This is a genomic window from Staphylococcus sp. Z5-21 (assembly GCF_056529615.1).
Window position 1 is genome coordinate 807,402 of the sequence record NZ_CP096462.1, and the last position, 230,686, is coordinate 1,038,087.

The 230,686-nt window shown below is 33.4% G+C and carries 225 protein-coding genes, 38 tRNA genes, 6 rRNA genes, 2 pseudogenes and 3 riboswitches (2 of these 274 only partly in view); of the genes and pseudogenes, 210 read left to right on the forward strand and 61 right to left on the reverse strand.

Annotated elements, in window-relative coordinates; genetic code table 11:
* The 24 genes from M1D64_RS03870 to fabZ all read left to right on the forward strand — a co-directional run.
* Positions 1-1,024, forward strand: the 3' portion of a protein-coding gene (locus M1D64_RS03870) for an aldehyde dehydrogenase family protein (RefSeq protein WP_002482709.1). It extends 404 nt beyond the left edge of the window; only the last 1,024 of its 1,428 coding nucleotides appear in the window; the start codon falls outside the window, past its left edge; the stop codon is at positions 1,022-1,024.
* A gap of 210 nt (positions 1,025-1,234) precedes the next feature.
* On the forward strand, positions 1,235-2,551 hold the full coding sequence (gene rho, locus M1D64_RS03875) for a transcription termination factor Rho (protein WP_037538023.1): 1,317 nt from the start codon (positions 1,235-1,237) through the stop codon (positions 2,549-2,551).
* 144 nt (positions 2,552-2,695) lie between these two features.
* Positions 2,696-2,953: a type B 50S ribosomal protein L31 gene (locus M1D64_RS03880; RefSeq protein WP_002482711.1), complete on the forward strand. Its 258-nt coding sequence runs from the start codon at positions 2,696-2,698 to the stop codon at positions 2,951-2,953.
* 342 nt (positions 2,954-3,295) lie between these two features.
* The gene (locus M1D64_RS03885) at positions 3,296-3,895 is read left to right on the forward strand and encodes a thymidine kinase (protein ID WP_011302669.1); all 600 of its coding nucleotides are present in this window, start codon (positions 3,296-3,298) and stop codon (positions 3,893-3,895) included.
* Positions 3,895-4,971 carry a peptide chain release factor 1 gene (prfA, locus tag M1D64_RS03890; RefSeq protein WP_002482713.1) on the forward strand — a complete coding sequence of 359 codons (1,077 nt, stop codon included), beginning with the start codon at positions 3,895-3,897 and terminating at the stop codon, positions 4,969-4,971. The genes M1D64_RS03885 and prfA overlap by 1 nt, the downstream gene beginning before the upstream one ends.
* Positions 4,958-5,794 carry a peptide chain release factor N(5)-glutamine methyltransferase gene (prmC, locus tag M1D64_RS03895; RefSeq protein ID WP_002482714.1) on the forward strand — a complete coding sequence of 279 codons (837 nt, stop codon included), beginning with the start codon at positions 4,958-4,960 and terminating at the stop codon, positions 5,792-5,794. The genes prfA and prmC overlap by 14 nt, the downstream gene beginning before the upstream one ends.
* A 93-nt stretch (positions 5,795-5,887) precedes the next feature.
* Positions 5,888-6,931 carry an L-threonylcarbamoyladenylate synthase gene (locus tag M1D64_RS03900; protein WP_002482715.1) on the forward strand — a complete coding sequence of 348 codons (1,044 nt, stop codon included), beginning with the start codon at positions 5,888-5,890 and terminating at the stop codon, positions 6,929-6,931.
* Positions 6,928-7,350, forward strand: a complete 423-nt coding sequence (locus tag M1D64_RS03905; RefSeq protein ID WP_011302672.1) for a low molecular weight protein arginine phosphatase — start codon at positions 6,928-6,930, stop codon at positions 7,348-7,350. The genes M1D64_RS03900 and M1D64_RS03905 overlap by 4 nt, the downstream gene beginning before the upstream one ends.
* A 145-nt stretch (positions 7,351-7,495) precedes the next feature.
* On the forward strand, positions 7,496-8,020 hold the full coding sequence (locus M1D64_RS03910) for a TIGR01440 family protein (protein WP_002482716.1): 525 nt from the start codon (positions 7,496-7,498) through the stop codon (positions 8,018-8,020).
* Positions 8,021-8,042: 22 nt separating this feature from the next.
* On the forward strand, positions 8,043-9,281 hold the full coding sequence (gene glyA, locus M1D64_RS03915) for a serine hydroxymethyltransferase (RefSeq protein WP_002482717.1): 1,239 nt from the start codon (positions 8,043-8,045) through the stop codon (positions 9,279-9,281).
* A 19-nt stretch (positions 9,282-9,300) separates the two neighbouring features.
* The gene (gene upp / locus M1D64_RS03920) at positions 9,301-9,930 is read left to right on the forward strand and encodes a uracil phosphoribosyltransferase (protein WP_002482718.1); all 630 of its coding nucleotides are present in this window, start codon (positions 9,301-9,303) and stop codon (positions 9,928-9,930) included.
* Between the two features lie 23 nt (positions 9,931-9,953).
* Positions 9,954-11,084 carry a non-hydrolyzing UDP-N-acetylglucosamine 2-epimerase gene (gene wecB / locus M1D64_RS03925; RefSeq protein ID WP_480977554.1) on the forward strand — a complete coding sequence of 377 codons (1,131 nt, stop codon included), beginning with the start codon at positions 9,954-9,956 and terminating at the stop codon, positions 11,082-11,084.
* A gap of 159 nt (positions 11,085-11,243) precedes the next feature.
* On the forward strand, positions 11,244-11,594 hold the full coding sequence (locus tag M1D64_RS03930; RefSeq protein WP_011302677.1) for an ATP synthase subunit I: 351 nt from the start codon (positions 11,244-11,246) through the stop codon (positions 11,592-11,594).
* A gap of 27 nt (positions 11,595-11,621) precedes the next feature.
* Complete coding sequence (gene atpB / locus M1D64_RS03935; RefSeq protein WP_002482720.1) at positions 11,622-12,350, forward strand: F0F1 ATP synthase subunit A; 729 nt, start codon at positions 11,622-11,624, stop codon at positions 12,348-12,350.
* Positions 12,351-12,389: 39 nt separating this feature from the next.
* On the forward strand, positions 12,390-12,596 hold the full coding sequence (gene atpE, locus M1D64_RS03940) for a F0F1 ATP synthase subunit C (RefSeq protein ID WP_002482721.1): 207 nt from the start codon (positions 12,390-12,392) through the stop codon (positions 12,594-12,596).
* Between the two features lie 98 nt (positions 12,597-12,694).
* Positions 12,695-13,222 carry a F0F1 ATP synthase subunit B gene (locus tag M1D64_RS03945; protein WP_011302679.1) on the forward strand — a complete coding sequence of 176 codons (528 nt, stop codon included), beginning with the start codon at positions 12,695-12,697 and terminating at the stop codon, positions 13,220-13,222.
* The gene (locus tag M1D64_RS03950; RefSeq protein ID WP_002482723.1) at positions 13,222-13,761 is read left to right on the forward strand and encodes a F0F1 ATP synthase subunit delta; all 540 of its coding nucleotides are present in this window, start codon (positions 13,222-13,224) and stop codon (positions 13,759-13,761) included. The genes M1D64_RS03945 and M1D64_RS03950 overlap by 1 nt, the downstream gene beginning before the upstream one ends.
* A gap of 20 nt (positions 13,762-13,781) precedes the next feature.
* Positions 13,782-15,293: a F0F1 ATP synthase subunit alpha gene (gene atpA, locus M1D64_RS03955; RefSeq protein ID WP_002482724.1), complete on the forward strand. Its 1,512-nt coding sequence runs from the start codon at positions 13,782-13,784 to the stop codon at positions 15,291-15,293.
* A gap of 31 nt (positions 15,294-15,324) precedes the next feature.
* Positions 15,325-16,191, forward strand: a complete 867-nt coding sequence (gene atpG, locus M1D64_RS03960) for an ATP synthase F1 subunit gamma (protein ID WP_002482725.1) — start codon at positions 15,325-15,327, stop codon at positions 16,189-16,191.
* A gap of 21 nt (positions 16,192-16,212) precedes the next feature.
* Complete coding sequence (gene atpD, locus M1D64_RS03965) at positions 16,213-17,625, forward strand: F0F1 ATP synthase subunit beta (protein ID WP_002482726.1); 1,413 nt, start codon at positions 16,213-16,215, stop codon at positions 17,623-17,625.
* Between the two features lie 19 nt (positions 17,626-17,644).
* Entirely contained in the window at positions 17,645-18,049 is a 405-nt protein-coding gene (locus tag M1D64_RS03970) for a F0F1 ATP synthase subunit epsilon (RefSeq protein ID WP_002482727.1), read from the forward strand.
* A 261-nt stretch (positions 18,050-18,310) separates the two neighbouring features.
* On the forward strand, positions 18,311-18,544 hold the full coding sequence (locus M1D64_RS03975; RefSeq protein ID WP_011302682.1) for a DUF1146 family protein: 234 nt from the start codon (positions 18,311-18,313) through the stop codon (positions 18,542-18,544).
* 106 nt (positions 18,545-18,650) lie between these two features.
* The gene (gene murA, locus M1D64_RS03980; RefSeq protein WP_002482728.1) at positions 18,651-19,916 is read left to right on the forward strand and encodes a UDP-N-acetylglucosamine 1-carboxyvinyltransferase; all 1,266 of its coding nucleotides are present in this window, start codon (positions 18,651-18,653) and stop codon (positions 19,914-19,916) included.
* A 54-nt stretch (positions 19,917-19,970) separates the two neighbouring features.
* On the forward strand, positions 19,971-20,408 hold the full coding sequence (gene fabZ / locus M1D64_RS03985; protein ID WP_002482729.1) for a 3-hydroxyacyl-ACP dehydratase FabZ: 438 nt from the start codon (positions 19,971-19,973) through the stop codon (positions 20,406-20,408).
* Positions 20,409-20,465: 57 nt separating this feature from the next.
* Here the strand turns inward: fabZ and M1D64_RS03990 are convergent, their stop codons facing one another.
* Complete coding sequence (locus M1D64_RS03990; RefSeq protein WP_002482730.1) at positions 20,466-20,906, reverse strand: YwpF-like family protein; 441 nt, start codon at positions 20,904-20,906, stop codon at positions 20,466-20,468.
* 190 nt (positions 20,907-21,096) lie between these two features.
* Between M1D64_RS03990 and M1D64_RS03995 the strand changes: the two genes are divergently transcribed.
* From M1D64_RS03995 to yidC, 7 genes are all read left to right on the forward strand, one after another.
* Positions 21,097-21,516, forward strand: a complete 420-nt coding sequence (locus M1D64_RS03995) for a single-stranded DNA-binding protein (RefSeq protein WP_115340495.1) — start codon at positions 21,097-21,099, stop codon at positions 21,514-21,516.
* 424 nt (positions 21,517-21,940) lie between these two features.
* On the forward strand, positions 21,941-22,657 hold the full coding sequence (locus M1D64_RS04000) for a transglycosylase family protein (RefSeq protein WP_174543850.1): 717 nt from the start codon (positions 21,941-21,943) through the stop codon (positions 22,655-22,657).
* Positions 22,658-22,787: 130 nt separating this feature from the next.
* Positions 22,788-22,886: riboswitch (TPP riboswitch) on the forward strand.
* 77 nt (positions 22,887-22,963) lie between these two features.
* Positions 22,964-23,653, forward strand: coding sequence for a thiaminase II (gene tenA, locus M1D64_RS04005; RefSeq protein ID WP_002482733.1), 690 nt, complete (start codon positions 22,964-22,966; stop codon positions 23,651-23,653).
* Positions 23,646-24,467, forward strand: coding sequence for a bifunctional hydroxymethylpyrimidine kinase/phosphomethylpyrimidine kinase (gene thiD / locus M1D64_RS04010; RefSeq protein ID WP_002482734.1), 822 nt, complete (start codon positions 23,646-23,648; stop codon positions 24,465-24,467). The genes tenA and thiD overlap by 8 nt, the downstream gene beginning before the upstream one ends.
* Entirely contained in the window at positions 24,460-25,251 is a 792-nt protein-coding gene (gene thiM, locus M1D64_RS04015) for a hydroxyethylthiazole kinase (protein ID WP_174543851.1), read from the forward strand. The genes thiD and thiM overlap by 8 nt, the downstream gene beginning before the upstream one ends.
* Complete coding sequence (thiE, locus tag M1D64_RS04020) at positions 25,251-25,889, forward strand: thiamine phosphate synthase (RefSeq protein WP_002482736.1); 639 nt, start codon at positions 25,251-25,253, stop codon at positions 25,887-25,889. The genes thiM and thiE overlap by 1 nt, the downstream gene beginning before the upstream one ends.
* A gap of 87 nt (positions 25,890-25,976) precedes the next feature.
* A complete protein-coding gene (gene yidC / locus M1D64_RS04025) occupies positions 25,977-26,846 on the forward strand; it encodes a membrane protein insertase YidC (protein WP_002482737.1) in 870 nt (289 codons plus the stop codon).
* Positions 26,847-26,927: 81 nt separating this feature from the next.
* On the opposite strand, the gene M1D64_RS04030 is transcribed toward yidC, so the two are convergent.
* Together M1D64_RS04030 and cls are read right to left on the reverse strand one after the other, a co-directional pair.
* The gene (locus M1D64_RS04030; RefSeq protein ID WP_052463706.1) at positions 26,928-27,602 is read right to left on the reverse strand and encodes an HD domain-containing protein; all 675 of its coding nucleotides are present in this window, start codon (positions 27,600-27,602) and stop codon (positions 26,928-26,930) included.
* 68 nt (positions 27,603-27,670) lie between these two features.
* Positions 27,671-29,155: a cardiolipin synthase gene (gene cls, locus M1D64_RS04035; protein WP_011302692.1), complete on the reverse strand. Its 1,485-nt coding sequence runs from the start codon at positions 29,153-29,155 to the stop codon at positions 27,671-27,673.
* 142 nt (positions 29,156-29,297) lie between these two features.
* On the opposite strand from cls, the gene csoR reads away from it, so the two are divergent.
* From csoR to M1D64_RS04050, 3 genes are all read left to right on the forward strand, one after another.
* A complete protein-coding gene (gene csoR, locus M1D64_RS04040; RefSeq protein WP_002482740.1) occupies positions 29,298-29,591 on the forward strand; it encodes a copper-sensing transcriptional repressor CsoR in 294 nt (97 codons plus the stop codon).
* Between the two features lie 14 nt (positions 29,592-29,605).
* Positions 29,606-29,812: a putative copper chaperone CsoZ gene (csoZ, locus tag M1D64_RS04045; protein ID WP_002482741.1), complete on the forward strand. Its 207-nt coding sequence runs from the start codon at positions 29,606-29,608 to the stop codon at positions 29,810-29,812.
* A 210-nt stretch (positions 29,813-30,022) separates the two neighbouring features.
* On the forward strand, positions 30,023-30,163 hold the full coding sequence (locus M1D64_RS04050) for an Lmo0850 family protein (protein WP_002482742.1): 141 nt from the start codon (positions 30,023-30,025) through the stop codon (positions 30,161-30,163).
* A 303-nt stretch (positions 30,164-30,466) separates the two neighbouring features.
* Here M1D64_RS04050 and M1D64_RS04055 read toward each other — a convergent pair whose 3' ends face one another.
* Positions 30,467-31,660 (reverse strand): FtsW/RodA/SpoVE family cell cycle protein, encoded by a 1,194-nt coding sequence (locus M1D64_RS04055; RefSeq protein WP_041080781.1) that lies wholly within the window; start codon positions 31,658-31,660, stop codon positions 30,467-30,469.
* A gap of 248 nt (positions 31,661-31,908) precedes the next feature.
* Between M1D64_RS04055 and M1D64_RS04060 the strand changes: the two genes are divergently transcribed.
* The 21 genes from M1D64_RS04060 (at position 31,909) to rrf (M1D64_RS04160) (ending at position 52,856) form a co-directional block, all read left to right on the forward strand.
* Positions 31,909-32,979, forward strand: coding sequence for a D-alanine--D-alanine ligase (locus tag M1D64_RS04060; protein WP_002482744.1), 1,071 nt, complete (start codon positions 31,909-31,911; stop codon positions 32,977-32,979).
* A 12-nt stretch (positions 32,980-32,991) separates the two neighbouring features.
* Complete coding sequence (locus M1D64_RS04065) at positions 32,992-34,347, forward strand: UDP-N-acetylmuramoyl-tripeptide--D-alanyl-D-alanine ligase (RefSeq protein WP_002482745.1); 1,356 nt, start codon at positions 32,992-32,994, stop codon at positions 34,345-34,347.
* 625 nt (positions 34,348-34,972) lie between these two features.
* Positions 34,973-36,493: a degradosome RNA helicase CshA gene (cshA, locus tag M1D64_RS04070; protein WP_480977555.1), complete on the forward strand. Its 1,521-nt coding sequence runs from the start codon at positions 34,973-34,975 to the stop codon at positions 36,491-36,493.
* A gap of 201 nt (positions 36,494-36,694) precedes the next feature.
* The gene (locus tag M1D64_RS04075; protein WP_002482747.1) at positions 36,695-37,174 is read left to right on the forward strand and encodes a PH domain-containing protein; all 480 of its coding nucleotides are present in this window, start codon (positions 36,695-36,697) and stop codon (positions 37,172-37,174) included.
* Positions 37,167-38,705, forward strand: coding sequence for a PH domain-containing protein (locus tag M1D64_RS04080; RefSeq protein WP_041080778.1), 1,539 nt, complete (start codon positions 37,167-37,169; stop codon positions 38,703-38,705). Before M1D64_RS04075 ends, M1D64_RS04080 begins: the two co-directional genes overlap by 8 nt.
* Positions 38,698-39,198, forward strand: a complete 501-nt coding sequence (locus M1D64_RS04085) for a PH domain-containing protein (protein ID WP_041080777.1) — start codon at positions 38,698-38,700, stop codon at positions 39,196-39,198. Before M1D64_RS04080 ends, M1D64_RS04085 begins: the two co-directional genes overlap by 8 nt.
* Before the next feature lie 63 nt (positions 39,199-39,261).
* Complete coding sequence (acpS, locus tag M1D64_RS04090) at positions 39,262-39,612, forward strand: holo-ACP synthase (RefSeq protein ID WP_002482750.1); 351 nt, start codon at positions 39,262-39,264, stop codon at positions 39,610-39,612.
* A gap of 115 nt (positions 39,613-39,727) precedes the next feature.
* Positions 39,728-40,876: an alanine racemase gene (alr, locus tag M1D64_RS04095; protein WP_041080776.1), complete on the forward strand. Its 1,149-nt coding sequence runs from the start codon at positions 39,728-39,730 to the stop codon at positions 40,874-40,876.
* Positions 40,877-40,963: 87 nt separating this feature from the next.
* Positions 40,964-41,134 carry a type II toxin-antitoxin system antitoxin MazE gene (mazE, locus tag M1D64_RS04100; RefSeq protein WP_037538046.1) on the forward strand — a complete coding sequence of 57 codons (171 nt, stop codon included), beginning with the start codon at positions 40,964-40,966 and terminating at the stop codon, positions 41,132-41,134.
* A complete protein-coding gene (locus M1D64_RS04105; protein ID WP_041080775.1) occupies positions 41,131-41,493 on the forward strand; it encodes a type II toxin-antitoxin system PemK/MazF family toxin in 363 nt (120 codons plus the stop codon). The genes mazE and M1D64_RS04105 overlap by 4 nt, the downstream gene beginning before the upstream one ends.
* Positions 41,494-41,787: 294 nt before the next feature.
* Positions 41,788-42,831, forward strand: coding sequence for a SpoIIE family protein phosphatase (locus tag M1D64_RS04110; RefSeq protein ID WP_480977567.1), 1,044 nt, complete (start codon positions 41,788-41,790; stop codon positions 42,829-42,831).
* Between the two features lie 78 nt (positions 42,832-42,909).
* Positions 42,910-43,236, forward strand: a complete 327-nt coding sequence (locus M1D64_RS04115; RefSeq protein WP_011302705.1) for an anti-sigma factor antagonist — start codon at positions 42,910-42,912, stop codon at positions 43,234-43,236.
* Position 43,237: 1 nt separating this feature from the next.
* Complete coding sequence (gene rsbW, locus M1D64_RS04120; RefSeq protein ID WP_002482755.1) at positions 43,238-43,720, forward strand: anti-sigma B factor RsbW; 483 nt, start codon at positions 43,238-43,240, stop codon at positions 43,718-43,720.
* Positions 43,695-44,465: an RNA polymerase sigma factor SigB gene (gene sigB, locus M1D64_RS04125; protein WP_002482756.1), complete on the forward strand. Its 771-nt coding sequence runs from the start codon at positions 43,695-43,697 to the stop codon at positions 44,463-44,465. The genes rsbW and sigB overlap by 26 nt, the downstream gene beginning before the upstream one ends.
* 148 nt (positions 44,466-44,613) lie before the next feature.
* Positions 44,614-46,764, forward strand: a complete 2,151-nt coding sequence (locus M1D64_RS04130; protein ID WP_041080772.1) for a Tex family protein — start codon at positions 44,614-44,616, stop codon at positions 46,762-46,764.
* Positions 46,757-47,206, forward strand: a complete 450-nt coding sequence (locus tag M1D64_RS04135; RefSeq protein WP_041080770.1) for a SprT family protein — start codon at positions 46,757-46,759, stop codon at positions 47,204-47,206. Before M1D64_RS04130 ends, M1D64_RS04135 begins: the two co-directional genes overlap by 8 nt.
* 373 nt (positions 47,207-47,579) lie before the next feature.
* A tRNA-Leu gene (locus M1D64_RS04140) sits at positions 47,580-47,662 on the forward strand.
* 25 nt (positions 47,663-47,687) lie between these two features.
* Positions 47,688-47,761: transfer RNA gene (locus tag M1D64_RS04145), tRNA-Gly, on the forward strand.
* A gap of 142 nt (positions 47,762-47,903) precedes the next feature.
* Positions 47,904-49,456, forward strand: a 16S ribosomal RNA gene (locus tag M1D64_RS04150).
* Between the two features lie 284 nt (positions 49,457-49,740).
* A 23S ribosomal RNA gene (locus M1D64_RS04155) occupies positions 49,741-52,663 on the forward strand.
* Between the two features lie 78 nt (positions 52,664-52,741).
* A 5S ribosomal RNA gene (gene rrf / locus M1D64_RS04160) occupies positions 52,742-52,856 on the forward strand.
* Together the 16S, 23S and 5S rRNA genes with 2 tRNA genes alongside form the textbook arrangement of a ribosomal RNA operon.
* Positions 52,857-53,249: 393 nt before the next feature.
* On the opposite strand, the gene ilvA is transcribed toward rrf (M1D64_RS04160), so the two are convergent.
* The 9 genes from ilvA to ilvD all read right to left on the reverse strand — a co-directional run bounded on the left by ilvA (position 53,250) and on the right by ilvD (position 64,240).
* Positions 53,250-54,518: a threonine ammonia-lyase IlvA gene (gene ilvA / locus M1D64_RS04165; RefSeq protein WP_041079881.1), complete on the reverse strand. Its 1,269-nt coding sequence runs from the start codon at positions 54,516-54,518 to the stop codon at positions 53,250-53,252.
* Between the two features lie 23 nt (positions 54,519-54,541).
* Positions 54,542-55,117, reverse strand: a complete 576-nt coding sequence (gene leuD / locus M1D64_RS04170) for a 3-isopropylmalate dehydratase small subunit (RefSeq protein ID WP_002482760.1) — start codon at positions 55,115-55,117, stop codon at positions 54,542-54,544.
* Position 55,118: 1 nt separating this feature from the next.
* Positions 55,119-56,489: a 3-isopropylmalate dehydratase large subunit gene (gene leuC, locus M1D64_RS04175; RefSeq protein ID WP_002482761.1), complete on the reverse strand. Its 1,371-nt coding sequence runs from the start codon at positions 56,487-56,489 to the stop codon at positions 55,119-55,121.
* A gap of 17 nt (positions 56,490-56,506) precedes the next feature.
* Positions 56,507-57,547: a 3-isopropylmalate dehydrogenase gene (leuB, locus tag M1D64_RS04180; RefSeq protein ID WP_011302711.1), complete on the reverse strand. Its 1,041-nt coding sequence runs from the start codon at positions 57,545-57,547 to the stop codon at positions 56,507-56,509.
* On the reverse strand, positions 57,544-59,079 hold the full coding sequence (locus tag M1D64_RS04185) for a 2-isopropylmalate synthase (protein WP_011302712.1): 1,536 nt from the start codon (positions 59,077-59,079) through the stop codon (positions 57,544-57,546). The genes leuB and M1D64_RS04185 overlap by 4 nt, the downstream gene beginning before the upstream one ends.
* 150 nt (positions 59,080-59,229) lie before the next feature.
* A complete protein-coding gene (ilvC, locus tag M1D64_RS04190) occupies positions 59,230-60,234 on the reverse strand; it encodes a ketol-acid reductoisomerase (protein ID WP_037538061.1) in 1,005 nt (334 codons plus the stop codon).
* 44 nt (positions 60,235-60,278) lie between these two features.
* The gene (gene ilvN / locus M1D64_RS04195; protein ID WP_002482765.1) at positions 60,279-60,752 is read right to left on the reverse strand and encodes an acetolactate synthase small subunit; all 474 of its coding nucleotides are present in this window, start codon (positions 60,750-60,752) and stop codon (positions 60,279-60,281) included.
* Positions 60,749-62,539, reverse strand: a complete 1,791-nt coding sequence (gene ilvB / locus M1D64_RS04200; RefSeq protein WP_270892612.1) for a biosynthetic-type acetolactate synthase large subunit — start codon at positions 62,537-62,539, stop codon at positions 60,749-60,751. Before ilvB ends, ilvN begins: the two co-directional genes overlap by 4 nt.
* A gap of 12 nt (positions 62,540-62,551) precedes the next feature.
* Positions 62,552-64,240, reverse strand: coding sequence for a dihydroxy-acid dehydratase (gene ilvD, locus M1D64_RS04205; protein WP_037538073.1), 1,689 nt, complete (start codon positions 64,238-64,240; stop codon positions 62,552-62,554).
* Positions 64,241-64,873: 633 nt separating this feature from the next.
* Here ilvD and tsaE point away from each other — a divergent pair.
* The 5 genes from tsaE (at position 64,874) to M1D64_RS04230 (ending at position 68,006) form a co-directional block, all read left to right on the forward strand.
* Positions 64,874-65,335: a tRNA (adenosine(37)-N6)-threonylcarbamoyltransferase complex ATPase subunit type 1 TsaE gene (gene tsaE / locus M1D64_RS04210; protein WP_041079879.1), complete on the forward strand. Its 462-nt coding sequence runs from the start codon at positions 64,874-64,876 to the stop codon at positions 65,333-65,335.
* Positions 65,316-65,978, forward strand: coding sequence for a tRNA (adenosine(37)-N6)-threonylcarbamoyltransferase complex dimerization subunit type 1 TsaB (gene tsaB / locus M1D64_RS04215; RefSeq protein ID WP_041079878.1), 663 nt, complete (start codon positions 65,316-65,318; stop codon positions 65,976-65,978). The genes tsaE and tsaB overlap by 20 nt, the downstream gene beginning before the upstream one ends.
* Entirely contained in the window at positions 65,951-66,415 is a 465-nt protein-coding gene (rimI, locus tag M1D64_RS04220) for a ribosomal protein S18-alanine N-acetyltransferase (protein WP_002482770.1), read from the forward strand. The genes tsaB and rimI overlap by 28 nt, the downstream gene beginning before the upstream one ends.
* On the forward strand, positions 66,408-67,436 hold the full coding sequence (gene tsaD, locus M1D64_RS04225) for a tRNA (adenosine(37)-N6)-threonylcarbamoyltransferase complex transferase subunit TsaD (protein ID WP_002482771.1): 1,029 nt from the start codon (positions 66,408-66,410) through the stop codon (positions 67,434-67,436). The genes rimI and tsaD overlap by 8 nt, the downstream gene beginning before the upstream one ends.
* A 147-nt stretch (positions 67,437-67,583) precedes the next feature.
* Positions 67,584-68,006, forward strand: coding sequence for a VOC family protein (locus tag M1D64_RS04230; protein WP_129320920.1), 423 nt, complete (start codon positions 67,584-67,586; stop codon positions 68,004-68,006).
* Between the two features lie 109 nt (positions 68,007-68,115).
* Here M1D64_RS04230 and M1D64_RS04235 read toward each other — a convergent pair whose 3' ends face one another.
* Together M1D64_RS04235 and M1D64_RS04240 are read right to left on the reverse strand one after the other, a co-directional pair.
* Positions 68,116-69,717 (reverse strand): MutS-related protein, encoded by a 1,602-nt coding sequence (locus tag M1D64_RS04235; protein WP_069838089.1) that lies wholly within the window; start codon positions 69,715-69,717, stop codon positions 68,116-68,118.
* Positions 69,718-70,081: 364 nt separating this feature from the next.
* A complete protein-coding gene (locus M1D64_RS04240) occupies positions 70,082-72,010 on the reverse strand; it encodes an ABC-F family ATP-binding cassette domain-containing protein (RefSeq protein ID WP_115338434.1) in 1,929 nt (642 codons plus the stop codon).
* A 145-nt stretch (positions 72,011-72,155) separates the two neighbouring features.
* On the opposite strand from M1D64_RS04240, the gene M1D64_RS04245 reads away from it, so the two are divergent.
* The 6 genes from M1D64_RS04245 to M1D64_RS04270 all read left to right on the forward strand — a co-directional run bounded on the left by M1D64_RS04245 (position 72,156) and on the right by M1D64_RS04270 (position 77,987).
* Positions 72,156-72,803: a redox-sensing transcriptional repressor Rex gene (locus M1D64_RS04245; protein ID WP_002482775.1), complete on the forward strand. Its 648-nt coding sequence runs from the start codon at positions 72,156-72,158 to the stop codon at positions 72,801-72,803.
* Between the two features lie 215 nt (positions 72,804-73,018).
* On the forward strand, positions 73,019-74,107 hold the full coding sequence (locus M1D64_RS04250; RefSeq protein WP_075340050.1) for a YeeE/YedE family protein: 1,089 nt from the start codon (positions 73,019-73,021) through the stop codon (positions 74,105-74,107).
* A 21-nt stretch (positions 74,108-74,128) separates the two neighbouring features.
* Positions 74,129-74,353 (forward strand): sulfurtransferase TusA family protein, encoded by a 225-nt coding sequence (locus M1D64_RS04255; RefSeq protein WP_002482777.1) that lies wholly within the window; start codon positions 74,129-74,131, stop codon positions 74,351-74,353.
* A 145-nt stretch (positions 74,354-74,498) separates the two neighbouring features.
* A complete protein-coding gene (locus M1D64_RS04260) occupies positions 74,499-75,452 on the forward strand; it encodes a LacI family DNA-binding transcriptional regulator (RefSeq protein ID WP_002482778.1) in 954 nt (317 codons plus the stop codon).
* An 85-nt stretch (positions 75,453-75,537) separates the two neighbouring features.
* Positions 75,538-77,022, forward strand: coding sequence for a sucrose-6-phosphate hydrolase (locus M1D64_RS04265; RefSeq protein WP_041079874.1), 1,485 nt, complete (start codon positions 75,538-75,540; stop codon positions 77,020-77,022).
* Entirely contained in the window at positions 77,019-77,987 is a 969-nt protein-coding gene (locus tag M1D64_RS04270) for a carbohydrate kinase family protein (protein WP_002482780.1), read from the forward strand. The genes M1D64_RS04265 and M1D64_RS04270 overlap by 4 nt, the downstream gene beginning before the upstream one ends.
* A gap of 76 nt (positions 77,988-78,063) precedes the next feature.
* Here M1D64_RS04270 and agrA read toward each other — a convergent pair whose 3' ends face one another.
* The 6 genes from agrA to M1D64_RS04300 all read right to left on the reverse strand — a co-directional run bounded on the left by agrA (position 78,064) and on the right by M1D64_RS04300 (position 83,192).
* Complete coding sequence (gene agrA, locus M1D64_RS04275) at positions 78,064-78,780, reverse strand: quorum-sensing response regulator AgrA (protein WP_002482781.1); 717 nt, start codon at positions 78,778-78,780, stop codon at positions 78,064-78,066.
* Positions 78,781-78,792: 12 nt separating this feature from the next.
* Entirely contained in the window at positions 78,793-80,088 is a 1,296-nt protein-coding gene (agrC, locus tag M1D64_RS04280; protein ID WP_041079873.1) for a quorum-sensing sensor histidine kinase AgrC, read from the reverse strand.
* Positions 80,089-80,113: 25 nt separating this feature from the next.
* Positions 80,114-80,275: a cyclic lactone autoinducer peptide AgrD gene (gene agrD, locus M1D64_RS04285; protein WP_002482783.1), complete on the reverse strand. Its 162-nt coding sequence runs from the start codon at positions 80,273-80,275 to the stop codon at positions 80,114-80,116.
* Positions 80,276-80,277: 2 nt separating this feature from the next.
* Positions 80,278-80,847, reverse strand: a complete 570-nt coding sequence (locus M1D64_RS04290; RefSeq protein ID WP_075340051.1) for an accessory gene regulator AgrB — start codon at positions 80,845-80,847, stop codon at positions 80,278-80,280.
* Positions 80,848-81,606: 759 nt separating this feature from the next.
* The gene (locus M1D64_RS04295) at positions 81,607-82,392 is read right to left on the reverse strand and encodes a carbon-nitrogen family hydrolase (protein ID WP_011302730.1); all 786 of its coding nucleotides are present in this window, start codon (positions 82,390-82,392) and stop codon (positions 81,607-81,609) included.
* A 170-nt stretch (positions 82,393-82,562) separates the two neighbouring features.
* Positions 82,563-83,192 carry a nitroreductase family protein gene (locus M1D64_RS04300; protein ID WP_069821659.1) on the reverse strand — a complete coding sequence of 210 codons (630 nt, stop codon included), beginning with the start codon at positions 83,190-83,192 and terminating at the stop codon, positions 82,563-82,565.
* Between the two features lie 192 nt (positions 83,193-83,384).
* Between M1D64_RS04300 and M1D64_RS04305 the strand changes: the two genes are divergently transcribed.
* Positions 83,385-85,184 carry an SdrH family protein gene (locus tag M1D64_RS04305; RefSeq protein WP_145437477.1) on the forward strand — a complete coding sequence of 600 codons (1,800 nt, stop codon included), beginning with the start codon at positions 83,385-83,387 and terminating at the stop codon, positions 85,182-85,184.
* A gap of 56 nt (positions 85,185-85,240) precedes the next feature.
* Here the strand turns inward: M1D64_RS04305 and mroQ are convergent, their stop codons facing one another.
* Positions 85,241-85,993 (reverse strand): intramembrane glutamic endopeptidase MroQ, encoded by a 753-nt coding sequence (gene mroQ, locus M1D64_RS04310; RefSeq protein ID WP_041079918.1) that lies wholly within the window; start codon positions 85,991-85,993, stop codon positions 85,241-85,243.
* 177 nt (positions 85,994-86,170) lie between these two features.
* On the opposite strand from mroQ, the gene groES reads away from it, so the two are divergent.
* The 4 genes from groES (at position 86,171) to M1D64_RS04330 (ending at position 89,337) form a co-directional block, all read left to right on the forward strand.
* Positions 86,171-86,458, forward strand: a complete 288-nt coding sequence (groES, locus tag M1D64_RS04315; protein ID WP_002482789.1) for a co-chaperone GroES — start codon at positions 86,171-86,173, stop codon at positions 86,456-86,458.
* A 62-nt stretch (positions 86,459-86,520) separates the two neighbouring features.
* The gene (gene groL, locus M1D64_RS04320; RefSeq protein ID WP_002482790.1) at positions 86,521-88,143 is read left to right on the forward strand and encodes a chaperonin GroEL; all 1,623 of its coding nucleotides are present in this window, start codon (positions 86,521-86,523) and stop codon (positions 88,141-88,143) included.
* Positions 88,144-88,461: 318 nt separating this feature from the next.
* On the forward strand, positions 88,462-88,668 hold the full coding sequence (locus M1D64_RS04325; RefSeq protein ID WP_011302733.1) for a hypothetical protein: 207 nt from the start codon (positions 88,462-88,464) through the stop codon (positions 88,666-88,668).
* A 195-nt stretch (positions 88,669-88,863) separates the two neighbouring features.
* Entirely contained in the window at positions 88,864-89,337 is a 474-nt protein-coding gene (locus M1D64_RS04330) for a MarR family winged helix-turn-helix transcriptional regulator (protein ID WP_041079942.1), read from the forward strand.
* A 54-nt stretch (positions 89,338-89,391) separates the two neighbouring features.
* On the opposite strand, the gene M1D64_RS04335 is transcribed toward M1D64_RS04330, so the two are convergent.
* Complete coding sequence (locus tag M1D64_RS04335) at positions 89,392-89,850, reverse strand: GNAT family N-acetyltransferase (protein WP_041079944.1); 459 nt, start codon at positions 89,848-89,850, stop codon at positions 89,392-89,394.
* Between the two features lie 298 nt (positions 89,851-90,148).
* Between M1D64_RS04335 and M1D64_RS04340 the strand changes: the two genes are divergently transcribed.
* The gene (locus tag M1D64_RS04340) at positions 90,149-90,616 is read left to right on the forward strand and encodes a bacillithiol transferase BstA (protein ID WP_002482793.1); all 468 of its coding nucleotides are present in this window, start codon (positions 90,149-90,151) and stop codon (positions 90,614-90,616) included.
* Positions 90,617-90,663: 47 nt separating this feature from the next.
* Here the strand turns inward: M1D64_RS04340 and M1D64_RS04345 are convergent, their stop codons facing one another.
* The gene (locus M1D64_RS04345; protein WP_270908729.1) at positions 90,664-91,953 is read right to left on the reverse strand and encodes an aminotransferase class I/II-fold pyridoxal phosphate-dependent enzyme; all 1,290 of its coding nucleotides are present in this window, start codon (positions 91,951-91,953) and stop codon (positions 90,664-90,666) included.
* Between the two features lie 203 nt (positions 91,954-92,156).
* On the opposite strand from M1D64_RS04345, the gene M1D64_RS04350 reads away from it, so the two are divergent.
* From M1D64_RS04350 to pmtD, 8 genes and pseudogenes are all read left to right on the forward strand, one after another.
* Positions 92,157-92,252: a Trp-rich small protein gene (locus M1D64_RS04350; RefSeq protein WP_100217374.1), complete on the forward strand. Its 96-nt coding sequence runs from the start codon at positions 92,157-92,159 to the stop codon at positions 92,250-92,252.
* A gap of 221 nt (positions 92,253-92,473) precedes the next feature.
* Positions 92,474-92,662 (forward strand): SE1626 family protein, encoded by a 189-nt coding sequence (locus tag M1D64_RS04355; RefSeq protein WP_270908728.1) that lies wholly within the window; start codon positions 92,474-92,476, stop codon positions 92,660-92,662.
* Positions 92,663-92,862: 200 nt separating this feature from the next.
* On the forward strand, positions 92,863-93,243 hold the full coding sequence (gene pmtR / locus M1D64_RS04360; protein WP_002482796.1) for a PSM export ABC transporter transcriptional regulator PmtR: 381 nt from the start codon (positions 92,863-92,865) through the stop codon (positions 93,241-93,243).
* Positions 93,240-94,018 (forward strand): annotated as a pseudogene (locus M1D64_RS04365) (ATP-binding cassette domain-containing protein). Before pmtR ends, M1D64_RS04365 begins: the two are co-directional and overlap by 4 nt.
* Positions 94,019-94,033: 15 nt before the next feature.
* Entirely contained in the window at positions 94,034-94,372 is a 339-nt protein-coding gene (gene pmtB, locus M1D64_RS04370; protein WP_228161153.1) for a phenol-soluble modulin export ABC transporter permease subunit PmtB, read from the forward strand.
* Positions 94,335-94,697 (forward strand): phenol-soluble modulin export ABC transporter permease subunit PmtB, encoded by a 363-nt coding sequence (gene pmtB / locus M1D64_RS04375; RefSeq protein ID WP_245339633.1) that lies wholly within the window; start codon positions 94,335-94,337, stop codon positions 94,695-94,697. The genes pmtB (M1D64_RS04370) and pmtB (M1D64_RS04375) overlap by 38 nt, the downstream gene beginning before the upstream one ends.
* 20 nt (positions 94,698-94,717) lie before the next feature.
* Positions 94,718-95,590: a phenol-soluble modulin export ABC transporter ATP-binding protein PmtC gene (gene pmtC / locus M1D64_RS04380; RefSeq protein ID WP_037538096.1), complete on the forward strand. Its 873-nt coding sequence runs from the start codon at positions 94,718-94,720 to the stop codon at positions 95,588-95,590.
* Entirely contained in the window at positions 95,590-96,318 is a 729-nt protein-coding gene (gene pmtD, locus M1D64_RS04385) for a phenol-soluble modulin export ABC transporter permease subunit PmtD (protein ID WP_002482800.1), read from the forward strand. Before pmtC ends, pmtD begins: the two co-directional genes overlap by 1 nt.
* An 81-nt stretch (positions 96,319-96,399) precedes the next feature.
* Here the strand turns inward: pmtD and M1D64_RS04390 are convergent, their stop codons facing one another.
* Positions 96,400-96,960 (reverse strand): thioredoxin family protein, encoded by a 561-nt coding sequence (locus M1D64_RS04390; RefSeq protein ID WP_002482801.1) that lies wholly within the window; start codon positions 96,958-96,960, stop codon positions 96,400-96,402.
* Positions 96,961-97,166: 206 nt separating this feature from the next.
* Between M1D64_RS04390 and M1D64_RS04395 the strand changes: the two genes are divergently transcribed.
* The 3 genes from M1D64_RS04395 (at position 97,167) to M1D64_RS04405 (ending at position 99,117) form a co-directional block, all read left to right on the forward strand.
* On the forward strand, positions 97,167-97,613 hold the full coding sequence (locus M1D64_RS04395) for a hypothetical protein (RefSeq protein WP_241091755.1): 447 nt from the start codon (positions 97,167-97,169) through the stop codon (positions 97,611-97,613).
* A gap of 95 nt (positions 97,614-97,708) precedes the next feature.
* Complete coding sequence (locus M1D64_RS04400) at positions 97,709-98,269, forward strand: HAAS signaling domain-containing protein (RefSeq protein ID WP_164972255.1); 561 nt, start codon at positions 97,709-97,711, stop codon at positions 98,267-98,269.
* Positions 98,266-99,117: a DUF4097 family beta strand repeat-containing protein gene (locus M1D64_RS04405; RefSeq protein WP_002482804.1), complete on the forward strand. Its 852-nt coding sequence runs from the start codon at positions 98,266-98,268 to the stop codon at positions 99,115-99,117. Before M1D64_RS04400 ends, M1D64_RS04405 begins: the two co-directional genes overlap by 4 nt.
* Before the next feature lie 68 nt (positions 99,118-99,185).
* On the opposite strand, the gene M1D64_RS04410 is transcribed toward M1D64_RS04405, so the two are convergent.
* Positions 99,186-100,226 (reverse strand): C45 family autoproteolytic acyltransferase/hydrolase, encoded by a 1,041-nt coding sequence (locus tag M1D64_RS04410; RefSeq protein WP_129320914.1) that lies wholly within the window; start codon positions 100,224-100,226, stop codon positions 99,186-99,188.
* A gap of 616 nt (positions 100,227-100,842) precedes the next feature.
* On the opposite strand from M1D64_RS04410, the gene M1D64_RS04415 reads away from it, so the two are divergent.
* Positions 100,843-101,013 (forward strand): hypothetical protein, encoded by a 171-nt coding sequence (locus tag M1D64_RS04415; RefSeq protein ID WP_206237105.1) that lies wholly within the window; start codon positions 100,843-100,845, stop codon positions 101,011-101,013.
* A 126-nt stretch (positions 101,014-101,139) separates the two neighbouring features.
* On the opposite strand, the gene M1D64_RS04420 is transcribed toward M1D64_RS04415, so the two are convergent.
* On the reverse strand, positions 101,140-101,544 hold the full coding sequence (locus M1D64_RS04420; protein WP_002482807.1) for a YolD-like family protein: 405 nt from the start codon (positions 101,542-101,544) through the stop codon (positions 101,140-101,142).
* A gap of 132 nt (positions 101,545-101,676) precedes the next feature.
* Here M1D64_RS04420 and pglS point away from each other — a divergent pair, with 132 nt between their 5' ends.
* A complete protein-coding gene (gene pglS / locus M1D64_RS04425; RefSeq protein ID WP_129320913.1) occupies positions 101,677-102,714 on the forward strand; it encodes a 6-phosphogluconolactonase in 1,038 nt (345 codons plus the stop codon).
* Positions 102,715-102,854: 140 nt separating this feature from the next.
* On the opposite strand, the gene M1D64_RS04430 is transcribed toward pglS, so the two are convergent.
* The 4 genes from M1D64_RS04430 to M1D64_RS04445 form a co-directional block, all read right to left on the reverse strand.
* Positions 102,855-102,947 carry a type I toxin-antitoxin system Fst family toxin gene (locus tag M1D64_RS04430; RefSeq protein ID WP_129320912.1) on the reverse strand — a complete coding sequence of 31 codons (93 nt, stop codon included), beginning with the start codon at positions 102,945-102,947 and terminating at the stop codon, positions 102,855-102,857.
* A 300-nt stretch (positions 102,948-103,247) separates the two neighbouring features.
* Positions 103,248-104,627: an aldehyde dehydrogenase gene (locus M1D64_RS04435; RefSeq protein WP_129320911.1), complete on the reverse strand. Its 1,380-nt coding sequence runs from the start codon at positions 104,625-104,627 to the stop codon at positions 103,248-103,250.
* A gap of 145 nt (positions 104,628-104,772) precedes the next feature.
* Positions 104,773-105,702: a manganese-dependent inorganic pyrophosphatase gene (locus tag M1D64_RS04440; protein WP_011302751.1), complete on the reverse strand. Its 930-nt coding sequence runs from the start codon at positions 105,700-105,702 to the stop codon at positions 104,773-104,775.
* A gap of 56 nt (positions 105,703-105,758) precedes the next feature.
* Positions 105,759-106,310 carry a cysteine hydrolase family protein gene (locus M1D64_RS04445; RefSeq protein ID WP_011302752.1) on the reverse strand — a complete coding sequence of 184 codons (552 nt, stop codon included), beginning with the start codon at positions 106,308-106,310 and terminating at the stop codon, positions 105,759-105,761.
* Positions 106,311-106,446: 136 nt separating this feature from the next.
* On the opposite strand from M1D64_RS04445, the gene M1D64_RS04450 reads away from it, so the two are divergent.
* Complete coding sequence (locus M1D64_RS04450) at positions 106,447-107,529, forward strand: glycosyl hydrolase family 28-related protein (RefSeq protein WP_075340058.1); 1,083 nt, start codon at positions 106,447-106,449, stop codon at positions 107,527-107,529.
* Positions 107,530-107,663: 134 nt separating this feature from the next.
* Positions 107,664-109,223 (forward strand): SLC13 family permease, encoded by a 1,560-nt coding sequence (locus M1D64_RS04455; RefSeq protein WP_480977556.1) that lies wholly within the window; start codon positions 107,664-107,666, stop codon positions 109,221-109,223.
* Positions 109,224-109,343: 120 nt separating this feature from the next.
* Here M1D64_RS04455 and M1D64_RS04460 read toward each other — a convergent pair whose 3' ends face one another.
* Together M1D64_RS04460 and M1D64_RS04465 are read right to left on the reverse strand one after the other, a co-directional pair.
* Positions 109,344-110,147 (reverse strand): prephenate dehydratase, encoded by an 804-nt coding sequence (locus M1D64_RS04460; protein WP_002482814.1) that lies wholly within the window; start codon positions 110,145-110,147, stop codon positions 109,344-109,346.
* A gap of 39 nt (positions 110,148-110,186) precedes the next feature.
* Positions 110,187-111,251 carry a nitric oxide synthase oxygenase gene (locus tag M1D64_RS04465; protein ID WP_011302756.1) on the reverse strand — a complete coding sequence of 355 codons (1,065 nt, stop codon included), beginning with the start codon at positions 111,249-111,251 and terminating at the stop codon, positions 110,187-110,189.
* Between the two features lie 223 nt (positions 111,252-111,474).
* Here M1D64_RS04465 and M1D64_RS04470 point away from each other — a divergent pair, with 223 nt between their 5' ends.
* The 11 genes from M1D64_RS04470 (at position 111,475) to M1D64_RS04520 (ending at position 123,681) form a co-directional block, all read left to right on the forward strand.
* The gene (locus tag M1D64_RS04470; RefSeq protein ID WP_037538105.1) at positions 111,475-112,944 is read left to right on the forward strand and encodes a nicotinate phosphoribosyltransferase; all 1,470 of its coding nucleotides are present in this window, start codon (positions 111,475-111,477) and stop codon (positions 112,942-112,944) included.
* Complete coding sequence (nadE, locus tag M1D64_RS04475; protein ID WP_002482817.1) at positions 112,937-113,758, forward strand: ammonia-dependent NAD(+) synthetase; 822 nt, start codon at positions 112,937-112,939, stop codon at positions 113,756-113,758. Before M1D64_RS04470 ends, nadE begins: the two co-directional genes overlap by 8 nt.
* Positions 113,759-113,843: 85 nt before the next feature.
* The gene (locus M1D64_RS04480) at positions 113,844-114,422 is read left to right on the forward strand and encodes a DUF2179 domain-containing protein (RefSeq protein ID WP_037538142.1); all 579 of its coding nucleotides are present in this window, start codon (positions 113,844-113,846) and stop codon (positions 114,420-114,422) included.
* Positions 114,419-114,607, forward strand: coding sequence for an NETI motif-containing protein (locus M1D64_RS04485; RefSeq protein ID WP_002482819.1), 189 nt, complete (start codon positions 114,419-114,421; stop codon positions 114,605-114,607). Before M1D64_RS04480 ends, M1D64_RS04485 begins: the two co-directional genes overlap by 4 nt.
* Before the next feature lie 214 nt (positions 114,608-114,821).
* Positions 114,822-116,117 carry an adenylosuccinate lyase gene (gene purB, locus M1D64_RS04490; protein WP_041079959.1) on the forward strand — a complete coding sequence of 432 codons (1,296 nt, stop codon included), beginning with the start codon at positions 114,822-114,824 and terminating at the stop codon, positions 116,115-116,117.
* A gap of 86 nt (positions 116,118-116,203) precedes the next feature.
* On the forward strand, positions 116,204-116,506 hold the full coding sequence (locus M1D64_RS04495) for a YerC/YecD family TrpR-related protein (protein WP_002482821.1): 303 nt from the start codon (positions 116,204-116,206) through the stop codon (positions 116,504-116,506).
* Between the two features lie 248 nt (positions 116,507-116,754).
* Positions 116,755-117,429, forward strand: coding sequence for a M15 family metallopeptidase (locus M1D64_RS04500; RefSeq protein ID WP_145437480.1), 675 nt, complete (start codon positions 116,755-116,757; stop codon positions 117,427-117,429).
* 118 nt (positions 117,430-117,547) lie between these two features.
* The gene (pcrB, locus tag M1D64_RS04505) at positions 117,548-118,237 is read left to right on the forward strand and encodes a heptaprenylglyceryl phosphate synthase (RefSeq protein ID WP_011302762.1); all 690 of its coding nucleotides are present in this window, start codon (positions 117,548-117,550) and stop codon (positions 118,235-118,237) included.
* On the forward strand, positions 118,237-120,453 hold the full coding sequence (gene pcrA / locus M1D64_RS04510; protein ID WP_037538117.1) for a DNA helicase PcrA: 2,217 nt from the start codon (positions 118,237-118,239) through the stop codon (positions 120,451-120,453). The genes pcrB and pcrA overlap by 1 nt, the downstream gene beginning before the upstream one ends.
* 3 nt (positions 120,454-120,456) lie before the next feature.
* Complete coding sequence (ligA, locus tag M1D64_RS04515) at positions 120,457-122,460, forward strand: NAD-dependent DNA ligase LigA (RefSeq protein WP_145437481.1); 2,004 nt, start codon at positions 120,457-120,459, stop codon at positions 122,458-122,460.
* A gap of 12 nt (positions 122,461-122,472) precedes the next feature.
* The gene (locus tag M1D64_RS04520; protein WP_011302765.1) at positions 122,473-123,681 is read left to right on the forward strand and encodes a CamS family sex pheromone protein; all 1,209 of its coding nucleotides are present in this window, start codon (positions 122,473-122,475) and stop codon (positions 123,679-123,681) included.
* Positions 123,682-123,803: 122 nt separating this feature from the next.
* Here M1D64_RS04520 and putP read toward each other — a convergent pair whose 3' ends face one another.
* Entirely contained in the window at positions 123,804-125,339 is a 1,536-nt protein-coding gene (gene putP, locus M1D64_RS04525) for a sodium/proline symporter PutP (RefSeq protein WP_270908726.1), read from the reverse strand.
* 376 nt (positions 125,340-125,715) lie between these two features.
* Here putP and gatC point away from each other — a divergent pair, with 376 nt between their 5' ends.
* The 7 genes from gatC (at position 125,716) to dinB (ending at position 133,491) form a co-directional block, all read left to right on the forward strand.
* Complete coding sequence (gatC, locus tag M1D64_RS04530; protein ID WP_002482828.1) at positions 125,716-126,018, forward strand: Asp-tRNA(Asn)/Glu-tRNA(Gln) amidotransferase subunit GatC; 303 nt, start codon at positions 125,716-125,718, stop codon at positions 126,016-126,018.
* A 1-nt stretch (position 126,019) separates the two neighbouring features.
* Positions 126,020-127,477, forward strand: a complete 1,458-nt coding sequence (gatA, locus tag M1D64_RS04535; RefSeq protein ID WP_002482829.1) for an Asp-tRNA(Asn)/Glu-tRNA(Gln) amidotransferase subunit GatA — start codon at positions 126,020-126,022, stop codon at positions 127,475-127,477.
* Positions 127,478-127,489: 12 nt separating this feature from the next.
* The gene (gatB, locus tag M1D64_RS04540) at positions 127,490-128,917 is read left to right on the forward strand and encodes an Asp-tRNA(Asn)/Glu-tRNA(Gln) amidotransferase subunit GatB (protein WP_037538122.1); all 1,428 of its coding nucleotides are present in this window, start codon (positions 127,490-127,492) and stop codon (positions 128,915-128,917) included.
* 158 nt (positions 128,918-129,075) lie between these two features.
* Positions 129,076-129,993, forward strand: coding sequence for a diacylglycerol kinase (locus M1D64_RS04545; RefSeq protein ID WP_002482831.1), 918 nt, complete (start codon positions 129,076-129,078; stop codon positions 129,991-129,993).
* An 85-nt stretch (positions 129,994-130,078) separates the two neighbouring features.
* Positions 130,079-131,440 carry a 23S rRNA (uracil(1939)-C(5))-methyltransferase RlmD gene (rlmD, locus tag M1D64_RS04550; RefSeq protein ID WP_270892620.1) on the forward strand — a complete coding sequence of 454 codons (1,362 nt, stop codon included), beginning with the start codon at positions 130,079-130,081 and terminating at the stop codon, positions 131,438-131,440.
* 224 nt (positions 131,441-131,664) lie between these two features.
* Positions 131,665-132,225, forward strand: a complete 561-nt coding sequence (locus tag M1D64_RS04555; RefSeq protein ID WP_002482833.1) for a DUF3267 domain-containing protein — start codon at positions 131,665-131,667, stop codon at positions 132,223-132,225.
* Between the two features lie 195 nt (positions 132,226-132,420).
* The gene (dinB, locus tag M1D64_RS04560; RefSeq protein WP_069821653.1) at positions 132,421-133,491 is read left to right on the forward strand and encodes a DNA polymerase IV; all 1,071 of its coding nucleotides are present in this window, start codon (positions 132,421-132,423) and stop codon (positions 133,489-133,491) included.
* A 60-nt stretch (positions 133,492-133,551) separates the two neighbouring features.
* Here the strand turns inward: dinB and M1D64_RS04565 are convergent, their stop codons facing one another.
* Together M1D64_RS04565 and ftnA are read right to left on the reverse strand one after the other, a co-directional pair.
* Positions 133,552-134,106, reverse strand: coding sequence for a 3'-5' exonuclease (locus M1D64_RS04565; RefSeq protein WP_002482835.1), 555 nt, complete (start codon positions 134,104-134,106; stop codon positions 133,552-133,554).
* Between the two features lie 172 nt (positions 134,107-134,278).
* Positions 134,279-134,782, reverse strand: coding sequence for an H-type ferritin FtnA (gene ftnA / locus M1D64_RS04570; RefSeq protein ID WP_002482836.1), 504 nt, complete (start codon positions 134,780-134,782; stop codon positions 134,279-134,281).
* 166 nt (positions 134,783-134,948) lie between these two features.
* Here ftnA and murT point away from each other — a divergent pair, with 166 nt between their 5' ends.
* Both murT and gatD read left to right on the forward strand, forming a co-directional pair.
* Positions 134,949-136,268: a lipid II isoglutaminyl synthase subunit MurT gene (murT, locus tag M1D64_RS04575; protein WP_041079965.1), complete on the forward strand. Its 1,320-nt coding sequence runs from the start codon at positions 134,949-134,951 to the stop codon at positions 136,266-136,268.
* Entirely contained in the window at positions 136,265-136,984 is a 720-nt protein-coding gene (gene gatD, locus M1D64_RS04580) for a lipid II isoglutaminyl synthase subunit GatD (RefSeq protein WP_480977557.1), read from the forward strand. Before murT ends, gatD begins: the two co-directional genes overlap by 4 nt.
* A gap of 138 nt (positions 136,985-137,122) precedes the next feature.
* Here gatD and M1D64_RS04585 read toward each other — a convergent pair whose 3' ends face one another.
* Positions 137,123-138,109 (reverse strand): FUSC family protein, encoded by a 987-nt coding sequence (locus M1D64_RS04585; protein WP_002482841.1) that lies wholly within the window; start codon positions 138,107-138,109, stop codon positions 137,123-137,125.
* A 174-nt stretch (positions 138,110-138,283) separates the two neighbouring features.
* Here M1D64_RS04585 and map point away from each other — a divergent pair, with 174 nt between their 5' ends.
* The 5 genes from map (at position 138,284) to vraR (ending at position 141,903) form a co-directional block, all read left to right on the forward strand.
* A complete protein-coding gene (gene map / locus M1D64_RS04590) occupies positions 138,284-139,036 on the forward strand; it encodes a type I methionyl aminopeptidase (protein ID WP_011302778.1) in 753 nt (250 codons plus the stop codon).
* Between the two features lie 103 nt (positions 139,037-139,139).
* A complete protein-coding gene (locus tag M1D64_RS04595) occupies positions 139,140-139,526 on the forward strand; it encodes a hypothetical protein (RefSeq protein WP_041079966.1) in 387 nt (128 codons plus the stop codon).
* 16 nt (positions 139,527-139,542) lie between these two features.
* Complete coding sequence (gene vraT, locus M1D64_RS04600) at positions 139,543-140,244, forward strand: cell wall-active antibiotics response protein VraT (RefSeq protein ID WP_011302780.1); 702 nt, start codon at positions 139,543-139,545, stop codon at positions 140,242-140,244.
* Positions 140,241-141,284 carry a sensor histidine kinase VraS gene (gene vraS / locus M1D64_RS04605; RefSeq protein WP_011302781.1) on the forward strand — a complete coding sequence of 348 codons (1,044 nt, stop codon included), beginning with the start codon at positions 140,241-140,243 and terminating at the stop codon, positions 141,282-141,284. The genes vraT and vraS overlap by 4 nt, the downstream gene beginning before the upstream one ends.
* Positions 141,274-141,903 (forward strand): response regulator transcription factor VraR, encoded by a 630-nt coding sequence (vraR, locus tag M1D64_RS04610; RefSeq protein WP_002482846.1) that lies wholly within the window; start codon positions 141,274-141,276, stop codon positions 141,901-141,903. Before vraS ends, vraR begins: the two co-directional genes overlap by 11 nt.
* A 156-nt stretch (positions 141,904-142,059) precedes the next feature.
* Here the strand turns inward: vraR and M1D64_RS04615 are convergent, their stop codons facing one another.
* From M1D64_RS04615 to M1D64_RS04625, 3 genes are all read right to left on the reverse strand, one after another.
* The gene (locus M1D64_RS04615; protein ID WP_002482847.1) at positions 142,060-143,232 is read right to left on the reverse strand and encodes a YihY/virulence factor BrkB family protein; all 1,173 of its coding nucleotides are present in this window, start codon (positions 143,230-143,232) and stop codon (positions 142,060-142,062) included.
* 411 nt (positions 143,233-143,643) lie between these two features.
* Entirely contained in the window at positions 143,644-143,928 is a 285-nt protein-coding gene (locus tag M1D64_RS04620) for a hypothetical protein (protein ID WP_002482848.1), read from the reverse strand.
* Between the two features lie 6 nt (positions 143,929-143,934).
* The gene (locus M1D64_RS04625; protein ID WP_037538133.1) at positions 143,935-144,399 is read right to left on the reverse strand and encodes a low molecular weight protein-tyrosine-phosphatase; all 465 of its coding nucleotides are present in this window, start codon (positions 144,397-144,399) and stop codon (positions 143,935-143,937) included.
* Between the two features lie 134 nt (positions 144,400-144,533).
* On the opposite strand from M1D64_RS04625, the gene M1D64_RS04630 reads away from it, so the two are divergent.
* The 3 genes from M1D64_RS04630 (at position 144,534) to M1D64_RS04640 (ending at position 146,724) form a co-directional block, all read left to right on the forward strand.
* A complete protein-coding gene (locus tag M1D64_RS04630) occupies positions 144,534-144,737 on the forward strand; it encodes a DUF1128 family protein (protein ID WP_002482850.1) in 204 nt (67 codons plus the stop codon).
* A gap of 13 nt (positions 144,738-144,750) precedes the next feature.
* Positions 144,751-145,989, forward strand: a complete 1,239-nt coding sequence (locus M1D64_RS04635; protein WP_041079969.1) for an aminopeptidase — start codon at positions 144,751-144,753, stop codon at positions 145,987-145,989.
* Between the two features lie 213 nt (positions 145,990-146,202).
* Positions 146,203-146,724, forward strand: coding sequence for an acyl-CoA thioesterase (locus M1D64_RS04640; RefSeq protein ID WP_037538134.1), 522 nt, complete (start codon positions 146,203-146,205; stop codon positions 146,722-146,724).
* A gap of 75 nt (positions 146,725-146,799) precedes the next feature.
* Here M1D64_RS04640 and yfkAB read toward each other — a convergent pair whose 3' ends face one another.
* Entirely contained in the window at positions 146,800-147,939 is a 1,140-nt protein-coding gene (gene yfkAB, locus M1D64_RS04645) for a radical SAM/CxCxxxxC motif protein YfkAB (protein ID WP_368912790.1), read from the reverse strand.
* Between the two features lie 202 nt (positions 147,940-148,141).
* On the opposite strand from yfkAB, the gene M1D64_RS04650 reads away from it, so the two are divergent.
* The 7 genes from M1D64_RS04650 (at position 148,142) to M1D64_RS04680 (ending at position 153,717) form a co-directional block, all read left to right on the forward strand.
* Positions 148,142-148,318, forward strand: a complete 177-nt coding sequence (locus M1D64_RS04650) for an SE1561 family protein (protein ID WP_002482854.1) — start codon at positions 148,142-148,144, stop codon at positions 148,316-148,318.
* Positions 148,319-148,409: 91 nt separating this feature from the next.
* On the forward strand, positions 148,410-148,928 hold the full coding sequence (locus M1D64_RS04655) for a type 1 glutamine amidotransferase domain-containing protein (RefSeq protein ID WP_011302786.1): 519 nt from the start codon (positions 148,410-148,412) through the stop codon (positions 148,926-148,928).
* A gap of 262 nt (positions 148,929-149,190) precedes the next feature.
* Positions 149,191-150,003, forward strand: a complete 813-nt coding sequence (gene sgtB, locus M1D64_RS04660; RefSeq protein WP_480977558.1) for a monofunctional peptidoglycan glycosyltransferase SgtB — start codon at positions 149,191-149,193, stop codon at positions 150,001-150,003.
* A 213-nt stretch (positions 150,004-150,216) separates the two neighbouring features.
* The gene (gene recX / locus M1D64_RS04665; protein ID WP_115340508.1) at positions 150,217-151,035 is read left to right on the forward strand and encodes a recombination regulator RecX; all 819 of its coding nucleotides are present in this window, start codon (positions 150,217-150,219) and stop codon (positions 151,033-151,035) included.
* A complete protein-coding gene (locus tag M1D64_RS04670) occupies positions 151,013-151,327 on the forward strand; it encodes a YfhH family protein (protein WP_011302789.1) in 315 nt (104 codons plus the stop codon). Before recX ends, M1D64_RS04670 begins: the two co-directional genes overlap by 23 nt.
* Before the next feature lie 14 nt (positions 151,328-151,341).
* Entirely contained in the window at positions 151,342-152,874 is a 1,533-nt protein-coding gene (locus M1D64_RS04675; RefSeq protein ID WP_480977559.1) for an ATP-binding cassette domain-containing protein, read from the forward strand.
* Between the two features lie 9 nt (positions 152,875-152,883).
* Positions 152,884-153,717: a sugar ABC transporter permease gene (locus tag M1D64_RS04680; protein ID WP_069825938.1), complete on the forward strand. Its 834-nt coding sequence runs from the start codon at positions 152,884-152,886 to the stop codon at positions 153,715-153,717.
* A gap of 74 nt (positions 153,718-153,791) precedes the next feature.
* On the opposite strand, the gene M1D64_RS04685 is transcribed toward M1D64_RS04680, so the two are convergent.
* Positions 153,792-154,769 (reverse strand): metal-dependent hydrolase, encoded by a 978-nt coding sequence (locus M1D64_RS04685; protein WP_002482861.1) that lies wholly within the window; start codon positions 154,767-154,769, stop codon positions 153,792-153,794.
* Between the two features lie 119 nt (positions 154,770-154,888).
* Between M1D64_RS04685 and mutY the strand changes: the two genes are divergently transcribed.
* The 3 genes from mutY to M1D64_RS04700 all read left to right on the forward strand — a co-directional run bounded on the left by mutY (position 154,889) and on the right by M1D64_RS04700 (position 158,479).
* The gene (gene mutY / locus M1D64_RS04690; protein ID WP_037538136.1) at positions 154,889-155,935 is read left to right on the forward strand and encodes an A/G-specific adenine glycosylase; all 1,047 of its coding nucleotides are present in this window, start codon (positions 154,889-154,891) and stop codon (positions 155,933-155,935) included.
* A 70-nt stretch (positions 155,936-156,005) separates the two neighbouring features.
* On the forward strand, positions 156,006-156,548 hold the full coding sequence (gene ntdP, locus M1D64_RS04695) for a nucleoside tri-diphosphate phosphatase (protein ID WP_002482863.1): 543 nt from the start codon (positions 156,006-156,008) through the stop codon (positions 156,546-156,548).
* A 194-nt stretch (positions 156,549-156,742) separates the two neighbouring features.
* Complete coding sequence (locus M1D64_RS04700; RefSeq protein ID WP_037538138.1) at positions 156,743-158,479, forward strand: ABC transporter ATP-binding protein; 1,737 nt, start codon at positions 156,743-156,745, stop codon at positions 158,477-158,479.
* Between the two features lie 283 nt (positions 158,480-158,762).
* On the opposite strand, the gene M1D64_RS04705 is transcribed toward M1D64_RS04700, so the two are convergent.
* Both M1D64_RS04705 and M1D64_RS04710 read right to left on the reverse strand, forming a co-directional pair.
* Complete coding sequence (locus M1D64_RS04705) at positions 158,763-159,857, reverse strand: FUSC family protein (RefSeq protein WP_002482865.1); 1,095 nt, start codon at positions 159,855-159,857, stop codon at positions 158,763-158,765.
* A gap of 75 nt (positions 159,858-159,932) precedes the next feature.
* Positions 159,933-161,222, reverse strand: a complete 1,290-nt coding sequence (locus tag M1D64_RS04710) for a glutamate-1-semialdehyde 2,1-aminomutase (protein ID WP_002482866.1) — start codon at positions 161,220-161,222, stop codon at positions 159,933-159,935.
* Positions 161,223-161,304: 82 nt separating this feature from the next.
* On the opposite strand from M1D64_RS04710, the gene M1D64_RS04715 reads away from it, so the two are divergent.
* The 44 genes from M1D64_RS04715 (at position 161,305) to fumC (ending at position 181,496) form a co-directional block, all read left to right on the forward strand.
* Entirely contained in the window at positions 161,305-161,760 is a 456-nt protein-coding gene (locus M1D64_RS04715; RefSeq protein WP_480977560.1) for a peroxiredoxin, read from the forward strand.
* 6 nt (positions 161,761-161,766) lie between these two features.
* On the forward strand, positions 161,767-162,717 hold the full coding sequence (locus M1D64_RS04720) for a phosphoglycerate dehydrogenase (RefSeq protein ID WP_041079976.1): 951 nt from the start codon (positions 161,767-161,769) through the stop codon (positions 162,715-162,717).
* 95 nt (positions 162,718-162,812) lie between these two features.
* Complete coding sequence (perR, locus tag M1D64_RS04725) at positions 162,813-163,259, forward strand: peroxide-responsive transcriptional repressor PerR (RefSeq protein WP_002482869.1); 447 nt, start codon at positions 162,813-162,815, stop codon at positions 163,257-163,259.
* Between the two features lie 699 nt (positions 163,260-163,958).
* Positions 163,959-165,511, forward strand: a 16S ribosomal RNA gene (locus M1D64_RS04730).
* A gap of 100 nt (positions 165,512-165,611) precedes the next feature.
* Positions 165,612-165,688, forward strand: a tRNA-Ile gene (locus M1D64_RS04735).
* 21 nt (positions 165,689-165,709) lie between these two features.
* Positions 165,710-165,785: transfer RNA gene (locus M1D64_RS04740), tRNA-Ala, on the forward strand.
* 193 nt (positions 165,786-165,978) lie between these two features.
* Positions 165,979-168,901 (forward strand): 23S ribosomal RNA (locus M1D64_RS04745).
* Positions 168,902-168,979: 78 nt separating this feature from the next.
* A 5S ribosomal RNA gene (gene rrf / locus M1D64_RS04750) occupies positions 168,980-169,094 on the forward strand.
* Between the two features lie 9 nt (positions 169,095-169,103).
* Positions 169,104-169,179 (forward strand) — tRNA-Val (locus tag M1D64_RS04755).
* 13 nt (positions 169,180-169,192) lie between these two features.
* A tRNA-Thr gene (locus M1D64_RS04760) sits at positions 169,193-169,268 on the forward strand.
* A gap of 7 nt (positions 169,269-169,275) precedes the next feature.
* Positions 169,276-169,351: transfer RNA gene (locus tag M1D64_RS04765), tRNA-Lys, on the forward strand.
* A gap of 16 nt (positions 169,352-169,367) precedes the next feature.
* Positions 169,368-169,449, forward strand: a tRNA-Leu gene (locus M1D64_RS04770).
* Between the two features lie 3 nt (positions 169,450-169,452).
* Positions 169,453-169,527, forward strand: a tRNA-Gly gene (locus M1D64_RS04775).
* Between the two features lie 7 nt (positions 169,528-169,534).
* A tRNA-Leu gene (locus tag M1D64_RS04780) sits at positions 169,535-169,620 on the forward strand.
* Positions 169,621-169,638: 18 nt separating this feature from the next.
* Positions 169,639-169,712: transfer RNA gene (locus M1D64_RS04785), tRNA-Arg, on the forward strand.
* Between the two features lie 8 nt (positions 169,713-169,720).
* Positions 169,721-169,794 (forward strand) — tRNA-Pro (locus M1D64_RS04790).
* A 20-nt stretch (positions 169,795-169,814) separates the two neighbouring features.
* Positions 169,815-169,890, forward strand: a tRNA-Ala gene (locus tag M1D64_RS04795).
* A gap of 25 nt (positions 169,891-169,915) precedes the next feature.
* Positions 169,916-169,989, forward strand: a tRNA-Met gene (locus tag M1D64_RS04800).
* A 27-nt stretch (positions 169,990-170,016) separates the two neighbouring features.
* A tRNA-Ile gene (locus tag M1D64_RS04805) sits at positions 170,017-170,090 on the forward strand.
* A gap of 9 nt (positions 170,091-170,099) precedes the next feature.
* Positions 170,100-170,192: transfer RNA gene (locus M1D64_RS04810), tRNA-Ser, on the forward strand.
* 44 nt (positions 170,193-170,236) lie between these two features.
* Positions 170,237-170,329 (forward strand) — tRNA-Ser (locus M1D64_RS04815).
* Between the two features lie 13 nt (positions 170,330-170,342).
* Positions 170,343-170,416 (forward strand) — tRNA-Met (locus tag M1D64_RS04820).
* Positions 170,417-170,425: 9 nt separating this feature from the next.
* Positions 170,426-170,501 (forward strand) — tRNA-Asp (locus tag M1D64_RS04825).
* An 8-nt stretch (positions 170,502-170,509) separates the two neighbouring features.
* Positions 170,510-170,582, forward strand: a tRNA-Phe gene (locus M1D64_RS04830).
* Between the two features lie 12 nt (positions 170,583-170,594).
* A tRNA-Thr gene (locus tag M1D64_RS04835) sits at positions 170,595-170,670 on the forward strand.
* A gap of 6 nt (positions 170,671-170,676) precedes the next feature.
* Positions 170,677-170,760, forward strand: a tRNA-Tyr gene (locus M1D64_RS04840).
* Positions 170,761-170,775: 15 nt separating this feature from the next.
* Positions 170,776-170,849 (forward strand) — tRNA-Trp (locus M1D64_RS04845).
* Positions 170,850-170,851: 2 nt separating this feature from the next.
* A tRNA-His gene (locus M1D64_RS04850) sits at positions 170,852-170,924 on the forward strand.
* Between the two features lie 11 nt (positions 170,925-170,935).
* Positions 170,936-171,007, forward strand: a tRNA-Gln gene (locus M1D64_RS04855).
* A 9-nt stretch (positions 171,008-171,016) separates the two neighbouring features.
* Positions 171,017-171,087: transfer RNA gene (locus M1D64_RS04860), tRNA-Cys, on the forward strand.
* Between the two features lie 10 nt (positions 171,088-171,097).
* A tRNA-Gly gene (locus M1D64_RS04865) sits at positions 171,098-171,172 on the forward strand.
* Positions 171,173-171,193: 21 nt separating this feature from the next.
* Positions 171,194-171,268 (forward strand) — tRNA-Gly (locus tag M1D64_RS04870).
* A gap of 9 nt (positions 171,269-171,277) precedes the next feature.
* Positions 171,278-171,352, forward strand: a tRNA-Gly gene (locus M1D64_RS04875).
* Positions 171,353-171,564: 212 nt separating this feature from the next.
* Entirely contained in the window at positions 171,565-171,951 is a 387-nt protein-coding gene (gene panD, locus M1D64_RS04880) for an aspartate 1-decarboxylase (protein WP_002482870.1), read from the forward strand.
* A 299-nt stretch (positions 171,952-172,250) separates the two neighbouring features.
* A tRNA-Leu gene (locus M1D64_RS04885) sits at positions 172,251-172,333 on the forward strand.
* A gap of 201 nt (positions 172,334-172,534) precedes the next feature.
* Positions 172,535-173,602, forward strand: a complete 1,068-nt coding sequence (locus tag M1D64_RS04890) for a PTS sugar transporter subunit IIC (RefSeq protein WP_041080130.1) — start codon at positions 172,535-172,537, stop codon at positions 173,600-173,602.
* Between the two features lie 629 nt (positions 173,603-174,231).
* Positions 174,232-175,695: an ABC transporter substrate-binding protein/permease gene (locus M1D64_RS04895; RefSeq protein WP_002482872.1), complete on the forward strand. Its 1,464-nt coding sequence runs from the start codon at positions 174,232-174,234 to the stop codon at positions 175,693-175,695.
* Positions 175,688-176,410, forward strand: a complete 723-nt coding sequence (locus tag M1D64_RS04900; protein WP_002482873.1) for an amino acid ABC transporter ATP-binding protein — start codon at positions 175,688-175,690, stop codon at positions 176,408-176,410. The genes M1D64_RS04895 and M1D64_RS04900 overlap by 8 nt, the downstream gene beginning before the upstream one ends.
* Positions 176,411-176,570: 160 nt before the next feature.
* Positions 176,571-177,698: a tRNA epoxyqueuosine(34) reductase QueG gene (gene queG, locus M1D64_RS04905; RefSeq protein ID WP_002482874.1), complete on the forward strand. Its 1,128-nt coding sequence runs from the start codon at positions 176,571-176,573 to the stop codon at positions 177,696-177,698.
* Positions 177,699-177,702: 4 nt separating this feature from the next.
* A complete protein-coding gene (gene trmL / locus M1D64_RS04910) occupies positions 177,703-178,173 on the forward strand; it encodes a tRNA (uridine(34)/cytosine(34)/5-carboxymethylaminomethyluridine(34)-2'-O)-methyltransferase TrmL (protein WP_002482875.1) in 471 nt (156 codons plus the stop codon).
* Between the two features lie 180 nt (positions 178,174-178,353).
* The gene (locus M1D64_RS04915; protein WP_002482876.1) at positions 178,354-178,953 is read left to right on the forward strand and encodes a 6-phosphogluconolactonase; all 600 of its coding nucleotides are present in this window, start codon (positions 178,354-178,356) and stop codon (positions 178,951-178,953) included.
* 21 nt (positions 178,954-178,974) lie between these two features.
* Positions 178,975-179,160: an SAS053 family DNA gyrase inhibitor gene (locus M1D64_RS04920; RefSeq protein ID WP_011302805.1), complete on the forward strand. Its 186-nt coding sequence runs from the start codon at positions 178,975-178,977 to the stop codon at positions 179,158-179,160.
* A 156-nt stretch (positions 179,161-179,316) separates the two neighbouring features.
* Positions 179,317-179,733 carry a hypothetical protein gene (locus M1D64_RS04925; protein ID WP_011302806.1) on the forward strand — a complete coding sequence of 139 codons (417 nt, stop codon included), beginning with the start codon at positions 179,317-179,319 and terminating at the stop codon, positions 179,731-179,733.
* 377 nt (positions 179,734-180,110) lie between these two features.
* Entirely contained in the window at positions 180,111-181,496 is a 1,386-nt protein-coding gene (fumC, locus tag M1D64_RS04930; protein ID WP_002482879.1) for a class II fumarate hydratase, read from the forward strand.
* A gap of 202 nt (positions 181,497-181,698) precedes the next feature.
* Here the strand turns inward: fumC and M1D64_RS04935 are convergent, their stop codons facing one another.
* Positions 181,699-182,526, reverse strand: a complete 828-nt coding sequence (locus M1D64_RS04935; RefSeq protein ID WP_115338456.1) for an RluA family pseudouridine synthase — start codon at positions 182,524-182,526, stop codon at positions 181,699-181,701.
* Between the two features lie 184 nt (positions 182,527-182,710).
* On the opposite strand from M1D64_RS04935, the gene M1D64_RS04940 reads away from it, so the two are divergent.
* The 4 genes from M1D64_RS04940 to M1D64_RS04955 all read left to right on the forward strand — a co-directional run bounded on the left by M1D64_RS04940 (position 182,711) and on the right by M1D64_RS04955 (position 186,498).
* Complete coding sequence (locus tag M1D64_RS04940) at positions 182,711-183,826, forward strand: GAF domain-containing sensor histidine kinase (RefSeq protein ID WP_129530954.1); 1,116 nt, start codon at positions 182,711-182,713, stop codon at positions 183,824-183,826.
* A gap of 14 nt (positions 183,827-183,840) precedes the next feature.
* A complete protein-coding gene (locus tag M1D64_RS04945) occupies positions 183,841-184,464 on the forward strand; it encodes a response regulator (RefSeq protein WP_002482882.1) in 624 nt (207 codons plus the stop codon).
* 125 nt (positions 184,465-184,589) lie between these two features.
* Positions 184,590-185,879: a dicarboxylate/amino acid:cation symporter gene (locus M1D64_RS04950; RefSeq protein WP_129530955.1), complete on the forward strand. Its 1,290-nt coding sequence runs from the start codon at positions 184,590-184,592 to the stop codon at positions 185,877-185,879.
* Between the two features lie 439 nt (positions 185,880-186,318).
* The gene (locus M1D64_RS04955; RefSeq protein WP_069822073.1) at positions 186,319-186,498 is read left to right on the forward strand and encodes a hypothetical protein; all 180 of its coding nucleotides are present in this window, start codon (positions 186,319-186,321) and stop codon (positions 186,496-186,498) included.
* Between the two features lie 146 nt (positions 186,499-186,644).
* Here M1D64_RS04955 and M1D64_RS04960 read toward each other — a convergent pair whose 3' ends face one another.
* The 3 genes from M1D64_RS04960 to purU all read right to left on the reverse strand — a co-directional run bounded on the left by M1D64_RS04960 (position 186,645) and on the right by purU (position 189,414).
* Positions 186,645-186,953, reverse strand: a complete 309-nt coding sequence (locus M1D64_RS04960) for a carbohydrate kinase family protein (protein ID WP_002482884.1) — start codon at positions 186,951-186,953, stop codon at positions 186,645-186,647.
* A 335-nt stretch (positions 186,954-187,288) separates the two neighbouring features.
* Entirely contained in the window at positions 187,289-188,089 is an 801-nt protein-coding gene (locus M1D64_RS04965) for an ABC transporter permease (protein ID WP_041080116.1), read from the reverse strand.
* Positions 188,090-188,562: 473 nt separating this feature from the next.
* Positions 188,563-189,414, reverse strand: coding sequence for a formyltetrahydrofolate deformylase (gene purU / locus M1D64_RS04970; protein ID WP_011302813.1), 852 nt, complete (start codon positions 189,412-189,414; stop codon positions 188,563-188,565).
* 428 nt (positions 189,415-189,842) lie between these two features.
* Between purU and xdrA the strand changes: the two genes are divergently transcribed.
* From xdrA to yhaM, 6 genes are all read left to right on the forward strand, one after another.
* Positions 189,843-190,307 carry an XRE family transcriptional regulator XdrA gene (gene xdrA / locus M1D64_RS04975; RefSeq protein ID WP_002482887.1) on the forward strand — a complete coding sequence of 155 codons (465 nt, stop codon included), beginning with the start codon at positions 189,843-189,845 and terminating at the stop codon, positions 190,305-190,307.
* Between the two features lie 247 nt (positions 190,308-190,554).
* The gene (locus M1D64_RS04980; RefSeq protein WP_129530956.1) at positions 190,555-191,685 is read left to right on the forward strand and encodes a DUF445 domain-containing protein; all 1,131 of its coding nucleotides are present in this window, start codon (positions 190,555-190,557) and stop codon (positions 191,683-191,685) included.
* A gap of 68 nt (positions 191,686-191,753) precedes the next feature.
* Positions 191,754-192,098, forward strand: coding sequence for a YlbF/YmcA family competence regulator (locus M1D64_RS04985; protein WP_002482889.1), 345 nt, complete (start codon positions 191,754-191,756; stop codon positions 192,096-192,098).
* A gap of 415 nt (positions 192,099-192,513) precedes the next feature.
* Complete coding sequence (locus M1D64_RS04990; protein WP_041080114.1) at positions 192,514-193,698, forward strand: metallophosphoesterase family protein; 1,185 nt, start codon at positions 192,514-192,516, stop codon at positions 193,696-193,698.
* A gap of 1 nt (position 193,699) precedes the next feature.
* Positions 193,700-196,633 (forward strand): ATP-binding protein, encoded by a 2,934-nt coding sequence (locus tag M1D64_RS04995; protein ID WP_129530957.1) that lies wholly within the window; start codon positions 193,700-193,702, stop codon positions 196,631-196,633.
* Positions 196,633-197,574 (forward strand): 3'-5' exoribonuclease YhaM, encoded by a 942-nt coding sequence (gene yhaM / locus M1D64_RS05000; protein WP_002482892.1) that lies wholly within the window; start codon positions 196,633-196,635, stop codon positions 197,572-197,574. The genes M1D64_RS04995 and yhaM overlap by 1 nt, the downstream gene beginning before the upstream one ends.
* Positions 197,575-197,717: 143 nt before the next feature.
* Here yhaM and prsA read toward each other — a convergent pair whose 3' ends face one another.
* The 4 genes from prsA to M1D64_RS05020 form a co-directional block, all read right to left on the reverse strand.
* Entirely contained in the window at positions 197,718-198,710 is a 993-nt protein-coding gene (gene prsA / locus M1D64_RS05005; RefSeq protein WP_011302817.1) for a peptidylprolyl isomerase PrsA, read from the reverse strand.
* A gap of 220 nt (positions 198,711-198,930) precedes the next feature.
* Entirely contained in the window at positions 198,931-199,494 is a 564-nt protein-coding gene (locus M1D64_RS05010; RefSeq protein ID WP_002482894.1) for a DUF3267 domain-containing protein, read from the reverse strand.
* Positions 199,495-199,698: 204 nt separating this feature from the next.
* Positions 199,699-200,073, reverse strand: coding sequence for a YtxH domain-containing protein (locus M1D64_RS05015; RefSeq protein WP_002482895.1), 375 nt, complete (start codon positions 200,071-200,073; stop codon positions 199,699-199,701).
* 78 nt (positions 200,074-200,151) lie between these two features.
* Complete coding sequence (locus M1D64_RS05020) at positions 200,152-200,577, reverse strand: HIT family protein (protein WP_002482896.1); 426 nt, start codon at positions 200,575-200,577, stop codon at positions 200,152-200,154.
* A 128-nt stretch (positions 200,578-200,705) separates the two neighbouring features.
* On the opposite strand from M1D64_RS05020, the gene ecsA reads away from it, so the two are divergent.
* Both ecsA and ecsB read left to right on the forward strand, forming a co-directional pair.
* A complete protein-coding gene (gene ecsA / locus M1D64_RS05025) occupies positions 200,706-201,443 on the forward strand; it encodes an ABC transporter ATP-binding protein EcsA (protein ID WP_002482897.1) in 738 nt (245 codons plus the stop codon).
* On the forward strand, positions 201,440-202,663 hold the full coding sequence (gene ecsB / locus M1D64_RS05030; protein ID WP_041080112.1) for an ABC transporter permease EcsB: 1,224 nt from the start codon (positions 201,440-201,442) through the stop codon (positions 202,661-202,663). The genes ecsA and ecsB overlap by 4 nt, the downstream gene beginning before the upstream one ends.
* 62 nt (positions 202,664-202,725) lie before the next feature.
* On the opposite strand, the gene M1D64_RS05035 is transcribed toward ecsB, so the two are convergent.
* Positions 202,726-203,229: an antibiotic biosynthesis monooxygenase gene (locus tag M1D64_RS05035; RefSeq protein ID WP_002482899.1), complete on the reverse strand. Its 504-nt coding sequence runs from the start codon at positions 203,227-203,229 to the stop codon at positions 202,726-202,728.
* Between the two features lie 261 nt (positions 203,230-203,490).
* Between M1D64_RS05035 and hemE the strand changes: the two genes are divergently transcribed.
* The 15 genes and pseudogenes from hemE to menC all read left to right on the forward strand — a co-directional run bounded on the left by hemE (position 203,491) and on the right by menC (position 212,045).
* Positions 203,491-204,525 carry a uroporphyrinogen decarboxylase gene (gene hemE, locus M1D64_RS05040; protein WP_037538155.1) on the forward strand — a complete coding sequence of 345 codons (1,035 nt, stop codon included), beginning with the start codon at positions 203,491-203,493 and terminating at the stop codon, positions 204,523-204,525.
* 85 nt (positions 204,526-204,610) lie between these two features.
* On the forward strand, positions 204,611-205,534 hold the full coding sequence (hemH, locus tag M1D64_RS05045; protein WP_069825921.1) for a ferrochelatase: 924 nt from the start codon (positions 204,611-204,613) through the stop codon (positions 205,532-205,534).
* A 17-nt stretch (positions 205,535-205,551) separates the two neighbouring features.
* Entirely contained in the window at positions 205,552-206,946 is a 1,395-nt protein-coding gene (gene hemY / locus M1D64_RS05050) for a protoporphyrinogen oxidase (protein ID WP_041080110.1), read from the forward strand.
* Between the two features lie 172 nt (positions 206,947-207,118).
* Positions 207,119-207,676 carry an RBBP9/YdeN family alpha/beta hydrolase gene (locus tag M1D64_RS05055; protein ID WP_002482903.1) on the forward strand — a complete coding sequence of 186 codons (558 nt, stop codon included), beginning with the start codon at positions 207,119-207,121 and terminating at the stop codon, positions 207,674-207,676.
* Between the two features lie 361 nt (positions 207,677-208,037).
* Positions 208,038-208,111: transfer RNA gene (locus M1D64_RS05060), tRNA-Met, on the forward strand.
* Positions 208,112-208,122: 11 nt separating this feature from the next.
* Positions 208,123-208,198 (forward strand) — tRNA-Asp (locus M1D64_RS05065).
* A 10-nt stretch (positions 208,199-208,208) separates the two neighbouring features.
* Positions 208,209-208,281: transfer RNA gene (locus M1D64_RS05070), tRNA-Phe, on the forward strand.
* Positions 208,282-208,303: 22 nt separating this feature from the next.
* Positions 208,304-208,379, forward strand: a tRNA-His gene (locus M1D64_RS05075).
* A gap of 13 nt (positions 208,380-208,392) precedes the next feature.
* Positions 208,393-208,466: transfer RNA gene (locus M1D64_RS05080), tRNA-Gly, on the forward strand.
* 10 nt (positions 208,467-208,476) lie between these two features.
* Positions 208,477-208,551: transfer RNA gene (locus M1D64_RS05085), tRNA-Asn, on the forward strand.
* Between the two features lies 1 nt (position 208,552).
* A tRNA-Glu gene (locus M1D64_RS05090) sits at positions 208,553-208,624 on the forward strand.
* Between the two features lie 39 nt (positions 208,625-208,663).
* Positions 208,664-208,752, forward strand: a tRNA-Ser gene (locus M1D64_RS05095).
* 256 nt (positions 208,753-209,008) lie between these two features.
* Positions 209,009-209,448, forward strand: a pseudogene (locus M1D64_RS05100) (carboxymuconolactone decarboxylase family protein).
* A gap of 190 nt (positions 209,449-209,638) precedes the next feature.
* Positions 209,639-211,021, forward strand: coding sequence for an o-succinylbenzoate--CoA ligase (gene menE / locus M1D64_RS05105; protein WP_037538157.1), 1,383 nt, complete (start codon positions 209,639-209,641; stop codon positions 211,019-211,021).
* Positions 211,022-211,040: 19 nt separating this feature from the next.
* The gene (menC, locus tag M1D64_RS05110) at positions 211,041-212,045 is read left to right on the forward strand and encodes an o-succinylbenzoate synthase (protein WP_041080052.1); all 1,005 of its coding nucleotides are present in this window, start codon (positions 211,041-211,043) and stop codon (positions 212,043-212,045) included.
* Here menC and yidD read toward each other — a convergent pair.
* Positions 212,035-212,286 (reverse strand): membrane protein insertion efficiency factor YidD, encoded by a 252-nt coding sequence (yidD, locus tag M1D64_RS05115; protein WP_011302826.1) that lies wholly within the window; start codon positions 212,284-212,286, stop codon positions 212,035-212,037. The genes menC and yidD overlap by 11 nt on opposite strands.
* Before the next feature lie 59 nt (positions 212,287-212,345).
* Between yidD and ytkD the strand changes: the two genes are divergently transcribed.
* Together ytkD and M1D64_RS05125 are read left to right on the forward strand one after the other, a co-directional pair.
* Positions 212,346-212,822 (forward strand): RNA deprotection pyrophosphohydrolase, encoded by a 477-nt coding sequence (gene ytkD / locus M1D64_RS05120; RefSeq protein WP_041080050.1) that lies wholly within the window; start codon positions 212,346-212,348, stop codon positions 212,820-212,822.
* A complete protein-coding gene (locus M1D64_RS05125; RefSeq protein WP_174543878.1) occupies positions 212,806-213,597 on the forward strand; it encodes an alpha/beta hydrolase family protein in 792 nt (263 codons plus the stop codon). Before ytkD ends, M1D64_RS05125 begins: the two co-directional genes overlap by 17 nt.
* A 95-nt stretch (positions 213,598-213,692) precedes the next feature.
* On the opposite strand, the gene pckA is transcribed toward M1D64_RS05125, so the two are convergent.
* Positions 213,693-215,282, reverse strand: a complete 1,590-nt coding sequence (pckA, locus tag M1D64_RS05130) for a phosphoenolpyruvate carboxykinase (ATP) (protein WP_129530959.1) — start codon at positions 215,280-215,282, stop codon at positions 213,693-213,695.
* A gap of 166 nt (positions 215,283-215,448) precedes the next feature.
* Positions 215,449-215,560: riboswitch (SAM riboswitch) on the forward strand.
* Positions 215,561-215,670: 110 nt separating this feature from the next.
* On the opposite strand from pckA, the gene metK reads away from it, so the two are divergent.
* From metK to M1D64_RS05145, 3 genes are all read left to right on the forward strand, one after another.
* Positions 215,671-216,867: a methionine adenosyltransferase gene (gene metK / locus M1D64_RS05135; protein ID WP_002482910.1), complete on the forward strand. Its 1,197-nt coding sequence runs from the start codon at positions 215,671-215,673 to the stop codon at positions 216,865-216,867.
* 98 nt (positions 216,868-216,965) lie between these two features.
* The gene (locus M1D64_RS05140; protein WP_002482911.1) at positions 216,966-217,874 is read left to right on the forward strand and encodes a nuclease-related domain-containing protein; all 909 of its coding nucleotides are present in this window, start codon (positions 216,966-216,968) and stop codon (positions 217,872-217,874) included.
* 208 nt (positions 217,875-218,082) lie between these two features.
* Positions 218,083-218,919 carry an aldo/keto reductase gene (locus M1D64_RS05145; protein ID WP_002482912.1) on the forward strand — a complete coding sequence of 279 codons (837 nt, stop codon included), beginning with the start codon at positions 218,083-218,085 and terminating at the stop codon, positions 218,917-218,919.
* 269 nt (positions 218,920-219,188) lie between these two features.
* Here M1D64_RS05145 and M1D64_RS05150 read toward each other — a convergent pair whose 3' ends face one another.
* The 3 genes from M1D64_RS05150 to M1D64_RS05160 all read right to left on the reverse strand — a co-directional run bounded on the left by M1D64_RS05150 (position 219,189) and on the right by M1D64_RS05160 (position 220,423).
* Complete coding sequence (locus M1D64_RS05150) at positions 219,189-219,545, reverse strand: fluoride efflux transporter FluC (protein ID WP_037538161.1); 357 nt, start codon at positions 219,543-219,545, stop codon at positions 219,189-219,191.
* A complete protein-coding gene (crcB, locus tag M1D64_RS05155) occupies positions 219,542-219,907 on the reverse strand; it encodes a fluoride efflux transporter CrcB (protein WP_011302834.1) in 366 nt (121 codons plus the stop codon). Before crcB ends, M1D64_RS05150 begins: the two co-directional genes overlap by 4 nt.
* Before the next feature lie 210 nt (positions 219,908-220,117).
* Positions 220,118-220,423, reverse strand: a complete 306-nt coding sequence (locus M1D64_RS05160; protein ID WP_011302835.1) for a hypothetical protein — start codon at positions 220,421-220,423, stop codon at positions 220,118-220,120.
* 284 nt (positions 220,424-220,707) lie between these two features.
* Here M1D64_RS05160 and M1D64_RS05165 point away from each other — a divergent pair, with 284 nt between their 5' ends.
* The 3 genes from M1D64_RS05165 to M1D64_RS05175 all read left to right on the forward strand — a co-directional run bounded on the left by M1D64_RS05165 (position 220,708) and on the right by M1D64_RS05175 (position 222,986).
* Positions 220,708-221,421: a transaldolase gene (locus tag M1D64_RS05165; RefSeq protein WP_002482913.1), complete on the forward strand. Its 714-nt coding sequence runs from the start codon at positions 220,708-220,710 to the stop codon at positions 221,419-221,421.
* A gap of 515 nt (positions 221,422-221,936) precedes the next feature.
* Positions 221,937-222,437 carry a pentapeptide repeat-containing protein gene (locus tag M1D64_RS05170; RefSeq protein WP_480977561.1) on the forward strand — a complete coding sequence of 167 codons (501 nt, stop codon included), beginning with the start codon at positions 221,937-221,939 and terminating at the stop codon, positions 222,435-222,437.
* A gap of 99 nt (positions 222,438-222,536) precedes the next feature.
* Positions 222,537-222,986 carry a hypothetical protein gene (locus M1D64_RS05175; protein WP_011302838.1) on the forward strand — a complete coding sequence of 150 codons (450 nt, stop codon included), beginning with the start codon at positions 222,537-222,539 and terminating at the stop codon, positions 222,984-222,986.
* A 7-nt stretch (positions 222,987-222,993) separates the two neighbouring features.
* On the opposite strand, the gene M1D64_RS05180 is transcribed toward M1D64_RS05175, so the two are convergent.
* Positions 222,994-223,419 carry a competence protein ComK gene (locus tag M1D64_RS05180; RefSeq protein WP_041080046.1) on the reverse strand — a complete coding sequence of 142 codons (426 nt, stop codon included), beginning with the start codon at positions 223,417-223,419 and terminating at the stop codon, positions 222,994-222,996.
* A gap of 13 nt (positions 223,420-223,432) precedes the next feature.
* A complete protein-coding gene (locus M1D64_RS05185; RefSeq protein WP_041080044.1) occupies positions 223,433-223,903 on the reverse strand; it encodes a sigma-70 family RNA polymerase sigma factor in 471 nt (156 codons plus the stop codon).
* A gap of 220 nt (positions 223,904-224,123) precedes the next feature.
* Here M1D64_RS05185 and M1D64_RS05190 point away from each other — a divergent pair, with 220 nt between their 5' ends.
* Positions 224,124-224,348, forward strand: coding sequence for a hypothetical protein (locus M1D64_RS05190; protein ID WP_002482918.1), 225 nt, complete (start codon positions 224,124-224,126; stop codon positions 224,346-224,348).
* 167 nt (positions 224,349-224,515) lie between these two features.
* Positions 224,516-225,367, forward strand: a complete 852-nt coding sequence (sagB, locus tag M1D64_RS05195; RefSeq protein WP_002482919.1) for a peptidoglycan release complex glucosaminidase SagB — start codon at positions 224,516-224,518, stop codon at positions 225,365-225,367.
* Between the two features lie 222 nt (positions 225,368-225,589).
* On the opposite strand, the gene M1D64_RS05200 is transcribed toward sagB, so the two are convergent.
* A complete protein-coding gene (locus M1D64_RS05200; protein WP_037538233.1) occupies positions 225,590-226,516 on the reverse strand; it encodes an osmoprotectant ABC transporter substrate-binding protein in 927 nt (308 codons plus the stop codon).
* Positions 226,517-226,690: 174 nt separating this feature from the next.
* On the opposite strand from M1D64_RS05200, the gene M1D64_RS05205 reads away from it, so the two are divergent.
* The 4 genes from M1D64_RS05205 to M1D64_RS05220 all read left to right on the forward strand — a co-directional run.
* Complete coding sequence (locus M1D64_RS05205; protein ID WP_002482974.1) at positions 226,691-228,157, forward strand: FAD/NAD(P)-binding protein; 1,467 nt, start codon at positions 226,691-226,693, stop codon at positions 228,155-228,157.
* Positions 228,158-228,404: 247 nt separating this feature from the next.
* Positions 228,405-228,538: riboswitch (FMN riboswitch) on the forward strand.
* Between the two features lie 159 nt (positions 228,539-228,697).
* On the forward strand, positions 228,698-229,741 hold the full coding sequence (ribD, locus tag M1D64_RS05210; protein WP_129530960.1) for a bifunctional diaminohydroxyphosphoribosylaminopyrimidine deaminase/5-amino-6-(5-phosphoribosylamino)uracil reductase RibD: 1,044 nt from the start codon (positions 228,698-228,700) through the stop codon (positions 229,739-229,741).
* 6 nt (positions 229,742-229,747) lie between these two features.
* A complete protein-coding gene (ribE, locus tag M1D64_RS05215) occupies positions 229,748-230,380 on the forward strand; it encodes a riboflavin synthase (protein ID WP_002482976.1) in 633 nt (210 codons plus the stop codon).
* An 11-nt stretch (positions 230,381-230,391) separates the two neighbouring features.
* A protein-coding gene (locus M1D64_RS05220) for a bifunctional 3,4-dihydroxy-2-butanone-4-phosphate synthase/GTP cyclohydrolase II (protein ID WP_041080038.1) crosses the window boundary here: on the forward strand, positions 230,392-230,686 show its 5' end (the start). The gene runs 887 nt beyond the window's last position; 295 of the gene's 1,182 nt are visible here — the first part of the coding sequence; its start codon is at positions 230,392-230,394; the stop codon falls past the right edge of the window.

Sequence of the window (230,686 nt, forward strand, 5' to 3'; positions counted from 1 at the left end):
AGCAATCGGTGTTTCAGGACTTATTACACCATGGAACTTCCCAACAAATCAAACGTCATTGAAATTAGCTGCTGCTTTTGCTGCTGGTAGTCCGGTAGTATTAAAACCTTCAGAAGAAACACCATTTGCAGCTATTATATTAGCAGAAATTTTTGATAAAGTGGGTGTACCTAAAGGTGTATTTAACTTAGTCAATGGTGATGGACAAGGTGTAGGTAATCCATTAAGTGAACATCCAAAAGTAAGAATGATGTCATTTACTGGTTCTGGCCCAACAGGTTCAAGTATTATGAAAAAAGCTGCAGAAGATTTCAAAAAAGTATCACTTGAACTAGGTGGTAAATCACCTTATATTATTTTAGATGACGCTGATATCGATGGTGCAGCAAGTGCAGCTGCTAATAAAGTAGTGTTCAACACAGGGCAAGTTTGTACTGCAGGTACAAGAACAATCGTTCCAGCAAGTATAAAAGAAGACTTTTTAACAGCTGTAAAAGAAAAATTCAGTCAAGTAAAAGTAGGTAACCCTAGAGAAGAAGGTACACAAGTTGGACCAATTATAAGCAAAAAACAATTTGACCAAGTACAAGCCTATATTGACAAAGGTATTGAAGAAGGTGCCGAATTATTATATGGTGGCCCTGGTAAACCTGAAGGATTAGACAAAGGTTACTTTGCAAGACCAACTATTTTTAATAATGTAGATAACAGCATGACAATTGCCCAAGAAGAAATATTTGGACCAGTAATGTCTGTGATCACATATAATGATTTAGATGAAGCAATCAAAATTGCAAATGATACAAAATATGGTTTAGCTGGTTACGTTTATGGTAGTGATAAAGATACACTTCATAAAGTAGCACGTTCAATTGAAGCAGGTACAGTTGAAATTAACGAAGCTGGACGTAAACCTGATTTACCATTCGGTGGTTATAAACAATCTGGTATAGGCCGTGAATGGGGCGACTACGGAATCGAAGAATTCTTAGAAGTTAAATCAATTGCAGGTTACTACAATTAATAAGTTAATTTAATAGGTAATGTGAATCTATATGAGAGTAGAACAATGAAATCTTTTTAAGAGAAATTAGATTTCTGTTCTACTCTCTTTTTATAATTTATATATCGAAATACATTTTGTAATTAAATAGGAAATTTGCTATAGTTATAAAAGTAGTAGCGTAGTTACTATGTTATTTAAAAAACTTATTTATGAAATGGGTGCAAGATAATGCCTGAAAAAGTACGAACATCACCTCAGTATGAATCGTTCCACGAGTTATACAAAAATTACACTACAAAAGATCTCACTCAAAAAGCAAAATCTCTTAAGCTAACAAACTATAGTAAATTGAATAAAAAAGAACTTGTTCTCGCGATTATGGAAGCGCAAATGGAAAAAGATGGTAACTATTATATGGAAGGCATTCTAGATGATATCCAACAAGATGGTTATGGCTTTTTAAGAACAGTTAATTATTCTAAGGGAGAAAAAGATATCTATATCTCAGCTAGTCAAATTCGTCGTTTTGAAATTAAACGAGGAGATAAAGTGACTGGTAAGGTTAGAAAGCCAAAGGATAATGAAAAGTATTATGGTTTATTACAGGTTGATTTTGTTAATGATGAGAATGCAGAAGAAGTAAAAAAACGTCCTCATTTCCAGGCGTTAACGCCGTTATATCCAGAAGAAAGAATTGTGTTAGAAACTACAAAGCAGAATTTTTCAACTCGAATCATGGATTTAATCACGCCAATTGGATTAGGACAACGTGGACTTATCGTTGCACCGCCTAAAGCAGGGAAAACCTCTTTATTAAAAGAAATTGCAAATGCAATTGCAACGAATAAACCTGATGCAGAATTATTTGTATTATTAGTAGGAGAACGACCAGAAGAGGTTACTGATATAGAAAGATCTGTAGAAACTGCAGAAGTAGTTCATTCTACATTTGATGAGCCACCTCAACACCATGTCAAAGTTGCAGAATTATTATTAGAACGTGCGAAACGCTTAGTTGAAATTGGTAAGGATGTCATTATACTAATGGATTCTATAACAAGATTGGCACGTGCTTATAACCTTGTTATTCCGCCAAGTGGTCGTACGTTATCTGGTGGGTTAGATCCAGCATCTTTACACAAACCAAAAGCATTCTTTGGTGCAGCAAGAAATATTGAAGCGGGTGGCAGTATGACTATATTAGCTACAGCTTTAGTTGAAACTGGTTCGCGTATGGATGACATGATTTACGAAGAATTTAAAGGTACTGGAAACATGGAGTTACATTTAGATCGTAAATTAGCAGAACGTCGAGTATTTCCAGCAATTGATATTGGACGCAGTTCAACACGTAAAGAAGAATTGCTCATTGATCCCAAAGAACTGGATTCATTATGGCAATTACGCAATATGTTTACAGATTCAACGGACTTTACAGAAAGATTTGTTCGTAAACTCAAACGAACAGACAATAACCAAGAATTCTTTGAACAGTTACAAAAAGCTGCTAAAGAAAGCACAAAAACGGGTAAACCAATCATTTAATTACTAAATGATTCATAGATATAATACCAATATGAGATTTAGGGTTGCGTTTTATATTTATAGACATTATAATTATCAAGTATTGGGTAAAAAACTCACAAAAAACTCTGTTCCAGATGGTTCAGGGCAAAGGAGCTGAAAATAATGAGACAAAATATTCATCCTGAATATCACAATGTTATCTTTTTAGATACTACTACAGATTTTAAATTCTTAAGTGGTTCAACTAAAACATCATCAGAGACAATGGAATGGGAAGATGGTAATGAATACCCAGTTATTCGTTTAGACATTTCATCTGATTCACATCCATTCTACACAGGACGTCAAAAATTCGCTGCGGCGGATGGTCGTGTGGAACGTTTCAACAAAAAATTCGGATTCAAATCAAGCAACGAATAATTGTTGGTATAAGGCATTCTCATTTTATGAGAATGCCTTTTTATGTTAAAAAGCACTTCCTAATCACAAATAGATATCATAAACAATGTTGAAATTCCTTTATTTTATGAGTAACGATACTGGCTGCAAGTATAGCATTAAATTTAAGTTTGTATACAATGTTGAAACAAAGTGGATCAGTTTTGTTAGTAGGCAGTTCAATGAGAATTTAACGATAGTTCTATTTGTATATCCCAAATTGTTACATAAAATTAACGCAGTAACTTGAAAATATATCCTATTTTGTAGTGGAAAATATGATATAATGAATCGATTATGTTTTGAAAAAAGGTGGAACGCATAATGTATGAAACTTATCATTCCGGGTGGATTGAATGTATTACTGGAAGTATGTTTAGTGGCAAATCTGAAGAGCTTATTCGTCGATTAAGACGAGGGCTTTATGCTAAACAAAAAGTAGTTGTATTTAAACCAGCTATAGATGACCGCTATCATAAAGATAAGATTGTTTCTCACAATGGCAATGCTATAGAAGCAATTAATATTTCGACAGCAGCTGAGATATTAAAGCACGATTTATCAGAAGTAGATGTAATTGGAATAGACGAAGTGCAATTTTTTGAAAATGGTATTGTACATATAGCTGAACAGTTAGCTGAAAAAGGACATAGAGTCATTACTGCTGGTCTAGATATGGACTTTAGAGCACAACCTTTCGAGCCAATGCCACAATTGATGGCTGTGAGTGAGGATGTAACTAAACTTCAAGCAGTTTGTGCGGTTTGCGGTGCATCGTCAAGTCGTACGCAAAGATTAATTGATGGTAACCCAGCAAAAATCGACGACCCAGTCATTTTAGTTGGTGCTAATGAAAGCTATGAACCCAGATGCAGAGCGCATCATATAGTAGCGCCTAGCAATACTGAGAAGGAGGAAATGTAGTGTTTGATCAATTAGACATAGTAGAAGAAAGATATGAACAATTAAATGAAATGTTAAGTGATCCTGATGTCGTAAATAATCCAGATAATTTACGTAAATATTCTAAAGAGCAGGCAGAATTACAAAAAACAGTGGACGTTTATCGCGATTATAAACAAACAAAAGAAGATATTTCTGAAGTAGAAGAAATGTTACGTGATACAAAAGATAATGATGAAATTGAAATGTTGAAAGAGGAACATCAAACACTTCAAAATAAAGTACCTAAGTTAGAAGAAGAACTTAAGTTCTTATTGATCCCTAAAGATCCTAATGATGACAAAGACGTTATTGTAGAAATTCGTGCAGCAGCAGGTGGAGATGAGGCGGCAATTTTTGCTGGTGACCTATTTAGAATGTATTCCAAATATGCTGAAACGTTAAATTATAAGACAGATATTGTAGAAGTTACCGAAAGTGATCATGGTGGTTATAAAGAAATAAGTTTTTCTGTTTCTGGTAATGGTGCTTTTAGTAAATTAAAATATGAGAATGGTGCACACCGTGTACAGCGTGTACCTGAAACTGAATCAGGCGGACGTATCCATACATCAACAGCTACAGTTGCAGTACTTCCTGAGGTAGAAGATGTTGAAATAGAAGTTCGCAACGAAGATTTGAAAATTGACACATACCGTTCAAGTGGTGCAGGTGGTCAGCACGTTAATACAACAGATTCAGCTGTGCGTATTACACATATTCCAACCGGTGTTATTGCGACTTCTTCAGAAAAATCGCAAATCCAAAACCGTGAAAAAGCACTAAAAGTATTAAAAGCACGCTTATTTGATATGAAATTACAAGAAGAGCAACAAAAATATGCTGCCCAACGTAAATCAGCAGTGGGTACAGGAGATCGTTCAGAACGTATCAGAACCTATAACTATCCGCAAAGCCGTGTAACAGATCATCGTATTGGTTTAACTTTACAAAAATTAGACCAAATTATGGAAGGTAAGTTGGATGAAATTATTGATGCTTTAACTTTAGCGGAACAAACTGATAAATTGAAAGAATTAAATAATGGTGAATTATAAAACATTATTAAATCAAGCTAAAGTGAAATGCAATGAACAAGGTATTGAATCAACGCGTGCCGAATGGTTAATGTTGGATTTGTTTAATTGGTCTAAAGCCAATTACTTAATGCATATGGATGATGAAGTAACACTTCAACATAAAAACTTATTTGATGACGCAACACAAAGAATGCTAAATGATGAACCAATACAATATATCCTAGGTAAACAAACATTCTATGGTGAAGTTTTTAAAGTGAATAAGCATTGTCTTATTCCAAGACCTGAAACAGAAGAAGTAATGCTTCATTTTTATAATCAACTTCATTCAGGAGATTGTGTTGTAGATATAGGCACGGGGAGTGGGAATATACCGATTTCATTAAAAAAATTGAACCCTTCATTAGAAGTTTATGCTACAGATTTATATACTTCAGCGTTATCTGTCGCTAAGGCTAACGCTAAGATGCACCAAGTAGAAATTAGATTTCTACAAGGTGATACATTAATGCCACTGATTGAGCACGGCATCAAAGTAAATGGACTTATTTCTAATCCGCCATATATTGATGATAATGATGCATTTATTATGGATAATACAGTGTTAAACTATGAACCACATACTGCGCTTTTTGCAAAAAACAATGGCTATGATATCTATGATAAAATTATAGATCAGTTACCCGAAGTATTATTGCCAAATGCGAAAGTTGTGTTTGAAATTGGATTTAATCAAGGACAAACATTGAAACAACGTATTATTGAGAAATATCCAAGTTTAGATGTACAAATCATTAAAGATATAAATAATAACGACCGAATAATTTCATTTGTTTGGTGATCATAAGTTATGTGCTAAACATGATTAATCATGAGAGTGCATAACTTTTTATTTTGTTTTAAAATAGATAACAAGATGAAAGGGTGAGTCTAAGTGAATACAAAAATATGGGATTTACGCCAATCTAATAATCAATTGAATACAGATAATGAACTGAATGATATAAAAGTAATTTTTGAAAATGGCGGTTTAATTGCTATACCAACTGAAACTGTATACGGATTGGGTGCAGATGCACGTAATGAAGCAGCAATTAAACACATTTATAGTGCGAAAGGTAGACCATCTGACAATCCTTTAATTGTTCATATCTATAAAGTTGAACAAATACAAGCTTTTACAGATAAGCTGTCAAAAGAAGTTGAAATGTTAATGAATGAATTTTGGCCTGGACCGATTTCATTTATTGTTCCATTAAAAAAAGGCTATTTATGTGAAAGTGTTAGTGGTGGGTTAGATTCCATTGCAGTGCGTATGCCAAGTCATCCAATCGGAAGACAAATACTAAAATATGTTGATATGCCAATTGCGGCACCCAGTGCAAATTTGAGTGGCAGACCCTCACCGACTACATTTGAACATGTTTATCGTGATTTGGACGGGCGTATCGATGGTATTGTGAATGGAGACCAAAGTGAAGAGGGGTTAGAAAGTACTGTGCTCGATTGTACACAATTTCCATTTAAAATCGCTAGACCCGGTTCTATCACAAAATCTATGATAGAAGCGGTTATTCCAGAAAGTGTGACAACAATAGGTACATTAGATTCTGAAAAACCAATTGCTCCAGGTATGAAATATAAACATTATTCACCTGATACACCAGTAAAAATATTGAAGTCTTTTAATGCGTTACCTACATCGACTTCAAATTGGACACAAACAGCGTTTATCGTACCTCGTAGCAAACAAGCGTTAATACCAGAAGCTGCGAAATTTATACCTTTATGCGAAGATGAAAATGATATTAAAGGGGCTAATCATAATCTTTATCAAATATTGCATCAGTTAGACCAAGACGATCAAATTCAACATGCCTTTATTTATGGATTTGATTTGAATGATAACACTACGGCAATTATGAATAGAATGATGAAAGCGGCTAATCAATCTATTATTGAAGGAGCAGATTTATGAAAATCATTTTTGTTTGTACAGGAAATACTTGTAGGAGTCCTATGGCTGAAAGTATCGCTCAGTCCAAATTACCTAACCATACAATTGTGTCACGTGGTATGTATGCTATAGATGGTCAACCGATATCAGATCATACTAAGGAAATTTTACTTGAGCGTCATTTAAATGTGCCATACCAAGCCCAGTCTTTTACTGCTTCAGATATAAATGCAGATTTAATATTGACGATGGGTTCATCTCATAAGCGCATAATTAAGGAATTGTATGATAACACCGATCACGTATTTACTTTAAATGAGTATGTAGACAAGATAGGAGAGGTTTCCGATCCGTTTGGTGGGAGTAAATCTGCATATCTTGAAATATATAATGAATTAAATTTACTGATAGATAGTTTAAAAAATAAAATATTAAACTAATAAATTGGTGAAATTAGTATAAGTACGTTAGTAAATACGTTATAATAAAAACGTGTAGCAAATTTGCTATCAGTCAATTTTGTATGTTTTAAAGCGGTTTGAGATTCAATTACTTTTTATGTCATTAATAAAAAGGGGTGCAAGAATGGAAGATTTGAAGTTATTGTTAGATGAATTAAAATCACAATCTTTTTTCAAGGCTAATGAATTATGCATTATCGGTTGTTCAACATCAGAAATCATTGGTGAACGCATTGGTAGTGTAGGTTCTATGGAAGTAGCTAAAGAAATATTTGATTCATTGAAAGTAATCGAAAATGAAACAGGCGTTTCTTTTGTATATCAAGGTTGTGAACATATAAACAGAGCGGTAACAATAGAAAGAGCACAATTCAATCCCCTCACGATGGAAGAAGTTACGGTTGTACCAGATGTTCATGCTGGTGGAAGTCTTGCCACTTATGCATACAAGCATATGGATGAACCAATGGTTGTTGAACATATATCGGTACCTAAAGGTATTGATATTGGTCAAACCCTTATTGGAATGCACATCAAGCATGTCGCTATTCCAGAACGTACAAGTGTTAAGCAAATTGGTGAAGCAATTGTAACCATCGCTTCTTCAAGACCTAAGAAAATTGGTGGCGAAAGAGCAAAATATAACTAATACAGAAACGAGGGAATTACCAATGTCATTTATTCAAAAGCAAGATAAAGAAATATATGAAGTGATTCAAAATGAATTTAACCGTCAAAATAACAATATCGAGCTCATTGCTTCAGAGAACTTTGTTTCAGAAGCAGTTATGGAAGCCCAAGGATCAGTGTTAACGAACAAGTATGCTGAAGGCTATCCTAATAGAAGATATTATGGCGGTTGTGAATACGTAGATGTGTCAGAAACATTAGCTATTGATCGTGCTAAAAAATTATTTGACGCAGAACATGTTAATGTTCAACCACACTCAGGATCTCAGGCCAATATGGCTGTTTATCTCGTAGCATTAGAACACGGTGATACTGTATTAGGTATGAATTTAAGCCATGGTGGCCATTTAACACATGGTGCACCTGTGAACTTTAGTGGTCAATTTTATAACTTTGTGGAATATGGTGTAGACCAAGAAAATGAGCAAATTGATTATGATGAAGTATTAAAAGTTGCTAAAGAACATAAACCTAAATTAATTGTTGCTGGTGCATCAGCTTATTCAAGAACAATCGATTTCAAACGATTCAAAGAAATTGCTGATGAAGTTGGCGCAAAATTAATGGTTGATATGGCACATATCGCTGGTTTAGTCGCAGTTGGTTTACATCCAAATCCTGTGGAATATGCAGATTTCGTAACGACAACTACACATAAAACATTACGCGGACCTCGTGGCGGCATGATTTTATGTAAAGAAGAATATAAAAAACAAATTGATAAAACGATATTCCCAGGTATCCAAGGTGGCCCATTAGAGCATGTGATTGCTGCTAAAGCAGTTGCATTTGGTGAGGCATTACAAGATGACTTTAAAGTTTATCAACAACAAGTGATTCAAAATGCTAAAACATTAGCTAACACATTGACTGACGAAGGATTTAGAGTTGTATCTGGAGGAACGGATAATCACCTCGTCGCAGTAGACGTCAAAGGTTCTGTGGGTATTACAGGTAAAGTTGCTGAAGAAACACTAGATGCAATTGGAATAACTTGTAATAAAAATACAATTCCTTTTGATCAAGAAAAACCTTTCGTAACGAGTGGTATCCGTTTAGGTACCCCAGCTGCAACAACACGTGGTTTTGATGAAACTGCTTTTGAAGAAGTTGCGAAAATCATTAGTTTAGTTTTAAAAGACCCAGAAAATGAAAAAGCATTAGCCGAAGGGAAAGAAAGAGTTAAGACTTTAACTTCAAAACATCCTTTATATAATTAAAATTGGAGGAAATAAATTTATGGGCAAAGTACATGTTTTTGATCACCCACTTATTCAACACAAATTAAGTTATATCCGTGACGTACATACTGGGACTAAAGAATTTAGAGAGCTAGTAGATGAAGTAGGTATGTTAATGGCATATGAAGTTACAAGAGATTTAGAATTACAGGATGTGGAAATAGAAACACCAGTAACAAAAATGATTGCTAAAAGATTAACAGGTAAAAAATTAGCGTTTGTACCAATCTTAAGAGCAGGATTAGGGATGACACAAGGTATTTTAACATTAGTACCTGCAGCTAGAATAGGTCATGTGGGTCTTTATAGAGATCCTGAAACACTAGAAGCCGTTGAATATTTTGTGAAATTACCACAAGATATTGAAGAAAGAGAAATTGTAGTTGTAGACCCAATGTTAGCAACAGGTGCTTCAGCTATAGAAGCTATTAATTCATTAAAAAAACGTGGTGCTAAAAATATTCGTTTTATGTGTTTAATCGCTGCCCCTGAAGGTGTAGAAAAATTACAAGCAGCTCATGAAGATGTGGATATATTTATCGCTGCATTAGATGAAAAGCTTGATGATCATGCATATATCACACCAGGTTTAGGTGATGCAGGTGACCGTTTATTCGGTACAAAATAGTTTCGCCCAGGAGTGGAGGAAAAATGAAAAAAATAATGACTGTCTTCGGCACACGTCCAGAAGCAGTAAAAATGGCACCTCTAATTCAAGCGTTGAAACATGACGATGCGCTAGAACCTATCGTAGTTGTTACGGCTCAACATAGAGAAATGCTTGATTCAGTTCTGACTAGCTTCCACATCACACCAGATTATGATTTGGATATCATGAAACAAGGCCAGTCACTGTCTGAAATTACGTCACGTATTTTATCGAGACTAGAGGATGTTATAAAGAAAGAACAACCAGATATGATACTCGTTCATGGTGACACAATGACGACGTTTGCTGGTAGTTTAGCAGCATTATATAATCAGATTCCTATAGGTCATGTCGAGGCTGGCTTAAGAACATGGGATAAATATGCTCCATTTCCTGAAGAAATGAATAGACAAATGGTAGGGGTAATGGCAGATTTGAATTTTGCCCCTACCAATAATGCTGCTCACAATCTTTTAGCAGAAAACAAACCAGAGGAATCAATCGTTGTGACAGGTAATACGGCTATAGATGCTATGAAGACGACAATACATGATCACTATCATTCTAAGATTATAGCAAAGCATAAAGATAAACGTATCATTTTGTTAACTGCGCACCGACGTGAAAATATTGGTGAACCTATGGTGCATATATTTAAAGCTGTTAGAGATATTGTCGAAGCATTTGAAGATGTCGTTGTGGTTTACCCAGTGCATAAAAATCCTAAAGTTAGGGAAATTGCAGAAACTTATTTATCAAATCACGAGCGAATTGAATTGGTGGAACCATTGGAAGTCGTGGATTTTCATAATTTTGCCCATCAATCATACTTGATATTAACTGATTCTGGAGGTGTGCAAGAAGAAGCGCCTTCATTAGGTAAACCTGTACTTGTGTTAAGAGATGCTACAGAAAGACCCGAAGGTGTGAATGCTGGTACGCTTAAAATAGTAGGCACCCACGAGAAAAACATATTTGATTCTACGAAACAATTATTAGATGACAAAATGTTATATGACAAAATGAGCCATGCACGAAATCCTTATGGAGATGGAAATGCCGCTTTACGAATTTGTGAGAATATCAAATATTATTTTCATATAATTTCCAAAAAGCCAGAATCATTCAAATAATTAAAAAGGGGGAATGTGTCGGTTCTGTGACAATTTGAGAAAAAATTAAACTACATTTTGTATAGAATTGACACGTTAACTACCCCTATATTATTATTAAAACTGTATGATTGAAATGGTTCTCATTATTGCATGAAAAAGATGAAGTGAGGCATAGTCATGGAACGTTTCAACATCATTTTTAATAGATACATTCAATACTATTTATATGGTATAGTTGTACTATTAATTGTGTTTATTTTCACATACTCACCATTTATATTAGGGCTTATAATAGGTACAATTGGATCACTTTTTAATACTTTTACTTTCGAATATTATTTAGCAAAGGCAAAAGAAAAAGATAACATACATATTTCAACGGGCAACGTTTGGAGATATTTAATAGTGGTTCTAGCATGTTGTATTTGGTATTTTTATAAGGATGAAATTAATATCATTGGTGTGGTTATTGGTTTAATGATTTCATATGTTTTAATTGTTTTCAAACCATTTTTACACAAGAAATAAATTTTAAAACGAAAGAGGTGAGAAAGCATGAATCATAAAGACCCTCTAGTCAGTTGGAATGTATTTGGTCTAGACATAGTGTTTAATCTTTCATCAATTATGATGTTGATTATTACAGCGGTTATTGTTTTTGTCATTGCTATTATTTGTACACGCAACCTCAAAAAACGACCAACTGGTAAACAAAATTTCATAGAGTGGGTTTTTGACTTTGTAAGAGGTATTATTGAAAGTAACATGGCATGGTCAAAAGGTGGGCAATTCCATTTCTTGGCAGTAACACTTATATTCTTTATATTTGTGAGTAATATGCTAGGACTTCCATTTCAATTAATTTCAGGGCATACGTTGTGGTGGAAATCACCAACAGCTGATGCGACAGTTACTTTAACACTGTCAACACTCATCATTCTATTAACACATTTTTATGGTGTTAGAATGAAAGGTACAAAAGGTTATTTCCAAAACTATACAAAACCAATCTTTTTATTACCAATTAATATCTTTGAAGAATTCACTTCAACTTTAACGTTAGGTCTTCGACTCTACGGTAATATTTTCGCAGGTGAATTGCTATTAGGATTATTGGCAGGATTAGTAACAGGTGATTCAACTAGAGCATGGGGTTGGATAATCGGGTTACCTGGTTTAGTTGTTTGGCAAGGGTTTTCAATATTCATCGGTACAATTCAAGCATATATTTTCGTTATGCTTTCAATGGTTTACATGTCCCATAAAGTTCAGGACAGTCATTAATTAATTAAATTTTAAAGAAAAACTAGGAGGATTTTATAAATGAATTTAATCGCAGCAGCAATCGCAATCGGCTTATCAGCATTAGGTGCAGGTATTGGTAATGGTCTTATCGTTTCAAGAACAGTAGAAGGTGTCGCTCGTCAACCAGAAGCACGTGGACAATTAATGGGTATTATGTTCATCGGTATCGGTTTAGTTGAAGCATTACCTATCATTGGTGTAGTTATCGCTTTCATGTCACTATAATTCAACTAATTATTATGGCGAAGTCTGAAAGACTTTCGCCGTTCGTTTTTATCAATAATGTCTTATGATTATAATGTATGAAAGGAGTGTCTATGTAAGTGACTGCTACGACAAATATGTTTGTACTTGGTGCAGCTGGAACTAGCGGCGTTCAATGGGGGACAATAATCGTTACGCTTGTAACTTTTCTTATCTTATTAGCTTTATTGAAAAAGTTCGCATGGGGTCCATTAAAAGATGTAATGGATAAACGTGAACACGATATTAATAAAGACATTGATGATGCTGAACAAGCTAAATTAAATGCACAAAAGTTAGAAGAACAAAATAAACAAACACTAAAAGAAACACAAGATGAGGTTCAAAAGATTTTAGAAGAATCTAAAGTTCAAGCTCGAAAACAACATGAAGAAATTATTCATGAAGCAAATATCAGAGCTAATGGCATGATTGAAACTGCACAGAATGAAATCAACAGTGAAAAAGAACGTGCAATTGCAGATATTAACAACCAAGTTTCTGAGCTTTCTGTTTTAATCGCTTCTAAAGTACTGCAAAAAGAAATCTCAGATAAAGATCAAAAAGCTTTAGTTGAAAAGTACATAAAAGAGGCAGGCGATAAGTAATGGCAAACATAGCAAAAAAATATGCCAAAGCATTATTTGATACTGCTAAAGATGCAGACATACTTGACGACATGTACGATGAATTTTCAACAATTAATGAAGCAGTTCAATCTGAAAATAAAAAGCTACAAGCATTGGATGCAGATCCACAAAAAGATGTTGAGCAACGTCGTCGCTTCGTAAGCATTGTATTTGGACAAACGAACCAATACTTGCAGAATATGCTGACAATACTTGCTAGCAATCGTCATTTAGGACACATTCATGAAATATATATCGCGTTTGAAACATTATATAATGAACAGCATAATCAAGACTATGCTGTAATCGAATCCGTATATCAATTGTCAGAAGAAGAATTATCAAGTATAGAAGAAATTATTAAAGCACGAACTAAACTTTCTAAAATAATGATTACTAACAAAATTAATCCTGAACTTATCGGTGGTATCAGAGTTAAAGTTGGTACGAAAGTGATGGACGCAAGTATTAAAAATGATCTTGCACAATTAGAAAGACAATTTATTAGAGTGAAATAAAATTTGAAGGAGTGACATAGATGGCCATTAAAGCTGAAGAAATCAGTGCATTACTTCGCTCACAAATCGAAAATTATGAGTCGGAAATGGCAGTTACTGATGTAGGTACAGTACTACAAATTGGTGACGGTATCGCATTAATCCACGGATTAAACGATGTTATGGCTGGTGAGCTAATAGAATTCAAAAGTGGCGTTCTAGGCTTAGCACAAAACTTAGAAGAATCAAATGTCGGTGTAGTTATTTTAGGACCATACGCTGATATCAAAGAAGGGGACGAAGTAAAACGTACTGGACGTATTATGGAAGTTCCTGTAGGTAACGAACTTATTGGTCGTGTTGTGAACCCACTTGGACAACCTATTGATGGACAAGGTCCAGTTAATACAACAAGCACAAGACCTGTAGAGAAAAAAGCAACAGGTGTAATGGACCGTAAATCAGTTGATGAACCATTACAAACTGGTATTAAAGCCATTGATGCACTTGTACCAATTGGTCGTGGTCAACGTGAATTAATCATTGGTGACCGTCAAACAGGTAAAACTACGGTTGCTATTGATACAATTTTAAACCAAGCTGATCAAGATACAATTTGTATTTATGTTGCTATTGGACAAAAAGATTCAACTGTTCGTGCTAATGTTGAAAAGCTACGCCAAGAAGGCGCGTTAGATTACACAATTGTTGTTTCTGCTTCAGCAGCTGACCCAGCTCCAATGCTTTATATTGCACCATATTCAGGTGTAGCTATGGCTGAAGAATTCATGTTTGCTGGTAAAGACGTTTTAATTGTTTATGATGATTTAACGAAACAAGCTGCAGCTTACCGTGAGTTATCACTATTATTACGTAGACCACCAGGCCGTGAAGCATACCCAGGCGATGTGTTCTACTTACATAGTAGATTACTTGAGAGAGCAGCGAAGTTAAATGATGATTTAGGTGGAGGCTCTATTACTGCCTTACCAATTATAGAAACACAAGCAGGCGATATCGCAGCTTATGTACCAACTAACGTTATTTCAATTACAGATGGACAAATCTTCTTACAATCTGATTTATTCTTCTCAGGTGTAAGACCTGCCATTAATGCTGGTCAATCTGTATCACGTGTTGGTGGTTCTGCACAGATAAAAGCAATGAAAAAAGTTGCTGGTACGTTACGTTTAGATTTAGCTTCTTATCGTGAATTAGAGTCATTTGCACAATTTGGTTCAGATTTAGATGAGTTTACAGCTAAAAAATTAGAACGTGGTAAACGTACGGTTGAAATCTTAAAACAAGATAAAAACAAACCACTACCTGTCGAAAATCAAGTATTAATTATTTATGCATTGACTAAAGGTTATTTAGATGACATCCCAGTAGAAGATATTACTCGTTTCGAGGAAGAATTAAATCTTTGGGCTAAGTCTAATGCGACTGAACTATTAAATGAAATTAAAACTTCAGGTGCATTACCAAAAGATGAAGCATTTGAATCAGCAATTACAGAATTCAAAAAAAGCTTTAGCAAATCAGAAGCATAATAGTTAATCTTAAATAAAAGGTGGTGAGATAATGGGATCTCTTAAAGAGATTGATACACGTATAAAATCAACCAAAAAAATGAAGCAAATTACGAAAGCAATGAACATGGTATCAAGTTCTAAATTGCGCCGTGCGGAAAGCAACACGAAACAGTTCAGACCATATATGGAAAAAATGCAAGATGCGATTACTGCAGTTGCAGGTGCAGATAAAAATTCACGTCACCCAATGTTACAACAACGAAAAGTGAAGAAAAGTGCCTACCTAGTGATTACAAGTGATAAAGGTCTTGCAGGTGCTTACAATGCAAACGTATTAAAACACCTTATAAAAGATATTGAAGAAAAACATGCAAGTAAAGATGATTATTCAATTCTAGTATTAGGTCAAACTGGTGTGGATTTCCTTAAAAATAAAGGTTATGACATACATGATTCACTTATAGATGTACCAGATCAACCTTCTTTTAAAGAAGTACAAGCAATAGCTAAAAAAGCTATAGATTTGTATAGTGAAGAAGAAGTTGATGAGGTGAAAATTTATTTTAGTCATTTCGTAAGTGTATTAGAAAATACACCTTCTACCAAAACTGTGCTTCCATTGTCTCCTGAGGACTCTAGCTTAGGACATGGTCAATTGTCATCATATGAGTTCGAACCAGACAAAGAGGCAATATTGAGCGTCATTTTACCTCAATATGTTGAAAGTTTAATATATGGAACGATTTTAGATGCAAAAGCAAGTGAACATGCTACGCGTATGACTGCAATGAAAAATGCATCAGATAATGCGTCAGAAATTATTGATGACTTATCTATTCAATATAACAGAGCAAGACAAGCAGCAATTACTCAACAAATCACTGAAATTGTCGGTGGCTCAGTTGCGCTTGAATAATTATTAAAGGAGGAAAAAAACATGGGATTAGGCCGTGTAACTCAAGTTATGGGTCCAGTAATTGATGTTCGCTTTGAGCACAATGAAGTTCCAGAAATTAACAATGCCTTAGTCGTAGACGTTGAAAGAGATGAAGGTACAGTATCTCTTACATTAGAAGTGGCATTACAACTTGGCGATGACGTCGTACGTACAATTGCAATGGATTCTACTGATGGTGTTAAACGTGGTACAGAAGTTCGAGATAGCGGAGATAGCATCAGTGTTCCAGTTGGTGATGCTACGTTAGGACGTGTGTTTAATGTTCTTGGTGATACAATTGACTTAGACGAGAAGCTTGATACTTCTGTCAAACGTGATCCAATTCATAGAGAAGCACCTGCATTCGATCAATTATCAACAAAAGTTGAAATCTTAGAAACAGGTATTAAAGTAATTGATTTACTTGCACCGTATATTAAAGGTGGTAAAATCGGTTTGTTCGGTGGCGCTGGTGTAGGTAAAACAGTATTAATTCAAGAATTAATTAATAATATAGCTCAAGAACATGGTGGTATTTCAGTATTTGCCGGCGTAGGTGAACGTACGCGTGAAGGTAATGACTTATACTACGAAATGAGTGATAGTGGTGTTATTAAGAAAACAGCTATGGTCTTCGGACAAATGAATGAGCCACCTGGTGCGCGTATGCGTGTTGCTTTATCAGGCTTAACAATGGCTGAACACTTCCGTGATGTACAAGGACAAGATGTTTTACTATTTATTGATAACATATTCAGATTTACGCAAGCTGGTTCAGAAGTATCAGCACTATTAGGTCGTATGCCATCAGCCGTTGGTTATCAACCTACACTTGCTACTGAAATGGGTCAATTACAAGAACGTATTACATCAACAACTAAAGGATCTGTAACGTCAATCCAAGCAGTTTTCGTACCTGCCGATGATTATACTGACCCAGCACCAGCAGCTGTCTTTGCTCACTTAGATGCTACAACTAACCTAGAACGTAAATTAACGGAAATGGGTATTTATCCTGCCGTTGATCCGCTTGCATCTACTTCTAGAGCATTAGACCCTACAATTGTTGGTCAAGATCATTATGAAATAGCTCGTGATGTACAATCTACATTACAAAAATATAGAGAATTACAAGATATTATTGCTATTTTAGGTATGGATGAATTATCAGAAGAAGATAAACAAACTGTTGAACGTGCACGTCGTATCCAGTTCTTCTTATCACAAAACTTCCACGTAGCTGAACAATTTACTGGTCAAAAAGGTTCATATGTACCTGTTCAAAAAACGGTAGAAGGCTTCAAAGCAATTTTAGATGGCGAATATGATCATATCCCTGAAGATGCATTCCGTCTTGTAGGTAGTATGGAAGAAGTAATCGCAAAAGCTAAAGATATGGGTGTTGAAGTTTAAAAATTAGGAGGTAAAGATAATGAACACATTAAGCCTAAATATTGTCACTCCTAATGGTTCTGTTTACGACCGAGAAGATGTTAATCTTGCAGTATTACAAACTACTGCAGGAGAAATCGGTGTTATGTATGGACATATTCCAACAGTTGCAGCACTTGAAATTGGCTATGTCAAAATAAATTTTGACGGTGGTTCAGAATATATTGCAGTGAGTGAAGGTTTTGTTGAGGTTAGACAAGATAAATTATCAATTATTGTACAAACTGCAGAACCTGCGAATGAAATAGATGTTGCTAGAGCTGAATTAGCAAAATCTAGAGCAGAATCTCATTTGAATAATGAAGAAGATAACAGCGACGTTAATAGAGCTAAACGTGCTTTAGAAAGAGCGAATAACCGTATTCGCGTCGCGAACTTACAATAAATTATATCATTGGTGAGTGGGATGTTACTTTTTCCATTTAGGCATCTACTACTCACTCCAAAAGGAGTCTAAGACATGAAAAATGTCTTAGACTCTTTTTTTATAGACGTAAGTTCGTATAGTAAAGTAGACACAAAAATAAAAAGTGAAGTGCTCAAACAACAAAAGCATTATAGTTAATTAAATTCTGCAGTTCTTAAGTATCTTTTAATGATTATTTCGTGTAAAATAAATTGACAGTCTAAAGTGAGGAGTTATTGTATGGAGTATCTAGGACAATTTTCAATTGTACATCTTATCTTACATGTGGTTTGTATTTGTATTGCTTATTGGGCATTAAATGCAGTGAGATTAGAGCAGTTTTTTAAAAAGGGGTATCCCTTACAAGTTCAAATTTGTATGATTTTTTTAGCAATATTACTTGGAACAGCTGTTAGTAATTTTATTGTGGATTTGTTACAATACTCAACGCAAATAAAATATTTAGCACAATAATTCAAATACTTGTATATCTTTTTGAATTATAGATATAATAATTTAGAAGTACATAAAATAGTTTAATTAAAATGAAATATATAAGTAGCAAAGTGGAGGATTTAAGATGGATATGATAGAAATTAATGGTGGAAATAGATTAACTGGGGAGGTTAAAGTGTCAGGTGCCAAGAATGCTGTATTACCAGTATTAACTGCTTCACTTTTAGCATCAGAAGGTGTCAGTAAACTTATGAATGTACCTGCATTAAGTGATGTAGAAACGATAAATAATGTGATTTCAACATTAAATGCAGAAGTTTCATACGATAAAGACGAAGAATCAGTAACTGTAGATGCAACGAAAGAATTAAATGAAGAGGCTCCATATGAATATGTAAGTAAAATGAGAGCCAGTATTCTTGTTATGGGTCCATTATTAGCCCGCTTAGGTCATGCTAAAGTCGCATTGCCAGGTGGTTGCGCAATTGGTTCAAGACCAATTGAACAGCACATCAAAGGTTTCGAAGAACTTGGTGCTGATATTCACATGGATGGTGGTTTTATTTATGCAAGTACTGAAAATGGATTAAAAGGTACAACCATTCATTTAGACTTCCCAAGTGTGGGCGCAACGCAAAATATTATCATGGCAGCTTCACTAGCAGAAGGTAAAACAGTATTAGAAAATGTTGCAAGAGAACCAGAAATCGTTGATTTAGCAAATTATATTAACGAAATGGGAGGTAACGTTTCTGGAGCTGGCACGGATACGATCATTATCCATGGTGTAGAAACACTTCACGGTGTGGAACACGCGATTATTCCTGATAGAATTGAAGCAGGTACACTCCTGATTGCTGGTGCGATTACACGTGGTGATGTACTTGTAAATGGTGCTATAAAAGAACATATGACAAGTCTTGTTTACAAATTGGAAGAAATGGGTGTGAATCTAGATTATCAAGATGACGCAATTCGCGTAAGAGTAGAAGATGAATTAAAACCCGTAGATATTAAAACATTACCTCATCCAGGATTCCCTACGGATATGCAATCACAAATGATGGCATTATTACTAACAGCTGAAGGACATAAAGTAGTAACTGAAACTGTATTTGAAAATAGATTTATGCATGTAGCCGAATTTAAACGTATGAACGCTAAGATTTCTGTCGAAGGCAGAAGTGCTAAGATTGAAGGTAAGAGTGAACTACAAGGTGCACAAGTAAAAGCTACTGACTTACGTGCAGCAGCAGCACTTATATTAGCCGGACTTGTAGCTGATGGAACGACGCAAGTAACAGAATTAAAGCATTTAGACAGAGGTTATGTTGACTTACACGGTAAATTAGAAGCACTAGGTGCAGAGATAAAACGAACACAAGCTTAATACATGATTCGCAATTGAAGTGGCGATTCAAGAACAAGATGGAGGAAGTAAACAATGGAAACAATTTTTGATTATAACCAAATTAAAGAAATCATACCGCATAGACAACCATTTTTATTAATTGATCGTGTTGTTGAATATGAAGTAGGTACACGTTGTGTGGCTATTAAACAAGTATCAGGTAATGAACCGTTTTTCCAAGGTCATTTTCCGGAATATGCAGTTATGCCTGGTGTTTTAATTACAGAAGCGCTTGCTCAAACAGGTGCAGTAGCGATTTTAAATAGTGAAGAAAATAAAGGGAAACTTGCATTTTTTGCTGGAATTGATAAATGTCGCTTCAAAAAACAAGTTACTCCTGGAGATACTTTAAAATTAGAAGTTGAAATAACAAAAATGCGTGGGCCAATCGGTAAAGGTAACGCAAAAGCTACCGTCGATGGTGAAGTAGCATGTAGTTGTGAATTAACGTTTGCAATTCAAGCAAAGTAAATAAAAGACCTCAAGCTCAGTTGTAAATACAACGGTTTGAGGTCTTTTTTATAGTAATTATTTTTCTATTTTTTCATCTTTTAATCTTGGTTTAGATTGCATCATACGATTGAAAGATTTTTTAAGTTCGTCTCCTGTTAAACCTTCATCAATAAGTTGTTCTAATAAACTTTCTGCATATACTTGTCTTAATGTATAAATATGACATTCAAAAACGATGGAGATTGTACTTTCCAGTTTTTTTATGTTTTTAATCGTCGCATCAAAAAGAGCCGGATCATTTGCTGGACGTGTAATCACTACGCGTATATCTAATAAAGTTTCATCGTCCATATATTGTTTCATTGTTTCATAATGATAATCTGAAATAACAATTTCTAATAACCAACCAGTTCCACTATTTTCTTTATTGATAATAACGCCATCTTCTATTTCATATTCTGTAACGCCACCACTATCTGATACGATTTGAAATCGAACAGCTTTAAATGATTTCATCGTTCTCACATCCAATTAATAAATTTAACTTCTACAATTATTCGAATTATACAATCATTATAACGTAATTTTAAAAGAGAAAGGTAAAATTTGTAGAATTTAGTATTAAAACATCTTTTGAATTCTGTGTTATTGTACTTTGACGGTATTGTGTAAAATTCATAGAATATAGTTATAAAGGAGGTGACATATGATTAATAACATTGTTATCGTAGGGCGACTAACTAAGGACCCTAAAATATATGATAAGGAGGAGAAAAAATTAGCTACATTTTGTGTAGCTGTATCAAGGAACTATAAAGATAAGAATCAAAACCCGGTATGTGATTATTTATTTTGTAAAGCATTTGGAAAAATGGCAACAAACATTGAGAAATATACGAAGCAAGGCTCACTTGTAGGTATAACAGGCCAAATGCAATCACATAAATATGAAAAAGAAGGTCAGACGCATTTTGTATCAGAAATACTTATTGAATCAATTAAATTCATGTCTCCACAAAACAAAGATAAAAATGATTTACTTTTTGAACCATTCCCGCTAGAGCATTCCCAAAATGCATTTAAAGACATTAACGTACAAAATAATGATATATATGAAATTGTATAAACCACCCACCCTAAATCTACCCCTAATCTAATCATCCACTTTAATATACATTTAAATCCTACTATCAATTATACTTCTATTGGCTATCCCTCTTAAAATATCCCTATAAGAGGGATAGCTTATTTAATATAGAATCAGCAATCAAATCGCTAATAAGTAATTTAAATAAAACTGAATAATCTGATATATTACAATCATATTACGTGAAATTTTACTTTTCATAGCCTTTAAAAACTATCACAGAAGTTTTTAAAGGGATAAAAATTATATTCAAAGATAAATTAAATGTAATTTCATTGTAAAAAAGGCCGATTTTTTTTATTTCACTGTAACCTACAACGATTTTTTGAATGTTATAGTTGTATTTGCAAATTAATCATAAATAAAAATAAACTTAATTACCTTATAGGAGGACTTTTTTACAATGAAAAAAACAGTAGTAGCATCAACATTAGCAGTTGGACTTGGCGTAACAGGATTCGCAGCAGGAAATTCAGCAGACGCTTCAGAACAAGGCGTTGACAAAGCACAATTAGCACAACAAGCTCAAAGTAATTCAGAATCATTAAATGCAGCACCAGTTCAAGACGGTGCTTACGACATTAACTTTAACTATAATAATACTGACTATAGTTTCCAATCAGATGGTCAATATTGGACTTGGAGCTATGGACAAGGTTCAACTAATGCACCAGCACAAGAAACTGCTGAGCAACCAGAACAAGTTGAACAACCACAACAAACTGAGCAAGCTTCAACTGAACAACCAGCACAAGAAGCTGCACCACAAACTGAAGAAACACAACAACCACAACAAGAAGCAACTACACAAACTACTTCAAGCTCAAATGAATCAACTTCAAATGAATCTAGTTCAAGTGAAGCTTCAGAAGGTTCATCAGTAAATGTTAACTCTCATTTACAAGCAATCGCGCAACGTGAATCAGGCGGCGACCTTAAAGCTGTTAACCCATCATCAGGTGCAGCAGGTAAATATCAATTCTTACAAAGCACATGGGATTCAGTAGCACCATCTGAATATCAAGGTGTATCACCAACAGAAGCACCTGAAGCAGTACAAGACGCTGCAGCGCAAAAACTTTATGATACAGAAGGCGCTTCACAATGGGTTACTGCATAAAAAATTAAGTGTAGTAATGAACTTAAGATAAATATTTAAAGCTGGGACATATAGGTCTCAGCTTTTTTTATAGTCAGTTATTTTGCAAATTTGTCAGTATTTTGTTATCTTTTAATTAAACAAAATATAAAAACGCTACTAGGGGAGCCAGTTGGCTGAGATGATTAAATTCAGACCCTTACAACCTGATTTGGTTAATACCAACGTAGGAAAGTAGTTTAATCTAAAGTTGGGGTATAAATCCTCGCTATTAATTAACTACGTTTCTGTCGGGAATGTAGTTTTTTTATTTATAGGAGGATTTTTGTGTTATTTTCAGAACAGTTAAAAAAAGAAGCTAAACCAATTATTAATCAAATCTACCACGATCCGTTTATACAAGGTATGTTACATGGGAATTTACCGATTGAAGCAACCAAATTCTATTTAAGAGCAGATGCTTCTTATTTAAATGAATTTGCGAATATATACGCGCTGTTAATTCCAAAAATGGAGAACTTAAATGATGTTCGATTTTTGGTTGAACAAATTCAATTTATCGTAGATGGTGAAGTGGAAGCACATGAAATTTTAGCGGATTATGTCCAAGAAAGTTATAATGAAATCGTACAAGAGAAAGTTTGGCCACCGAGTGGCGATCATTATATTAAACATATGTATTTCAATGCGTATGCTAAAGAAAATGCCGCTTATACAATTGCTGCAATGGCACCTTGTCCTTATGTTTATCAAGTCATTGCTCAAGAAGCATTAAGGGATAAAGAATTAAATAAAGATTCTATTTTAGCTAAATGGTTTGAATTTTATAGTACTGAAATGGATGAATTAGTTATTGTATTTGATAATTTAATGGATAAATTGACGAAACATTGTAGCGAAAAAGAAAAAAATGAGATAAAACAATGCTTTTTACAAAGTACAGTACATGAAAGAAACTTTTTTAATATGTCATTTAATGAAGAATCATGGTCATATGGAGGTATGAAAAATGAATAAACCCAATATTGCATTGACAATTGCTGGTACTGATCCAACAGGAGGTGCTGGTGTAATGGCAGATTTGAAATCTTTTCATGCTTGTGGCGTATATGGTATGGCGGCTGTTACAAGCATTGTTGCGCAAAACACTAAAGGTGTACAACATATTCACAATCTTGAGTCACAGTGGTTATCTGAACAACTGACAAGTGTGTTTGATGACGAATTACCACATGCCATTAAAACTGGTATGATTGCTTCAAAGGAAATGATGCAATTAATTCAAGAATACTTAGTGAAATATCCTGAGATACCATATGTTATTGATCCAGTTATGTTAGCTAAAAGTGGTGATTCATTGATGGATGATGACGCGAAAGCAGATTTACAAAATATATTGTTACCCTATGCAACAGTAGCGACTCCAAACTTACCAGAAGCTGAAGAAATCACTGGATTAAAGATTGATAATGAGGCAGCGATATATAAAGCAGGCAACATATTTATTAATGAAATTGGGAGTAAGGGTGTTGTTATTAAAGGCGGACATGCTGAAGATTTAGAAACTGCTAAAGATTATTTATTTACTAAAGATGAGGTCTATACGTTTGAAGAACCTCGTTATGATACGCAGCATACCCATGGTACAGGTTGTACTTTTTCAGCAGTAATTACAGCTGAACTGGCAAAAGGTAGAACGATTTATGACGCAGTGAAAAAAGCTAAAAAATTTATTTCATTAAGCATTAAATATACGCCAGAAATTGGTCAAGGTAGAGGACCTGTAAATCACTTTGCATATATGAAAAAGGTAGGTCTAGATGATGAATAGTTTAAATAATGTAAGAACGAATAATCCACTCGTTATTTGTTACACAAACGATGTCGTAAAGAACTTTACGGCAAACGGACTTTTAAGTTTAGGTGCAAGCCCAGCAATGAGTCAAGCACCAGAAGAAGCGATAGATATGTTAACACCTGCTAATGCACTGCTCATTAATATTGGTACTTTAACTAAAGATAGAGAGCAGGACATTTTAGAAATTGCTAAAACAGCTAATGAAGTAGGCACGCCAATTGTATTTGATCCAGTTGCTGTTGGTGCATCCCAATATCGCAAGGATTTTTGTAAAACTTTTTTGAATACTGTAGATGTAGCAGTTATAAAAGGGAATGCATCTGAAATTTTAGCGTTGATAAATAATGATGCTAAGATGAAAGGAACGGACAGTGATGATAATTTAAATGCGATAGAAATTGCCAAAGAAGCGCATAAACGATTAAATAGTGCGATAGTCATCACTGGCAAAGAGGATGTTGTGATTCAAGACAATCAAATATATCAACTGAATAATGGATCGGCTTTGTTGGCTAAAGTAACGGGTGCAGGCTGTTTATTAGGTGCTGTCATAGCTAGTTTTTTACCGACAGATGAAACATCTTCAATCAGCCAGTTAGTTGAAGCCACTTCAATTTATAATATCGCTGCGGAAAAGGCAGAGCAACTTGCGGAAGACAAAGGTCCTGGTACGTTTATGACGTTATTATTAGATGCACTATATCAAGTGACTTATGATGATTATTCAAATCAAAGTGATATACAAGAGGTGCAGTAATGTTTGATAAAAATAATTTGAAACTGTATTTTATTTGTGGCACGCAAGATATTGAAAGTAAGACAACTATTATAGATGTTGTGACTGAAGCACTTGAATCTGGAATAACCATGTTCCAATTTAGAGAAAAAGGTAACGGTGCATTAATTGGAGATGAAAAAGAAGACTTAGCACGGAAATTATTAGCTTTGTGTCATGATTATGCAGTACCATTTATCGTTAATGATGATGTTGCCTTAGCCAATAAGATTGGTGCAGATGGGATTCATGTTGGCCAGGATGATATGGATGTTAAAGTATTTGCTGAACAATTTAAAGGAAAAATTATTGGTTTAAGCATTAGTAATATAGATGAATATAAAACATCTAATTTAGCACATGTGGACTATATTGGTGTTGGGCCAATGTACGCAACGACATCTAAAGATGATGCAAATTTACCAGTAGGGCCAGAAATGATAACGAAATTAAGAGCGCATGTTAATCATTTTCCAATCGTAGCAATCGGTGGTATAAATGTTGAAAATACGAGGGAAGTTATGCAAGCTGGTGCAGACGGTATATCCATTATTTCAGCTATTACAAAGAGTGAAAATATTTCAAATACAGTTAGACAATTCTTACAAAATGTTGAATAAAGTATAAATATTTCTTTTTTTGTTTTCTACTTCCCTTTGAGTATGATAAAATAAATTCTATGTGAATATATCATTAGAGGTGGAAAAATGAAAAAGAAAGCACTACTACCTTTATTATTAGGTGTAATGGTCTTTTTAGCAGGCTGTGACTATTCTAAACCTGAAAATAGAGACGGTTTCTTCTATAATACGTTTTATGTGCCAATGGATAATTTAATACATTGGTTGGGAACTAGTTTTAATAATGACTATGGTTTAGCAATCGTAGTACTTGTGTTAGTAATACGTATCGTATTGTTACCATTCATGTTATCAAACTATAAAAATAGTCATATGATGCGTGAAAAAATGAAAGTTGCAAAACCGGATATTGATGCAATTCAAGAGAAGGTTAAGCGTTCGCGTACACAAGAAGAAAAAATGGCAGCAAACTCAGAAATGATGGAAGTTTATAAAAAATACGATATGAATCCGATGAAGAGCATGTTAGGATGTTTACCAATCCTTATTCAAATGCCAATCATTATGGGACTATTCTTCGTATTGAAATATCCATCAAGCGGTGGATTTACAGAACATCCTTATTTCTTATGGTTTAACCTAGCGAAACCAGACATTTGGATTACAATTATTGCAGGTATCTTATACTTCTTACAAGCATACGTATCAAGTAAGAGTATGCCAGCAGAACAACGTCAAATGGGTTACATGATGATGGTCATTTCACCAATTATGATTGTGTGGATTTCATTCTCATCTGTTTCAGCATTAGGTCTATATTGGTCAGTCAGTGCGGCATTCTTGATTGTACAAACGCAAGTAGCGAATATGTACTACTCTAAACTTGCACAAAGAGAAGTTGCACCGATGATTGAAGCTATGGAGAAAAATAAAGCTGAAGCATCAGGTAAAGGTAAAAATACGCAAGTTGTTTCTAAGAAAAATAAAAAGAAATAATAAGTTAAGCTATTTTTAAGAACTAAAAAAGCACAATTTACTCAGTAGGTTGTGCTTTTTTGTATGATTACAATGTTTTATCTAAAAATACCATTCTTCGAAAAATTGATTGATAAAATTTTCCATATATTGATGTCTTTGCGCTGCTAATTGTTTTGCTGTTTCTGTATGCATTAATGACTTTAATTTCAAAAGCTTTTCATAAAAATGTTTGATCGCTGATGGCGACCATTGATCATAATGTGTGTCATCCGTCTCTGTTATATGCTTTGTTGAATGCTCAACCCACATGGGTTCATTAAAATGACCCGCAAATTGGAAAGTGCGTGCAATACCAATCGCTCCTATTGCGTCTAGTCTATCTGCATCACGTACAATTTGTCCTTCAAGTGTTAATGAAACTTCATTATTTTGACCATGTCTATAACTTATATGTTCAATTATATGTAATATATGTTGTTGCTGTTCTTTAGGTAATTGTAAGTCTTTCAAAAAGCTTTTTAACTTAGTTAACGCTTTTTCATGATTGGTTAATTTACTATCTACAGTGTCATGTAATAAACTTGCTAGTTGAATTGTTAACATGTGTTGCGATTGTTCTTGTTCAGCTATATAAGTTGCTAAACGCAATACACGATTAATATGTGCAATATCATGGCCAGTCGCGTCATCTTTATGATATGTACACATGTGATTATATGCACGGTTTAGTATTTCAGTTTCTTTCAAATTAGCTACACCTCTCAGTTTAGTCATATTAAATAAATTCATAAAATAAAAGGTCTAAGCAACAGTAGGGAAATTGTTACGTTAGACCTGATTTTTTATAAAATCGGTGACAATAGTCGTGAAATACCTTCTTTAAATTTAATCCATAAACTTCTTTGTTCATAAATTTCTTTTGTTAATTGATAAGATACATGTAAATCACTTTCAAAAGCGGATCTTAATGCTTTTGAGATGTATGTATCATAGATAAATGCATTAATTTCAAAATTTAATGTGAAACTACGATGATCCATATTAGTTGTACCTACACTTGCTACTTCATCATCTATAACGAGTGTCTTAGAATGTAGGAAGCCATTGTTATAATGGAAGATATTGACACCTGCATCTAAAAGGGAAGCTACATTATTATAAGTCGCCCAATAAACAAAAGGGTGATCAGGCTTGTTTGGAATCATAATATTTACGTCAACACCACCCAGTGCAGCTATTTTGACAGCATCTAGAAATGCTTGATCAGGTATGAAATAGGGCGATTGAATATAAATAGATTTTTTTGCTGAAGCAATCATTTTTAAATAACCGTATTTAATTTGTTCCCAGGTTTCATCGGGACCACTTGAAGCGATTTGTACACCGGTTGTACCACCTGAATCAACATCAGGGAAATAACGTTCAGCATAAGATAAGCGATCACGTGTTGATTGTGAATTCCAATCAAGCATAAAACGTAATTGTAAGGCATTCACAGCATCTCCAACAATTCTTAGATGTGTGTCTCTCCAGTAACCAAATTTTTTCTTAAGACCTAAATACTCATCACCCACATTGAATCCACCTACGTAACCAATATGACCATCGATAACCACGATTTTACGGTGGTTCCGATTATTCATTCTCAGATTAATTAAAGGCAATTTAGAAGGGAAAAATGCTTCAACATGGCCACCTTTTTTTCTAAAGTTCTTAAAATGTTTTAGAGATAAACCCCTAGACCCCATATCGTCGTATAGCATTTTCACTTCAATGCCTTCTTCGAGTTTCTGCTCAAGTGCAGATAGTATCTTTTTCCCGAGATTATCATTTCTAAATATATAATATTGGATATGAATATAGTCTGTTGCATTATTAATATCATTTAGCAGTGCATCAAATTTTTCTTTGCCATCTGTATAGATACTAATTTCATTATCTGTTGTTAAGAACGCAGCATTATTGTATAACAACATTTGTACCATATCTTTAAATTTCACAATTTGATGATTGCCTTTTGAAAAATCATCATTTTTTAAAGCTTCTAATTGCTCATTAACAATCATTTCAATGCCAATTTTATCTTCATCATTTAAGGAAAATATATGGTCTCGCTGAATTTGTCTGCCAATGAATAAGTAAATGATAAATCCTAAAATTGGTATCAGCACAAGTACTAGTAGCCATGCCCAAATTGAACCAGCAGATCTACGTTCCATAAAAATAATTGTAAAAGCAAAGATTAGGTTTAATATAAACGCGCCAATTAATATAATATTAATGATGACGTTCGTGTGATTAAACATAATTGAAAAGATATCTATCATATTAAACCTCCAACAAATAGCACAGTAATTAAATAATGTAAAAGTCTCCACTATTGTAACATGGAGAACATGTTTTATCACTTGACTAATACCTAACAGGGGTATATTATATGATGGGTATAGAATAGGAGGCGTTTGAGAAATGACTGAAATACAAAAAGCGCATCATTCAGAAGAAATAAAAGCAAATTTAAAATCAAGACTTAATAGAATCGAAGGTCAAGTTAAAGCCATAAATCGTATGGTAGAGGAAGATGTGTACTGTGACGATGTGCTTACACAAATAAGAGCTACGCGATCCGCATTAAATAGTGTCGCTACTAAATTATTAGATCATCATATGAAAAGTTGTATTATGGATAAAGTTGAACAGGGTCATGAACAAGAAGCGATGGAAGAACTACTTGTAACTTTTCAAAAATTGATGAAGGATTAAGTAAGGTGAAACATATGCAATCAAAAGTTATTTATATTGCTGAACTTTATAATGAGAAGCAAAAATTACAAATTGAAGAAAGACTAATGAAACTTTATGGTGTGTTTAAAGTTAGTATAGATATAGAAGAAGGCGCAATCTTTGTAGATTTTGAAACGCCTGCAAATTTGAATAATTTAGAAAAAGAAGTGTACGATTTAGGTTATAAAATAATTTATTAATCTATCTAAAGGGTATATATTGTAGGGCTATATAAAATGTAATGAATTAATTCTTCATATATAACATTACAAAGGATAGTTTATAATTAGTGAAATTTCACATTAAAAACTCTGTTTTTTTTGAATTAAAATAAAAAATTGAATATAATGTGGTATTTTACATTTAAATAGGGTAATATGTAGTAGAAGCAATAGATTAGGAGTGATGATATGAGTAAGGATAACGAAAAAATTCAAAATGTAGTTAAACTATTATCATCATTAGGGGTAAACATAAAGAAAACCAAATCAAGATTAGAAGTTATGCACACTTTACCAACGACTGTGAAAGCCGCTAACGAATTGAAATAGTCAAGTTACCCAATCAAGTGATTAGAGCCCATTGTTCTGGTCACTTTTTATTTTGCCTTATAATAGTTTAGAAAAAAGGTCAAAGCCAATGTATAAGGTACATTAGATAATGATACACATTTAAAAATTGAAATAATTTTTAAGGGTAAGATATTAGTGTAAGTGTAGTATAAACTTTTATAAATGTTTAAAACGCATAAGATATAGATTAATTTGTTTAATGATATAGTATACATATAAAAAGCTGGGACATCGATGTCCCAGCTTTTTAGTATGACAGGTCATCATACATTATTCTGTTGTTCATAATTGTTGTTTATCACCAGAGTATTGTTTGGGCTGATGATAGTAAATAGATAAAAGTACACCAATACCACACATGAGACTCCATAATGAACTACCGCCATAACTAATAAATGGTAGTGGAATACCAGTGATAGGTAGTAATTGGACAGTCATTCCAATATTTTGTAATACGTGGAATAAAATGAGTGAAGCATATCCAATTATGAATAATTTACTAAAAGGTAATTCAATTTTAGTTGCTAAGCGTACGAGATGGAATATAAAGGCTAAGAAAATTAATATTAGAATTACTGAGCCAATAAAACCAAATTCTTCACCAATAACTGAAAAAATAAAATCGGTATGATTTTCTGGGATGTATACTTCACCGTGATTAAATCCTTTACCAAATAGCTGACCAGAACCGATTGCTTTAAGGGATTCTGTTAAATGGTAACCATCACCACTACTGTACGTATAAGGATCTAACCAAGAATTAATTCTACCTAGTTGATATGTTTTAATTCCCAATGTGTTTTCTATAAGTGAAGGTTTATAAATAATAGACAATATTAAAGTTGAACCTATTACGATACCCGCAATAAAAAGCGGTGCTAATATTTTCCATGAAATACCACTAACAATCATGACACCAGCAATAATAGCGCAAATAACTAGTGTAGTACCAAGGTCATTTTGTAATAAAATTAATCCCATAGGTACAATCGAAATACCTACAATTTTTAGTAATAATTTAAAATCGGTTTCTAATGATTTATTGAACGTGAATTGATTATGTCTAGAAATCAATTTTGCGAGTGCTAGTATCAACACAATCTTCATAAATTCTGAAGGCTGTACACTGATAGGCCCTAGTTTATACCAGCTTTTAGCACCATTAATAATTGGTGTGATTGGTGTTTCAGGGATAATAATTAATATGAACAGTCCAATACATAAGATAAAATATAATAAATATGTATATTTCATGAGCTTTTTAGGTGAAACCAGCATAATGAGTAATGCAATGGCACCGCCCAAAACATAATATAAAATTTGTCTGATGCTAAAGTTAGCGCTATATTGACCGCCACCCATAGCTGAATTGATAATCGTGACGCTTACGAATGCTAATAATACGAGGATGCCTATTAAAACCCAGTCAATCCGCCGTATCCAATGATTGTTTTTTAATTGACGTGAAGTACTCATTTCTTACTCCTTTAAACAGCTAGATTTCTCTATCTTTAGTATTATATATAGATTTTACCGAACTTTAACATATTTTGCTAGAAGTAGGGTGTCGATTTAAAAAATTATAAATATGAAGTTTTATGATATGTCTTTACGAATGATAAAAGAGAACAAAAAATAAATGCTTTTTATACCACTTAACAAATGCAAAAAAATATTAAATCGTGATATGATGTAGTTTAAGAATTGTATATGGAGGCTAAAAAATGGCTAAAGAAAATGTATGTATCGTATACGGAGGAAAAAGTGCAGAACACGATGTTTCAATATTAACAGCACAAAATGTCTTGAACGCAATTGATAAGGAACGGTATCAAATAGACATTATTTACATAACTAATGATGGTGCTTGGAAAAAGAAAGAAAACATCGTAGATACGATCAACGATATCGACTCATTACGCTTAATAGATGTTGAAGCGGGTGAAATTTCAAAATTATTAAGTCAAGGAAGTACAGGAAATGCATATAGTGCAGTATTTCCATTATTACATGGGCCTAATGGTGAAGATGGCACAATCCAAGGTTTATTTGAAGTTTTAGATATACCGTATGTAGGTAATGGCGTTTTAGCTGCCTCAAGTTCAATGGATAAATTAGTAATGAAGCAACTCTTTGCGCATAGAGGTTTACCACAATTACCTTATGTTAGCTTTTTAAGAAGTGAGTATCACAAATATGAAGGTAACATCTTAAAATTAGTACATGATAAATTAGAATATCCAGTATTTGTAAAACCAGCTAACCTAGGATCTAGTGTAGGTATTAGTAAATGTAATAATGAAGAAGAGCTTAAAAACGGTATAGAAGAAGCTTTCCAATTTGACCGCAAGTTAGTTATCGAACAGGGTATTGAGGCGCGTGAAATTGAAGTTGCTGTATTGGGAAATGACTATCCAGAAACGACATGGCCTGGAGAAGTTATCAAAGAAGTAGCTTTCTATGACTATAAGGCAAAATATAAAGACGGAAAAATAAAATTAGATATTCCAGCTGACTTAGACGAAGAGGTTCAAATGACGTTAAGAAATATGGCTGTTGAAGCTTTTAAAGCAACAGACTGTGCAGGGTTACTACGAGCTGACTTCTTTGTAACAGACGATAATCAAATTTTTATAAATGAAACTAATGCGATGCCTGGATTCACTGCATTTAGCATGTACCCAAGCTTATGGGAAAATATGGGTGTGAGTTACTCTGATTTAATTAAGAAATTAATTGAGTTAGCTAAAGAAAAACATGAAGATAAAAAACAAAATAAATACAAAATTGACTGAGGCGAATAAATTATGATAGAGGTAACGTTAGAACAAATTAAAACATGGATTCCATGTGAAATAGAAAATGAATTTATGGATCATGGTATTAAAGGTGTTTCTATTGATTCACGTGACATTCACAATCAAAATTTATTTATTCCATTTAAAGGCGAACATGTAGATGGTCATAAATATGTAGCACAAGCACTTAAAGATGGTGCAGGTGCTGCATTTTATCAAAAAGGTGAACCGTTAGACGAAAATATTGATGGACCTATTATTTGGGTCGATGACACATTAGAAGCTTTACAACATTTAGCAAAAGCATATTTAGAATTTGTTAATCCACAAGTCATTGCAGTTACTGGTTCTAATGGTAAAACAACAACGAAAGATATGATTGAAAGCGTCTTGAAACCACAATTCAAAGTCAAAAAGACGCAAGGAAACTATAATAATGAAATAGGTATGCCATTAACTATTTTACAATTAGATATTGATACTGAAATTTCCATTCTTGAAATGGGCATGTCAGGTTTCCACGAAATTGAATTATTATCTAAATTAGCTCAACCCGATATTGCCATAATCACTAATATTGGTGAGTCTCATATGCAAGATTTAGGGTCAAGAGAAGGTATTGCTAAAGCTAAATCAGAAATTACACTTGGTTTAAAACCAGGAGGCTTATTTATCTATGACGGTGACGAACCATTACTAGAACCGTATGCTAACGAAATACAAAATGCTGATTTAGTAAGTTTTGGTAAAAATTCTGATAATACGCTGGTAAGTACTATTGAAACAATCAAAGATCATGGTATTGCATTCACAATTAATCATGATGAACATTATGAACTTCCTATCTTAGGTGAACATAATATGAAAAATGCTACGATTGCTATTGCAGTAGGTAAGAGATTAAATTTAACATACCAAACTATTTTCAATAATTTGAAAAATGTCGTGCTTACTGGCATGAGAATGGAACAACATCATACAAAAGATGAAATACTTGTCATTAATGATGCTTATAATGCAAGTCCAACGAGTATGAAAGCGGCCATAGACACACTTTCTGGCATGGAAGGTAGAAAAATTATTGTCCTTGGCGATGTATTAGAATTAGGTCCTGATAGTCAAATCATGCATGAAGCTGTAGGACTATATTTTGAAGACAAAGGTATTGACGCATTATTTACGTTTGGTAATGAGGCGGCTCACATTAGTCATACTGGTAAAGCTTTCGTTAAAAAGTCTGAAGCTTTTAAAGAAAAAGCAGACCTTATTCGTTCATTAAAAGGTTATGTTCAAGCGAATGACAAAGTATTAGTCAAAGGATCAAGAGGAATGAAATTAGAAGAAGTGGTAGAAGCGTTAATTTAAAACGATTAACTACCATAAATATGGAATCAATATATTATTGAGCTCAAAGAACCCGGGACGTACAATCGTCTGGGGTTCTTTATTATATGAGATAATGACCAAATCAACTGAATAATGCGGTAGACAGTTTTAAATATAAAATGATATTTTATGAAACTAAGTGCTTTTATATTAATCAGTTATTATTTTACTAAGATAAGGTGAATCAAAAATTTCATTTTATTAAAGTGTCATGCTTAATTATTATTTTCTTTAAAATTTGCATAGGCTAAAAGATTTGTATGGAAAATAGTTTGGTTTATGAATCATACTTCATAATATCATTTTATAAAAATGCTTAAGTCATAATAATTAATTGGAATAATCTAATCATTAACAGAATAAATAAATTAACAAATTTTTTTCAGAAAGTAAAAAGTAATATGAAAAAATAAAATTAAACGCTTACAACCTATGTATTTCGGCGTTTATAAGCTGAGAAAACGTGATGATTACGAGAGATTCACTCAATTTATTCTAATTTGGTTTATTGCGATTATGCACTTGAGGTGGTACTATAAAGAAGTTGAAGAAACTTAAGTGAACATATATGTATAGAAATACAGATAAATAAAGGAGAATTATATTGCAAAATTTTAAAGAATTAGGGATCTCATATAAGATGGCAGAAACCCTACAATCCATGGGGTTCAATGAGGCCACTCCTATTCAAAAAGAGAGTATCCCTCTTGCCTTAGAAGGCAAAGATGTTCTTGGTCAAGCGCAAACAGGTACAGGTAAAACAGGTGCGTTTGGTATTCCATTAATTGAAAAAGTGGCAGACCAAGAAGGTGTACAATCATTAATCCTTGCACCAACAAGAGAGTTAGCAATGCAAGTTGCTGAATCATTAAAAGCATTCGCTAAAGGACAAAATATTCAAGTTGTTACTGTATTTGGTGGTATGCCAATCGACCGTCAAATTAAAGCACTTAAAAAAGGTCCACAAATCGTAGTAGGTACACCAGGTCGTGTAATTGACCATTTAAACCGTCGTACATTAAAAACGAATGATATTCATACGCTTATCTTAGATGAAGCGGATGAAATGATGAATATGGGATTCATTGATGATATGAAATTCATCATGGACAAAATTCCAGCTGAACAACGTCAAACAATGTTGTTCTCAGCTACTATGCCTAAAGCAATTCAAACATTGGTTCAACAATTCATGAAATCACCAGTTATCGTTAAAACGATGAATAATGAAATGTCAGATCCACAAATTGAAGAATATTATACTATCGTAAAAGAATTAGAGAAATTTGATACTTTTACAAGTTTCTTAGATGTACACCAACCAGAATTAGCTATCGTATTCGGACGTACAAAACGTCGTGTTGATGAATTAACAAGCGCGTTAATCTCAAAAGGATACAAAGCTGAAGGATTACATGGTGATATCACTCAAGCTAAACGTTTAGAAGTATTGAAAAAATTCAAAAATGATCAATTAGATATTTTAGTTGCAACAGATGTTGCGGCAAGAGGACTTGATATTTCAGGTGTAAGTCACGTATACAACTTTGATATCCCTCAAGATACTGAAAGTTATACGCACAGAATTGGTCGTACTGGTCGTGCTGGTAAAAAAGGTGTTGCAATCACATTTGTAAATCCAATTGAGATGGATTATATTCGTCAAATTGAACAAGCAAACAAACGCCAAATGACAGCTTTAAGACCGCCTCATCGTAAAGAAGTGTTAAAAGCACGTGAAAACGATATTAAAGGTAAAGTACAAAACTGGATGTCAAGAGACAATGAACCAAGATTACAACGTATTGCTACAGAGTTACTTGGTGAATATAATGATGTGGATTTAATCGCGTCATTATTACAAGAGCTAGTCGAATCAAACGACGAAGTTGATGTTCAATTAACATTTGAAAAACCATTATCTCGCGGTAAAGGTCGTCAAGGTAAAGGTGGACCAAAACGTGGCGGTAACCATAAACGTGGTGGCGGCAAGTTTGATAACAAGAACCGTCGTTCAGGTAAAGGCGGATTCAACAATAAGAAGAAAAATGATAGACCTTCTTCTGACAGAAACAATAACAAGAAATCAATGAAAGGTCGCACGTTTGCAGACCATAAAAAATAAAACGATTTATCATATATGAAATTTAGGTTTAATCACTCCATTTATTTGGGGTGATTTTTTATGTTAAATGGAGTTTAGATGGGAATGAAAGAATAAAATACTTTAATATTTTAATTGTGTTGATACATATTTTGAAGTGAGGATGAATGCGCACTATACCCTGTGTTATAATGGGGGAAATCTTAATGAAGGAGTGTATTTATGATAAACGACCAGCTCTTTAAAAAAAGTCCAAAAGAAGCTATAAAATATTATTATTTAACAGAAGGACTAGAATTTATAGTGCATTTGATCGTTATGATGGTATTAATATTCTTATGGAGCCATTTTAATTGGTGGCACTTTTTAATTTATATATTCATTTTTCTTATCTTAATAGATATAGTTTATGCTGCATTTGGACCTTGGATTAAGTACCATTATACATATTATCGAATTGGTGAAAATGATATAGAAGTTAAATATGATTTTTTCTTCAAATCACAAAAATTCGTAAAATTAGAACGTATGCAATATATAGAACGTAAATATAATCCAATACTGAAAAGGTTAGGTTTAGCTAAAGCATCATTAGTGACTGCTGGTCATCATGTAACATTCCCATTACTTAGCATTAAAGATGCAGAAACATTTGAAGCGATAAGTCTTGATTATTTGAGAGGAGCTGATTATGATGTATAGTCCTCAAAAATTACATCCAATTTCATATATAACGGGTGTGATCGAAGCAATCAAACAAAATATCGTTTTAATCATTATTTTTCTAGTGTTTAATATTCGTGATTTTGATTTCACTAATATTTATGCTTATATTTTCCCAGGTATTGTAACCATATTATTTCTTTTTTCATTCATAACTCAGGTTTTAAAAGTATATAACACAAGATATTGGATTGAAAATGACCACTTTGTACTTGCTACAGGTATTTTTACCAAAGAAAGAAAAGAGCTCAATATACGACGTATCCAAACACTTGATACAACGCAAGGCATCATAAATCAAATCGTTGGCGGTGTTAAATTACAGATTAAAACCCCAAGTGATGGAATTGATTTGGATACTGTTTCTAAAAAACAGAGCGAATGGATACAACAAACTTTAAAGGAAAAGCAACATGAACTATCTACTAGCAAAGCACAAGCAGTAGATCCTGTATCTACACAAGAGATCGATGATTCAGAATTGACGAACGATGATATCAATGTAACGACAAATGAAACAAATGCTAAAGATGAAGTTAAGTTTTTATATAAATTGAATTTTAAAGAATTGTTATTTATGGCATTAACGAGTGGAGCCATTGGTGTTGCCTTCGCTGCACTTTCTCCGATAATTGGGGGATTGTCAGAAGTTATTCCATGGGATTGGATAACTGATGAGTTCTCACAAATTTCACAAGCAATTTTTGTCATTGTCTTAATGATGGTTGCGACCATTGCCATTGCGAGTTATATCATCGGGACATTAATTGTTATTGTACGCAACTTTAATTACACGGTGACGAAGCATGGTAATCAATTAAATATTAAGTATGGACTATTTAATGTTAAAAATATTACCGTTCCCACAGATAGGGTACAGGCTGTCGTTGAAAAGCAATCATTTCTTAGAAAATTGTTTGGGTATACATCCATTCATTTTGTAATAACAAGTGATATGAATGATATGGATAAAGATGACGTATCCTTAGATGGCAATGTGATGATACTTCCTTTCATTAAGCGTAAAAAAGCATTTGAAATTATTAAAACTTTAATGCCGAATATGACGTTTGAAAAAGCAACAGTAGGTATGCCGTGGAGAGGTTTTCATCGCCATTTTTGGAAACAAGCTTTGTTACTTATCATGGTAGCTGCGGTAATTAATTATTTTTGGGCGGCATGGGCCTTTTTAATTGCAGGAGTTATTATATTAATTTTTATTGTGCGTAGTTACCTTGTGACTAAATTTTCTGGTATGAAATTAGTTGAAGATGAACTTGTAGTACGTAATGTCACTTTATTTGGATTTAAAAATACTTATTTCAAACAAGATAAAATATTAGGACTAGAAGTACGACGTACCCCATTTTTAATTAATAGTGACTTAGGTAATTTTAATTTTATTATTGCAAAAGCTGCTGGTAATGAACATATTGGGTTGAAATTCAATGCATATCAACGAGTTAAATCCTTACAATCATGGTGTTTGAGAGGTGAACAAAATGAGTAATTATCAGTATATGCACGCATCTGGTAAAACAGTCATGCGCATAGCAGCGTCAATTGTTACTGTGATATTATGTGTTTTATTAGTAGCGTTTTATTTAGTAAATCATTTGTGGCTCGAGTGGTTTGCACAAGAAACAATGAAATGGATTTTAATTATCGGTGCAGTAATCATATTGATGTATATTATTGTCGAATTGGTTATTGTACCCAAATATCGTTATAAAATATTTAAATATAATCTAGAAGATCACACGATAACGGTTAGAAATGGTTTGTGGTTTGTAAAAGTTGTGAAGATGCCTTTATTCAGAATACAAAATGTTGATACACACGAAGGTATTTTAATGAGAAAATATCAGTTAGCAAGTTTAACATTGTCTACAGCTGGAGGAAATACTGAAATTAAACTGGTCAATAAAGAGGTAGCCGCTCAGTTAAAACAAACTATAAAACAAGTGAATCAAGATAGTGCTATAGAAAACACAAATCATTAAACGAAAGCCATATAACAAGATAGCGTTAGTATAAAGACGTTATATGGGAGGTAGGAGACGGAAATGATACACGGTATAGGTGTCGATTTAATTGAAATAAGTAGAATAAAGAATCTTTATAAACGTCAATCGAAACTGGTTGATCGCATTTTAACAATAAATGAACAACATAAGTTTAATCAATTTAATAATGAACAACGAAAAATGGAATTTTTAGCTGGTCGATTTGCAACGAAAGAAGCGTTTAGTAAAGCTTTAGGTAGTGGTTTAGGAAAAACAGTATCTTTCACGGATATTGATTGTGTTAATGATGAAGATGGTAAGCCTTGCATACATTATGAGGGGTACAAAGTACATGTGAGTATTTCGCATACAGAACACTATGCAATGAGTCAGGTTATTTTAGAGGTTTAAATTAATTTAGGTGATTTCAGTTTATTAAATTTGGATATATTATCTGTATTGTTATAAAATTAAGATAATATATTTATTACACAGGTTATGAACTGATATAGGAGGTACGTGCTTTATGTCTGATAAGTATTATAGATCGACTTACGTCAATGTAGATTTAAATGCAATCGTTGCAAATTTTCAAGTCTTTCAAAAATTACATCCAAATAAGACGGTTATGCCAGTAGTGAAAGCAAATGGTTATGGCCTTGGAAGTATTAAGGTAGCAAGACAGCTCATGGATAATGGTGCTGAGTTTTTTGCTGTAGCAACTTTGGATGAAGCGATTGAATTACGTATGCATGGCATTGATGCTAAGATTTTAGTTTTAGGCGTTATTCCAACGGAGCATATTAATAAAGCGATTCAACACCGTGTTGCAATCACTGTACCATCAAAATCATGGCTAGTAGAAGTCGTGAAAGAAATTCCAGAATCAAATGAAAAAGATTTATGGATACACGTAAAATTAGACACGGGTATGGGTAGATTAGGTATGAAGACAGCAGAAGAATACAAAGAAGTCATAGAGCTTATTAATGGCCATAGCCATTTAATATTTGAAGGTGTATTTACGCATTTCGCATGTGCAGATGAACCTGGCGACTCAATGAACCGCCAACAAACAATGTTTGAAGAAATCGTTGGACAAGCCGATAAACCAGATTATATACATTCACAAAATTCTGCTGGTGCTTTGATGAAAGACACACAATTTTGTAACGCAGTTAGAGTAGGTATTTCCCTATATGGCTATTATCCATCCGCTTATGTTAAATCAAATGTGAAAGTGCATTTAAAACCAAGTGCACAGTGGATAAGTGAAATTGTACAGACGAAATTACTTCATGCAGGTGAATCAGTCAGTTATGGTAGTGTATATACGGCTGACGAAATAACTAAAATTGGTGTCATTCCAGTAGGTTATGCGGATGGTTATCCTAGAATGATGAAAGGTTTCTCAGTGAATGTGAATGGCAAACAATGTGAAGTCATAGGAAAAGTGTGCATGGATCAAACAATTATTAAAATTCCTGATGAGATTCAAGTTGGGGATAAAGTAATCATAATGGATCATCACAGCGATACCCCACAATCAGCCGAAGCGCTGGCGCATCAGCAACAAACCATAAATTATGAAGTGTTATGTCGCTTGAGTAGAAGACTACCACGTGTTTACCATAGTTCGAAAGACCTAGAAATTCGCAATGAATTACTAAAATAGTATAGTCACTGTTTGTAAAATTTGTTATCATGTATCTAACAACCAATCTCGAAGATTTATATTTTAGTTACATGGAGGTCTTTATTCATGGCAAGTTTCAACCAAAGTAGAATTCATAGTATAGAACAACTTTTAAAAGAAGGCTATTCTCAAATGGCTGATTTGAACCTCTCCCTCGCAGCAGAAGCATTTCCGTTTGAATGTGAAGCTTGTGATTGCAACGAAGTATATATTAGCTCCAAGAATAATAATGAATGATGAGACGTGGTGACGTTTATTTAGCTGATTTATCACCAGTCCAGGGGTCTGAACAAGGGGGAATAAGACCTGTCGTAATTATACAAAACGATACTGGTAATAAATATAGTCCTACCGTAATTGTAGCCGCAATTACTGGTAGGATAAATAAAGCTAAAATACCTACACATGTAGAAATAGAAAAAAGTAAATATAAATTAGATAAAGATTCTGTTATATTGCTAGAGCAGATTAGAACTTTAGATAAAAATAGGCTGAAAGAAAAATTAACTTATCTTTCTGATAAAAAAATGAAAGAAGTTAATAATGCCATTGATATTAGTTTAGGATTACATAATATTAGGAGTCACAAATCCTGATTTTCAAAGGTTTACCTAATAAGTTAATAAAATAGTGAATTATAGACATTGATTCTCTATAACATGCAATAATCATTTATTAATGAATTAATCAATTTTAACCAAGATTGCTTTTAATAAATGGTTGTGACCTTTGAATAAGATGTCTAATTTAAAAGCTTTAGGGTTTCCTAAAGCTTTTTTAAGTATCTAAAGTACATTTAATAAAAGATGCATGAATATTTAACAATTAAAGTTGTTTTATTCAATGGAGCGATTGACATACATACAGAACATTTGAATATGTTGCATTCAATGTATGCGATTTATATTTGCATTTTGAGGAGGAGTTACTGCGTGAAAGAATTCAAAAATCAATATAAAGCGCTAATTGATGAAAGCTTACACACGATTGATATAAGCGATTTAATAAAGAAGTGTGAAGGTTTTACTGAAGAAGTTATAAAAAAAGATATTTTGCCCGAAGATATCGTTCAAATACATAAAGATTATATAAAAGGTCAAAATTTAAGTGAAGCACAAATTTTGAAAACCTTTAATGTGTTAAAAGAAATTGTTAAAGGGTTTGGTTATAGTTATAGAGACTATAAACAATTAGTGGACAGATTACAGTATCACGATAAAGAAATAGATTTAGCTTCACGTCTGCAGCAAACCATGTTAAAAACAGATATACCTCAATTTGATAGTATACAAATCGGTGTCATTTCAGTTGCAGCGCAAAAAGTAAGCGGTGATTATTTTAACTTAATTGATCATAAAGATGGCACGATGAGTTTCGCTGTTGCGGATGTCATTGGCAAAGGTATCCCAGCTGCATTAGCTATGAGTATGATTAAATTTGGAATGGATTCATATGGTCATTCACAATTACCAAGTGATGGTTTAAAACGACTGAACCGAGTTGTTGAAAAAAATGTGAATCAAAATATGTTCGTAACAATGTTTTATGGCTTATATGAAGAATTAAATCATTTATTATATTGTAGTTCTGCAGGCCATGAACCAGGTTATATTTATCGAGCTGAAACAGAAACATTTGAGGAAATGGGAGTTCGAGGAAGAGTACTTGGTGTGAGTCAACAAACACGTTATAAGCAACAAGAAATACCTATTTATTTAGATGATTTAGTTATTATTTTTACAGATGGCGTAACTGAAGTCAGAAATGAAGCGGGCGACTTTTTAGACAAACAACATTTATTAGATATGATTCATAAATATAAACATATGCACCCTCAAGATATTGTGCAATTATTATATGAAGCCATATTAAAAATACAAAACCCAGATAAAAGAGATGATTTAACGATATTAATCATTAAAAGAGTAAATTAGTTTTTAGTGTTTAGATTTAAAATTTAAATTTAAGGGTATAAAAGTTATTAATGAGACTATAATTAGGAGTGTAATGTTATGAAGCTTAATATTGAGACTGTAACTCATGATTCACATTATGAGGTGAAAGTTGGCGGTGAACTGGATGTATATACAGTTCCTGAATTAGAAGAAGTCTTAGTTCCAATGAGACAAGAGGGAACACACGATATCTATGTGAATTTAGAAAATGTGAGTTACATGGATTCAACAGGATTAGGTTTATTTGTAGGTACATTAAAAGCATTAAACCAAAACGATAAAGAATTATATATATTAGGTGTTTCAGATCGAATAAGTCGTCTTTTTGATATAACTGGATTAAAAGATTTGATGCATGTTAATGAAGGAACGGAGGTCGAATAACATGCAATTTAAACAAGATTATATAGAAATGCGTTTACCAGCATCCGCAGAATATGTAAGTTTAATTCGTTTGACATTATCAGGTGTATTTTCAAGAGCAGGTGCGTCATATGATGATATAGAAGATGCTAAAATTGCTGTCAGCGAAGCAGTGACTAATGCAGTGAAACACGCTTATAAAGATGATTACAATCAAGTGGGGATGATTAATCTTTGCTTCGAAATCTTCGATGATAAAATTAAAATTATTATTTCTGATCAAGGTGATAGTTTCGATTATGAAGAAACAAAAGCAAAATTAGGACCATATAAAGAAAATGAAAACATAGACTTCCTTAGAGAAGGCGGTTTGGGTCTGTTTTTAATTGAATCTTTAATGGATGAGGTTACAGTTGATAAACAATCAGGTGTGACAATCAGTATGATAAAGTATATTAAAAAAGAGCAGGTGCGAAATAATGGCGAGAGAGTCGAAATCAGTTAATGATGTATCACCTGAACAAATAAACCAATGGATTATGCAGCATCAAAACAATGAAAATACAGATGCACAAGATCAACTTGTAAGACATTATAGAAAGTTAATCGAATCCTTGGCATATAAATATTCTAAAGGTCAATCTCATCACGAAGACCTCGTTCAGGTCGGTATGGTTGGTTTAATCGGTGCAATCAATCGATTTGACTTGTCCTTTGATAGAAAGTTTGAAGCCTTTTTAGTACCAACTGTGATTGGTGAGATTAAACGCTATTTGCGTGATAAAACATGGAGTGTTCATGTACCTAGAAGAATCAAAGAAATTGGACCACGAATTAAGAAAGTTACAGATGAATTAACAAATGAACTCGAACGTTCACCTTCTATTACTGAAATTGCAGATCGATTAGAAGTGAATGAAGAAGATGTGCTTGAAGCAATGGAAATGGGTCAAAGCTACAATGCGTTGAGCGTAGATCATTCTATTGAAGCAGATAAAGACGGTTCGACTGTAACTTTACTAGATATCATGGGTCAACAAGATGATAATTATGATTTAACAGAAAAAAGGATGATATTGGAAAAAATACTTCCAATACTTTCAGAACGAGAAAGACAAATTATTCAATGTACTTTTATTGAAGGTTTAAGCCAAAAAGAAACAGGAGAACGAATTGGCTTAAGTCAAATGCATGTATCAAGATTGCAGAGAACAGCGATTAAGAAATTACAGGAAGCAGCAAATAAATAAATTGAATATATAGACAAGGCAGATTTCGAATTTTATGGAATCTGCTTTTTTAATTGTATTGATGATTCTGAGAGAGTCATGTAATACAGATATGTTAAAATGTATTTATTAACAAAATAATATTACATAATGATAAGCGGAGGATTTCATGGATAGTAATTTAATTCAATCAATCAGAGATAAATATAGCTTCACAACCAAGCAAATTAATGCTGTTTTATCTTTATTAGAAGATAAAAATACAGTACCCTTTATAGCTCGTTATAGAAAAGAGCAAACAGGTGGTTTGGATGAAGTAGAAATTAAACAAATTGATGATGAATATCAATATATGGTAAATCTACAGAAGAGAAAAGAAGAAGTTATTAATAATATCGAAGAACAAGGCTTATTAACTTCGGATTTGAAAAGTGATATTTTAAAACAAACAAAATTACAAAGAGTAGAAGATTTATACAGACCGTTCAAACAGAAAAAGAAAACAAGAGCAACTGAGGCAAAACGAAAAGGATTAGAGCCATTTGCGCAATGGTTACAACAAACAAATATAGACACATCTGTTGAAACGAAAGCACAACAATTTATTAACGATGAAGTCACAAGTGTAGAAGATGCAATCAAAGGCGCTCAAGATATCATTGCAGAAATTGTTTCAGATAAACCTATATATAGAAGTAAAATACTTAAAGATACATTTCAACAGGGCAATATTATAACGCAAAAGAAAAAGCATGCAGAAGATGAGAAAGAAATTTTTTCTATGTATTATGATTATACCGAACCGATTAAAAAAATCGCCAATCATCGAGTGCTTGCAGTTAATCGTGGTGAAAAAGAAAAGGTTTTATCAGTTAAAATAGAAATGGATATACAAGGGATAGAAAATTTTATTAGAAGCAAAGAAATATCATCTGAACATAATGGTACCTATGTCATTATAGATGCTATTAAAGATAGTTTGAAAAGATTAATCATGCCATCGATCGAAAGAGAAATAAGAAGTGATTTAACTGAAAAAGCTGAAAATCATGCAATCGATGTATTTAGTGAAAATTTGAGAAACTTGTTATTACAACCACCTATGAAAGGAAAGCAAATACTTGGTGTTGATCCCGCTTTTAGAACAGGTTGTAAACTTGCAGTCATTAATCCATTTGGTACATTTGTAGCTAAAGGAGTCATGTATCCTCATCCTCCAGTAAATAAAAAAGAAGATGCTGAAAAAATATTTGTGGACTTCGTTAAAACATATGATGTCGAATTAATAGCTATCGGTAATGGTACAGCGAGCCGTGAAACTGAACAATTTGTTGCTTCAATGATACAAGAACACCAATTAAACGTTCAATTTATCATTGTTAATGAAGCGGGGGCATCTGTATACTCTGCATCGGAAGTGGCAAGAAATGAATTCCCAGATTTTCAAGTTGAGGAGCGTAGTGCTGTTTCGATAGGTAGAAGAGTACAAGATCCATTGAGTGAATTAGTGAAAATAGATCCAAAATCTATCGGCGTTGGTCAATATCAACATGATGTTAACCAAAAGTCATTAGAAGGTGCATTGTCATTTGTTGTTGAAACTGCGGTTAACCAAGTGGGGGTTGATGTGAATACTGCTTCACGTTCATTACTACAATATGTATCAGGTTTAACACCCACAATTGCACAAAATATTATAGATTATAGAGAAGAGAATGGTGCTATAACGCATAATAAAGAAATTGCTAAAGTTAAAAGATTAGGTGCGAAAACATTTGAACAAAGTATTGGATTTATGAGAATCGTAGGTGGTAAAGAACCCTTAGACAATACTTCGATTCATCCAGAAAGTTATAATGTAGCAAATCAATTATTAACTGAAATTGAAATGACTACACATGATTTAGGAACGGAAAAACTTAAACTTGCCTTGAACAAAATTGATATTGTAGCAATGGCAGAAAAGTTAAATATTGGTCAACCGACACTTGAAGATATTATTAACTCATTGATTGCACCTAATAGAGATCCAAGAGATGAATTCGAAACTCCTATTTTAAAATCTGATGTACTATCTATTGAAGACTTAACTAAAAACATGAAACTTAGTGGGACTGTAAGGAACGTGGTTGATTTTGGTGCATTTGTAGATATTGGGGTAAAACAAGATGGACTCGTACACATATCAAAGCTTGCTAAGAAGTTTGTTAAAAACCCAATGGATATTGTAAGTGTTGGTGATATTGTAGATGTATGGATATTAGATATTGATGATAAAAAAGGTAAAGTATCATTAACAATGATTGATCCAAATGGATAACAGTGCATTACAAAAATTAACAGAGACAATCTCGTTAAAGTATTTTAAAATGCCATTTAAACATAAAGCATATTTCAATAAGCGTTTAAGAACGACTGGTGGTCGCTATTTATTAAGTTCACACAATATAGAAGTGAATGAAAAGCAATTTGCTAAGTTTGGTGAATCAGCTATCATTGATATTATTAAGCACGAATTATGTCATTATCATTTGCACTTACAGAAGAAAGGATACAAACATAAAGACAAAGATTTTAAACGTCTGTGCCAACAAACAGGTGCACCTAGATTTTGTTCTGCAATTGAAAAATATGAAGATCGAGTTAATTATATATATCAATGTCAAAAATGTGCGTCTAGATTTCCAAGAATAAGAAAAGTCGATACAAATAAAATGGTTTGTGGAAAATGTAATGGAAAACTGAAAGAATTAAACAACTAATATACTTATAAATAATGAACGCCTATCGATAATTTAGTCGAAAGGCGTTCATTATTTATATATAGAATGTATTTTATGGAAGATTTTTAGCAATGATTAAGGGAAAAATAGAGTATTTTGTGTGTACTTTCACCAAATTAGAGAGTTTAATTAATTAATCTTGTTAATTTACTCTTTTTAGTTTTGTTTATTCATTGACGATGAGCGAAATATATTATATGATATTAAACGTTGCGAAATTAATAGCAACTTTGGTTAAGGAAACATTAATTTTGTTAAATACAATTTAAAAAGTTGTTGACAAATAATTAAGAATATATTACAATGTTATTTGTTACTTAATGAACGAGAAACAAATTGACCGTTTGGCTAAGCGGCCGTGGCGGAACGGCAGACGCGCTAGGTTGAGGGCCTAGTGGGAGTATTCCCGTGGAGGTTCAAATCCTCTCGGCCGCATCAAATACCTTTAATGAATAAATATGCGGGTGTAGTTTAATGGCAAAACCTCAGCCTTCCAAGCTGATGTTGTGGGTTCGATTCCCATCACCCGCTCCAATAGAAATTTAAATGAACATTGAAAACTGAATTGCAATATGTCAACGTTAATTCCGAACACAACATTAAATTGTTGGTTCAAAACAAGTGTTAGAGATAACACAAATTAGTATTTTATGAGCTAATCAAACATCATAATTCATTTATGGAGAGTTTGATCCTGGCTCAGGATGAACGCTGGCGGCGTGCCTAATACATGCAAGTCGAGCGAACAGATAAGGAGCTTGCTCCTTTGACGTTAGCGGCGGACGGGTGAGTAACACGTGGGTAACCTACCTATAAGACTGGGATAACTTCGGGAAACCGGAGCTAATACCGGATAACATTTGGAACCGCATGGTTCTAAAGTGAAAGATGGTTTTGCTATCACTTATAGATGGACCCGCGCCGTATTAGCTAGTTGGTAAGGTAACGGCTTACCAAGGCGACGATACGTAGCCGACCTGAGAGGGTGATCGGCCACACTGGAACTGAGACACGGTCCAGACTCCTACGGGAGGCAGCAGTAGGGAATCTTCCGCAATGGGCGAAAGCCTGACGGAGCAACGCCGCGTGAGTGATGAAGGGTTTCGGCTCGTAAAACTCTGTTATTAGGGAAGAACAAACGTGTAAGTAACTGTGCACGTCTTGACGGTACCTAATCAGAAAGCCACGGCTAACTACGTGCCAGCAGCCGCGGTAATACGTAGGTGGCAAGCGTTATCCGGAATTATTGGGCGTAAAGCGCGCGTAGGCGGTTTCTTAAGTCTGATGTGAAAGCCCACGGCTCAACCGTGGAGGGTCATTGGAAACTGGGAAACTTGAGTGCAGAAGAGGAAAGTGGAATTCCATGTGTAGCGGTGAAATGCGCAGAGATATGGAGGAACACCAGTGGCGAAGGCGACTTTCTGGTCTGTAACTGACGCTGATGTGCGAAAGCGTGGGGATCAAACAGGATTAGATACCCTGGTAGTCCACGCCGTAAACGATGAGTGCTAAGTGTTAGGGGGTTTCCGCCCCTTAGTGCTGCAGCTAACGCATTAAGCACTCCGCCTGGGGAGTACGACCGCAAGGTTGAAACTCAAAGGAATTGACGGGGACCCGCACAAGCGGTGGAGCATGTGGTTTAATTCGAAGCAACGCGAAGAACCTTACCAAATCTTGACATCCTTTGAAAACTCTAGAGATAGAGCCTTCCCCTTCGGGGGACAAAGTGACAGGTGGTGCATGGTTGTCGTCAGCTCGTGTCGTGAGATGTTGGGTTAAGTCCCGCAACGAGCGCAACCCTTAAGCTTAGTTGCCATCATTAAGTTGGGCACTCTAGGTTGACTGCCGGTGACAAACCGGAGGAAGGTGGGGATGACGTCAAATCATCATGCCCCTTATGATTTGGGCTACACACGTGCTACAATGGACAATACAAAGGGCAGCTAAACCGCGAGGTCATGCAAATCCCATAAAGTTGTTCTCAGTTCGGATTGTAGTCTGCAACTCGACTACATGAAGCTGGAATCGCTAGTAATCGTAGATCAGCATGCTACGGTGAATACGTTCCCGGGTCTTGTACACACCGCCCGTCACACCACGAGAGTTTGTAACACCCGAAGCCGGTGGAGTAACCATTTATGGAGCTAGCCGTCGAAGGTGGGACAAATGATTGGGGTGAAGTCGTAACAAGGTAGCCGTATCGGAAGGTGCGGCTGGATCACCTCCTTTCTAAGGATATATTCGGAACATCTTCTTACGAAGATGCAGGAATAACATTGACATATTGTATTCAGTTTTGAATGCTCATTGGAGTATTCATTGCATTATTTTGTACATTGAAAACTAGATAAGTAAGTAAAATTTATGATTTTACCAAGCAAAACCGAGTGAATTAGAGTTTTTTAACAAGCTTTGAATTCAAAAAGAAATAATCGCTAGTGTTCGAAAGAACACTCACAGATTAATAACATTTTGGGTTTTCAACCGACTTGTTCGTGTTGAAAGTCAAAAAAGATTAAGTTATTAAGGGCGCACGGTGGATGCCTTGGCACTAGAAGCCGACGAAGGACGTTACTAACGACGATATGCTTTGGGGAGCTGTAAGTAAGCTTTGATCCAGAGATTTCCGAATGGGGAAACCCGGCACGAGTTATGTCGTGTTATCGATATGTGAATACATAGCATATCTGAAGGCAGACGCGGAGAACTGAAACATCTTAGTACCCGCAGGAAGAGAAAGAAAAATCGATTCCCTGAGTAGCGGCGAGCGAAACGGGAAGAGCCCAAACCAACGAGCTTGCTTGTTGGGGTTGTAGGACACTCTATACGGAGTTACAAAAGAACAGACTAGACGAATCATCTGGAAAGATGAATCAAAGAAGGTAATAATCCTGTAGTCGAAAGTTTGTTCACTCTTGAGTGGATCCTGAGTACGACGGAACACGAGAAATTCCGTCGGAATCTGGGAGGACCATCTCCCAAGGCTAAATACTCTCTAGTGACCGATAGTGAACCAGTACCGTGAGGGAAAGGTGAAAAGTACCCCGGAAGGGGAGTGAAATAGAACTTGAAACCGTGTGCTTACAAGTAGTCAGAGCCCGTTAATGGGTGATGGCGTGCCTTTTGTAGAATGAACCGGCGAGTTACGATTTGATGCAAGGTTAAGCAGTGAATGTGGAGCCGTAGCGAAAGCGAGTCTGAATAGGGCGTTGAGTATTTGGTCGTAGACCCGAAACCAGGTGATCTACCCATGACCAGGTTGAAGTTCAGGTAACACTGAATGGAGGACCGAACCGACTTACGTTGAAAAGTGAGCGGATGAGTTGTGGGTAGCGGAGAAATTCCAATCGAACCTGGAGATAGCTGGTTCTCTCCGAAATAGCTTTAGGGCTAGCCTCAAGTGATGATTATTGGAGGTAGAGCACTGTTTGGACGAGGGGCCCTTATCGGGTTACCGAATTCAGACAAACTCCGAATGCCAATCAATTTAACTTGGGAGTCAGAACGCGGGTGATAAGGTCCGTGTTCGAAAGGGAAACAGCCCAGACCACCAGCTAAGGTCCCAAAATATATGTTAAGTGGAAAAGGATGTGGCGTTGCCCAGACAACTAGGATGTTGGCTTAGAAGCAGCCATCATTTAAAGAGTGCGTAATAGCTCACTAGTCGAGTGACACTGCGCCGAAAATGTACCGGGGCTAAACATATTACCGAAGCTGTGGATTGTCCATAAGGACAATGGTAGGAGAGCGTTCTAAGGGCGTTGAAGCATGATCGCAAGGACATGTGGAGCGCTTAGAAGTGAGAATGCCGGTGTGAGTAGCGAAAGACGGGTGAGAATCCCGTCCACCGATTGACTAAGGTTTCCAGAGGAAGGCTCGTCCGCTCTGGGTTAGTCGGGTCCTAAGCTGAGGCCGATAGGCGTAGGCGATGGATAACAGGTTGATATTCCTGTACCACCATTATTCGTTTTAAGCGATGGGGGGACGCAGTAGGATAGGCGAAGCGTACGATTGGATTGTACGTCCAAGCAGTGAGATTGAGTGTTAGGCAAATCCGGCACTCTTAAGATTGAGCTGTGATGGGGAGAGGAAATTGTTTCCTCGAGTCGTTGATTTCACACTGCCAAGAAAAGCCTCTAGCTAGAATTGTGGTGCCCGTACCGCAAACCGACACAGGTAGTCAAGATGAGAATTCTAAGGTGAGCGAGCGAACTCTCGTTAAGGAACTCGGCAAAATGACCCCGTAACTTCGGGAGAAGGGGTGCTCTTTAGGGTTAACGCCCAGGAGAGCCGCAGTGAATAGGCCCAAGCGACTGTTTATCAAAAACACAGGTCTCTGCTAAACCGTAAGGTGATGTATAGGGGCTGACGCCTGCCCGGTGCTGGAAGGTTAAGAGGAGTGGTTAGCTTCTGCGAAGCTACGAATCGAAGCCCCAGTAAACGGCGGCCGTAACTATAACGGTCCTAAGGTAGCGAAATTCCTTGTCGGGTAAGTTCCGACCCGCACGAAAGGCGTAACGATTTGGGCACTGTCTCAACGAGAGACTCGGTGAAATCATAGTACCTGTGAAGATGCAGGTTACCCGCGACAGGACGGAAAGACCCCGTGGAGCTTTACTGTAGTCTGATATTGAAATTCGGCACAGCTTGTACAGGATAGGTAGGAGCCTGAGATACGTGAGCGCTAGCTTACGTGGAGGCGTTGGTGGGATACTACCCTCGCTGTGTTGGATTTCTAACCCGCACCATTTATCATGGTGGGAGACAGTGTCAGATGGGCAGTTTGACTGGGGCGGTCGCCTCCTAAAGAGTAACGGAGGCGCTCAAAGGTTTCCTCAGAATGGTTGGAAATCATTCATAGAGTGTAAAGGCATAAGGAAGCTTGACTGCGAGACTTACAAGTCGAGCAGGGTCGAAAGACGGACTTAGTGATCCGGTGGTTCCGCATGGAAGGGCCATCGCTCAACGGATAAAAGCTACCCCGGGGATAACAGGCTTATCTCCCCCAAGAGTTCACATCGACGGGGAGGTTTGGCACCTCGATGTCGGCTCATCGCATCCTGGGGCTGTAGTCGGTCCCAAGGGTTGGGCTGTTCGCCCATTAAAGCGGTACGCGAGCTGGGTTCAGAACGTCGTGAGACAGTTCGGTCCCTATCCGTCGTGGGCGTAGGAAATTTGAGAGGAGCTGTCCTTAGTACGAGAGGACCGGGATGGACATACCTCTGGTGTACCAGTTGTCGTGCCAACGGCATCGCTGGGTAGCTATGTATGGACGGGATAAGTGCTGAAAGCATCTAAGCATGAAGCCCCCCTCAAGATGAGATTTCCCAACTTCGGTTATAAGATCCCTCAAAGATGATGAGGTTAATAGGTTCGAGGTGGAAGCATAGCGATATGTGCAGCTGACGAATACTAATCGATCGAAGACTTAATCAAATTTTAAATGTTTTGTTTGGTTGAATCATATTTTACTTACTATCTAGTTTTGAATGTATAATTTCATACATTTCATTGTCTGGTGACAATGGCAAGGAGGTCACACCTGTTCCCATGCCGAACACAGAAGTTAAGCTCCTTAGCGCCGATGGTAGTCGGACTTACGTTCCGCAAGAGTAGGACGTTGCCAGGCAGCATTAATAGGATGCGATGAGCCGAGACCGAGAGGTCTCTTTTTTTTATGTCAAAAAAGGCTTAACTTCTCCAGTTCGAAGAACTGAAAAGCCTAAAATAAGCTATTATGAGAAAGTGTTTGAAGCTGACGAACTGAGCAAAAGACGAAGCGAGCTTACAAGCGGTATTGATTAAATGAACATACAAGTCAAAACTCGTATGTAAGAATAACTAAATCCAATAAATTGGAAAGACACTCTATATATGAACGTACTTACTGCAGTAAATAGAATGAGTGCGACTACAGGAGCAAACATACACCTAACAAGTAATGTACGATCAAAATTGCAAAATAATTTTAAATATAAAGAGGCCTAACCCTATATAGTAAGGATTAGGCCTCTTATAATGCTTAAATCAGCAATGAATATAACATTTTATTTTCGTTAATATAAATATTTGATTTATCAAATTCATCAACATTTGCTTTTAAATGTCCCAAATCTTTATGATTATTCAACTGAATACCTATAATTACAGTTCCAGTATTTTGGGAAGATTTTTTGAGATATTCAAATTTCGTAATATCATCTTTAGGACCAAGTACTTCGTTAACAAATTCTCTTAATGCGCCTGGACGTTGCGGGAAATTTAGGATGAAGTAATGCTTCATCTCTTCAAATAATAATGAACGTTCTTCAATTTCCTTCATACGATTAATATCATTATTGCCACCACTAACAACACAGACAACAGTTTTTCCTTTGATTTCTGCTTGATATTGATCAAGTGCAGCTACACTTAATGCACCCGCAGGTTCAGCAATAATAGCTTGTTTAGAGTACATATCTAAAATAGTTGAACAAACAGCACCCTCATGTACTTGGATATAATCATCAACGATATCTTTAGAAATATCAAAAGTAATTTGTCCAACACGCGCTACAGATGCGCCATCTACAAATTTATCAATATCTGGTAAAGTAACTAGTTGATTTTCCAATACTACTGAAGTATACATACTTGCTGCACCCGCAGGCTCAACACCTATAATTGAAGTTTCTGGAGAATGCGTTTTGAAATAAGTACCAACTCCAGAAATTAAACCACCACCACCGATTGCAGCAAATAAATAATCGAATTGAATGTCGTTATCTTTAGATTGTTCAAGTATTTCTTTAGCTAATGTGCCTTGACCAGCAATAGTATAAATATTATTAAAAGGGTCAATAAAGTTCATTTTATTTTCTTCAGTATAAACAAGGGCTTCTTTAAGGCAGTCGTCAAAAGTATCACCAGTTAATACGACTTCAGTATTGTCGCCACCAAAGAATTTCACTTGGTTAATTTTTTGAAGTGGGGTAGTTACTGGCATAAATATGACAGTATTCAAGTTTAAGTTACTAGCTGTATAAGCTACGCCTTGTGCATGATTACCCGCACTTGCACACGTGATACCGTTTTGACGATCAGCTTCATCTAAAGCAATAATCGCGTTATATGCACCTCTGAGTTTAAATGACCTAACCCATTGCAAATCTTCACGTTTTAAATAAACGTTACAATCATATTTTTGTGATAAATAGTGATCTTTTTGTAATGGTGTCTCTTTAACTATATCTTTTAATTGTAAATAAGCTTCATCTATATCCTTTGAAGAAACTGTTGTTTTTACAGTCATTAGTTTCACCCTTTTTGTATTAATTAGTATGTTTTTGCTGCTTCGTAATTTTTGATTGCATCTTCAAACTGTAAAGTGATATCAATATCATCAAGTCCATTGACGAGTTTTTTCTTCCATGTTTCATCAATTTGAAAATCAAATGATTTATCTTTTGTCGAAACAGTTTGATTTGGTAAATCTATTGTAATCTCTCCAGCATCTGCTAGATACTCTCTTGCTTCTTTGTCTAATACAATAGGCAACATTGCATTTTTAGTACAATTCATATAAAAAATATCACTATAGCTACCGGCGATAATAATGTCAAAACCATAGTCTTTAATAGCCCATGCCGCATGTTCACGACTGGATCCACATCCAAAATTTTCACCAGTAATTAAAATTGAAGCATCTTTATATTCTGGTTTATTAGGATTAAAATCTGGGTTATCAGAACCATCATCTAAATAGCGCCATTCATCAAATGCAAAAGGTCCAAAACCTGACTTAGAAATACGTTTTAAATGTACTTTTGGAATAATTTGATCGGTATCAATATTGTCATTAAAAAGTGGTACGACTTTACCAGTGTATGTTGTGATTGGTTTGATTTCCATTTTATACAACCACCTTTCTAACATCTACAAATTTTCCATTAATAGCAGCAGCTGCTGCCATTGCAGGTGATACTAAATGAGTACGAGCGCCTTTACCTTGTCGTCCTTCAAAGTTACGGTTACTCGTAGAAGCACAATGTACACCATTAGGCACTTGGTCTGGATTCATTCCCAGGCACATGGAGCATCCAGGCTCTCTCCAATCAAAACCAGCGTCTTTAAATATTTTATCAAGACCTAATTTTTCAGCTTCTATCTTAACTGTACGTGAACCTGGTACAACAATTGCAGTAATGTTTGGGTGTACTTTATTCCCTTTAACGACGTGACTTGCTTCAACCAAGTCAGAAAGGCGAGCATTAGTACAAGAACCTAAGAATACATAACCTAAGTCTATGTCCTCAGCTTTTTGACCAGGTTGAAGGCCCATGTAATTATAAGCACGTTCATCATTTACATTTTGTATTTCAGGGAAGGGCGTATTAAAACTTACACCCATTTCAGGATTTGTACCCCAAGTTACTTGAGGTTCTAGATCAGTTACATCTAAAGTGATCACTCTATCAAATTCTGCATCTTCATCAGTATATAGTTCGCGCCATGCATCAATATCATATTTATAATTTGTAGCATAAGGACGTCCTTTAACATACTCAAAAGTTGTTTCATCTGGAGCCATCATACCGTATTTTGCACCAGCTTCTATAGCCATATTGCAAATTGTCATTCTCGCTTCCATGGATAAACTGCGAATTGTTTCACCAGAAAATTCTAGAGCATAACCAGTACCGAAATCAACACCATGTTGATTGATAAGATGCAAAATAATATCTTTTGCGTAAACACCTGTAGGTAATTTACCATTTACTTCAATTTTTAAATTTTTAGGTTTAGTTTGCCAAAGTGATTGTGTTGCAAAAACGTGTTCAACTTCACTTGTACCAATACCAAAAGCGATTGCACCAAAAGCACCATGAGTCGCAGTATGTGAGTCACCGCAGACGATGGTTTTTCCTGGTTGAGTCAATCCTGTTTCTGGGCCAACCATATGAACGATACCTTGTTCATCGGATCCCATATCAAAAATATGAACACCAAAGGCCTTTGCATTTTTTTGTAAAGTTGTGATTTGTTTGTTTGCAATTTCATCTTTAATATTGAAAATATCGACCGTTGGCACGTTATGATCAAGTGTTGCATAGGTTAAATCAGGTCTACGCAATTGTCTATTTTGTAGTCTTAATCCTTCAAAAGCTTGAGGAGATGTGACTTCATGTATTAGATGTAGGTCAATATATAATAATTGTGGGTCACCTTCTTTACCAGTTAAGACATGCTTGTTCCAAACTTTATCAAATAGTGTTTTACCCATATGACATCTCCTCCTTTTTAAAGATTTTCTTTGACGTAATTAAAAATTTCTGATGTAAGATAATTACCATTGAGATCACGGGTTGTTTTTCCTTCTTTTATTAATTGATATATAACATTTTCTAATTTATCTGCTGCTTTGTCTTCATTTAGACTTTCTCTAAGACACATTGCCACGGATAGTAACATGCCAAAAGGATTGGCAATATCTTGATTTGCAATATCTGGAGCTGAACCATGAATAGGTTCATATAGTCTTGGACCTTGTTCGCTAAAGCTTGCTGAAGGTGATAATCCCAAAGAACCAGGAATGACTGAAGCTTCGTCACTTAAAATATCGCCAAATAAATTTTCTGTCACAATGACATCAAATTGTGATGGATTTGTTATTAAGTGCATGGCACAAGCATCGACGAGTAAATGGTTTACCTCAACATCAGGATATGATTGAGATACTTCATTTATTACATTTCTCCATAATTTACTAGATGAAAGTACATTTTCTTTATCAACTGAAGTTAACTTTTTATGACGCTTTTGAGCTAATTCAAAACCAACTCTAGCAATTCTTTCGATTTCATCTCTAGTATAAGTCAAGGAATCCAGTGCGTCGTTTTCACTTAATTGTTTTGGTTCACCAAAATAGATGCCACCGGTTAATTCTCTTACTAAAATAAAATCTGTATTTGCGACACGTTCTTCTTTAATAGGGGATAAATGGCTTGTGCCATTTGTAACTGTAGTGGGGCGTATATTTGCAAACAGACCCAAAGCTTTACGAATGCCAAGTAAACCTTGTTCTGGTCTATTATTTGGATCTGTCCACTTGGGTCCCCCCACAGCACCTAATAGGATTGCGTCTGCATTTTTACAAGCATTTAATGTGGAATCTGGAAGTGGTTTGCCATGATTATCTATAGCAATACCACCAAAGTCATGTGATTCTAATTCATATTCAAAATGAAATTCTTTACTTAGCTGTTGTAATATTTCTAATGAACCATTTAATATTTCTGGTCCAATTCCGTCTCCAGGAAGGGCTACAATCTTATAACTCATGAATGAATACCTTCTTCCACTTTTGTATTAGCTACATATTTCGCATGCGCTTCAACATATGATTTACAAGAAGCGAGTAAGATATCGTGGTCAATACCTACACCAGTAACAATTTGATCATCTATCTTAATCTGAACATGTACTTCAGCTTGAGCATCTGTGCCTTCAGTAACAGAGTCTATGCGATATTCAATAAGTTCTGTTTTACGATCAAAGATACGATCAACAGCGTTGTATACAGAAACAATGGAGCCTGTTCCAATACTTGAATCTTGGTACGTATTACCGTCTATATCTTTAATTACAACGACAGCACTTTGTAAACCATTAGAAACAAATTGTAATTGAAGTGTCTCTACTTTATAAATTGCATTTTGTTCATGTTCCGTACCTTGAATTAAAGCATGGATGTCACGATCAGTTACTGCTTTTTTCTTATCAGCGACCGTTTTAAATTGTTTGAATAAAGTTTTTTGTTCTTCAGGATCAACATCGTAACCTAGGGCAGTTAGTTTTTCTGCAAAAGCGTGCTTACCAGAAAGTTTACCAAGTGGTAATTCTGTTGTTTTAACTCCGACAAGTTGAGGTGTCATAATTTCATAAGTTTCTGGATTTTTAAGAACGCCATCTTGGTGTATACCTGATTCATGACTAAATGCGTTTTGTCCAACAATGGCTTTGTTTCTTGGGACTCGAATACCTGCGAATCGAGCAATTAAATCAGATGTTTGTTTTGTTTCTTCTAAATTAATTTGAGTTTGATTATCATAATGATCTTGTCTAACATAAAGGCCCAGTGCAACTTCTTCTAAAGCTGTATTACCAGCACGTTCGCCAATACCATTAAGCGTGCCTTCAATACGTTTTGCGCCATTCTCTATTGCTGCCATACTATTTGCTACTGCTAGGCCTAAATCATCGTGACAATGTGCGCTATAAATCACATCATGATCAGCATGAACAGATTCTTGTAACGTTTTGAAAATTTCACCATATTCTTTAGGATAGCTAAAACCTACAGTATCAGGGATGTTAATTACACTAGCGCCTGCATCAACAGCTGTTTGAACACATTCAATTAAAAATGGTAATTCCGTTCTTGTTGCATCTTCTGGTGAAAACTGAACAACATCAAAATATTGTTTAGCATAAGAAACATGCTCCTTAATAGATGCTAATACTTCTTCTTTTGACATCATTAGTTTTGAATCACGATGGATAGGGCTTGTTGCAATAAATACATGAATCCTAGGTTTAGCTGCTGCTTTAGTTGATTCGTATACTGCATCTATGTCTTTTTTTACACAACGTGCTAAGCCACAGACAGCGGTAGTAGTTAATGTTTTAGCAATAGCTTCAACTGATTTGAAACTACCAGAACTAGAAGCGGGGAAACCTGCTTCAATAATGTCTACGCCCCATTTTTCAAGTTGTTTAGCAATCTTTAATCTTTCATCGAATGAAAAATTTACGCCAGGTGTTTGTTCGCCGTCTCTTAGTGTTGTATCAAAAATTTGAATATGGCTACTCATTTTCAACATCTCCTATAAATGAATTTTAGACAATCATATTTATCGAGAAATTTGAAACATCTTACCAAGTTAGCTAATGCAAAATATTACGATTTGCATTAGAACTTAGCTTGATGTCATTTTTATCGATAGATATGGTAGTTTGCCTAATTATTTTTCAATGCTCTTAGATTTGATGAATGGCATCATATCACGGAGTTCTCTACCAACCGCTTCGATTTGATGACCATGTTGTTCTTCTCTTAATTTATGGAATTCTTCAAAATTATTTTGATTATCTTTAATGAATCGATCACTGAAGTTTCCTTTTTGAATATCATCTAATACAGCTTTCATATTATCTTTAACATCCGGTGTGATAATACGTGGTCCAGAAACATAGTCACCAAATTCAGCTGTATTTGAAATTGAATAGCGCATATTTTCCATACCGCCTTCATACATTAAATCAACAATCAATTTCATTTCATGCAATACTTCAAAGTATGCAATTTCTGGTTGGTAACCTGCTTCTACTAACGTTTCGAAACCAGATTGTACTAATTTAGTCGTACCACCACAAAGCACTGCTTGTTCACCGAATAAATCTGTTTCTGTTTCTTCTTTAAATGATGTTTCTAATACACCTGCACGTGTTGCACCGATACCTTTAGCATAGCTTAATGCTAAATCTCTAGCTTCACCACTCGGATCTTGTTCAACTGCGAATAGGGCAGGGACTGCGCTTCCTTCAGCAAATGTACGACGTACTAAATGTCCAGGTCCTTTAGGCGCTACTAAGAATACATCTACGTTTTCTGGTGGTTGAATAACACCGAAATGAATATTAAAACCATGCGCGAATACTAATGCATTGTTTGCTTCTAAGTTTGGTTCAATTTCTTCTTTATATACTTGGCCTTGAATTTCATCTGGTAATAACACCATGATGACATCAGCTTGTTTTGCTGCTTCATCTACAGGATATACTTCGAAGCCATCATCTTTAGCTTTGTCAAAAGAACGTCCAGGTCTGATTCCGATAATGACATCATAACCGTTGTCTTTTAAATTTTGAGCATGTGCGTGTCCCTGAGAACCATAGCCTATGATTGCTACTTTTTTACCTTGTAAAGCGTCTTTCGTAACTGATTGGTCATAATAAACTGTTGTCATAATAAAATCCTCCATTTTTGTAATTAAGTATAGTTGAAGCTTTGTTAAACTAATGCTGCTGAACCAGTTCTAGAAACTTGTTCAATTTCATATGATGATAGATCATCTAATAAGTTGTCCATTGTATATTGTGGGCCTGAAGCTTGAAGATACGTAAAAGGTGCTTCATGTTTTAATATAGAGACTAGCGCATCATATGGTTTGATTACATTTTGTAAATCTTGCTGATTCGTCGGTGTTTTTAATTTCACTAGCACCAACTCTCTGTTGTAAGTGTTACTTTCAGTAATGTCTTCAACATCAATAATGTTTATTTGTTTTTCTAGTTGTTGAAGTAGATTACGTAACACATCTCTATCAGGTACTTCTGCTACAAAAGTAATGTCCGAAATACCTTCTTCTAAAGTTGGAGTCGCTGACAATGTCACGATGTTAAACTGTCTACGGACGAAGATACTTGTTAAGCGATTTAACGTCCCAGCTTTATCTCTTACTTTTGTTCTAAAAGTCCTTCTCATAATAGACCCTCCATTTCATGATTAGCTTTGCCGCTTGGTACCATTGGTGATACAGGTTCAATAGGTGAAATACGTACATCAATGAGTGCAGGTCCTTCATGTTGAAAAGCTGCATCTAACTGTTGTTCTAATTGGCTTGGATTTTCAACTAAGTAACCTTTCACGTTGTAAGCTTCAGCTAATTTCAAAAAGTCTGGTTGGCCATTAAATACTGAGTGAGAGAAACGTTTATTAAAGAATTTATCCTGCCATTGCTTAACCATGCCGAGTGTACCGTTGTTAATAATGACAATCTTGATATCAAGGTTGTATTCTTCTAAAATGGCCATTTCTTGGTTTGTCATTTGGAATCCACCATCACCAACAAAGGCAACGACTGTTTTATCAGGTGCTGCAAGTTTTGCTCCAATAGCAGCAGGGATACCAAATCCCATTGTGCCGAGACCACCACTTGTTACTAATTGACCATGATTTTTAAATGGAAAGAATTGGGCAACCCACATTTGATGTTGTCCGACATCGGTAGTTACTACGGCGTCACCTTGTGTAATTTCACCAATATATTCAACCGTTCTTTGAGGTTTAGAAAATACGCCGTCCTCATCTTCTTTATATGCAAAAGGTTGTTTAGCTTTATTTTCATTACAAGTTTCTAACCAGTCATCATGTCTAATTGAATAACTATCGAAATCTAATAATGCTTCTAAAGTTGCTTTACAGTCAGCAACGATACCTAAATCTACTTTGATGATTTTATTTATTTCAGATGCGTCGATGTCCACATGTACTATTTTGGCATTTGGTGCAAATGATTCTGGATCACTTGCTAATCTATCGTCAAACCGACTACCAAAGTTAATGAGTAAATCGCAATCCGTTAATGCCATATTGCTGGCATATGAGCCGTGCATACCACCCATACCTAAAAATAGGGGATGTTCATATGGTATAGCACCGAGACCTAATAGCGTACTAACGACAGGTAATTGATGTCTATTTACAAATTCAGTAAATACTTTATTGGCTTTGGCATGATTAATACCTGCACCTGAAAGTACAACAGGCTTTTTAGCACTTTTTAAATAATCACGTAGTTTTTGAATTTCTTCTTTTTTAGGTTGATTTGGTACGGAATAACCTGGTAATTCTAATTCTTCTGTTACTTGTGCGTTTGTTGATAAGATCCCCATATCTTTTGGAAAATCAATTACAACTGGACCTTTTCTACCAGTATTGGCGATATGAAACGCTTCATGAATGATAGTAGGGATGTCGTTTACATTTTTCACTTGATAATTGTGTTTTGTTATTGGTGTTGTCATTGAAAGTAAATCAGCTTCTTGGAAAGCATCTTTACCAATACCAGGTGTAGCGACTTGACCAGTGATGACAACAAGTGGCAATGAGTCACTATAAGCATCAGCAATACCTGTAATTGCATTGGTTGCTCCTGGCCCGCTTGTTACGACAACAACGCCTGTATTACCGGATACTCTTGCATACCCTTCAGCTGCGTGTGTAGCACCTTGTTCATGTCTTGCTAAGATATGTTCAATTTTCCCATCATAAAATGTGTCGTAAAGGGGGAGTACTGCACCACCCGGATACCCAAAGATAAAGTCTACGTTCTCATTTGCAAGTGATTCTACTAACAATTCTGACCCGGATTTCATCTCATCTATTGTTTGTTGTTCTAACTCTACCTCAGGTTCAACGGCTTCAGCTGCTTCTAAAGAATCAAAATTTTCTGACAATTCATTTTCAAGTGTTTCCGTTTGTTTAGACATAATGCTCACTCCTTAAATGAGATTTTCTGGTACTTGCATGATACCCCCTGTATTAGCACTTGTTACTAATGCAGTGTAACGCGCAAGATAACCTGTTTTTACTTTTGCTTTAAATGGTTTTACGTTTTGCTTTCTAGCGTCTAATTCTTCAGTTGAAACATTGACATCTAATGTACGGTTCGTTAAATCAATCGTTATTTCATCTCCGTCATCTATTAATCCAATTGGACCACCTGCTGCAGCTTCTGGTGATATATGACCAACAGCAATACCACGTGTAGCACCTGAAAATCTTCCATCTGTGATAAGCGCTACATCTTTTCCTAAGCCTCGTCCTACAATGGATGAAGTAGGGGCTAACATTTCTGGCATCCCTGGACCACCTTTAGGGCCTTCATATCGGATAACAACTACGTGACCTTCACGAACATCATGGTTATCAATCGCTTCGACAGCTTCGTCATGTGAGTCAAAACAAATTGCTTTACCTTTAAAGACTTTAATGGAAGGGTCTACACCACCAACTTTTATAACAGCACCTTTGGGAGCGATATTTCCATAAAGGATGGAAAGTCCACCTTGTTTATCATATGGATTATCTAAATGTCTTATAACATCACTATTTAAGATTTCTTTATCTTCATTGTTTTCACGTAATGTTTTACCTGTAGCTGTAATTCTATCTGGATGCAATGTACCTTCTTTTTTAAATAATTCGTTTATGATAGCTGGAACACCACCAGCTTCATGTACATCATGCATTGAATAGGATGAGCTTGGTGCTATTTTTGAAAGATATGGTGTTTTCTTAGCAATTTCATTAATTCTTGTTAAATCATAATCAATACCTGCTTCATTTGCGATAGCAAGTGTATGCAGTACAGTATTGGTTGAACCACCCATGGCCATGTCTAATGCAAAAGCATCGTCAATTGCTTCTCGGGTTACAATATCTTTTGGTTTAAGATCGTTTTTAATATTATCTACTAGTTTGAATGCAGCTTCTCTAATCATTTCTCTACGTTGGTCACTTACTGCAAGTGCAGTACCATTATATGGAAGGGCTAACCCTAACACTTCCATTAAACAGTTCATTGAATTCGCAGTAAACATACCAGAACATGAACCACAAGTTGGACAAGCATTTTGTTCCATATCTAAAAATTCATCTTTTGAAATAGATCCATCTTTAAATGCACCAACTGCTTCGAACATTGAAGAAAGTGTTAAAGCTTTACCTTCTGAAGATAAACCGGCTTTCATTGGACCACCCGAACAAAAGATAGCTGGTACATTGGTACGAACAGATGCTAATAACATGCCTGGTGTAATTTTATCGCAATTTGGGATGTAGAATACACCATCAAACCAATGTGCATTAATAACTGTTTCAGCTGCATCAGCTATGATTTCTCTAGATGGTAGAGAATATCTCATTCCAATATGGCCCATTGCAATACCATCATCTACACCGATTGTGTCAAATTCAAAGGGAATCGCACCAGCTTCACGAATGGCTTCTTTAGCTATGTCTGCTAATTCTCTAAGATGTACGTGTCCAGGGACAATATCAATATATGAGTTACAAATTGCCACGAATGGCTTGTTCATATCTGTTGGTTTTTCTAATGCACCCGTTGCATGTAAAAGACTTCTTGCTGGTGCTTGTTGATCTCCTTTTTTGATCATGTCACTTCTCATATTTAATTCCCCCATAAAATTGAAAATAAAAAAAGTGTCCCAATAATTTATTGGGACACTTTAAAGTCCCATTCAACTAGAATAAGGACTTAAACGTTTAGTAGTTTCTTTACTAAAGTTCCAGTCCTATGAGCATAATAAAATGACTAAAATATTTGAAGTTGTTGGTTGAGCTTGCGTTGTATGTTTGGTCATTTTATTATACTCCTCTCGATAGAATGGTTTATTTTTTCTGATTTGTTTGAAATGTCTAAAAATTTGATAAATTAAATTTACTACATCAAATGGGTTGTGTCAATAACTTTTTTTATTTTTCTGTCAATTCAAATATTTCAAAATTAAAGGAACTTGTTTCACTTTGAAGTATTATATGGAAAAATTTGTTAAACTAGAGTAGTTAATTTTAAGATATATATAAAACCGTTAGTAAATGACAAGGCTATTCATAAGCTAACTCATATTAAATAAGAAAATCAGCTACGCACAATAAATTTAATGAAGGAATACCTGAGCTGAAGCTCATGCATAAATGTCGCTAACCAAATCATGTTAGCAGAATACTTGAGCAAAAGCTCATGCATAAAAGCAACTATTCACAATAAATTGTGAAGTTGCTTTAAAAAGGAGAGGCCAATGATAAAAATTAAAAATTTAGAAGATATGGAAACATTTGCTGGCATTTTAACAAAATATTTATCCGCTGGTGATGTGATTTTGTTAAATGGTGATTTAGGTGCGGGTAAGACAACGTTAAGTCAGTTTATAGGCAAAGCATTGGGCGTGAAGAGAAATATTAATTCTCCTACTTTTAATATCATAAAATCTTATCAAGGTAGTCATCTGAAATTACACCATATGGATTGCTATAGATTAGAAAATACGGAAGAAGATTTAGGCTTTGATGAATATTTTGAAGATCAAGCGATTGTATTAATAGAGTGGAGTCAATTTATTTCAGAATACCTTCCTGTAACGTCACTAACACTAGATATTAAAGCTATAAGCCCTACAGAAAGAACCATAGAATTGAACGCTATTGGAAAGCATTATATAGATATTAAGGAGTCGATTTTGCGTGAATTATCTACTGATTGATACATCTAATCAGCCTTTATCTGTTGCTATTATGCAAGATGATAAAGTACTAAGTGAGTTTAATACAAATGAAAAAAAGAACCATTCTGTTCAATTGATGCCAGCAATTGCTAATATATTAGAAGAAAGTCAATTAGATAAAAAGGAACTTGATGCAATTATTGTTGCGGAAGGTCCAGGATCTTATACTGGCTTAAGAATAGGTGTGACTGTAGCTAAAACATTGGCATATGCACTTAATACGAAGTTATACGGTGTGTCCTCATTAAAAGCCTTAGCAGCTACAGTAAAGGAAGAAAACATTTTAATTGTACCTGTCTTTGACGCAAGACGAGAAGCAGTTTATTCAGGTGTATATCACTATCAAAATGGACATTTAGTACAATTGATTGAAGATCAGTATCTTTCGATTACAATGTTAAAGGAATTGCTATATAAACAAGGTGAACCTTTTAAATTTGTAGGGGCAGATACAGAAAAATTAGCTGATTTATTAAACCATGACTGCATACCTAATTTGCCAAAAGCAAAAGAAATGAAAGCACTGATTGATCATCCAACTGAAATTCATCAATTCAAACCCAACTATATTAAAATATCAGAGGCAGAGAGAAATTGGTTAGACCAACAGAACAAGAATTAAATATTCGTTTAATGGGTTTAAATGATGTGCCACAAGTATTTGATATTGAAAGAAATAGTTTTAATGATAGTAGTTGGTCAATTGATGCATTTTATCACGAAGTAGAGCAAAATGAATTTGCTCATTATTTTGTTATAGAATTTAATGAAAAAATTATTGGTTATATCGGAATTTGGTTAGTTATAGATCAAGCACAAATTACCACAATTGCCATTGATGAAACATATAGAGGATACGGGTTAGGACAGTTATTGCTTAAGTATGCTATGAATTACGTGCAGACAAAATGTGACGTGATGAGTTTAGAAGTACGAGTTGATAACGATGTAGCACAACATGTGTATACGAATTTAGGTTTTCAATATGGAGGAAAACGTAAAAATTATTATGGTGAAGGTGAGGATGCAATAGTGATGTGGGTGAATTTAAATGAGTGAAACAACATTGATATTAGCGATAGAATCAAGCTGTGATGAAACAAGTGTTAGCATTATTGAAAATGGAAAAAACATACTTAGTAATATCGTATTAAGTCAAATTGAGAGTCATAAACGATTTGGCGGTGTTGTCCCTGAGGTAGCAAGCAGACATCATGTTGAAGGGATTACGACAACCATTGATGAGGCATTAAACAGTGCCAATACTACAATGAATGATATTGATGCAGTGGCTGTAACACAAGGACCTGGCTTGATAGGTGCATTATTGGTAGGGATTAATGCTGCAAAAGCACTTGCATTTGCTTATGATAAACCATTAATTCCAGTTCATCATATTGCTGGTCATGTTTATGCGAATCATCTAGAAAAGCCATTACAGTTCCCTTTAATCGCACTGATTGTTTCAGGGGGACATACTGAATTAGTTTATATGAAAAATCATTTGAGCTTTGAAGTGATCGGTGAAACGCGAGATGACGCTGTTGGTGAGGCGTATGATAAAGTAGCGAGAACCATTGGATTAAGTTATCCGGGGGGACCTCAAGTAGATAATTTAGCGGCTCATGGTGAGGATAGTTACGATTTCCCTAGAGTATGGTTAGATAAAAACAGTTATGATTTTAGCTTTAGTGGTTTAAAAAGTGCAGTAATTAATAAATTGCATAACTTACGCCAAAAAGGTGAAGCAATAAATGAAGCAAACGTAGCTACAAGTTTTCAAAATAGTGTCGTTGAAGTATTGGTTGGTAAAACAATAGCGGCATGTAAAAATTATAACGTGAATCAACTTATAGTAGCTGGTGGTGTTGCAAGTAATAAAGGATTAAGAGCGCATTTAGCATCCGCATGTGAGTCAAATGACATCAATTTATCCATACCTAGTCCTAAACTATGTACAGATAATGCAGCAATGATAGGCGCTGCAGGTTATTATTTATTTAAAGCTGGTGTGACTGCAGATATGGCATTAAATGGTTACAATCATATGGATATTGAACAATGTTCAATTGAATCATAAAATAATAAAAGAACTGAGATATTTATATCTCAGTTTTTTTGTTAGTAAGTTAAATTTAAACAAATGAAATAAGGGTATAGGTATTTTAGATTAATTGAACAACATAAAATTTTTTGAGATGAAGATTTTTAAAGGAGGAGAAATAAAATGAAAGCTGTACAATATTTCAATTTTCAAAATAGCTTAGCAGCATTAAATTTTTACGAAAAACATTTAGGAGCAACAAATATTCAACGTGTTAGCGGAGACAATGAGATGTTTAATGATATGCCTGAAGAATTTCAAGTACCTCCAGATTTTACGATGAATGCATCTTTTGAAATACTTGGAGAAAGATTTTATTGTAGTGACACGTGGAAAAATAAAAAGATTGATAATAGTGGTGTCATCGTGACATTTACTTTTGACCATAGTAATGAAGCGGATAAAGCAGCTGCTCAAGCATTTTTTGATAAAGCTGTTGAAGCTGGTTGTGAAGTGACGATGCCATTAGGTGCTACGCAATGGTCTGAATTTTATGGTATGTTCAACGATCCATTCGGTATTACATGGATGATTAATGCAGAATAAGTCGTATATCAAATTATAAAATACGCTTAATATTCAATAAGTGTTTTTTAAGTAATGGAGCATATCATGTAATCAAAGTGATTTTTGATTACGTCATATGCTCCTATTTTTAATTATTATGATTTGCTTTAGCTTTAGCACGATGGTAAACATGATTTGGAAATTCCATTATGCGTAATAATTCAATCGCATTTCTGGTATCAGCTTTGCCTGCTTTAATTTTAAAATCAAAAGAGATTTCATTATCTGTGATGGATTCATTAAAATGATAATTTGAATAAGTATCTTCTAATAAAGTGGATAACTCAATATCGTGTGTAGCTGCAATGATTCTAAAAGATTGTAAATGATTTAAATAAGTTAATACGGATTCTGATGCTGCAATCCGTTCCGTTGTATTGGTGCCCTTGAAAATTTCATCAATAAATACATATATCTTTTTATGTGATTGAATATCGAAAAGGCGTTTAATCGATTTAACTTCACTCATGAAGTAACTATCTCCAGATAAAATATCATCTTGATTAACCATTGAAGTATAAACAAGCCCTGGTTTGTAAATAAATTTATGCGCTGTTGCAGTATGAATTGTTTGAGATAACACAATATTCAAAGCGACGGCTTTCATAAATGTTGATTTGCCTGAAGCATTAGAACCAGTTAATAAAATATGTTGATCTACCGTTAAGGAATTAGGTACTGCATCAGAGATGAGCGGATGGGTTAAATTTTCAAATATAATCGAGTCATTCTGTGATGGTTCAGGTATGGTATAGTCATCTAATGTTTCTTGCCATAAAGCAACGGCATAATGATTATCGATACTTGCTACATAATCATAACAGGCCATTACTTCATCTTCGTATGTTTTAAAACTATTTTGAATTAAATGGAACAAATGGTAATCCAACATAAATATTAATTTAAAAAGCATTGAGAAAATTGAAGTTTCATCATTCGTATTCACGCGCCCGAGTATTCCACTAAAACGACGTGCTGTCGTAAAATGTTTGAAATTAACATCTAAACTAGGTGTTTGTTCAAGTTGCTGAATTGCATATGCTTTTTTAATAACATTAGATGTATAGAACATTGAATTTAAATCTTGCTCAAATGTCCGTTTTAAGAAACCACTCAAAATCATATTATAAATACAAGCAATGATGATTAATGGGATTCCAACACTTGGTGATATGAAAGATAAAAGTAAACCTACAATAGGGATATATGTACAAATCATATAAAAGTGATTTCGTTTTATAAATGCAATTTGATCAGGAAAAATTGGATAAATAGATTTTCCGATTTGTGCTAAGTGCAATGACAGTTGATTTCTAAAATGACTATCCGATTTAAAGTGATGTATGAGTGACTGATTATTTACTTCAAACATCTGTCTTAATGTAGCAAAAAGTCTCATTTCACCAATTGCTGTAAAATTAAAATTCATATTTTGGAACACACTATCTAAATTTAAATCGGACCAGGTTTTATCATCGAGTAGTTCATCGCTATCATGCTTATGCTTATATGTATCGAATTGATAACTATAATTATGATTTGGTCTAATGAATGATTCTAATGGTCGTTGTGCTGACCATAACATTTTTATCTTTGTCATTAATTTTTTATTTTCAATGATAGGCATGATGATCGTTAATAATAGGGAGGCTAATATCAATGCAATAATAAACCATAAAATTGCAGGCATAGTTACAAAACTTCCTTTCAATAACTTAAATTTGTACTTGTTCATTATGACATTGTCTCATTTGTTTCACAAACTAGATTTGTCTATGACTACATGAGACGAAAATGATGTCAATAGGGAACGTGCGTACTTATCAACAAATAGTGCGCAACTTGTGGATAAGTCGGTGCAAATGGTGTGGATAGGGATTGAATTCTGAATTTTATATAGAAATAAACATTACATTTTACTTGTGGATAACTAGGATAACTTTGTGGATAGCTTTTATCATAAGTTTTTTTGTGTGAATAGTTTTGGTGATGAATCATGAAATAAAAAAATGAAAGTAGAAAATTCTACTTTCATTTTTTAATGGGATGAGCGTTTAAATTAACTTTTCTTGTAATTCTGCCCATTCAGACATAACCTGTTCTAATTTTTGTTCGGTATGTTGTTTGGATATTGCTAAATCATTCGCTTTTTCAGGGTTTGAATATACATCAGGTAATGTGAGCTGCTCATTGATTTCATTAATTTGCGCTTCAAATTGCTCAATATCCGCTTCACAAGTTTCAATTTGGCGTTCGATTTGACGTTGTTCACGTTTCTGAGCTTTCTGATCAATATAAGAATTAGTTGTTGATGCTTCTATTTCAGGTGAAGTAGGATTCTCTGAGTCTTTTTTCGCTTGTATTGCTGCTTGCTCTTCTACTTTTTCAATGAAGTATTGATAATCACCTAAATACATCGTGCCACCGTCATAATTTAAATCATATACTTTATTAGCTAGTTGATTAATGAAATAACGGTCATGTGAAACAAAAAGAATTGTGCCCTTAAAATTATCCAAAGCTTGTTCTAACATCTCTTTAGAATCAATATCTAGATGGTTGGTAGGCTCATCTAATATGAGTACATTATTACGTTCTAACATTAATAAAGCGAGTTGCAGTCGTGCTTTTTCTCCACCAGATAAATCATTAATAATTTTTTTTACATCTTCTTGAACGAATAGGAAACGACCTAAAACAGCTCTGATATCTTTTTCATTCATAGTAGGGTATTGATCCCATAAATAATCTAAGATCGTTTTATTTGATTTAAATTCAGCTTGCTTTTGATCATAGTAACCTATTTTTAAATTGGCACCCGTTGTGACTTCGCCGCCTAATTGATCATGTAGACCAGCGATGGTTTTAATTAAAGTTGATTTACCTATACCATTCGGGCCAATAATAGCGATATGATCACCCTTTGTAACTTCGATATTAATCCCTTTTGTAATAGGTGTATTGTACCCAATCTCTAGATTTTTTATATGGAATACGTCATTACCTGTATTACGGTCGAAATCAAATTGAATATTTGTACTTTTAGCATCAATCATAGGTTTATTAATGCGATCGATTTTATCTAACTTTTTGCGACGACTTTTTGCCATCCCAGTCGTAGAGGCACGCGCAATGTTTTTTTCTACGAATGTTTCTAAGCGTTTGATTTCAGCTTGTTGACTTTCATAGGCTTGCATGCGCTTTTCGTAATACTTATCTCGTTGTTCTATGAATTGTGCATAGTTTCCTACATAGTGTTGTACATCACCGAGTGCTACATCATATATTTGAGTGACAATTTTATCTAAGAAGTATCTATCGTGACTGATGATTACAATGGCCCCGTTAAAATAATTCAAATAACTTTCTAGCCATTGAGTTGTTTCCATGTCTAAATGGTTGGTAGGCTCATCGAGTAATAATAAATCTGGTTCACTTAGTAACATTTGTGCTAAAGATAGTCGGGTCTTTTGACCACCACTAAAATCATTAATGGGTCTATTAAAATCTGATTCAGTGAAGTTTAAGCCATGTAGCACCGTTTTAATTTTACTTTCATATTGATAGCCATCTTGTTGTTCAAATGTGTTTGATAATGACTCATAACGATCAATATGTATTTTATATGCTTCTGTATCGTATTCATTGGCATGTTGTGCAAGCCAATCCGTTTCTTTTTTCATTTCTAGTTCTAATTTTTTCATTGCTTCAAATGTCTTAGACATTTCTTCAAATACAGTTTGATTTGTGTCTAAGGTCATTTGTTGTGTTAAGTAACCAAGTTTTAAATTTTTACTTTTAGATACATAACCACTATCATACCCTTCGACGCCAGCGATTATTTTCATTAATGTTGATTTTCCAGCTCCATTACGTCCGACAATTCCAATACGTTCGCCCGTTTTGACTTCGAAATCCACATTGTTAAAAATATCTTCACCGTCGAATGACTTTGTTAAATCATTAAGTTGTAATAATATCATCCGATTTGCACCTCTCTATTCAATTATCATTCTACAGTATTCACGCTGTGGTTAAAACTATCATTGTTTATTTTTATGATGCATTCATGTATAATGTTGTAGTGATTATAAGATTATACAGTATTAGACATTGAAATAGGGGGAAATGATCTTGGCTAATCAAAGCGAAAAGATTCCTCGTGCTACATTGAAACGTTTACCGTTATATTATAGATTCGTCAATACATTAAAATCAAAAGGTATAGACAGAGTTAATTCAAAAGCAATTAGTGAAGGCTTAAACATTGATTCTGCAACGATACGTAGGGATTTTTCATATTTTGGTGAATTAGGTAAAAAGGGTTACGGCTATAATATAGATAGCTTATTACATTTTTTTAAAAACGAAATAAGCGAAAACGATGAAATTAAGATTGCAATTGTAGGTGTAGGGAACTTAGGTAAAGCATTATTAACATATAACTTCTCAATACATGATGAAATGACAATAACAGAAGCATTTGATATTCGAGAAGAGGTCATTGGTACACAAATAGGGAAAGTGACAGTTAGTCCATTTGAAAAAATTACAGACATACTATCGCATGAACAGATAGATGTCGTTATTCTGACAACGCCTGAGGAAGCGGCTCAGAAGGTTGCTGATACATTAGTGAAAGCAGGCGTTAAAGGTATATTGAACTTTACGCCTAGTCGTGTACAAACGCCATCCGATGTACAAGTACATCACATTGATTTGGGTATAGAACTGCAATCTTTATTATTCTTTATGAAGAATTATAGTCATAAATAAAATGTAATGAACTAGTTTTTGATAAATACGGCATGTGATAACCATGTGGACAAAGTATTTATGGAAAGCTAGTTTTTTATTTGTCTTCGAGTTGTTAATTATTTTAAAAGCTAGCTGATTTTTAAAATAAATTTTCGTGAAACTGTAAGGTTGAAATTTTATACGAAATCTAATATTATTAATCTTATTGATTTTATCGGGAAAGAGGTTATGATATGACATGGTTAATTATCAGTGGACTGGTCGTAGGCGCTCTATTGGGGTTTGTTATGCAGCGAACACGATTTTGTCTAGCTGGTGGATTTAGGGATATGTATATTCAAAAGAGTAACAAAATGTTTTACGCCTTATTAATTGCGATTTCTGTACAAAGTATTGGCTTATTGCTATTAACTTCAACAGGATTAGTTGAAATACCAGAGTCAACATATCCTATCATTGGTACAGTGATTGGATCATTTATTTTTGGATTAGGTATTATTATGGCAGGTGGCTGTGCTACAGGAACATGGTATAGAGCTGGTGAAGGACTAATCGGTAGTTGGATGGCGTTAATTGCTTATGCTTTTACTTCCGCCACAACAAAATTTGGTTTATTACTACCATTAATGAACGGTTTAAATAAACCTACTAATGTAAATACGAGTATGTCACAAACAACAGGTATTCCAACCTGGGTTTTCGTAATTGTACTCATAGTAATCACTTTATTCTTCGTAGTAAAAACATTACGTAAACCAAAACCAAAATTTGCAGTACCTAAATTAAAGCAAAAATTCACAGGTATACGTCATTATTTATTTGAGAAAAAATATCACCCATTTGTGGCAGCAATCGCAGTAGGACTTATCGCATTGCTCGCATGGCCAGTGAGTGAATCAACTGGTAGAATGTATGGTTTAGGTATTACAACACCTTCTGCAAACTTGGTACAATTTTTTGTAACGGGTGACTTGAAATTATTGGACTGGGGTGTCTTCCTGGTTCTAGGTATATTCTTTGGCTCTTATATTGCGGCTAAAGGTGCTAAAGAGTTTAAATGGAGATTACCGGATAAAAAAACAATACGCAATAGTATTATAGGCGGTGTGTTAATGGGATTTGGTGCATCTGTAGCAGGTGGTTGCTCTATAGGGAATGGTTTAGTTGAGACAGCGACAATGTCATGGAAAGGCTGGATTGCACTTGCTTCAATGATATTAGGCGCATGGACAATGAGTTATTTTGTATTTATTAGACCAATGAAAAAAGCACAAAGCCAAACTTCAAACACGAAAGTTTCATCACAAACGCAAACATCATAATTAAAATGGAGGTAATACGATATGGTACATGAATTAGGTACAGTTGGAATGGTTTGTCCATTTCCATTAATAGAAGCACAAAAGAAAATGAATACATTAGACAATGGTGAAGAATTAAAAATTGACTTCGATTGTACACAAGCAACAGAAGCATTACCTAATTGGGCAGCAGAGCAAGGTTACCCCGTAACGAATTACGAACAATTAGACGATGCTTCATGGACGATTACAATTCAAAAAGCTTAAATATACATTAAACCAATTTGTTTAATCTAAGGTAGTATACCTTGATTGAAGCAAATTGGTTTTTAATTTAAATAGTATTTAAAGCGATTCCATTATGATAGAATTGATATTGTTCATAATAGTGAAGTAATGAGAGTGAGAAACTATGAAAAATATTGATGATATAGCAAAACTAGCCGGTGTCTCTAAAAGTACAGTTTCTAGATATTTAAATGATGGCTCGGTAAGTATGAAAACAAAAGAAAAATTAGATAAAATCATACATGAACATGATTATCAGCCGAATCAATTCGCACAAAGCTTAAGAGCATATCGTACAAATATGATAGGCGCTATCATACCAAGAATGAATTCGTTTGCAGTTGATGAAACGATTAAAGGTGTTAAAACGATATGCGATAAACAAAATTATAGGCTATTGCTTAATTACACCAATTTGAATTCAGATTTAGAACTAGATGCACTAGAGACTTTTTACAGAAGTAAAGTGGACGGGATTATCTTTATGGCCACAGATATTACAGATAAACATTTAGAAGTGATTCATAAAATCAATGTACCTGTGATCATTGTTGGTCAAACTCATGAACAATTACATTGTATTGTTCACGATGATTATCAAGCTGGTTATCTTGTTGGAGATACACTGGGAAAACAGGGCTATAAGGATATTCAATTTTTTGGTGTTACGGAGACAGATACGGCTGTAGGTATATATAGAAAGCAAGGATTTATCGATGGACTTAAAGTTCATGGTATTGAGCCCAGTATTTCGATAACATCTTTTAACTATCAAGAAGCCAAACCAGACGTAGCTAGCGTATTACAAAAATATCCACATTTTGATGCCATCGTAGGGGGGACTGATTCGATAGCTTTAGCTGTTCATAAATATAATTCGGAACATCATATGTCTAAATATATCGTTGGTTTTGGTGGAGATCCAGTTACAAAAATTGTTTCGCCATCTATACATACGGTGAGATATGCTTTTGATTATGCAGGAGAAGTTGCTATGGAAAAATTAAATCAATTAATACAACATAAAGACGTAGAAAAACAAATCACTATTGAAATTGACCATTCGTTTAAAAATTAAACGAAACATGATATTATAAATATGAATAAATGGAACCGGTACCAAAAATGACAATGAATTACTTGAAACTAGGAGGAAGCTCGAAATGGTAGAGTGGACAAAGGAAGCACGTTATCAAAAATATGAAGACGCAGATCAACAATATTTAGCTGAATTAACAGAACGTGTTAATCAATCTAAATACAGACAAACTTTTCATATACAACCTAAATCAGGTTTACTTAATGATCCAAATGGATTGATATATTTTAATGGTAATTATTATATATCACATCAGTGGTTCCCATTAGGACCAGTGCATGGACTAAAATATTGGTATACATATACGAGTAAAGATCTTATTCATTTTAATGCAGTAGGACCAACACTCAAACCAGATACAAACGACGATAGTCATGGTGTATATAGTGGTAGTGCATTTGAATATAACCAGCATTTATATTATATGTATACTGCGAATCATCGCGATGAAGATTGGCATCGAATTTCTACCCAACAGATAGCAAAAATGACAAAGAATGGAGAAATAAAAAAATTTCCAAAGCCTGTCATTTCAGCACCACCTTTTGGTTACACGCAACACTTTAGAGACCCGAAAGTTTATCAAAAAGATGGTACATATTATGCTGTAATTGCTGCACAAAATATTGACAAGCAAGGTCGTATTTTACAATATCGATCCTCAGATATTGTTAATTGGGAATTCCAAGGTGAAATACAAACAAATTTAGATAATTTTGGTTTTATGTGGGAATGTCCAGATTATTTCAATTTAAATGGATATGATATGTTATTATTCTGTCCACAAGGTATTGACGCTGAAGGGGATCAGTTTAGAAATATTTATCAATCAGGCTACATCATGGGACAATATGATATGAATCAATTAACTATGAATCATGGTGATTTTCATGAGTTAGATCATGGATTTGATTTTTATGCGCCACAAACATTTTTAGATGAACAAGGACAGCGTATACTCATTGGTTGGATGGGCTTACCAGAAATTAATTATCCAACTGATGAAGACGGATGGGCACATTGTTTAACTATTCCACGTGTACTTACAGTAGACGAAGGTAATTTAAAACAACGTCCGATTAAAGCACTAGAAAAGTTACGTTCAAATGAAGAAACTGCTTTGGGATATGCTAATAAATTTACGAAACAGTTACATCCATATGAAGGTAAACAGTTTGAATTAATTATTGATATTTTGGAAAATGAAGCAACAGAAGTATACTTTGAAGTGAGAACGAGTAAAACGGAGACGTCGCTAATTACGTATAATACTAAAGAACAAAAATTAACATTTGATAGAAGTGAAAGTGGACCATTGCCTAATCCTGTAGAAGGTACGTCTCGTAGTACTTATTTAGATACACCTTTATCGCAGTTACAGTTATATGTAGATACTTCAAGTATTGAAATTTTCTGTAACGATGGAGAACGAGTGATGTCCTCTAGAATATTTTCTGGAGAAGATGCAACTGGCATTAAAACATCAACAGAATCAGGACAAGTATACTTACGATTTACAAAATATGATTTGAAAGGTGATACACAATGAGACGTCTACTCGCAATAGGTGAAGCACTAATTGATTTTATACCTAATACAACAGATTCTAAACTCAAAGATGTAGAAGGATTTTCGAGACAAGTTGGTGGGGCACCTTGTAATGTTGCTTGTACTACGACAAAATTAGGTGGTCAGGCAGAAATGATTACCCAATTAGGAGAAGATGCTTTCGGTGATCTTATCGTAGAAACATTAGAAGATTTGGGTGTCGGTACGCAATATTTGAAACGTTCATCTGAAGCGAATACTGCGCTCGCATTTGTAAGTTTAACTAAAGAGGGAGAAAGGGATTTTTCATTTTATCGTAAGCCTTCGGCAGATATGCTATATAATGAAGAACAAGTGAGTCAAATAGAAGTAACGGAACAAGATATACTACACTTTTGTTCAGTAGACCTCGTAGATAGTCCGATGAAAATGGCCCATAAAGCCCTAATTGAAAAAGTTAGACATGCTAATGGGACAGTTGTATTTGATCCTAATGTGCGTTTACCGTTATGGGATAGTGAAGCGGATTGTAAATCAGCAATTCAAGCATTTGTACCTTTTGCAGATATCATCAAAATTTCCGATGAAGAACTGTCATTTGTGACAGGATATGAAGATGAGAGCCAAGCAATTCAATGGCTATTTCAAGGACATGTCCAAGCGGTTATTTATACCAAAGGTGCAGAAGGTGCTGCAATTTACTTAAAGGATGGAACAACAATTGTTGAGCAAGGCTATAAAGTGAAGGCGATTGATACGACAGGTGCTGGTGATGCATTTATTGGTGCGGTGATTAGTAGATTATTGGATAGTAATGAGCGAGATATAATCCAGTTACTGAAGAGTGAGGGGCATGCTATCCTAGAATTTAGTAATTATGTTGCTGCTATCGTCACGACGCAATACGGTGCAATAGAAAGTATCCCTTCACTAGACAAAGTGAAAGAAGCATTAAATATTAAATAGGAATTGTTGAAGCAATCAAAAAAGAAAGCCAAACCATTTGTCAGTAATGACTATTGGTTTGGCTTTTTTATGTATATTATATTTTTTTGACATTTCTAACAGATGCATAGCAATGTTCATTATTTTTAAAATAGACAACACGTGACTTAGAGTCAATAGAATCTATATTGTGTCTATTGACGACAAAGCTATTATGACATCTGAAAAATCGCTCATCAAGTTGATCTAATTCTTTTAAATTGCCATAAAACTCAATTTGACGATTATCAAGATGTGCAATCAATCGATGCGATTTAGTAGATGATTCAAAGAACATAACATCATCATATTGGACATAAATCGAATTACTTCCACGTTTTAATTCAATTGTTTCAACACTACTTTCTTTTGAAAGAAGCTTCAATCTTGATTCTGAAGTTTCAAGACAGTCAATAATTCTTGATTTTAATTCATCTGGATCATCTTTAAAAATGAAATCCATCGCGGCTACCTTATAGACAAATGTTAGGTAAGTTAACTCACTGTGACTTGTAACAAAGATGATATTACCTACAGGATCATGTTTACGAATCTCACTAGCAAGTTTGATACCATTAATATCAGCTTCAAGCTGAATATCTAAAAAATAACACCCAATATCATTGAGGTTCTTAGAGCGTTCTAAGATGTCATAAGGATCAGCAGTGGCAACTTCGATTTCCATTGGCTTTTCTTCAATCATGATGTAGTTATTAATAATAGAAACCATGTGCTCACGTTGTCTTTCATCATCTTCACAAATGAATATTTTCACAGTTACACATCCTTATGAATCAGAATTTAAAATTTCTACCTTTTGGATAAAGTAGTTATTATCAATGGTTGTATCTAATAAAACATTTGTTGTGGAATCCGTCAATTCCTTCAGAGTAGATAAACCGAGACCACGATTCTTTCCTTTTGTAGAAAAGTTTTCTTGGAAAAGGGTATGAACTTTTGGCATATTTGGTTCGCATTTATTCATAACGATGAACATAACAGAATCATCTTCGTTTTTAATAAACGCGATACGTATCAATGGATCATCTTCAATTTTTTCTGAAGCTTCTATCGCATTATCCAGTATAATACCAATAATTCTACTTAAATTAATCGTTGACATTTCAATTTTTTCAATTGGGTCAGGTACCTCTATACTGATACGGATACTTTTTTCTTGTGCTTGTAATATCTTTGTTGTTAGCAGTCCTTTAATTTCTCGAATATGTAAGTTCTCAAGACCATTGATTTTAATTGCATTCATTTGCATGCTATCTTGCATTGGAAGTATTTCAGATCGAAAATACTTTCTAAGTCCATTCATATCTTCTTCTCTAATAAAATCAGATAAAGTAGATAAGATGTTGACATAGTCATGTCTGAATTTGCGCATCTCATGGTTAATTTTTTCAATTTGTAATGTGTATTTATAATAATTCTCAATTTCTTGCATATTACGTTTGTATTGTATTTGGCGAATAATGCTAAAAGAAATTGTAATGATAAGAATAGCAGTGGTGATAATGACAACTGCATACATAATCGAAATGAATTTTGCATCACCAAAAGACATCTCTCTATTAGGTAAATAAAAGTAAATTAGACCTAAGATAGTTAATAAAAATAGGCTAACTAATGTTAAATATATTTTATTTAACGATAAGTCTGAAACTGATAATTGTTTAATAAAGAATTTTGCTATATAAGCGTAAATTATGGAGAATATAGTGAATGAAATAGCTACAAATAGCATATAAACACTATCAATACCAATTGCATTTACAATCACACTACTTAACCATAAACTTGTAAAGTTAGCCATGTATAAAATGAAAAAACAGATTAATGAAGTAACAACTCCTATAAATTTGTTTTTATAATACATAAGAATTGTACTTGTAAAAAATAAAAATATAACAGATGCAGAAGAAAAAATAAAAAACAAAATGGTTGAAGGGATTATTATTCCAATAATTGAAATAAAATCCCTTTTAGTATAGCGGATGCCGCTAATAAGTTTCATATTGTAAAATATAATAATTGCTTGTAATAATGAGAAAAACAAAGAATAAAAAAATGTCATATTATACACACTTTCTACATAACTATTATTCGTAAAGATCTGTTAATTCTTTTGGAATTTCAGATTCATCAGTATAACCAAAACAAGGATTGATAGTAGATATTGAACCTATAGAAGCAAAGACTTTAGCGAAATAATTTGAAATAGATTTTGAAATAGATTTTGAAATAGATTTTATAACATTCATTATTAATAATCCTCCTTAGGGAAAAATATCGGGAACTGCAAAATAGATATAATCACAATACCTAATAACATTAATTGCTGGTAGGGCTCATTTAAAAAGAGCGAAATTAATAAAAAGATTAATGTTAAACATATTGCTTTAATTTTTTTACCTCTTCTTAGTCGTTCAGGTATAGGTTGCTTTTTAGTAGCAGAAGGTGCATATATACTAATTATGATTAATCCAGCTAGTGCTAAAGTATACATAATTAGAGATGACACTTGTACATACCCGACTATCCAAGGTAGTAAAACAAAATAAATTACACTTTGTATATAACAAAGTAAAGAATTCTTAGCGTGTGCGCCATGCGCAAAGTGTCTAATTAAAAAAAATGTTAAATGAACAGTTAGTGTGTATAAAAACATATGGCAAAGGAGTGAAACACCATAAATAACAATTGTTTTAAAGAAATTATTTACGACAACTTGCATACCTAAACGCATCTTTAAATATTCAATACGGTCCAAGTTATTTCGTTGTTGCAGTTGTTTAGCAAAATTGTCTATTTTAGCATCTATAAATTTTACCATGTTGGTTTCTCTCCTTACTCGTATTATACAATTGTAATTAAGTTTTATGCGTCTTATTGCTTAACTGTATATTTTGAATTCCTAACTGTTTGAAAATCTTATCTGACTAATTTTATCATATTTTTAAAAACATTTAGGCACGAATTTTGTCGAGTTAGGGAATTTTTAACTCTAAGTAGAAAAATCATGGTTAAATGTACTTGTATCACAAAGAAGTGATTACATTTTACAAATCATTTAATCAAATTTTGTTTGAAATTTTTGTTTGAATGATGAAGTTGGTTAGACTTTTGAGCAGGGGTCTAATGAACACACTAATCTTTGTAACTGTACTTTCTTCGTATAGTTGTTATAGTTACACAATTAGTACTCGTTTTTTCAATTAATTGATTACAAACAAGAGGAGGCTGATGTAGTGACAAACCATTTCTCAGCAGTAATTAGTGATTTCGTAAAATAATACTTTCAGGTACACAACGCGCTTAAGCAAATTAAGCAATCCCTAATTTGAATTTGTAGAACATTCCCAGTCTCAATTCAAATATCATTTTAACATTGTCTATAACAGAGACAATTTAAAGTTTTAACATGTAAGCTATCGTAAACATCATTCAATTTATCATTTTAAATCGGTAAATTCACTAAATTTTTTCATAATTAATAACATCCCCAAAAATAGATAGAGAAATAACTGTAAAAACATTCCCTTAATAATAAGTTACAAAAACCGTGAGTCCCTCCCAAGCTCACGGTTTTTTATTATTTATATAAATGTGGTCGTAAATTTTTAAACACTGGAATAGTGTCTCTTTGCTTGTCAACTTCCTCCAAATCAATTTCGCAAGTTATGTGGTCAGGTTTATAACCTAATTGTGACAATATTTCGCCATTAGGATTAATGACGATAGAATTACCTGCGTATTCCGTTTGACCATCATCTCCACATCCATTACATCCAATGACATACATATCATTTTCAATAGCACGTGCTTTTAATAGCGCAATCCAATGATCTAATCTGACTAATGGCCATTGTGCAACATAAAAAGCAATTTGTGCATCTTTACGTGCTGGATAACGTAATAATTCGGGGAAACGTAAATCGTAGCAAATGATTTGTGTGACTCTCGCGCCATTCGATAAATTAAATGGCTCAGGCACAGCATTACCTGCATTTAAAAAGCTAGGTTCATTCAACATGGGTACTAAGTGTACTTTATCGTAGTTATTTAAAAGTTTTCCGTATTTTGAAACGGCAAAGGCAGTATTATATACTTCATTACTTTTTGCATTTGAAACAGATCCAGCAATAACATCAACCTGATACTTTATTGCAAGTTTAGAAATAAACTCGTAACTACGAGACAATCGGCTATCAGATAATGCTTGAAGTTGTGGTAGGGCATATCCGTTATTCCACATTTCAGGTAATACAACGACATCTGTTTGTGATGTAACATAGTTAGAAAACCAAGTAGCAATTGTTTCTTCATTTAATTCTGTATTTGCTGGTTCTACTTTAAATTGAAAAATTTCTATATTCATATTCATCGCCCCTTAAAAGCTGTTTGTCCCAATATACTAAAAAAATTCTGATAACTCAAAGTAAGCACTGTTTGAATAATTTATTTGATAAAAAAAACGAGGTTAGACAATATCATCTATGTCCGAACCTCGTTAATTTTATAGAAAACGATGAATCGCAGGTTAATTTATTATTTTCTAACTAAGAAACGATCTTTAACATCTTGGAATGCTTTTTCTCCAGCTTCGTCACGAATGTTACCAAATGGCATTTGTGCAACAAGTTTCCAAGTTTTAGGAATATCGAAAGCCTCTGTAACTGCAACATCTACCAGTGGGTTATAATGTTGTAAAGATGCTCCGATACCTTTTATTCCTAATGCTGTCCAAACAGCAAATTGGTGCATTGCATTTGTTTGAGTTGACCAAACAGCAAAGTTTTCAGCATAGTTTGGCATTTGATTTTGTAATCCTTCAACAACGTCTTGGTCTTCAAAATAAAGAATTGTACCGTGCGAATGTTTGAAGTTATCAACTTTGTCAGCAGTTGCTTGGAATTCACGATCTGGACCCATTGCATTTTTAAGTTCTCTTTTAGTAATGTCCCAAAATTTATCATGATTATCATTTAATAATAAAACGATACGTGTAGATTGTGAGTTAAATGAAGATGGTACATGTTTAATGGCATGTTCAATAATATCCTCAACTTCTTTATCAGATATAGAAATTTCTTTTTCTAAACTGTAAATAGAACGTCTTGTTTCAATTGCATTTTGAAAAGTTTCTAATGTTGAAGCATTTTTTGTAAATAATCCCATGTGAAAAATCTCCTTCAAGTCAATTTATTTTATATACCTAGTATAATTATTATATCTTTATTTGTAAATAGATTTTACATAAAATTTCAAAAGTATTAATATTTTCTTTCAAAAACCAACTTTTAATGAAAAAGTATAGTATTTTCTATATACTGTACATAAATATATTTGTTTTTTAATGGAGGTGATGATGTGAAGCGGTATAATGCTCATAAATTTGTGATATCAAGTTTTGCTATTGCTTTAAGTACGTCTATAGTTGCGCACCCGACACAAGCAATAGAACAGCAAGAAAATGAATTAGATAAAAATGCGCAAAATAATAGTTCATCAGTTATTAAGGATGATAATGATGTATTAACTAAAAATAGTAAAAATACAAATAAAAATGATCAAAGCAGTGATGTAGACCGTTCTAATAATGTGTCACTTCCTAGCAATCAAAAAGTATCTGATAGTCAAACTAGAGCAACTGAACAAACAGATAACACGAGTGAAGTGAATGACGAAGAACGATCAACCGGAGATCCAAATAAACAAAACGAAAAAGAAGATAAACAGTCAGCCGAAGATCTAGATAAACAAAATGGAAAAGAAGATAAACAGTCAGCCGAAGATCCAGATAAACAAAATGGAAAAGAAGATAAACAGTCAGCCGAAGATCCAGATAAACAAAATGGAAAAGAAGATAAACAATCAACAGAAGATCCAGATAAGCAAAATAATCAAGATGGCAGTGATGGAGAAACAGGAGATTCAGAGGATTCCAATAACCAAGGTGGAGGGAGCAAAGAACCGAACCACTCAGGCGGTAGTGGTGGCGGATCAGGTAAGCCAGACAACTCAAATGAAGATGGTGGAGGGAGCAAAGAACCGAACCACTCAGGCGGTAGTGGTGGTGGATCAGGTAAGCCAGACAACTCAAATGAAGATGGCGGAGGAAGCGAAGAACCGAACCACTCAGGCGGTAGTGGTGGCGGATCAGGTAAGCCAGACAACTCAAATGAAGATGGCGGAGGAAGCGAAGAACCGAACCACTCAGGCGGTAGTGGTGGCGGATTAGGTAAGCCAGACAACTCAAATGAAGATGGTGGAGGGAGCGAAGAACCACAACAACCAAATGGCAGTGGTGGTGGATCAGGAAAACCACAAAAACCCAATAACCATGGTGAAGGAAATGGAAAGCCAGAACAGCCAAACAAGGGCAATGGAACTACTGAAAAGCCAGAGAAACCTAATAATTCAGGTGGCAACGCTTATACACCAAGTAATTCAAATAAATCTAGTAATGAGACTGGCAACGCATCGAGCACAGAAACAAATAATCGTGACAGTGTAAATAGAACACATCGCTCAAGTACGCAAAATGATTCAAATAGTCAATCAAATAATGGGGAAAATAGCTCGAATTCGAATAATATAGATCAGCCGTCTATGAATCAAACAACAGAAAATAACCAAAATAGGGAATCGAATGAACACCAATTAATGAATCGATTTAATCAAATGACAACCGGTTCTTTTAAATACAATCCATTTGTATTAAATCAAGTTAAACAATTAGGTAGTAATAAAGAACAAGTTTCTGATAGTGAAATTTCCGCAGTTTTAAAAAAACAAAATTTTGCGGATAATGCATTTTTAAATGAATTACAAAAAGATACAAATTATTTTAAATTCCAATATTTTAATCCATTGAAATCAAGAGATTATTATAAAAATTTAGATAAACAAGTATTGGCTTTGATTACTGGTGATATTGGTTCTATGCCAGATTTGAAAAAACCAGAGAATAAAAATACTACAGGTAAATATGAATATCATACAAGTAGTGATGAAGAAATGACACATACGAAAGATAAAGAAGCCAGTGATACGATTCAAATGAAATTTGAAAGAACTTTATTTGCTTTAATCACAGCAATGCTTATTATTTTTGTTGGTGTGGTTATTGGCTACTTTGTTAGACGCAAGAATGACAAATTAAAATAAAAACAATAAAAGGGAAGTACGTACTAAATGAATCATACGTACTTCCCTTTATATATTTACATTATTAAAAATAAAAGATTAAATATGAATGATGTTGATTCTTGTAGCTCTTTTATTTTTTCTGGTCCAATAAGTACTTGTATGATGACAACAAATCCATTTTGCATCATGTGCACTAAGATAGGGACCCAAATTCGTTTGGTATATACGTATAATGCAGCAAAAATGAAGCCCATACCAAAATAAATTATAAAAAATGATGGATCTGCGTGTGCTGCACTAAATATGATGGAACTTACAATGGCAGCAATTAAAAATTTTATCGTTTTATTTGCATTAATTAAATTGTAAATTTCACCAAAAATAACTTTTCTAAAAACAAACTCTTCAAGTATTGGTCCTACAATTGAAATTAATATGATAAATAGGGGTATTTCTTGTGCAACTTTCATCAGTCGCTCAGTATTTGGACTTGATTGAGGTGCACCAAATACGTACATATTAATCATGCCTGCAAGTATCTGATAAATCATAACAACGAAATAACCAACAATTGCCCAAACAATAACGTAACGTTTCTTTTCTTTTGCTTGTTGCTCTAATCGGGTAGGATTAGAAATAAAGTTATTGATTATAATTATTAAAATAGCAGCTATTATAAATAAACCAACTTGTGTGTATATGTTAGCAAAGACAAGTTCCTTGCTACTTAGATTGTTAAATAGGCCAGCCATATGTAATAAAATAACACCAAATTGTGCTAAACCATAAATAACTAATGTCAATATGGATACCCATAAACGAGACATAATGAACCTCCAAAAATTAAATGATACTTTATTTTATCGCAAAATCATCGTTTGTACAAAATTAAGAGGATAATGGTTTTAACTTGAAAAGTTGACTAAATTTGATTATTATAGAAAGTACATTAGCACTCATTAACTTAAAGTGCTAACATTTAAACTTTTGAGGAGGAACGAAAAATGTTAAAGCCATTAGGTAACCGAGTAATTATTCAAAAATCAGAACAAGAGCAAACAACTAAAAGTGGTATCGTATTAACTGATAGCGCTAAAGAGAAATCCAACGAAGGTACGATAATTGCAGTAGGTGCAGGACGTATTTTAAAAGATGGTTCTCGTGTTGCTCCTGAAGTAAACGAAGGCGACAAAGTAGTATTCCAACAATATGCTGGAACTGAAGTTAAACGAGGAGACGAAACATATTTAATCGTTAATGAAGAAGATATTTTAGCAATAATTGAATCTTAATATAAAAAAATTTTAAAAATAAACAATAATTATCATAGAAACAACATGGAGGTATATAAAATATGGCGAAAGATTTAAAATTCTCTGAAGATGCACGTCAATCAATGCTAAGAGGTGTAGATAAATTAGCAAATGCCGTTAAAGTTACAATCGGTCCTAAGGGGCGTAATGTTGTATTAGATAAAGAATATACATCACCACTCATCACTAATGATGGTGTTACAATTGCTAAAGAAATTGAATTAGAAGATCCTTATGAAAATATGGGTGCGAAACTAGTTCAAGAAGTAGCAAATAAAACAAATGAAATTGCTGGTGACGGTACGACAACAGCAACAGTGCTAGCACAAGCTATGATTCAAGAAGGTTTGAAAAACGTAACAAGTGGTGCAAATCCTGTTGGTTTAAGACAAGGTATTGATAAAGCTGTAGAAGTAGCAATTGAGGCATTACATGAAATTTCACAAAATGTAGATAATAAAAATGAAATTGCACAAGTTGGTTCTATTTCAGCTGCAGATGAAGAAATTGGTAAATACATTTCTGAAGCAATGGAAAAAGTAGGTAACGATGGTGTCATCACTATTGAAGAGTCTAGTGGTTTTAATACAGAATTAGAAGTAGTAGAAGGTATGCAATTTGACCGAGGTTATCAATCACCATATATGGTGACTGACTCAGATAAAATGGTCGCTGATCTTGAAAGACCATATATTTTAATTACTGATAAAAAGATTTCATCATTCCAAGACATCTTACCGTTATTAGAACAAGTCGTACAATCAAATCGTCCTATCTTAATTGTTGCTGATGACGTTGAAGGCGATGCATTAACTAATATCGTGCTTAACCGTATGCGTGGCACATTTACTGCTGTTGCAGTGAAAGCACCAGGATTTGGCGATCGTCGTAAAGCAATGTTAGAAGATTTAGCTATCTTAACAGGTGCACAAGTAATTACGGATGACTTAGGTTTAGAATTAAAAGAAGCGACTATGGATATGTTAGGTACTGCAAATAAAGCTGAAATTACGAAAGACAACACAACAGTTGTTGACGGTGATGGAGATCAAAACAGTATCGATGCACGTGTGAGCCAAATTAAAGCTCAAATTGAAGAAACTGATTCTGAATTTGACAAAGAAAAATTACAAGAGCGCTTAGCTAAATTAGCTGGTGGCGTTGCAGTAATTAAAGTTGGTGCAGCAAGTGAAACAGAATTAAAAGAACGTAAATTACGTATTGAAGATGCATTAAACTCTACTAGAGCTGCAGTTGAAGAAGGTATTGTAGCTGGTGGTGGTACTGCATTTATGAATATTTATGAAAAAGTAGCTAAAATTGAAGCAGAAGGCGACATTGCTACTGGTATTAATATTGTCTTAAAAGCTTTAGAAGCACCAGTTCGTCAAATTGCTGAAAATGCTGGACTAGAAGGTTCAATTATTGTTGAACGACTAAAGAATGCTGATATAGGTATTGGTTTTAATGCTGCGACAAATGAATGGGTGAATATGTTAGAAGCAGGTATCGTAGATCCAACGAAAGTGACACGTTCATCACTTCAACATGCTGCAAGTGTGGCAGCTATGTTCCTTACTACAGAAGCAGTTGTTGCTAATATTCCAGAAGAAAGTAACAATGATGCACAAGCAGGTATGGGTGGCATGCCAGGTATGATGTAAAATAGCATTCAAACACTGATTTGAAGGCATTTAAAAGTCATGAATAACATCATATTGACATAAAAATTTAAAATAATTCATTAGAGACGTTTTCCATTAGGGCACTCAACCCTTTGGAAAGCGTCTTTTTAGTTTCCTAATTGTTATTTGAAACGGACGTTGATTATTTTCGGTTAATCCTTGTGATATAATTGTCCATGTATTTCAATAATACTAAATCAATATCAATTAAAATGATGTCGTGCATGTGTCTGTGTTGCATTGAAAAGTAATTAGTTAGATAATTATATATATAATGATTACATAGGGTGAATATAGATGAATGAAATTTTTGTTTTTATAATAGAAACGAATGATGGGAATGTATTTCGCGAGTATGTAGAAAATGTTTTAGAAATCGATGAAAGATTAGCTTTGGAACGATTTGAAAAAGCAATTAGAAAACATCGTTATTTTTATTTAAAAGATAGTGGCAGATATATAAATGTTAGTCATATAATATCAATAAAAGTAGAAATAATGTAAAACTCATCCATTTTTAAATAACCTTTGTATGTTTATTGATAACTATCATTTAACTTTAAAAATTTAATGTATTATTTTATTTATGCTTTCCATAAGTTTTACACTTTTGGGAAGCGTTTTTAGTTTGAATAATGATTTATGATGTGATTGTTTCATATGTTAAAATAAACCCAAATGATTATTAGGAGCGACGTAATGACTAGAAAAACAACTTTTTTAAAAGCGATTGACCAACTTTATGAAACCGCACACTTATTAAATCAATATGAAAATATACCGAGAAAATATGGTACAGATGATGAATTGTATATGGTCGAAGCACATATGATTAATCTGATTGGTGTCAATAAGGTAATGAATATATCTGAAATTGCTAAACAAATGAATAGAACTAAAAGCGCGGCTTCACAAAAAATAACAAGGCTTGTTCAAAAAGGCTTAGTTGTTAAAAATAAAAGTACACATAGTTCTAGAGAAGTCAGTATCGAATTAACTGATAAAGGCGAAAAAGTATTTCAATATCATCAGGCATTAGATAGTAACGTTTATAACACTTATTTAGAAAAACTAGAAACATATGATACTAAAGATTTTGAAAACATTGAGCATTTTTTAAACATGATAAGTGAAAACTTAAATTATTTAATAAATGATACACGAAATCATTAACCTATATATTAAAAGTAGACACTACAATTAATCCAAATTTTTAACCAAATTAAACTATTGTATGCCGCCATGTTTTGATTCAGAAACGCCATAATTTATATAGCCATATTGTTCGTAAAAAGAAATCAAAGAAGCTTTGCAAGTTAATGTTATACCTTGACGTTCATGTTCTATTGCAAGATGTTCTAAATGATCCAATAATTTTCCTGCAAGACCTTGGTTTCTATAACTTTCACCTACAACCAGCCCTAAAATAGCGATATAGCCGCCATGGGGAGGGTTCTTTGTAGTTTCATCAAATAAATCATCAGTGATAAAAGCTTGATTAATAACAGGACCATTGACATAGCCAGCGATTTCACCATCATATTCTGCTACGATAAATGTATCTTTGATAACATTAATTCTATTAATAAGTGCTTCTTTTGAAGCGGCTTCAGATGAAAAACCCTTATTCTCAATTTGTAAAATAGTATTCAAGTCACGCATAGCCACAGTTCTGAAATGATACATTAATGATTCCTCACTTTATTTTTGAATTTTTGAAATTAAAAATAGTTTAGCACCTTAACTATTTTCCATCAAATATTAAAAATATGTATAGAAATTTGGTTATATAACAAATATTAAGTGTCAATGAGTCGTATCGTTCATATTAAGAAAATAAAATTTCAATATATAAGATAAGGGATTACATTTGTTATATGAATAATTTTTTAACGATTTGGGTAAAGTAAGTAGGTATAATTAGTAACGGTTCTTATACAAGTGTGATAAGTTTCTAATATTTTATAAGAAAAGGAGCTAAATTATGACAAAACCAACAGTGTATGAGGTTCTTGATTCAGGAGTGAATTATCTGTTATCAGGTTACGATAATTGGAGTAATGAACAGGTATTAGACGATAAAATTGACGCTTTTCCTAATACAATTCACTGGCAATATGGGCATGTGCTAACGATTTTTGAAAGTGTATTGTCATTATGTGAACAAAATGAAGTTGATATTGCTAAGTATACAAATTTATTTGGATATGGTTCTTCACCTGAAAAATGGGGAGATAGTGACGTACCTACAATTGATGAAATATTTAAACACATTAGAACATTACCTGAACGTGCTCGCAAACTTACAGATGAACAATTAGAACAAGAGCTTACTGAAACAATAGCTGGTTGTAGTACATTAAATGAATTATTAGTTCTCAATGCGATTCATATTCCGTTACACGCTGGAAAAATAGAAGAAATGTCGCGTGTACTTAAACAACAACAATAAAAAAATGGAGCGTGTCTGATGTGACATGCTCCATTTTTTTAACTATATTATTTTTGTAACTCAGCAATAGCTTTTGCAATAGAATCAAATACATGTGGAATATCATCTTTTTCAACACAACTAAATGCAATTCTAATATCAGTATCGTTAAGTGCGATGATACCGATAGAATAGTTATTGATAAGATGAAGTCGTAATTGTTCAGGATCTACATCATAAACTTTTAAAGCCATGAAATAACCAGAATTAAAGTCGTAAGCTTTCCAGTAGGATGCATATTGTGGGTCATAAACCACTGCTTTTGTAACTTCATATCTCGCTTGTAGCGTATCAATATTTTCTTGAATCTCTTTGTCGAAAGTTTCAGGATGCTCTAATACATATTTCACTCCACTTTGTGAAGGCATAGGTCCGCTAGATATATTACTTCTGATTAGTCCTTTAACTTTTGCTTCTAGGACTTGTTTTGTTGTTTCATTGGATACACCAAAGCTCATAAAACCTACACGTAATCCCCAAGCGAAGAACTCTTTCGTTGCACCATCTAATCTGATAGGTAATAAATTATCTAAATGCAAGTTTGTTAGTGCAGTAAATAATGATTGTGTATAAACATCTTCATAGAATAAGCCGTAATAAGCATCATCTACTAAAGCAATTACATTGGTACCACGTTTAGCTAATGCTTGAATTGTTTCAACAATTGTTTTTACTTCATCTTTTGTAGGTGTATAGCCTGTTGGGTTATTTGGATAATTTAAAATTAACATCACTTTATCTTTTGTATAATTTTCTAAAGTTGCAATTAAGTTTTCTGTCGTAAAGTGTCCTAACTCATCAAAAATATCATAAGTTTCGATATCCGCACTATGTCTCGTACTATAAACTAATTTATAATTTCCCCAATTGTGCGTTGGTAATAAAATCGTATCGCCACTATCAATAAACATATCTGCAACGAGTGATAAACCATGTGTTAACGCATTTGTAAGTATTGGTCTTGTCATATCAGTTGCATTTAAATCAGGATTTTCTTTTAGCATTTTCTGCTGCCATAAATCGCGTAGTGATTCTATACCTTGTGGTGGGGCATATGGAAAGATTTCATCTGGTTCTAAGTTTGTAAAAACGTCATTAAGCGTGTCAGCATACATCTTGCTATGCTTATATGTTGCCATACCAATTGTGGCATTATATTGAGTAGATTTTGCTTCAGCAGATTGAGATAAAATGCCTTTTGGATAATACATTAATTTTCCTAGGTCAGATAACATATCTGCAATTTCAGGGTTTGATTTAGATAATTGTTCATTTAAATCTAAAGCTAAAGGATTCATATGTGGGTCAACCTCTCTTTTACTTTTTCAATGATACCTTTATATTATCTTGAAATAGCTTAAAATTAAAGCTTAGTGGCTATATTAAATTAAAATTTAAAAAATCTATACATTTATACGAACACACGTTCTGTTTTGTGTTAGAATGTGGATAGGCCATCGAATTCCTACATGGTACTTTTTTCTGTGGGAGGTGTAATATGATCTCGTGGTGGCAAGAAATAATTACAACTTTATTAACAGGTAGCTTACTTGTTGTTTTTCGTGTTTGGTTAGAAAATAAATGGAATGACAAATAGGTGGCCTTACACAAAAAACCCCAAGTCTGTTGGCCCAGACTTGGGGTTGTGTAATATAATCCGTGGATACATTTACAAGTTTATCATCCAGAACGAAATACTGCAATCAATTTATTTTACAGTTAACATAACTTATGATTAAAAAAATATAAGTTCTCAATTATAGGTTTTTAGTAATTATTGGTAAAATTTGATACAATAACATTGTTTGAGGTGAAGAGATGAAACATTTAACAAAGATATTAGTAATTATTGCAATCGTCTTGTTCATCGTTGGTTATTATTTACAGGCAACAGGACAAGAAGATTCTGGAATTAAATTACTTATTGCTGCAATTATGTTTATGATTTGTGCTTTTATTAATAGAAGCAATAATAGACGTAAGAAGAGAAATCAAAATCGAAAATAGAGTCAATAAAACTATAGTTAGTGTGGAGCTGAGTCGAATTTAGCAAAGCACTAGCTATATTTTTTTATTTTAAAACGCAAAATGACTAATGACGAATTGCATTATCAAGTAAAATAATAAAGTGTATGCAATTAATTATAAATTAACACTTTACAAACGTGTATATATTGTGTATATACAGTTGTAGGGGGAGGACGTCCATGAAAATACTTTTAAAAAATAGTAGTGAACGACCTATTTATGAACAAATTAAGCAACAAATTAAAGAAAACATTTTAAAGGGCTATGTTGCACCAGGTGAGCATTTACCGTCTATGAGAGAATTAGCACATGATTTAAGTGTTAGCGTGATAACAACAAAGCGTGCATACGAAGATTTAGAAAAAGACGGCTTTGTTTATACTGTTAGAGGAAAAGGTACCTATGTTAAGGAACAAGATAATTCGATTTTAAAAGAAAAACAATTTATTGTTATTGAGTCATTAGCTAAATCAATGAGTAAAGAAGCTAAGACAATAGGCATGTCTTTATCTGAATTACAAGAAATCGTTGAGCTGATTTTTGAGGAGGGCGAAGAATGAACGCGATAGAATTGAATGCTGTCAATTATCAGTATAAAGAATTCAAACTAAAGGACGTTTCTTTTCGAGTTTCTCAAGGATTTGTTACTGGATTTATTGGAGCTAATGGCGTTGGTAAAACGACAATCATTAGATTAATTATGGATCTTATAGAACCAGATGAAGGTGAAATTCGCTTATTTGATAAAAGAATGGATCGTCATGCAGTTGAAATAAAAAATAAAATTGGTTTTATTTATTCAGAATTATATTTAAATGATAAGTGGAATGTTAAAAAAATTGAGTCTTATATTGCGCCTTTTTATGCAATAGCATTTAGTCATCATGCAGAGCTATTTATACTTGATGAACCAACCTCTGGTCTCGATCCAATTGTTAGAAATGAAGTGTTAGATGTCATTCAAGAAGAATTAATTGATGAAAAAAATCCGTTTTTATTTCTACACATATCATTTCAGATTTGGAGAAAATTGCTGATTATCTGGTTTATATCAAGGATGGAGAAATCATTTTGAACCACTTTTTAGATGATATTCTAAATCAATATCAAATTGTTAAAGGCGACCCAAATCAACTAGATAATGAATTGATTGATTTAACGCATTACATTGAATATAATCATACGGGTTTTACAGCACTTACGACACATGCTAATGTGTTTAAAGAACTATTTGGTAGTGATGTGGCAATAACGAATCCAACCATCGAAGAACTAATGGTTTACCTCGAAAAAGGGCAACGAAAACATAAACAGTATAGTGATGGAATTATATAGTGGGGAGGCCATTCGATGAAGAATTTACTAATTAGAAATATTAAACTACGTAAATGGACTATCGTTATTTATGCCGTATTATTATTAATATCTCCATTACAATTAATAATCGAAAATCATTCATTGCTTACAAGAATACTTTATTCTTTAGTTGCTATGATTTTACTATTTGTTTCTGTCCTTGATTCAGGACATGTATTTCGACTGAATAGTAAGTTAGGCCACTCAAATGCGTATGATTTTTTTGGTAGTTTGCCAGTATCCAAAAAGGATATGCTTAATGCAAACTATGTAACCTTAATTTTATTTACACTGATTGGGGCTGGAATATTATCACTTTTTACATATTCCTAATTCAAATTTTGCTGCTAGTGGCATTAGTATTGATGTTACTTTACCTTATTCATATATCGCAATTAATTTCTTTGCTATACCTATCGCATTTAAAAAATATTCCGAACAAAAATCTGAAAATATTTCTTATTTAATGTATTTGCTTGTGATGTTACTCATTATTCCAATTGTTGCAGTGCTTATAACATTAGCAGTATTACTCATATTCAAAATTAAGTTAACTGCACTTGATTATTTTGAGCCAGTTTTTAATTATGGCTTTTTAGGCTTAAGTATCATTTTTCTTATAGCTAATTATTTTATACAGTATAAAAAAGTAAATTAACTTTAAAAGGAGGCGCATTTATGCAATTAAAGAATATAACAAAAACATATGGAAATAATAATGTGCTTGACCATATTGATTTTGATTTTGGTCAAAGTCAGATTGTTGGTTTGATTGGTAAAAATGGTGTCGGAAAGACAACCTTAATGAAAGTCATGAATGGAAATATTATCAATTATAAAGGAGACGTCAAATTAGGTAATAAGCAAAATGTTGGTTACTTAATTGAACATCCTAAATTGTATGATAATAAAACAGGTTTATTTAATTTAAAACTTTTTGCTAATGTCCTTGGTAATGGTTTTGATAAAAAATATGCAGATCAAATTATCGATGCATTTGGTATGAGACCCTATGTTAAAAAGAAAGTTAAAAAATACTCTATGGGTATGAAACAAAAATTGGCCATAGCAGTTTCATTAATGAATAAACCAAAGTATTTAATTTTAGATGAACCAACAAATGGTATGGATCCGGATGGTTCAATTGATGTGCTTAAAACAATACAATCGCTTGTTAAAGACTTAGATATGAAAATTTTAATTTCTAGTCATAAACTTGAAGATATTGAATTGATTTGTGATAGAGCCGTATTTTTACGTGATGGTAAGTTCGTGCAAGATGTAAATATGAAAGAGGGCACAGCATCTGATTCTACAGTCATAATATTTGAAAATGAGGATTTTGAAGCTGGATTAGCCTTCTTAAAAGAGCAATATAATGTAGTACAAACCCAAGAAGATAGTGGCGAAGTGATTATCAATGCACAACGCAGCTATAAAGAAGTACTAAAAGGTTTAGCAAGTGAATCTGTTTTCCCTAAATTTATTGAGACGCGTAAGAGTTCGTTACGTGATACTTACTTCAATATTAATCAGAAAGGTGGCCAATAATGAATAGTTTACAACTCGTAAAATATGATATGTATAGTATTTTTAAAAGTCCATTAACTTACTTAGCATTACTTTTAACAATTTTACCATTGATTGGTTTTACAATATTATTTGTTCAACAATCAGATGAAATGAATGGTAATACATTACTCTCTATCGGTAGTTGGTTCTTTTCAATTATGGGCTTACTATTTGTAATAAAAACAATTACGCGTGATATTTCACAAGGTACAATTCAGCTTTATATGAATAAAACATCAAGCCGTATTGGTTATGTAATAGCTAAAGTAATTTCTATCATACTTATTGCGATACTGATTACAGCAGTTCTTGTGGGATTTGTACATATTGTGCAAGGTGTAGTTGATGGGAAGAACATTACTACTAGTAAAGCTTTTGAATTACTATGGTTCTTCTTAATGTTCCATTTATTCTTTGGTTTATTACTTTACTTATTTTCACTTATTGTGCCTAAGACAGCACTTATTTTTACACTAGGCATATTTTTAGTATTAATTGTTCCTTTCGCAGAACCATTTTTACCAATGATTCCTAAAATTGGTGATAATATTCAAGATTCATTAAAGTATATACCTTTTAGTTATTTAACTTCAAAAACAACTTCTGGGGACTATACATTCACAAATTGGCAATGGTTTATTACTTCAGCTTCAATTGTAATTTTATTTATTGTAAATATTTTCTATGTTTCTAAGAAAGATATTTAAAATAATAACCGATAAGTAAGTCAATATATAAAAGACGTATGAATTTGCGGTTAGTCTCAGCATCATTCATACGTCTTTTTACTATTTAATGATTAATTTATCTAAAATGGAGTCATATACATATTTCCAAAGTTGAGAATCTGTTTTATAACGATTCGTCATAATTTTATGTGCTTCTGCAGACTTATCTTCAAAGGTAGGATCATCTTTTGAAGGGACATCTGAACGTGTATCTTCAACAAAATGTTGAACTTGTCTAGCACGGGGACCCCAAACCGTTTCTTGTTCAAAATTATCATTAAGGAATACAAAAATAGGTATTGAACGTGCAGTACCATTTGTTAAATACTGATCAATTAAATCAGTGTTCTCATCACGATGGAAAACGCGAACTTCTAAATTTAAAGCTTCACTAATATGTTTTAAGATAGGTACATTCATCATGGCATCGCCACACCAATCTTCCGTGATAACTAACACTTTTGAATAATTTAATGATTTAATTTTTTCAATACGATCATCATTTAATGGTAAAGAGAAAGAATTGTAAATAGATAAGACATTCTCTTTGTTTTCAGTCATGACCTCGATATATTGATCAAGTGGTTGACTGTTTTTGAAATATGTTTCTAAACTTGTCATAATATTTCCCCCTTTAGCTTATTAGATATTATTATATCAATTATTTTATATGAAAGAAAATTTTAAATACTTTGAAAAGTTATGCATTTTACGACATTCTTTTAAGATGAAAGAGACTATTGTGTATGCTATATTGATTAAGTAAATGGAGTTGAAGGAAAGTGAATTTTCATAAAATAAATAAATGGCTAGTATGGAGTGTTTTTATGTTAATGGGAATAGCTACATTACTCATTGTAAGTTACATAAAAAATGAACATACTACAGATTTATCTCGTATTACCATTGATGACATGCAATTAAATGCAAAAATAGACAAAGATAAATTTATAGAAGATGACGAAATTCTTTTAAAAAAACACAATTTATACACTAAACATAATCAACCTAATTTAGTATTTAAAGTGAATAAAGGTAATTCAAAAATAAAGGGTATGACATTAATTAAAAACACTGATGTTTATACAAACTTTGGTGGGAAAATTGAAGGGAATATTCAAGATATTGTACATCATTTAGGAAGTAGCTATAAACAAAAGAAATTACGCGATGCCTATCGTTTAATGATATATTATGATAAAGATAATCATATAAAGTTATCTATTATATACAAACATGATAAAATAAAAAAGATTGAAGTTTACTCAAAATAATAATTAAAGAATGGTGATTTTATTGGATAATTACTATTCTTTAATTTTACATAATTTAAGAAATAGACTTTAGAATTTGAATGGTGGTAGATATTTTGGATAAAATCACTTTTTTAAATGAACTTGAACAAGAGCTCGATAATTTACCTAGGGCTGAGCGAGATAAAGTGATGTATGAATATGAACAATATTTTTTTGAGCAAGAAAGTGAAGGTAAAAATGAATATCAAATTATTGGGGCTTTAGAACCACCAAAAAAAATAGGTAAAGAAATAAATGCTAGAAGTGCAATTGTATCTGCTGAATACCGGACCAATGCTAGGACAATTTTAAGAGCAATCATGGCTTCGTTAGGTATGGGCATTTTATCCTTAGTGATTATACTGATTCCAATGATATTTGTCGGTGGATTTATGTTTATATTGTTATGTGCTGCAATGGTTTTAGCTATAAGTCCGTTACTCTTAATCATACATGGATTACTGAACAGTATGTTTAGTTTGGCTATTAGTAATTATTTATTTGCATTTGCATTTAGTGGTTTAGGTATTGTCTTATTTGTAATTATTGCGAAGTTGGCTGAACTGGTGTATCGATTAATATTAAAATATTTACGCTGGAATATTAGAACGATTAAAGGAAGTGCAGAAGAATGAAGAAATTATTTTTGAGTGGTTTGAGTTTGTTCATTGTCTGTTTTCTTCTAGGATGTATAACGTGGTTTGGCTTTGAAAAACAAAATAATAAAATTAATACCATAGATAAAAACATTACTGATAAATCGATCGACTCTTTAAATATAAAAGGGATATCAACTAAAGTTAATATCACAAAAGGTGACAAATTTACAGTGCGTTACAAGGGGCAAAATAAGGTAGATATCAATCAAGAAGGTAATGAGTTAAGTGTTCATGAAACCAATGAAAAAGTAGATAAGTACGGTTTGAATTTTAATCCGTTTAGGCAGATACATGCTGAAATTAATATCACAATGCCAAGTGAAAAAATGGATGATTTGTATGTTTCTAATAGAGTTAATGAAGTGAATATACAGAACTTAGATATCGAAAGTGCTAATTTATCAATGCCTGAAACTGGTGCAGCACGTGTTTTCATCAAGAATTCATCAATTAAAAAATTAATATACAGAGGTATAAAATCCACAGTTCACTTTAATAGCAGTGAGATCTTGAATGCAGATATAAAAACTAAAAATGCCAGTATTATCGGAAAGCAATCTCTAATTAAAGATTCGGTACTATCTGCGAAACAGGGTAATATCAATTTAAGTGATATGGATATTGACTCTGCTTTTAAAGCGTCAACACAACATGGGGATATAAAGATGTCGTACAATCAAGCACCGGATAATACTTTGCTGAAATTAAACCCAGAAAAAGGGAAAGCCAACGTTAATAACAAAACTTTTGCAAATGATAGAGTAGGCGCTGGTAATCATGTATTGGAATTCTATACATTAAATGGGGATATTTATATAAATTAAATGAGCGAGTGGGATAGAAATCAAAGTATGCAAGATTTCTTAATCCCACTCTTTTTTTCCTTTTGATATTAATATGTTGCAAAGGTTAATTCGGTATCAATTTGACCTGTGAGTTCGTTTATGTTCAAAGATTCACCATTCAACCATTGTTGAAAGTCAATTTCCACAGGTGCCTTATTCTCACCTAAAGTAATATGAGCGGTTAGCGATTGAGGTTCATACATACTTGTGTGTATCGTGCCAGACCAACTTTTAAATAATTTACTGTAAATTTCAAATTCAGGGTTATTAAAAAGTTTGAAAGCATCCATTTTCCCTAATTGAGCAGGTGTTTGTTTAATTAACCTATCTAAACGCTCTGTTGATTCTTTTGTATAATTTCTATTTTCATGCGTTAATAATTTAAAGTGATTTGTACAAGTATGATCATAACGCACATCGATGGAACGTGGTGTAACTTCAATGATTGCGTGGTTTAAATATTTATCCATAACAATGTAGCTAAATGAACTTCTATGAGGTATTTCTTTTAATAATTTAATAGCTTCAGGAACATCTTTACAGTACTGTAATACAAGTCTGCCAATCATGTAGCATACAAAGCCGTCACCGGGATGTTTACGATGCATAAAATTATACCCCATTGCTAATCCAGCCTCATTCATGCCATCCATTCTACCCGTGATACGAGATGTTGGCCCAATTTGAGCTAAACCACCATCATTGGGTTGAAACAATAAATAGCGACCATCATATGTGGCAGGGTGATAATCATAATTACGTACCATATAATCGTTACCTAAATAGACAGTGCAACCGCTATTTTTCAAAGGTGTAAAGCGGTAATGGGCAAAATTTAAAATCATTTGACGTGTAGGTAAATTAAGCACTTCCTGCATACCTCTGATTTCTTCCCAGATTTGAGGTGCGTAAGTTTGAAAAATATCATAAGTCTCTTTGATGTGAATATCAAAGCGTGGCATACGTTTTTTCCATTCTTGTTCTCTATTTTTTAATAGTGGTGTATGTTGCATCCATTGTGCAGTTTGTACACCTAGGTCGAAATGTGAACCACGATGCGTTAAAATATCTGATTTTACTTTTTGCATTTCAAAATCTCCTATGTTTAAAGTGTAGTCTTACAAAATTGTAACTTTAATGTAACGTAGTGTTAATTGCATTACAGGGTACTAGACCTTATCATTAAGAATAACAACGATGACTGATTAAGGAATTATACTTTTAATGAGGTGATTGTTAATGGCTAACTATTATGATGCTATTAAAGATGCAGTATCGACTTGGTGGAGATAAATCAAATTACGATGGGAGTGAGCCTGATATATTCAGCTCACTCTTTTTTGGTTAAACCACCTTCAATGATAGTGATAGCGCAAATTTCTATCAATTAAGCATAATCACTGGAATGTTTATGAATCTATATATATTAAAAGCAAAACAAGTTTGAATTTTTTCATGTTCATGATTATGTTTAAATGCTTATAAACGTAATACGCATGTTTATCTGAATATTAAAGTAGTAAGAACCTTTGGTAGATAACAATTTTTTTATGTTTTGTTGAAGCATTAATACAATAATATCATAAAATTACGACTTTCATATGTTGATTTAAATTAATGAAAAGTGGGTATATATTTATTGATGTAATCAAATATGCTATCATTAATAATAGTGATGTTAATAATTTATTGAGGTGAAACAGAATGTGGAATTTTATTAAAGGTTTATTTAAATTTGTACTCGGTACAATCCTAACTGTATCATTAGCAGCAGGCATTGGTGCAGTTGTATTTGCTTATATTTTCAAAAAAGACTTTGAAGATATCGAAAGCAAAACAAAAGAAATTATTTCAGATATCGAATCTAATAATTAATTGATTGAAAATGAATAGGTTTTTTACATTGAACTGTCGATAATATTATCGACAGTTTTTTTATGCTATTCATATCGCTTGTATGCCCTATAGAATACTTGCCTATGCTTAAATATGGTTGGCTAACTAGTTATCTATCGTGATTTTTGTAATATCAAAAAGGGACAATTTGATTGTGTTTGAAGTTTTTAAAAGGTATCCTTCTAAAAACATTTGCGTCATATCTATATTTTTAATTTTAACAGTTATATTTTCTAGCCATCCGTCTTTATAATATTCAATATGTACAAAAGTATCTGAATGTAAGGCTTGATGGAGTTGTAAATTAAGTTCGTTTAGCTGGTCATCTGACAGTATTGGACGATCAATTTTATTTTGATCTATTAAATATTGTTGAATACTTTCGAATTGTTCAGGTAAAGTAGCAAAGGGCGCCCATTTGACCATGCCACGGCCTTGCGGTATATTGGGATTCAACTGTTCTCTAGGTATTTTTCTATAATCTGTTTCTTGATTCTTGTAGTCATTCACTTATTATCACTCCAATCAGTATATATCCATTATACGAACATACGTTCTATTTTTCAAGTGGTTAAATCATTATATTGTCTTTTGCCCAAAATCTTTATTAAAATATGAGTATAATAATATGGAGGGGTTTACATGACGACAATAGGTTATATTGGAACATATACAAAAAAAGAAGGTAAAGGGGTTTACCGTTTCCAACTAGATGAAGAAAATGGCAAGATAACGGAAGTTAAAACAGGCTATGAACTAGAAGCATCAACATATGTAAATCAACATAATCATTTTTTATATGCTGTAACTAAAGAAGGCGATGATTGTGGTATTGCTAGTTTGAAAATAGAGTCAGATGGTACATTAAGTCTGATTAACAAATGTCTAGCGTCAACTGCTGGAAATGGTTGCTATGTATCTGCATCACCGGATGGAAAATATATATTCGAAGCAATTTATGGTGCTGGTTTAGCAAGAATTTATGAAGCAAATCCAGAAACAGGAGAAATTGTTCGTCTAATACAAGAATTAGCGCATGATTATCCAACTGGTCCTTCTGAAAGACAAGAGCAACCACATGTCCATTATCTCAACACAACACCAGATGAAAAATATGTTGTGGCAATGGATCTAGGTACAGATAAAGTGATTACGTACGAATATGGAGATGACGGTTTAAAAGTATACGATACTATAGATTTTGAGCCTGGAGATGGCCCAAGACATATTACGTTCCATGAAAATGGAAAATATGCTTACGTTGTACATGAGTTATCAAATATCGTAAGTACTTTAAAATATGAGAATGGTCATTTTACTGAAATCGAAAGACATTTAACAATTCCAGAAAACTTTGATGGTGATACTAAATTGGCAGCAGTGAGAATATCGCATGATCAAAATTTCTTATATATAAGTAATCGCGGTCATGATAGTCTTGCTATATTTAAAGTAGGAGACGAGGGTGCAACAATTTCATTAGTAGACATCGTTAAAAGTGGTGGAGAATTTCCACGTGACTTCAATATAACTGAATCTGATGATTATTTAGTTTGTGCACACCAAGAAGGCGATTATGCTCTGACCGTTTTTAAACGTGATAAAGTTACTGGAAACATAGAAATCGTTGATAATCAAGAAACGGCACCAGAAGGTGTTTGTGTACAGTTTCTAAGATAATATACTTTGCATTTTTATTATGAATGGTGTTATAATGCAGTTAACAAATAGTGTACTAACATGATAAACACCGAGCCCGGTAGCTACTACGAATAGCTATCGGGCTCTTTTTGGTGTATTGGCACTGCCGTCGTCAGTCGTCAGTCACGATTATTCAGCCAATAAGAAAATAATGTGACAATAATACCTACTACGATAGGTGCTATAAACGTTACAAATAGTGTACTGAACATGATGTCACCTCCTTCCATGCTAAAATCAGCACAGAAGTAGAACGACGACTTTTCAATTATATCATTTGTAGCATCTTAACCATAGAAGATAAAAGGGGATCGTTTGTTTAAAATCGTCGATGACATAAAATAGGAGAGTAATCATGAAATAGAAAATAATATGCTTAAGAACATCCAGGCCAATACTTAAGTAGTGACTATATAACATAAATGAGAGTGGAACAGAAATTATAAAATAAAGATTTCTGTTCCACTCTCATTAGCTACAGTTTATAGCCCAAGCCTATAAAAAGGTGTTTATTATTTATTGAAAAATGTTTTAATATACTTAAATTTTCCTTTGTAAGGTGGAAAGAGTAGGCTTGACTCTAATCGAGTTGATTTAAATATATAAGATTTATCATGACTGAATGTGTCAAAACTAAATTTGCCGTGATATTGACCAATACCGGAAGCACCAACACCACCGAATGGTAAGTTTGGATTTGCTAATTGCATCAATGTATCGTTGATAGCACCGCCACCAAAAGAAATTTCATTTAGAACACGTTCTGTTGCGTTTTCATCTTCACTGAATAGGTAAAGGCTGAGTGGCTTAGGTTTCGTATGAATTAAATCAATCGCTTCATCAAAATCGTCATAAGTAATAATTGGTAGTATAGGACCGAAAATTTCACCTTCCATAATTTTATCATTAAATGTAATACCATCTAATAAAGTAGGTCCGATATAGTTTTCAGCTGAATCAGAATGGCCACCAAAAACAATTTCCGATTTGTGTACACCTAATAAATCGTTTAAACGGTCAAAATGCGTTTGATTTACGATACGTCCAAAGTCAGGACTTGCTTGTATTTCTTTACCATAAAATTCTGTTATTGTATTTTTTAAAGCTTTAATCAAGTCTTCTTTGACTTTACGGTTTACAAGAACATAATCTGGAGCGACACATGTTTGGCCAGCATTAGTGAATTTACCAAAACTGATGCGTTCACTAGCGACTTTGATATTAGCGGTTTCGTCTACGATGACAGGTGATTTGCCACCTAATTCTAAAGTGACAGGTGTTAAATTGGTACTTGCTGCTTGATAAACAATTCTTCCAACGCGTTCGCTTCCGGTGAAAAAGATATAATCGAAGGGTAAATGAATCAGTGACTGTGTAGTATCGGCGTCACCTTGGCAAATACTGATGTATTCAGGCTCGAACACATCTTCAATAATATTTTTTACAACTGCTGACACATGTGGCGTGAATTCCGAAGGTTTAATGATTACAGTATTGCCTGCAGCTATAGCACCTATAAGCGGTTCAATAAGCAATTGGAATGGATAGTTAAATGGCCCAATAATTAGTACTGTGCCATATGGTTCTTTAACAATATAACTTTTGGTAGGAAACATATAAAGCGGTGTATTAACCTGTTTCTTTTTAGCCCAGTTTTTTAATTCTTTACGAGCCGTTTTGATATTTTTTAAAGTAAAGCCGATTTCTGTTGCATAGGCTTCTACTTTGTTTTTACCTAAATCTTCTTGAAAAGCATTTAATAATGCATCTTCATGATTTTTAATACTTTTGCTTAGGAGCTTTAGTTGTTTTTTTCTGAATTTAAGATCCTTGGTCGCATGTGTATTAAAATATTGTTTACTATTATGGAAAGTTTGTTCTATTGAATTCAAATGTATTCCTCCTAGTACGAATGGGTGTCCAATATACTTATATTGATAAAAAACTGGAACATATCAACTATGTCCCAGTATAATGAATTGTAAAAACTTAATATGTTGAATAAATTGTACGAAGTGTTGTGTTAATAAAGATGTATTACTTCGTTAATGCTTCTGTAATTTGTGGTACAACTTGTTTTTTACGTGAAACGACACCTGGTAAGAAGGCAGTATTATTATCAAGTGTTACATTGAAGGCAACGCCGACTTTATCTTTTTCGGCGCCAACAACAAGAATTTTAGAATCACTATTAATAATGTCAGTAACAACTAATACAAATAAATCATATTTTTCATTGGCGCTTACTTCAAGCATTTCTTTTTCTAATTCTTCTTGGCGTGCAAATACTTCATCAATATCTACTGTATTTACTTGACCAATACGTGTAACAAAATCTCCCATATTAAATGATTTTGCGTCCATAGATAAAATATCAGAAACAGATTTATCTTTTGTAGAAGCACCAGCTTTTAACATTTCTAAGCCATATGATTCTAAATCAACATTAGCAATTGATTTTAATGCTTCTGCAGCTTGTACATCTTGCTCAGTACAAGTAGGTGATTTGAATAATAGACTATCTGAAATAATTGCAGATATCATTAAACCAGCAATTTCAGGTTTGATTTCAAATCCACGTTCTTTATACATTTTGTATAAAATTGTTGCAGTACAGCCAACTGGTTCAGCACGGTAATATAAAGGTGCTGCAGTTTCAAAGTTAGCTATTCTGTGATGATCGACAACGTGTTGAACAGCTGCATCAGCAATTGAATCAGCACTTTGTTGGAATTCATTATGGTCAACTAAAATGACATTTTGATCGGCTAAATCATCATTTAGTAACTCTGGTGCAGTTACATTAAAATGATCTAAAGCATATTGTGTTTCAGGGCCTACTTCGCCTAAACGGTATGCAGTAGCCTCAGCATTACCTGTTTGTTGTTCAAAATCTGCCATGATAATAGCAGATGAAATTGCATCTGTATCTGGATTTTTATGTCCGAAAATATAAGTTTTTGCCATATCTAAATTCTCCTTATTTTAAGTAGTTAATGTTATTCTAGCATGATTTCGCATTGTTATTCTACTTCAGCACCTAGTGAATTTTTAAAATGATCTAATGCCCACTCGTGACCTGAAGGATTAAAGGAAGCGACACCTCTATGTGAAATGGAAATACCATATCCTAAGTTGTATGCGCTGATTGCAGTATGGAGTACACAAATATCCGTACAAACGCCAACGATTTCTAAATGATTAATATTTCGCTCACGCAACATTAAGTCTAAAGGTGTACCGCAAAATGAATCATAACGTGTTTTATCTAAATAGTGGATATGATCGTTAAATAAAATATTTTGATAAATATCATTTACTTTACCATAAAGTTCACGACCAAATGTACCGATGATATTATGTGGTGGAAACAACTTACTTTCAGGATGATATTTATTTTCTTCATAATGCAAATCCATCATAAAAAAGATATCAGATTGCTTTTTGTTATAAACTTCGATTCTTTCCACTATGTAGCTTTCAATTTGTTGACCTGGAAGTCCACAAGTTAATTTTCCATTTTCAGCTACAAAATCATTTGAATAGTCTACTACAATTAACGCACTTTTTTTCATATTATGGTTACACTCCCAATATTAAATATAATAGTAATTATATACTAAGATGATAAATCATTAAAGATATAGTAAACGCGTTTAAAAAACATATTTATGTTAATTATTAAGTAATAACGATGAAAGGAACTGGCCTATGATTATTAATGCAAAACAATTTGGTTTAAAAGGGGAACACAAATGGGCAGATACACGTGCAATGCAAAAAGCACTTAATTATGCAAAGAAAAATAAAGGAACAACGATATATGTGCCTCAAGGAGAATATCATATTCGCAAGCCGCTTGTGATATATGAGGCAACAACATTACTTTTAGATGATAAAGCAATTTTAAAAAGATGCGGTAAAGATACATTATTGAAAAACGGACGTCGTTTTAAATCGTATTATGGTTATAACGGAAATAGTTATATTCATATAGCAGGTGGCACGTTTGATATGAATGGGTACGACTACCCTTATAATAATACGACGATGTGCATGGGACATGCATGTGACGTTCAAATTGTAGATGTTACTTTTAAAGATGTGGTTGGAGGACATTGTTTGGATGCATGTGGAGTGAACGGTTTGTACATCAATCAATGCAAGTTCTTAGGTTTCAATGATCCGGATGGCACAAGATTTTTTTCTGAAGCGGTGCAGTTAGATATACAAGTTTCAGGTGCTTTTCCAAAATTTGGTGCAACTGATGGGACAATTACGAAGAATGTCATAATAGAAAATTGCTATTTTGGTAATTCAGAAACACCCGGTATGCAACCTTGGAACCGAGCAATTGGTTCTCATGCAAGCCGTTATCATAAATACTATGACAATATTCATATTCGCTATAATGTTTTTGAAAATATGAAACAATATGCACTCACACCATTGAAAAATAAAAATACGTATATTCACCATAATGTTTTTAAAAATTGTGAGGGCGGTATACGCTTTTTAGCTGTAAAAGATGGGAAAAATGCGAAAGATATGAAAGGTAATGAAAGGGGGACACAAGCAGGAAACAATTTAAATATTTTCCAAAATCAATTTATAGGAGAAATGCGTAAAGAAGCTATACGTATTCAAAGTTATAATAATATCAAACATGAAAATATCGTTATAGCAAAAAATGAATTTGATCATGAGTCACAAAGCGTGTATTTAAAGGATATCAAACATCTTTACATATCTAACGAAGCCGATATCAGATTCAAAAAAGTAAATATAGATTGATTATCATTTGTAAATTGAATAATAAATAATGGTGATGTAAACGATTTAAAATTATAAACCAATTTGAAATATATTATGTTATACTCTAATAAATTATTGTGAATATTCTGATAATAATTTAAAGGGGGAGCTTGATGAATAATTTAAATAAAGGGGATATGAGAAGGTCGCAGTATTTGATGTTTTTCTCAAATAAAAAAGAGAATAAATCTTATAATGTTGGTCAATTAGTAGGGTTAATTTTAGGTCCTTTGCTCTTTGTACTAACATTGTTGTTATTTCAACCTGACAATTTATCTGATAAAGGTGTATTTGTCTTAGCTATCACATTATGGATTGCCACTTGGTGGATTACCGAAGCGATTCCAATTGCTGCTACAAGTTTATTACCTTTGATATTACTTCCAGTTGGTCATGTGCTCAATCCAGAAGAAGTATCTGCTCAATATGGTAATGACATTATTTTCTTATTTTTAGGGGGCTTTATTCTAGCTATTGCAATGGAAAGGTGGAATCTACATACTCGGGTAGCGCTCCGAATCATTAATACATTAGGTACGAGTACAGGAAGCATATTATTAGGCTTTATGATAGCAACCGGTTTTTTATCCATGTTTGTTTCGAACACTGCAGCGGTTATGATTATGATACCTATTGGTTTAGCAATTATTAAAGAAGCAAATGAATTGAAAAACGGAGATACAAAACCTGAAAGTATTTCTAAATTTGAGCAAGCATTAGTCTTAGCGATAGGTTATGCAGGTACGATTGGTGGTTTAGGTACATTAATTGGAACACCACCATTAATTATATTAAAGGGGCAATATCAATCAGCTTTTGGTGAAGAAATTAGCTTTGCAAAATGGATGATTATTGGTGTACCAACAGTCATCGTCTTACTGTTTTTAGTTTGGATATATATTCGTTACATTGCGTTTAAACATGATATGAAAACATTGCCAGGTGGGCAAGATTTAATTAGAAAAAAATTAAGTGAACTTGGAAAAATGAAATATGAAGAGAAAGTAGTATTGATTGTATTTTTACTTGCTAGTTTTTTATGGATAACACGAGAATTTTTATTAAAGCATTGGACATTCACTTCAGAAGTTGCTGATGGGACGATTGCCATGTTTATATCTGTCTTATTATTCTTAATTCCTGCTAAAAATAAAGAAAAGCATAAACGTATTATAGACTGGGAAGTAGCTAAGGATTTACCATGGGGAGTATTAATTTTGTTTGGTGGCGGTTTAGCACTAGCAAAAGGTATCTCAGAAAGTGGTTTAGCGAATTGGCTAGGAGAACAATTAAAGTTAATTGAAGGTGTCAGCCCATTGGTTATTGTGCTTGTAATTACAATTTTTGTCTTATTCTTAACTGAAATCACATCCAATACAGTTACAGCTACAATGATATTACCGATCTTAGCCACATTATCTGTCGCAGTTAATGTGCACCCATTGTTACTCATGGTTCCTGCTGCTATGGCAGCAAATTGTGCATATATGTTACCAGTAGGAACGCCTCCGAATGCCATTGTATTTGGCACTGGCAAAATCAGTATCAAAAAAATGGCATCGGTTGGTTTTTGGGTGAATTTATTAAGTATTGTCGTAATCGTGTTGGTTGTATACTTCTTAGTGCCACCTGTTTTAGGTATAGATGTTACACAACCATTGCCATTGAAATAAAAGAAGCGTTTGTAACAAAACTTTGTTACAAACGCTTCTTTTCATATTCAACATGATAACAAGATGAAGTTTTGCTATGAAAACATCTAAACAGTTGTATGGGACAGTTACTAGCAAGAATTAATTGAGTTTATTAAAGGTACCTATAATCGTGACTTGAAAGTCTAAAGTATTAAGTATCTTTATCACTTTTGAAAGGTCTTCGGAAATAGGTGTGTCTGCTTGAACGAAAAAGTGATACATACCTAATTGCGTTTTTAATGGACGAGATTCAATCCAAGACAAGTTAATATTAAATAATACAAACGTATTTAATATACTGGCTAATAGACCCGGTTTATCAAATTTCGGTGTAATTAATAACATCGTGTCGGTTGCTTGTTCGATGTGTTTTGGTTGATTACTGACGACTAGGAAACGAGTGACGTTATGTGGATAATCTTCAATGTTTTGTGCAATTGATGTATAGCCATAAGCTTCACCGCTACCTAAAGGTGCGATTGCACCAACATTTTGTGAAATTTTATCTAAACTTTTAATTGTACTGTCTACATAAGCAATATCAAATCCATGCGCTTGTATATATTGGCTGGTTTGACTAATAGCAGGCCCAATTGAGTATACTGTTGAAATATCATTTACGGTTGCGTTTTCTGAACCATATAAAGCAAATTGTATATCTAAATGAAGTTCACCTTGTGTATATATATTCTGTTGTGTTAATGCGTCGGCTACGATATTAATCGTACCTTCTATTGAATTTTCTATAGGCACAACAGCAATACTTTGACTATCTTCTGAAACAGATGCGACGACTTCGTATAAATTAGATTTTGGAACAAATTCAATTTCTGATTCTGATTTATATTGTGTCGCAGCTAAATAAGAAAATGTGCCCTTTGGTCCTAAATAATAAAGTTTCATGTAATGTAACCCCTTGTTTATCTAAATATAGTGAATCATTTAATGGAATGGACAACCTGAGTCTTCGGTTTTTTTATAAAAGAAATTAGGTTCTTTCATCACATTTTTGTATCCGTGATGATAATTGGGCACCAATGTGGGAGACAAAGAGGGTGCTAACCAAGACCATTTACCAGTAACTTCTCTATCGTGTTTCGTTTCATTCATTTCGAATCTTTCAAATTGTTTAGATGCTGTTAAATGATCGACGATAGAGACGCCAGCATTTTTAAAAGAATGATACACAGCATCGTTTAATTCAACCAATGCACGATCTTTATTGAAAGAATTATTTTTAAGTGTATCAAATTCAAATGCTTCTGCAACACTTTCTAACAAATTATAGCGATAGACATCAGTAAAATTACGAACGGCAATTTCATTTACCATATACCAACCGTTAAATGGCGCAGTAGGATAAGTGATGCCACCAATTTTTAAATCCATACTTGAAATAATAGGGACGGCATACCATTTTAAACCGAGTTGTTGCAGTTTGGGGAATCTGTCATGTGTAATAGATACTTCTTTAATTAAATTTTTAGGGTATTCATGATATTTTATTTTGCTATTTGGCATTTTGTAAATTAAGGGCAAAATATCAAAATGTGTATACTGACCTTGCCATCCAAGATGTTGTGCTAATTTGGTAATCTTTTTCTCAGCTGGATCTCCACATGTTTCGTACCCTGCGTATCTAATTAATTGATTGTTATAAATTTGCGGGGGGTTATCTTTTGAGAAAATTGTGATGTAAGGTTTGATTCTTCCATTATTAGTCGCAATGTCAATATGGTTTTCAATTGCTTCTATAAATTCATCTTCACTTTGTATGTGTCTTGCATCAGACACAGTTAAAGAATCCCAAAAAAATCGTCCGATACAACGATTGGAATTTCTCCATGCCATTTTGGCTCCATAATTCAATTCTTCAAATGTATGCTCATAAGTGCCAGTAGAAAGGATAGCTGACTCAATTTCAGCAATTCGTTCTGTTATTTTATTTTTATCATAATTTAATTCATTATACATGGTTTCTATAAAAGACTTAGCTTCATTTAGCATTAAAAACACCTCATAAATATTATATATCATTTTTAAATTTATAAAATGATAAAACATATAACTGTTATGACTTTGTCGTTAACCATGTCACATTTTAAACAAATTTTAAATAAATAACTGATATCTTTACTTCTATTTTGAATTCGTAAATCAGTCCTATTTAAAGTGCTAACAATACTTCATTTATGCTAAAATGATGGAAAAGCTGATTGGAGAGATGGTTGTGTACCAATATGAAGATGATACATTAGTGTTGCATAATGATTTATATCAAATAAATATGGCAGAAAGTTATTGGGATGATGGGATCCATGAGCGTATGGCAGTGTTTGATCTATATTTTAGAAGTATGCCATTCGATAGTGGGTATGCAGTGTTTAATGGATTAAAACGTGTTATCGAATATATTAATAATTTTCATTTTTCAAAGTCAGATATTGAATATTTAAAATCAATAGGGTATCAAGACGACTTCTTAAATTATTTGAAAAACTTGAGTTTTACTGGAAGCATACGTTCAATGCAAGAAGGAGAACTTTGCTTTGGAAATGAGCCATTGCTTAGAGTAGAAGCACCACTCATCCAAGCTCAATTGATAGAAACAATGCTTTTAAATATTGTTAATTTTCATACATTAATTACGACAAAAGCAAGCAGAATTAGACAAGTTGCACATGATGATATGTTAATGGAATTTGGTACGCGCCGAGCGCAAGAAGCAGATGCAGCATTGTGGGGAGCTAGAGCTGCATATATAGGAGGCTTTAACTCAACTAGTAATGTACGCGCTGGTAAGTTATTTGGGATACCTGTTTCAGGGACGCATGCGCATGCGATGGTTCAAACATATGGTGATGAATACATAGCATTCAAAAAGTATGCTGAGAGACATCAAGATTGTGTGTTTCTAGTAGATACCTTCCATACATTAAAATCTGGTGTGCCAACAGCGATTAAAGTTGCTAAAGAATTAGGCGATAAGATTAATTTTGTTGGTATTCGACTAGATTCAGGTGATATTGCCTACCTCTCAAAAGAAGCACGACGTATGTTAGACGAAGCAGGATTTACTGATGCAAAAATTATTGCATCTAATGACTTAGATGAACAAACGATTACGAGTTTAAAATCACAGGGCGCTAGAGTAGACTCTTGGGGTGTAGGAACTAAATTAATCACGGGTTACGATCAACCAGCATTAGGTGCTGTTTATAAACTCGTTGCTGTAGAAGACAGTGATGGATCATACGTTGACCGCATTAAGTTATCAAATAATGCAGAAAAAGTAACGACACCAGGTAAGAAAAAGGTGTATCGCATAATAAATAAAAAAACGAATAAGGCAGAAGGAGATTACATTACTTTAGAACATGAAGATCCATACGATGAATCGCCTTTGAAATTATTCCACCCAGTACACACATATAAAATGAAATTCATAAAATCATTTATTGCTAAAGACTTACATCATGACATCTTCATAGATGGAGAACTTGTATATGATTTACCAAATGAAAATGAAGCACAAGCCTATTTGAAAGATAGTCTCGCATATTTATGGGACGAGAATAAACGTCACTTAAACCCACAGGAATATCCGGTTGATTTAAGTACGTTATGTTGGGAAAATAAACACAAACGTATCTTTGAAGTTGCAGAACATGTTAAAGAGATGGAGGAAGAAAATGAGTAATTTACAAGATATAGTTGTGAAAGAAATGAAAGTGAAACCATCGATTGAAAGTAAAAGTGAAACACGACATATTATCCAATTTATAAAAAACTATGTTCAATCGCATTCGTTTATTAAATCTTTAACACTAGGTATTTCTGGTGGTCAAGATTCAACTTTAGCAGGTAAATTATGTCAATTAGCAGTAAACGAACTGAAAGAGGACGGCAATGATTGTGAATTTATAGCTGTTAAACTCCCTTATGGTGAGCAAAAAGATGCTGCAGAAGTAGAAGACGCATTAACTTATATCCAACCAGACAAAATTATAACTGTAAATATTAAACCAGCTGTGGATCAAAGTATTCAGTCGTTGAAAGAAGCTGGTGTGAATCTAACAGATTTTCAAAAAGGCAATGAAAAAGCAAGAGAACGGATGAAAGTTCAATTTTCTATTGCTTCTAACCAAAAAGGGATTGTCGTTGGTACGGATCATTCCGCTGAAAATGTCACAGGCTTTTACACAAAATATGGTGATGGGGCTGCAGACATTGCACCTTTATTTGGTTTGAATAAGCGCCAGGGGAAACAGCTCTTAGCGTATTTAGAAGCGCCTAAGCATTTGTATGAAAAAACGCCAACCGCTGATTTGGAAGATGACAAACCACAATTGCCTGATGAAGAAGCATTGGGTGTAAGTTATGATGATATTGATGATTATCTAGAAGGCAAATCTGTACCAAGTGAATCTAAAGAAATAATAGAAAATCATTATATAAAAAATGCGCATAAACGAGAATTAGCTTATACAAGATACACATGGCCTAAAAATTAATTTAATTCCGATAACTTTTTAGTGACAAACGAAATCGTAGTTGATAAAATTACTTGAATTTAATGTAAGAGAAAGGAAAATGGTCATGTCAGTAATAACATCTAATCCATGGTTAATGGTTTTAGCAATTTTTATTATAAACGTTGCTTATGTGACGTGTCTTACAATGAGAACAATCTTAACACTTAAAGGATATCGCTATGTAGCTGCCATTGTCAGTTTCTTAGAAGTACTTGTATATGTTGTTGGATTAGGTATGGTCATGTCTAGTTTAGATCAAATTCAAAATGTGTTCGCATACGCTTTTGGATTTTCAATTGGTATCATAGTAGGCATGAAGATAGAAGAAAAACTTGCGCTTGGCTACACTGTTGTAAATGTGACATCATCAGAATATGAGTTAGACTTACCAAGACAATTAAGAGATTTAGGTTATGGTGTAACCCACAATACAGCATATGGTCGAGATGGCAAACGCTTAATATTACAAATTTTAACGCCAAGACGTTTTGAATTTAAATTAATAGATACCATTAAGCAAATCGATGAAAAAGCATTTATTGTGGCATATGAACCACGTCAAATACACGGTGGTTTCTGGGCGAAAGGTGTTAGAAGTAAAAAACTTAAGCAATACGATACGGATGAAGTTGAAAGTATATGAAAAAACAGCAAAAATTTAAAGTCGCAGATAACGAGACGATTCAAGATTGCTTACAACGTATGCGTGAAGCGGGGTATGCGCCGGTCAAACGGTTCGAAAAGCCAATTTATAAAGAGAATAAAGATGGCAGTTTAGAAGTATTGAAGCAAGAAATTGAATTTGTAGGAAAAATGATAGAGCAATAATTTATGAACCGTTATGGATCATCGTATCCGTAGCGGTTATTTTTGGAATGTGTAAATATTTTATAAAGATGACTTAAAAGCCTTATACTTTTTAATATAATTCTGTTAAACTATTACTGAAAAGGTAAACACGAACTTTTAGTCTGAATTATTTATTAATGTACATGTTTTAATGGAATCAAACTAAATTTATGTATGATAGGAGCTTATTTCAATGATTGAACGTTATTCTAGAGAAGAAATGTCTAATATTTGGACGGATCAAAATCGCTATGAGGCATGGTTAGAGGTAGAGATACTTGCATGTGAAGCATGGAGCAAATTAGGTGATATTCCAGCTGAAGATGTTAAGAAAATACGTGAAAATGCTAAAGTAGACGTCGCTCGCGCACAAGAAATTGAACAAGAAACACGTCATGATGTAGTTGCGTTTACAAGACAAGTTTCTGAAACATTAGGTGAAGAGCGCAAGTGGGTCCATTATGGTTTAACTTCAACAGATGTAGTTGATACTGCATTAAGTTACGTCATCAAACAAGCAAATGAAATTATTGAAAAAGACTTGGAACGTTTTATTGATGTATTAGCACAAAAAGCGAAAGACTATAAATATACTTTGATGATGGGACGTACACACGGTGTTCATGCTGAACCAACTACTTTCGGTGTGAAAATGGCCTTATGGTATACAGAAATGAAACGTAATTTAGAACGTTTTAAACAAGTAAGAAAAGAGATTGAAGTTGGTAAAATGAGCGGGGCAGTTGGTACATTTGCGAACATTCCTCCAGAAATTGAAGCCTATGTGTGTGAGCATTTAGGATTAGATGCCGCACCAGTGTCTACGCAGACACTACAACGTGATCGTCACGCATATTATGTTGCAACATTAGCTTTAATTAGCACTTCAATGGAAAAATTTGCTGTAGAAATTCGTAATTTACAAAAAACAGAAACACGTGAAGTAGAAGAAGCATTTGCAAAAGGTCAAAAAGGTTCATCTGCCATGCCACATAAACGTAATCCGATTGGTTCAGAAAATATCACTGGTATTGCACGTGTAATCAGAGGATACGTTACAACAGCATATGAAAACGTGCCATTATGGCATGAAAGAGATATTTCTCATTCATCTGCAGAACGAATTATGTTACCAGATGTAACCATTGCATTAGATTATGGATTGAATAGGTTTACAAATATTGTAGAAAGACTAACTGTCTTCGAAGATAATATGTTAGCGAATATAGATAAAACATTTGGTTTAATATACTCTCAACGCGTATTATTAGCATTGATTAACAAAGGTTTGGCACGTGAAGCTGCATATGATAAAGTACAACCAAAGGCTATGGAATCTTGGGAAACAAAAACACCATTTAGAACTTTAATTGAAGAAGATGCAACAATTACAGACTTACTAACAAAAGAAGATTTAGATGAGTGTTTCAATCCAAAGCATCATCTAAATCAAGTGGATACAATTTTCCAAAGAGCTGGTTTAGAATAATAAAATTTTTCAAGTGAAATCGTTACACTTTAATGTACTAATACGTTAAAATAAGATTATATTGAAAAATACAGGGGTTGTTTTAAATGCAAATAGAAAAACTTAGAGGAAAAGCATTAGATGAACTGTTCGATGCAATATTGACACTTGAAAATAGAGAAGAGTGTTATGAATTCTTTGATGATTTATGTACAGTGAACGAAATCCAATCATTATCACAACGATTACAAGTTGCAAAAATGATTAAACAAGGTTACACATATGCAACCATCGAACAAGAATCAGGTGCATCAACAGCGACAATTTCTCGTGTGAAGAGATCACTACAATGGGGTAATGATGCTTACACGATGATTCTTGATCGTATGAATATAGAAACGGCCGATTAATGATTTAAACCATAAATTTTATCAAATGACGACTAGGTATAGTAACCAAAGTCGTCATTTTTTTATACAATGATGGATTTGATTTTAAAATATGAGATATTATAACAATTTGATTGTCTGGCATTTTGTATTATTTTTGCGGTTTATAACATTGAAGAAGGGTAATGAAATATGTAGCAGACATTTATGAAAATGGGATTCCATTTTAAAATAGGCGATGGTTTTTATAGAATGAAAGGAAGAGAGCTATGTCAAAAAAAGTGATGCTTTTTCTGTTCATTTTAGTATGTTTATGTCTTATTGTTATTTTTATTATGATTCTATCAGCTAATAATTTTAAACCAACTAATGACAATATTGGTAAACCCAAGAATGCCTTACCACTCAAATATGAAAACAATGGTGTAACTTATGTCAATGGTCATGTCATTGTGAATAAACAACTTGCACTTCCGGCGAAATATAAACCAGGCGAAAATAAAATAGCTAAAAAGCAACTAAACAAATTATTGAAGCAAGCAGAAAAAAGAAATTTAGATTTGACCATGACAAGTGGATATAGAAATTTTGAGAATCAAGAAAAAGTGGTAGATACTTTTGTTGAGAAGGATGGTAAGCAAAAGACAACTAAATATGCTGCTAAACCTGGACATTCTGAACACCAAACAGGTTTAGCATTTGATGTAGGAACAAGCCAACCATTAAATGATTTTCATACAGATTTTGAAAAAACTAAAGAAGCACAATGGTTAGCTAAACATGCAGCCAATTATGGTTTTATTATTAGGTATCCTAAGAACCAATCAAAACAAACTGGCTATGCTTATGAACCATGGCATTTAAGGTATGTAGGACCTCAATTGGCAAAAACAATCAATGAGAAAAATACAAATTTAGAAAGCTATTACCATCTTAATAAGTAATATCAAGATGATGCAAAATCACCTCAGAAATTTGGGGTGATTTTTTCTTCAGTATTTTAGAACTCGAGACATAAAAATGATATAATCATATGTATGCTAAAAGAAGGAGAAACATATCATGACTGACATGAATAAGTGGAGACATATTTTTAAATTGGACCCCGCAAAGCCCATCAGTGACGAAGATTTAATGAAAATTTGTACATCAGATACGGACGCAATTATGATTGGTGGAACGGATGACATCACTGAAGAAAATGTTGCGCACTTAATGCATAAAGTTAAATGTTATTCATTACCAATAGTACTTGAAATATCTAATCTTGAAAGTGTTGTACCTGGCTTTGACTTATATTTTATTCCAACTGTTTTAAACAGTAGAGATGTAAAATACCATAATGGTTTATTACTAGAAGCGTTAAAGTCATATGGTACATTGATAGATTTTAATGAAGTTGTGTTCGAAGGATATGTGGTACTTAATCCAGATTGCAAGGTAGCCAAATTAACGCAAGCTGACACGATGATAGATGATGAAGATATTGAAGCTTATGCACAAATGATTAATGATATGTATCAACTACCAGTTATGTATATAGAGTATAGTGGTGTGTATGGCGAAACTAACTTGGTAAAGGCAGCAGCAGACATGTTAACGGAAACACAATTATTTTATGGTGGCGGTATTAGTAACTACGAAGAAGCAGAAATGATGGCTTCTATTGCAGATACAATCATTGTCGGAAATATTATATACGAAGATATAAACAAAGCACTAAAAACAGTTAAAGTAAAGGAGACACATTAATGAATGCATTAGTAAACAAGATGAATGATGAACAGAGTCAAGCAGTACGTACGACAGAGGGGCCACTACTAATTATGGCAGGTGCCGGCTCAGGTAAAACACGTGTGTTAACCCATCGTATCGCATACTTGCTAGATGAAAAAGACGTGTCTCCGTATAACGTCTTAGCGATTACTTTTACTAATAAAGCAGCAAAAGAAATGAAAGCACGTGTTGAAACATTAGTTGGAGAACAAGCTCAGGTATTGTGGATGTCTACATTCCACTCAATGTGCGTGAGGATTTTAAGAAGAGATGCAGACCGTATTGGTATAGAACGTAACTTTACAATTATTGATCCAACTGACCAAAAATCAGTGATTAAAGATGTACTGAAAAATGAAAATATAGATAGTAAAAAATTCGAACCTAGAATGTTTATCGGGGCGATAAGTAACCTTAAAAATGAATTGAAAACACCTGAGGATGCACAAAAAGAAGCAAATGACTATCATGAACAAATGGTTGCAACCGTTTATAAAGGTTATCAAAGACAATTATCTAGAAATGAAGCACTTGATTTTGATGATTTGATCATGGTGACGATTCGATTATTCGAACGTGTACCAGATGTATTAGATTATTATCAAAATAAATTTCAATACATTCATGTCGATGAATATCAAGATACGAATAAAGCACAATATACTTTAGTTAAATTACTTGCCGCTAAATTTAAAAATTTATGCGTTGTTGGAGATTCAGATCAATCAATTTATGGTTGGCGTGGTGCAGATATCCAAAATATTCTTTCTTTTGAAGAAGATTATCCAGAAGCCAAAACGATTTTCTTAGAACAAAATTATCGTTCTACAAAAAATATATTAAATGCAGCGAATGAAGTCATCAAAAATAATTCAGAACGTAAACCGAAAGGGTTATGGACTGGTAATACGAGTGGCGATAAAATTCATTACTATGAAGCTACGACTGAGCGAGATGAAGCTGAATACGTCGTGCGTGAAATTATGAAACACCAAAGAAATGGTAAAAAGTATCAAGATATGGCCATTTTATATCGTACAAACGCACAATCACGTGTACTTGAAGAAACATTTATGAAATCGAACTTACCGTATACTATGGTTGGTGGTCAAAAGTTCTATGACAGAAAAGAAATTAAAGACTTATTAAGTTACTTACGTATTATTGCAAATAGTAATGATGACATTAGTTTACGTCGAGTAATCAATATTCCTAAACGCGGCATCGGTCCATCATCTGTAGATAAAATTCAAGCATATGCGGCACAAAATGATTTAAGTATGTTTGATGCATTAGCAGAGGTTGATTTTATAGGACTATCTAAAAAAGTGACGCAAGAATGTATTAGTTTTTATGATGTTATGCAAAATTTAATTAAACAACAAGAATTTCTTGAAATTACAGAGATTGTAGAAGAAGTATTGACTAAGACAGGCTTTAGAGACATGTTAGAACGTGAACAAACGCTCGAATCTAGAAGTAGATTAGAAAATATCGATGAATTTATGTCTGTACCTAAAGATTATGAAGAAAACACACCCCTAGAAGAGCAATCGCTAATTAACTTTTTAACTGATTTATCACTGGTTGCTGATATTGATGATGCTCAAATTGAAGATGGTATTACGCTCATGACGATGCACTCTGCCAAAGGTCTTGAGTTTCCAATTGTATTTATAATGGGTATGGAAGAATCTTTATTCCCACATATCAGAGCGATTAAGAGTGATGATGAACATGAAATGCAGGAAGAAAGACGTATTTGTTACGTTGCAATAACACGTGCTGAGGAGACCTTATACTTAACACATGCAACATCTAGAATGTTATTTGGTCGTCCTCAATCCAATATGCCTTCGAGATTTTTAAGAGAAATTCCTGAAGATTTATTGGAAATTGAATCTAAAGGTAAATCAAAATCTCAAGCACAGGCAACGAGCAATCGTTTCCAGAATGCTACCAAACAACCTGCTAAACGAGCGCATAGCCAACGTGCTACTGCAACAAAACAAAAGCAATCAGCTACCAATTGGAATGTTGGTGATAAAGTAATGCATAAGTCATGGGGCGAAGGCATGGTAAGTAATGTAAAAGAAAAAAATGGTTCTGTCGAATTAGATATTATCTTTAAATCTGAAGGACCAAAACGCTTGCTAGCACAATTTGCACCTATTGAAAAAAAGGGGGAGTAACAAGTGGCTGATATACAATCGCGTGTAGATGAGTTGCATAGATTATTAAATCAATATAGCTATGAGTACTATGTGAAAGATAATCCATCAGTACCTGATAGTGAGTATGATAAATTACTCCATGAATTGATAGATATAGAAACGCAACATCCAGAATATCGTACTGCGGATTCACCTACAGTTAGAGTAGGTGGTAGTGCGCAGTCCACATTCGAAAAAGTGAATCATGATACGCCTATGCTTAGTTTAGGTAATGCGTTTAACGAAGAAGATTTAAGAAAATTTGATCAGCGTATACGTGATAATATAGGAAATGTTGAGTACATGTGTGAATTGAAAATTGATGGACTTGCAGTTTCATTAAAATATGAGAACGGTCGATTTGTTCAAGGTTTAACTCGTGGGGATGGCACCACGGGCGAAGACATTACTGAAAATTTAAAGACAATACACGCGATACCATTAAAAATTAATGAAAGTAGAACTTTTGAAGTCAGAGGCGAAGCGTATATGCCTAGAAAGTCTTTTGTTAATTTAAATGAAGCGAAAGCTGCGAATGAAGAACAGCCATTTGCTAATCCAAGAAATGCAGCAGCTGGTTCATTACGACAATTAGATTCAAAGTTAGCTGCCAAACGTAAACTGAGCGTTTTCTTATATAGTGTGAATGATTTTACCCAGTTTAATGCAGATACTCAAAGTGAAGCATTAGATGAACTTGACCAACTAGGCTTTAAAACAAACCAAGAACGTCAACGCGTTCAAACGATAGAAGAAGTTATGACTTACATTGACAAATGGACAGAACAACGTGAAAACTTGCCTTATGATATTGATGGTATTGTTATTAAAGTCAATGCTTTAGAACAACAGGAAACATTAGGCTTCACTCAAAAATCACCGCGCTGGGCTATTGCATATAAATTTCCCGCTGAAGAAGTGGTTACGGAATTATTAGATATTGAATTGAGTATTGGTAGAACAGGTGTTGTTACACCCACAGCTGTTCTTGAACCAGTTAGGGTAGCAGGTACAACCGTTTCTCGCGCTTCACTACATAATGAAGATTTAATCCATGATAAGGATATAAGAATAGGTGATAGCGTTGTAATTAAAAAAGCAGGCGACATCATACCTGAAGTAATTAAAAGTGTATTAGACAGACGACCTGATGATGCAGAAATCTATCACATGCCTTCACATTGTCCTAGTTGTGAACATGAATTAGTTAGAATAGAAGGCGAAGTGGCATTGCGTTGTATTAACCCTAAATGCCAAGCGCAATTAGTAGAAGGATTAATTCACTTTGTTTCACGACAAGCGATGAATATAGATGGCTTAGGAACTAAAATAATCCAACAGTTATATGAAAATGAGAAAATAAAAGATGTAGCTGATATTTTCTATTTGACGAAAGAAGATCTTTTACCACTGGACCGTATGGGCGAGAAAAAAGTAGATAATTTACTCAATGCTATTGAAAAAGCTAAATCGAATTCATTAGAACAATTATTATTTGGTCTTGGTATTCGACATTTAGGCGTTAAAGCTAGCCAAGTGATTGCTGAAAAATATGGAACGATAGATGAACTGTTTCATGTGACGGAAGAAGCGTTAATGGATATTCATGATGTGGGGCATAAGCTAGCTCAATCTGTAGTAACTTATTTAGAAAATGAAGATATACGTGCATTAATTGATAAATTAAAAGCAAAAAATGTTAATATGATTTATAAAGGTGTTAAGACAACAGAATTAGAAGGACACCCAGATTTTAAAGATAAAACAATTGTCCTAACTGGTAAGTTATATCAAATGACAAGAAATGAAGCATCCAATTGGTTAGCATTACAAGGTGCAAAAGTAACCAATAGCGTAACAAAAAATACCGATTTGGTCATAGCAGGTGAAGATGCTGGTTCTAAACTAGCTAAAGCAGAAAAATTTGGTACAGAAATTTGGTCAGAAAAAGCTTTTGTTCAGAAACAAAATGAAATAGAGGGATAGAGGAGATAATGCATGAAACGAACGATTATACTATTCATCTCAGCAATTTTGGTATTAACAGCTTGTGGAAATAATGATGAAAAATCAAAAGAACAATCTAATGAAAAAGAGCAACAAAAAGAGTCAGGTTCCGTAAAAGAAATTGCAACGGATAAAAATGTGCAAGGTGATAATTATAGAACGATTTTACCATTTAAGGAGAGCCAAGCACGTGGATTATTACAAGATAACATGGCGAACAGTTACAATGGTGAAGACTTTGAAAATGGTTTGTTAGATTTAAGTAAAAGTGTATTTCCAACGGATGACTACTTATATCAAGATGGACAATACTTAGATAAAGATATGATTAATGCTTTTCTAAATCCAAAGTATACTAAAGATGAAGTTAACAAAATGGATGAAAGTGATAGAAAAGAGAAAAAAGCAAATGAAAACTTGGGGCTAAATCCATCTCATAAAGGTGAAACAGATCCTGAAAAAATTGCTGAACAATCACCTGCATATTTATCTAATATTTTAGAACAAGATTTTTATGCGAGTGGTGATACAAAAGGTAAAAAAATAAAAGGTATGACAATAGGTTTAGCTATGAATAGTACATATTATTATCAAAAAGAAAAAGACGGTGAAACCTATAGCAAAGACCTCGACGATAAAGAAATTGAAAAACAAGGTAAACAAATGGCAGAAGAATTACTTTCTCGAATTCGGGAAAATAAGGATTTGAAAGAAATACCTATACATTTTGCTATTTATAAACAATCTGGTGAAAATTCAATTGTTCCAGGTGAGTTTATTGCAGGGACAACGGTTGAAGATGGTAAGACACGTATTAATGATTGGAAAGATATTAATCAAAAAACAGCCTTATTACCTTCTGAAGAAGCGGGAGAGCTTGATGAAAATTTAAATTCCGATTTCAAACAATTTAATGACAACCTACAAACCTATTTTAATAATTTCACACAAGCAGTGGGTACAGTTAAATTTGATAATAAAAAAGCGAAACAACTATCCGTTGATTTACCTATAGATTATTACGGTAAAGCAGAAACGATTGGTATCACTCAATATGTAACAGAACAAGCTGATAAATATTTTGATGGTATTGATGAATATGAAATTCATATTAAAGATGGTAATAATCCGAAAGCACTTATAAGTAAAACGAAAGACGACAAAGAACCACAAGTTCATATTTATAAAAACAACAATTAACCGAAACAATTAACCAAGATAATGACAATCTTGCATAGACAAAAAATAACGCCAAACTGATATCAATTATAATGATATACCAGTTTGGCGTTTTGTATTGAATTAACAGTTATAATATCAAACTATTCCTTTACGATTTGTTTTACTTTATCTAGGTCATGTGTCACAAATGAACCAGGTTTTTTAGTGTATTTACTAACAAAGTAAGTAGTAATCACACTTGCTAAGAATCCAGGAATAATTTCATACATACCAAATAGCTCATTGATAGAAGCTAATGGTTTAATCCAAACAATCCAAATAATTACGACCAATGCACCGGTAATCATGCCTGCAAGTGCACCAGTACGTGATAGACCTTTCCAATAGAGTGAGAAGATAACTAATGGACTAAATGCGGCACCAAATCCTGCCCAAGCATTACCAACTAAATTTAGTATCGTATCGTTTGGCGACCAAGCAATCCATATAGCCACAATCGCTACAATTAATACAGATAAACGACCAACCATTACGAATTCTTTCTCGTGTGCTTTAGCTTTATCTTCAACACGAATGAGTTTATAAAAGTCTTCCGTTAAGGAACTTGAAGTTACCAGTAATTGTGAAGAAATTGTACTCATGATGGCTGCCAAAATTGCTGCCAATAAGAAGCCTCCAACTAAAGGGTGGAATAAAATTTGGCTCATAACGATAAATAAAGTTTCAGGATCCTCTAACTTGATGTTGCGTTCAGAAATAAAGGCAATACCTGTTAAACCAACTGCAACAGCACCTAATAACCCAATCACCATCCAGCTAATACCTAATCTTCGTGCTTTTGGTAATAATTTGTGCGATTTTATAGACATAAATCTAACAATAATATGAGGTTGTCCGAAATAACCCAATCCCCAAGCAAACAGTGAAATGATACCTAAAACGGTTGTGCCTTTAAATAGATTCATATTTGTTGGTTTCATCTCTGCTACTTGTTTAAACGTATCGATGCCGTTTAAATCGATAAGTGCAACGATAGGAACCATCACCATAGCGATTAACATGATCACTCCTTGGAAGAAGTCGGTGATAGATACAGCAAGATAACCACCGAAAAATGTATAAAATATGACTATAAATGCAACCATTAGTAATCCCCAATGATAATTCAAACCGAAGGCACTTTCGAATAATTTACCACCTGATACAAAACCGGAATGTGTGTATAAAGTGAAAAAAACAACAATAATTAAGCCGGATATAATTTTTATGTAATTATTGTGATCATTTAATCTGTTTTTAAAGAAATCTGGTAATGTAATCGCATCACCAGCCAATTCTGTATAGACACGTAGACGAGGTGCAACGACAAAATAATTTACATAGGCGCCTAATGAAAGACCAATGGTAATCCACATAGCAGATAACCCAGTACTATAAACAGATCCAGGTAGCCCCATAATCATCCAGCCACTCATATCTGATGCACCTGCTGAAAGTGCTGTCACATAAGGACCGATGCTCCTACCGCCTAACATAAATTCACTTAAATTACCTGTAGCTTGTTTGTATCCGTAGTAACCGATAAATAATAATATAATGAAATATATGATGATCATTATATATGTTTGCCAACTTGCATGTACTTGGTTGGCCAATGAAGTGCCTAATATCAGCATCGTCCTCATCTCCCTTTGTTTTAAATGATTCTATTGTACTACATGAATTATTATACAATGTAATTTATAAATAGAATAGTATTATTTTAGTTTAATGAAAAAATACATTTTAGCCATGCTTTGTTAAGCGCTTCCATTAAATGATGTATAGTTACATGAAATATAAAGTGCAATGATTGATTATGCATTTTAAAAAATAAATCGTGCGTGATTTAGGTGGTAAAATTTAAACAATGGCCATTTTTAACGTATGAATGACAAGCAAATAATAGCAATTTAAAGTTTTAATTTACTGTTATTATTGAAAAACTTAGATTTTTCAACGAAATTTTGGTACAATTTTGTAATGAATGAGTAAAAAGGAGGCTTTTATTTAATGGCTAAAGTTACACGAGAAGAAGTTGAACATATAGCAAATTTAGCAAGACTTCAAATTACTGAAGATGAAACGACTGAAATGCAAAATACATTAGAAAGCATTTTAAACTTTGCTAATCAAATAGATACAGCGGATACTAGTGAAATTGAACCAACATATCACGTACTAGATTTACAAAATGTATTACGTGAAGATAAAGCAATCGAGGGCATCCCTCAAGAGCTTGCATTAAAAAATGCTAAAGAGACGGAAGATGGACAGTTTAAAGTACCATCTATCATGAATGAGGAGGACGCTTAAGATGACCATCCGTTATGAATCTGTTGAGAATTTGATCAACTTAATCAAAAACAAAGAAATTACACCATCTAAAGTTGTAAGTGATATTTACGATGCAATTGAAGAAACTGATCCAACGATCAAATCGTTTCTTGCATTAGATAAAGAAAATGCTATTAAAAAAGCACAAGAATTAGATGAATTACAAGCAAAAGACCAAATGGAAGGCAAGTTATTTGGTATTCCAATGGGTATTAAAGATAACATTATTACTGAAGGTGTAGAAACAACATGTGCTAGTAAAATGTTAGAGGGCTTTGTACCAATTTATGAATCAACTGTGATGAATAAATTACGAAATGAACAAGCAGTGCTTATCGGTAAATTAAATATGGATGAATTTGCTATGGGTGGTTCTACTGAAACATCATATTACAAAAAAACTGTAAATCCTTTCGATCATACTGCAGTACCTGGTGGTTCTTCGGGTGGTTCTGCCGCAGCAGTTGCAGCTGGTTTAGTTCCTTTCAGTTTAGGTTCTGATACTGGTGGCTCAATTCGTCAACCAGCAGCTTATTGTGGAATTGTCGGTTTGAAACCAACATATGGCCGTGTATCACGTTTTGGTCTAGTAGCCTTTGCATCGTCATTAGATCAAATTGGACCATTGACACGTACAGTTAAAGACAATGCATTAGTCTTGGAAGCAATTACTGGGGTAGACGAAAATGATTCAACAAGTGCGCCAGTTGAAGATGCTGATTACACTTCTGATATCGGTAAAGATATTAAAGGATTGAAAATCGCACTTCCAAGTGAGTATTTAGGTGAAGGTGTTTCTGATGAAGTCAAAGCATCTGTAAAAGAAGCAGTCGAAACTTTAAGAGGTCTTGGTGCCACTGTAGAAGAAGTATCATTACCGAATACGAAGTATGGGATTCCTTCTTATTATGTAATTGCATCTTCTGAAGCTTCTTCTAACTTGTCTCGTTTCGATGGTATTAGATATGGATATCATTCTCCAGAAGCGAACTCATTAGAAGAATTATATAAAATGTCTAGAAGTGAAGGCTTTGGTGAGGAAGTTAAACGCCGTATCTTCTTGGGAACATTTGCATTAAGTTCAGGTTATTATGATGCATTTTATAAAAAATCACAAAAAGTTAGAACATTAATCAAAGATGATTTCAATCGTATATTTGAAAATTATGATGTTGTCGTTGGTCCAACTACACCTACAACAGCTTTCAATTTAGGTGACGAAATAGATGATCCACTTACAATGTATGCGAACGATTTATTAACAACGCCAGTTAATTTAGCTGGTTTACCAGGTATCTCTGTTCCTTGTGGACAATCAAATGGCCGCCCAATCGGTTTACAATTTATAGGTAAACCATTTGATGAAAAAACACTATATCGTGTCGCTTACCAATATGAAACAAAATTTAATTTTCATAATGAATACGAAAAACTATAAGGAGTGGAAATCATGCATTTTGAAACAGTTATCGGACTAGAAGTCCACGTTGAGTTAAAAACAGATTCTAAAATGTTTTCTCCAGCGCCAGCGCATTTTGGAGCAAAACCGAACTCAAACACAAATGTTATCGACCTAGCATATCCAGGTGTATTACCAGTTGTAAACAGACGTGCTGTTGATTGGGCCATGAGAGCTTCAATGGCATTGAATATGGAAATTGCTACAGAATCTAAATTTGACCGTAAAAACTATTTTTATCCAGATAATCCAAAAGCTTATCAAATTTCACAATTTGATCAACCAATTGGTGAAAATGGTTATATCGATATCGAGGTTGATGGTGAAACAAAACGCATTGGTATCACGCGTTTACACATGGAAGAAGATGCTGGTAAATCAACACATAAAGATGGTTATTCTTTAGTTGATTTAAATAGACAAGGTACACCATTAATTGAAATCGTATCGGAACCAGATATTCGCTCTCCTCAAGAAGCATACGCATACCTAGAAAAACTACGTTCAATCATTCAATATACAGGCGTTTCAGATTGTAAGATGGAAGAAGGTTCATTACGTTGTGATGCCAACATTTCATTACGTCCGTATGGTCAAGAAGAATTTGGTACAAAAGCTGAGTTGAAAAACTTAAACTCCTTCACATATGTTCGTAAAGGTCTTGAATACGAAGAAAAACGTCAAGAAGAAGAATTGTTAAATGGTGGAGAAATTTTACAAGAAACACGTCGGTTTGACGAGTCTAATGGTAAGACATTATTAATGCGTGTTAAAGAAGGATCTGACGATTACCGTTATTTCCCAGAACCAGATATTGTACCTTTATATGTAGATAAAGAATGGAAAGAACGCGTTCGTCAAACGATTCCTGAATTACCTGATGAAAGAAAAGAAAAGTATGTAAATCAATATGGTTTACCTGCCTACGATGCACACGTACTTACACTGACAAAAGAAATGTCTGATTTCTTCGAAGGTGCAGTTGCAGAAGGTGCAGATGTTAAATTGACATCTAACTGGTTAATGGGTGGCGTAAACGAATATCTAAATAAAAATCAAATTGATTTATTAGATACTAAGTTAACACCAGAAAACTTAGCGGGTATGATTAAATTAATTGAAGATGGCACAATGAGTAGTAAAATAGCTAAAAAAGTATTCCCTGAACTAGCTGAAAATGGCGGGGATGCAAAACAAATTATGGAAGATAAAGGCTTAGTGCAGATTTCTGACGAAGCAACATTGCTTAAATTTGTAAATGAAGCATTGGATAATAACGAGCAATCTATTGAAGACTATAAGAATGGTAAAGGTAAGGCTATGGGCTTCTTAGTTGGACAAATTATGAAAGCTTCTAAAGGTCAAGCTAATCCACAGTTAGTTAACCAATTGTTAAAACAAGAATTGGATAAACGATAATTCAATATATCTAGACCCTGTAGCTCAAATTATGCTACAGGGTCTTTTAAATGCGATGTGCCTTAAATATTTTCTTTGGAATTTAACCTAAAATGCTTTTAACATCTATGTAAATCATATAATATAGGTATTGAGTATATGAAGTAGAGGGATAAATTATGAGAAAAAGAGCTAGAATCATTTATAATCCAACATCTGGAAAGGAATTATTTAAACGCACATTACCAGATGTTTTAATTAAATTAGAAAAAGCTGGATTTGAAACAAGTGCATATGCCACAGAAAAAGTAGGCGACGCAACTACAGAAGCAGCACGTAGTTTAGAACAAAATTACGATGTACTGATTGCAGCTGGTGGAGATGGTACTTTAAATGAAGTCATAAATGGCATTGCTGAAAAGCCAAATAGACCAAGTTTAGGTATTATACCGATGGGCACTGTGAATGATTTTGGTCGTGCATTACATTTACCCACAGATATCATGAGTGCGATAGATGTCATTATTGAGGGACATATGACACGTGTGGATATTGGTAAGATGAATAGTCGTTATTTTATTAACTTAGCTGCAGGTGGACAACTAACTCAAGTATCATACGAAACTCCGAGTAAGTTGAAATCCATTGTAGGACCATTCGCGTATTATATCAAAGGTTTTGAAATGTTACCTCAAATGAAAGCCGTGGATATTCGTATTGAATATGATGACGAAGTATTCCAAGGAGAAGCCTTGTTATTCTTACTAGGGCTTACGAATTCAATGGCTGGGTTTGAAAAATTAGTCCCCGATGCTAAATTGGACGATGGTTATTTTACATTAATTATCGTTGAAAAAGCTAACTTAGCTGAATTAGGCCACATTATGACGTTAGCATCAAGAGGTGAACATACCAAGCATCCTAAAGTACATTACAAGAAGGCCAAATCTATTAGCGTTTCATCATTCACCGATATGCAATTAAATGTAGATGGTGAATATGGAGGCAAATTACCTGGTAATTTTTTAAACTTGAAACAACATATTGAAGTATTCACACCAAATGATATTAAAAATGAAGAAATTATAGAACAATGATACAAATAAAAATACAATTTAGATTAAACTACGAGGTTAGGTCAGTCAACATACATCCTAACCTCTTTTAATGTGGGGTGAAGTAATGAATGCGATACAAAAAAATGAAATAATTGAAGGAACAGTGATAGATTTAACACATGAAGGTCATGGTGTTGTGAAATTTGATCGTTATCCAATTTTTGTGCCCAATGCACTCATTAATGAAGTGATAGCGTTTAAAGTAATCAAAGTGAAAAAGAACTTCGCAATTGGTAAGCTGGTTGAAATTAAAGAAAAAAGTACTGATCGAGTAGAACCACCGTGTATATATTATTATAAATGTGGTGGTTGTCAGTTGCAGCACATGACATATCAAGCGCAGTTAAATATGAAAAAAGAACAAGTTGTGAATTTATTTCAACGTAAAGCTGGATTTAAAGATACAATCATTCATGACACGATTGGTATGGAAAATCCTTGGTACTACAGAAATAAATCACAAATTCCAGTGGGTAAAAACAATGAGAATAAAGTTATAACAGGATTTTATCGTCAACGTAGCCACGATATTATTGATATGGATGAATGTTTGATTCAAGACCAACTACACCAAGAAGTTATAAATAAATTAAAAGCGTGGTTAAATGAACTAAACATCAGTGTTTATAATGAGCGTAAAAAGCAAGGCATGATGCGTCATGTTGTAATAAGAACAGGGCATCATTCTAGAGAACTCATGGTCATTTTTGTAACAAATGGCAAAAAATTTAAACAAGGTGACATCCTAACAGAACGTTTAAAACAACATTTTCCAGCAATAGTGAGTATTAAACAAAATGTAAATGATACACATTCCAACGTTATAATGGGACAAAATTCATATACACTTTATGGTAAAGATGAGATTGTCGATACGTTGTCAGATGTGACATTTAAAATTAATGACCAATCATTTTATCAAATTAATTCTATCCAAACAGAAAAACTATATCAACGTGCTATAGATTATGCTGAACTACAGGGAGAAGAAACAGTGTTGGATACTTATTGCGGTATTGGTACCATTGGTTTATATATGGCTCCCAAAGCAAAACATGTCTATGGTGTTGAGGTTGTGCCAGAAGCCATTACAGATGCTCAACAAAATGCGACTATAAACCAATTTGAAAATACTACTTTTGTCTGTGGTAAGGCAGAAGAAGTTATCTTAAAATGGAAATCAGAAGGAATAAGACCAGATGTTGTAATGGTTGATCCACCTAGAAAGGGTTGTGACGAAACATTTTTGAAGACATTATTAGAGCTAAATCCTCAAAAAATTGTCTACATATCATGTAACCCATCAACGCAACAGCGTGATGCACAATTATTAGCAAACCAATATAAGTTAACACAAATTACACCGGTTGATATGTTTCCACATACTACGCATGTTGAAACAGTGGCACAATTTGAACGTATATAAAGCATTGATGCAAAGACTGTATTACTTATAATTAAATACGTTTTATATATATGACTTGTGTAAAAATAATTAATAATTTGTTTGCTAAACATTGCAAAATATTGCAAAATGAGTAAGTTTGTTAAAATTCAATTACAAGCAACTTACTTTCACTTTAACCCCTTTCATAGTGGTGATAATCGTTGTATACTCTAGTTAATAACGAGTGACGAGGAGGGCGTCTAATGTTTAAAATTGATTTGTTTTCTAATAAGAAAGCAGTTGAAGGTTTTATTTTATTTCAATTAACTATTGTGATGATTAGCATTTTGATTTCTTATAAAATGGCATATTCTATGACCCATATTATAGAACAAAACATAATTTTTAATATTATTTTTGGTATTGTTGGTTTTGCAGCAGTGTATTTCTTGCATGAATTTATTCATAATATAATGTTCAGAGTAATGTCAAAAGGTAATAAACCTACATATCGTATTAAATCAGGTTTGATTACAACACATATGCCAAATGTTTATTTTAAAAAATGGCAATACATGACAATTATGTTAGCCCCTTTAGTCATTATCACAAGCGTATTATTAGTAATATTTTCGTATTTTGCTTACTCATCTATTATCTTTATTGCATGTTTTCACATAGGATATTGCGTAATGGATATGTATTTCCTTACAGGTTTATTAAATAAACATGTACAACTTATTGAAGATACAGAAGAAGGGATTAAATTTTATACACAAGCGCATGCCCCTGCTCAAGAATTTCGAACTGAATTGAAATCATAATATGATAAATGTAACTTTGATAAAGGATCAGCTCCGTTTGAGTAAATGATCATTTGAATATTAAATTCAAACTGATTCACTTAAACGTGTACTGTTCCTTTTTTTATTGAGCAAATTCAAAGAAAAATGATGATGGAGGATGTAAGATAAAAACAACACAATTATAAATTATATCGAATACAGGAGGTGAGGGCATTGTCAGAAAGACGGATTATACATGTGGATATGGACTACTTTTTCGCACAAGTAGAAATGAGGGATAACCCTAAACTAAAAGGAAAACCTGTCATTGTTGGTGGTAAAGCTAGTGGAAGAGGGGTCGTATCAACGGCATCATATGAGGCAAGACAATATGGTGTACATTCTGCGATGCCCACTGCACAAGCGCATAAATTATGTCCTAACGGGTACTATGTGACGCCAAGATTCGAAGCTTATAAAACTGCATCGGAAAAGATTATGAATATATTTAAAAGTTATACAGAGGTTGTTGAACCTTTGTCTTTGGATGAAGCATATTTGGATATCACACATCTTGTCAGACCTGATTTACCAGCCTCTCGAATCGCTCAATATATCAGGAGAGATATTTATGAAGCTACAATGCTTACTTCGTCAGCAGGTGTATCATATAATAAATTTTTAGCTAAATTAGCAAGTGGTATGAACAAGCCCAACGGTTTAACAGTTATTGACTATAGAAATGTTCATGATATTTTAATGGGCTTAGACATTGGAGATTTTCCTGGTGTTGGTAAAGCTTCAAAACAAAAAATGCATCAAGAAGCGATTTATACAGGACAGGATTTATATAATCAAAGTGAACGGGACCTTATTAGACTATTTGGTAAGCGTGGACATGGCTTGTACAATAAAGCGAGGGGGATAGATCATAATCCAGTAAAGCCTACTAGAATCAGGAAATCTGTTGGTACAGAACGAACATTTGCCACAGATATGAATGATGATGAAGAAATTTTACAAAAAATTTGGGAATTAAGTAATAAAACAGCAGAACGTCTAGCTAAATTACAAAAATCTGGAAAAACAATAACGGTAAAAATTAAAACATTTAAGTTTGAATCTTTGTCGAAACAACGTAGTCTTAGATACCCGGTTCGCTCAGAAACTGACATATACAATATTGCTTATGATTTATATACAGAATTAAAAAATCCTGAAACGCCTATTCGTCTTGTAGGGGTGACTGTTGGTAATCTTGAAAAAGCGACATATGAAAATATGACAATATACGATTATATTTAATAAGATAGAAATTGATTTATAGTAGCTAAGTTATTTTACAGACATATCAAGGAAATAGAATTAATCTTTATCTTTTAAATCCTTGCCGTAGATATTTAACATACTAGGTAAATCATCATAATGTTTTAAGAGACGGAACGTAATCATAGCACATGCTTTAGCATCATTGAGCGCATCATGATGTCCATGAAAATCTAAATTATAATATTGCATCATGTAATTTAGACCATAGCGATGATTTTCTACTGTTCTTCTTGAAAGTTGTAAAGAGCAAAAGTAAGTCATATTAGGGGTATCAAAACCAAATGCACTAATACTTTCATGTAGAACGTTCATATCGAATGCTGCATTATGCGCAACGACGGGTAAATCCCCGATAAATTGCAACATATAGGGATATACTGTTTGAAATGTAGGCGCATCTTCAACTTGTTCAGGATGTATGCCGTGGACTGCGATATTTTGTTGTGAGAAATAGTCATTAGGGTTAACAAGTGTATAGAAAGATTCTGTTATCTGGTGGTTGACTACTTTAACCATACCAACAGCACAAATACTTGTACGTTTACCGTTGGCAGTTTCAAAATCTAAAGCTATAAATGCATCGTTACTCATGGAGCAAGTTCCCTTTCTATAATTGAATATGTTATGACTTTATAGAATAAATGAAAGACAGTCAAGTTAATGAGATTGAACTAACATTTACTGCCTAATTCAAAAAAGTCTGGGACATTTATTGATGTCCCAGACTTTTTTGATATATAAATTCATGAGTATTACCTATTAATTATTCTGATTCATCAAATGAACGTGCAGCTAACTCTTTTTCATAAAGATAAAGTGTATTACTATCATCACCAATACGATTTAAGTAATCGATATGCGTTTCAAACATAGCTTCTTCTTCAACTTGCTCGTCTAAGAACCAATTTAAGAATGAAATCGTAGCATAATCTTTATCTTTGTTAGCTAAATCTGATAAATTATAGAATCTACGTGTAACGTCTTGTTCTTGAGCCAAACCATCTTCAAACGTTTCTAAGATGCTGCTGAACTCTGTTTTTGGTGCAGGAATTGCTGTAAATAAAGCATGCTCTCCACGGTCGTTAATATAGTCATATATTTTTTTACCATGGAATCTTTCTTCTTTAGCTTGTTGAATATAAAAATTTGCAAAACCTTCGTAAGAATTGTCGTCACAAAAGGCAGCCATAGCCATATAAGCGTGAGCAGCATAAAATTCATGATTCATTTGTTCATTTAAAGCATCTAATAGTTCTTTGTTTAACATAATTAATAAGCCTCCTATACTTTTTTTCAGTATAGCAAAACTAGACTTAGTAGTAAATTATACGCTACTTTATTTGAAAAAGACTCATGTATATTGGGTTGAGAATTGTTTGGAATACAACATAATCGTGTTATAATATTTGAGTGAAGAGTAGAGGAGGAGCTAAATGAGATACTGGACTGCAACCCGCTTAGCAAAATTGGCAAGGCAAGCAAGTAAAGCTGTTGGCAAAAAAGGCACAGACTTGCCCGGTCAAGTAGCTAGAAGAGTAGATAAAAATATATTAAGAAAGTTAGCATCTCAAGTTGATGAGATTGTTTTTATAAGTGGTACGAACGGGAAAACAACCACTTCAAACCTAATCGGTCATACATTAAAAGCTAATGATATAGAAATCATACATAATAATGAAGGCGCAAATATGGCTGCAGGTATTACATCTGCTTTTATTTTGCAAAATAAGAAAAATACAAAAATCGCAGTCATTGAAATTGACGAGGGCTCTATTCCGAGAGTGCTTAACGAAGTAACACCAACGATGATGGTTGTTACGAATTTCTTCCGAGATCAAATGGACCGTTTTGGTGAAATTGATATTATGGTTAATAACATAGCAAAGGCGATTAATAATAAAGGCATTAAATTATTATTGAATGCAGATGATCCATTTGTGAGTAGGTTGAAAATTGCGAGTGACACGGTGGTTTACTATGGCATGAAGGCACACGCACACAAATTTGAACAAAGTACAATGAATGAAAGCCGTTATTGTCCAAACTGCGGACGTTTACTCCATTATGACTATATCCAATATAACCAAATTGGTCATTATCACTGTGAATGTGGTTTTAAACGTGAGGATACACAATATGAAGTATCCTCATTTACACTGACACCGTTTATAAACTTAAATATTGGTTCTAAAACGTTTAATATGAAAATAGCTGGTGATTTTAATGCTTATAACGCGATTGCTGCATATTCTGTATTAAGAGAGTTAGGCATTAATGATGACGGCATCAGAAAAGGTTTTGAAACGTATACATCAGACAACGGCCGTATGCAATATTTTAAACAAGATAGCAAAGAAGCTATGATAAACTTAGCCAAAAATCCTGCAGGGATGAACGCAAGTCTCTCAGTAGGTGAACAATTAAGCGGTAGTAAGGTTTACCTTATCAGTTTAAATGATAATGCTGCAGATGGTAGAGATACATCGTGGATATATGATGCAGATTTTGAAAAATTAACAAGACAACAAATAGAGACAATTATTGTTACAGGAACTAGAGCAGAAGAACTTCAATTAAGATTAAAATTGGCTGGTGTTACAGTACCTGTTATCTTAGAGCGCGATATCTACAAAGCGACTGCTAAATCTATGGAATATAAAGAGAGCTTTACTGTAGCAATTCCAAATTATACTTCGCTCGCACCTATGTTAGAACAATTAAACCACTCTTTTGAGGAGGTCAAAGCGAAATGAATGAATTAACTGTTTATCATTTTATGCCTGATAAATTAAATTTATATAGTGATATTGGTAATATCATTGCGTTAAGACAACGTGCTAAATTGAGGAATATCCAATTAAATGTAGTTGATATCAATGAAACAGAAGGTATCACGCTAGATAACTGTGATATATTTTTCATTGGTGGTGGCAGTGATAGAGAACAAGCCTTGGCTGCGAAAGAATTAAGCAAAATAAAAACGGTATTGAAAGATGCCATTGAAGAAGGCATGCCCGGTCTGACAATTTGTGGTGGGTATCAGTTCTTGGGGAGTAAATACATTACACCAGATGGTACAGAATTAGCTGGTTTAAATATTTTAGACTTTTATACTGAGTCACAAACAAATCGTCTTACAGGCGATATTGTGATTGAAAGTAAAACTTTTGGAACAATAGTTGGTTTTGAAAATCATGGTGGCCGTACATATCATAAGTTTGGTACTTTAGGTCACGTTACACATGGATATGGAAATAATGATGAAGATGCAAAAGAAGGTATTCATTATAAAAATCTATTAGGTACATATTTACATGGTCCAATTTTACCAAAAAACCATGAAATTACTGATTATTTATTAGAAAAAGCATGTGAACGTAAAGGCATTGCTTTTGAGCCTAAACAAGTAGATAATACTGAAGAAGAAGCTGCTAAACAAGTTATTGTTGATCGCGTAGCTAAAAATTAAATTATAAAAAAGCACACTCGTAAAGCGATATGAATGTTGATGTGCACCCCAAAAGTTGGACTAAAAATCTAACTTTTAGGGGTGCACATCAATGTATGCTTATAGGAGTGTGCTTTTTATTTAAGAATAAATTTAGATTTATGCAAAACGATGATCTAATATGCGATAAATCAATAGAATTTCATAAATGACATGACTTTTAAGTTGATTGCTATCAAACTCATCTAAACCTTTCACAGACATTTTTAGTAAAGAGGCATGTTGTTTCTTACGCTCGAAGTGTCCAGTCGAATATATATTGTTTATACTTTGTGCGATACTTAAAATCGCCAATTTTTCATCGTTTGTAAAAGTAATTATCGTATCTTTCGGTAAATAAACTAAATTAGATAAATGGGTAATAAACAACCTATTAGTATGCGCGCGCGTAGTTAGTGCTTTAAGTTGAATCCATTCTGAATCATGGTGTTTGTGATAGCTTAGTTCATCTTTTTGATAAGAAAGTAAGGTTTCCACTTTTTGATTTAAATCGATTAATTGATTTAATTGACGATAAGGCGCGCCTTTTGTAAATTTACCAAGTAATAATTGACGCATACGTAATTCAAAGAGTTCGTACATTTTTGATTCAGTCAAATTAATAGATGATTCAACTTGATCATAATATTTTGGAGGTAAAATAATAAAGTTTACTAATCCAGCTGTTACGAGTCCGATGATAGCAGTTAATAATCTAGAAAAGAAATTAAAGAAATAGGCTTCATGAATACCTGGAATCATAGCCATAGCTGTTAATGTAGCTACCGTAGTACCCACATGTAAATTAAGTTTGGTACATAGAATAATTGTGAACGTAGCGCTCAATGCATATGCGAAAGGGGATTGGTCCCCAAATATAAATGTGAATATGACTGCAAATAATGCCCCAATAATGGTTGCTGGCAAACGACGATAGCCTTTTTTTAATGAAGCTTTAGCTGTAGGTTCAATCGTCACAATAGCCGTTAATATAGCAAATATCGGATTTAAGTTTAAAGCTAAACAAAATAATGCAGTCAGAAATGTGGCTAGACCCGTTTTAATTGTACGAGCACCGATAATTTTTTTATACCAGTTATCATTCATTTAAAAACTCCTAATGTGATGTATAGTCAAATAACTGCTCAAAATGGTGAGTAGTCGTATTATTAATATCTGTGAAATGTTAAACTATAGTTGATAAAATTTTCTAATTTATTATATCAAAAAAAGTCTGCTATAATAATAAAGAATATAAATTACAAAAAGGAACGGGATAATATGATTGTAAAAACAGAAGAAGAATTAACAGCATTAAAAGATATTGGTTATATTTGCGCGCTAGTAAGAGATGAAATGCAATCAGCAACTAAGCCAGGAATTACAACAAAAGAACTAGACGATATTGCAAAGGACTTATTTGAAAAGCATGGAGCGATATCAGCGCCAATTCATGATGAGAACTTTCCAGGTCAAACATGTATCAGTGTAAACGAAGAAGTAGCTCATGGTATACCTGGTAAACGTAAAATACGTGAAGGTGATTTAGTGAATATAGATGTGTCTGCGCTTAAAAACGGATACTATGCAGACACAGGGATTTCATTTGTTGTTGGTGAACCGGACAATCCATTAAAACAAAAAGTGTGTGATGTGGCATTAGAAGCATTCGAAGCCGCAATGACACGTGTAAAACCTGGTGCTAAATTAAGCCAAATTGGTAAAGCAGTACATGCGACTGCACGAAAAAATAACCTTACAGTAATTAAAAACCTAACAGGTCATGGCGTAGGCCAATCTCTACATGAAGCGCCAAGCCATGTTATGAATTATTATGAACCTAAAGATAAAACACTATTAAAAGAAGGCACAGTAATCGCTGTTGAACCATTCATTTCTACAAAGGCAACTTTTGTAACAGAAGGTAAAAATGAATGGGCATTTGAAACAAACGATAAAAGTTTTGTTGCTCAAATTGAACATACGGTTATTGTGACAAAAGATGGACCATTATTAACTACTAAAATAGATTAATCTTGTTTCGGTCTAAAGTCCTAATATAAGATGGTTCCGGAGCCTATACCAATGGTTCCGGAAATTTTTTATAATGGAATCTAATCAATCATGAGGTGATTCTATGAATTATATTACGACTTATTTAGACAAAATGACTAAAAACACTTTTTATACAAGTTTAGTAGAATATAGACAGTATTTAGATAAAAAAATGAGAAGCATTGAAATGTACATAAAATATTTAATTGAAAGAAAAGCGTATGTTGAAAAATTAATAGACAGCTTAACTTTAACGCTAGAAAATAAATATATTGATATGATAGATGAATATTACATTTACTGTGCTCAAGAAATAGAACATTCTGAAATAGAAAAAATTAAAAAAGAATTAAACGAAATGGAAGCAGACTATGCGAGAATTGAATCCGATTTATCTCATCAGGCAGTTGAACGTGCAAACATTGAAACTGAATGTGATTTAATCGAACGTATCAGTTTAGTCGCTTAAAGAAAGGTGGCGAAACATGACTCATAAATATATATCCACAGAGATGCTTATCGTATTTACAGCATTAATGATTATTGCCAATTTTTATTATATTTTCTTTGAAAAAATTGGCTTTTTACTTGTGTTATTATTGGGTTGTATTTTAGTTTATGTGGGTTATATCTATTTTCATAAAGTACGTGGTTTATTAGCTTTTTGGATTGGTGCGTTATTAATAGCATTTACCTTATTATCTAATAAGTATACGATTATCATATTATTTATATTTTTAATAGTACTCATCGTTAGATATATTATTTATAAATTTAAACCTTTAAAAATTACTGCAACAGAAGAAGAAGTAGACTCACCGGAATTTATAAAACAAAAATGGTTTGGCGAGCAACGATCACCTGTATATGTTTATAAATGGGAAGATTTACAAATTCAACATGGCATTGGTGATATTCATATTGATATGTCTAAAGCAGCAAACATTAAAGAAAATAATACAATCGTTATTCGACATATCATTGGAAAAGTTCAAATCGTGGTACCACTTAACTATAATATTATATTACATTTCACAACGTTATACGGGAATGCCTATGTAAACGAAACCTCTTATAAAGTTGAGAATAATAATATTAAGGTAGTAGAAGAAACAAAAGCAGAGAACTATGCTGTAAATATTTATGTCTCTTCATTTTTAGGTGATGTTGAGGTGATTTATAAATGAATCACTACTTTAGAGCGATCGGGTCCATGTTGATATTAGTATATAGTACGTTTTTTGCCATATTCTTTATTGATAAAGTGTTTGTTAATATAATGTATTTTCAAGGTATGTTTTATACTCAAATATTTGGCATACCTGTACTGCTTTTTTTAAATCTAATGGTGATTTTACTCTGTATTATTGTAGGTTCTGTCTTAGCATATAAAATCAATCAGCAAAATCATTGGTTAAAAGATCAAATTGAACGTTCAATAGAAGGTCAAACAGTGGGTATCAATGATCAAAATATTGAATTATACAACGAAACAATCGAACTATATCAAACGCTTGTGCCGTTAAATCAAGAAGTACATAAATTAAGAATGAAAACACAGAACCTGACGAATGAATCTTATAATATCAATGATGTTAAAGTTAAGAAAATTATAGAAGACGAACGTCAACGTTTAGCGCGTGAATTACATGATTCAGTTAGTCAACAATTATTCGCAGCAAGTATGATGTTATCAGCAATTAAAGAGACAGAATTGAAGGCCCCATTGGACCAACAAATACCAGTATTAGAAAAAATGATTCAAGATTCCCAATTAGAAATGAGAGCACTACTATTACACTTAAGACCTATTGGTTTGAAAGATAAATCTTTAGGTGAGGGTATTAAAGATTTAGTCGTTGATTTACAGAAAAAAGTACCAATGAAAGTGGTACATGATATTGAAGAATTCAAAGTACCAAAAGGTATCGAGGACCATTTATTCCGTATTACGCAAGAAGCCATTTCTAATACGCTAAGACATTCTAAAGGAACGAAGGTCACAATTGAATTATTTAATAGGGAAGAATATTTGTTATTGCGTATACAAGATAATGGTAAAGGGTTTAATGTAGATGATAAGGTAGAACAAAGTTATGGATTAAAAAATATGCGCGAACGTGCACTAGAAATAGGTGCAACATTTCATATCGTTTCTTTGCCTGATGCAGGTACGAGAATTGAAGTGAAGGCACCATTAAATAAGGAGGATTCAAATGCCGATTAAAGTATTATTTGTTGATGATCATGAAATGGTTCGAATAGGTATTTCTAGTTATTTATCCACACAATCTGATATAGATGTCGTAGGGGAAGGTAAGTCAGGAAAAGATGCAATCGAAAAAGCACATGAACTGAAACCGGACCTAATTTTAATGGATTTACTTATGGACGATATGGATGGTGTCGAAGCAACTGAACAAGTTAAAAAAGACTTGCCAAATATTAAAGTTGTCATGCTTACGAGTTATATTGAAGATAACGAAGTCTATCGTGCACTTGATTCCGGTGTAGATAGCTATATATTGAAAACAACAAGTGCTAGTGATATTGCTGAAGCGATTCGTAAGACTTACAATAATGAGTCAGTATTTGAAGCAGAAGTCCTAGTTAAAATGAGAAATAGGATGAAACAACGAGCTGAATTGTATGAAATGCTCACAGAACGTGAAATGGAGATTTTATTACTGATTGCTAAAGGTTACTCTAACCAAGAGATTGCCAGCGCTTCACATATTACGATTAAAACAGTGAAAACGCATGTAAGTAATATCCTAAGTAAATTAGAAGTTCAAGATAGAACTCAAGCCGTCATATATGCATTCCAGCACAATTTAATTCAATAAAGGGAATATAAATCTAGCAAGCTAAAACAAACGCGTATGGTAGACATACACGCTGTTTTAGCTTTTTAATTTTTATGCAACAATAAAAGCTTTTATATTTATTAAAATCCCCCTCAAACAATGACATCTCATTTGTTTGAGGGGGATTAGTTAATATTATCCGTTATTTTTCGATGTATCTACATCATTAACTGCTTTGTTTGATGATGTAATATCAGTATTTTTATTTTCAGAATCTTGATTATCTGCAATAGATGTATTTCTATTATGTTCGATATCGTCCAAGGTTTGTTCTTCAGGTGTTTTACCACGTACCACTTTACGTTGATGGAAGATGGCGTTGATTTCAGCACCAATGATGATGATGAAACCTGTGATGTATAACCATAACATTAAGATGATAATACCGGCAATACTACCATATGTTTTAGAATAATTAGCAAAGTTTGAAATATAAAATCCAAATAAATATGACCCACCTAAGAAGACGATTGTTGCAAATATAGCGCCTGGAATAACAGACAATAATTTAATTTTAACATTAGGAGCTAATGTGTATAACACCATGAATGCTATAAGAACAACAATTACAGGTAATACAAAACGTATTGTATCAAACAGCCACTTTACTTGATCTCCAAGGCCTAGCGGGCCGAATAGCAGATCACCAATTTGTTGCCCAAATGTAGGTAACACGAGTGCAACTGGCATAACGATAATCATGGCAAGCGTGAATAATACACTATAAAGTTTAGCAACTACAAAATTTCGGCTATCTTCAACGTCATAAGCAACATTAAAGGCATTCATTAGCGCAGTCATTCCGTTAGATGCGGACCATAATGCTGCGATTAACCCGATAGATAGTAATCCACCGCTCGCATTGTCCATAATATCACCAATTATACTTGAAACTTGAGGTGCATAATCAGATGGCACATGATCTTTTATTAAATCTCTTATCGTCGACTGTTTCACACCAACAACTGGTACGATAGAGAGTAAGAATAGTAGCATTGGGAACAATGAAAGCATGAAATAATAAGATAACTGTGCTGACAGTCCTGATGCGTCATCTTTACCAATTCTATATACAAGATATGAGAAAAAATTTGAATCTTTAGTATATTTTGCTGGTTTATTGATACGTGAAACAAAGAATGCTTGGTTATCTTTCTTAGGTGACTTAGATTTAAATTCATCAGGTGTGATGTAAGTGCGGTCGCGTTTGATTTGTTGACCATTTGTTTCATTAGACTGTTTGTCATTTTCTTCTACACTTTTTGCCTCATTCAAAAAGTTAGAAGTTGTTTTATCTTTTTTAGACATATCTAATCTCCTTATGTATTGATATTTTTCAATATACATTTTAATATACTTTAAAATCTAGTTTAGGTAAATATGTGACGCTATTTTCTTTCGGAAAAATAGATAATTAGATTAATAAAAAAATAGAATAATGCATATGTGTATGCGTAAGTATCAAATGAATGTTAAAACCTAAGTAAATAATGAAGTGTTATTAATGTGAAAATACGGTAATGCATCATAATAATTAAACCTACATAATATTAAGACAATGATATAAATGCATGCAACCGTTTGTAAATTCGTATATAAACACAAAATTGATATTACAAAGCAAAGTTAACATAATGATTGAGCCTGAGATATGTCATACATCCCAGGCTCTTAAATCATTTATTGAAGCTTATGTTTGAAATACAAAAATAAGTAGAATTAGCCGTTTAAACGATTATTCTTACGCTCTACAAAAGTATTTTTTGCATCTTTGATTGAACGTTCTAATTCTGGATTGTTACGTCTGATTTCTTCTACAACGTCTTTCCAATATAACACTTCGTCTTTAATGTTATTGATTGCAGAAGGTTTTTGAGAACGCGTACCTTCTTTTCTGTCTTTAATAGATTGTTTTAAAGATTGACGTGTTGATTTATCAGCTAATGTTGCTGCGCCTCCAATTACGGCACCTAATAAAATTCCTGGAATGAGTTTGTTTTGCATGATGTGTTACTCCTCTCTTAAATTTGCATCTTTAATTATAAAATTGATTAAATTATCACAAGATGATTGTACCATTTTATAGACGCCTTCGAAATTATTTGTATAATAAGGATCTGGAACGTCTGTTTCAGTCATATCGCTAAACTCTAATAGTTTAAACAATTGACCTTTAATATTAGGATTAATTTGTTTGATATTATCAACGTTACTTTGATCCATTGCAATAATGTAATCAAAGTCATCGTTTGATTCAAACAGTTCACTAATCATACCATCAAAAGGTATGTCATGTTCAGATAGAATGGCTTGTGTACCTTCATGAGGTGGCTCACCTAAGTTCCATTGCCCTGTGCCTCTAGAGGTAACTTTTATATCTTTTATATTTCTATCAAGTAATTTTTGTCGCATGATTGCTTCTGCCATAGGTGAACGACAAATATTTCCTAAACATACGAATGCTACTGTAATCATTTGTGTACCTCCAAATTTATATACTCCTCTTTCCCATTTTAAAGCTTTTTTAATCATTTCAAAAGGGTAATTGCCATAAAAGTTTTACAAGATAGGTAAATTTGATAAAATAAATTGAAAAAGAGGTGAATTTTGTGGCAAAAAGTATAGAACAAATGATAGAAGAAATAAGAGATAGATTAAATCTTGTGAATCAAAGTTTGATTGATCCAGATAATTATAAATCAGCAGATGAACAAGAAATTCGTGAAATTCATGAATATGTAACATCAAAAGCATCATTTACACCGAGTGAAGCATCGGCAATCGCTGATGCACTTGGTCAAATTCGTAAATAGGGGGAGTTACCATATGACAGAATTACAAGATAAACTTCAACAATATGCCGAACTATTAGTTGGTGTGGGCATGAATGTTCAAAAGGATCAACCAGTATTTATTCGCTCTAGTGTCGATGCATTAGAACTAACATATTACATAGTTGAAGCGGCATATAAACGTGGCGCTTCCGACGTTAAAGTAGAATATAGCGATGACAAGTTATCGCGTTTGAAATTTGAATATGAATCTGTTGAATTTTTTGAGAAAGACGCTGTGAAATCATATGAAGTTGAAAAACGTATGGACTATGTGAAGCGTGGTGCAGCCAACTTAGCACTCATTACACAAGATCCAGATCTATTGAATGGTATTGATAGTGAAAAGTTATCGACATATCAAAGACAATATTCTACTGCTTATAAAGGTTATATGGAAGCAAGTCAAAAGAATCAATTCCCTTGGTGTGTGGCAGCATTCCCTTCAAAAGCATGGGCACAACGCGTATATCCTGACCTGACTGAAACAGAAGCATATAGTAAATTTATTGATGAAGTATTAGACATCGTGCGTGTAGATGGTAATGATCCAGTTAAAAATTGGAAAAACCATGTAGAAAATTTAAGTATTCACGCGCGTAAATTACAAGATAAAAATTATAAAGCACTGCACTACATTTCAGAAGGTACGGATTTAGTTATTGGACTACCGGAAGGACATATTTGGGAAGATGCTACGAGTTATACGAGTGAAGGCCAAGCTTTTGTTGCTAATATCCCAACTGAAGAAGTATTTACCGCACCACATCGCTTAAATGTAAATGGTCATGTCACAAATAAGTTGCCACTTAGTCATAATGGTAATATCATTGACGGCTTCACATTAACGTTCAAAGATGGTGAGGTTGTTGATTTTAAAGCTGATCAAGGCGAAGATGTATTAAGAGATTTACTAAATACCGATGAAGGTGCAAGAAGATTAGGAGAAGTCGCACTTGTACCTGATGATTCGCCAATTTCAAATCGTAACACTATTTTTTACAATACATTATTTGATGAAAATGCATCTTGTCATATTGCATTAGGTTCAGCTTATGGATTTAATGTTGAAGGTGGCACAGAAATGACTACGGAAGAAAAATTAGCGCATGGGTTGAATGACTCATTAATTCATGTAGATTTTATGATTGGAAGCCCTGATCTAACTATTTATGGAATAACACAAGATGATGAAAAAGAACTTGTATTTGAAAATGGTAATTGGTCAAAATAATGTAATGGAAACATTTTTTATTTTATAAATCAAATAAGTGCTAATAAGCGATTAAAGTAAGCATAGGTGTTAAATCATATTAAATACATTTACAAAAAATGATAAAGTCTGATGTTATTTAAATTGGGAGTGAGGATATGAAATCTATATTATGCTGATTTCGGACTCACTCCTTAGTTTATGTCATTGAGAATTGAAAAGGGAGCTAAAATTATGGGAAATGTAGCAAGCAAATCAATGTCGGAATCTAGAAGTATAAAAGAAAGACAAATATTCCCACAAGATACGAACCATCTTCACACGATGTTTGGTGGCATATTGATGGCTAATGTAGATGAGATTTCTGCTATTACGGCGACGAAGCATAGCAATTCACAAGTGGTAACTGCGTCAACAGATTCAGTCGACTTTTTAAAACCTATTAAAACAGGGGATATCATTTCTTACGAAGCAATGGTTTCGTATGCTGGTAAGTCTTCGATGGAAGTTTGTGTACAAATCATTATTGAAGGTGTTGTTAAGAGCGAACGTCATTTAGCGGCACTTAGCTTTTTAACATTTGTTGCTTTAGATGAAAATGGGAAACCACAAGAAGTCCCACAAGTATATCCAGAAACACAAACAGAAAAATGGTTTCATGACACAGCACTTGCTAGGGTAAAACGTAGGAAAGAGCGCAGACAAGAAAGTAAAGAAACGATAGAATTTTTATCCAATGTACAAAATATAGAATAAAATAAAGCGAAAGTTGTACAGTTAATCACTTTAGATTAAATAACAACTTTCGCTTTTTTAGTTATACGTTGCATTTCAACGGTGCATGATTTTCTCCTTCTTTTTAAAATCCGTATTAGGGTAGTACATGTTTTTAACAAGTACATTGGGTCCAAGACAACTAAATTCGGAACAATGACAATTAAGTGATTGAGCTAAAGGTGTCGCAAGCCAATGGTTAAATACGTCTGGTAATTTATCATGCTTAATGTTAGAAATAGTACCATTTTCATCACCAAAGTCAGTAACTATGACGTTACCTGTAAAAACATTCACATTCAATCTATTGCGTCCATCAGGGTCATTTCTCATCGTTACATTCGGTGTATCTTTCAGTCTTTGCAATAAGGCTTGATCATTTTCATCTTTGATACATGGATAAATAGGTAAAGTACCAAATAGCATCCATAAATTTGGATCACGAATATCTAAAATATGATGGATTGCTGTTTTCATCTCTTTAAGAGAAAGCACTTCTAGTTGGCTAGCAAAATCAGCAGGGTACATGGGATGAATTTCATGTCTTTGACATTTCATATCATGGACAATCTCATTATGTATTTTTTCAAGATGGGGTACAGTGCTTTGATTTAACATCGTTTCGGCAGAAATAAACATACCTTGTTGAGATAAGGTACTGGAATTAGATAACATTTGTTCATACAGTCTCAGTTTTGCTTTTAATGGAGGTTGCTTGTCCATGGCACCAAATCCTACATCTGTAAACTCATCAATTGTTCCCCAATTATGTGAAATATGCATGACATCAATATATTCAGCAATATCTAAATAACGATCTAATGGTAAAGTTAAATTAGAATTCATTTGAACATAGATACCACGGCTATGTGCATATTTTAACAAGGGTTTTACAACATTTCTTATGGATTTTTTTGAAAACATAGGTTCGCCACCTGTGATAGACATGGTTTTAAGGTCTGGAATTTCATCTAAACGGCGATAAATTAAATCCATAGGTAACGGGTCTGGGTCTGTGGTTTGCAATGTATAACCAACAGCGCAATGACTACAACGCATATTACATAAATTCGTCGTCGTAAATTCGATATTACTTAACGTCAAACGATCGTGTTCTTGCATATCATTGTATGCTTCCCACGGGTCGTTATGAATTGAAATTGGTTTCTTAACATTTGATGCATACAAATTCAACATAATTAAAACTTCCTTTTTTAACTTTTATTTGCTATGAGTATATACTAAACTTTATTTGTATAGGGAACGGTGTATACAAATTTATGAATAATCGTATGTGTCTCACATCTAATATTTCACCTTAATATTATTAAGACTATACCAAATTTTGTCAAATCCATGTTAGGATTATACTATCTTATAAAAAGGAGTCATTTTTAAAATGAATGAAAATCAAACAATTGATCAAATTAGAGCAAGATTAGAAAAATTTATTGATGATATCGATCACGTAAATCCGGACGAAGTGCGCGTAGAAGATATAGATGAGTGGATTGGTTTGCTCGATCAACTTGAAGAAAAAGTTAAAACTGTTTCAAAATCATCAGAAGATAAATAAGTTAATTGAATGCTATCTTAGGCCGATGTTTAAACTTTCAAGTTTTAGTCTATATATAACGTAGAACATAAATAGAGAAAGGTGATTATTAATGGCTAAAAAAGTAGCAATCATTTTAACAAATGAATTTGAAGATATTGAATTAACTAGTCCTAAAGAAGCGATTGAAGAAGCGGGACATGAAACAGTTGTTATAGGTGATCAAGCGAATAGTGAAGTCGTAGGTAAACATGGCACAAAAGTTGCGGTAGACGTTAGTATTGCTGACGCAAAACCTGAAGACTTTGATGGTTTATTAATTCCTGGTGGCTTTTCTCCTGACCACTTACGTGGCGATGCTGAAGGCAGATATGGTACTTTTGCGAAATACTTTACTAAAAATGATGTACCAGCATTCGCAATTTGTCACGGACCTCAAATTTTAATTGATACAGATGATTTAAATGGACGTACTTTAACTGCAGTATTAAATGTGCGTAAAGACTTAGCAAACGCTGGCGCACAAGTCGTTGATGAATCAGTTGTAGTAGATAAAAATATCGTTACAAGCCGTACACCAGATGATTTAGATGATTTTAATAGAGAAATTGTAAATCAATTAAACGATTAATATGTATAGGTAAGTAATTAAAATAGTTTTTCGTGAGTTAGTTTCATAACTGGAAGCGATAGGTAGTATAAAATACCTGTCGTTTTCCAGTTTTTTTGTTGTCTAAGTTAGACATAATAACCAAAAACGCATTGTTGTAAAACTTCATGTGGACACATTCATACACCCTTGGACCGATTTTTGCAATTAGCTATAGATAAACATTTAAACTATTGATACACTCACTTATAATGATATGAGAGCAACGTAAAGGAGCTACCGCATGAAAAGAAGCGATCGTTATAAAACGTACAACAAATCAAACGACTCAAATGATTCAAATCAATTACATCATAATACGTATTTTAAACCTGTGAATAAACCGCAGAAAAAGAAAAAAGGTAAAGGTATCATTTTAAAACTACTCATTCCCATCTTAATTATTATTGGAATAATCATCGGCGTCATGTATGCATTATCACTTAGTGCTGATACAGATGAGTTGAAGAATATAACAGAAAAAGAATCTTTTGTTTCTGCATCAGATATGCCAGATTATACAAAAGGTGCTTTCATTGCTATGGAAGATGAACGCTTTTATAAACACCATGGTTTTGATGTGAAAGGAACTTCACGTGCATTATTTTCAACATTGAGTGACAAAAGTGTCCAAGGTGGAAGTACCATTACCCAACAAGTAGTTAAAAACTATTACTATGATAATGAACAGTCAATTACTAGAAAAATTAAAGAGTTGTTCGTGGCACATAGAGTAGAGAAAGAATATGATAAAAATGAAATTTTAAGTTTTTATATGAATAACATCTATTATGGGAGTGACCAATACACGATTGAATCTGCTGCTAATCACTATTTTGGGGTAACGACTGATAAAAACAATCCAAATTTACCACAAATAACGGTATTACAAAGTGCTATATTAGCAAGCAAGATAAATGCCCCAAGTGTATATAATATCAATGACATGTCAGATAATTTTACTAACCGTGTTAAAACAGATTTAGAAAAAATGAAGCAGCAAGGTTATATTTCAAATAGTCAATACGAGAATGCAATTCAAGAACTAGGTGTTTAATATCAAAATAGCGCTTAATTTTTAATGGTATTTATAAGAGAGATTTAAAAAAATAAAAATAACTAAGTGTGAGGGTACGAAATCAAAAAGAGTGATTGATTTTGTATCCTCACACTTTTTAGATTAATAAATCTTTAAGCATTTTAATTAAGCTAGTCACTATGATTCCATTACCAAACAATATGCGTTATCCTTAGAAGTGGAGTGAGGATAATGCCTAAAATTACAAAAATAGAAGTACAAAAGAAAAATAAAGAGCGTTTTAATTTATATTTAGATGAGGAATTTGAAATGGGTATCGATATGGATACTTATGTACATTTCAATTTAAAAAAAGGTCAAATCGTTGATGCTGCTGACATGGAAAAAATCCAAAAGTATGACCAATATAGACAAGCAGTGAATGTAGCAATCCAATTTTTATCTTATAGAAAAAGAACAGATCATGAAGTGATACAACATTTACAAAAGAAAGAAATTTCCGAATCTGTTATAGCAAGTGTCATTGGCTATTGTCATGAGCAAAGACTAATCGATCATGAAGACTATGCTAATAGTTTAAAAAACACTATGATACTTACTACAGATAAGGGGCCAGGTATTTTCAGACAAAAATTGAGAGATGCTGGTGTTGAACAAACAATTATTGATGTATATGCTGAGCGTTATGAGAACGAACAACCAATGGAAGATATTATTAAAGTTGCAAATAAAATATTAAGACAAAAAAAAGGTCCTACAGTTAAAAGGAAAGAAAAACTATCGCAAGCTTTGATGCAAAAAGGTTATAGCTTTGAAATAATAAAAGTAGTGATGGATGAAATGGACTTCTCACAACCTGAAGCAGAATTAGACGGTTTGTTACAACAAGAACTAGAGAAGGTTTACAATAAATATTCAAGAAAATTTTCAGGCAGAAAATTAATTAATAAAACAATAGAAGGTCTTATGAGAAAAGGCTATAAATATGATAAAATTAAAGCTAAACTGGAAGAGAGTGGTATTGTAGATGGAACAGAAGAAATTGAGTGAAATGAGTGAGGTTGAGTTACGTCACGAAATTCAAGGTTACAAAGAAAAAATGAGAAAAGCAGAGATGAATGGGATATTTAATGAATATGATGTTTATCAAAGTAAGGTCATCATTGCCGAGAGCTATTTGGTAGATAGAACAAAAATAGAAATCGGTAGAATTTATAAGTTAAATGACGGGACTGAGAATTATTTTAAAGTTGAAAGATTAAAAGGTGTTTTTGCTTGGGGCTTTAGAATAAAAAGTGCAGAACCTGAAGAAGGTTTACCAATTGCATTATTAAAATTATAGAAGGATGACGATAGATGGGTAGTTCAATTATATTAAAGTTACTCAATGTAACTCATTATTATAGAAATAAAAAATCTAAAAAATGGTATTTACCATTTGGATATGATGCAGAAGATATTGAATTGAATAATATTAATCTACATATCTATCAGGGAGAAGCACTAGGTATTATTGGTGAAGGCGACTCCTCAAAATCTTTGATAGGGCGTTTATTAAGTGGTGAAATGAAACCAGATAAGGGTAAAGTTGTTAGAAAGAAAGATATATTCTTTGCAGATATCGAAGATAAATTGCTTCAATCTACGACGGTGATAGATTATGTGAAAAATGTAACCACGTTATTTCCTTATAAAACATCTGATCATAAAGTAGAACAGATTATTAAGTTTGCCCATCTTCAAGAAGATATAAATACACCTATTAAAAGTTTGACGGATGAAGCCTATGCGAGATTGCAATTCACATTAGCGAGAACATCAAAATCCAGTATTATTGTAATGAACCAAATACTGAGTTATTTAGATGAAAGTTACTTTGAAAAAGCGATTGAACTAACGAACGAATACATAAATGAAAATTTGACCATAATACTTATCGATGACAATATAGAACGAATTTCACGAACGAGTAATTATATTGCGTGGATTTCACATGGTCAGCTTAGAATGGATGGATCGCTTAACCAAGTATTACCTGCTTTTAGAGAACATGAAAAAGATCGGCTATCATTGACGAGTGAAGAAGAAAAATCTAATTTTGACGTTGATTGGAAAAAAAGCAGAACAAGAATCCCTGAGTTAACCTATAATTTCAAACGTATTGAACGCTATAATCATGCTAAGCCACCAGTAGCACTTGTCCGTTTTTGGACATTGTTTATTGTGTTCTTATTAGGTATGGTCATCATGGCATTATTAATGTTTAATGATTTAGGTAAGCTTGAAATAGGCAAAAATGATGATCAAACGACAATACAAAACCAACAAAAAAATCCGTATGAAGAAAAATTAGCATATGGCATTGTTTTAAAAGATGCGATAAGTTTAGCAAATATGTCGAATGGTAAAAAAATAAAAGCAGATAAATATGCTTTTGTTACGATAACAGGTGAAAACACAAAAAATTATCGTATTGAAATTGATAACAATAACTATAAAGTTGCAAAGAACAAGTTACGCTATTTTGATCCAGCAAGCTTGTTTGAAGAACATAGTGCAAGTGCATTAGCACCCTATATGCATAAAAATTATAGTAACTATAATGAGTTCTTTAATAGCCATTTGCATAAAAAACATAGCACGGTGACCGATTCGCTCGTACCTGAAAGTGGTAAAGATGACCGTTTTGTTGTACCCATCGTTCAACAACCGATATCGATGTTATTTAATGATCAAAATAAATTAGTTGGTTTTACGATTCCTATAAAAGATAAACAAAAACTAAAAGAAAAATTTAATATTGAAACTAATTTTTGGATAACAAAATCGGGTGATGGGTATTTTATGGCAGATATGAAAAATAATAAATGGATTTATATCGAATTGTAGGTGTGAAAAATGATTGATAGTATGATTAACTATTTTATAAATACACCACATCTCATTAAACATGCGTACCAGCGTTTGAAATCGCAATGGATGTGGTTAGTAATACCCTTTATAGTAAGTATGTTAGTACTCTTAATAATGATGTTGATATTTAAAATGAATGGTACGGAAGAAATTAAACAAGCACGAGGCTTTTTTAGATTAGCAGCGGTGATGAGTTTTGCATATATTTGGATTGCGATATATCAAAGTTTTAACACATTTAAACGTGATTACTTTACTGGAAAATTATTTAATATCAATCCAATTTTTCAAAATATTATCATAGCGCTATTGTTTAGTTTGGTGATGTTCATTTCACTTATAATGATAATTTTAGCTACACCCGTAAATATTGAAAGTTCGGTGCTATCTACATTATTCTTTGTTGCTATGTCATTAGTATTTATTGTAGTTATTTCTACAGTACTAGGTTTAATAGCAATTGTGAGTAACAAAATCAATATAATTTATTATATTGTAAGTGCAGTCATGTTTTTCATTGTTCCAATTATTTTCATACCTAATACAAATACGACATTAGTGTCGCATATTTTAATGCTCAATCCCTTATATTATATAATTGAAGGGATTTCACAGTCGGTTGTATTAGGAACGCTGAGTCTAAATAATATACCACAGCATATATACTTCCTATTATTTTTAGCAATAGTGTGTGTCATTATTTATGCATTATATAGAAGTATTGCGCATAAAAAATATTCATATGTTGCTTCATATAAGCAACAAGCAGAGAACGAAAATTCTGAAAATCTAGAAGATAAAGCAGATGAAAATAAATAATGTTAGTTACTTAAAAGATAAAAAAACTGGAGGTTTACGTTACTAATAACGCGTACCTCCAGTTTTTAATTACTTTATTTAGCAAATAATTTACGTTGTAATTTATCTTCACTGAAAACCCAACCAATATAAGAATGATCGATAACCATATGTTCATCTAAATGTGCAATTGCAACAAATGAGTAATGACCATTTTTTAGATAACGTAAATCGATTAATCTAATTTCTGTGGTATTATCATTTAATTTGCGTGATTGCCAACGATATATTGACGAGAAATTAAGAAATGTTTTAATATTTTTATCGTCTTTTACATATTGCATTAAATCATCACTTGGGAATGATTGACGTTTCGATTTGTCACTAAATACGATGTTTCTTCCATAGCTACGACCAACATAATCATGCATTTCCGTTTGTACTGCGACGCGCCATTGCATAAACCTTATTGTTGGTGCAACAAATACTTTTACAGGATTGTGTTCTTGTTTAATTTGTCGCAATGCTTGTTGTTTTATAATCGCTTGCATTCTAAAGCGAATAATATAATATACAACAAGTATGCCAACGATTGGGAAAAATGCGAGATATGGATGTACGCCAACAATCCACAGTAATATACCTATACACCATAATACAAATATGATTGGATCAAATGTATTAATAACACTGAGTTGAATCCATTTATTTGTAATGGGTCTAAGTGCTTGTGTACCATAAGAATTAAATATATCCACAAATACATGAAGAAATACGGCAAGTTGCGCCCATAACCAGACATGGGTCGTATCTACATTTTTAAAGAATGTAAATATTAATAATGTAATGAACAAAGGCCATAAAATTGTAAAAGGGATTGAATGTGTGATGCCTCTATGATTTGATATATAAGTAGCATTATCTTTTAATTTAAAAACGGTGTCACCATCCGGAATTAATGAACCAACTATTAAAGTTGTAGCAGTGGCTGCAAAAGATCCCGCCATGGCAGGGTCTTGGGTCGCTAATGCTGTGAGTCCGATACCCATGACAATATGTGTTCCTGTATCCATAAGTATTCACTCATTTCATGTCTATAATATATTCATTATAATCTAATACGTCCAATATTAAAAATAACACACTATATATCATATAGAAAAATTTTAGAAAATAGAAAGTGATGTGCTTTATGCTTAATGAACCAAAATTCAAAAAAAATCTAGTTGACTGGTTTAATAAAAATCAGAGAAAGATGCCATGGCGAGAAACCTCAAATCCATATTATATTTGGTTAAGTGAAGTTATGCTCCAACAAACACAAGTTAAAACGGTAATAGACTATTATCATAAATTTATTGATCGATTTCCTACTATTGCAGATTTAAGTAATGCACAGGAGGATGAAGTGCTTAAATATTGGGAGGGGCTCGGTTATTATAGTCGTGCTAGAAATTTTCATACTGCCATTCAAGATGTACATCATAACTTTGATGGAGAAGTACCGAATCATCCAGAAACGTTCGGGAAATTGAAAGGTGTAGGGCCATATACTCAAGCTGCTGTAATGAGTATCGCATTTGATTTACCTCTAGCAACGGTAGATGGCAATGTATTTAGAGTTTGGTCGAGGCTAAATAATGATACACGAGATATTAAATTACAATCTACTAGAAAGGCATTTGAAAAAGAGTTACAGTCTTATGTCGAAAGTGACGCTGGTACATTTAATCAAGCTATGATGGAATTAGGCGCATTGGTTTGTACACCGAAAAATACGCTGTGCATGTTTTGTCCCGTACAAGAGCATTGCGAAGCATTTTTAAACGGTACAGTTGAAACATTACCTGTGAAAACCACTAAAGTTAAAAAGAAACATATTAAGCAACATGTTTACATCATTAAAACGCAAGATAATGAAGTATTAATTGAAAAACGTATGCAAAAATTATTGAATAATATGTGGGAATTTCCGATGTATGAAGCGGAAGCGGAACATCAAATTAATTCAATTTTAAATACAAATATCCAATTTTCAGAACAACCAGCTTATAAATTGAAACATCAATTTACACATTTAACTTGGGACATTGAAGTTTATTTAGCAGACCAGGAAATTAATAACAAAGATGAAATAAGTTTACCTAACAATATGAAGTGGATGAATTTAGATGAAAAAGAAGATTATAATTTTCCAGTGAGCATGACAAAAATATATAAATTTTTATTATCGCATTGATAGACTCGGTGTAGTCTACTTAGTTATGTTATAATTTATAATGTGAAATTAAGAAAAGGTGGTGTGGAGCATGGTAAAAGAATCCATACCTAAAGAAGGTCAGACAATAAAAATACAAAGTTATAAACATGATGGGAATATTCATCGTGTTTGGTCTGAAACTACTATATTAAAAGGTACGGAACATGTTGTAATAGGTGGAAATGATCATACGCTTGTCACAGAGAGTGATAGTCGTACTTGGATTACGCGTGAGCCAGCAATTGTATATTTCCATTCAGAATTTTGGTTTAATGTGATATGTATGTTTAGAGAAGATGGCGTCTATTATTATTGCAATTTATCTTCACCGTTTGTGTGTGATGATGAAGCGTTAAAATATATTGACTATGACTTAGATATTAAAGTATATCCAAATGGTAAGTATCATTTATTAGATGAAGATGAATATGAACAACATATGAGACAGATGAATTATTCTTCAGATATTGATGTCATTTTAAGGCGCAATGTAGATATCTTACAACAATGGATTGAACAGAAAAAAGGTCCATTTGCTCCTGATTTTATAAAAGTTTGGCGTGAACGATATAAAAAAATTAGAAATTATTAAGCACATTTAATGTTTTTAATTAAATTATCCTATATAGTGGTATGCGTGTAATTAATAGCAACCAAAATCTTTTATTTGAAAAATGGTATGGCAAATGAACATAAACAATTAAAGATCGTCCGTTTATAGCAGCCTCGTTGAAATTCAGCGCAGGCTGTTTCATTTGCGAGTAAGTGTGGGGAGGAAATAAATTTATGATTCGAAGATATTTACAATTTGTAAAACCATATAAATGGCGAATCATTGCTACAATTCTTGTCGGAATTTTAAAATTCGGTATTCCAATGTTAATTCCATTATTAATAAAGTACGTTATTGACGATATCATAAATAATGGAGCGATTACAGCGGAGGAAAAATTCACTAGATTAGGTATTGCATTGGGCATTGCAGTATTCATCTTTGTAATTGTGAGACCACCAATTGAATTTTTAAGACAATATTTGGCGCAATGGACAAGTAACAAAATTTTATATGATATACGGAAAAGATTATATAATCATTTACAAGCATTAAGCGCACGTTTCTATGCTAATAATCAAGCAGGTCAAGTTATTTCAAGAGTGATTAATGATGTAGAGCAAACAAAAGATTTTATATTAACTGGTCTAATGAATATATGGCTAGATTGTATAACGATAGTTATCGCATTGACGATTATGTTTTATTTAAATGTAAAACTGACGTTAGCAGCATTAGTTATTTTCCCTGTGTATATATTGACTGTATATTTCTTCTTTGGGCGTTTAAGAAATTTAACCAGAAAAAGATCACAGGCGTTGGCTGAAGTTCAAGGATTCTTACATGAACGTGTTCAAGGTATGTCAGTAATTAAAAGCTTTGCAATTGAAGATAATGAAGCACAAAATTTTGATAAACATAACCAAAATTTCTTGCAGAGAGCGTTTAATCATACGCGTTGGAATGCGTATTCATTTTCAGCAATTAATACTGTGACAGATGTTGGCCCATTAATTGTTATTGGTTCGGGCGCTTTCTTAGCTATTAATGGATCTATCACGGTTGGTACTTTAGCTGCGTTTGTAGGATATTTAGAACAATTATTTGGTCCATTACGTAGATTAGTGTCATCATTTACTACATTAACGCAAAGTTTCGCATCCATGGATCGTGTTTTTCAATTGATGGATGAAGGTTATGATATTAAAAATAAAAAAGGCGCACTTCCGCTTGAAATTAAAGAAGGCGATATCGAGATAAACGATGTGAGCTTTAAGTATAATTTAGAAGAAGCAACTATATTAAATAATATTAATTTGAAGATTAATAAAGGTGAAACAGTTGCATTCGTTGGCATGAGTGGCGGTGGTAAATCGACATTAATTAATCTTATTCCGAGATTTTATGATGTTTCAGGCGGAGAAATTAAGATAGATGGTACGAACATTAAATCTTATTTAACTGGCAGTTTGAGAAATCAAATTGGATTAGTACAGCAAGATAATATCTTATTCTCAGATACAATTAAAGAAAATATCTTACTGGGTAGACCGAATGCTACGGATGAAGAGGTTATTAAAGCAGCGAAAATGGCTAACGCACATGATTTTATTATGGAACTTTCTGAGGGTTACGATACTGAAGTCGGGGAGAGAGGCGTTAAATTGTCAGGAGGACAAAAACAACGTGTATCCATTGCGCGTATCTTCTTGAATAATCCTCCAATCATTATCCTAGATGAAGCAACAAGTGCATTAGATTTAGAAAGTGAATCTATCATTCAAGATGCATTGACAGTATTAAGTGAAAATAGAACAACATTAATTGTGGCACATAGATTGTCGACGATCACACATGCAGATAAAATAGTGGTAGTTGAAAATGGTGAAATTGTAGAGGTGGGTTCCCATGAAGCTTTATTAGCTAAAAAAGGTGCTTACGAACATTTATATAGTATTCAAAATTTATAAATATTCGTTATTCGAAATAATCAATTAATATGTGAACAATTAAATCTATAAGTTATATTTAATTATGTTAATGATGTTTATAAAAATTAAAAAAAGCGAGGCAAACTAATCAAACTGAATCAGTTTTGATATTTGTCTCGCTTTTTTATACACAAAAATCGTTCGTTTTATCTTTGTTAACTAGATAATAAGGTATTTTAAACATGGCATATCATTGTGGAATGACGCTTGATAAAAAAACCGCATAGTACAGCTTATGTTAGCTGCACTATGCGATAATTAGTTATAAATCAAAATCTTCGTCTAAAATATCAATTTCATTGTCATTGTTATGGTATGAGAAGAAACTAATACGTAATCTGTCTAAATGTTCTAATGTGTAACGATATTCTTCAATAGCTGAAATGATTTGCATGACATTTGCGTATGAATACATCGTTTGATAAGGATTTCTAATAAGTTCCTTTTGGAAGGCATCCATTAGTTCTTTCTTTTGTGGATTTTCAATTTGATTTTCAAATTGGCCAACGTCATACTTTGCTTTTTTAGAAAGGCTAATAAATATTTGTTCATGATATGCAATCAACGTATCAATTTCTAATTTAATCTGTAATAGCAATTCATGATTCAAATTGTGTAAATCGTTTTGGTAGCGATTCATTTTTTTCAGCACGTCATAGGCATGACGCGTACTTCTAACCACTTCTTTAAAAAGTATTTTTTTCCTGTTTTGGGCATACCTTTGTTTTTTAGTTAAAGGTCGTTCTTCTTCATAATAAACAAATGTTTGTTCTAGTTTTTTAATTCTATCACTAATTACGCCTCTATCTTCTTTAATATGATGGTATTCAGATGTATCATTTAAGACTAATTTGAACCAAACAAATATATCGGAACAAATATTTAAAGAGTTGTAATAAATTTTTGATTCAAATTTTGGTGGTAAGAATACTAGGTTAACGATTGAAGAACTGATTACACCAATCATAACGAGCACAAAACGATAAAATGCAGAAACATAAAAATCTCCTGTGTGTTGTCCCATAATAATTAATGCTGTCACACTAGCTAAGGTAGCAACATGTGCTAAATTAAAGCGGAAAAGTACAGCAATTAATAATATTACGGTTACACCCATAATTACAACATTATCTCCAAATACCGTAACCATTGCTACAGCAAGTAATGCACCAAAAACATTACCTATTGCTTGGTCAGAGACAGTTTTAATTGATCGAAATACGCTAGGCTGCATTGCAACAACCGCACTGACCCCAGCAATTGCTTTCAAACCAGCTTCATTAGGTAGTAGAGAAGCGATAAACAAAGCAAGTATAATGGCTATACCTGTCTTGAGAATACGGGCTCCTAATTTCAAATGTACCGCTCCTTAATATATTAATAATAATTGTGTTTATACTTGTTATACAATTATTAGCAGTAAATTTCAAGTTTATTTCATTTGACTAAAAGCATAATCGACAGCTTTTAACGTAGAATCGATATCTTCTTCTGTATGTTCAGTAGTTAAGAACCAAGCTTCAAATTTAGAAGGTGCTAAGTTTATACCTTGATTTAACATTAGTTTAAAGAATTTAGCGAAAGCTTCTCCATCTGAATTTTCCGCTTGGTCATAATGAACAACCGTTTCATTTGTGAAATATAGCGTAAGTGCCCCGTATACTCTATTGACTGTTGCTGTTATATTGTGTTTGTTAATTAAAGAAAGTAAACCATCTTCTAATCGTTTACCTAGTGCATCTAATTGTTCATAAACACCGTCTTGTTCTAATACTTCCAATAATGCAATACCGCCTTTCATTGAAAGGGGATTACCAGCCATTGTTCCAGCTTGGTATGCCGGACCTAATGGTGCTACTTGTTCCATTATCTCTTGTTTGCCACCATAACCACCAATTGGGAGTCCACCGCCAATAATTTTACCGAAAGCAGTTAAATCAGGGTAAACTTTATATAAATCTTGAGCGCCACCATAATGGAAACGGAAAGCAGTAATGACTTCATCGTAAATAACAAGACTTCCATTATTGTGTGTAATCTCGTTAACTTGTTCCAAAAAGCCTTGTTTTGGCTCAACCATACCAAAATTACCAACGATAGGTTCAACTAAAACAGCGGCAATTTCATCTCCCCAATAATCGATTGCTTCTTTATAAGCATCTATATCATTGTATGGAACGGTAATGACCTCTTGAGCCACACTCAATGGTACACCTGCTGAATCTGGCGAACCCAATTGTGATGGGCCACTACCAGCTGCAACTAAAACAAGATCAGAGTGTCCATGATATTGACCAGCAAATTTAACTATTTTATTACGTTTTGTATAAGCACGTGCTACACGAATTGTCGTCATAACGGCTTCAGTACCAGAATTGACGAATCTGATTTTTTCTAAGGAAGGAATAGCATCGCGCAATTTTTTTGCAAATTCTATTTCTAATTCAGTTGGCGTGCCATATAGTATACCTAACGCTGCTTGTTCTTGTATTGCTTCTGTAATATGTGGATGTGCATGACCAGTGATGATAGGGCCATATGCTTGTAAATAATCTATATATTTATTACCATCCACATCGTATAAATAAGCGCCTTTACCTGAACGCATCATTACAGGTGCGCCACCACCTACTGCTTTATAAGAACGCGATGGAGAGTTAACGCCACCCAAAATGTATTCATCAGATAATTTCTGAAGTTTTTCACTTTCAGTAAATTTCATTATTATCAACCTCTTTTAATTTAATATTTTCGCTTATTATCGTATCATAAAATTAATCATAAAAAGAAATAGGGTGAGTTATATGTCGAAAAAAGGAGATCAATTTCCTTCATTTGAATTAGAAAATCAAAATGGTGAGCTAATCACGAATGAGACGATTAAAGGTAAAAAGGCAGTTTTGTATTTTTATCCAAGAGATAATACACCAACATGTACTACAGAAGCGTGCGATTTTAGAGATAATATCGCTTTATTTAATGATCTTAATGCCAGTGTCTATGGCATTAGTGGTGACAGCAAAAAGAAACATCAAAATTTTAGTGACAAATTAGATCTAAATTTTGACTTACTTGTAGATACAGATTATAAATTATCTGAAGCGGTTGGTGTATATCAACTGAAAAAATCATTTGGAAAAGAATCCATGGGTATAGTGAGAACAACCTTTGTAATAGATGAAACTGGTCAAATTATTGATATAATTGAAAAAGTTAAAGTGAAAACGCAAATAGATGAATTAAAACAAATCTTGGGGTGAGCATAAATGAAAGCAGTCAGTCTAATGAAATTGGGCGATTTAGAAAATGAATTGAAAGCACACTTTCCAAATGTAGACTTTGTGTTTAGCAATGGTCTCTCAGATATAGATGACAAGGACAGAGAAACTTTAGAAATATTATTTGGTTATGATGGTAAATTGGATGAATCGTTTTTAAAACAATGTCCTAATTTAAATTGGATTGCTTGGTATGCCACAGGTGTAAACAACTTGCCTTTAGAATACATAAGCAAGCATAATATTAAACTAACGAACGCTAAAGGTGTACATGCAAAACAGATGTCGGAGTTTATATTTGCGTACATATTAGATGATTATAAAAAGATGAAAACTTCCTACATAAATCAAAAAAATAAATATTATGATTCTTCGTTAACTGGATCAAGATTAAGTGGAGAAAAGATATTGTTTATAGGAACAGGAAGCATAGCTCAACAAACAGCGAGAATTGCAAATGTTATGGGCATGACAGTGATGGGTGTTAATACAACTGGACATACTATTGAAGGGTTTAGTGAGATATATCCAATCAATGAATTGAAAGAAGCGTTGCAGGAAGCGAATATTGTAATAAACACTTTGCCAGAAACCAAAGGTACAATTCATCTACTTGAAAGAGAGCATTTTGAATGTATGGACCATAATTGTCTTTTTATCAATGTAGGCAGAGGCACAGTAGTTAAAGAAGAAATTTTAATAGAAGCTTTAAAAGAAAAATTAATTAGACATGCATACTTAGATGTATTTGAAAATGAACCATTGCAACCGAGTAATGACCTATATCAATTGGATAATGTAACGATTACAGCGCATATTACAGGTAATGGTAATGAAAATAAAAGCGAAGTGACAGGTATATTTGAGAAAAATTTAAAATCCATTCTCAATAACAATGAACTAATTGAGAATGTCGTAAATCCTTTGAATGGCTATTGATGTGTTTATAGCTTTGTTTATTGACATTTCCCCATGTGAACAGTTATATTAATATTAAGTAATAATAATTCTTAAATAGAAAGATGGTGAGGGGAATGAGTGCAGAGTTGGAAACGATAGAGCATCAATTAGAGGATTCGATTACTTCATTGAGAAATAATGGTGTAAGAATCACTCCACAGAGACAGGCAATTCTTAAATTTTTAATTGCTTCACATACTCATCCGACAGCAGATGAAATTTATCAAGCACTTTCACCTGATTTTCCAAATATAAGTGTTGCTACTATATATAATAATTTACGTGTATTTAAAGATATTGGTATCGTTAAAGAACTTCCTTATGGAGATTCTTCGAGTCGTTTTGATTTTAGTACACACAATCACTATCACGTTATATGTGAACAATGTGGTAAAATCGTTGACTTCCATTATCCACAACTAGATGAAGTGGAACAGTTAGCACAACACGTAACAGACTTTAATGTAACGCATCACCGTATGGAAATATATGGGTTATGCAAAGATTGCCAAGATAAATAAACTTGATGATGAGAAATAATTAAGCAAAGCTATTTTTAAAATCAATTTTAATCATGAAGAAGGGACTTACTATTCAGTAAGTCCCTTCTTTCACTTTTAGTTATTATAGAAGTAAGTGATTTAATAAAGTGCATTTTTAAAAAGGTGAATTTAATTTTTCAACATTAACTAATATGAATTTAACTTAATGATAATAAGAAAAGGTAATAAAGTAATCAAAATGTGAAATTGGTTACACAATCTATTTACACAAAATAAAATTTAAATACATTTAAACGATATTTGGTAATATCCGTAGTAAAATTAAACTAAAAAGATCTGTATTTTTTATTGACGGTTATAAATAATCTTGATATTATATAAAAGTCGTCAAAACACGACGCACTGCAATATAAATCGAATCAACAGAAATTATCAAAAGTGTAAATTTGACACTTGTAATATAGTTGAAAGATAATACAATATTAAATGTTGAGTTAAAAAACGCAACAAACTTAATAAAAAACAACAAAAATTTATTGTTGACTTAACAAAAACTTAATGTTATAATAAATTCTTGTAACGTATTAATGAACATTGAAAACTGAATTGCAATATGTCAACGTTAATTCCGAACGCAACATTAAATTGTTGGTTCAAAACAAGTGTTAGAGATAACACAAATTAGTATTTTATGAGCTAATCAAACATCATAATTCATTTATGGAGAGTTTGATCCTGGCTCAGGATGAACGCTGGCGGCGTGCCTAATACATGCAAGTCGAGCGAACAGATAAGGAGCTTGCTCCTTTGACGTTAGCGGCGGACGGGTGAGTAACACGTGGGTAACCTACCTATAAGACTGGGATAACTTCGGGAAACCGGAGCTAATACCGGATAACATTTGGAACCGCATGGTTCTAAAGTGAAAGATGGTTTTGCTATCACTTATAGATGGACCCGCGCCGTATTAGCTAGTTGGTAAGGTAACGGCTTACCAAGGCGACGATACGTAGCCGACCTGAGAGGGTGATCGGCCACACTGGAACTGAGACACGGTCCAGACTCCTACGGGAGGCAGCAGTAGGGAATCTTCCGCAATGGGCGAAAGCCTGACGGAGCAACGCCGCGTGAGTGATGAAGGGTTTCGGCTCGTAAAACTCTGTTATTAGGGAAGAACAAACGTGTAAGTAACTGTGCATGTCTTGACGGTACCTAATCAGAAAGCCACGGCTAACTACGTGCCAGCAGCCGCGGTAATACGTAGGTGGCAAGCGTTATCCGGAATTATTGGGCGTAAAGCGCGCGTAGGCGGTTTCTTAAGTCTGATGTGAAAGCCCACGGCTCAACCGTGGAGGGTCATTGGAAACTGGGAAACTTGAGTGCAGAAGAGGAAAGTGGAATTCCATGTGTAGCGGTGAAATGCGCAGAGATATGGAGGAACACCAGTGGCGAAGGCGACTTTCTGGTCTGTAACTGACGCTGATGTGCGAAAGCGTGGGGATCAAACAGGATTAGATACCCTGGTAGTCCACGCCGTAAACGATGAGTGCTAAGTGTTAGGGGGTTTCCGCCCCTTAGTGCTGCAGCTAACGCATTAAGCACTCCGCCTGGGGAGTACGACCGCAAGGTTGAAACTCAAAGGAATTGACGGGGACCCGCACAAGCGGTGGAGCATGTGGTTTAATTCGAAGCAACGCGAAGAACCTTACCAAATCTTGACATCCTTTGAAAACTCTAGAGATAGAGCCTTCCCCTTCGGGGGACAAAGTGACAGGTGGTGCATGGTTGTCGTCAGCTCGTGTCGTGAGATGTTGGGTTAAGTCCCGCAACGAGCGCAACCCTTAAGCTTAGTTGCCATCATTAAGTTGGGCACTCTAGGTTGACTGCCGGTGACAAACCGGAGGAAGGTGGGGATGACGTCAAATCATCATGCCCCTTATGATTTGGGCTACACACGTGCTACAATGGACAATACAAAGGGCAGCTAAACCGCGAGGTCATGCAAATCCCATAAAGTTGTTCTCAGTTCGGATTGTAGTCTGCAACTCGACTACATGAAGCTGGAATCGCTAGTAATCGTAGATCAGCATGCTACGGTGAATACGTTCCCGGGTCTTGTACACACCGCCCGTCACACCACGAGAGTTTGTAACACCCGAAGCCGGTGGAGTAACCATTTATGGAGCTAGCCGTCGAAGGTGGGACAAATGATTGGGGTGAAGTCGTAACAAGGTAGCCGTATCGGAAGGTGCGGCTGGATCACCTCCTTTCTAAGGATATATTCGGAACATCTTCTTATGAAGATGCAGGAATAACATTGACATATTGTATTCAGTTTTGAATGCTCATTGGAGTATTCACATCGTGAATGGGCCTATAGCTCAGCTGGTTAGAGCGCACGCCTGATAAGCGTGAGGTCGGTGGTTCGAGTCCACTTAGGCCCACCATTGATTTTAATAAGTTTTTATGGGGGCTTAGCTCAGATGGGAGAGCGCCTGCTTTGCACGCAGGAGGTCAGCGGTTCGATCCCGCTAGTCTCCACCATGAAAAATTTTGTACATTGAAAACTAGATAAGTAAGTAAAATTTATGATTTTACCAAGCAAAACCGAGTGAATTAGAGTTTTTTAACAAGCTTTGAATTCAAAAAGAAATAATCGCTAGTGTTCGAAAGAACACTCACAGATTAATAACATTTTGGGTTTTCAACCGACTTGTTCGTGTTGAAAGTCAAAAAAGATTAAGTTATTAAGGGCGCACGGTGGATGCCTTGGCACTAGAAGCCGACGAAGGACGTTACTAACGACGATATGCTTTGGGGAGCTGTAAGTAAGCTTTGATCCAGAGATTTCCGAATGGGGAAACCCAGCACGAGTTATGTCGTGTTATCGATATGTGAATACATAGCATATCTGAAGGCAGACGCGGAGAACTGAAACATCTTAGTACCCGCAGGAAGAGAAAGAAAAATCGATTCCCTGAGTAGCGGCGAGCGAAACGGGAAGAGCCCAAACCAACGAGCTTGCTTGTTGGGGTTGTAGGACACTCTATACGGAGTTACAAAAGAACAGACTAGACGAATCATCTGGAAAGATGAATCAAAGAAGGTAATAATCCTGTAGTCGAAAGTTTGTTCACTCTTGAGTGGATCCTGAGTACGACGGAACACGAGAAATTCCGTCGGAATCTGGGAGGACCATCTCCCAAGGCTAAATACTCTCTAGTGACCGATAGTGAACCAGTACCGTGAGGGAAAGGTGAAAAGTACCCCGGAAGGGGAGTGAAATAGAACTTGAAACCGTGTGCTTACAAGTAGTCAGAGCCCGTTAATGGGTGATGGCGTGCCTTTTGTAGAATGAACCGGCGAGTTACGATTTGATGCAAGGTTAAGCAGTGAATGTGGAGCCGTAGCGAAAGCGAGTCTGAATAGGGCGTTGAGTATTTGGTCGTAGACCCGAAACCAGGTGATCTACCCATGACCAGGTTGAAGTTCAGGTAACACTGAATGGAGGACCGAACCGACTTACGTTGAAAAGTGAGCGGATGAGTTGTGGGTAGCGGAGAAATTCCAATCGAACCTGGAGATAGCTGGTTCTCTCCGAAATAGCTTTAGGGCTAGCCTCAAGTGATGATTATTGGAGGTAGAGCACTGTTTGGACGAGGGGCCCTTATCGGGTTACCGAATTCAGACAAACTCCGAATGCCAATCAATTTAACTTGGGAGTCAGAACGCGGGTGATAAGGTCCGTGTTCGAAAGGGAAACAGCCCAGACCACCAGCTAAGGTCCCAAAATATATGTTAAGTGGAAAAGGATGTGGCGTTGCCCAGACAACTAGGATGTTGGCTTAGAAGCAGCCATCATTTAAAGAGTGCGTAATAGCTCACTAGTCGAGTGACACTGCGCCGAAAATGTACCGGGGCTAAACATATTACCGAAGCTGTGGATTGTCCGTAAGGACAATGGTAGGAGAGCGTTCTAAGGGCGTTGAAGCATGATCGCAAGGACATGTGGAGCGCTTAGAAGTGAGAATGCCGGTGTGAGTAGCGAAAGACGGGTGAGAATCCCGTCCACCGATTGACTAAGGTTTCCAGAGGAAGGCTCGTCCGCTCTGGGTTAGTCGGGTCCTAAGCTGAGGCCGATAGGCGTAGGCGATGGATAACAGGTTGATATTCCTGTACCACCATTATTCGTTTTAAGCGATGGGGGGACGCAGTAGGATAGGCGAAGCGTACGATTGGATTGTACGTCCAAGCAGTGAGATTGAGTGTTAGGCAAATCCGGCACTCTTAAGATTGAGCTGTGATGGGGAGAGGAAATTGTTTCCTCGAGTCGTTGATTTCACACTGCCAAGAAAAGCCTCTAGCTAGAATTGTGGTGCCCGTACCGCAAACCGACACAGGTAGTCAAGATGAGAATTCTAAGGTGAGCGAGCGAACTCTCGTTAAGGAACTCGGCAAAATGACCCCGTAACTTCGGGAGAAGGGGTGCTCTTTAGGGTTAACGCCCAGGAGAGCCGCAGTGAATAGGCCCAAGCGACTGTTTATCAAAAACACAGGTCTCTGCTAAACCGTAAGGTGATGTATAGGGGCTGACGCCTGCCCGGTGCTGGAAGGTTAAGAGGAGTGGTTAGCTTCTGCGAAGCTACGAATCGAAGCCCCAGTAAACGGCGGCCGTAACTATAACGGTCCTAAGGTAGCGAAATTCCTTGTCGGGTAAGTTCCGACCCGCACGAAAGGCGTAACGATTTGGGCACTGTCTCAACGAGAGACTCGGTGAAATCATAGTACCTGTGAAGATGCAGGTTACCCGCGACAGGACGGAAAGACCCCGTGGAGCTTTACTGTAGTCTGATATTGAAATTCGGCACAGCTTGTACAGGATAGGTAGGAGCCTGAGATACGTGAGCGCTAGCTTACGTGGAGGCGTTGGTGGGATACTACCCTCGCTGTGTTGGATTTCTAACCCGCACCATTTATCATGGTGGGAGACAGTGTCAGATGGGCAGTTTGACTGGGGCGGTCGCCTCCTAAAGAGTAACGGAGGCGCTCAAAGGTTTCCTCAGAATGGTTGGAAATCATTCATAGAGTGTAAAGGCATAAGGAAGCTTGACTGCGAGACTTACAAGTCGAGCAGGGTCGAAAGACGGACTTAGTGATCCGGTGGTTCCGCATGGAAGGGCCATCGCTCAACGGATAAAAGCTACCCCGGGGATAACAGGCTTATCTCCCCCAAGAGTTCACATCGACGGGGAGGTTTGGCACCTCGATGTCGGCTCATCGCATCCTGGGGCTGTAGTCGGTCCCAAGGGTTGGGCTGTTCGCCCATTAAAGCGGTACGCGAGCTGGGTTCAGAACGTCGTGAGACAGTTCGGTCCCTATCCGTCGTGGGCGTAGGAAATTTGAGAGGAGCTGTCCTTAGTACGAGAGGACCGGGATGGACATACCTCTGGTGTACCAGTTGTCGTGCCAACGGCATCGCTGGGTAGCTATGTATGGACGGGATAAGTGCTGAAAGCATCTAAGCATGAAGCCCCCCTCAAGATGAGATTTCCCAACTTCGGTTATAAGATCCCTCAAAGATGATGAGGTTAATAGGTTCGAGGTGGAAGCATAGCGATATGTGCAGCTGACGAATACTAATCGATCGAAGACTTAATCAAATTTTAAATGTTTTGTTTGGTTGAATCATATTTTACTTACTATCTAGTTTTGAATGTATAATTTCATACATTTCATTGTCTGGTGACAATGGCAAGGAGGTCACACCTGTTCCCATGCCGAACACAGAAGTTAAGCTCCTTAGCGCCGATGGTAGTCGGACTTACGTTCCGCAAGAGTAGGACGTTGCCAGGCAATTTATATGGAGGATTAGCTCAGCTGGGAGAGCATCTGCCTTACAAGCAGAGGGTCGGCGGTTCGAACCCGTCATCCTCCACCATTTATTTAATTTAGCCGGCCTAGCTCAACTGGTAGAGCAACTGACTTGTAATCAGTAGGTTGGGGGTTCAAGTCCTCTGGCCGGCACCATTTTGATGAGCCATTAGCTCAGTTGGTAGAGCATCTGACTTTTAATCAGAGGGTCAGTGGTTCGAGCCCACTATGGCTCACCATTATCATTTTAATATCGCGGGTGTGGCGGAATTGGCAGACGCACTAGACTTAGGATCTAGCGCCTTACGGCGTGGGGGTTCGACTCCCTTCACCCGCATATGCAGAAGTAGTTCAGCGGTAGAATACGACCTTGCCAAGGTCGGGGTCGCGGGTTCGAATCCCGTCTTCTGCTCCATTATTTTGCCGGGGTGGCGGAACTGGCAGACGCACAGGACTTAAAATCCTGCGATAAGTGATTATCGTACCGGTTCGATTCCGGTCCTCGGCATCATCCTATAAAAATTATGCGCCCATAGCTCAACTGGATAGAGTACTTGACTACGAATCAAGAGGTTATAGGTTCGACCCCTATTGGGCGCACTAATTTACGGGAAGTAGCTCAGCTTGGTAGAGCACTTGGTTTGGGACCAAGGGGTCGCAGGTTCGAATCCTGTCTTCCCGATTCCCTGAAAATTTGTATATGGGGGCTTAGCTCAGATGGGAGAGCGCCTGCTTTGCACGCAGGAGGTCAGCGGTTCGATCCCGCTAGTCTCCACCATATTTAATACAAACTAAAATACAACGGCGGTGTAGCTCAGCTGGCTAGAGCGTACGGTTCATACCCGTGAGGTCGGGGGTTCGATCCCCTCCACCGCCACTAATTATTAGTTGTAAATTATATTTAGGACCTTTAGCTCAGTTGGTTAGAGCTAACGGCTCATAACCGTTCGGTCGCAGGTTCGAGTCCTGCAAGGTCCATATAATTTTGGAGGAATACCCAAGTCCGGCTGAAGGGATCGGTCTTGAAAACCGACAGGGGCTTAACGGCCCGCGGGGGTTCGAATCCCTCTTCCTCCGCCATCTTTATAATAATTGAATATAATTTATTTTTAGCTAATATTTGTGGAGGAATACCCAAGTCCGGCTGAAGGGATCGGTCTTGAAAACCGACAGGAGCTTAACGGCTCGCGGGGGTTCGAATCCCTCTTCCTCCGCCATTTATATTATTAACGCGGGATGGAGCAGTTCGGTAGCTCGTCGGGCTCATAACCCGAAGGTCGGTGGTTCAAATCCGCCTCCCGCAATTTTTAAAAGGTCCCGTAGTGTAGCGGTTAACACGCCTGCCTGTCACGCAGGAGATCGTGGGTTCGAATCCCATCGGGACCGCCATTTATTATGGTTCAGTAGCTCAGTTGGTAGAGCAATGGATTGAAGCTCCATGTGTCGGCAGTTCGATTCTGTCCTGAACCATTTTTAATGCAAGCCGGCCTAGCTCAACTGGTAGAGCAACTGACTTGTAATCAGTAGGTTGGGGGTTCAAGTCCTCTGGCCGGCACCATCTTTTGGAGGGGTAGCGAAGTGGCTAAACGCGGCGGACTGTAAATCCGCTCCTTCGGGTTCGGCAGTTCGAATCTGCCCCCCTCCACCATTTATTTAATTTAATAGGGGCATATTTCAACGGTAGAATAGAGGTCTCCAAAACCTTTGATGTGGGTTCGATTCCTACTGCCCCTGCCATGGCGGTTGTGGCGAAGTGGTTAACGCATCGGATTGTGGTTCCGACACTCGTGGGTTCGATTCCCATCATCCGCCCTTAGTATTATTGGGCTATAGCCAAGCGGTAAGGCAATGGACTTTGACTCCATCACGCGCTGGTTCGAATCCAGCTAGCCCAGTTTTTTATTGGCGGCATAGCCAAGTGGTAAGGCAGAGGTCTGCAAAACCTTTATCACCGGTTCAAATCCGGTTGCCGCCTTCAACAATATGCGGGAGTAGTTTAACTTTTAGAACACGTTCCTTCCCGGAATGAGGTATAGGTGTAAGTCCTATCTTCCGCTCCATATTAAATTATTATATCCCATGCGGGGGTAGTTCAACTTTTAGAACACGTTCTTTCCCGGAACGAGGTGTAGGTGTAAGTCCTATCTTCCGCTCCATATTATTTTGCGGGAGTAGTTCAACTTTTAGAACACGTTCCTTCCCGGAATGAGGTATAGGTGTAAGTCCTATCTTCCGCTCCATTTATTCTTCCATTAAGGAAGTTTTTTTTTACACTTTTTTAAGTATATAAATTTAATAATCACTTTGGATTGTTGTTTATTTATATTGAGGTAAATATTATTTTAACGTCTTAATCAATGTGGTATTATTAAGTGGTTATGTTATATGAAGTAATAATTAATACTTGATTTATGTATAATTAAAAATTTGAACTATAGGAGCTATAATTTCTATGATACGTACAATGATGAATGGAAAAATTCACAGAGCAAGAGTAACAGAATCTAATTTAAACTATGTAGGTAGTATTACGATTGATAAAGATATATTGGAAGCAGTAGATATATTACCCAATGAGAAAGTGGCAATTGTAAATAATAATAATGGTGCACGTTTTGAAACCTATGTTATTGAAGGAGAACGTGGAAGTGGTAAGATATGCTTAAATGGAGCTGCTTCTAGGTTAGTAGAAGTAGACGATGTTGTGATTATTATGACATATGTTCAATTAAATGAAACTGAGCTTATAAATCACGTACCTAAAGTAGCTGTAATGAATGAATTTAACCAAATAACACAAATGATTGGTGAAAAGGAAAATGAAATAATTTTAGATTGATTTTTAAGTAAATAGTTAATTTGATTTGTACTTAATAATTTGATTCTAATTAAAAATGATGAATTTATTTAAATTAAGACGTGGTAATTAGTTTAATTTATTTATAAGGCAAAGATATTATGAATAGTGACAATTTATACTTTTTTAGTAAGGTGTTTTTCTTTCAAAAGCTAGTGATTACGCTCTTTATTAAGAAATCTATTGACGACAAAAGTTCTAAGTTATATAATGTATTTATGCTGTTTCGAACATAAACGGTTACTTTTTGTAAAATAAGTGATCGCTCAATTATTTATTGAGCCGGTGTGGCGGAATTGGCAGACGCGCGGGACTCAAAATCCCGTTCCTTCTTGGAGTGTCGGTTCGATCCCGACCACCGGTATAACTATAGTAATAAACAGACTCTGTTTGTTTTTGAACCTCGTATCTACGAGGTTCTTTTTTTATGTCAAATATACGTTTTGTTTTAAATTTAAAAAAAGAATATAAATCATTGATATTATATTTACCATTATAACTTTATATTGTGGTTTTTAAGAAAGTATAATATTATGAGTCTAATGCTTTATTTGGAGGAAAATGAATGTCTAAGAGTAAAACTAAAAACAATAGTAGTAAACAATTTTTTAGCAACATACTTCAAGCTGTGGGTGCTGGTGTTGTAATTGCATTAATACCGAATGCATTGTTAGGAGAGTTATTAAAATTCTTCAAAGAAGGTAATCAATTATTAGAATCAGTGTATCAATTGGTTGTATTAATTCAATCATTTATGGCTTTTATTATTGGAGTATTAGCAGCGCATCAATTTAAATTTAGTGGTGCTGGTGCAACGATGGTTGGCGTTTCTGCAATGCTTGGTAGTGGGGCAGTAAAAATAACATCAAACGGTTTTATGTTAAATGGTATTGGAGATATTATAAATACGATATTAGTAGTCATGGTAGCCTGTTTTTTATATTTAATACTTCAAAACAAATTAGGATCGCTTGAAATGATTATTTTACCGGTAGTGATTCCGGTTGTAAGTGGCATTATAGGTATTTATACACTAGGGTATGTATCGAATGTGACGAAAGGAATTGGACATTTAGTGAGTTCTTTTACAGAACTGAATCCTATGTTGATGTCTATCCTTATCTGTGTTACATATTCTTTATTAATGGTTACACCCATATCTGTGGTAGCAATTGCCACTGCAATTGGTTTGTCTGGTTTAGGAAGTGGTGCAGCTAATATGGGTATTGTAGCAGCTTGTGTAACATTTTTATTCGGTTCAATACGAGTGAATGGTGCAGGTGTCAATCTTGTATTAATTATTGGTGCAGCTAAAATGATGATTCCAGTATACTTTAAACATTTAATCATCGCGGTGCCTTTAGTTATTAATGGTATCATAGGAGGGTTAATTGCTTATTTCATAGGAATTCAAGGGACACCAATGTCTGCTGGTTTTGGTTATACAGGTTTAGTAGGGCCAATAAACGCATTTAATCGGATGGATGGTGATCCAGTAATAAATATTATCCTTTTAATTTTTGGTTATCTTATTATTCCATTTGTAGCAGCATTTTTTGTACATGAATTATGTAAAAAATTCATAGGCAGTTATTCAGATGACATATATAGATTTGAAATACCAAAACAATAAAGTGTTTTGAATTTGTGTATGGCAGTTGGTTATCTAAGAAAATGAATATCTATACATTTTCAAGGTATTGTATAGGTGTAGTTAAGTCTAAAAATCTAAAACTTTAAGTTTATTATAGTGTCAATATTATTTTCTATGTCTATATATTTTACTTTAAGGTATAGAGTATAAATTAATGTATATTAACAAGCATGACAGCAACCTGTAATTGATTATGAAGCATAGGGCAGAAATTAAATTTTCTAGTGGGTCTTTTGTAGTTCCACCTATGTAAACAAGGCAGAGATAACTATGATAAAGGTCTGCCTGAGCTAACGTGCATGTATAAGTTTCACTAGAATTATATATAAGATTTAGCCTATGTATAAGAACTACTCTTTTCCATAAGAATAGGAAAAATAGTTTCTTTAAAATAAGTAGGCTATACATTTTCAATTTAGTCATTTAGTGCCTAATTGAACAAGAGTCTGAGACATCTAGTTTTGTCCCAGGCTCTCTTTTTTTATACTCAAGGGACAGAATTTGAGGTAATTAGCTGTTTATATAAGTTTAAATAGATTCCTAAAATTATATTGAATATTATTTCGTAATTATGTATAATAATGAATTATATAGAAAGGGGTTAGAAAATGAAACACATGATTAAATTGATTATGACTGTTATTTTAATTAGTAGCGGTATATTAACTTACATTAGCCCTGTTGCACATGGAGCGGAACAGGATCAATGGGATAAAATAAAAGCGCGTGGTGAATTACGCGTAGGTTTATCTGCAGATTATGCACCATATGAATTTGAGCATAATGTAAATGGTAAATCGGAATATGCAGGTATCGATATTGACTTAGCTAAAAAAGTAGCTAAAGATAATCATCTGAAATTAAAAATTGTAAATATGCAATTTGACAGTTTATTGGGAGCAATTAAGACTGGGAAAGTCGATTTAATTATTTCTGGTATGACACCAACACCAGAGCGTGAAAAAGAAGTAGATTTTTCTAACCCATATATGACAGTCCAACAAAAAATGATAATAAAAAAATCAGATGCAGATAATTTAAAAGATATTGACGATTTTGCAAATAAAAAAATAGGTGTTCAAAAACAAACACAACAAGAAAAAATTGCTCAGAGTGAAATTGATAATGCACAGGTACAATCTTTGACTAGAGTTCCAGAAGTAATCATGTCATTAAAGAGTGGTAAGGTAAAAGGAATGGTCATCGAAGGACCAGTAGCTGAAGCTTATTTGAAACAAAATAAAGATTTAACATTTGCTGAAAATGTTAAATTTAATGAAGGTACAAAAAGTACAGCAATCGCTGCTCCGAAACATTCTCCAAAATTAATGGAAAAATTGAATGCATCTATCAAAGATGTTAAAGATAATAATTTAATTAAGGATTATAAAGCTTCTGCGGCAGAAGCAATGAAAAAAGATGACGGTAATTTTTTCACTAAGTATGGTAATTTCTTCTTAAAAGGTATTCAGAACACGATATTAATTTCCATTGTTGGTGTTCTATTAGGGACAGTGTTTGGTGCTGGTATTGCTTTACTTAAGTTAAGCAAAATTAAATTATTAAGTTGGCTTGCTTCAGCTTATATTGAATTCCTAAGAGGGACACCGCTTTTAGTTCAAGTATTCCTTGTTTACTTTGGAACAACAGCAGTTCTTGGATTAAATATATCAGCGCTTATATGCGGTATGATTGCTTTAGTAATTAATTGTTCAGCATATATTGCCGAAATAATAAGAGCAGGTATTAACGCTGTTGATAGTGGACAAACTGAAGCAGCACGTAGTTTAGGTTTAACTTATGGTCAGACAATGAAGTCAGTTATTTTACCGCAAGCTATTAAAAATATTTTACCGGCTTTAGGTAATGAATTTGTAACGGTAATTAAAGAATCGTCAATTGTTTCAGTCATTGGTGTTAGTGAAATAATGTTCAATGCACAAGTTGTACAAGGTGCGTCATTTGATCCATTTACACCATTAATCGTTGCTGCAATACTATACTTTATTCTTACATTTACATTATCTAGAGTGATGTATTACTTTGAAGGGAGAATGAAAGTTAGTGATTAATATTAAAAATTTATATAAATCTTTTGGTAAAAATGAAGTGCTCAAAGGAATTGATTTAACGGTAAATCAAGGTGAAGTCGTCGCAATCATTGGTCCTTCTGGTAGTGGGAAAAGTACATTACTTCGTTGCATGAATTTGTTAGAAACACCGACTAGTGGGGAAGTTATTTTTAAAGAACAACATTTAACTCATAACAGCACTGAGTTAGAAACCTTACGTCAACAAATGGGGATGGTATTTCAAAATTTTAATTTGTTTCCTCATAAAAAGGTCATAGATAATGTTATATTAGCGCCAAGTTTATTGAAAAAAGATAATATCGCTAATTTAAAACAACAGGCGAAATCATTACTTGAAAAGGTTGGATTAGCAGATAAAGCAGACGCTTATCCCTCTCAATTATCTGGTGGACAAAAGCAGAGGGTTGCAATTGCTAGAGCATTGGCAATGAATCCTGAAGTGTTATTATTTGATGAACCAACGTCAGCACTTGATCCTGAAGTTGTTGGTGATGTGCTTAAGGTAATGAAAGATCTAGCAAAAGAAGGTATGACAATGGTCGTTGTCACACATGAAATGAACTTTGCAAGGGATGTAAGTGATAAAGTGGTCTTTATGGCAGATGGCGTGATTGTTGAATCTGGATCGCCAACAGATATTTTTGATCATCAACAACATGAAAGAACTAAAAACTTCTTGAGTAGAGTACTATAAGCTGTTGAAACCAAGCATTTAAGGTTAGATTAATTAATAATCGTAACTTTAGATACTTGGTTTTTAATTTTGTCATGAAAAACTAAAATACGTCATACGCTAAACACTTCGGAATGTGTTAAACTATGGAATGTATGTTTTTAATGTGGGGTGTAATTAAATGGATTTAAACCAATTGAAACAAGATGTCATAGATTATGCTCATACAATTGGTATCGATAGTATTGGTTTTACTACAGCTGATCCTTTTGATGAGTTGAAACAAAAGTTAGCTGACTATCATGCGAAAGGCTATGCATCTGGTTTCGAAGAATCGGATATCGAATTGAGAACTGAACCGAAGTTATCGCTGCCGACAGCTAGATCAATCATTGCAATTGCAGTGGGTTATCCTAATAAATTGAAAGGCGCTCCTAAAAGTGTTCGTGGTGATCGCCGTGGTATGTTTGCACGAGCATCGTGGGGACAAGACTATCATTCGATTATGAGGAAACGCCTAGATAAATTAGGTGCGTATTTAGAAGAAAAAGTACCTGGTGTAGAAATACAATCAATGGTAGATACTGGTGTACTTTCAGATCGCGCAGTTGCTGAACGCGCGGGCTTAGGTTACGTAGGTAGAAACGGTTTTGTTATTAATCCAGAATTAGGTACATGGACATATCTAGGTGAAATGCTTGTAAGTATACCTTTTCCACCAGATGATCCGTTAATCGATAGTTGTGGTGATTGTACCATTTGTGTTGATCGTTGCCCAACTGGAGCACTTGTTGGTGATGGACAATTAAATAGTCAAAAATGTATCAGCTTTTTAACGCAAACTAAAGGGTATTTAGCTGATGAATATCGTTATAAAATTGGTAATCGTTTATATGGTTGTGATACATGTCAGCAAGTTTGTCCAAGAAATAAAGGAATCAATACTCAACAAGATGATATCGTATTAGAACCAGAAATTTTGAAACCTAGGTTGGTGCCTTTGTTGCAAATGAGTAATAAGGAATTTAAAAACACTTATGGTCATTTAGCAGGTGCATGGAGAGGGAAGAAACCGATACAACGGAATGCTATCGTCGCATTAGCGCATTTTAAAGATGAAACTGCAATATCAGAATTACAAGAAGTAGCTTTGAATGATCCTAGACCCATGATTCGTGGTACTGCATATTGGGCAATAGGTCAAATTCAAGGTGAAGCGGCAAGGCCTTTTATAGAACAACATTATAATGATGAAATAGAAGAAGTCCAAGTAGAAATGATAAAAGGACTTGAAATGAGGAGCGAATAAAAGCATGACAAACCATATAGTATTATTTCAGCCACAAATACCTGGTAATACAGGCAGTATTGCTAGAACATGCGCTGGTACATATACACATTTACATTTAATTAAGCCATTAGGTTTTAGTACAGATGATAAAATGTTAAAACGTGCAGGCTTAGATTATTGGGAATCTGTGAACATTACCTATTATGAAAACATTGAATCATTTTTTGAAAACACTGATGGTACATACTATTTGTTGACTAAATTTGGTAAAAAGACGTATTCAGATTTTGATTTCACAGATACAGAACATGACCACTTTTTCATATTTGGACGAGAAACAACTGGATTACCTGATTGGGTAAAAGATGCTTATGCTGAAACTGCCTTAAGAATACCAATGAATGATAATATTAGATCATTAAATCTATCTAATACAGCTTCATTACTTATATACGAAGCTTTAAGACAACAAAGTTTCCCTGGGTTACATTAATTGTTTAAAATGAATGAAATTATAGTTAAAGCTTTGTATAATGAAGTTAAGCCTAAATATAATTTAAATCAGAAGAATCATAAGTTAAATTAAGTAAATAGTTTATGGTTACTGTAACAAGGGTAATAATAAAAATAATGCTAGAACGCGTCTTAATAGACAAAGAGGAGTGTAATTACTATGGCAATGAACTTTAAAGTTTTAGAAAATGAACAAGTTGTAGCGGAATATGCTGCAGATATCTTAAGAAAACAATTTAACAACAATCCAACAACAATTGCTGGTGTACACCTTTCAAGTGACAATGCACCAGTATTGGATGAATTAAAGAAAAATGTTGATAAACATGCAGTAGATTTTAGTCAAATTAATATTCTGGATTATGATAACAATAAATCATACTTTGAAGCACTTGGTGTTCCAGAAGGCCAAATCTTCAATGTTTCATTTGGTGAAGATACGGAATCATTTATTAAAGATAAAATCAAAACTAAAGAAAATAAAGGGAAATTGATTACACAAGTACTTTCTATTGATACAAATGGTAAATTAGATGTAAGTGTGAATCAAGGTTTATTCTCGTCACGTGAAGTTATTTTAATTATTACAGGTAGCAATAAAAAAGAAGTCGTTCATAAACTTTATGAAGAAAATGGTAAAACAAGTTTTGAACCTTCAGATTTAAAAGCGCATCGTATGGTTAATGTTATTTTAGATGAAGCGGCTGCTGAAGGTTTACCAGAAGATGTTAGACATTATTTCACTGCACGTTTTGCATAATTTATATGTGAGGTGATTGCAATGAGTTTAGATAAAAATCAAAATAATCTACATCGTGATGAATTAGAGTCAGAAAACGCGATGGTTGATGATTTAGAGGATGTCGTAGAATTAGGAAAAGAAATGGAACAAATCTCTGAAGAAAATGATGAAGATAAATTAGATAAATCACATGACCCAGCAGTACGTTCCGATTTAAATGAATAGTTTAAGCCACCTTTGTGAATTATTATGGTTCACAAAGGTTTTTTGTGTAATTGTGATGACGATTATTTTCGAAGTCATGTGGTAAAAAAAGAAATGCCATGTTAAATGTGAATGTGTTATTATTAAAGCATTATTGATTTAAGGAGAATTATATAAATGTTAAGCAAATATTGGAAATATATCATGATAAGTGCTGTTATTGTAAATTTAATTTCTATAAAAGGTTTTCCAATGGCAATTGGAGCGCTTTATTTACCAGTATTATTCAAAATTATTAAATTACAAATTAATTTATCACAAGGTTTAGTAGATCAAGTGAATGCATCAACTTTTGTAAAAAGTAATCAAACAGGCGTCATTATTAGTGTGTTATGTTGTATTGTTATAACTGTATTATTATTTAAGCCTTTAGGTAGCTTTTATGATAATTTAGATGGTTTCCTAGGATTATTAATAACAATTAGTCCAGTTACATTAGTGATAGGTGCGATCTTATTAATTTTAACTGCAGTTGGCGTGATTCAAGCGGCAAAAAATCAATTTAAAAGTGTTAATATCACTAAAGAGCGTTAAGACAATTTTTAATAATAGAGCTTTTAAGATTAATAAAATGTACGTCACTATGTTCATTCATCTAATATAAAAATTTTAATTGTATTTCCAATTATCGCGTCTGAGACAAAGTAGATGTCTCAGACGCTTTTTTTCATTTAGGCAGTAGATGACTGAATTGAAAAGGTAAAATCTCACTTATTTAAACAAACGATTAAAAAATTTGATTACTCTCCTGCTACCTTTTTATATAAAAGAAAAAATATCAATGTGTTGTTGTTTATGTATTTTAAAATTATCAATTGAATTATGAAAACGCTATATAATACGATTGCTCCTATAAAATGTTTAATGCTATACTAATAGCGAACAATGAATAATGAAGGGGAGAATTATAAATGTCAGTAAGAATAGAACATGATACATTCGGTGAAATTGAAGTACCTGCAGATAAATACTGGGGTGCACAAACAGAAAGAAGTAAACGTAATTTTCCAGTGGGTAAAGAACGTATGCCAATTGAAGTTGTATACGGATTTGCGCAATTAAAAAGAGGAGCAGCATTAGCTAATCATGCATTAGGTAAATTATCAGATGCCAAAAAAGATGCGATTGTCTATGCATGTGACCGCGTATTAAATAAAGAATTAGATGAACATTTCCCACTTGTTGTTTGGCAAACAGGGAGTGGTACACAAAGTAATATGAATGTAAACGAAGTTGTAAGTTATGTTGCCAATACTTACTTAAAAGAGCAAGGTATCGATGAGTCTATTCATCCTAATGATGATGTAAATAAATCTCAAAGTTCTAATGATACATTCCCAACAGCAATGCATGTTGCATTATACAATGAAGTTGAAACAAAATTAGAACCTGCATTAAAAACACTGAGAGATACGTTTAAACAAAAAGAAGAACAATATCACGATATTATTAAAATTGGGCGTACGCATCTACAAGATGCTACACCGATTCGACTAGGTCAAGAAATTAGTGGTTGGCGTTATATGTTAGATAAATGTGAAACGTTGTTAAGTGAATCAAAAGCGCATATTTTAAACTTAGCTATTGGTGGTACTGCAGTAGGTACAGGAATTAATGCACATCCAGAGTTTGGTGACAAAGTAGCTAAATTTATAGCTGAAAATACAGGCTATCCTTTTGTATCATCTGAAAATAAATTCCATGCATTAACAGCACATGACGAAGTTGTACAATTGCATGGTACACTTAAAGCACTTGCAACAGATCTAATGAAAATTGCCAATGATGTAAGATGGTTAGCTTCAGGACCTCGTGCGGGTCTTGCTGAGATTTCCATACCAGAGAATGAACCTGGTTCATCTATCATGCCTGGTAAGGTTAATCCAACGCAATGTGAAATGTTAACTATGGTTGCAGTTCAAGTAATGGGTAATGATACAGCAGTTGGTATTGCAAGTTCACAAGGTAACTTTGAACTCAATGTATACAAACCAGTTATTTTATTAAATACCTTGCAGTCAATTTATTTATTAGCAGATGGTATGGACACATTTAATAATAATTGTGCAGTTGGTATTGAGCCAATTCCAGAGAATATTGATAATTATTTAAACCAATCATTAATGCTCGTAACTGCTTTGAATCCACACATTGGATATGAAAAAGCAGCTAGTATCGCTAAAAAAGCTCACCGTGAAGGGCTTACTTTAAAAGAATCAGCAATTAATTCAGGGTATGTTACAGAAGAACAATTCGAACAATGGATTAAACCAGAAGATATGGTTGAACCTAAATAAAACTCCATAGAGCACTGAAAATACAAATATTTAAATTAAGAGAGCTAATCCTATCATATGGATTAGCTCTTTTTGTTTTATACTTTAATGCGTTGAACGTTAGCAATTGACTACAGAATAATCAAATGCAACAGTTTGTTTACACTTAATAGTATGCTAGCTTATTTTAATAGAGATAAGGTATTGCAATTATTTTATATGATTAAACTTCATCGTCTAAACTTACAGTTATACTTTCTTGTGTGAGTGGATGAATAAATTCTATTTTGTGACTATTTAATTCTAATTTTCTTAACGTAGAGTTACCATATAATGGATCACCAATAACTGGGTGACCAATTTCTGCTAAGTGTACACGAATTTGATGCGTTCTACCGGTATCTAATTTTATTTCTAATTCACAGACGTCTTCTTTAATCATTTTTGAATTTAAAATATGTGTGATTGCAGATTGACCTGTAGAAGAGACACGACGTTTATTAGAATGAAATTTATCTTTACCAATAGGCATATCGATAGTCTGAGGTTTGATAGGTAATAAACTATGTACATTTGCTTTATATATACGGTCTATTTCATTTTCCTCTAGCATACGGTCTAAGATTTTTTTCATTAATGGGTTTTTTGCGACGATTAATAAACCAACTGTTTCTTGGTCTAATCGGTGAATAGGTTCTACATAATCACTTTTTATTGTATAAATGACATGGTTCATTAATGTATTACTTTCTTTTAAATCATTTGGATGTGTTTTCACACCTTTTGGTTTCATGACAATTGCTATGTCATCATCTTCATAATAAATTTGAGCGAAGCGGTAACTAGGTAAGTAATTACTCACTTCATCTGGTGTTGGAATATAAACATTATCGCCAGTATTTACTATAGTCATGAGCGTTCCAGGCGATTCGTTAATGGTAATTGCTTTCGACATATTTAAAGTGTGTAAATCTTTTTTTGGTAAGTGCAATTGTTGAAAAATTTCTCTTAATGTTAATTGATTATATTTATTAGGGATTTCAAATTTCATAGTATCCTCCTTGATTATCAACTATTATCATACCATAAAGAAAGTATTAAAAATATTAGTCAAATGAATTCTATATTTAAAATTTAAATGAATGCATTTATTAATGTTGTAGAAGCAACATTTTAAAATTTAACATGAAGAAGGTATAATATATATTAAAGTAGTAACGGAATGGAATGGTTAAATGGAAAAACCGACAAGACTTGCATTACTTAAAGAAATAGCTGAATTTTTAAATGAAGAAACAGAAACATACAGCATGATGGATGGCGCGTTGAGATATCTTATAGAAGGAACGGATTTTACTACTGGATGGATTTTCTTTATAGATGATGTAGGGCAACATGAATTAGTCTCGCATTTTGAGCTTCCAGGAGCGTTAGCCAAAGACAATTGTAAATACATGTGTGAAGGCACGTGTTGGTGTGTTCAAGCATATCAAAATAAAAAGTTAACTAAGGCATCAAATATTATAAATTGCTCTCGCATTAATTTAGCTAATCGTGCACATCATGCTGAAACAAATGGTATTACACATCATGCAACGGTGCCATTACGTTCAGGAGAAGAACAGTTTGGATTATTAAATGTGGCGACACCTTATAAAACAAGCTACAGTGAAGAGGACTTAGAATTACTAGAGTCAGTTGCTTTTCAAATAGGTTCTGCTATCAAACGAATTATTCTCACAAATAAAGAAAAAGAAGCTGCTCGTATCAGTGAAAGAAATCGATTAGCTCGAGATTTACATGATTCAGTGAATCAATTATTATTTTCTGTGAAACTGACTGCACATGCTGCCCAGGGTATTACGAAAGAGGAAGTATCACGGAATGCGTTTAATGTAATAGAAGATACAAGTCAACAAGCCGTGAATGAGATGCGGTCATTGATCTGGCAACTTAAACCTGTTGGATTAGAACAAGGATTAGTAAATGCATTAAATAACTATAGTGATATTTTACAAATTGAGTTAAGTGTAAAAGTTGAAGGTTTGATTAATTTACCAAGTTTAATAGAAGAAAATGTCTACCGTATTATCCAAGAAGCTATGAATAATACTAAGAAACATGCGAATACAAATGAGATTAATGTGAAATTGACGCAAAATCATCAATCTTTAATCGTGGAAATTAAAGATTTTGGTAAAGGTTTTAATATGAATCAATCAAATTTTAATTATTCACATGGAATCAATAATATGAGACAACGTGCGAAAGCGATGAATGGTAATTTATATATTGAATCAATTGAAAACAAGGGTACTAAAATATATATAAGCGTGCCGTTGTCGTTATAGGAAGGAAGAAAGTTATGAGTCGAATTATACTTGTAGATGATCATCATATTGTTAGGCAAGGATTAGAATTTTTATTATCAACGGTAGAAGATTTAGAGGTTATAGGTGGATTTTCAGATGGTCAAACCTTTTTAGATTATCTAGAAAACAACACGTTACCCGATATTGTATTATTAGATTTAGTAATGCCAAAAATGAATGGTATTGAAATTACAGAATGGATGAAGAAAAAATATCCAAATGTAAAAATATTAGTGTTAACAAGTTATATTGATGATGAACATGTTATTTCTGCAATTGATAAAGGTGCAGATGGTTATGAGATGAAAGATGTAGAGCCTGAGCAATTAATAAAAACAATAAAACATGTTCTTGCAGGAGAAAAAATTATTCATCCTCAAGCACAACATGTCATTGAAACAGTAAGTAAAAAGCCACATTATGCAAACAAGCTTTCAAAAAGGGAATCAGAAGTACTTACGGAAATGGCAAAAGGTAAAACAAATAAAGAAATTGCAGAAACACTTTTTGTATCAGAGAAAACAATTAAAACGCATGTTAGCCATATATTTAGTAAACTTCAAGTAACGGATCGTACACAGGCGGCAATTTATGCTATGCAAAACAATTTAATATAGTGTGTAATAAAACGATCATAAATAATGGCATGGCATGGCAATATATCTATTTTGGTGAATTATTACTTTAATTTATATAAAAATACTATATAATAAATAGTAATAACTAAAAGGGGGATATTGCTATGAAAACGAAGCATCTTTCATTAAAGATTGTCATCGCGTTAGTATTAGGTATTGCAATTGGTTCTATCTTTAATGTATTTTCGAATACAGCTTTTGTAGAAAACGTAGATAAATACCTATTTAATGTTATCGGACAAATCTTTCTGAATTTAATCTTTATGTTAGTAGTGCCAGTTGTTTTTGTTTCCATCGTCTTAGGGGTAGTCGGTGTAGGTGATCCAAAATTATTAGGGGGCATAGGTATAAAAACGATTACCTTCTATTTAACCACGACAGCGATTGCAATTATCATTGGTATTACATTGGCTTTAGTATTACAACCCGGTGCTGGAAAATCAGAACTATTAAATAGTGATGATGTATCCAGTTATCAACAAACATTAGAGAAAGAAGACAGTTCACAAGATTCAGCCGCCAAACAAACATTTGATCAAACTTTAATTAATTTATTTCCTAAAAATCCATTGCAAGCCATGACGGATGAAAATATGTTGCAAATTATTACATTTGCTATTTTCATTGGTGTAGGTATTATCATGGTGGGTTCAAAGGCACAAATGGTTCATAAATTTTTAGAACAAACCAATGATGTACTCATGTATATTGTAACAATGATTATGAGTGTCTTTGCACCAATTGGTACATTTGGTCTTGTAGCACATGCCTTTACTGGTGCTGGATTTGGGGCAATCCAGCAATTAGGTATGTATTTCTTTATTGTCTTACTGGGGTTAGGGATTCATTTCTTTGTGGTATATGGTGCTGCCGTTAAATTTATGGCAAAATCAAGTCCATTAAAGTTTTTCAAAGACTTTATTCCAGCTATCACATTAGGTTTTAGTGCTTCAAGTTCTACGGCTACTTTACCTGTATCATTAGAATGCACGAAAAAAATGGGGGTTAGACGGGAAATTGCTTCATTTGTTCAACCCTTAGGCGCAACGATTAACATGGATGGTACTGCCATAATGCAAGGTGTTGCAACGATATTTATCGCTCAAATTTCTGGCGTGACTTTATCTGTTTCGCAAATTATAACAGTTGTCGTTATAGCAGTTGTGGCATCTATTGGTACAGCTGGGGTTCCTGGCGTGGGATTGATTATGCTCGCAATGGTATTAAATGCAGTAGGACTAGATCCAGCAGCCATCGGTATTATTTTAGGGATTGATAGATTACTTGATATGACAAGAACATCAGTCAATATAACAGGCGACGCAGCATGTGCTTTAGTTATTTCAAAGGCTGAAGAAAGAAAGTTAGCAAAAGAACGTACACTTAATGAATAAATATAGATTAATAAAGGGTAGGGCATAGAAATCAAATTTTCTAATAAAGATTACGTCGTCCTACCTATGCAATCAAGGCAAAGATGACTAGAATAAAGCTTTACCTGAGCTAACGTGCATACATAAGTCTCACTAGCATTTTTATGTGGCATATCTAAGCTTTAGCTTATGCAAAAGAACGATTTGTTTCTATAAAAATGGAAAAATAGTTTTTATAAATAAGTGAGTCTTTATATTTTCAACTCAATCATCTACTGCCTAATTGAAAAAGTCTGAGACATCTATTTTGTCTCAGACTTTTTAATGCGTACTGATATGCTTTAATAGGTTCGTATTTTTAATAATCATAAACACTGAAACACGGATATCATCAAATTAGAAGTGATTTGCATCATATGTTATCTTGTGATTGATCTAAATTTGAAGGAGCACTATGCATATGAATAAAAATAAATTATATGTACTGATTGTCTTAGCAATTTGTTTAATAATAACGGTGATATGCACATACTTTTTTATAAAGAGAGGTCATTATTCAGTATTCATAACATTATCTATACCTTTTATCATTTTAATTATTGATTATTTCTTAGGCAGAAAAGATGATAAAGATAAGTAGTGACAGCCGATTAAATTAGATGCAATATATGTGCAATAACATAAGTAAGTTGCACGTTTGATAGGCAAATTTAATTGATAATCAGTTGTCTGTTACAAACATTTTTTTAGTAACTTGTATTGAAAATGATGAAGGCTAAATGGGTATTATGTAATAGCATGATACAGTTCTACAAATTTTTTTGCATCTTTACGATGGACTTGATCAAATATCCATGTTTCACCATCATGGTCCATTATTGTAATTCTAAAAGGTGAAAGTGAGAAACCTGTCTTCAAGCTTTTGATATCTGTAAATAAAAATGTCTCCTTAATATTTCCAATTTGCATTGTCTCTAGAGATTTAAAGATGATACGATCATCTAGCAAAATGAGTTGCCCTGAAACAGTTTGTAATTGAAAAAATTTTAACGAAGCACTTATAGCAATGACGGGATGATTGATATCTACTTGCATAATTAATTCCCCTATCTAAAGTTTATTTGTCATATATTGATAAAACATTTACTTATAAATTATTTTAATTGAGTATAACATGAGAATAGTCTATTACAAATTACATATATGAAATCTCGGATAATTGTGGAGTTTCAATAATGATTACATCGTTTAGCTAAGGGCGGTTAAATTGAGAAGTGGAAAATAATGTACATTTAAGCTAATGCACATGTATAAAGCCCCGGATACACTTTATATAGAATACAAAAGCTAGAGCTTATGTATAGGAATGCCTTATTTTCATAAAATGAAAAAGTAGTTCTATCAATGTAAGGGAGCTTTATTAAGATAAATTACATAAAATCAGCAAAATGATCTCTATAACGCATGTGCACGACAGCTCCTACGATAAAAAGAATCAAGACAAGTACAAAATTATAAACAGTTAAATGCCAATGATTAATAAAATACCATTCTTTGTGCAATAGGGCGGCTCGGTATCCTTCAGCTAAAAAATAAATCGGGTTTAATTTCATGACTGTTACCACAATTTCATTTTTAGGTGCGTATAATATGGAAGATACAAAAAATATGATTCTCATTAACGATTGAATAACCATTTGCGTATCACGAATCAATACGGCCAAAGTTGATGTGAATATTGAGATAATAGTCGTTAATATTAAGGCATAAGGTACATAAATTAATAATTGTAATGAATAAATAGAAGGGTGATATCCACCCGAAAAGCAAATGATTAACACAATCAACAATAAGCCGAGATGTCCATAAAATCTACTAAATACAATGTAACTAGGTATGACAGATAATGGAAAATTCATTTTTGCAACTTGATTGTATTTTGATACAATCGCTTTTGTACCCTCTAAAACACCTTGATTTACAAAAAACCACATACTTATACCTACAATAAGCCAATAAATAAAAGGTATCCCATCATGAGTAGCATTATTCCGTAAACCTAGACCAAATACAAACCAATATACTGCAATTTGCAATGCTGGATTAATGATTTCCCAAGCTACACCTAAATAATTGTTATGGTTAGAAATTCGTAATTGGAAATCTGCTAGTCTTTTAATTAAATACAGGTTCGTCAACTGTTCCTTTAATATAAACCATACTGAATTCATTTGAACATATCACGCTTTCATATTTAGTTTTTATTAATATTAGTGAAAATAATTATACATTATTTTTGGAATGTAAGTAAATGAATTATCATTTGATACATAGAATATTTTGAGTCATATGATAGGGAGAATAAAAATAGATTATTGAATAGTGCGATTAGATCATTGCTTTCCAATATACTGGTATTTCGAGTCTATTAAATTTAAAAAAATTAATGAAATCGCAAAATCATTTTATAATCGTCAGATTCTGTTGTATAACAGAATTGAACGATATATAAGTAAATTAAAGAAGTATATTACAGGAGTAAGTGGAACTATATATAAATAATAAAGTTATCTGAAGTCAATACAATGAGTTTCAGATAACTTTAAATGTATCTATTTACAATAGTAGGTTTTAGAAAATATATAATTCTTAAAAATTTTATTTTTTATCTCTGAAACAGTGATTAGTACACAAAAAATATTTGTTAATTAAAGACAATCGTCTTATTTCCATCATTTACAATAATTTTATGTTGTACGTGATATTCGACTGCTTGTGCTAGCACGGTTGATTCAACGTGACGTCCTATTTTTCTTAAATCTTGAACACTGTAGCGATGATTTATGCGTGTGACATCCTGTTCGATAATTGGGCCTTCATCTAAATCCGACGTAACATAATGACTTGTAGCGCCTACAAGTTTAACACCGCGTTCCCAAGCTTGTTTATAAGGATTTGCACCGATAAATGATGGCAAGAATGAATGATGAATATTTATAATTTGGTTTGGATAATGACTTACAAAATGATCAGTTAAAATTTGCATATATTTTGCTAGTACAATGAGATCGATTTCGTGATGGCTACAAATATTAAGTATCTCTTGCTCTACTTCTTGTTTCTCTTTATTATTTGGCACATAATAAAATGGAATAGACAAAGATTCAGCAAAATGTCTGTTTGTTTCATGGTTACTTACGACACATACAATTTCTGCAGGCAATTCACCTCGTTGTACTCTTAATAGCACTTCGTTAAATGCGTGATCTTCTTTAGAAACAAATAATGCGATTTTCGTTTTATCATTATTATCGAAAAGTTCAAATTTTATATCGTATTGATTTAAAGTCGATTCTAATGCTTCTTTAAGTTCTGTAACTTGTTCAAATTCTAAGCGTAAAAATAATTTACCATTTTCAGATTGGTTGCTTTCATACTCTGTAAAATGATCTAAATGTAAAATATTAGATCCATGATCCGCAATAATCGTTGTAATTAATGACGTTAAACCTACGCTGTCTGTACATCTAGCTAGTAATATATATGTATTTTTCATATTAAGCACCTCAAAATTTTAAAAGTAACTCAGATTATAATGAAAATTCTAAATAATGTAAACAAAAGCTATCATTTAAATTAATTTAGAGAAATTTGTAGTTTATCTATGCGTAAACAAGAAAAATGGTCTATAATAATAAATAGTGTTTTTATCTTAAAAGAGTAATAAGTAATTTGAGTTGATAACACATTTCACAATAATAATACGCTTACAAACAAAGTGATTTTTGTTTTTAATATATTATAAGATATAAGATTGATTATTTTGATAATTGCGCCAATGATAATTAACAATGAAAATTTCATTTCACTCTTTTATTTTCCTAAAAATTGTATTATGATGTAATTTGTGTTTCAAGAAGCGTGTATTATTGCAATTTCTTGTGTCCGGATAAAATATTCTTTTATGAAAGGTAGATTAAAGTAATGGATAGACAGAGTTTCACAGATTTAATTCAAACAAAATTTAAAATGGTACGTATTGAAGCAGGTTATACGCAAGATACGATGGCCCAAACAATAGGTCTTTCTAAAAAGACATTGGTACAAATAGAAAAAGAGAGAGTATTACCTAACTGGACAACATGTGTGTCAATTTGTGCATTATTTAGAGATTCAGATGTGTTAAATAGTACATTTGGATGTGATCCTCTAGAAATGGTACAAACGATTTCTCGTAATCATTGTGCATATCCTAACCATTCTACAACAAGTGATATCTATTGGAACACTGTTGATAGTCGTAATGGCTTCATCTTACAAAGTAACAAAGTGAGTGATATCTATCGTGTGCTAAATCAAGAGACACAGCCGATATTTGGTACTTCAAAATTAAGAGAAGCTGAAACTTATTTTGGTAGAATTTCTAAAGAAGAATTAATGCACGTATAATATTAATTCAATTAGTGATAGAAGAATCATTATTTATATAATTATCAGTCATGGGAAGTGATATTATATATGAATGATTTAGTCACTCTACCTCTACTTGACCTAAACATAGATTTAGGTCTTTTTTTATGTTATAAGTAAAATTTTGGAATGTTTTTCTACGCAATGAATCGTTATATGTTATACAATGTAAAAATGATTATAAGAAAATTTGAAATTTATTTAAGCAAACAAAGGAGTCATACACATGCAGACATTTTTAGTTATCATCTTTATGATGGTTATAGGCGCACTGATTGGTGGGGTAACCAATGTCATTGCTGTTAAAATGTTGTTTCACCCGTTTAAAACATATTATATTTTCAAAAAAAGAGTGCCTTTCACTCCAGGATTAATACCTAAAAGAAGAAAAGAAATTGCGGATAAAATTGGTCAAGTTGTTGAAGAACACTTACTTACAGAAGAAGTTATTCAAGCTAAGTTAAATGCACCAACTTCTAGAGATGCAATTGAAGAGATTATATTTAAGCAAATCGCTAAATTGAAAGAGAATCATACGACAATACAATCATTAGCAGACATTGTAGATATTGATTTTTCTAAAACAGCAAATCAAAAATTAGATGAATTAATTTCAGATAAAATGGATAACTTTTATTTAGATTATCAAAATACACCAATCCAGCAACTTATTCCTAATGACATTGAAAGTAGTATAGATGATAAAATTGCGCTACTTCCTGAGTTGTTATTTGATAGAGCACGCGTATACTTGAAATCAGAAAAAGGTGGGGCAGATATTGCTTCTATGTTAGATACATTCTTCAACGAAAAAGGAAAAATTGTTGGTATGTTACAAATGTTCATGACAAAAGAAAGCATTGCAGAGCGAATACAGCATGAACTCATTAGATTAACGAGTCATCCTAAAGCAAAAGCAATTGCTACGCAGATTATTGAAAATGAATATGCAACAATGAAATCGAAACAGTTGAATGAATTGATAAATGAAACGCAATATCAAGCTTTTAAAACATCAGTGACAGAATTAGCATTAGGATATGTGGACTTAGAACAAACTTCACATAAACCATTGCATACCATTATGCCAAGCTTTATTTCATTCTTAGAAACAAAAGTATCTAAGACGTTAACCGATGTAATTATTGATAATGCGTCAAAACATCTATCTCCAATTATGAAAAAAATAAACTTGAGACAAATGGTAGAAGAACAGATTAATACATTTGATTTAGCTTATATTGAAAAATTAATCATTGATATCGCTAATAAAGAATTGAAATTAATCATGTTTTTGGGATTTTTACTCGGTGGCATAATCGGTTTATTCCAAGGTGTAATTGCAATTTTTGTATAACATATTAAATTATGTTATTGTAATATCGATGTGGTTTTCACACATATACAAAAAAGGAGTGAAGCATAGTGGCAGTAAATTTATACGATCATGCAAATCAATTAGAACAAGCATTAAGAGAAAGTGATGAATATCAAGCTATTCAAAATGCTTATGCAAAAGTTAAAGAAAATCAAGAATCAAAAGATTTATTTGATGAATTCCGTGAAACACAATTAAGTTTCCAACAAAAACAAATGCAAGGTGAAGAAATCGGTGAAGAAGAGCTACAAAAAGCACAAGAACAAGCTCAAAAAATCGAAAATGATTCAAACATTTCTGAATTAATGGCTGCTGAACAAAATATGAGCCAAGTATTCCAAGAAATCAACCAAATCATTGTTAAACCTTTAGATGAAATTTACGCTGACTAATTTTTAGTTGAATATAAATGAATTTTATTTAAATAATATAGTCGTTTAAAGAATAAAACAGTAATCCTATCTTTTATAAATTTGATTTTGTAGTAGTTCAATACCGATGCGACCTATATGGTTAAATAGATCGAGACATATATTTGTCTTGGTCTATTTTTTTGTGAATATATAGATTGATTATATTTTGGCTATTGATTGAAAGGGATTTTTACTAATAAGGTAGATATTAGAGAAACAAAGTGATTGCTCGCTTAGTTTTATCGACTGGTGAATAAACAATATGGTAAAATATAGAGGTAAAAGGATTGTTATGCATACAATTTAACAAGTGACAGAAATAACTTAGATGTTAATTAATTGTGGTATGTGCATAAGTACAAATAAACCTTTCAATAAAGGAGAACTATACTGTATGGTGAAATTTATTCATTGCGCTGACTTACACTTAGATAGTCCTTTTAAATCTAGAAGTTATCTTAGTCAGTCTATTTTTGATGATATGCAAAAAAGTGCTTACGAAAGTTTTAAAAAAATAGTAGATTTAGCATTAAATGAAGAAATAGATTTTATGATTATTTCTGGTGATTTATTTGATCAACATAACCGCACGCTACGTGCAGAGGTATTCTTAAAGGAACAGTTTGAACGATTAAAGAGAGAACAAATATTTGTTTATTTATGTCACGGGAATCATGATCCATTATCAGCAAGTATTGGCACAGTATGGCCAGATAATGTTTCCGTTTTCTCTGAAAATGTTGAAACTTATCAAACAATCACTAAAAATGGCGAAGAGATTTATTTGCATGGTTTTAGTTATCAAAATGATGCAAGTTATGAAAATAAATTAGATGCATATCCTTCAAGTCAAGGTCAAAAAGGCATACATATTGGTATCTTGCATGGTACATATAGCAAATCAAATACCAATGATCGATATACTGAATTCAGACTAGAAGACTTAAATAATAAGTTATATCACTATTGGGCTTTAGGCCACATTCATGAGCGTCAACAACTGAGTGATATGCCACAAATTCATTATCCTGGTAACATTCAAGGCAGACATTTTAAAGAGCTGGGTGAAAAAGGATGCTTGTTAGTTGAAGGGGACGATTTAAAACTCAACGCGCAATTTGTTCCTACTCAATTTATAAGATTTGAAAAAGCAACTATAGAATCGGATAAAACATCGAAGCAAGGTCTTTTTGATGACATTCAATCTTTTAAATCACAAGTGAGAAAAAATGGAAAAGCCATCTATCAACTGAATGTTGTTGTAAATTCAGATCAATTGATATCTGAACAAGATATTTTGCAAGTACATGAAATGATAAGTGATTTTGAAGAAAATGAGCATGATTTTGTATTTGTAGAACAACTCTCAATTAAAAACAAATATGAAGATCAAAATACATTAGTTAAAGAATTCTCGCCTGAATTAATAGATGATACAACTGTTTATGACGGTGCTATGAATGATTTGTATTTAAATCCCAAAGCGTCTAAATATCTAGAAAATTATAGTGATTTCGATAGAAGAGCATTAATTGAACATGCTGAAGAATTATTGAAGTCAGATATGAGGGGTGAATAATATGAAAATCAAATCATTAGAGATTTATGGATACGGTAGATTTATTGAAAGAAAAATTGAATTTGACGAATCATTTACTCAGATTTATGGTGAAAACGAAACGGGTAAATCTACAATACAAGCATTTATTCATTCAATTCTCTTTGGATTTCCTACAAAAAAAGAGAACGAACCACGTTTAGAACCAAGATTAGGTAATCAATACGGTGGTAAATTAACATTAATTCAAGATGACGGCTCGCTCGTCGAAGTAGAACGTATTAAAGGCAGTGCGACTGGTGATGTGAAAGTTTATTTGCCTAATGGTAGCATTAAAGATGAAAGTTGGTTAAAAAAAGAACTTAATTTTATCTCGAAACGTACGTATCAAGGGATTTTTTCATTCGATGTTTTAGGGTTGCAAGATATTCATAAAAATATGGATGAAACACAATTACAAAATTATCTTTTACATGCTGGTGCTTTAGGCTCTACTGAATTTACGACTATGCGTGAGGTATTAAATACTAAAAAGGAAGAACTTTATAAAAAAAATGGTCGCAATCCAATTATCAATCAACAAATAGAACAACTGAAAGAATTAGAAGGCCAAATTCGTGAAGAAGAAGCAAAATTAACTTCTTATAAGCGATTAGTAGATGATAAAGATAAAGCAGAAAGACGACTTAATAATTTAAAACAAAATTTAGCACAGCTATCTAAAATGCATGAACGTAAACAAAAAGAACTCGCTTTACTTGAACAGACTCAAGAGTGGAAACAATTGGAAACCCAATTGAATATAGAGCCTGTTGTTTTTCCAGAACAAGGTATAGATCGTTATGAATCGGCAAAGTTACAAACTCAAAATTTAAAGCGTGATATCAGTTTAAGAACAGAACGGTTAGCACATCTTAAAGCCGAAAATGAAAAAATAACAGTACCAAGGCAAAGTGACATTGATGCATTTAATCATTTACATCAACAAGAAAATGAAATAAAACAAAAAGAATATGAAGTTAAGGCGTTAGATAAAGAAATACAAGATAAAGAACGTGAAAAAGAAGGCTTGAAGTCAAACATTGGATGGCAAACTGTTCATCATGAAGTCGATGGTTCAGAAGCTATGAAGAGTCATGTCAGTAATCAAATAAAAGATAAACAAGAACAAATGGCTTATATCCAACAACTCGAACGTAATATTGAAGAAAATAAAATTGATAATGATACAAATCACGCAGAAATGAATGCGCTTGAAGCAGATATTGTTCCAGAAGAGAACTTTGAAAAGAAAAAACAATATAATAGACAAGTGTTTGAGCTTCAAGAGAAAAACAATCTTTATCAAAAAATGAAAGAAACATTTGATAAAGAGCAAAGAGAGAATGAGAAGAAACAAAATTTAATGCGAATAAGTTTAATTATATTGGCTATTATTGGCATTGGACTGACAGTCTTCTCATTTGTATCTGCGAATATCATTTTCGGGATTATCTTTGCTATTCTATCAGTCGTATTTATTGTCGGTATATTCTTTGTTAAAACGAAAGAGGTCGGACATAGTGAATCTTTCTCTAAAGAAATTGAAGATTTGCAACAGCAAGTAACACAACTTGAAGATAACTATGATCTTGACTTCGACTTGGATGATCAGTACAGAGTACGAGAACAGCTACAAACAACAATCAAAACAAAAGAAGCAATAGATAAGAAGGCTGAATACTTAACCAATACTTTAACTCAGGCAAAGGAACAATATCAAAATGCGCAACAAAACATTGATAAAGTGAAAGCTGATTTATATTTATCTGATAAAATGTCAGATGAATTAATCGTAGATAGTATTGGAACAATGAATAAAATTAAAACACATGAAAAGCATATCGATGATTTGCAAACACAGGTACAAGCCTTAAAACAACAATTAAATGATTTTTACGAACATGCGCAAGAAGTAACTAAAAACCAATTTACGTATTTTAATGAATTATCGCTATTTCACGATATAAGACAATGGCTTAAAGAAGAAACAAGTAATTTGGAAAAATGGACACGTAATGATGAACAAATCAAATTAATTGAAAGTGAAGTTTCACAACTGAATAGTAGATTAAATGAAAATAGCCGTGTGATTGACCAATTATTCAATTTTGTTAATGTTAACGATGAAGAATCATATTATCAACATCATGTTCAATATCAAAATTATCATCAAAATATGTCGAGATTTAATGACTTATCAAAATATCTGGAAAATCAAAATTATAATTATGATACAAGTTCAAGTTTAAGTGAGAAAACATCTGCACAACTTACTAACGAAGATGAAGTATTAGCACGTCAAGTTGATGATTATAATGATCAGTATTTAGAAATGCAATCTGAAGTAAGTGACTTAAATGCCAAAATCACAGATATGGAAACAGATAAGACTTTAGCTGATTTAAGACATAGATTCCACATATTGAAAAATAAAGTGAATGCTGAAGCGAAAGATTGGGCAAGTTTAAGTTATTTACAAGCATTGGTAGAAGGACATATTAAACAAATTAAAGATAAACGTTTACCACAAGTGATAAATGAAGCAACAGATATCTTTACGCATTTAACAAATGGTCATTATGTTCAAGTTACGTATGCAAATGATAATTTAATGGTTAAACAAGTTAATGGTCAAATGTATGAACCCGTTGAATTAAGCCAATCAACAAAAGAAATCTTATACATTGCATTGCGTTTAAGTTTAATTAAAACATTAAAGCCATATTATCCGTTCCCAATTATCATAGACGATGCGTTTGTTCATTTTGATAAGCAAAGAAAAGAAATCATGATGAATTATTTGAGACAAATGCCTAACAGTTATCAAATCCTATACTTTACATGTGTGAAAGATAATAGTGTGCCTTCAAAACAAATTATTACTTTAGATAAAATTCAGGAAGGCGGTAAATAATGAGAAATGTAGAAAAATTAAATCCAGGTGATTCAGTAGATCATTTTTTCTTAATCCATAAAGCGACACAAGGTGTTACTGCTCAAGGTAAGGACTATATGACACTATACTTACAAGATAAAAGTGGCGATATAGAAGCCAAATTGTGGACTGTGAGTAAAGAAGATATGAAAATATTAGAACCTGAGAAAATCGTACATGTTACTGGTGATGTAATTAATTATCGTGGTCGTAAGCAAATGAAGATAAACAAGATAAAATTAGCTACACCAGATGATAATATGAAAACGCAAGATTTTGTTGATGGGGCGCCGCTTACTCCAGATGAAATTCAAGAGGAAATATCGCATTATATGTTGGACATTGAAAATGCAACGTTACAACGTATTACGAGACATTTGATACGTAAGCATCAAGAAGCGTTTTTTACTTTTCCAGCAGCTAGTACACATCATCATAATTTTGCGAGTGGTTTAAGCTATCATGTGTTAACAATGCTACGTGTTGCAAAATCAATTTGTGATATTTATCCATTGTTAAATCGCAGTTTGTTATATAGCGCAATTATTTTGCATGATTTAGGCAAAGTTAGAGAATTAAGTGGTCCAGTAGCTACTTCCTATACTGTCGAAGGTAATTTATTAGGGCATATTTCAATTGCTAGTGATGAAGTCGCAGAAGCGGCAAGAGAGCTGAATCTTGAAGGTGAAGAAGTGTTATTGCTACGCCACATGATTTTAGCGCATCATGGTAAAATGGAATTTGGTTCGCCGAAATTACCTCATATGAAAGAGGCAGAAATATTATTCTTCATTGATAATATAGATGCGAAAATGAATATGTTTGAAAAAGCTTATAAGAAAACTGATAAAGGTCAATTTACAGAACGTATTTTTGGATTAGATGGTAGACAATTTTACAATCCTAAATCGCTAGATTAATAATGAAGGTCTTTTAGGTTGGATATATAATATTAAAAGGTTCGAGACATTTGTGGATGTTCTCGAACCTTTTTCATTTTCGAAAAAAGTGGTATAGAAATCTAATTGAATAGGTTTCTATACCACTTGATTCATTTATGAAATTATTGTCCAGTTGACATGCCAGCACCACTTTGTTGCATAGATTGTTGTTGCTGTTGTTGTTGCTGCTGTTGTTTGATTTTTTCTGGATCTAATATTGAGTCTTCAATCGCTTTTTTAATATCTCTATCTTTATAATCAACTTTATATTCATCTAATAATTCTTTATAAGCGTCAGTTAAAAGCTTAGGATCTTTTTGAATTTTAGTTTGAATTAATTGTGCTTTTAATTTGCCTTTTTCTTTATCAAAGTCATTTTCTTTATCTGCTTTGATAATATGGTAACCGTAATCTGTTTTAACTACGTCAGATACTTTACCTTCTTTAAGTTTGAATAATGCTTTTTCAAATTTGTCTTCCATTTGACCTTTGACGACATAACCTAAGCTACCATCTTTTTTAGCAGAGGCTTTATCCATTGATTCTTTTTTAGCAATTTCTCCAAATTTATCTGGGTGTTTTTCAACTTCTTTTTGGATTTTTTCAGCTTTTGCTTTAGCTTCTTTATCAGATAAGCCTTCTTTATCATCTTTATTTTCTTTAACTTTAATTAGAATGTGAGAGCCTTTTTTGGTATTTTCTTTAATTTCTTTGTCAGACATACTCACTTTATCATTAAGTAGTTCTTTTTGATAAGCTTGTAATTTTTTCTGTTCTTTATAATCGCCTATAGACATTTTTTGTTGTTTTAACATACTTTCAAATTGATCTTTGCCACCATATTGTTTTTGTTCTTTTTCAACTTCTTTATCAATATCTTTTGTATTTACATCGTCTTTATATTTATCAGCAAGCAATTTGTTTAACATGATTGAGAATGATGTATTAGCAATTTGCTCATCACCCATCTTGTTCATAACATCTTCGACTTTAACGTCGCCAGCTTTTGAAGAAATAATTGTATCTTCTTTTGAATCTGTTGCACTGTTACCACATGCGCCTAATAACAATGCACTAGCTGTAACAGGAAGTAAAACTTTTTTAAATGTTTTCATAGTTGGAAACTCCTTTTGTAAGAATAACAACGTAAATATAACATATTATTGATTATTCACCAATTAGAAACATAATTTCTACGACTATAGTATTAGTGTTTTGTGACTTTTGATATAACTTAATCAAAAAAGAGGTGACATCGTAACCTATTGTTAGATTACTTATGTTCACCTCTGTAATGTTTATCTATGCATACAAGTAAATCATTATGAAACAAGACTATACTTTTTTCTCATAATGCGTATTAACTTTATTTAATATATTAATACCTGTTTGATGTTCTTCTATATAATCACCTTCATTTGAAAATAAAATGATTTTTAAATATAGAAAATCCATAACTGAATAACCCATATTTAAAGCAATTAAAAACATCAGATAATGACCGTATTGTGGAAACAGTGTACTGAAATAAGCACAAATTACAGTGATGATTATAACTGGTGTTATTAAATCAAAACAAAAATAATACTTATTTACTGGTGTGTTCACATACGTATTATAAAATGGTATTTTTTTATGCCGTAACAATTTATATTTTTTAAACGATTTATAATATGGAATAAAAAATATGAGGTGAATGGCTTTGTGGATAGGGTACAAAATAACCACGAGTAGTAAAAAGATTAAAAAATATTGATCAGTTAGTTTTGTGTTAGAAAAAAAATAGAGTATTTCATAAGCAAGGAGAAATGTAATAATGGTTGTAACTAAACTTAGAAATGCAATCCTTGGTAATCCAAATCGAGCATTGATATCGATTTGTCTTGTACAGAGATACATTGTTTATTCACTCCTCTTAAACTAAAGTCATATGATATATGCTTATGTATTATCTATCTTAATATGTGAAACGTCAAGATATATTCCATCATTTGAGTAGGTAAGTTTATAGCATGCATAAAAGTATTTTCAATTAAAAAACTGTTATCTAGCATTAGTTTAAATGTTAGATAACAGTTCAATAATTGATACTTTAATTAGTGGTTATTTTTCATCTTTATCAAATGCTTTTGAAATTTCTTCACCACGGTTTTGAAGGTTTTCAATATGTGATTGCAAATTCTCAATATTTGGATTGATATCAGATTTGAAATCACCAATCATCGTTTTTACTTCGTCACCGATAGAACTACCGAATTCAGTACTTTCAGTTTTGATTTGTGAAATATAGTTGGCTATGTCATTCACACTTTGCTTAATTGTGTTTATTTCTCTATCTACTTCTGATTCAGCACCAGTTGGTTTTTTAGCACGTGCAGTATTTAGGCTAGAATCTTTTTTATCACGATTCATTAAAGCTACACCGAGGCCAGTTGCAACGCCAGCGCCTAGGCCTAATAATATTTGAGCTGTTTTCATAAAAATTCTCCTCATTTCTAGTAGTATCTCATCCGTTAATATTTTTTATATACCCCATATGTAATAAGGTAAGCATGATTAATCGAATTGAGCGGCTATTTCTTGTGCAATTTCAGCCTTTTGTTCATCGTCGATACTTTCTTCGTGTGTTTCCCATTTATAGCCAAAACCATCGACATCATTTTCATATCTTGGTAGTAAATGGAAATGAAGATGAAAGACAGATTGATCGGCAAATTCACCATTATTCTGTATAATATTGAGTCCATCTGGGTTAAAAGCTGTTTTAATAGCGTTAGCAACTTTTGGCAGTGCGACACCAATATGTTTCATTGTTTCACTGTCAGTTTCAAAAATATTAGCAGATGCTTTTTTAGGGATTAAAAGTGTATGACCCTTGGTAACTTGTGATATATCTAAAAATGCATAGACATATTCATCTTCATATACTTTATGACTTGGTATTTCACCATCTATAATTTTACTAAAGATTGTTTCTGACATAAAATCTTCACTCCTTGTAAGATTGTTATTGCCTATTATAGCATTACTGTATTATTTACGTCAGTTTTTGCAGTAAATTTATGACTAATTAAAGATTTTTGATACAATATATTTTGTGGAGGTGCTATATGACAGTAAAAGTAGAACATTTAACAGGTGGTTATGGAAAACGACCTGTAATTAAAAATATAAATTTTGAATTAACACAAGGTGAAATTGTGGGACTTATAGGATTAAATGGGGCAGGTAAGAGTACAACGATTAAGCATATGCTTGGATTGTTAACACCTATGGAAGGTAACTTGTCTATTTCTGATATAAATATAAAGCAAGATGTTGAAACATATAGAAGAAAGTTATCGTATATACCAGAATCACCAGTTATTTATGAAGAACTAACTTTACAAGAACATATTTATATGACAGCAATGGCATATAATATTAGCAGAGAAGTTGCTATGGAACGTGCGCGTCCATTATTAAAAACGTTTCGTTTAGAAGATGAATTAAATATTTTTCCAAGTCACTTTTCTAAAGGTATGAAACAAAAAGTGATGATTATATGCGCATTTATAGTTAATCCTGAACTATATATTATCGATGAACCATTTCTTGGTTTAGATCCGTTAGGTATTCAATCTATGTTAGATTTGATGGTGGAAAAAAAGCAAGAAGGTCGTACAGTGCTGATGAGTACACATATACTAGCAACTGCAGAGCGTTATTGTGATAGATTTTTAATCATGGATGAAGGAGAAATAGTTGCTTTTGGAAACTTGGAAGAGTTGCGTGCTCAAACAGGGCTAAAAGGTAAGACATTAGATGAAATCTATATCCATGTCACGCAAGGTGGCCAAAATTCATGAAACGAGATGCAGAACAATTATTTAAAACTAGAAAACGTGAAATAAGTAAAGAAAAACAATATTATAATAAATTTATTTTTAATGGTCATTTTTCTTTGTTTTTAGTTATTATGTTAGGTGCATTTATATTAGGCTACGGTGATTGGCTTAAATCAATACCGAAACATATTAATTATTCACTTATTGTTAGTATATTCGTTTCAATAACGTCAATGTTTCCATTACGTACGTTGCTTAAAGATGCAGATAAATTATTTTTATTGCCATTCGAAAGCAATATGAATCACTATATTAAGCAAAGTTTGATTTATAGCTATGTTTCACGTATTGGCTTACAAGTTGTTATTATGATTGTATTATTTCCATTGTTTTATGTGATTAATGACCAGACATTTGGCTTTTATATATTATTTGCATTATTAATGTTAATCATGCCATTTGTAGGCTTATTATTAAAATGGCAATGGTACACGTATAAATTGGAAAGTTGGTCATTGCATACATTACTTTTTATTGTACTTGCATCAGGCTATTATGTGACATTAGATGCCAAATCATTTGCAAGTATCACTTCGATATTAATTATTATAGGCTTAACACTACTACTTCAATATCAAAATAAGCATCAATTGTTTCCTTGGGAAAGAATGATTAAGTCAGAGCAACAACATCATATGAATTACTATAAATTTGTAAATATGTTTACAGATGTCAAACACCTTAAAGAAACAGCGGTTCGACGAAGTTATTTGGATCCTATTTTACGAACTCCTAAGTTTAAGAAATTCAATGAGAATTATATGTATTTATATTTATTCGTTAGGAGCTTCGCAAGAGGGAAAGATGTTTTTAATATAATATTAAGGTTAGTTATTATTGCGCTCATTCTTATGTTTTGGTTGCATCAACCCGTAATCACTTTGATCATAGGAAGTTTGTTTATGTATATTATCTTGCTTCAAATGGCACAATTTTATACACAACAGGCATATGGTTTATGGCCACAAGTTTGGCCAACACCAGAATCAAAAGTGATTAAAGGTTATGAACAATTTTTATATAGATTAATGTTTATGATAGGCATTTTATTTATTATCGTATATGCGATATCTTTCCCATTATACAGTTATTTTGGCTTATTATTCTTAATAGTGGGTTGGTTAACAATTAGAAATGTAATTAAAAAATTAAAATATCAAGAAACGTTATTGCGAGATTAAAAAAACACTGTTTATGTCATTTGCTTTGACATAAACAGTGTTTTTAAGTTCATTACATTAAATCAATTATCATCGATAGGGAATAAATATCTTTCGAAATAACTAGAATGTTGGCCACTAGAACCAAAGAATTGACTTAATGCTAATTTATCAAAATTATCTTTGAAAATAGATGATGCTTTAAAGTCTTCATAAGCCGTTCTACTTTCAAAGCCAAAGTAAATCTTATAAGTTAAACCTTGATCAGGTTTTAGGAAACGATAGCTTCGATAACCCGCAAATTGTTTAAAGTCAGCAGTAATATTTTCTAATCTTTTTTCTAGTTGATAAGCATGATCTTCTGATGTAGGTACAAATATGACCGAATAAAAATAATTTTCATTTAAATCTCCCTCAGCTTTAAGTACATCATAGACTAAAGGTTGTTTTAATACAGAAGTTTGGTCAGTTTCTTCAAGAATGACTGAAGAATCAGACGCTGAAAATTGTAATAAGTTATGGTCAGGATTATTTAGCCTAATCTGGTTTAAGTAACCAAACGTTCCATAAGATGCATAAATTTTCATAAGATTGTCCCCCTTGCTTGGTATATGAAAGTATAAATAACTATTTCACTTTACTATAAAAATATCTACTTTTTCAAATAAATATAAAATAGGCTTTGATAACATTATAATTGATTTTTATTATAAAACAATAGTCAAATAATTAAGCTGTTAAAATGAGACTGTTTGTCTTTTTTATGACATTTTAGAACAATAAAATACGCGTAATTAAGCAATATGGTATTATAGACAAGAATGATTATAATCTAGGAGGATTAAAAGGTGCATAATAAAAACAATACGATCCTAAATATGATAAAAGGCGAGTCGGTTTCGCACACACCAGTTTGGTTTATGCGTCAAGCTGGCAGGTCTCAGCCAGAATATAGAAGATTAAAAGAAAAGTATTCATTATTTGAAATTACACACCAACCAGAACTGTGTGCGTATGTAACACATCTGCCTGTAGATAACTATAATACAGATGCAGCGGTACTTTATAAAGATATCATGACACCTCTACAGCCAATAGGTGTGGATGTAGAAATTAAATCTGGCATAGGTCCAGTGATTCATAATCCAATTAAAACGATACAGGATGTTGAAAAATTAGGACACATTGATCCAAAGAGAGATGTACCTTATGTGTTAGATACGATTAAATTATTAACTGAAGAAAAGTTGAATGTGCCATTGATTGGATTTACTGGTGCGCCATTTACACTTGCAAGTTATATGATTGAAGGTGGTCCTTCTAAGAACTATAACTTTACAAAAGCAATGATGTATAGTGATGAAGCGACATGGTTTGCATTAATGGATCACTTAGTTGAAATGTCTATAACTTATACTTCTGCACAAATAGAGGCAGGTGCACAAATTATCCAAGTATTCGATTCTTGGGTGGGTGCATTGAACGTTCAAGATTATCGCTATTATATTAAACCTGCGATGAATAAATTGATAAGCGGTATTAAGGAGAAGTATAATGTACCTGTTATTCTATTTGGAGTTGGTGCTAGCCATTTAGCAGATGAATGGAACACATTACCTATAGATGTATTGGGATTGGATTGGAGACTATCAATTAAAGAAGCTAGTTCAAGGAACATTGATAAGACATTGCAAGGGAATTTAGATCCATCTCTATTATTGGCACCATGGGATGTAATAGAAGAAAGGCTGAAAGCAATATTAGACCAAGGGATAGCGCATGGCAAACATATTTTCAATTTAGGTCATGGCGTATTTCCAGAGGTGAAGCCCGAAACATTAAAACGTGTGACTACATTTGTACATGACTACACACAGAGATAGTACGACATAAATTTTGACTATCACGAATTACAAATAATTATGTCATATGCATCTAAAAATTATAATACAAAAGGATGATCTTAAAATGACAAAAACAATAGGCCTATTGGTTATGGCTTATGGAACACCATATAAAGAAAGCGATATAGAAGCTTATTATACAGATATTAGACATGGGAAAAAACCTACTGAAGCGGAACTACAAGATTTAAAAGATAGATATCAATTTATTGGTGGTTTATCTCCGTTAGCAGGAACGACAAATAGACAAGCAGAGTCACTTCGTGATGCGCTCAATCAAGCCTATGACGACGTTGAATTTAAACTATATATCGGTTTAAAACACATTCACCCATTTATTGAAGACGCTGTACAATCAATGCATGAAGACGGTATAGATGAAGCTGTTACAGTTGTATTAGCACCACATTATTCTAGCTTTTCAGTTGGCTCTTACAATACACGTGCACAAAAAGAAGCAGATAAATACGGCATCACGTTTAAACATGTTGAACATTACTATCAACAACCTAAATTCATTCAATATTGGACAGAGAAAATCAATGAAACATTAGCAGATATTCCACAAGATGAACATGACAAAACAGTTCTTGTTGTTTCAGCTCATAGTTTGCCAAAAGGCTTAATTGAGAAAAATAACGATCCTTATCCTAATGAGTTACATGAAACTGCTCAGTTATTAGAACAACATTCAAATATTATACATTTAGCTGAAGGATGGCAATCTGAAGGGAATACGGGTACACCTTGGTTAGGACCTGATGTTCAAGATTTAACTCGAGCGTTATACAATGAACATAAATATGAACACTTTATCTATACCCCAGTGGGTTTTGTTTGTGAACATTTAGAAGTACTCTATGATAACGATTATGAATGTAAAGTGATTTGTGATGAATTAGGTGTACATTATCATCGTCCAAAAATGCCAGATACTGATCCGCTATTTATTGGCGCAATTGTTGAAGAGATAAAAAATGTTTATTAAAGGAAGCGTGACTTATTTTGACTAAAAGTATTGCTATTATCGGAGCTGGTATCACAGGTTTATCTAGTGCATATTTTATAAAAAAACAACGACCAGATATAGATGTGACGATATATGAAGCGACTAATCGAACTGGCGGTAAGATTCAAACCTATCGAAAAGATGGTTATACGATTGAATTAGGTCCAGAATCTTATCTAGGACGCAAACAGATTATGACAGACATTGCTAAAGATATTGGATTAGCAGATGAACTTATCACTAATCAAACAGGACAATCTTATATTTATGCTAAAAATAAACTGTTTCCTATTCCAGGGGGATCTATCTTAGGTGTGCCAACTAACCTTAAACCTTTTATTAAAACAAAATTGATTTCGCCTAAAGGTAAATTACGTGCTGGTTTAGATTTATTAAAAAAGCCTATTCAAATAGAACGCGATATTTCTGTTGGGTCATTCTTTCGTGAACGTCTAGGAGATGAAGTCTTAGAAAATTTAATTGAACCTTTAATGGGTGGTATTTATGGTACAAACATTGATGAATTAAGTTTAATGTCTACTTTTCCGGAGTTTAAAGAAAGAGAAGAACAGTTTGGTAGTTTAATTAAAGGTATGCGATACGAAAAAATGCAACGTCAAAAACAACGACAATTATATCCAGGAGCACCAAAAGGCCAATTTAAACAATTTAGGCATGGGCTGACTTCTTTTATTGAAAAATTAACTGATTATGTCGTAAACCAAGGTGTAAAAATCAGATTTAATACACCTATAGATGATATCGTCATCTCACAAACGAATTATGAGCTTGTTGTAGATGATGAAAAAAATATCTACGACAGTGTGCTTGTTACCACACCACATCAAACCTTTATGAAATGGTTTGGTAATGATCCAGCCCTTGATTATTTCAAAACAATGCCATCTACAACCGTTGCAACGGTTGTACTAGCATTTGATGAACAGCATATTGAAAATACCTATGACGGTACGGGTTTCGTGATTGCAAGAACGAGCCAAACCGATATCACAGCATGTACATGGACAAGTAAAAAATGGCCTTTTACTACACCAGAAGGTAAGGTGCTGATACGTGCTTATGTTGGTAAACCAGGTGATACGGTTGTGAAAGATCATTCAGATGAAGAACTTGTAGATATTGTTAAACGAGATTTAACACAAATGATGACTTTTAAAGGCGCACCAGATTTCAGTATTGTGAATCGTTTACCTAATAGTATGCCGCAATATCGTGTGGATCATATGGATAACATATCTGCGATTCAAGCGCATATTAAACATAATTATCCTAGGTTAAGAATAGCCGGTGCTTCATTTGAAGCGGTTGGCCTGCCAGACTGTATTTTACAAGGTAAAAATGCAGTATCAGAATTATTAAATGAATTATAGAGTATATGCGAGTAAAGATACGGAGCGAGGATTTGAAATCAAATACAATTTTGGTTTCTGCCTCGTTTTTTAATTGATATTATTTATGTAGCATTAAAAACGATGACATGCTATATAAATGATAAAATGATATATATATATATTAGAAAGTTATTTTTAATGGGGGATTTATATGACGGATATAATTATAGTACATTCAAAACAAGGTGATGCATCAAATCATTGGTATGAATGGTTAGCCAGTAACCTCACGCTAGAAGGTTATAATGTAACTTTATTTAACTTGCCGGTTGATGAAAATGATCATATTGATACTTGGATGAGTAACATGAAAAATCAAATTTGTGTTACTAAGTATGAAACGTTTTTTGTAACGCATGGTTTTGGAACACTCGCAGCTTTAAAGTTTATAGAGAAATCACAAATTAATACTATACAAGGATTATTTAGTATTTCTGGATTCATGGAGGATGTCATACCATTTGTCGAAACCAATCAAATTGAAGACTTTCATATAGATTACGAAAACGTTAAACAAAAAGTAGAGGCATTTTATGGTCTATGTGCCAAAAATGATTCCTATGTGTCTTACAAAGAAACAAAAAGATTAATGGATACGCTTGGAGGGACATGTAAAGTAACTGAATTTGGCGGTCATTTTATGGAAGATGATGGTTTCACGACATTTACACAGCTACAAAGTAAAATGCAAGGCATTATGAGTGAGTAATCGAAATTATTATTGTTATAGATTTATAGTCGAGAAATGGGAGGATAAATTAATTAGTAAAAAGCTTTGTTTGATGTATCAATCATAAAGGGCGATAGGTTTTTGTATAAATAAGAAACAAAATATAAAATATTATAGTTATATTCCATTTTTACACAAAATAATTTCTGGAATCCATTGACTATCATGTGAAAAATTTATATACTGAGTAAGTCCTAATTGATACGAGATGTGCAAACATCAATTATCGCATTTGAATTTTAATTTCAAATTAAGTTAATGTTAATTAATTTTAAAAAACGTTGACATTAAGTAAATGTTTATGATATATTAATTGGGTAGGCGTCATAAATATTATTAACGCGGGATGGAGCAGTTCGGTAGCTCGTCGGGCTCATAACCCGAAGGTCGGTGGTTCAAATCCGCCTCCCGCAACTTTTTAAATAGGTCCCGTAGTGTAGCGGTTAACACGCCTGCCTGTCACGCAGGAGATCGTGGGTTCGAATCCCATCGGGACCGCCATTTTTATTATGGTTCAGTAGCTCAGTTGGTAGAGCAATGGATTGAAGCTCCATGTGTCGGCAGTTCGACTCTGTCCTGAACCATTCTTTTAAAGTTTATACTTTGGCGGTTGTGGCGAAGTGGTTAACGCATCGGATTGTGGTTCCGACACTCGTGGGTTCGATTCCCATCATCCGCCCCATAATCGTTAAAGTGCGGGTGTAGTTTAATGGCAAAACCTCAGCCTTCCAAGCTGATGTTGTGGGTTCGATTCCCATCACCCGCTCCATTTTAATTATTCCACAGTAGCTCAGTGGTAGAGCTATCGGCTGTTAACCGATCGGTCGTAGGTTCGAGTCCTACCTGTGGAGCCATGGCCCCGTGGTCAAGCGGTTAAGACACCGCCCTTTCACGGCGGTAACACGGGTTCGAGTCCCGTCGGGGTCATACAAACAGAAGTGAATTATCGCTTCTGTTTTTTTATATGGAGAGTTGTCCGAGTTGGCCGAAGGAGCACGCCTGGAAAGTGTGTAGGCGCCACAAGCGTCTCGAGGGTTCGAATCCCTCACTCTCCGCTAATAATAGATGCCTCGTTATTCTACATTTATTAAAGTGTTGAATAACGAGGTTTTTTATTAGTTTAAATAATGAGTTGAACGAAAATAAAATTAGGGTCTGATTTACAAATCTTGTATATTTATAGCAGATATCCAAAATAAGTTTGTCAACGCTTTAATAGTGGTAAAATATCAACGATTGCAAGTATTATTTTTTATTTTTAATTAATTTAAAGATAAATCACTTCGTTTAAAAAGATATGTAGGTTCATTCATGGATAATCGAATAGACTATTATGAAATCGCAAAAGAAGAACTTGGGTTAATTATGGATTTAGAGAAACAATTGAAAAAACATCGATAGATAGAAAACTACGTGAATTGATTAAAATACGCGTCTCACAAATCAATGGTTGTGCATTTTGTATTGGCATGCATACTGCAGATGCTAGAAAAATGAAGGTTTCAGAAGAAGAAATATATTTATTAAATGCTTGGGATGATACGAATGTTTTTTCTGAAAAAGCAAAGTTAGCATTTAAATTAGCAGAAGCAATTACACATATCTCTAAAAATGGTGTGCCAGATAAACTGTATGATGAGGTACGTACATTATTCTCTGAAGAAGAATATACAGATTTAGTATTAATTATTAATCAAATTAATATGTGGAATAGACTATCCATTTCTATGGGTAATCAACACCTTATATAGTAAGTCTTAGAATTAAAGGCATCCAGGCAATTTATGGATGCTTTTTTATTTTGTGGTCATCGGGGTAATGTTAACGTGTTTACCTTTAATTATAACATTTGAGTTTAATAGATTATTTGTTGTTGATGTGCAGACACTGTTAAATAAGACTAAACACGTTATAATGAGTATGAGATGGAGGAATGATGAAGTGGATTTTTGGTTAAAACAACAGGCGCAACAAAAGGGTGAACATATATTTATTGATGATGGTGAAACGCAAGTCACGTTTGCGACAATGTACGACAGAGCTTCAAAACTTGCTTGTACTTTACATCAGTTAAATAAAAAGAGAATAGGCTTTTATATTGATAATACTATTGAATCTGTTTTGCTTATTAATGCTGCTTGGCTGGCAGGGATTGAAGCAGCTATGATAAATACTCGGTTAACTCGAAATGAGATGATAGCACAGATGGATTCAATAAATGTTGATACAGTAATTTCCATGCATGATCTTGAATTAGAACATATTCAAGTTGTGCCTTTTAATGAGCTTATTTCAGTTAATAATGATAAGTATTTTGAAGAGATATTTTCATTAACGCGTATAGCATCTATTATGTTTACATCCGGTACTACAGGGCCACAAAAAGCAGTGCCGCAAACATTCAATAATCATTTGGCGAGTGCTCTTGGATGTCGAGAAAGCTTGGGCTTTAATGAGAAAACAAAATGGTTATCTGTGTTACCGATATATCATATTTCAGGATTAAGTGTCGTATTACGTTCATTAATTGAAGGCTTCACATTACGGTTAGAATCAAAATTTAATACGGAGCAAATGTTAAATATCATAAAAAATGAAGCGCCAACGCATGTATCGCTAGTGCCACAAACATTAAAATGGTTAATGGATGCTGGATTACACCGTCCATTCTATATTGAGAAAATACTGTTAGGTGGTGCTAAGCTTTCTCGTAACTTAATTCAACAAGCTTTAAGCTATGATTTACCAATATATAATTCGTTTGGCATGACAGAGACATGCTCGCAATTTTTAACGGCGACACCTGAAATGCTTGAACATCGATTTGATACTGTTGGCAAACCGAGTAATGATGTTGAAGTTAAAATTAAATCACCTAATATAGATGGACATGGAGAACTATTGATTAAAGGTAAAAATGTAATGGATGGTTATCTTTTTCCTAAAGTAAAAATGGATACATTCGAAGACGGTTATTTTAAAACTGGTGATATAGCGGAAATAGATGAGGAAGGCTACGTCATGATATACGATCGTAGAAAAGATTTAATTATTAGCGGTGGTGAAAACATATACCCATTTGAAATAGAATCTGTAGCCAAACAATTCCCTAATATCGAAGATGCTATGTGTATCGGTGTTGAGGACGATACTTGGGGTTCAGTACCTTATCTGTATTATGTTGCAAATAAAGATATCGCAGAAGAACAATTAACTGTGTTTTTTAAAGAAAAACTTGCAAAATATAAAGTACCTAAACAATTTCAACGAGTATCTCGTTTACCTTACACGTCAACTGGTAAACTTCAAAGAACGCGTTTATAATCTTAACTAAGGAGTACATATGAAAATAGTTAACATGCATTTGTATGATTATAATGCAAAATTTAAAACACCTGTCATTACCCCTAAAGTAAAAATGAATACGCGCAAAGCGCTTTTCGTTGAATTAATAACAGATAAAGGTAAATCATATTTTGGTGAAAGCAATGCGTTTGAAACGAATTGGTATGCAAATGAAACAATAGAGGATGTAAAACATTTTTCAAAACTATGGTTTCAACAGGTTCAGGGTAAAACGTTTCATTCTTTTTTAGAAATTCAAGATGCATTAACGCAATTATCTAATTATCCTGCAACACGTAGCATGTTGGTGATGGCTTGTTATCAAATGTTTCATGTTTTAGAATCATTGAATGTGCCTTATGGCGCGACAGTTAATGGCATGACTTCAAGAAATTTTCAACAACTTGTTCAAACGCAACCGCAACGCGTAAAGCTTAAATGGAATGCTGATATCTTAGATGATGTGGAAAAGGTGTCACAATTAGCTTTTCGACCTGATATAGCCATCGATGCGAATGAATCATTAAGCAAAGTAGATTATGATAAATTAAAAACACTAAGTGAAGCGCAAATATTATATATTGAGGAACCTTTTAAGTCACTACAACATTTAACACATTTTGAAAAAAATGAACTACCACCCGTTGCGATTGACGAGAAAGCGACATCTAAATCACTTATTTCACAAGCTATTAATGATTTTGGCATTGATGTCGTTGTGTTAAAACCATTTAGATTGGGTGGCATAGATAAAGTGATGGATTTGATAAAAATGCTCAATACTCTAGATGTGAAAATCGTGATAGGTGGTATGTATGAATATGGCCTAAGTAGGTATTTTACAGCGATGTTAGCACAATATGCTGATTATCCTAGTGATATTACACCAGAAGGTTATTACTACGAGGTAGATATGATTAATCAGGCAGGTATATTAAAAGGAGGCTCAATTTATTTTGAGCCTCCAGTGGTAAATCATAAGATATTGAATTTTATTTGTTAATGTTTTTATCTTTTTTATGCTTTGTTTTCTTTAGCGGTACGGGATCAAAGCCACCTTTATGAAGCGGGTGACATTTTGAAATTCTTTTAATACCTAACCATGTGCCTTTGAAGGGACCATACACTACTATGGCTTCTCTAGTATATTCAGAACAGGTTGGATAAAAACGACAAGTTGCAGGGGTTAATGGTGATATAAAGCGTTGATATATATGGATAAGTCCTAGAAATATAGTTTTCATAATTTTGCCTCCAACAAAAATCTTAGCATAGCTAGTTTAACATAATAAGGGGAAGAGTGATGTATGTGAAGTTTAAAGACAAAGAAAATGACGATGTGTACCTAACATTTAAAAAGAAAGCAGATTATGCCAACGGTAATCATGTACTTATAATCCCTAAATATAAGGGTAGCTTGTTATTCACAAAACATAAAATACGTGGTATTGAATTTCCGGGTGGTAAAAGAGAAAAAGGTGAGGCGAGTGAAACTGCTGCAGCACGAGAAGTCTTTGAAGAAACTGGCGCAACGATTAAATACTGTGAATACATAGCGCAATATAAGGTTGATCGTCAAATTGGAATGTCCTTTACTAAAGATGTCTTTATGGTGGAGATAGAAGCTATCACTGAGCAACCAGATTATTTTGAAACGGATGGACCACTATTGTATAAATCATTATCTGAGATTCCAGAAGATAAAAAAAGTTACTTATTGAAAGATCCAGCAATATTACAATGTTTAGAGAGAGTGATTGAACTTGGATTTTATTCATAAAAAGAGAATGCCGGTTGAATCAAATAGCCATATATTTGATGAAGTAATCTATAGAGTAGATCATTTAAATGTTAAGGGGCTGCTGATGACACCTCATGCAAAAGTGCAGAGAATTGTTTTATATTTACGAGGTGGTAAAGGGCAAGTAGGTAAGGTGAGAACGGGAAGATTGATGCAATTTGCGGATGAACATACATTGGTCTTTGGACCTTATTATAGAGGTAATAATGGTAGCGAAGGCAAAGATGAGTTTTATGGTTCGGATCTGCATGACGTTACAGTTGCGATACGTTTGTTAAATCAAAAGTACCCTGGTATTCCCATTCACATGATTGGTTTTTCTAGAGGTGGACTTCAAGGTTTATTAACATTTCAAGATTTACCGGTGACGAGTTATATTATTTGGGGCGGTGTCTCAGACATAAATCTGATGTATGAAGAACGCGTTGATTTAAGGGGAATGCTTAAACGTATGATTGGAGATCCTAAAAAGAATATAGAAGCTTATAAACAACGTGATGCTATCGCTCAAATTAAAAACACAAGCCCGCCCATATTTATAGTTCATGGGGGTAAGGATAAACAAGTAGGTATTCATAATGCTTACTATTTAGTGGAACAACTTGAAAAGATTGGTGCGACATTTCGTACTTATTACCAAATGTCGGAGGGACACGTACCAAGACCATTTGCGCTCAAAGATACGCTACTGGCAATTAAACAGTGGATGGATGATGTTGAACAGAACAAGCTTAAAAACCAATATGATAGATAAGATGTTATAGATATAAAGTATTTACAAATAAAAAGTAGCCATGTAGTTTTCTATTGTAATAGAAGACTACATGGCTACTTTTCTAATATTTTAAATTATTCAAATCCGCCATTGACGGCTAATTCGTCAACATCTTCTCCAAATTTTTCAAAATTAGATTTAAAACGATTAATTAAATCTTGAGCTTGTGTTCTGTATGCTTCTGGCTTACTCCAAGCATTGATAGGATTGAGCAATGTTTGAGGGACATCTTCTACTTCAACAGGAATATCTAATCCGAACATATCATCTTTCACATATTCTGCATCTCTCAATTTACCTGTAATGGCTTGATTAACCATTTGTCTTGTATAATTTAGGCTAATACGACGTCCAACGCCATACTTTCCGCCAGTCCAACCCGTGTTAACTAAGTAAACATCAACGCCATGTTTATCTATTAAGTTACCTAATAAATCAGCATAAACTTTAGCGTTTAATGGTAAGAATGGGGAACCAAAACAAGTAGAGAATGATGGTTCAGGCTCAGTAACGCCTCGTTCTGTTCCAGCTAATTTAGCAGTGAAACCACTTAAAAAATGATACATCGCTTGGTCTTTGGTTAATTTTGAAATAGGTGGTAATACACCAAATGCATCTGCAGTTAAGAAAATAATTGTATTAGGATGCGCTGCTTTAGATGGTGTCACAATATTATCAATGTGGTGAATAGGGTATGCAGCTCTAGTATTTTCCGTGTATTGCTTGTCGTCAAAATCAACATCGCCTTCTTCATCAACAACAACGTTTTCTAGAATTGTTCCGTATTTAATAGCATCATAAATTTGTGGTTCTTTTTTCTGTGATAGATTAATTGCTTTTGCGTAACAGCCACCTTCGATGTTGAAGATACCGTTATTATTCCATCCATGCTCATCATCACCGATGAGTTTACGTGTAGGGTCAGCAGAAAGTGTTGTCTTTCCAGTACCTGATAAACCAAAGAATAGAGCTACGTCGCCTTTTTCGCCAACATTTGCTGAACAATGCATACTCATAATGTCATCTTTAGGTAGTAAGTAGTTCATTACGGAGAAGATTCCTTTTTTCATTTCACCAGCATATTCAGTTCCACCTATTAGGATTACTTTATGTTTAAATGATGTGATAATGAAGGTTTCTGAATTTGTACCATCTATGGATGGGTCTGCTTTGAAGTGAGGTCCAGAAATAATAGTGAAGTTTGGTTTGATTTCTTGAGCTTCTTCATTTGTACTTGGACGGATGAACATGTTTTGAGCGAACAAATTATGCCAAGCCAATTCATTAACAACAGTGAGTTTTAACTGTGAATCTTCATCGCTACCTGCATAACCGTTAAAAACATAAAGCTCATCTTTCTTATCAAGATAGTTTAATACTTTATCATATAAATTTAGAAATTTTTCTTCTTCGATAGGTTGGTTTATGTTGCCCCAATCGATGTCATCTCTATAAGATGGCTCAGTGACAATAAACTTATCTTTTGGTGAACGACCAGTATATTTACCAGTTTTTGCATTGATGGCGCCTAATTCCGTTAGTTCGCCTTCATTATTTTCTAAAATTTTATTATACAACTGAGTTGTAGATAATTGAAATAATGAAGATTGCTTGTCTAAAATGCTTTCAATTTTGCTTGTATAAGTGTATGTATCTACCGCCATACTTGATCCCTCCACGCTATTTAGTTGATGTAAGCCTTTACAATTACAGAGTATAACATATATAGATTAATAGTCCACACCAATTTCAAAGGAATTTTAAATAAATATTAATAAATGTAAAATTGACATTATATGTTAGATTAGGTACTATATAGATTAACGGATTCTCTTATCCTGAGTGGCGGAGGGACATGGACCCAATGAAGCCCAGCAACCTCTTCTTAATTGAAGAAAGGTGCCAAACCGTTTGCAGACAAATAGCGTCTGAACGATAAGAGCGAATGGACGTATAAAGGGCCTTCTCTCTATTTACTATAGTGTAGAAGGCCTTTTTTAATGAGCTCAACAGAGAGAGAATTTTCGTAATTTAAAACTAAAGGAGCAAATTATGACATATAATAAAAGATTGTTTACTTCAGAATCTGTAACAGAAGGGCATCCGGACAAGATTGCTGACCAAGTATCGGATGCGATTTTAGATGAAATTTTAAAAGATGACCCAAATGCACGTGTGGCTTGTGAAACGACTGTAACCACAGGTATGGCTTTAATTTCAGGAGAAATTTCAACAACAACTTATGTTGATATACCAAAAGTAGTTAGAGAAACAATTAAAGAAATAGGTTACACACGTGCGAAATTCGGTTATGACAGCCAAACGATGGCTGTATTAACAGCAATTGACGAACAATCTTCTGACATCGCACAAGGTGTAGATACAGCTTTAGAATATCGCGACGAAGCTTCTGAAGCGGAAATTGAAGCTACGGGTGCAGGAGATCAAGGCTTGATGTTTGGTTATGCAACTAATGAAACAGATACGTATATGCCGTTACCCATTTTCTTATCACATCAGTTAGCTAAACGCTTATCTGACGTACGTAAAGATGAAATTTTAAAATACTTGCGTCCTGATGGAAAGGTTCAAGTGACAGTTGAATATGATGAACAAGATAAACCAGTTCGAATAGATACTATTGTTTTATCTACGCAACATGCTGAAGATATTGAATTGGATCAAATTAAAGATGATATTAAAACACACGTTATTTATCCAACAGTGCCAGAGTCATTATTAGATGAACAGACGAAATTTTATATTAACCCAACTGGTAGATTTGTAATCGGCGGTCCTCAAGGAGATGCAGGACTAACAGGTCGAAAAATCATCGTGGACACATATGGTGGATATGCACGTCATGGTGGTGGATGCTTCAGTGGTAAGGATCCAACTAAAGTTGACCGCTCAGCTGCATATGCTGCACGTTATGTAGCTAAAAATATTGTTGCAGCTCAATTGGCTGAAAAATGTGAAGTACAATTAGCGTATGCGATTGGTGTTGCTGAACCGGTTTCAATTTCAATAGATACATTTGGTACTGGTAAAGTCAGTGAATATGAATTAGTAGAAGCTGTAAGAAAACATTTTGATTTAAGACCTGCCGGAATTATTAAAATGCTTGATTTAAAACATCCAATTTATAAACAAACAGCTGCATATGGTCATTTTGGACGTACTGATGTGCTATTACCATGGGAAAAATTAGATAAAGTTAACTTATTAAAAGATAGTGTCAAAGCTTAAACTGAGACAAAATGTTTAAATTTTAAACTTTACTATCGAATACGATGTGCATATCTATTATAATTAAGTTACTGAACACATAAAGGAGCGTTTTTGTTATGAATTCATTTGGACCAATAGAGATTGGTTTAATCGTGGCAATTGTCGTAGCAGTCATTTGTTTGATTTTATTTATTGTTGCTTTAAAAAGTAAGAAAAAAGCGCAAGAAAAAGTTGAAGCGCAATATAAATCAAGAGAGCAACAACTGAGCGATGAGCATGAAGAAGAGCTAGAAAAAGAAAGAATTGAAAATAAAAAAACGGTAACAAAACAAAAAGAAGAATATACGGCTGCGGTTAATTCTAAAGATAGAGAAATTGATGCATTAAAATTATTCTCTAAAAATCAAAGTGAATATGTAACTGATATGAGATTAATAGGTATTCGCGAACGACTTGTAAATGAGAAAAGAATTCGTCCAGAAGATATGCATATTATGGCAAATATCTTTTTACCAAGGAATGAGTTTAGTGATGTGCAACGTATCAGTCACTTAGTCCTAACACGTACAGGTTTATATATCATTGATTCACAATTGCTTAAAGGTCATGTGTATAATGGCGTAAGTGCTGCACAATTTAAAGAACAGCCGATGATGGAACAAGTATTTAATACATTAGATCTTGATGGTCAAGTTCCACAAACACTTGTCTTAGATCAAAATGAAGATAAAGATGCTTTATCATTTGTTAATTACACGACGCATTTAAATGAAATTGAAAGACTTGCTGGTGATATCCAAACAGAATTAAATTTAAAATTTACACCAACAACTATCTTATACTTCAACCCTAAAAATGATGGCGATGTTACGATTACAAATTATGCACAAAGTTCAAATTCAAAAGTTTTAGTAGGACCAGAACAATTAGACGAATTCTTTAATAAATTTGTCTTTCATGGTCGCATTCAATACAATGTTGAAGACTTACAACGTGTAATGGATGAAATCGAATCATTTAATTAGAATATTATGAGATATAAAAAAGCTACAGACAAAGTTAGTTCACTTTTGTCTGTAGCTTTTTGTCATATATAATAATATTTCGACTTTTTAAATTGTTCTAATTAAAAGTATCCTGAATAGATATTTTTAAATTTATAAGCATTATTATTTATATTTTTGATAATATTCATTAATATAAACATTAACTTAACTAAAAGGGGACTTTAACTTGGAAAATATTAGTTTTTATAATGGCAATGAAATGCCTATAGTAGGTTTAGGAACGTTCCGTGTTGAAAATAACGATGAGTGTAAAGCGTCGGTTAAACATGCGATTGAGAGTGGTTATACACATATCGATACAGCCATGATTTATGAAAATGAAGATAAAGTTGGCGAAGGTATTGCGGAAGGTCTTGCTTCTACAGGACTGAAAAGAAGTGATTTGTTTATTACATCAAAATTGTGGTTAGATGATTATGGTCGCAAAAATGTTGAAACTGCATATGAAACGAGTCTAAAAAAACTTAACTTAGATTATCTTGATTTGTATTTAATGCATTGGCCAGGTACTGATGAAGCTTTAATGATTGACACTTGGCAAGGGATGGAAGATTTATATAAAGATAATAAAGTGAAAAATATTGGTGTGAGTAACTTTAATGTTGAACATTTAGAAGCATTATTGGCACAGGTTTCTATAAAACCAGTCATTAATCAAGTTGAATTTCACCCATACTTATTACAAGAATCACTAAGAAGATATTTAGAAGTACAAAATATTCATATGGAATCGTGGTCACCATTAATGAATGCACAAATCTTAGAGGATGCAACCGTTAAATCAGTAGCAGAAGAAGTTGGAAAATCACCAGCACAAGTCATTATAAGATGGAATATTGAACACGGTGTAGTAGTGATACCAAAATCAGTTACACCGTCTAGAATTGAAGAAAATTTGAATGTCTTTGATTTTAATTTAACACCAACTCAAATTGAAAAATTAGATAGCCTGAATGAAGATAAAAGGATTGGACCAGATCCAATAGGGTACAATGGTCACTAAGTCGATGAAATAAAAAATAAGGTGGAAACCGATTTTTTAATAAAGATGACTTAGCTCCACTAAACATGGATTGTAGTATAGAGGGCTACTTTGACTGAAGTTTAGGTATAAGTCCTGCTACTTTAATTGGAATACATGAATCGATGTTTAAGTATAAAGTGTGTTGCTTTATACTTACATCATAATCAAAAACAGTCTGAGACATCATTAAAGGTCTCAGACTGTTTTATTTATGGATGGAAGATTATCTAGTATGTTGCTAAGAAGATTTAAAAAAGATAGTAACCCAACAAGCAGGCTACGAATGAAACGCCATATTGTAAAATAGAATAAAGTATAAATAAATTGATTTGTTTCGGTGTTGTCAATAATTTAACGAGTTCGGAAGACAAAGTTGAAAATGTAGTTAATCCACCCAGTATGCCTACGATAATAAAAGGATTAATCCAATTTATATTTAAACACATACCCATAAGTAGTCCGATACAAAAACTGCCTACTACATTTACTAAAAGTGTAGGTATAGGAAGGGAAGTATTAAATTTCTGATTAAATACATTTGTGACGAATCCTCTAATTACCGCACCAATGCCGCCGCCTAGCATAACTAATATACATTGAATCATGAAATTTTAGCCCCCAATCTAACACCCAAGAAGCATAGTAAGATACCAAAGATGTAACTCGTTAATGCATATACAATGAGTAAAATAAAAGAGCCGCTTTCAAAAAATTGTACAAGTTCAAATTGAAACGTCGAGAAGGTAGTCAGTGATCCTATAAAACCTGTTGTGATACCTTTTTTGAGCATTGGGCTATTATTAAAGTATTGGATAGCTAGAGTGCCAAGAAACCCCATCAAAAATGCACCGCATAAATTTGCAATAAATGTGCCAATAGGCATTTCAAAAGATGTATTTATAAATGAAAGTAAATATCTTAGTAATGCACCGACAGCACCACCTAGAAAAATAAATAAATATTGCATATTAATGTATGTCCTTCCTTAAAATTAAAAACTGGAACATAATTAAAAAATGCCCCAGTTTCGTCAATCATATTGGTAGAAGTTGATAAAAATTAATGTTTACGTGTTAAAACATATAATATGGTTTTATATTTCACTATTACTAAAGTTGGTAGATGAAATTTTTGAGTAAAATTTAAAATACATTCTACATCTCATCCTTACTATAAACTAGAAAATAATACCAAACGTTGATAGGGAAGCAATGATATGAATGATTAATACCACCAAAATAATGTATGGCAAGATTTTGCTGGCTATTCTAATCCAATCTGAATCATTATGTAAATGTTTGATAGCTTTATCTGCAAATATAATTGAAATAATTAAAATAATAGCGTTAATGATACTACACACAAATATTAATTTAATCATTGAACTAAAATGTGTGCTTAGTAGAGGATTTCTAGTATTAAAATAAAGACTTATAATTACTAATAAACTAGATAAATAAAAATAAAGTTTTGAACGTGCCATATTTACCTCCTAGTGCAATTCATTTTACAATGATACCATAAATATAAGAATATTTAATGAAATTTACTATTTTATATTATTTTCTGATATTTGAGTTTTAAAAAGTGCGTCAAATTAAATCGTTGACTGATGTGAATTGATTATGAAGATGTATTGAATGATAAGATTTTAAGCAAAAAATTAGAATTTTTCTAATATTGATGGTATAAATAAACTGTATGGTTAATAACCGTTAGAAAATAATTCTTAATTGAATTATTTATTTAAGTCAGGAGGAATTAGTAATGGTAAATTTAAATGTTGAAGTGTTTGCAGATGGTGCAGATATTGAAGAAATGAAAGCAGCTTATAAAAACAAACAGGTTGATGGTTTCACAACTAACCCTAGTTTAATGGCAAAAGCGGGTGTAACGGACTATAAAGCTTTTGCTGAAGAAGCTGTACGTGAAATTCCTGATGCTTCTATTTCATTTGAAGTATTCGCAGATGATTTAGAAACTATGGCAAAAGAGGCTGAAATTTTAAAACAATATGGTGACAATGTATTCGTTAAAATTCCAGTTGTAAACACTAAAGGTGAATCAACAATTTCTCTAATTAAAAAATTATCAGCAGAAAACGTTCGTTTAAATGTAACTGCTGTTTATACTTTAGACCAAGTTAAAGAAATTACTGATGCTGTAACAGAAGGTGTACCAACTTATGTATCAGTTTTCGCTGGTCGTATTGCTGACACAGGTGTAGATCCTATTCCATTGATGAAAGAAGCAGCAGAAGTAACGCATAGTAAAGAAGGCGTTAAATTACTATGGGCAAGCTGTCGTGAAGTGATTAATGTCATTCAAGCAGACGAAGTCGGTGCAGATATTATCACATGTCCAGCAGATGTTGTTAAAAAAGTAAATAATAATCTTGGTCGTGATATTAGTGAATTATCAGTAGACACTGTACAAGGATTTGCTAAAGACATCCAAAGTTCTGGTTTATCTATTCTATAAAACTTTAGAATGAATTTAATTATGAGTGGGATAACAAACGAATTTTACAATAAAGATTACGTACACCCACTTTTTATGGATGGGATGATAGAGGTTTACCTGAGCTAAAACTTATTCATAGTGACGACAAGTTCATGTAAAATATGAATGTAGTTTTATATTGAAAATGGTACCTTACGTCTACTATTCAATTGAAAAAGAGTCTGAGACATCAATAGATGTTTCAGACTCAATTTTTTTGTTAAAAAATAGTTAAGTCATTAGCAAGCCCATTATACTTATACATAAATATTAAATTATATATTAAGTCATGTACAGAGCACCTACGTATTTGCTAATATATAGTGAAATAGATTGATTGAATAGGAGATACAATAAAGAAACTGCAACAGCCCAAAATAAATGTTAGTTTAGATTATAAAATACTTACTGATGTTTTTGATGATGAAGACGATATTTTAGAGCAAGCAGCTATTAATCATTCAAATTTCGTTGATCAAACTTTAGATAGGTTATTGATATATGGTTCACGCATCACAAATTGCAACTTTACTAATTCTGATATAGGACGTGTAGATTTTACAGACGTGATTTTTGAAAATTGTGATTTTTCTAATGTTAAAATGGAACATGGTAGTTTACATAGAGTGATATTTAAAAATTGTCGTATGACAGGGACTTATTTAAAACAAATGAGGTTGGGTCATACTTCATTTTGTGAAGTTAAAGCTAATTTTGTTAGTTTTATAGACTCTAAAATGGATAAGTTACTATTTGATACGTGTCAACTTGAACATGGTGCTTTTTATGAATCAACATTAAAACAAATTACATTCGATGAAACAAACATGAACCACGTAACAATACATCAAACGCCATTAAAAGGTTGTGATTTAAGCACATCACAATTTGAAACAATTGTCGTCAATAAAGAAGATTTAGTTAGGTGTAAGGTATCTAAAGAACAAGCAATTCAATTCGCTACATTAATGGGACTAGATGTCGTTGATGCATAATTTGTAAAAAATGTGTTCAATTATAATTGATTCATTGAGATAATTTCATTACTATTTGAAAGAGATGTATGGCGAAATTGCTAAAGGAGTACATATTAAATGAAAGCAAATATTTTTAAGCAAAAAGTTAAAAAGCAGTTATGGTTTTTAAATAAAAAAGAAAAAAGTAAATTGGATTCTGTTTTGGAAAGCGTAGTTGAAAAGCATGATAATGAACATTTAAATCGACCTATTGCATTTTCTAATCAATTTTTAAAAGAATATGTTTTTAAAGAAAAAGTAGTATCGTCTACGCAGTTATTTGCTTTATTATTAGGTATTTTATTTACATATATTATGTTATTAGGTATTTTCTTGTTTGGTTTTATTACAAGTTTAACTGCTGTACAATATTTTATAAAACCAGAAGTACAGTTATCGACACTGACAGTCATATTAACATTTATTGGAGCATTATTACTTGTTATTGTTAGTTTGTATTTAATTAGGTTGGTCACTGGTTACTTTACGAAAAAATTATTAGAATATAAGCATAACAAAGCATTGTAATAAAATACTAACTATCTATTAGGTGAGAAAGTGTTAAACTTTCTTGCCATTTTTTATGTACAACGATATATGCTACATCAACTATGATAAAAGTTGCATTATCAAAATAAATAACTGTTTGTGCACCTTGTGATTTTAAGCCATTAATTGCTAATGCATTGATAAAATATTGTATTGGGGAGCGCTTTGCTTTAATTGGGAAGACGATCGTATGGTTATTAATATAGATGGGGATGAGTTTTCGTATTTTAAGTATGTCCTTAGCTTGCTTAATTTGTATGGGTAAAGAAAGATGGTTGGTTTCAAGGATATATTTTAATGTTTGATTAATGGAAGATGGATACGTAAATTGATGTGTTGTATATTGACAAATGGTAAGTAATTCGGGACCGATAACGGTTTTGAAATATAATAGTTTAGCAAGGTTATTCATTAAATTCACCTCATTAAAATTTATAGTATTTAGAATATTTTACTTGAACACGTTGCTGTATATTTTTTATGGTTGATATTGAACACTTTAGGTGTTGTGCAATCTCTTTTTGTTTATAACCATATAATTTTAATTGTAACCACTGTTGTTCTTGTGTTGTAAGCGTTGTTAAGAAATGATGAGCCTCTATTTTACTATCAGGGTAGATGCTAGGAATTTGATGACAACGTACTTCATCAAATGGTTCGCATATTTCATAAGTGTTGTGTTGCTTACGAAATAAATCAATTAAATAGAAATTTAACCGTGTATATAAATAAGATTGAAATGAAGAAGATTTTTGGGCATTATACTTTCTGGATAGTTCCCATAATTTAATCGTGAGTAATTGTACAAATTCATCATTATTGTACTTAATATTGTATTTTTTTAGAAGAACATATATGATGTGTTTTGATTTATTATAAATTTTACTAAAGTGCATTTGGTGCCTCCTATTGCTGTATATACAACTTGTAATTCCGGATAAATTCATTTTATAAAGACAAATAATAAATTTCATTTGCTAAATATAGATAATAGGTGTTAAATAGATAACATAAGAGTAATAAATTTTAGTTTTTATAACATGAACGCGTATTCAACTTAGAGATATAACACTAAAAGATGTATTATTATCTTCGGACAATTATCAGGAGGTTTATATGGATTACGCACATTTAAATTTAGAGCATTTTTTTGCTAAACATAATGATTTAGATATGATTAAAGATAAATCAGATTTTGTAATGATAAATAACTTAACAAATGAAATGATGTATCGTGATGGAGAAATTGAAGGTACGATTGATTTGAATCGTTATTATTATAAAAATAGATCACAAGCATCGAGCTTTATCATAATGGAATATCGTAAAAGTCAAGAGTAATGAAATTAAAATTTCATTACTTTTTTTATGAATATGTAACAACACTTAGATAAAATTGTGCGTTTAACTATTTAGTGTTAGAATTTATTATCAGATAGTCTCAAGCACATTGATACATAAATGATAGAGACTTCTCATTCCTAATTATTACCTAAGAGGTGTGGAACATGACGAAGCATAAAAAAGGCTCAATTTTATCAATTATAGGTTTATTGGTAATCTTAGGTGTAGCTGCAATTATTGTATTTTCAATGATTTCAGATCAAATCTTTTTTAAAGAAGTAGATGAACAAGAAAAAGTTGATAATTTAAAAGTAACTTTAGATAAAGCATCTAAAAAGCAAATAGATAACTACACAAGCCAACAAGTTTCAAGTAAAGATAACAAAACATGGAGAGACGCATCGTCAACTGAAATAAAAGCTGCGATGGATAGTAGTAAGTTTATTGAGAGTGATACGCAAAAATACCAATTTTTAGAATTAGATAAATATCAAGGTATTGACCATAACAGAATCAAACGTATGTTAATTGATAACCCAACATTACTTAAGCATTCTGATGAATTTATAAAGGCTGCTAAAGACAAACATGTAAATGAGGTCTACTTAATTTCACACGCATTGCTTGAAACAGGTTCTGCTAAAAGTGAACTTTCAAGTGGCGTAGAGATTGATGGTAAAAAATACTATAATTTCTTCGGTGTAGGTGCTTTAGATGAAGATCCTATTAAAACAGGGTCTGAATATGCCAAGAAACATGGATGGGATACACCACAAAAAGCAATTAGTGGCGGTGCTAACTTTATTCATGGACATTTTTTATCAAATAAAGATCAAAATACGCTATATAGTATGAGATGGAATCCGAAAAATCCAGGCGAACATCAATATGCTACTGACATAAAATGGGCAGAAAGTAACGCTTCATTAATGGCACACTTTTATGAAGATATGAAAACAGAAGGTAAGTATTATAAATATTTTGTTTATAAAGATGATAATAAACATAAACAATAATTTAAAGAGCCTAAGACATAAATAGATGCCTTAGGCTCTTTTTAGATGCGTTTGTGTTTTACTGTGCTTTATTTTTTTGTCCAATAAGCAAAAACAATAACAAAGCAGATATGAAAACTTTGAATATAAATTTCATTATTTCACTTCCTAATTCATATTTGAATGTACCTAAGATAATAGGTGCATTGAAAATAACAAAGCATATAGAGGTAGAAATCAATACTATTTTTTATCAAAATAATGATGTTGTTTTAAAAATTCTTTCGCAACAATGGCAGGTTCTTTACCTTGACCATCAGCTTCATAATTTAATTTTTGCATTTGTTCTGTACTGATTTGACCTTCTAATTTTTTTATTGCTTTTTTTAGTTCTGGTTGTTGAGCTAAAAGTTTATTTGGCGCTACTGCACTGGCATCATAAGGCGGAAAGAAGTTTTTATCGTCTTTGAGAACCACTAAATCGTATGCTGCAATTCTACCATCTGTAGTATAGCCAAGTGCAACATCTAGTTTTTGGTTTTTTAATGCATCATAAACAAGTCCGATTTGCATAGGTTTTATAGAATTGAAAGCAAAACCGTAATGTTCTTGGAATGGGGCATAACCGTCGCCACCGCGTTTAATCCACGTGGTATCTGTGCCAACATTTACTTTGTCTTTTACTTTTTCTAAATCTGAAACAGTATGTAAGTTGAATTTTTTGGCTGTTTCTTTTGTGACCATAAAGGCAAACGTGTTTTCAAAACCGTATGAATTAAAAAACGTTTGATCAAATTTTTGATTAAATAATTTTTTTGTAACATGCATAGCTTTGGTAGAATCGGTGATTGGTTTCTGTTCAAGTGCACCTACTAAATCAGTACCAGTATATCGTGTGCTTGATACATCAGCATCACCATTCATTAATGCATTATGTTGAATGGTTGCGGAACCTAAATTATTAATGATTGAACCTTTTACTTTCCCATCAGTATCGTGCTCAATTAACTCTTTTAACATATAGGCCATAATCTGGGATTCACTTGTGGCTAATGCAGATATTCTTACAGTGCTTTTTGATTGTCCACCACCAAGGCCAGGTAATTCACAACTTGCTAAAAAAATTGTGCTAAATAAAACCAAAATGACAAATCGTTTTAAAAATTTCATTATTATACTCCTTATTTAAAATACAAAAAAATAAATTTCTCAATATATTTAGAATAACATATTTAATAAAACATTATAACTTAACGGATGAAACAACTGTAAACCATTAATGTGTAAAGTAAGATAAATCATTGGTATAATAAAGCTTAAATAAGTTTAGTTAGGATGTGAACTATGAGGATTGCAATCATAGGTATGGGTACGGCAGGTGTGAGTTTGCTAAAGGAATTAGTCAAACAGGAACGTTTTTCTGAATTAGCTATCGATGTATATGATAACCCTAAAAACATGGGGCAAGGTGTGCCGTTTCAAAACGATAGTGACCAATTATTAATTAATTTACCTGCAGAAGAGATGTCATTGAATTTAGAAAATGAACGGGAATTTTATGAATGGTATGAAAATCAATCAACATTTAAGTTTTCAAATCCGAAGTATTTGCCGAGGTTTATTTTTGGACATTATATGAAAGATTATTTGCAACAATTTATCAATCAGTATGATAATATTCACCAAATTTGTGAAGAAGTTTCTGAAGTCTTTATTGACTCAGATATAGGTCAAACAGATATACAATATAATGTTTGTACTGCAAATAACATAGAAAATCGAAAGCAGTATGATGTAGTATTTTTAGCTATAGGCACGTTGTCTTATCATGATCCATACAAATTGAAAGGCACGAAAGGATATATACAAACACCGTATCCTACATATAATACGTTAGATAATGTTAAAGATACAGATAGAATTTCTATTATTGGTACTGGACTAGCAAGTCTTGATGTGATTCGCTATGTAACAGCGCATCATCCTAATTTACCAATTACGGTTACAAGTCGTAAGGGTCACTTACCGAGTGTTAGAGGTGAGATGCCTGATATTGAATTTAAATATTTAACTCCTGAAAATTTTAATGAAATTAAAGAGAAACATTTTGGAAATGTGCCATTAGATGAGGCAATGCGGTTATTTATGAAAGACTGTGCACATTATGAAATTCCGGTAGAAACACTTGTGCATCGAAGAACAAATGATCCGATTATAGATTTAACTTACGATTTAGAACATGCAGAGGAGTTAGGTAAATTCCAAAGTATACTTGAGCTTGCCAAAGAAAATTTAAATTGGATATGGAATAGTTTGAGTCGTACTGACCAAAAACATTTTTTATCAAATTATCATGGTATTTTAAAAGAAAATTCTAATCCAATGCCTCCACAGACTGCACAATTACTCATTGAACACATTAATAATGGCTTAATTAAAATTGAGAAGGGCTTAGAATCTGTTAAACATAGTCAACATAGATTTCAATTAGAATTTCAAGACGGTTCGGTAGAAAATAGTGATGTAGTCATTAATGCGACAGGTTCGAAAACACAACTTTCAGATCTTGATAGTGATGATCAACTTGTGTTGAATTTAGAAAATAGACAAGTAGTACAAGCGCATCCACTTGGTGGTATACAAATTGTAGCTGAAACAAATCAAATTATAAGTCCAAGGTATGGCACGCTTAAAAATATGTATGCATTAGGTCAGTTAACAAATGGTATTAATCAATCGAGAAATGGCGTCATGATGATTGTAAGGCAAGCGGTAAGTGTAATAAATCATTTATTTGAATCAAATAAATGATTTAAAGTATCACTAATGGTTTGTTGCTTTAAACATCTGTGAGTGTTTAACGTATTATTTAATAAATGGGATTAGACGCTTTAAATAGTTCGTTTTTTGACTCATTTCTCCATGTAATTGTATTAATTATCAGAAAAATAAAGCCGACTTAGGCAATAAGAATTGTCATTTCTCAAAAAATGTAGTACGATGATTTTGTAACTAAGTTTCAGTTACATGACTCAATCATCAATTAACAATTTCATAGATATTCTTTCGGGGCAGGGTGAAATTCCCAACCGGCAGTAAATTAAGCCTGCGACCTGCATTTATGTGTATAAATGTGGCTGATCTAGTGAGATTCTAGAGCCGACAGTAAAGTCTGGATGGGAGAAAGAATGAAGTATAACAAAACAACACTTTTTAAGTGTCTATTTGGCATACCATAAATTTAAAATTTATGTATAAGTGTGTCTAATTTTTGCTAATAATGTTATATCAATAGATCCCACACCTGAAATGTTCATTTCAGGTGTTTTTTTATTATTTAGAGGTGATGAGATGAGTCAATATTTAAACTATGCTATACAACTTGCACAAATGGTTGAGGGACAAACAGGTTTAAACCCTCCAGTTGGTGCAGTAGTAGTGAATCGAGGACGTATCGTAGGTATAGGTGCACACTTAAAAAAAGGTGACAAACATGCAGAAGTGCAGGCGCTAGATATGGCAAAAGACAATGCGAAAGGTGGAACCATTTATATTTCATTAGAACCCTGTACACACTTTGGTTCTACACCACCTTGCGTCAATAAAATTATTGAGGCAGGCATTAATAGTGTTGTTTATGCAGTTAAAGATACTACATTACCTTCCAATGGTGACAATATTTTACAAGAAGCAGGGATAGATGTTGAATTTCGACATCAACCTGATGCTGAAAACTTATATAAAGATTTCTTTATTACAAAACGACAATCTGTACCAATGGTAACAGTAAAGGTTTCTTGTAGTTTAGATGGCAAACAAGCGACAGATACTGGTGAAAGTAAATGGATTACCAATAAACTCGTGAAAAAAGATGTTTTTAAATTAAGACATCATCACGATGCGGTACTAACTGGTAGTGGCACGTTAAATGCAGATAATCCACAATATACGACTCGAATTGAAGAGGGTAAAAACCCAATTAAAGTGATACTAGCCCAAAACGGTAACATAGATTTTAATTTAGACATTTTTAAAAATACGAATACGCCGATTTGGATTTATACACAAAATGAAGCTTTAGTAACGGACATTGAACATGTTGAAATTATTCAACTTACAAATTGTTCAGTAGAAAATATTATGAAAAATTTATATGAAAAAGGTATAGGCAGATTGTTAGTAGAAGCAGGTCCCACAGTTACTTCTGAATTTCTTCAATCCAATTATACAAATAAACTAATTATATATTATGCCCCGAAAATAATTGGTGGTTCAGGCAAATATCAATTTTTCCATACGGATAAAATCATCGATTTGTCAGAAGTCCCACAGTTTGAAATTGTTGATTCACAAATGCTTGAGCAAAATCTTAAATTAGAATTACGAAAGAAGTGATTAAACATGTTTACTGGAATTGTTGAAGAAATAGGTACAATTAAAAAAATATCAACACAACAGTCTGTAGTTAACTTGAAAATTGAATGTCAAACGATTTTAACTGACATGCATATTGGTGATTCAATCAGTGTTAACGGAGCATGTTTAACAGTAATAGAATTTGATAATCACACTTTTTCAGTACAAGTTATAAAAGGTACAGAAAATAAAACGTATTTAAATCAATTAAGTCAATCTTCTGAAGTGAATTTAGAAAGAGCGATGAGTGGTCAAGGTCGATTTGGTGGACATTTTGTACTTGGTCATGTAGATGAAGTAGCGAAAATTAAACGCATTCAGTCATCGGATAATTCTAAAATTGTAACAATACAACCGTCAACGTCATTGATAAAACAAATGGTTAGTCAAGGTTCAATTACAGTTGATGGTGTGAGTTTAACGATATTTCAATTAAAGCAATCAGAATTCGATATACATCTCATTCCTGAGACAAGAAAATCAACGATATTAAATCAAAAGCGTGTTGGTGATCCAGTTCATTTAGAAACGGATATGTTATTTAAATACGTTGAAAAAATTATTGAAAATGATAATGCTAAATTAACTTCAGATAAACTTAAAGCATTTGGATTTTAAGGAGGGCTCATATGCAATTAGATAGTATCGATACAGCGCTGGAAGCACTAAAAAAAGGTGAAAGTATCATAGTCGTAGATGATGAAAATAGAGAAAATGAAGGTGACTTAGTAGCTGTTACGGAATGGATGAATGACAACACTGTTAATTTTATGGCGACCTATGGTAAAGGATTAATTTGTGCACCAATCAGTAATGCAATTGCTGAAAAGTTGGATCTAAATCCTATGGTCACGCATAATTCTGATGTTTATGGCACACAGTTTACGGTAAGTGTTGATCACATACAAACAACAACTGGCATTA

Excerpts from the sequence above, each read along its gene's own strand:
- rho (WP_037538023.1), top strand. The coding sequence starts at position 1,235 with ATGCCTGAAAAAGTACGAACATCACCTCAGTATGAATCGTTCCACGAG.
- M1D64_RS03880 (WP_002482711.1), top strand. The coding sequence starts at position 2,696 with ATGAGACAAAATATTCATCCTGAATATCACAATGTTATCTTTTTAGAT.
- M1D64_RS03885 (WP_011302669.1), top strand. The coding sequence starts at position 3,296 with ATGTATGAAACTTATCATTCCGGGTGGATTGAATGTATTACTGGAAGT.
- prmC (WP_002482714.1), top strand. The coding sequence starts at position 4,958 with ATGGTGAATTATAAAACATTATTAAATCAAGCTAAAGTGAAATGCAAT.
- M1D64_RS03905 (WP_011302672.1), top strand. The coding sequence starts at position 6,928 with ATGAAAATCATTTTTGTTTGTACAGGAAATACTTGTAGGAGTCCTATG.
- M1D64_RS03910 (WP_002482716.1), top strand. The coding sequence starts at position 7,496 with ATGGAAGATTTGAAGTTATTGTTAGATGAATTAAAATCACAATCTTTT.
- glyA (WP_002482717.1), top strand. The coding sequence starts at position 8,043 with ATGTCATTTATTCAAAAGCAAGATAAAGAAATATATGAAGTGATTCAA.
- upp (WP_002482718.1), top strand. The coding sequence starts at position 9,301 with ATGGGCAAAGTACATGTTTTTGATCACCCACTTATTCAACACAAATTA.
- wecB (WP_480977554.1), top strand. The coding sequence starts at position 9,954 with ATGAAAAAAATAATGACTGTCTTCGGCACACGTCCAGAAGCAGTAAAA.
- M1D64_RS03930 (WP_011302677.1), top strand. The coding sequence starts at position 11,244 with ATGGAACGTTTCAACATCATTTTTAATAGATACATTCAATACTATTTA.
- atpB (WP_002482720.1), top strand. The coding sequence starts at position 11,622 with ATGAATCATAAAGACCCTCTAGTCAGTTGGAATGTATTTGGTCTAGAC.
- atpE (WP_002482721.1), top strand. The coding sequence starts at position 12,390 with ATGAATTTAATCGCAGCAGCAATCGCAATCGGCTTATCAGCATTAGGT.
- M1D64_RS03950 (WP_002482723.1), top strand. The coding sequence starts at position 13,222 with ATGGCAAACATAGCAAAAAAATATGCCAAAGCATTATTTGATACTGCT.
- atpA (WP_002482724.1), top strand. The coding sequence starts at position 13,782 with ATGGCCATTAAAGCTGAAGAAATCAGTGCATTACTTCGCTCACAAATC.
- atpG (WP_002482725.1), top strand. The coding sequence starts at position 15,325 with ATGGGATCTCTTAAAGAGATTGATACACGTATAAAATCAACCAAAAAA.
- atpD (WP_002482726.1), top strand. The coding sequence starts at position 16,213 with ATGGGATTAGGCCGTGTAACTCAAGTTATGGGTCCAGTAATTGATGTT.
- M1D64_RS03970 (WP_002482727.1), top strand. The coding sequence starts at position 17,645 with ATGAACACATTAAGCCTAAATATTGTCACTCCTAATGGTTCTGTTTAC.
- M1D64_RS03975 (WP_011302682.1), top strand. The coding sequence starts at position 18,311 with ATGGAGTATCTAGGACAATTTTCAATTGTACATCTTATCTTACATGTG.
- murA (WP_002482728.1), top strand. The coding sequence starts at position 18,651 with ATGGATATGATAGAAATTAATGGTGGAAATAGATTAACTGGGGAGGTT.
- fabZ (WP_002482729.1), top strand. The coding sequence starts at position 19,971 with ATGGAAACAATTTTTGATTATAACCAAATTAAAGAAATCATACCGCAT.
- M1D64_RS03990 (WP_002482730.1), bottom strand. The coding sequence starts at position 20,906 with ATGAAATCATTTAAAGCTGTTCGATTTCAAATCGTATCAGATAGTGGT.
- M1D64_RS03995 (WP_115340495.1), top strand. The coding sequence starts at position 21,097 with ATGATTAATAACATTGTTATCGTAGGGCGACTAACTAAGGACCCTAAA.
- M1D64_RS04000 (WP_174543850.1), top strand. The coding sequence starts at position 21,941 with ATGAAAAAAACAGTAGTAGCATCAACATTAGCAGTTGGACTTGGCGTA.
- thiD (WP_002482734.1), top strand. The coding sequence starts at position 23,646 with ATGAATAAACCCAATATTGCATTGACAATTGCTGGTACTGATCCAACA.
- thiM (WP_174543851.1), top strand. The coding sequence starts at position 24,460 with ATGAATAGTTTAAATAATGTAAGAACGAATAATCCACTCGTTATTTGT.
- thiE (WP_002482736.1), top strand. The coding sequence starts at position 25,251 with ATGTTTGATAAAAATAATTTGAAACTGTATTTTATTTGTGGCACGCAA.
- yidC (WP_002482737.1), top strand. The coding sequence starts at position 25,977 with ATGAAAAAGAAAGCACTACTACCTTTATTATTAGGTGTAATGGTCTTT.
- M1D64_RS04030 (WP_052463706.1), bottom strand. The coding sequence starts at position 27,602 with ATGACTAAACTGAGAGGTGTAGCTAATTTGAAAGAAACTGAAATACTA.
- cls (WP_011302692.1), bottom strand. The coding sequence starts at position 29,155 with ATGATAGATATCTTTTCAATTATGTTTAATCACACGAACGTCATCATT.
- csoR (WP_002482740.1), top strand. The coding sequence starts at position 29,298 with ATGACTGAAATACAAAAAGCGCATCATTCAGAAGAAATAAAAGCAAAT.
- csoZ (WP_002482741.1), top strand. The coding sequence starts at position 29,606 with ATGCAATCAAAAGTTATTTATATTGCTGAACTTTATAATGAGAAGCAA.
- M1D64_RS04050 (WP_002482742.1), top strand. The coding sequence starts at position 30,023 with ATGAGTAAGGATAACGAAAAAATTCAAAATGTAGTTAAACTATTATCA.
- M1D64_RS04055 (WP_041080781.1), bottom strand. The coding sequence starts at position 31,660 with ATGAGTACTTCACGTCAATTAAAAAACAATCATTGGATACGGCGGATT.
- M1D64_RS04060 (WP_002482744.1), top strand. The coding sequence starts at position 31,909 with ATGGCTAAAGAAAATGTATGTATCGTATACGGAGGAAAAAGTGCAGAA.
- M1D64_RS04065 (WP_002482745.1), top strand. The coding sequence starts at position 32,992 with ATGATAGAGGTAACGTTAGAACAAATTAAAACATGGATTCCATGTGAA.
- M1D64_RS04075 (WP_002482747.1), top strand. The coding sequence starts at position 36,695 with ATGATAAACGACCAGCTCTTTAAAAAAAGTCCAAAAGAAGCTATAAAA.
- M1D64_RS04080 (WP_041080778.1), top strand. The coding sequence starts at position 37,167 with ATGTATAGTCCTCAAAAATTACATCCAATTTCATATATAACGGGTGTG.
- M1D64_RS04085 (WP_041080777.1), top strand. The coding sequence starts at position 38,698 with ATGAGTAATTATCAGTATATGCACGCATCTGGTAAAACAGTCATGCGC.
- acpS (WP_002482750.1), top strand. The coding sequence starts at position 39,262 with ATGATACACGGTATAGGTGTCGATTTAATTGAAATAAGTAGAATAAAG.
- alr (WP_041080776.1), top strand. The coding sequence starts at position 39,728 with ATGTCTGATAAGTATTATAGATCGACTTACGTCAATGTAGATTTAAAT.
- mazE (WP_037538046.1), top strand. The coding sequence starts at position 40,964 with ATGGCAAGTTTCAACCAAAGTAGAATTCATAGTATAGAACAACTTTTA.
- M1D64_RS04105 (WP_041080775.1), top strand. The coding sequence starts at position 41,131 with ATGATGAGACGTGGTGACGTTTATTTAGCTGATTTATCACCAGTCCAG.
- M1D64_RS04110 (WP_480977567.1), top strand. The coding sequence starts at position 41,788 with ATGTATGCGATTTATATTTGCATTTTGAGGAGGAGTTACTGCGTGAAA.
- M1D64_RS04115 (WP_011302705.1), top strand. The coding sequence starts at position 42,910 with ATGAAGCTTAATATTGAGACTGTAACTCATGATTCACATTATGAGGTG.
- rsbW (WP_002482755.1), top strand. The coding sequence starts at position 43,238 with ATGCAATTTAAACAAGATTATATAGAAATGCGTTTACCAGCATCCGCA.
- sigB (WP_002482756.1), top strand. The coding sequence starts at position 43,695 with ATGGCGAGAGAGTCGAAATCAGTTAATGATGTATCACCTGAACAAATA.
- M1D64_RS04130 (WP_041080772.1), top strand. The coding sequence starts at position 44,614 with ATGGATAGTAATTTAATTCAATCAATCAGAGATAAATATAGCTTCACA.
- M1D64_RS04135 (WP_041080770.1), top strand. The coding sequence starts at position 46,757 with ATGGATAACAGTGCATTACAAAAATTAACAGAGACAATCTCGTTAAAG.
- ilvA (WP_041079881.1), bottom strand. The coding sequence starts at position 54,518 with ATGACTGTAAAAACAACAGTTTCTTCAAAGGATATAGATGAAGCTTAT.
- leuD (WP_002482760.1), bottom strand. The coding sequence starts at position 55,117 with ATGGAAATCAAACCAATCACAACATACACTGGTAAAGTCGTACCACTT.
- leuC (WP_002482761.1), bottom strand. The coding sequence starts at position 56,489 with ATGGGTAAAACACTATTTGATAAAGTTTGGAACAAGCATGTCTTAACT.
- leuB (WP_011302711.1), bottom strand. The coding sequence starts at position 57,547 with ATGAGTTATAAGATTGTAGCCCTTCCTGGAGACGGAATTGGACCAGAA.
- M1D64_RS04185 (WP_011302712.1), bottom strand. The coding sequence starts at position 59,079 with ATGAGTAGCCATATTCAAATTTTTGATACAACACTAAGAGACGGCGAA.
- ilvC (WP_037538061.1), bottom strand. The coding sequence starts at position 60,234 with ATGACAACAGTTTATTATGACCAATCAGTTACGAAAGACGCTTTACAA.
- ilvN (WP_002482765.1), bottom strand. The coding sequence starts at position 60,752 with ATGAGAAGGACTTTTAGAACAAAAGTAAGAGATAAAGCTGGGACGTTA.
- ilvB (WP_270892612.1), bottom strand. The coding sequence starts at position 62,539 with ATGTCTAAACAAACGGAAACACTTGAAAATGAATTGTCAGAAAATTTT.
- ilvD (WP_037538073.1), bottom strand. The coding sequence starts at position 64,240 with ATGAGAAGTGACATGATCAAAAAAGGAGATCAACAAGCACCAGCAAGA.
- tsaE (WP_041079879.1), top strand. The coding sequence starts at position 64,874 with ATGATAAAAATTAAAAATTTAGAAGATATGGAAACATTTGCTGGCATT.
- tsaD (WP_002482771.1), top strand. The coding sequence starts at position 66,408 with ATGAGTGAAACAACATTGATATTAGCGATAGAATCAAGCTGTGATGAA.
- M1D64_RS04230 (WP_129320920.1), top strand. The coding sequence starts at position 67,584 with ATGAAAGCTGTACAATATTTCAATTTTCAAAATAGCTTAGCAGCATTA.
- M1D64_RS04235 (WP_069838089.1), bottom strand. The coding sequence starts at position 69,717 with ATGCCTGCAATTTTATGGTTTATTATTGCATTGATATTAGCCTCCCTA.
- M1D64_RS04240 (WP_115338434.1), bottom strand. The coding sequence starts at position 72,010 with ATGATATTATTACAACTTAATGATTTAACAAAGTCATTCGACGGTGAA.
- M1D64_RS04245 (WP_002482775.1), top strand. The coding sequence starts at position 72,156 with ATGATCTTGGCTAATCAAAGCGAAAAGATTCCTCGTGCTACATTGAAA.
- M1D64_RS04250 (WP_075340050.1), top strand. The coding sequence starts at position 73,019 with ATGACATGGTTAATTATCAGTGGACTGGTCGTAGGCGCTCTATTGGGG.
- M1D64_RS04255 (WP_002482777.1), top strand. The coding sequence starts at position 74,129 with ATGGTACATGAATTAGGTACAGTTGGAATGGTTTGTCCATTTCCATTA.
- M1D64_RS04260 (WP_002482778.1), top strand. The coding sequence starts at position 74,499 with ATGAAAAATATTGATGATATAGCAAAACTAGCCGGTGTCTCTAAAAGT.
- M1D64_RS04265 (WP_041079874.1), top strand. The coding sequence starts at position 75,538 with ATGGTAGAGTGGACAAAGGAAGCACGTTATCAAAAATATGAAGACGCA.
- M1D64_RS04270 (WP_002482780.1), top strand. The coding sequence starts at position 77,019 with ATGAGACGTCTACTCGCAATAGGTGAAGCACTAATTGATTTTATACCT.
- agrC (WP_041079873.1), bottom strand. The coding sequence starts at position 80,088 with ATGACATTTTTTTATTCTTTGTTTTTCTCATTATTACAAGCAATTATT.
- agrD (WP_002482783.1), bottom strand. The coding sequence starts at position 80,275 with ATGAATGTTATAAAATCTATTTCAAAATCTATTTCAAAATCTATTTCA.
- M1D64_RS04290 (WP_075340051.1), bottom strand. The coding sequence starts at position 80,847 with ATGGTAAAATTTATAGATGCTAAAATAGACAATTTTGCTAAACAACTG.
- M1D64_RS04295 (WP_011302730.1), bottom strand. The coding sequence starts at position 82,392 with ATGAATATAGAAATTTTTCAATTTAAAGTAGAACCAGCAAATACAGAA.
- M1D64_RS04300 (WP_069821659.1), bottom strand. The coding sequence starts at position 83,192 with ATGGGATTATTTACAAAAAATGCTTCAACATTAGAAACTTTTCAAAAT.
- mroQ (WP_041079918.1), bottom strand. The coding sequence starts at position 85,993 with ATGTCTCGTTTATGGGTATCCATATTGACATTAGTTATTTATGGTTTA.
- groES (WP_002482789.1), top strand. The coding sequence starts at position 86,171 with ATGTTAAAGCCATTAGGTAACCGAGTAATTATTCAAAAATCAGAACAA.
- groL (WP_002482790.1), top strand. The coding sequence starts at position 86,521 with ATGGCGAAAGATTTAAAATTCTCTGAAGATGCACGTCAATCAATGCTA.
- M1D64_RS04325 (WP_011302733.1), top strand. The coding sequence starts at position 88,462 with ATGAATGAAATTTTTGTTTTTATAATAGAAACGAATGATGGGAATGTA.
- M1D64_RS04330 (WP_041079942.1), top strand. The coding sequence starts at position 88,864 with ATGACTAGAAAAACAACTTTTTTAAAAGCGATTGACCAACTTTATGAA.
- M1D64_RS04335 (WP_041079944.1), bottom strand. The coding sequence starts at position 89,850 with ATGTATCATTTCAGAACTGTGGCTATGCGTGACTTGAATACTATTTTA.
- M1D64_RS04340 (WP_002482793.1), top strand. The coding sequence starts at position 90,149 with ATGACAAAACCAACAGTGTATGAGGTTCTTGATTCAGGAGTGAATTAT.
- M1D64_RS04345 (WP_270908729.1), bottom strand. The coding sequence starts at position 91,953 with ATGAATCCTTTAGCTTTAGATTTAAATGAACAATTATCTAAATCAAAC.
- M1D64_RS04355 (WP_270908728.1), top strand. The coding sequence starts at position 92,474 with ATGAAACATTTAACAAAGATATTAGTAATTATTGCAATCGTCTTGTTC.
- pmtR (WP_002482796.1), top strand. The coding sequence starts at position 92,863 with ATGAAAATACTTTTAAAAAATAGTAGTGAACGACCTATTTATGAACAA.
- pmtB (WP_228161153.1), top strand. The coding sequence starts at position 94,034 with ATGAAGAATTTACTAATTAGAAATATTAAACTACGTAAATGGACTATC.
- pmtC (WP_037538096.1), top strand. The coding sequence starts at position 94,718 with ATGCAATTAAAGAATATAACAAAAACATATGGAAATAATAATGTGCTT.
- pmtD (WP_002482800.1), top strand. The coding sequence starts at position 95,590 with ATGAATAGTTTACAACTCGTAAAATATGATATGTATAGTATTTTTAAA.
- M1D64_RS04390 (WP_002482801.1), bottom strand. The coding sequence starts at position 96,960 with ATGACAAGTTTAGAAACATATTTCAAAAACAGTCAACCACTTGATCAA.
- M1D64_RS04395 (WP_241091755.1), top strand. The coding sequence starts at position 97,167 with ATGTTAATGGGAATAGCTACATTACTCATTGTAAGTTACATAAAAAAT.
- M1D64_RS04405 (WP_002482804.1), top strand. The coding sequence starts at position 98,266 with ATGAAGAAATTATTTTTGAGTGGTTTGAGTTTGTTCATTGTCTGTTTT.
- M1D64_RS04410 (WP_129320914.1), bottom strand. The coding sequence starts at position 100,226 with ATGCAAAAAGTAAAATCAGATATTTTAACGCATCGTGGTTCACATTTC.
- M1D64_RS04415 (WP_206237105.1), top strand. The coding sequence starts at position 100,843 with ATGTGGAATTTTATTAAAGGTTTATTTAAATTTGTACTCGGTACAATC.
- pglS (WP_129320913.1), top strand. The coding sequence starts at position 101,677 with ATGACGACAATAGGTTATATTGGAACATATACAAAAAAAGAAGGTAAA.
- M1D64_RS04430 (WP_129320912.1), bottom strand. The coding sequence starts at position 102,947 with ATGTTCAGTACACTATTTGTAACGTTTATAGCACCTATCGTAGTAGGT.
- M1D64_RS04440 (WP_011302751.1), bottom strand. The coding sequence starts at position 105,702 with ATGGCAAAAACTTATATTTTCGGACATAAAAATCCAGATACAGATGCA.
- M1D64_RS04445 (WP_011302752.1), bottom strand. The coding sequence starts at position 106,310 with ATGAAAAAAAGTGCGTTAATTGTAGTAGACTATTCAAATGATTTTGTA.
- M1D64_RS04450 (WP_075340058.1), top strand. The coding sequence starts at position 106,447 with ATGATTATTAATGCAAAACAATTTGGTTTAAAAGGGGAACACAAATGG.
- M1D64_RS04455 (WP_480977556.1), top strand. The coding sequence starts at position 107,664 with ATGAATAATTTAAATAAAGGGGATATGAGAAGGTCGCAGTATTTGATG.
- M1D64_RS04460 (WP_002482814.1), bottom strand. The coding sequence starts at position 110,147 with ATGAAACTTTATTATTTAGGACCAAAGGGCACATTTTCTTATTTAGCT.
- M1D64_RS04465 (WP_011302756.1), bottom strand. The coding sequence starts at position 111,251 with ATGCTAAATGAAGCTAAGTCTTTTATAGAAACCATGTATAATGAATTA.
- nadE (WP_002482817.1), top strand. The coding sequence starts at position 112,937 with ATGAGTAATTTACAAGATATAGTTGTGAAAGAAATGAAAGTGAAACCA.
- M1D64_RS04480 (WP_037538142.1), top strand. The coding sequence starts at position 113,844 with ATGTCAGTAATAACATCTAATCCATGGTTAATGGTTTTAGCAATTTTT.
- M1D64_RS04485 (WP_002482819.1), top strand. The coding sequence starts at position 114,419 with ATGAAAAAACAGCAAAAATTTAAAGTCGCAGATAACGAGACGATTCAA.
- purB (WP_041079959.1), top strand. The coding sequence starts at position 114,822 with ATGATTGAACGTTATTCTAGAGAAGAAATGTCTAATATTTGGACGGAT.
- M1D64_RS04495 (WP_002482821.1), top strand. The coding sequence starts at position 116,204 with ATGCAAATAGAAAAACTTAGAGGAAAAGCATTAGATGAACTGTTCGAT.
- M1D64_RS04500 (WP_145437480.1), top strand. The coding sequence starts at position 116,755 with ATGTCAAAAAAAGTGATGCTTTTTCTGTTCATTTTAGTATGTTTATGT.
- pcrB (WP_011302762.1), top strand. The coding sequence starts at position 117,548 with ATGACTGACATGAATAAGTGGAGACATATTTTTAAATTGGACCCCGCA.
- pcrA (WP_037538117.1), top strand. The coding sequence starts at position 118,237 with ATGAATGCATTAGTAAACAAGATGAATGATGAACAGAGTCAAGCAGTA.
- M1D64_RS04520 (WP_011302765.1), top strand. The coding sequence starts at position 122,473 with ATGAAACGAACGATTATACTATTCATCTCAGCAATTTTGGTATTAACA.
- putP (WP_270908726.1), bottom strand. The coding sequence starts at position 125,339 with ATGCTGATATTAGGCACTTCATTGGCCAACCAAGTACATGCAAGTTGG.
- gatC (WP_002482828.1), top strand. The coding sequence starts at position 125,716 with ATGGCTAAAGTTACACGAGAAGAAGTTGAACATATAGCAAATTTAGCA.
- gatA (WP_002482829.1), top strand. The coding sequence starts at position 126,020 with ATGACCATCCGTTATGAATCTGTTGAGAATTTGATCAACTTAATCAAA.
- gatB (WP_037538122.1), top strand. The coding sequence starts at position 127,490 with ATGCATTTTGAAACAGTTATCGGACTAGAAGTCCACGTTGAGTTAAAA.
- M1D64_RS04545 (WP_002482831.1), top strand. The coding sequence starts at position 129,076 with ATGAGAAAAAGAGCTAGAATCATTTATAATCCAACATCTGGAAAGGAA.
- rlmD (WP_270892620.1), top strand. The coding sequence starts at position 130,079 with ATGAATGCGATACAAAAAAATGAAATAATTGAAGGAACAGTGATAGAT.
- M1D64_RS04555 (WP_002482833.1), top strand. The coding sequence starts at position 131,665 with ATGTTTAAAATTGATTTGTTTTCTAATAAGAAAGCAGTTGAAGGTTTT.
- M1D64_RS04565 (WP_002482835.1), bottom strand. The coding sequence starts at position 134,106 with ATGAGTAACGATGCATTTATAGCTTTAGATTTTGAAACTGCCAACGGT.
- ftnA (WP_002482836.1), bottom strand. The coding sequence starts at position 134,782 with ATGTTAAACAAAGAACTATTAGATGCTTTAAATGAACAAATGAATCAT.
- murT (WP_041079965.1), top strand. The coding sequence starts at position 134,949 with ATGAGATACTGGACTGCAACCCGCTTAGCAAAATTGGCAAGGCAAGCA.
- gatD (WP_480977557.1), top strand. The coding sequence starts at position 136,265 with ATGAATGAATTAACTGTTTATCATTTTATGCCTGATAAATTAAATTTA.
- M1D64_RS04585 (WP_002482841.1), bottom strand. The coding sequence starts at position 138,109 with ATGAATGATAACTGGTATAAAAAAATTATCGGTGCTCGTACAATTAAA.
- map (WP_011302778.1), top strand. The coding sequence starts at position 138,284 with ATGATTGTAAAAACAGAAGAAGAATTAACAGCATTAAAAGATATTGGT.
- M1D64_RS04595 (WP_041079966.1), top strand. The coding sequence starts at position 139,140 with ATGAATTATATTACGACTTATTTAGACAAAATGACTAAAAACACTTTT.
- vraT (WP_011302780.1), top strand. The coding sequence starts at position 139,543 with ATGACTCATAAATATATATCCACAGAGATGCTTATCGTATTTACAGCA.
- vraS (WP_011302781.1), top strand. The coding sequence starts at position 140,241 with ATGAATCACTACTTTAGAGCGATCGGGTCCATGTTGATATTAGTATAT.
- vraR (WP_002482846.1), top strand. The coding sequence starts at position 141,274 with ATGCCGATTAAAGTATTATTTGTTGATGATCATGAAATGGTTCGAATA.
- M1D64_RS04615 (WP_002482847.1), bottom strand. The coding sequence starts at position 143,232 with ATGTCTAAAAAAGATAAAACAACTTCTAACTTTTTGAATGAGGCAAAA.
- M1D64_RS04620 (WP_002482848.1), bottom strand. The coding sequence starts at position 143,928 with ATGCAAAACAAACTCATTCCAGGAATTTTATTAGGTGCCGTAATTGGA.
- M1D64_RS04625 (WP_037538133.1), bottom strand. The coding sequence starts at position 144,399 with ATGATTACAGTAGCATTCGTATGTTTAGGAAATATTTGTCGTTCACCT.
- M1D64_RS04635 (WP_041079969.1), top strand. The coding sequence starts at position 144,751 with ATGACAGAATTACAAGATAAACTTCAACAATATGCCGAACTATTAGTT.
- M1D64_RS04640 (WP_037538134.1), top strand. The coding sequence starts at position 146,203 with ATGGGAAATGTAGCAAGCAAATCAATGTCGGAATCTAGAAGTATAAAA.
- yfkAB (WP_368912790.1), bottom strand. The coding sequence starts at position 147,939 with ATGTTGAATTTGTATGCATCAAATGTTAAGAAACCAATTTCAATTCAT.
- M1D64_RS04650 (WP_002482854.1), top strand. The coding sequence starts at position 148,142 with ATGAATGAAAATCAAACAATTGATCAAATTAGAGCAAGATTAGAAAAA.
- M1D64_RS04655 (WP_011302786.1), top strand. The coding sequence starts at position 148,410 with ATGGCTAAAAAAGTAGCAATCATTTTAACAAATGAATTTGAAGATATT.
- sgtB (WP_480977558.1), top strand. The coding sequence starts at position 149,191 with ATGAAAAGAAGCGATCGTTATAAAACGTACAACAAATCAAACGACTCA.
- recX (WP_115340508.1), top strand. The coding sequence starts at position 150,217 with ATGCCTAAAATTACAAAAATAGAAGTACAAAAGAAAAATAAAGAGCGT.
- M1D64_RS04670 (WP_011302789.1), top strand. The coding sequence starts at position 151,013 with ATGGAACAGAAGAAATTGAGTGAAATGAGTGAGGTTGAGTTACGTCAC.
- M1D64_RS04675 (WP_480977559.1), top strand. The coding sequence starts at position 151,342 with ATGGGTAGTTCAATTATATTAAAGTTACTCAATGTAACTCATTATTAT.
- M1D64_RS04680 (WP_069825938.1), top strand. The coding sequence starts at position 152,884 with ATGATTGATAGTATGATTAACTATTTTATAAATACACCACATCTCATT.
- M1D64_RS04685 (WP_002482861.1), bottom strand. The coding sequence starts at position 154,769 with ATGGATACAGGAACACATATTGTCATGGGTATCGGACTCACAGCATTA.
- mutY (WP_037538136.1), top strand. The coding sequence starts at position 154,889 with ATGCTTAATGAACCAAAATTCAAAAAAAATCTAGTTGACTGGTTTAAT.
- ntdP (WP_002482863.1), top strand. The coding sequence starts at position 156,006 with ATGGTAAAAGAATCCATACCTAAAGAAGGTCAGACAATAAAAATACAA.
- M1D64_RS04700 (WP_037538138.1), top strand. The coding sequence starts at position 156,743 with ATGATTCGAAGATATTTACAATTTGTAAAACCATATAAATGGCGAATC.
- M1D64_RS04710 (WP_002482866.1), bottom strand. The coding sequence starts at position 161,222 with ATGAAATTTACTGAAAGTGAAAAACTTCAGAAATTATCTGATGAATAC.
- M1D64_RS04715 (WP_480977560.1), top strand. The coding sequence starts at position 161,305 with ATGTCGAAAAAAGGAGATCAATTTCCTTCATTTGAATTAGAAAATCAA.
- M1D64_RS04720 (WP_041079976.1), top strand. The coding sequence starts at position 161,767 with ATGAAAGCAGTCAGTCTAATGAAATTGGGCGATTTAGAAAATGAATTG.
- perR (WP_002482869.1), top strand. The coding sequence starts at position 162,813 with ATGAGTGCAGAGTTGGAAACGATAGAGCATCAATTAGAGGATTCGATT.
- panD (WP_002482870.1), top strand. The coding sequence starts at position 171,565 with ATGATACGTACAATGATGAATGGAAAAATTCACAGAGCAAGAGTAACA.
- M1D64_RS04890 (WP_041080130.1), top strand. The coding sequence starts at position 172,535 with ATGTCTAAGAGTAAAACTAAAAACAATAGTAGTAAACAATTTTTTAGC.
- M1D64_RS04895 (WP_002482872.1), top strand. The coding sequence starts at position 174,232 with ATGAAACACATGATTAAATTGATTATGACTGTTATTTTAATTAGTAGC.
- queG (WP_002482874.1), top strand. The coding sequence starts at position 176,571 with ATGGATTTAAACCAATTGAAACAAGATGTCATAGATTATGCTCATACA.
- trmL (WP_002482875.1), top strand. The coding sequence starts at position 177,703 with ATGACAAACCATATAGTATTATTTCAGCCACAAATACCTGGTAATACA.
- M1D64_RS04915 (WP_002482876.1), top strand. The coding sequence starts at position 178,354 with ATGGCAATGAACTTTAAAGTTTTAGAAAATGAACAAGTTGTAGCGGAA.
- M1D64_RS04920 (WP_011302805.1), top strand. The coding sequence starts at position 178,975 with ATGAGTTTAGATAAAAATCAAAATAATCTACATCGTGATGAATTAGAG.
- M1D64_RS04925 (WP_011302806.1), top strand. The coding sequence starts at position 179,317 with ATGTTAAGCAAATATTGGAAATATATCATGATAAGTGCTGTTATTGTA.
- fumC (WP_002482879.1), top strand. The coding sequence starts at position 180,111 with ATGTCAGTAAGAATAGAACATGATACATTCGGTGAAATTGAAGTACCT.
- M1D64_RS04935 (WP_115338456.1), bottom strand. The coding sequence starts at position 182,526 with ATGAAATTTGAAATCCCTAATAAATATAATCAATTAACATTAAGAGAA.
- M1D64_RS04940 (WP_129530954.1), top strand. The coding sequence starts at position 182,711 with ATGGAAAAACCGACAAGACTTGCATTACTTAAAGAAATAGCTGAATTT.
- M1D64_RS04945 (WP_002482882.1), top strand. The coding sequence starts at position 183,841 with ATGAGTCGAATTATACTTGTAGATGATCATCATATTGTTAGGCAAGGA.
- M1D64_RS04950 (WP_129530955.1), top strand. The coding sequence starts at position 184,590 with ATGAAAACGAAGCATCTTTCATTAAAGATTGTCATCGCGTTAGTATTA.
- M1D64_RS04955 (WP_069822073.1), top strand. The coding sequence starts at position 186,319 with ATGAATAAAAATAAATTATATGTACTGATTGTCTTAGCAATTTGTTTA.
- M1D64_RS04960 (WP_002482884.1), bottom strand. The coding sequence starts at position 186,953 with ATGCAAGTAGATATCAATCATCCCGTCATTGCTATAAGTGCTTCGTTA.
- M1D64_RS04965 (WP_041080116.1), bottom strand. The coding sequence starts at position 188,089 with ATGAATTCAGTATGGTTTATATTAAAGGAACAGTTGACGAACCTGTAT.
- purU (WP_011302813.1), bottom strand. The coding sequence starts at position 189,414 with ATGAAAAATACATATATATTACTAGCTAGATGTACAGACAGCGTAGGT.
- xdrA (WP_002482887.1), top strand. The coding sequence starts at position 189,843 with ATGGATAGACAGAGTTTCACAGATTTAATTCAAACAAAATTTAAAATG.
- M1D64_RS04980 (WP_129530956.1), top strand. The coding sequence starts at position 190,555 with ATGCAGACATTTTTAGTTATCATCTTTATGATGGTTATAGGCGCACTG.
- M1D64_RS04990 (WP_041080114.1), top strand. The coding sequence starts at position 192,514 with ATGGTGAAATTTATTCATTGCGCTGACTTACACTTAGATAGTCCTTTT.
- M1D64_RS04995 (WP_129530957.1), top strand. The coding sequence starts at position 193,700 with ATGAAAATCAAATCATTAGAGATTTATGGATACGGTAGATTTATTGAA.
- yhaM (WP_002482892.1), top strand. The coding sequence starts at position 196,633 with ATGAGAAATGTAGAAAAATTAAATCCAGGTGATTCAGTAGATCATTTT.
- prsA (WP_011302817.1), bottom strand. The coding sequence starts at position 198,710 with ATGAAAACATTTAAAAAAGTTTTACTTCCTGTTACAGCTAGTGCATTG.
- M1D64_RS05010 (WP_002482894.1), bottom strand. The coding sequence starts at position 199,494 with ATGTATCTCTGTACAAGACAAATCGATATCAATGCTCGATTTGGATTA.
- M1D64_RS05015 (WP_002482895.1), bottom strand. The coding sequence starts at position 200,073 with ATGAAAACAGCTCAAATATTATTAGGCCTAGGCGCTGGCGTTGCAACT.
- M1D64_RS05020 (WP_002482896.1), bottom strand. The coding sequence starts at position 200,577 with ATGTCAGAAACAATCTTTAGTAAAATTATAGATGGTGAAATACCAAGT.
- ecsA (WP_002482897.1), top strand. The coding sequence starts at position 200,706 with ATGACAGTAAAAGTAGAACATTTAACAGGTGGTTATGGAAAACGACCT.
- ecsB (WP_041080112.1), top strand. The coding sequence starts at position 201,440 with ATGAAACGAGATGCAGAACAATTATTTAAAACTAGAAAACGTGAAATA.
- M1D64_RS05035 (WP_002482899.1), bottom strand. The coding sequence starts at position 203,229 with ATGAAAATTTATGCATCTTATGGAACGTTTGGTTACTTAAACCAGATT.
- hemH (WP_069825921.1), top strand. The coding sequence starts at position 204,611 with ATGACAAAAACAATAGGCCTATTGGTTATGGCTTATGGAACACCATAT.
- M1D64_RS05055 (WP_002482903.1), top strand. The coding sequence starts at position 207,119 with ATGACGGATATAATTATAGTACATTCAAAACAAGGTGATGCATCAAAT.
- menC (WP_041080052.1), top strand. The coding sequence starts at position 211,041 with ATGAAAATAGTTAACATGCATTTGTATGATTATAATGCAAAATTTAAA.
- yidD (WP_011302826.1), bottom strand. The coding sequence starts at position 212,286 with ATGAAAACTATATTTCTAGGACTTATCCATATATATCAACGCTTTATA.
- ytkD (WP_041080050.1), top strand. The coding sequence starts at position 212,346 with ATGTATGTGAAGTTTAAAGACAAAGAAAATGACGATGTGTACCTAACA.
- pckA (WP_129530959.1), bottom strand. The coding sequence starts at position 215,282 with ATGGCGGTAGATACATACACTTATACAAGCAAAATTGAAAGCATTTTA.
- metK (WP_002482910.1), top strand. The coding sequence starts at position 215,671 with ATGACATATAATAAAAGATTGTTTACTTCAGAATCTGTAACAGAAGGG.
- M1D64_RS05140 (WP_002482911.1), top strand. The coding sequence starts at position 216,966 with ATGAATTCATTTGGACCAATAGAGATTGGTTTAATCGTGGCAATTGTC.
- M1D64_RS05150 (WP_037538161.1), bottom strand. The coding sequence starts at position 219,545 with ATGATTCAATGTATATTAGTTATGCTAGGCGGCGGCATTGGTGCGGTA.
- crcB (WP_011302834.1), bottom strand. The coding sequence starts at position 219,907 with ATGCAATATTTATTTATTTTTCTAGGTGGTGCTGTCGGTGCATTACTA.
- M1D64_RS05160 (WP_011302835.1), bottom strand. The coding sequence starts at position 220,423 with ATGGCACGTTCAAAACTTTATTTTTATTTATCTAGTTTATTAGTAATT.
- M1D64_RS05165 (WP_002482913.1), top strand. The coding sequence starts at position 220,708 with ATGGTAAATTTAAATGTTGAAGTGTTTGCAGATGGTGCAGATATTGAA.
- M1D64_RS05175 (WP_011302838.1), top strand. The coding sequence starts at position 222,537 with ATGAAAGCAAATATTTTTAAGCAAAAAGTTAAAAAGCAGTTATGGTTT.
- M1D64_RS05180 (WP_041080046.1), bottom strand. The coding sequence starts at position 223,419 with ATGAATAACCTTGCTAAACTATTATATTTCAAAACCGTTATCGGTCCC.
- M1D64_RS05185 (WP_041080044.1), bottom strand. The coding sequence starts at position 223,903 with ATGCACTTTAGTAAAATTTATAATAAATCAAAACACATCATATATGTT.
- M1D64_RS05190 (WP_002482918.1), top strand. The coding sequence starts at position 224,124 with ATGGATTACGCACATTTAAATTTAGAGCATTTTTTTGCTAAACATAAT.
- sagB (WP_002482919.1), top strand. The coding sequence starts at position 224,516 with ATGACGAAGCATAAAAAAGGCTCAATTTTATCAATTATAGGTTTATTG.
- M1D64_RS05200 (WP_037538233.1), bottom strand. The coding sequence starts at position 226,516 with ATGAAATTTTTAAAACGATTTGTCATTTTGGTTTTATTTAGCACAATT.
- M1D64_RS05205 (WP_002482974.1), top strand. The coding sequence starts at position 226,691 with ATGAGGATTGCAATCATAGGTATGGGTACGGCAGGTGTGAGTTTGCTA.
- ribD (WP_129530960.1), top strand. The coding sequence starts at position 228,698 with ATGAGTCAATATTTAAACTATGCTATACAACTTGCACAAATGGTTGAG.
- ribE (WP_002482976.1), top strand. The coding sequence starts at position 229,748 with ATGTTTACTGGAATTGTTGAAGAAATAGGTACAATTAAAAAAATATCA.